Raw genomic sequence first — 230686 nt, 5'->3', positions numbered from 1 at the left:
GAATCGCGCGCGAGGACCGGGCAGCCCCCGTGAGGGGTGGGGGCTGCCCGGCCGGGTGACCCCGTCACCAGGCGACGGGGTCGCGTACGCGGATCGCCGGCGGGGGCTACTCGAGGAGTTCCGCGTACGAGCCCATGGCCAGGGCTATGTCCGCCTGGGCCCAGAACCGGTGGTAGGTGAAGACGGGCGCGGCGCCGCCCTTGAGGTAGGCCTCGATCTTCGACCAGGCAGGGTCGTCCTTGTAGAAGGACCGGATCGAGGAGAAGGTCGAGGACGAGTCGATGGTCTCGCCGTTCGGCATCTTGCCGGTCCAGCCGCTCGGCACGTAGAGGCTGTCGTTGAACCGGCTGTAGTCGGTGCGGGTCTCGGGAACAGCGATACCGAGGCTGTCCTGGTAGTTGCCCCACATGCCGTCCAGCAGCGCCTTCGCCGTCGACTTCGACGCCGCGTCACCGGACCTGGCGCCGTAGTACGCGAGTGTCTTGGCGTAGGCGGCCGCCACCCCGACGTCGTTCGTGTAGTCGGCGACGGTGACGTGAAGTCCGCTGTTGGCAGCGGGACTTGACGCGTTCCAGGTGTCGGGCTGGCCCGACCACTTGAGGGTGGAGGGAATCTGGTAGGTGCCGTCCGGGTTGATCGTGGTCTTGGACAGCGCCCACTTGACCCACTTGTCGAGGACCGCCTTCGCGGCGGCGTTGCCCGTCTGCTGGTAGTACTCGGCGACCCGTTCCATGGACCACGCCTGGAAGCCGAACCATTGGTTGGACGGCGGGTCGTGGTACACCGGCTGCTCGTCGTAGTACATGCCGTAGAACGTCGACTTCCCGGCCGGCGGGGTCGCGTAACGGCCCGCCCAGCTGTTGGTCGAGCCGCCGGCGATCGCGCCCTCGTCCGACTGCAGCCAGCGGTAGAACTCCAGCTGCCGCTGCAGCGACTTCGTCCAGTCCGCCTGCCCTGTCGCCGACTTGGGCTTCAGATCGGCGTACGAGCTGAGCGCGTAGGCGGCCAGCGGGTTCTGGTAGCCGCTGTGGGCGAAGCTGGATCCGATCCGCCAGGCCCACCCGCCAGTGGTGGCGGTGGAGCCTCCCCAGGCGTAGTACCAGGACAACAGGTAGTGCGAGGCGTCCTTGCCGGTACCGGCCGGGCAGGACGAGGGCCCCGCGCAGTTGCCGATCTTCTTGAAGTACTTGTCGTACATGGCGTACCGCAGGTAGTCGCCCATCTTCGCGGCCTTGGCGATGGTGCCCGACACGTCCGAGCCCTTGCCCTGCTGTTTCGCCCACAGGTCCGCCCAGTAGGCGGCCTGTACCGCACGCGCGTCGGCGTCCGGGGCGGCGGTGTACTTCCACTGCTTGGCGTACGACTTGTCCCCGGTGAACAGGTCCAGGTAGCCGTTCTTGCCGCCGTACTTGAAGGCGTCGCAGGTCGGCTGCGGCACCGTCTCCCACACCGACTCCTGCGGGCCGCGCTGGAAGGTGTTCATGTACGACGGTCCGGTCTCCGTCGGGCCGGCCTCGCACGTGCCGCCCGGGGTGTCGCCGAAGCCGTAGGTGTTGTCGACGTCCTGGATCCAGTGCATGCCGTAGACGTCGTCCGTGCCGTAGGTCGACTTCAGCTCACCGGCGATCGGGTCCGAACCGACGGGTACGGACGGGTCGAGCGCGGTCGGATACTGGTTCGGAGTGTCCTCCTCGGGCCCGTAGGTCGCCGGTTTGGAGGCGCTGTAGAAGGAGTTGGTGGGCTGGTCGGCATGGGTGGGGATCATGTACTTCTCCATGATGTCCCAGGCGCCGTTGAACTTGGTCCAGTCGCCCGTCACCTTGCCGTACATGGCCTGGAGCCACAGGAGGTAGCCGTAGGCCTCCGACGTGGTCTCGTGGCCCTGGTCCGGGGCCTCGACGATCAGCGTCTCGACCGAGTGGTAGGGGATGCCCTCGGGGGAGAAGTAACCGCTCGCCGGGTTGGTGATCTTGCCGTAGAGCTCCAGGAACCGGGCGTCGTACGTCTTGGACGCCGCGATCTGGGTGACCGTCACCGCCGCCTTGCCGTACCCGGTGGCTGTCGACTCGAAGGTCGCCGCCCCCGTGCCGGAGGAGTCCGCCGTGACGGTCACCTTCTGCGTGGTGTTCCAGTCCGACGGGGTGAAGGTGAGCGACGTCCCGCCGGTCACCGACAGTCCCGTGTTGCCGCCGGTCCGGGCGGTCGTCACGGTCACGTTGGCCGACGGCTGGGTCGACAGCTTCACGTCGTACGTCGCCGACTTGCCCTGCTGGACGGCGAGTTGGCTGGTCGAGGCCACCACGGCGGGACCCGCCGCGACCGTGATGCCGACCGGGGTGGACTCCGCCGACGCGCCCAGACTGTCGTACGCCTTCGCCAGCAGGGAGTGACTGCCCACGGCCAGTCCGGAGGCGGAGAGCGTGTAGGGCGTGCTCGTGTCCGTTCCCAGCAGTGTGGTGTCGTCGTAGAACTCCACCTTGCTGATCGTCGCGCCGTCCGCGGCAGCCGTGGTCGCCGCGAGCGGCACGGCGTCACCCCGCGAGTAGACCGCGCCGGCGGCCGGGCTGGTCAGCATGGTGATCGGCGGCTGGTGGGCGCCGACGCAGCTGGTGCCGTTGACCGCGAAACCGGCCGGCGCGGCGTTGCTGCCGCTGTAACTGAACTGCGCGCCTGCGGAGACGGCGCCGCCCGGGGCGATGGTGCCGTTGTACGAGGCGTTCTTGACGGTGACGGCCTGACCGGCCTGGGACCAGGTGCCGTTCCACCCGTTCGCGAGCTTCTGGTTGCCCGTGTAGCCGTAGGTCAGGGTCCAGCCGTCGATCGCGGCGCTGCCGCGGTTGGTGACAGTGAGGTCGGCGGTGAAGCCGGAGCCCCAGTCGTTGGTCCTGTAGTCGACGCTGCACTGCACGGACGCCGCGTTCGCGGTGGTCGTGCCGCTGGCGAGCATTGACAGGGGCAGAGCGAACACAGCGGCGGCTGCGGTCCAGAACCGCCGTACGGCTCTGCGTTTGCGTCCGGGATCCATGTGCTGTTCCTCCTTGCGTCACGCGACTCACGGAGAGATGCCGAGGGGGGAATCCAGTGGGAGCGCTCCCATCGTGGAGATGAAGGGCGGATCGGTCAAGATGCCGACGACTTCAAAGTTCGAACCGACCTGACAGGAGCGAAAGTTTCGCAAGGGCCCTATGAAACCCCGCTGGTTGGCGCTAGCTTCCTCCTCACCAGTGGGAGCGGTTCCATCACTCGACGTGTCCGTAGCGGCGCGCCAAGCTGTAAGGACTCGCTCATGCGACACCCCCCGCATTCAGTACTTTTAGTCAGCGACGCTCTCTCGAGCGCTGTTCCACCTGTGTTCTCGGCCCGGGGAGCCACGGCCGCGCGCACAGTGGGACCCGCCGACACCAGCCAGTGGGACAGCCCTTTCCAGGGTGTTGAGCCGCTCAGTGGCCGTGACGCCGGCGAGCCGTCCCGCACCGATGAGATCCAGGCTCGACGGGCACACCACCCCGCGGTCGCTCGTCGACCGGGGCATGACGTGGTGCGACGACCGTGAGCCCGTCCTGTCCGGCCGGACCCGGAACGTGCAGGACTGCTCCTCCGATCCCTCCTCCCCGTTCTTTCCGGCCTTTCCATCCTTGATCTCCGCCTACGAGGCACTGCCACCCGTAGGGCGTCGGCTCGCGCCGCCGTTCGCGCGGCCCGCATCCGCACTTCCACATCAAGAAAAGGAAGCCCGCACTCATGAGTCACACCAGGACATCGCTGCTCGCCGCCCTGGCGCTGGTCGCCGGGACGTCGGGGACGGCGCTCGTCGTCGGCCAGGCCGGCGCTGCCACCTCGTCCATTCCCTGCACCGTCGACTACAAGGTGCAGAGCCAGTGGGACACCGGCTTCACCGCCGCGGTGACCATCACCAACAACGCGGCCGCCAAGTCGGGTTGGTCGGTGAAGTGGTCGTACGCAGGCAACCAGAAGGTCACGAACGGCTGGAACGCGAGGATCAGCCAGAGCGGCGCGGACGTCACCGCAGCCAACGAGACCTACAACAGCACGCTCGGGAACGGCGGTTCGGTCAGCTTCGGCTTCAACGGCTCCTACAGCGGCACCAACACCGTGCCCGCCACGTTCACGCTCGACGGTGTCGCCTGCAACGTCGACAACGGCGGCGGAACTGGCGGCGGTACTGGTGGAGGCACCGGCGGTGGAACGGGTGGTGGCACCGGCGGCGGAGACGGTGGGGGCGGCACCGGCAGCCGAGTGGACAACCCCTACACCGGCGCCAAGGTGTACGTGAACCCGGAGTGGTCCGCCAAGGCCGCCGCCGAACCGGGCGGCGGCAGCATCGCCAACCAGCCCACCGCCGTCTGGCTCGACCGCATCGCCGCCATCAACGGTGTCAACGGCGGGATGGGCCTGCGCGCCCACCTCGAGGAGGCCCTGAAGCAGAAGGGTTCCGGTGAACTCGTCGTCCAGATCGTGATCTACGACCTGCCCGGCCGTGACTGCGCCGCCCTCGCCTCCAACGGCGAGCTGGGGCCCAACGACCTCGACAAGTACAAGTCGCAGTACATCGACCCCATCGTGTCGATCCTGTCCGAAGCCAAGTACGCCGGCCTGCGGATCGCCACCGTCATCGAGCCCGACTCACTGCCCAACCTGGTCACCAACGCCGGCGGCACCCCCACCACCACCGACGCCTGCGTGACCATGAAGGCCAACGGCAACTATGAGAAGGGTGTCGGCTACGCCCTGGACAAGCTGGGCAACATCCCCGGCGTCTACAACTACATCGACGCCGCCCACCACGGCTGGCTCGGCTGGGACAGCAACCTCGCTCCGGCCGTGCAGCAGTTCCAGAAGGTCGCGACGTCGAACGGCGCGAGCGTCAACGACGTGGCCGGTTTCATCGTCAACACCGCGAACTACAGCCCCACCAAGGAGCCGTACCTCAAGGTCACCGACACGGTGGGCGGTCAGACCGTGCGCCAGTCGAAGTGGGTCGACTGGAACCAGTACGTGGACGAGCAGTCCTTCGCCCAGGCGTTCCGGGACAAGCTCGTCGCGGCCGGATTCAACTCCGGACTCGGCATGCTGATCGACACCTCGCGCAACGGATGGGGCGGCTCCGCCCGGCCCACCGGTCCCGGTTCGCCGACCACGGTGGACGGCTATGTCGACGCCAGCCGTATCGACCGGCGGATCCACGCCGGGAACTGGTGCAACCAGAGCGGTGCGGGCATCGGCGAACGGCCGACCGCGGCTCCGGCCGCAGGCATCGACGCCTACGTGTGGGTCAAGCCGCCGGGGGAGTCGGACGGCAACAGCACCGCCATCCCCAACGACGAGGGCAAGGGCTTCGACCGGATGTGCGACCCGACGTACGGCGGCAACGCCCGCAATGGCAACAACCTCTCCGGCGCACTGCCGAACTCGCCGCTGGCCGGACGCTGGTTCTCCGCCCAGTTCCAGCAGCTGGTCCGGAACGCCTACCCGCCGCTGTCGTGACCTGCTGAGGCGGTAGGCGACCGCCGGGATCCGTCCCTCGGCCAGGCCGAGGGACGGATCCCGGCGGATCCCGCGCGTCAGGTCGGCCCTCTCCCTGGGCGCGGCGATCAACCGGGGGACACGTCACTGGATGCCGTGGTTCGAACAAACCGCCACCTCGGCGATCAAGACCTCCAAGGCCTGACTGCACCTCGGCACATCTCGGGGCCCTTCGGATGACCGGGCTGGTGGGGCGACTCAGCGGACCCGGTCGTACACGAGGGCCAACGTGCCGTGCTCGCCCGCGGTCTGGCTGACGAGTGTCCACCGGCTCGCGGGCAGGCCGTCGTCGAAGAGGCGGGGCCCGCCGCCGAGGAAGACCGGAAAGATCGTGAGCGCCAGCCGGTCGACCTTGTCGGCCGCCAGGAGCGCCTTGACGACGCTCGCGCTGGAGAGCACGAGGATGTCGCCGCCTTCGGTGGCCTTGAGGTCCGTGACCACCTCGACGGTTGGCTTGTCGGCGATCGTCGTACGCTCCCACGGCGCCTTGTCGAGGGTGGAGGAGAGGACCACCTTGTCGGTGTCGACGAGCCACTTCGCGAAGGCCTCGTCGCGGGGGTCGGCACCCTCCATGCCGATGACGGTGGGCCAGAAACCGAGGAATCCCTCGGCGTTGACCCGCCCGAGCAGGGCCGTCGTCGCCGGTTCCCAGAGACCGGTCAGATGGTCGCGGGCGACGTCGGTCACGGCGTACGGCATCACCCAGCGCATGTCCAGCGGGTTGTCGGGTGCGGCGTAGTGGCCGTCGAGGGAGAGGGCCATGTTGGTGACTACTCGGCGGCCGACGGTCTGCTGTGTCATCTCGTGCTCCTGGTGGCGGTGTTGTCGGTGTTGTCGGTGTTGTCAGGGGTGTGCTTGTCGTGTGTGTACGCCGTGAGGGTCGCCGCGAGCTTGTCGAGGCTCTGGCCGAAGCCGATCTCGATGCCGGCGATGAAGTCCGCGGAGTCGACGGTGCTGTCGGTGATTCGCCAGCGGACGTCGAGGTCCGTGCCCGTGCTGGTGGGACCGAGGCCCATGGCCACGTGGGCGGTGAAGGCGAGGCGGCCGTCAGGAAGCAGCGGGGAGAGCCGGTAGGCGAGGTGTTCACCGGGTCGTACGTCGTCGACGACCCCCTCCGCGCGCCCGACGACGGGGTTGGAGTCGGCGATGTCTTCGGCATCGCGGTACTCCTGGACGATCCGTCCTCCGGGGCGCGCCTCGAAGACGAGCTCGGAGGCGCGGAGGTCCTCGGGGGTCCACCAGTGCGCGAGCAGGGCGGTGTCGGTGAGGTGGCGCCAGACCAGCTCGGGGCGCCCCGCCAACGACCGGTGGAAGGTGAACGACCGGCCGTCGGCCCACCCCGACTCCTGTGCGGCGAGCCGTTCCGCGTCGACGCTCAGCCCGTAACGATCGTACGTCGCACGCGGGCCGTCGGCCTGGTCTGCGGTGTCGGCGAGTTGACTGAGCGCGGCTGCCAGGTCCCGCAGGGGACCGGGCCGGAGCGTGTAGACGCGTCGCTGACCTGTGCGCTGGGAGGTTACGGCGCCGGCGCGCTCAAGGGTCTGCAGGTGCTTGGTCGTCTGGGGCTGGCGTGCGTCGGTGAGCTGAGCGAGAACGCCGACCGAGCGGGGTCGCTCGGCCAGCAGTCTCAGGAGACGCCAGCGGGCCGGTTCGGCCAGTGCGGTGAGGAGTGCGTCCATGACCGCAAGTATTCTCCATGAAGAATATTCGTGTCAAGGAATGTGTTGTGGCTGTTCGGGGCCGGGGCGCGCGCCGCGCGAGGACAGCCGGCCCAAGGGCGATGGCCATCTCCGGGCCCCGAGGAGCCCACCCGGGTGCTCACCTGGACCGTGGCCCTCGTCCCGGCTTCGCCGTCGCCCCCGCCGCTGGCCGACAACCCGATCGCCGCCTGGGTCATCGGCGGCGGCACCATCGAAGTGCGCCTGGGCGGTCCGGTCGCGGGCCGGCGCGGCCTGCCGCACACCGGTGGCCGGCCGGCTGGAGGACGGTGACCTGGCCGGTCAGCGGCACGACAACGGCACGGCCTACGCCGTCACGGGAGTCCGCCGAGGCGACCTGGAGGACCGTAGCCGAGGACGACGCTGTCGCTGCGCCGGGCGGCACACGGCCGCCCGGCGCCCCCGAGAAGCATCAACTGCGGGCGCTTCTCAGCAACTTACGAGGATTCGCGTACCACGAGTTCGGTGGGAAGAACGACGTGCTGACGTGGCTCCTCCGGATTGCCGATCTCCTTGAGGAGGATGCGGGCGATCGTGCTGCCGATCTCCTCGACCGGCTGACGCACGCTGGTGAGGGGCGGACTGGTGTGCCGGGCGATGATGGAGTCGTCGAATCCGACCACCGCCACATCGTCGGGGACGCTGCGCTTCTGCCTGCGCAACTCCGCCAGCGCCCCCGCCGCCATGACGTCCGAGGCGACGAACACGGCGTCGAGCCCGGGTACTCGTCCGAGGAGTGAACGCATGGCCGCCTCGCCGCCCTCCTCGGTGAAGTCGGCCGGGGCCACCAGCCGGTCGGTGACCTCGTGACCTGCCTTCTCGAGGGCCTCCCGCCAGCCCTGGAGCCGACTGCGCGCCACGTCCATGTCGAGGGGACCGCTGATCGTGGTGATGGTCCGCCTCCCTCGTGCGAGCAGGTGCCTGACGGCCGCCGAGGATCCACCCGCGTTGTCGGAGTGCACATGGCTGAGCGACTCGGCGGGGGAGCGGCGGCCGGCGAGCACCGTGGGCAGCCCCATGTCCTCCAGCAGCCCCGGCAGTGGGTCGTGCTCGTGCACCGAGACCAGGAGCACCCCGTCGACGCGCCGCTCCGCCACCGACTCGGTGAGCTGGTTCCGCTCGGACTGGTCGCGTACGAGGACCAGTTGGAGCTGAGTACGGGTTTCCGCGAGGGCGATGCTGACCCCGCGGATGACCGCCGAGAAATAGGGCTCGGAGCCCAGTCTGCTCGCGGACTCGGGGATCACCAGGGCCACGGAGTTCGTTCTGCTCGTCACCAGCCCCCGGGCGACCGAGTTCGGTACGTAGTTGAGCTCGGCGATGGCGGCGAGCACGGCGACCCTGGCCTTCTCGCTGACGAGCTCCGAGCCGTTGATGACTCGTGAAACCGTGGTGCGTCCGACGCCGGCGCGCGCGGCCACGGTCTTGATGGTCGGGCGCTGCCTGCCTCCCATGACGCCTCCCTCGCTCGCGCGCTGCCTGACGGCTTTCACCTGCGCATTGTGCCAGACCGTCAGAGAGCGTCCGAAGGCCCTGAGCGGACCGGTCGGACACCCCTCGGCAACGAAGTGAGTTCAACTTCTTGACAGACGTCTTTCGCGGCGGCGAGGCTTCGGTCTTCCGGGTGGGCACGTTCCCATCGTTGTTTGGGAACGTGCCCACCAGACAAATCGTATCTACGAAGCCGACCGTGGGACACGAACTCCGGTGCGTCAGCGCCGCCGCCAGGAGGACCGAATGGACAAGTTCCGAAGGAAGTCACACACGAGAGTGCTCGCCGCGGTGTCGACGGTGTCGGCTCTCGGGCTGGTCGTCGGCTGTGGAGGCAGCGACAGCGGAGGGACGGGCGGGGGAAAGAAGGACGGCAAGGTCACCATCACCATGGGCCTGTTCGGCGTCATGGGCTTCAAGGAGACCGGGCTGCTCGACACCTACATGAAGGAGCACCCGAACGTCGTCATCAAGGCGGACGTCGCGGGTGACGAGCAGACCTACTACACCGCCCTGCAGACGCACCTGGCCGCCGGCAGCGGACTGAAGGACATCCAGGGCATAGAGATTGGTCGGGCCAAGGAACTGTCCGACACCCAGCAGGACAAGTTCGTCGATCTGGCCGGTGTGCCCGGCACCGACCACTTCCTGCCGTGGAAGCAGAGCCAGGTCACCACCGCCGACAAGAAGGTCATCGGCCTCGGCACCGACATCGGCCCGATGGCGGTCTGCTACCGCAAGGACCTCTTCGAACAGGCCGGCCTGCCCACCGACCGCGAGGAGGTCGCCAAGCTGTGGGAGGGCGACTGGTCGAAGTACGTCGCCGCGGGCAAGCGGTTCAAGCAGAACTCGAAGGCCGACAAGGTCGCCTTCATGGACACCTCCAGTGGGCTGTTCAACGCCATGATCTACGGCAACTCCCAGCAGTTCTACGACAAGAAGGGTGAGCTGATCTACGCCACCAACCCCGTCGTGAAGGATGCGTGGAAGCTGGCCTCCGAGGCGGCCACCTCCGGTCTGACCGCCAAGCTCCGCCAGTTCCAGCCCGGTTGGGATCCCGGCCTGGCCAACGGCACCTTCGCCACAGCCGTCTGTCCGGCGTGGATGCTCGCGCACATCAGCGAGAAGGCGGGCCCGGCGAACAAGGGCAAGTGGGACGTCGCCAAGGCACCCAAGGGCGCCAACTGGGGCGGATCGTTCCTCGGAGTGATGGAGAGGAGTCCTGTCAAGAAGGAGGCACAGGATCTCGTCGCCTGGCTCACCGCCCCCGAGCAGCAGGCCTACCTGTTCAAGAAGATCGGCAACTTCCCCTCGTCGCAGACCGCGCTGGGAATGCCCGAAGTGGTCGACGCCAAGTCGGACTACTTCAGCGGCGCGCCCATCGGGAAGATCTTCGGCGCCGCGGCCCAGGAGATCCCCGACGAGCAGGTGCTCGGCCGCAAGGACGGCACCATCAAGGACATCTTCTCCCAGGGGCTGACCTTGATCGAGGCGCAGAACAAGAGCCCGGAACAGGCCTGGAAGACCACTGACAAGCGTATCGGAAAGGCCATCGGCTGACCTCGGGTCCCGTCGCCCGTCTCCGCAGCCGCCCGGCGCCCCACGCACGGCCCGTGTGGGTCGCCGGGCACCGATCGCCTCCCCTCCCCTTCCAGGAAGGACGCCTTCCGGTGGCCATCTCCACCTCGACACCCTCAGCCGGTGCGCCCGGCACCACCCCGCCGGCCGGGACCGGCGCCGGCGGGGACCGCCGGCGGCGCAGTACGCTGCTGCACCGCCTCGACGTCCGGGGTGCCCCGTACGCCTTCGTAGCCCCGTTCTTCGTCGTCTTCGCCGCCTTCAGCTTCTACCCGCTGATCTACACCTCGTGGATCTCCCTGCACCGCGTCGAACTGTCGACCCTGAACCTCATGGAGTGGGTCGGCTTCGACAACTACACGGCCCTGTGGGACGACGACCGCTTCTGGAACGCGCTGCTCAACACCATCACCATCGGCGTCCTGTCGACCGTGCCACAGCTGTTGATGGCGCTCGGACTGGCTCATCTGCTCAACTACCAGCTGCGTGGCTCGACGTTCTTCCGTGTCGCCGCCCTGACGCCGTACGCCACGTCGGTGGGTGCCGCGGCACTCGTGTTCACGATGCTCTTCGAGCGTGACTTCGGCATGATCAACTGGATGCTGAGCCTGTTCGGTGTCGACAACATCGACTGGGAGAACAACAAGTGGGCCGCGCAGACGGCCATTTCCTCGATCGTCATCTGGCGCTGGACCGGCTACAACGCCCTGCTCTACCTCGCCGCGATGCAGGCGATCCCGCGCGACCGGTACGAGGCCGCGGCCATCGACGGCGCCTCGCGGTGGCAGCAGTTCCTGACGGTCACCGTCCCCGGCATCCGTTCCACCATCGTGTTCACCATCGTCCTGTCCACGATCGGCGCCACCCAGCTCTTCGGCGAACCCCTGATCTTCGGCCAGGGCCCGAACGGCATCACCGGGGGAGCGGACAACCAGTACCAGACGCTGGGACTGCTGCTGTACGAGGAGGGCTGGAAGAACTACCAGATGGGCCGGGCCGCCACGGTCGCCTGGGCGATGTTCCTGCTGCTCATCGTCGTGTTCGTCGTCCAACGAGTGGTCCAGCGCGTCGTAGCGCGCAGGGCCTGACCGGGAGATCTCCATGACCACAGACAGCATCCCGGTCCGGGCGGCGGACGCACCCCCCGCCACCGCGCGGAAGACCCGCGGGGCCACTCCGTCCGGCGGACGGCGCCGACGGCTGTTCGCGCACCCGGCCGCGGGACGACAGCACCACGCGGGCCCCGTCGCCTACATCCTGCTGGGAGTCGCGGCACTGTTCTCCCTCTTCCCGCTCTACTGGACGATGGTGGCGGCGTCGACCGACAACACGCGCGTCACCCAGACGCCTCCGCCGTTCCTGCCCGGACCCCATCTCCTGGAGAACCTCGGCAAGGCCTGGAAGGACGCCGCGCTGGGCAAGGCCATGCTCAACAGCCTGATCGTGGCCGGCGTGATCGCCCTGTCCACGGTGCTGTTCGCCACCCTCGCCGGCTTCGCGTTCGCCAAACTCCGCTTCAAGGGCCGCAACGTCCTGCTGATGCTCGTCATCGGCACGATGCTGGTACCGCCCCAACTCGGCGTCGTACCCCTGTTCATGATGATGACCGAGCTGGGCCTGGGGCAGAAGCTGCCCGCAGTCATCTTTCCCACGCTCGTCAGTGCCGTCGGCGTGTTCTTCATGCGGCAGTACCTGAGCGAGGCGCTGCCCGACGAACTCGTCGAGGCCGGGCGGGTGGACGGTGCGCACTCCCTGCGCATCTTCTGGAGCATCGTGCTGCCGATCGCCCGGCCTCCCATGGCCGTCCTGTTCATGATCACGTTCGTGCACGCCTGGAACGACTTCTTCTGGCCGTTCATCGTGCTCGACATGTCCAATCCGACCGTCCCCGTGGCGCTCACGCAGTTGAGCGCGGGCTACGTGCGCGACCAGTCACTGATCATGGCGGGCGCCCTCCTCGGCACACTGCCCCTGCTCGCCATGTTCATCGTCTTCGGCCGTCAGATCGTCGGCGGCATCATGCAGGGAGCTGTCAAGGGATGAGCGCCCCGCCGTCACCCCGTGGCCGGGACCCTTCCCGCGCTCGCCATGTCACCCGATTCGACGCTCCCGCCCCGCAGTACAGCTGGAAGGAACCACCCAGGTGACCACCACCGCCCGACGTGCCGCGCCCGCCCCGGAGAACACCGCCGTCACCCGTTTCCCGCCGGGGTTCACCTGGGGCACGGCGACCGCCGCGTACCAGATCGAGGGAGCCGCCGCCGTGGACGGCCGCACCCCGTCGATCTGGGACACCTACTCGCACACGCCCGGCATGGTGCGCAACGGCGACACCGGTGACGTGGCCACCGACCACTACCACCGCTGGCGCGAGGACGTCGAGATCATGGCTGATCTCGGCGTGAGCGCCTATCGGTTCTCCCTGTCGTGGCCGCGGGTGCAGCCGACCGGCCGCGGCCCGGCCGTCGAGAAGGGGCTCGACTTCTACCGCGCCCTGACCGACGCGCTGCTGGAGAAGGGCATCGAGCCGGTCGTCACGCTCTACCACTGGGACCTGCCGCAGGAGCTGGAGGACGCGGGCGGCTGGCCGGAGCGTGTCACCGCCGACCGGTTCGCCGACTACGCGGCCCTGGCGGCCCGTGCGCTGGGGGACCGGGTGAAGACCTGGACCACCCTCAACGAGCCCTGGTGCAGCGCCTTCCTCGGATACGGCTCGGGCGTCCACGCGCCAGGGCGCACCGACCCGGTCGCGGCCCTGCGCGCCGCCCACCACCTCAACCTCGCCCACGGCAAGGCGGTTCAGGCACTGCGCGCCGAACTGCCCTCCCACGCGCGGGCGTCCGTCACGCTCAACATCCACCACGTACGTGCGCTGACCGAGGCCGCGGCCGACCTCGACGCGGTCCGCCGGATCGACGCGCTGGCCAACCGCGTCTTCACCGGTCCCATGCTGGAGGGCGAGTACCCGCGGGATCTCCTCCAGGACACGGCCGTCCTGACCGACTGGTCCTTCGTACGGGACGGCGACACCGCCACGATCCACCAGCCGCTGGACTTCCTGGGCGTCAACTACTACTCGCCCACCCTGGTTTCCGCCGCCATCGACGACGCCGGCCACGGCTCCGACGGTCACGGGGCGAGCGAGCACACCCCCTGGCCGGGCGCCGACCGGGTCACCTTCCACCGTCCTCCGGGCAACACCACGGCGATGGGCTGGGCGGTCGACCCGAGCGGCCTGTACGACCTGCTGACGCGCCTCAAGGCGGACTTCCCCGCGCTGCCGTTGATGATCACCGAGAACGGGGCCGCGTTCGACGACTACGTCAACCCGGCCGGCGAGGTGGCCGACCCGGAACGCATCGCCTACCTGCACGGCCACCTGTCGGCCGTACGGCGGGCGATCGCGGCCGGCGTCGACGTGCGGGGCTACTTCCTGTGGTCCCTGCTGGACAACTTCGAGTGGGGCTACGGCTACAGCAAGCGCTTCGGAGCCGTGTACGTGGACTACCCGACCGGCAAGCGCATCCCCAAGGCGAGCGCGCGATGGTACGCCGACGTCGCCCGCACCGGCACGCTGCCGGACCCGGACGGTCCGAACGGAGCGGCTCGCGTGTGAGGTCACAGCACAGCGTGGCGTGGCCTTACGGCGTGGTCTTGGCGGAGTACTGAGCAGTGGTACCGCTGATTGAGCGCGGCACTTCCCGGGTTGGCGCCGGCGTCTCCGGCTGTCACGCGACGTCCGGTCGAGGTCTCCGTTCCGGCCCGGTGGGAAGTCGTGATCGGCTTCCCACCGCCCGTCCGGATTCGGCGGCCCCGAGTGCCGGTTCAGCCCTCGGACATAGGGTCGGCGGCATGGTGCTGCAACTTGTTCAGGTCAATTTCAAAGCCCGGGACGACTCGGCGCTGGGCCGGTTCTGGGGGGAGGCGCTCGGCTGGGGTGTCTCCAGCGCGGAACCCGGTGCGACCAGTGTCAAGCCCGTGGGTTTCACCTGGTCGGATCCCACCGGTATCTGCGTGGATGTCATCGCAGTCCCGGACCCCGCAACAGTGAACGACCGTGTGCACATCGAACTCGCCACCAACTCCGCGACTCACCAAGCGGAGTTGGTCGCGCGACTGAAGGAGCTCGGTGCGACGGTCGCCGAGGTGACTCGGACCGGCCTCCCGTGGACAGCTCTGGCAGACCCGGAGGGCAACGTGTTCTGCGTCCTGGAGCCTCAGGAGATGTACCGGGACACCGGGCCGATCGCCGCGGTGGTCGTCGACTGCGCGGACCCGCGGGCCATGGCCCGGTTCTGGGAGGAGGCGATGGACTGGACCCTGCACGAGGTGACCGACGATCGTGCGCTGCTGCGCTCCGCCAAGGGGGTCGGCCCGTATCTGGAGTTCCTCCGCACGCCCCACCTGAAGGACATGCGGCACCGCGTCCATCTCGACGTGGTGCCCTCCCTCGGTGACGGTCAAGCGGCGGAGGTGACCCGGCTCGAGGCCCTCGGTGCGACGCTTGCCGACACGGGCCGGGGCGACTTCCCGTGGAGGATTCTGGCCGACCCGGAAGGCAACGAGTTCTGCGTCCTCCGCCCGGCCTGACACGGCGCGTGGCGGTGGACGAGGGTCTGGTGGTCCTGACCGATCTGTGGTCGCCGCCCGAGGGCCGGCTGACGCCCCCTTCGGCGCTCACCGTGATCAACCGCGTGCGAAGCCGGCCGACTACTACGGCGTGCTGACGACCAAGCACCATGACGGCTTCTGCCTGTGGCCGACCGCGTACAACAATCACAACGTGGCCCAAAGCTCCTACAGGCAGGACATCGTCGCCCAGTGCGTCGACGCGTTCCGGGCCAGGGGCCTGAAGGTGGGTCTGTACTACTCGATCTGGGACCGCACCTACAGCGTGCAGGCGTACGACACTCGGCACGGCGTCGCCGCCGACCGGACAATCCAGCCCGGTGACCTCACCTACATGCTGAACCAGATCACCGAACTGCTGACCGGTTACGGCACCATCGACATGTTCATCACCGACGGCTACGCATGGCAGATGGGTCAGCAGGCCGTCTCCTACCAGCGGATCCGCGAGCACGTGAAATCGCTCCAGCCGGACATCGTCATGATCGACCACGGTGGGCTGGTCGTACCGTTCCTCGGCGACGCGATCTATTTCGAAGAGCCACTGGGCATCACCTCGCCGACCGGAAACACCTTCGCCTCCATGCAGGGGCAGACGATCAGCAACGGCTGGTTCTGGCATCCGTCCACGCCGTCCGAAGGCCTGATGAGCAAGGCGTCGATCCTGACCCACCTGTCGGACCTGGAACCGAAGTACACCTCGTTCATCCTCAACTGTCCGCCCAACCGCGACGGCAAGCTGGACACCAACGTCGTCAACCGGCTCGCCGAGGTCGGGGCGGCATGGAGCCCCAACACCTCCAGGGCGCCCTTGCCGGCGCAACCGCCACGCGCCGAGCACCCCGTGACACCCGTCAGTGCCTACGCGACCGGATTCCACCCGGGCGAGGGCCCGATGAACGCGATCGACGGGCTGAGCGACAAAGACTTCGAGACCTGCTGGTCGACATGGGGACTTTCTCCGTCCCAGCCACACTCGATCACGATCGACCTGGGCGGGGTGTGGAGCGATGTCTCCACCCTGGAGTACCTGCCCAAGCAGTGGAACCGCAACAACTCCACCGACGGCGGCATCACTTCGTACACCATCTCCACCAGCACCGACGCCGCGATCTTCACCCAGGTCGCCACGGGTTCCTGGGCCGCTGACCGCGTCACGAAGGTGGCCGAGTGGAGCGCCAGGAATGTTGGTTTCGTGCGGATCCAGGCAGCCGCCGGCACCGGCGGCTACGTCAACATGGGCGCCGTCCGTATCGGCGGCAGGACCGCCGAACCGGCCCTGGTGTCGCGTGTTCTGCCGGGCGACGGAACCGTCTTTCGCCTGGTCAACCGCAACAGCGGCCAAGTGGCCGACGTGAGCGGGGCAGGAACCGCCAACGGGACCGACGTCCTCCAGTGGCCCTGGCTGAACCAGACCAACCAGAAGTGGACCTTCGTCTCCCCCGACGACGGCTACTACAAGATCAGGAGCGTCGGCAGCGGCAAGCTCATGGAGGTGGCCGGCCTCTCGCGCGTGGACGGCGGCAGGGTGGGCATCTGGTCGGACGACAGCGTCTTCCAGCAGCACTGGGCCGTGACGCCCACCGGGGACGGCTACCACTACCTCACCAACCGGCTCAGCGGACTGTCACTCACCGTCGACGGCGCCTCCACCGCCCAGGGCGCGGGCATCGAGCAGGAGACGTACAACCGGGCGACCCAGCAGCAGTGGCAGATCATCGCGGTGTGAAGACGGGTCGGCGGGACGCCGACCATGGCCTGCCAGGGTGATGCGTCCAGTGCACCCAGGCGGCGTCCGGAGGCCGCCGCCTCATGTGAGGATGCGGCCATGGTGCGGCTGAGGAGGCGCGGGGCGCGAGCGGTCGGGCTCGTGGCGGGTACGGCGCTGGCGTTGACCGCCTGCGGCACGGGCCGCCCCGCTGACGGGGAGCCCGAAGGGCGCGAGGCGAAGTACAAGCGCGTCATCGAAGATCCTCACCCGCGCCCCGCCGACGTCATCGACATGGCCGGCGCACCCTACGGAGTGGTCCGCGCGGACGACGACTCGCTGCTGCTGACGTACGAGGCCGACAACGTCGAGGACGACGAGGGGCCGGCCGCCACCGCCTGGCGCATCGTCGGCCCCGACGGCCGCACGGTCGCCGAGCACGCGGAGCACGCGAACGCGGAGGATGTGCCGCCCGCGTTCAAGGGGATGCGCGGAGGCTTCGTACGGGTGCCGCGGGACGAGGGGGCGGCGGGAGCGGAGGGAGCGTGGACCCTCGACCTACGCGGCAAGCGGCACAAGGCGATCCTCACCGAGACCCCGCTGCGCACCCGCGCCGGCGACGTACTGCTCGCCGAACCGGAGCCGACCCTCGTCTACCGTCCCGCCACGCGCACCGTGGCGCCCCCGGCCGGAGTGCCGGACGACGCTGTCCGTCTCGCCGTCGACGAGCGGGGCACGGTCTGGAGCCTCGACCAGCCCCCGACCGCGGACCCCAACCGCGTCGAATGGCAGCGCGACGCTCGCACGCTCGGCTCCGTGGCCGTCCCCACGCCGTACACGGGAGGCGTCCTTGCCGCGTGGGATGGCACCGCGGTGCTGTCCCTCATTCGGGGCGAGAGCGCGCGGGGCCTCTTGACGACTACGGACGACGGCGCGCACTGGCGGACGGTCCTCGCCGGCGGCATTGACTGGAAGGGCCTGAAACGTGACCCGGAGGCGCTGGTCCTGGAACTGCTCACGGACGGGCGGCTGCTCGTCGGCGAGGAAGGCGGCCGCTACTGGCTCGCTGACGACCGCACCAACAGAGCCTTCCACGAGCTGAGAACGCCGGTGAGGTTCACGTCGTTCACCGTCGGCGGCACGATCCTGTACGGCATCGCGGACGCGACGACATCGACGTACGACCTCGTGAAGGGCGAAGGACTGTGGATCTCTCGCGACGGCGGACGCGACTGGCGGCGTTACGGGCAACGTGGGTAGCGGGTGAAAGCCATGGGTTCTCCCCTGTACGGCGTGGATCACGTCGGGGAGAAGACCTGGGCTCGCCCCGGGCATCCGAGCAGATCGTTGCGGAGGGCACACAGGACGTGATCGCCCTGGCCCGCCCGGTGTGAAGGGAGGGCGAGGAGCGACACGACTCCGAGCAGCCGTCAGTTCCGGAGCAGCGCGCACACGAAGTTCTCCTCGACCTCGCGCAGCTGTCCCAGGAGCTTCGGCTTCGTCGCCTCGTTCACCTGCGTGGTGAGCGAGAACGTCAGTGACCGCTCACCGTCCGGGGTCGCGGCGATCAGCTGGGTGTAGCCGGCTGTGTTTCCGGTGTGGCCGACCACCACTCCGCATCTTGTGGTGTAGCGGAAGATCGCCGCCCCCGCCTTGTTCCGGCCCGGACCCGCCGGTTCCGAGGCGCCGTCCACCCAACGGCGCTGCTCGCGCAGCGTCGCCCGGGAGATCAGTGCGCCGCCCGTGTAACCGCGGATGAACCTGGTCATGTCACCAGGGGTGGAGACGATTCCGCCCGACGCCCACACCCCCGAGGCGCCGATCAGCTCGCTGACATCCTCCGGCGCGGCCGGCGGCCCCACGGGGACGTCGTAGCCGCGCATGTACGGCTCCGGCAGCTCGAAGCCCTGGGGGAGGCTGGTGTCGTGCAGGCCGAGCGGGCGGTACACCGACTGCCGCAGCAGCTCCTCGTAGCGCTTCCCGGTCGCCGCCTCGGCCATCAGGGCCACGGCGATGTTGTCCGAATTGGAGTACTGGTACCGCGAACCGGGACGGAACAGCAGTGGCTCGCCGGCCACGAAGTCGAGCAGTCGCCGGGAGTCGAAGCGATGGTGCAGGTCGGCCGTGAGGATTTTGACGAAGTCCGGACTCCGGCTGAAGTCCGGCAGGCCGCTGGTGTGGGTCAGGAGCTCGCGCAGTGTCACCGCGTGCCAGGCCCGGGGGAGCGCGGGCAGCCGTCGGCCGATGGTGTCATCGAGCCCGAGCGCGCCCCGGTCCACCAACCGCAGGGCTACGGCGCCGCTGAACGCCTTCGCCGTACTGGCGATACGCATGTGGTCGGTGGCGTCGACCGGTCTGCCGGTATCGAGGTCGGCGACTCCGGCCCGCAGGATCCGGCGTGACTCCCCTCGCTGGAGCACGGCGATGACGCCGGGTGGGCCGCCCGGCGCGCGGACCAGTTGTTCGAGCTGGCTCTGTAGTGCGCGGTCCGTGGCGGAGCCGGGCGGGTCGGCTTCGGCGGGTGCGGACACCAGGGCTGCCAGACACACGCCGGCCAGCGCGGCGCTGACCGGCAGACGCAGGAGGGGGAGACGAGACAGCGGCATGGGAACTCCTCGGGCGGGCAGGGGTGAGGGGCACGCCCAGCATCGGCCGCGTGGCGCCCGGTTGCCTGTGTCGCTGCTGCATACGGCCGAGCGGGTCGTTCGACGGCGTCCGCGGCGGCAGGCCGTCCGGACGGTCTCATGTCCCAGCAGGCCAGCAGGCTCCCTGAATCAGGAACAGGCACCATCGCAGCGGGCGGAAGGCTTCCGTCTCTGTGCGCCAGTCCGTTTGACATGGCCTGGATGGACCTGAGGCGGCTCGCCCATATCAGTATCCCGCAGACGTGAGCGGAGTTCCTGCCGCGGACTGGTCGGCCGCAGGCGGGGGCAACAACGTCCGGGGAACGACGAGCCTCGGGCCGATGGCCGGTATCTGCGGTCCTGGCCTGGCACGCCCGACCGGGTCCGGGCTGCTCAGCCATGACCCGGCCGGGCCATTCACCGCGCCTCCGGGTCGGTCATCGTGGTGTCCCGGGCGAGTGGGCCGGCTCGGTGCCGAGAGAACACCGCTGCGGTCGCCGCGGCCTTACGGGCCGCGTGCGGACACGAGGGTGTGTCGCTGGATCACCTGGACGTCACCGAGCTGGGCAGCGTCCCTTCGGCTGTACCAGTTCGGTTCGGTATCCAGCCGATGGTCAAGCTGTACGGCACCGCCCTTGCCCCTCCGGCATGGATCTGGCCACCGTCAAGGAGGCGGCCGGCGGCCACGGTGGTCTCCGTGTTCGCCGGACCTGCCGTGGAACCCTGTCAGCTGCTCCCGGCGCGGCAGAGCCGGACAACATCCCAGGTGGCATGCATGCCGCGGTCGCGGGTACTGGCACGCGTGAACGGGGGGAGTGAGGGCGAACACGTGGGATGTCATGCCGACGACGACGCCTCTACGGCGCCGAACGCGCACCTGATGCGCGCCGGCTATGCCCTGGGCGGGGATGACGGCTGTATCGCCGACGCCCGCCACCATGCCGTTGCCTTTCTCGACCGGGCCCGCACCGACCACCACCTGCTCGTGCCCGCACGAGTGCGGGACTTCGTCCAGTTGGTGGTCAGCGAGCTGGTCACCAACGCCCGCAAGTACGCTCCCGGCCCCGTTCTGCTCGAACTACGCATCAACGCCCGCGCTGTGGACGTCGTCGTGTGGGACAGCGAGCCCACCGTTCCCGCGGCCCGGGCGGCCGATCCCGGCAGGATCGGCCAGCACGGACTGGAGATCGTCAAGGCCGTCGCCGAGGACCTGTTCATCGAGCAGGAGCCGGTCGGCAAGCGCATCACGGCTCGCATCGCCCTGTCCGAAAAGGGTGAGCAGCCGCGACCTCCTCGGGCCTGACCGGGGCGTGTTGTCACGGGGTCGTACCTCAGCACTCACACGTGAAAATCTATGTTGGCGAGAGTAGACATGGGGTGGCAGTGTGGCTATGGTTTCTCTCGTAGCCCAGAGAGACAGCAGGGCCCGGCAGACACGAACTGGCGGGCAGCAGTAGATGCAGTTGTAGTTCGCTGGACGGTGCGGTGGTGGAGTGTCGAAGCCAGAGTTGTTGCAGGACGGCGACGGGACTGACGACCGGACCGGGCGGCCCGCAGTGATCAGGGGCCGCCGTGAGCAGTACCGCAGTGGCAGTACCCGTAGATGCAGTTCGCAGTACCCAGCAGTTCGCAGTTCCCGTTTGGCAAGCAGTTGATCACCCAGGGAAGAACGGAGGAGCCGAGCGCCATCAGGATCGCCCGGGTGGAAGCCTTGAACCCGGGTACCGCAGGACATCGATAGTGAGGTGGTCTCCGGTCGAGCAACCGCGATCCCCGTATCCCCGACAGCATCTCGGTCGGGTAAGCGGAGACAGAAAGCCGACGCGGTACAAGGGTCGGCAGATGGTGTAGCAGTTCCTTCGGGCCCTGGCGCCGTACGGCGCCAGGGCCCCTCCACGCGTTCGACAGAGATTCGACAGAGAGGTGTACGTGACAGCAGAGGATTCGTACGGCCGTATCGACGACGATGACTACCCCGCCTACACCATGGGCCGGGCCGCCGAGATGCTCGGCACCACGCAGGGCTTCCTCCGCGCCATCGGCGAGGCCCGCCTCATCACCCCGCTGCGCTCCACGGGCGGACACCGCCGCTACTCCCGCTACCAGCTGCGCATCGCCGCTCGCGCCCGCGAACTCGTCGACCAGGGGACCCCCATCGAGGCCGCCTGTCGCATCATCATCCTCGAAGACCAACTTGAGGAAGCCCAGCGCATCAACGCCGAATACCGTCGCGCCGCCTCCTGACACACAGCCTGTATCCGACCCTCGGCCCGCGGAGACGCGCCGGGCCGCCCCGTACGCCGATGCCAGAATATGAGCGCATGATCGCCGAAGATATTGAGCCGCCGGCACCTGGACGGGATTCCCAGCCCGGCCCCGGCACCACCACCTCCGACGCCCTGCGCGCCCAGCCTGTCGACGCGCCTTCCGGCGCGGCCGGACGGCTGACGGGTGGGCAGGCGGCCGGCCTGGAAGGCGTCGCTGAGCGCGCGGCCGCTGTGCTGAAGCCGAGGATGCGTGGCTGGCTGCACGCCGGCGTCTTCCCGCTCGCGCTGGTCGGCGGCATCGTCCTGATCGCCGTTTCGCGCTCGGCGGCGGCAGTGGCGGCCTGCTCGGTGTACGCGGTGTCGGCCTGCCTGCTGTTCGGCACCAGCGCGGTCTACCACCGCGGAACGTGGGGTCCGCGCGGAGAAGCGGTCCTGCGGCGGCTGGACCACGCGAACATATTCCTGATCATCGCCGGTACCTACACGCCACTGGCGGTACTGCTGCTGCCCGAGCACCAGCGGCTGGTGCTGCTGGCCGTGGTGTGGACGGGCGCGCTGGCCGGCATCGCCTTCCGCATCCTGTGGATCGGGGCTCCCCGGTGGCTGTACACCCCGTGCTACATCGCCCTGGGCTGGGTGGCCGTCTTCAACCTGCCCGACTTCGCGCGCACCGGCGGCACCGCGGTCGTCGTACTCGTCATCGCCGGCGGTCTGCTCTACACAGCGGGCGCCGTCGTCTACGGACTCAAGCGCCCTGACCCCTCACCGGCCTGGTTCGGCTTCCACGAGGTCTTCCACGCCCTGACCATCGCCGCCTTCACCGCGCACTACACCGCGATTCTCCTCGCGGTCACATGACCGCGTACAAGGCATGCCGAAACACAGGACTCGGGACCGGCGGGGACCTGGGCCGCACATGGTCCGAGAGAGGCCGGCTGGCGGGTCGGACGCGGGTCCCGTGGTGCAATTGACCTGTCCGGCATGGGGCTTGGCACAGGCCTTTCGCGATGGGGCGGCGTCCCGAGCGTGATCGAGCAATTGAGGGAGTCGCTGTGACCGCAAGAGGGCCGGACGGCGGGCGGGCCTTTCGTCTTCCCGAAGACGAGAGTCGCCTGGGCAGGGCGATGACTCTGGCGGGGACGCTGGAGGCGGCGGAGGCCGCGGCGCCGGTGGAGTCGCTCGACGTGGTCGCGCGCATGCTCAAGGAGCACCTCGGGGCCGTGTCGGTGTCGTTCCTCATCACCGACTTCACCGGCAGCTCAGTCGTACGGCTGGGGGCTGCGGGCAGTGTCGACACCGATGAGCCCGCCCGGCGGATCAAGCTGCGGGGCACCCTGTACGACGATGTGATCCGTACCCAGCGGCCGGGCGTGGAGGACAAGGGCGAGGGCGCGCTGGTGCGGATCGTCGCCCCGGTGACCAACCGCGGGGACGCCATCGGGCTCCTCGAACTGTTCCTGCCCGTGGCGCCGGACGCGGAGGTGATGCGGGAGATCGGCGAGACCGCGCACGCGCTGGCGTACATCGTCATCGCGAACCGGTCCTACACCGACATGTACCAGTGGGGCCGCCGCACCACCCCGCTGAGCCTGGCCGCGGAGATCCAGCACCGGCTGCTCCCGGATTCGCTGGCGTGCGAGGCCGCGCAGTTCGCCGTCGCCGGGGCGCTGGAGCCGGCCGACCACGTCGGGGGCGACACCTTCGACTACGTCATCGACCGGGACAGCGTCCAGCTCTCCGTCACCGACGCCATGGGTCACGATGTCGACGCCGCGCTGCTGGCCACCCTTGCGGTGGGCGCCCTGCGGCGGGCCCGGCGGGCCGGTGCCGACCTTGCCGAACAGGCCCGCCAGGCCGACCAGGCCATTCACGAGCACGGCCGTCAGGGCTACGTGACCGGCCAGCTCCTGCGCATCAGCCTGATCGACGGCAAGACGGAGTTCGTCAACGCCGGGCACCCCTGGCCGCTGCGGATGCGAGACGGACAGGTGCAGGAAATCACCCCGAAGATCGACACGCCGTTCGGCTTCCCGATCCCACACGTCTACCAGGTCCAGTCGCTGGACCTGCGGCCGGGTGACCGGCTGGTGATGCTGACCGACGGCATGCTGGAGCACAACGCGGGCAGCCTCAACCTGTCCGACCTGATCGTGCGCACCCGCGCACTGCATCCACGCGAAGCCGCCCGTACTCTCATCGCGGCGATCGTCGACGCCAACGACGGCCACCTGCAGGACGACGCGACCGTCATGTGCCTGGACTGGCGCGGCACCGTCCACTCCCATCGTGACGCCGCCACCGGGGCCGACCTCACCGACGCCTCACGAGCATCAATATCGGGACGAACCAGTCCCGGGAGATGACCCGTCCGACCGCCTCTTGCAGCGGGCTGCTCCACGGGCCGACAGGTACGCGGAGGCGTTTCCTGCGCGCCATCGCCGTGGCAGGTCCGGCTGGACGGACTATGACCGAACGTGAGACCTACTCCAGCTCCTCCGCCAACAGGTCCATCAGCAGCCCGTCGTGCCACTTGCCGTCCGCGCCGCGCTCGTACTGCCGCATGATGCCCACCGGGCGGAAACCGACCTTGCGGTAGCACCGGATGGCAGCGGCATTGTCTGCGGCCGGGTCGATCACCAGTCGGCGGTATCCGTGATCATCGACCAGATGGCGTGCCAGGGCGCGGACGGTGTCAGTGCCGAGGCCGCGCCCATGCAACGCCGGGTCGAGATAGATGTCGATGTTGGCATGCCGGTAGTCCGGCTCGTCCTCGGCTCCCCACTGAACAGCGCCGACCACCCGGCCGCCGTACTCGACCGCGAAGGTCCGGGCCCCGGGATCTTCGAGTTCCTCGGTCACGGCCGCCGTCAGATCGTCGCCACCCCGCCACCGCCTGTACACCTCAGGCGTGCTCCGGATCGCGGCCAGAGCCGGGATGTCGTCCACCGTCGCCGGCCGAAGCGTCACCAGGGCTCCGCGCAGGACCGTCCGCATGCCACTGATCATCCCTGACTCCGGATCCGCTCGTCCAGCGAGCAAGGCGCGGACGTTCTCCTCCTGGACGCCGGTCACTGCACCAGCGAGGTGCGGAACGCCGTGATCACGGCCTGTCTCCGGCGGTGCGACGCCCGCGCCGAACCGTAGACCGGCTTCGCCCTCGCCCCACCCGGCCGTCAGCGGACGCGACACCCGGCCCAGCGGCGTGACACGCGGTCACGCGACGAGCAGGAGCACGCTGATCGCCGGCATCACTACGGCGGTGGCTCCGTGAATACCGTAGACGGCATGAACAAGCCCAACAGGGGGGTGTCGTTCCGGCCGGCAGGATGACGGCTCGGGCCTGACGTGCTGGTGGTGGCTGCGGGACTGGAACGGGGTCGGCGTGCGACGGCGGTCGTACGAGGTGTGGGGGGCCGAGGTGGACGCGGACTCACGGCTGGACCGGGCCCGGCGCATGGTCGACTTCTCGCGTGACAGGTGGCGATGGTCAGCGACGCCGGCGACCTGTGACGATCCAGGCCCGTGAGTCGAAGTACACGCCGCCGTCGGTGTTGTGGGTGTCGAGGGTGGTGTGTATCCGTGTGCGTGCCTGCTCGGCGGCCGTGGCGTCGAGGCCGGCAAGCAGGTCTTTGACTTCCCACAGCCGGAGCACGGCGTCGAAGGCGGTGGCGGTGTCAGGGCCGTAGTAGACGGGCTCGTGCACGTCGGTGAAGGTGACGTCCGTGAAGCCGGCCGCCGTCAGGATGCCTTCCGTGACGGCCGGGTCGGCGAGTGAGAACGGGTCCGGACCGTGGGGTGCGGCCGAGGTGGCGGTGAGGGTCCGGCGGATTGCGGTGGCCCACTCATTGCGGTCTCGCTCTTGCCAGACCAGCAACACCAGGCGCGCCGCAGGGCGCAGAGCGCGTCCGATGTTGGTGAACGCGGCGACCGGGTCGGTGAAGAACATCGTGCCGAACCTGCTGATGCAGAGGTCGAAACGCGTCGGTGGAAAGCGGTGAACCTGGGCGTCCGCCTGCTCGTAGGTGATGTTGGCCAGTCCCTGGTCGTCGCTCAGCCGACGGGCCCGTTCGAGCATGGGCGCGGAGAGATCGACGCCCACCGCGCTTCCGTTGACGGCGGCGCGGGCAGCCTCGCGCGTGGACTGGCCTGTGCCGCAGCCGATGTCGAGCACACGGTCACGAGGGCCGACGCGGGCAGCGGCGCGGAAGAGTTCGTTGTGCAGGCGCAGTTCGGCGTCGTAGTCGAACAGGTCGGACATCACCGTCACCTGATCCTCTCGATGTCGATGTCGATGTCGATGTGGACCGGGCCGTTGCGGAGTACGCCACGCACCTGGTCCAGCGACAGTGTTTCCGGCGCGAACTCCGCGAGCCACCACGCGGCGCCCGCCTTGGCGTAGGGCGCCGGGTGGGAGGGGGACGGTGATGTCGTACGGGGTCGTCCTGTCGATGGCGCGCGGCGGCATGGGTTCGGCGATCCTGCCGCAACTCGCCCTCCACGGCGCAGACATCTCCTCCGATGCGTCATTGTGCGTCCACGAGCTCAGGCCGGGGCTACCGCCACGCGAGATCTTCCTGCTGTGGCAGGCACATCGCACTCACTCCCCACTCGCGGCACGGACGATCGAGATCGCCGTGGAAGTCGCTGGCAGGATCGCCCAGCGCACGTGACCCGACCAAGTGTGTTCGTACTCCTCGTCAGCGTAGGACCGGAGTGCCGGGAGCGGTGAGACTGAGCACTGAGCCGCTCCTCCGCCACGGGGCACCAACTCGGCTGCGCGCTCCTCGCTGAGGGGCGCTCAACAGAGCCCTGATGGAGGGCCGCCGGCCCCCGTTCCGACCGAAACCCCGGATTCCGAGCCGGACCTGACCTCTGCCTCGGTCCACTGCACCCTGCCGCACGCAGTCCATTGGGGGATCAGCGCCTGTTACTTCGAGCGGTGGTGGTCGATCAGCGGCAGGCACTCCTTCCAGGACCTGGAACTCATCGACGGTGGGACGGACGCTCTGGCGAGGAGAGCGATGGGAAACCACCTGCGCACCGAGGCAAGCCCACGGGAGTACCCCTGGGGACCCAGCCTCGCCCCGGTCACTCTCGGCGATCGACCCAGGACACGCGATTTTTACGAGCCCAAAGACCTGTTTGAGAGAGAAATCTCAGGCGACACGGGGGGAGGAAGGTTCCTTCGAGTGAGACAGGAGTGAGTGACTGTGGCTGCGGACGAAAAGGGTCAGGCCAAGGGCGAGCAGGCCAAGGGCAAGATCAAGAAGGTGGTCGGCGGTGCCGTGGGCAACGAGTCTCTGAAGGCCAAGGGAGAGGCCGAGGAGACCAAGGGAGACCTGCGTGCCGCCAAGGAGAAGGCCAAGGACGCGATCAAGCCCAAGTAGACGCACATCCACCGATCCCGGCAACCCGCCTCCCGCGGGCTGCCGGGATCAGTGCTGTGGCGTCGCTGCTGAGGATCAATCGCGGGGGTACCCGCCGGGCATGACTGTCTACGGATTGCACGCCTCGCACGAACAGATCCCGCCCGCGGGCCTGCTCGACGCCGTGGTGCACGCCGAACGCGCGGGATTCACCGCCGCCATGTGTTCGGATCACTTCTCACCCTGGAGCGTCCGTCAAGGAGAGTCGGGATTCGCCTGGTCCTGGCTCGGCGCCGCGCTCCAGGCCACCGACCGGATGCCGTTCGGCGTGGTGAACGCGCCGGGGCAGCGCTACCACCCCGCGATCGTCGCCCAGGCGATCGCCGGCCTCGCGTCGATGTACCCGGGCCGGTTCTGGGCGGCGCTCGGCAGCGGTGAGGCCTCCAACGAGCACATCACCGGCGCCCCCTGGCCGCGCAAGGAACTGCGCAACGCCCGGCTGCGGGAATGCGTCGACATCATCCGCGCACTGCTGGCAGGCGAGGAGGTCAGCCACGACGGACTGGTGACCGTGGACCGGGCCCGGCTGTGGACACTGCCGCCCGAGGTGCCGCCGCTCATCGGAGCCGCGTGCAGCACCGCCACCGCCGCCTGGTGCGCCGAGTGGGCGGACGGCCTCATCACGGTCAACGCCCCGCCCGAGCGACTGCGGGAGATCGCCGACGCCTATCGCGACGCGGGTGGCCGCGGGCCCCTGCATCTCCAGGCGCACCTGAGCTGGGCGCCCGACGAGGACCAGGCCCTGGCGCTGGCGCACGACCAGTGGCGGACCAACGTGCACACACCGCCGGTCAGTTGGGACCTGGACTCCGTGGAACTGTTCGACATCGTCAGCGAGCATGTCACGCCCGAACAGGTGGCGGGCACGGTCAACGTCTCCTCCGACCTGGGCCGCCACACCGCCTGGCTCCAGGAGTACGCCGAACTCGGGTTCGACACCGTGATGCTCCACCACGTGGGCCGTGAACAGGCCTCGTTCATCGACACGTTCGGTGCCGAGGTACTGCCCCGGCTCGACGTCACCCGCCCGCTTCCCGCCACGGCGAAGGAGTACCGATGCGTCTGACCCGTACATCCGACCTGTGGTGGAAGAACGCGGTGGTGTACTGCCTCGACGTCGAGACGTACCAGGACGGCAACGGTGACGGGATCGGCGACTTCGCGGGTCTCACCCAGCGCATCGACCATCTGGTGCGCCTCGGGGTGACATGCGTGTGGCTGATGCCCTTCTACCCGACCCGGGAACGCGACGACGGATACGACATCACCGACTTCTACGGTGTCGACCCCCGCCTGGGCACCCTCGGCGACTTCACCGAGTTCGTCCGCACGGCCAAGGACCGCGGCATCCGCGTGATCGCCGACCTCGTCGTCAACCACACCTCCGAGGACCACCCCTGGTTCCAGGACGCCCGCTCCGGCCGGGACTCGGCCCACCGCGACTGGTACGTCTGGCAGGACGAGCCTCCCAAGGACGGTCCCAAGGACGTGGTCTTCCCCGACGCGGAGGACAGCCCGTGGGAGTACGACGAGGGCAGCGGCCAGTACTACCTGCACCGCTTCTACAAGGAGCAGCCCGACCTCAACGTAGCCAACCCCGAGGTCCGGGACGAGATAGCCCGCGTCATGGGCTTCTGGACTCAGCTCGGGCTGTCCGGGTTCAGGGTCGACGCCGTGCCCTTCCTGCTGGAGACGGACGGCCAGGCCGACGCCGGCGCGCTGCCGGACCCGCACGAGTACCTCGCGGACCTGCGCGCCTTCCTGGGCCGCCGCAACGGCGAGTCGGTGCTGCTCGGCGAGGTGAACCTGCCCTACGGCGACCTCGCCCGGTTCTTCGGCGACCCCGAATCGGACCGCGGCGACGAACTCACCATGTGCTTCGACTTCGTCGGGATGCAGCAGATGTACCTGTCGATGGCGCGCGAGGAGGCCGGACCGCTGGCCGCGTCGCTGCGTGATCGCCCCGCCGCCCCGCGCGACGCCCACTGGGCCACGTTCGTACGCAACCACGACGAACTCACTCTCGACAAGCTGAGCGACGACGAACGCGCCGAGGTCTTCGCCGCCTTCGGCCCGGACAAGGACATGCAGCTGTACGACCGGGGGCTGCGCCGCAGGCTGCCCCCCATGGTCGACGGCGACCGGCGCCGCATCGAACTCGCCTACAGCCTGCTCTTCACCCTGCCGGGCACCCCCGTGCTCTTCTACGGTGAGGAGATCGGCATGGGCGAGAACCTGGCCGCCGAGGGCCGCCAGGCCGTACGCACGCCCATGCAGTGGACCCCGCAGGATGGCGCCGGCTACTCCACGGCCGCGCCGGACACCTTCCCCAATCCGCTGGTGGAGGGTGCGTTCGCACCCCAGAAGGTGAACGTGTACGAGCAGAGCCGCGACCCCGGCTCGCTGCTGAGCCGCATACGGTTGTTCGTCGAGCGCTACCGGGAGGCTCCCGAGCTGGCCTGGGGCGAGTACCGCCTCGTGGAAACGGGGGAGCGCGCCGTGCTCGCCCACATCAGCTGTACCCCGGACGGGAGGATCCTGGCCCTGCACAACTTCGCGGGCCGCCCCCTCACCGTACGACTACGGCTCCCGGAGACGGCACCCGGTGACAGGCTGACCGACCTCCTCGCCGAAGACCACGCCGGACTCACGGTGTCCGACGACGGTCTCCTCGGCGTCGAACTGCCCGCCTACGGGTACCGGTGGCTGCGCGCCGGGACCCCGGCCGACGATCCGGAGAGGGTTGTTGCCGGCTGAGAGCCGCAGGGGGCGTTGATCGCCGGTGCTGGGTCCCTCCCCGCGGCGGCCGGAGATCAACGGTCGGCGCCGACTCGTTCCGCTGTCGGGGAAGCCTGGCGGGGTGCGGACCCTGTTCGGCGTTCCCGGCGCGGGCTCTCCCTTGCTCACCTGACTAGGACCGACGGTGCCTGTGCCGGGGTGGCCGGGGGATTGGGCCGGTGATCTGGGCCAGGGATCGGCCCGTGCCCTGGTTGACCTGGGCGATGATCTCCGTGGTGACGGACACGGCCGTCTCCTCGGGCGGGCGGGCTCCGAGGCTGAGGCCGATCGGGGATCGCAGCCGAGTATGTCGAACTTGGCGTCAGGATGAGGGCCGCGATGACGGTGCCGAGCAGGGGCAGGCCGGTCAGGCCGAGGCGAGGGCGGGAGGGTTGCCCGCGAAGCGCACGGCGAGGGCGGTGACGACGGGGCTGACCGTGAATCCTGTCAGGCCCCTGCCCCTATCCCGAGGACCCTCGCCTGATCGAGCTGGTCGGTGAACTGTCCATGCGGGACGAGGAGTTCGCCCGGTGGTCGGGCCGGCCAACACCGATCCCCACCCCCATCCCGACCGCCTGGACCACCACGCCCGGCTCTGCCGCCCGTGATCGGCTGCGGACCGTCGCCTCCGGGGCGGCCATGATCGACACATGGGCCCGCGGCACCGAGCGAAGCCCTCGTCGTCGCCACCGCCGCGCATCACAGCGACGCGGTCGTGCCCTCCCCGGAGGCGCTGCCCGCGAGCCACTGGGCCCATCCCAGGTTGAAGGCGGCGTAGCCGTTGTCGGGCGAGGCCTTGGCGCGGGGTGAGCCGGTGACGGTGATGGGATCGCCCTGCTTGACCTGGTCGTAGAACCACTTGGCGTCCGACATGGACAGGTGGACGCAGCCGTGCGAGCCACGGGCGCTGCCGCCGCCCGGATTCGGGTCACCGGTCGAGTAGTGAACGTAGGTGCCGGACTGGGTCAGGTGGACGTCCCAGGGCAGCGTCAGGTCGTAGTAGTCGGGGCTTCCCTTGTCACAGCTGATGCCGACGCTGCAGGAGGTCATGTGGACCTTCTCCTGCTTGTCGATGACGGCCATCGTGCCGTTCCACGTCGGATACTCGGCGCTGCCCGCGTTGATCGACAGGGTGCGCACCGGCGCGCCGTCGCGGGTCACCTTCATGGTGTGGCCGGTCACCGAGACATCGGCGCGCACATCGTCACCGATCTTGAAGGTGTGCGTGTAGCCGTGTACGCCGAAACGTCCGTTGCCGTTGCTGACGCCCTTCATGTCGGCGTCGATCTTCACGGTGGTGCCGGAGGGCCAGTACGTCTTCGGGCGCCAGTCCGCGCGCTGGTCGCCGAACCAGTGCCAGGCGCCGGCCACCGGCTGCGAGGCGCTCACCTTCAGGTGCTTCTCGACCGCGGCCCTGGCCTTGGCAGCCACGGGGTTCGTGAAGACCACCGAGATCGGCATGGCCACGCCTACCGTGGTTCCCGTCTGTGGGGTGATCGTCTCCAGCAGCATCGGCGGGCCCGCGGGCTTCGTCGGGGACGGCGACGAGCTCGCCCCGGAATCTCCCGAGGCCTTCGCGTCGCTCCCGCTCGCCTTGTCACCGCCACCCCCGCCGCAGGCGCTCGCGCCCACCAGCATCACGCCCGTGACGAGTGCGATCCCTATGCTGCCCTTGCGCCGTCGCACGACTTGCCCCGCTCTCTAGCTCTTCGGCCCTGATGGGCCCGACGCACTGTGAGACAGCGACGCGGTGGGCCGCAGTTGCGTGTGCCGCGTAAAACGTGTCTCAAACCTCGGTGCCCGGTGGTGGGGACGAGGTGAACCCCCCACCGCGCACGCGGTGTGGGTCAGGTGTTGCGGACGGAGCTGATGCGGTCGTTCCCGCCCGGGTACATGACGCCCTCCGAGTACCAGGCGTTGGTGTTGCCCGGGTACCCGTCGGCGCCGGTGTGTGCGCCCAGTGCCGAGGCCGTGCCCTCCGGCGGACCACCGTCCTGCACGGGCTTCGCCTGCTCGCCCGTGCCGAGATCCAGCTCGTTCGGCGGGACGCCGACGCGGCATCCACACCTCCTCCAGCATCAACACTGTTCACCCGGTGCGGTGCGGTGCGGACGTCCTCGCGGAAGCAGCCCATCACGAACACGGCCGCATCGCGGTCACGGATACGGATACGGTGTGACGGTTCCTAAGAGTGGTCAAATGCCGCAATGTAAGGACCAGTTGCAGGCGCGGGCGGCGCTGCGGGGCGCGGTCGTCGGGCGTCCGGACGAGGCGGATCGCGGCGTCGCGAGCCGAGGAGTCGGGCGCGCGGGTCGTCGGGTTCGTCCAGACGCGGTCAGGCGGGCTGCCACAGCTCGATTCGATGGCCCTCAGGATCGGTGACCCAGCCGAATCGACCGACGCCGTCCATGTCCTGCGTGTCGTCGGCGACGTCCGCCCCCTTGGCGCGCAACTGCGCGAGCATCGCATCCAGGTCGCGGACCCGGAAGTTGAGCATGGTCTGCTGGGCGCGGGACCCGAAGTAGTCGGTCTCGGACTCGAACGTCGCGCACACCGTCGGCCCGGCTTCCTGGTGCCACAGGCCGTTCTCATCGGCGTCCAGACCCAGGCAATCGCGATACCACGCGCTCAGGGCCGCGGGGTCGGACGCTCGCATGAAGTACCCACCGATTCCCAGCACACGTTCCATGCCGCCATCCTGTCAGCCCGGTAGCCGGGCGGCCCGGCACCACACCATCGCCCGATCCACACAGAGCGGTGTCCGCGTGCACGCCGGTGATATCGCCTTTCGTGCCGGGCCGCCGCGGGCTAGTGTCAGGCTGCAGCGAGCAACCCCGGAAGGAGCCAGGACATGGTCGGTCGTCCGCGCGCGTTGACGTCGTAGGCCCTGATCGGCCTGTCATCGCGTGCTGCCCTTGATGTTGCGGCACAGCGAGCCTCCCCCTGTATCCGGCGCGTCTTTCGTGCGCCGGTCGGCGGGCGTCGTTCGAGGCAACCAAGGGGATCGCCGTGCCGTCCGCTTCTTCCGCCGTACCCGATTCCGGCCGACCTGTTCCGCCGAGCCTGTGGCGGGACGGCGACTTCCGCCGACTGTGGGTGGGCCAGACGGCCTCCCAACTCGGCGAGCACACAAGCCTGGTGGTTCTCCCGCTCTTCGCCGTCCTGACGCTCGACGCCGGTGCCGGCCAGCTGGGTGTCCTTCGCGCGGTGGGGCAGGTGCCGGTTCTGCTGCTGTCGCTCTTCGTCGGCGCGTGGGTCGACGGATGGCGGACCCGCACGGTGATGGTGTTGACGGACTTCGGCCGGACCCTGGCACTGGGCGCCGCCGCGGTGGCCGGCCTCTTCGGCCGGCTCGGCCTGCCGGAGCTGTTCGTGGTCGCCTTCGCGGTCGGTGCCCTGTCCGTGTTCTTCGACGTGGCGTACCAGGCGTCTCTCGTGCGGCTGGTGAAACGCGAGCAACTGGTGCGGGGCAACAGCGCGCTCGAGGGCAGCCGGTCCGCGGCCCAGACCGGCGGTCCCGCCCTCGGCGGTGCGTTGGTCTCCATCCTGTCGGCGCCCATCGCTGTCGCTTCCAGCGCGCTGTTCTTCGCGCTGTCGTTTCTGTCGGTCCGGCGGATCCGCCGGACCGAATCGATCCCGGAGCACTCAGAACACCCCTCCCGGTTGGGGTGGCGGATTCATGACGGCCTCCGTTTCGTCGCCGGCGACCCCTCGCTGAGAGCCGTGTGCCTCGCCTCGGCAGCCTTTCAGCTCTCCTTCGCGGCCCTGATGACGGTCTACCTGCTCTTCCTGCCGCGCGAACTGCATTTGTCGGGGACCGGGGTCGGGCTTGCGCTCGCCGCCACGGGGCCCGGCGCGCTCCTGGGCTCGATGCTGGCCGCCCGCCTCCCGAGCCGGTTCGGCCATGGCGCGGTACTCGTCACCGCGGCGGCCCTCGGCGACGGCGCGTTCCTCTGCGTGCCCGCGCTGGACGGGTCCACCGCGGTGACGGTTCCCGTGCTCCTGGTGACCGGCTTCGTGTTCGGGGCCGGCAGTCAGTTGGTGACTGTCACGGTCATGGCTGTCCGGCAGGCCGTCACTCCGGACGGGATGCAGGGCCGCGCCGCGGCGACGATCACGTTTGTGGGTATGGGGTTGGCCCCGTTCGGCTCGCTGCTCGGCGGATTCCTCGCGCAGGAGTGGGGACTGCGCGCCAGCCTCCTGGCGACAGCCACCGGGATGCTGCTGTCCCCCGTACTGATGGCGGTCTCCCCGCTCGCCCGCGTGGGACGGACACTTCCGGCCGCGCAGGAGGACCCGTAGTGAGCACAGTTGACGACCCGGGTCCCGCTCCTTGTCAGCCTTGTCAGGGCTGGGCCCGGGTCGTACGAGTGCTGCGGCTCGGCTCCGTGCGGGAGGTTCGGGTCCCTGTCGGGCAGACTCAGGCTCGCTTGAGCTGGACCGCCACCGTCTGGCTGACGGTTACCAGCTGGGCGTAGTCCGGGTCCGTTGCCGTCGCCCGCGCCTCGACCTCGACGTCACCGCGCTGGAAGGGGACGTCTCCGGTGGGTACGGCCGTCCCGGTCCAGGCCGCCGGAACGCCCGGCGTGCAGGACACCGACGTGGCGTAGGAGCCGCGGATGAGCTTCTGCCTCTTCACCTGGGTGACATCGCCCGACACGTCCACCTTCACCGGCTTGTTGCAGCTCACCGTCCCGTGCAGGGTGGCCTTGCCGTTCAGGGTGCTCGCGGTGCCCTCCAGGGCTATGGCGAGGCCGAGGTCGAGCTCGGCCGGCGGGGCCGGGTTGTTGATGTGGACCTCACCGCGCGCCGCGGCGGAGTCTCCCTCGCAGTGCTGCTCGAAGGTGGCGTCGAGCTTCCTCACGTAGCCCTGCGGGCCGAACTCCACGTCGGAGACGGTGAACTCACCGGTGAGGGTGTTGCAGCCGCGACCGTTTCCGCTGAGGTCCAGCCCCGGCTCGGTCGGCTCGTTGAACGGGTAGCGGGTGGCTCCGGTGTACGTACCCGGTGCGAGAGCCTGGCCGGACGGCGCCGCCAGATCCAGGTACCACCAGTCACCGTTCGCCCCGTCGATCGAGAGGTGGACCGCGTTGTGGGCGTTGTCGGCGGAGCTGTTCATGCGGTCCTGAGATGCCGTCGAGTAGGCGTAGGACCGACCGCCGCTGATGTAGTCGCCCTCGTCGCCGCTGAAGCCGAAGAATCCTTCGGCGACGGGCAGAGCGTGCGCGGCGGCGCCGGACAGTAGACCGGTCGTGCTGGTGGCCATGCCCAGGGCCAGTGCGAGGACGGCCGTGGCACGGGCCAGGACGCGTCTGGGCGCGCTGAGTCTCATCGCTGTTCCCCCTGAGAGATGAAGTACCCCGTTGCCGATGCGACTGTGCTCCATGCGTCGGCGCAGTGAGTCTGCCAACCGGTGGGACGCGCGACAACCATGTTTCAGGCGACGGCAGTTGCGGATTCGGCCAACGCCTGAGCAATGTGTCGGCGGGCGGACGGACCGGCTCTCACCGGGCCTGCGGACAGCCGATTCCGGCGATGTCCTGGGCCAGGTGCGTCAGGGTGACCACTGCGTTCAGCGTCAACACGTGTTCATGGTCCAGCGGCCGCAAGGCATACAGGTCACTCACCGCCTTCAGGTCGACAGCGACCTCGTAGTAGTCCTCGGCGAAGTGCTGGAACGCTTCAGGAAGCGGTCGACCAAAAGTTTGAACAGGGCCGCTGACCCGTCGGGGTCGGCGCGGTCCGGAGGGAAGTCGATGGTGCCGTGCTGCCACCGATCGTCCGTCGTCTCTCGCCAGATGCGGGCTGTCACGACGGGCACGCCGTTCTCGTCGGTGAGCGCTGCCTCCTCCACGAAGGGCTTGAACACATCGGGAACGTCGTCGATGACTCCCGGCCAGGGCTGCCCGTCATTGCCGTACGAGGCGTCGAACTTGATCACCCCGGTTCGGGAACCGCCGTAAGCCCGCTGCGAGATACCGTCGAGGTGAACCCCTGACTGCCCGTCACCGTTGACCTGGCCCGTTCTGATCTGTTGTTCGACTCGAAGGTCCATTCGTGGGAACCCGATGCCCCGCCGAGGCAGCCCCTGCCTCGGAGTGATCGGCTATACCCTTTTGCGTGAGGGGTACATGGACACTTGCGAAGCACGACGTTCCGCGCAGCCAGTGCTGCAGAGCTCCCAACAATCAGGACGGGAATGATGACAATCACTGTGGGAATCAACGGCTTTGGTCGCATCGGCCGTAGCTACTTCCGCGCCCTGCTCACGTCCGGCGCCGACATCCGCGTGGCCGCGGTCAACGACCTGGCCGGCCCACAGGCCCTGGCGAACCTGCTGAAGTACGACAGCGTGTACGGGACGCTGCCGCAGCAGGTCGTGGTGGAAGGCTCTTCGATCAGGGTCGGGGACACCGTGGTCGAGGTCCTCAGCGAACGCGACCCGGCACAGTTGCCCTGGCGCCGCCTCGGGGTCGACGTTGTCATCGAGTCGACAGGTGTGTTCAACGACGCCGCCAAGGCCCGGGCGCACATCGACGCCGGGGCCTCGAAGGTGGTCGTCTCCGCCGCGGCGAAGAACGCGGACCTCACCCTCGTCATGGGTGTCAACGACGGCCTGTACGACCCGGAGCAGCACACGATCGTCTCCAACGCCTCGTGTACGACGAACTGCCTGGCTCCCATGGTCCAGGTGCTCGATGACGCGCTCGGTATCGAGTGCGGCACCATGACCACCATCCACGCCTACACGCAGGACCAGAACCTGCAGGACGGCCCGCACCCCGACCCCCGGCGCGCCCGCGCGGCGAACCTCAGCACCATCCCGACCACCACCAATGCCGCCAGTGCGATCGGTCTCGTGATCCCAAGCCTGAAGGGCAAGCTCGACGGGTACTCGGTGCGGGTTCCCGTCCCCGTCGGCTCGCTGACCGACCTGACCGTCCGGGTGGCCCGCGAGACGACGGTGGAGGAGGTCAACTCGCTGTTCCGCAAGGCGGCGGACGGTGGACTCGGGCGGATCCTGCGCTACACCGCGGACCCGGTCGTCTCGGCGGACATCGTCAGGGACCCGGCGTCATGCATCTTCGACTCCCTGCTCACGCAGGTTGTCGAGGGGCGCCACGTACACATCTTCGGCTGGTACGACAACGAGTGGGGATTCTCCAACCGCCTCATCGACACGACCCAGTTGGTCGGGGGCGCGACCGCGTGACGGACTCCTGCCGGCTTCGGGGAACAGGTGCGGCGCGTGTTCGGCGACCCGCACTGCGTCCTGGACTCGGTGGGGACGTCGTTCGATGACGTGGGCATGGTCCGAGTCGACCTCGCGACGGAAGAGGACTTCCCCGCGCTGAACTCCGTCTTCGACGAGACGTTCAAGACGCCGTTCCCCGCAGCCACGTCGGCGCTGCCGCCGGCCGTGCGGCTGGCGACGGGGATGGGTTTGTCGATGGGGACGGTGACGGCCGGTTCGACCCCGGTGGCGCGGGGATCAGACGGACCGCCCGCGCCTCCGGATTGCCGTCGCCGACGGGGATGTCGGCGGTGACGGTGAGCGTGGTGCGGGGCGATCCGCACCACGTCGTGGAGGTCGACCGGCAGGAAGGCGGTGGCCGGTTCGTGGTAACCGTCCGGGCGGCGGGGCCCACCGACAGCGCCAGGTTGACCTTGCCCGGCGCCCGGACGGTGACCCCCGCCCGGCGGACCCCTCAAGCCTGGCTCACGCAGCGCGGACCGGCTGTCCGGCGACGAGCGGGTGGTCGCGCTCGACCGGGCCGAGGCCGCCGGCGCCGCCGGGCGAGCCGAGGTCGTCGAAGAACTCGACGTTCGCCCTGTGGTAGTCCGTCCAGTCCCCGGGCACGTCGTCCTCGTAGAAGATCGCCTCGACGGGGCAGACCGGTTCGCAGGCGCCGCAGTCGACGCATTCGTCCGGGTGGATGTACAGGGACCGCCGGCCCTCGTAGATGCAGTCGACGGGGCATTCCTCGATGCAGGCCTTGTCCTTGACGTCCACGCAGGGCTGGGCGATGACGTAGGTCACGGTGCTTCCTTTTGGTCGTGTCGCTGTCGGTGTGCGGTTCTCGTCGGGGGCTCAGGCCCCGACCGTCCAGGTGTCGTTGCCGGCCAGCAGTGCTGCCAGGTCGCCCCGGCCGCGCTCGGCGACGGCCCGCTCCAGCTGGTCGTTCATCAGCCGGTCGTAGGCGGGGCGCCGTACGTCGCGCAGGACGCCGATGGGGGTGGGATGCCGCAGCCGGGAGAGGGCGAAAGCGGCGGTGGGGTCGGGGTCCGCGACGTCGTGGACGATCTCGTCGGCGTCCGGGGTGAGCCGGTAGGGCTCGCCGTGCTCCAGGCGCAGCAGGGCGTTGTCGCGAGTGGCGGGGTCCTTGAGCGCGTCGAAGGCGCCGTCGTTGAAGATGTTGCAGTTCTGGTAGATCTCCACCAGGGCCGTGCCGGGGTGGGCGGCGGCCTGGCGCAGGACGCCCGTCAGGTGCTTGCGGTCGGAGTCGATCGTGCGGGCGACGAAGGACGCCTCGGCGCCGATGGCCAGCGACAGCGGGTTGAACGGCTCGTCGAGGGAGCCCATCGGGCTCGACTTGGTGACCTTGCCCTGCTCACTGGTCGGCGAGTACTGGCCCTTGGTCAGCCCGTAGATCTGGTTGTTGAACAACAGGATCTTGAGGTTGACGTTGCGGCGCAGAGCGTGGATCAGATGGTTGCCGCCGATCGACAGGGCGTCGCCGTCCCCGGTGACCACCCACACCGACAGGTCGGGGCGGGCGCAGGCCAGGCCGGTCGCGATGGTGGGGGCGCGGCCGTGCACGGAGTGCATGCCGTAGGTGTTCATGTAGTACGGGAAGCGGGAGGAGCAGCCGATGCCCGAGACGAAGACGATGTTCTCGCGCGCGATGCCCAGCTCCGGCATGAAGCCCTGGACGGCTGCGAGGACCGCGTAGTCCCCGCAGCCGGGGCACCAGCGCACCTCCTGGTCGGACTTGAAGTCCTTCGCGGTGAGCGTGAGGTCAGTGGGCACCGGCGGCCTCCGTGTTCTCTGCGTGCTCCGCGTGCTCCGCGTGCTCCGCGTGCTCCGCGTGCTCCGCGTGCTCCGCGTGCTCCTGGATCACGGCGGCCAGCTGCGCGGCCTTGAACGGCATGCCGGAGACCTGGGTGTGGGAGCGCACGTCCACCAGGAACCGCCCGCGCAGCAGCAGCGCGAGCTGGCCGAGGTTCATCTCCGGGACCAGGACCCGGTCGTAACGGCGCAGCACCGCGCCGAGGTTGGCGGGGAAGGGGTTGAGGTGGCGCAGCTGCGCGGTGGCGACCCGGCCCCCGGCGGCCCGCACCTCACGCACGGCCGCGGTGATCGGGCCGTACGTCGACCCCCAGCCCAGCACCAGCAGCCCGGCGTCGCCGGACGGGTCGTCGACCTCCAGGTCGGGGACGGCGATGCCGTCGATCTTGGCCTGCCGGGTGCGGACCATGAAGTCGTGGTTGGCGGGGTCGTAGGAGATGTTGCCCGTGCCGTCCTGCTTCTCGATGCCGCCGATGCGGTGTTCGAGGCCCGGGGTGCCGGGCAGCGCCCAGGGGCGGGCCAGGGTCTCGGGGTCGCGCAGATACGGCCAGAAGGAGCCGTCGGGGCGGTTCGGGGCGGTGGCGAACTCCACGCGCAGATCGGGCAGTTCGGCCACGTCGGGGATGCGCCAGGGCTCGGAGCCGTTGGCGAGGTAGCCGTCGGAGAGCAGAAACACCGGCGTGCGGTAGGTCAACGCGATCCGCGCCGCCTCCAGGGCCGCGTCGAAGCAGTCGGCCGGGGTGTGCGGGGCGATCACCGGGACGGGGGCCTCCCCGTTGCGGCCGTACATCGCCTGGAGCAGGTCCGACTGCTCGGTCTTGGTCGGCAGGCCGGTCGAGGGACCACCGCGCTGGATGTCCACGACCAGCAACGGGAGTTCTAGGGAGACGGCGAGGCCGATCGTCTCCGACTTCAGCGCCACACCCGGCCCGGACGTCGTCGTCACCGCCAGCGAGCCGCCGAAGGCGGCACCGAGGGCCGCGCCGATGCCGGCGATCTCGTCCTCCGCCTGGAACGTGCGCACACCGAAGTTCTTGTGCCGCGACAGCTCGTGCAGGATGTCAGAGGCCGGGGTGATCGGGTACGAGCCGAGGAACAGCGGCAGCTCCGCGCGCTCGGCGGCGGCCACCAGACCCAGGGCGAGGGCCAGGTTGCCGGAGATGTTGCGGTGGCGGCCCGGGGCGAAGGCGCGCTTCGCCGGGGCGACCTCGTAGGAGACGGCGAACGACTCGGTGGTCTCGCCGTAGTTCCAGCCCGCCCGGAAGGCGGTCACGTTGGCCTCGGCCAGCTCCGGCTTCTTGGCGAACTTGGTGCGCAGGAACCTCTCGGTGCCCTCGGTGGGCCGGTGGTACATCCAGGACAGCAGACCCAGCGCGAACATGTTCTTCGCCCGCTCCGCGTCCTTGCGGGCAAGCCCCGAGTGCTTGAGCGCCTCGACGGTCAGCGTGGTCAGCGCCACCCGGTGGACCCGGTACGCCTCCAGTGTGGTGTCGTCCAGCGGGCTGGTGCTCCAGCCCACCTTCGCGAGGGCACGCCGGGTGAACCCATCGGTGTCGACGATGACCTCGGCGCCGCGCGGCAGATCGGCCAGGTTGGCCCTGAGCGCGGCCGGGTTCATCGCGACCAGGACGTCCGGGGCGTCGCCCGGGGTGATGATGTCGTGGTCGGCGAAGTGCAGCTGGAACGACGAGACACCGGGGAGGGTGCCCGCGGGGGCGCGGATCTCGGCGGGGAAGTTCGGCAGCGTCGACAGGTCGTTGCCGAAACCGGCCGTCTCCGCCGTGAACCGGTCGCCGGTCAGCTGCATACCGTCGCCGGAGTCACCGGCGAAGCGGATCACCACCCGGTCGAGCTGTTTGACAGTGGCCGGTGTGCTCACTGGGCGCTCTCCTGCCCGGCGGAGGGGGCGGCCTCGGCAGAGCCGTCGTCTTCGTCCTTGTCCTGCCGCATCAGCTCGGCGAGCTTGAACGCCTCCTCGATGAGCGTCTCGACGATCTTCGACTCGGGTACGGTCCTGACGACCTCGCCCTTGACGAAGATCTGCCCCTTGCCGTTGCCGGAGGCGACGCCGAGGTCCGCTTCCCTGGCCTCGCCGGGGCCGTTCACCACGCACCCCATGACCGCCACGCGCAGCGGGATGTCCATGCCCTCCAGCCCGGCCGTGACCTCCTCGGCCAGCTTGTAGACGTCGACCTGGGCGCGTCCGCAGGACGGACAGGACACGATCTCCAGGCCGCGCTGCTTGAGGTTCAGGGACTCCAGGATCTGGAGGCCGACCTTGACCTCCTCGACGGGCGGCGCGCTCAGGGAGACGCGGATGGTGTCGCCGATACCCTGGGACAGCAAGGCCCCGAACGCGACAGCCGACTTGATGGTGCCCTGGAAGGCGGGGCCCGCCTCCGTCACACCGAGGTGCAGCGGGTAGTCGCACTGCGCCGCGAGCTGCTTGTACGCCTCGACCATGACGACGGGGTCGTTGTGCTTGACGGAGATCTTGATGTCCCGGAAGTCGTGCTCCTCGAAGAGCGACGCCTCCCACAGCGCCGACTCCACGAGCGCCTCGGGCGTCGCCTTGCCGTACTTCTGCAGCAGCCTCCGGTCCAGCGAACCGGCGTTGACCCCGATCCGGATCGGCGTGCCGTGCTCCTTGGCGGCCCGCGCGATCTCCTTCACCTTGTCGTCGAACTGCTTGATGTTGCCGGGATTGACCCGAACGGCCGCGCAGCCGGCCTCGATCGCGGCGAACACGTACTTCGGCTGGAAGTGAATGTCGGCGATCACCGGGATCTGCGACTTGCGCGCGATCGTCGCCAGCGCGTCCGCGTCGTCCTGCGTGGGGCAGGCGACGCGGACGATCTGGCAGCCGGACGCGGTGAGTTCGGCGATCTGCTGGAGCGTGGCGCCGATGTCGGACGTGCGGGTCGTGGTCATGGACTGGACCGAGACCGGGGCGTCGCCACCCACGGGTACGGTCCCCACGTTGATCTGACGGCTGGTACGTCGTCGGGCCAGCCTCGGCGGCACCGTCGGCACTCCTAGAGCGACAGGCATGACAGTTCCCCAAGATGGTCGGCCGGTCCGGGCGGACCGGGTTGTGGCTGATGGCTGTGGGCCGTTGGGAGCTGTGGAAGTGCTGGAGACAGGGCGCGGCGGCAGCGGGCGTGCCTCGCGGGCGGCTGGGCCACGGGCGGTCGGCGGGGTCGTCACCGTGCGGGTGGGCGCCGACCGCCCGTCGGGGGGTCCGGTGTCAGCCGACGGCGAGGCCGGCGATGGTCGCCTGCCGGGCCTGCCATCCGGAGGGCAGTGCCTCCAGCAGCGCGTGGGTGAGATGGCGGGGGGTGAGGCCGCCGGCCTCCAGGACATCGGCCCGTGAGCCGTGGTCGAGGAAGCGCTGCGGGATACCGAAGACGTGCACCGGCAGGCCCGACCTGGCGTCGCTCAGCGCCTGGGCGACACACGCCCCGACACCGCCGACCCGGCCGCTGTCCTCGACCGTGGCGACCAGCAGGTGATCGAGGGCGAGCCCGGTCAGCTCGGGCGGCACCGGCTTGACCCAGCGGGGGTCCACGACGGTGACGCCGACACCCCGCTCGGCCAGCCGTTCGGCGACGTCGAGGCAGGTGGCGGCCATGGCGCCGACGGAGACCAGGAGGATGTCGGGGCGCTCGCCGCGGTACAGGACGTCCAGGCCGGCGTAGACGTCCACGGCCGGGATGTCCGCCCCGGTGGAGCCCTTGGGGAAGCGCAGGGCCGTGGGGCCGTCGTCGCAGGCCACGGCCTCCCGCAGGGCGCGGCGCAGGGTGGCTGCGTCGCGTGGGGCGGCCAGCCGCAGGCCGGGTACCAGGTTCAGCAGCGACAGGTCCCACATGCCGTTGTGCGAGGGACCGTCGTCGCCGGTCACGCCGGCCCTGTCCAGGACGAAGGTCACCGGGGCGCGGTGCAGGGCCACGTCCATCAGGAGCTGGTCGAAGGCGCGGTTGAGGAAGGTGGAGTACAGCGCGACGACCGGGTGCACCCCGCCGAGGGCCAGTCCGGCGGCGGCGGTCACGGCGTGCTGTTCGGCGATGCCGACGTCGATGACGCGCCCGGGGTGGCGGCGGGCGAACTCGCTGAGCCCGGTCGGGTCGAGCATGGCCGCGGTGATGGCGACCACGTCCGGCCGGTCGGCGGCGAGCTCGGCCAGCTCGCTGCCGAACACGGACGTCCAGCTCGGTGCGCCCCCCGGTTTCTGGGCGGAGGCGGCGCGCACGGCGTGGAAGCGGTCCGTGTCGTCCTGTTCGGCGGGGAGGTGACCGCGGCCCTTCTCGGTGACGCAGTGCACCACCACGGGCCTGCCCAGGGCGACGGCCGCGCGCAGCGCCGTCTCCACGGTCTCGATGTCATGGCCGTCCACCGGGCCGACGTAGGCGAGCCCGAGGTTCTCGAACAGGGCTTGCGGGGCGTCGCCCGCACGGAGGTCGGCGAGGTGTCCGGCGACGGCGCCGGCGGTGGGGGCGTAGGAGCGGCCGTTGTCGTTGAGGACCACGACGACGGGGCGTTCGGGGGCCGCCGCGATGTTGTTGAGGGCTTCCCAGGCCATGCCCCCGGTGAGCGCGCCGTCGCCGAGCACGGCGACCACGGCACGGTCGCTCCGTCCGAGAAGGGCGTTGGCGCGGGCGAGGCCGTCCGCCCAGGACAGGGAGGTCGAGGCGTGCGAGTTCTCGATGACGTCGTGCTCGGACTCGGCACGGCAGGGGTAGCCCGACATGCCGCCGGTGCGGCGGAGTGTGGCGAGGGCTTCGGTGCGGCCGGTGAGGATCTTGTGGACGTAGGACTGGTGGCCGGTGTCCCACAGGATCTTGTCGCGGGGGGAGTCGAAGACGCGGTGCAGGGCGATGGACAGTTCGACGACCCCGAGGTTGGGGCCGAGGTGACCGCCGTTGGCGGTGCAGGTGTCCACCAGCAGCCGCCGGATCTGCGGTGCCAGGTCGCGGGCCTGCTGCGGGGACAGGGTCCGGAGATCCTCCAGCCCCCGGATCTCCTCCGGACGCGGCATGGCGGAACCTTTCTTCGGTGGCGGATTCATCGCACCCCATCGGCTGCGGGCAGGGCCTCACCGGCCAGCGGTGTCTGCGGGACGCGGCCGGTGACCGGGTCGGCCAGCCGGCCGGGCATGGAGAACACGACGTCCTCGGCGATACCCCGCTGGAGCTCGACCTGATCGAACCCGAGTTCGGCGAGCCGGGTGACGAGCCCGTCGACGAGGATCTCCGGGGCGCTGGCCCCGGCGCTGATGCCGACCGACGACACGTCCTCCAGCCAGGCCGCTTCGAGGTGCTGTTCGTCGGGCACCAGATGGGCGGCGGCGCCGTGGTCACGGGCCACCTCGACCATGCGCAGCGAGTTGCTGGAGTTGTGCGAGCCGACGATCAGGACCAGGTCGTTGTCGCGTGCGAGGTCCTTGACGGCGTTCTGCCGGTTCTGGCTGGCGTAGCAGATGTCGTCGCCGGGGGTGATCAGGTCGGTGAAGCGGGCGCGCAGGGACTCGACGACGCGCTCCGTCTCGTCGAACGAGAGGGTGGTCTGGGTGAGAACGGCGACCGGGGTGTCGTCGGGCAGGCCGAGACGCCGTACGTCGTCCTCGGTCTCGACGACGACGATCCGGTCGGGGGCCTCGCCGAGGACACCCTCGACCTCCTCGTGGCCCTCGTGCCCGACGAGGAGGATGGTGCGGCCGTCGCGGGCGAAGCGCACCGCTTCCTGGTGGACCTTGGAGACCAACGGACAGGTGGCGTCGATGACTTCGAGCCGCCGGTCGGCGGCTGCGGTGCGTACTCCGGGGGAGACGCCGTGCGCGGAGAAGACACAGACCGCGCCCTGTGGGACCTCCTCCTCGCTGTCGACGAAGACCGCGCCGCGCTTCTGCAGCTCCGAGACGATGTAGTGGTTGTGCACGATCTCCTTGCGCACGTACACCGGCGCCCCGTGCAGGTCCAGCGCCCGCTCGACGATGCCGATGGCGCGCCGTACGCCCGCGCAGAAGCCGCGCGGCTGGGCCAGGACGACGTTCCCCTCGCTCACGTCACGTCACCCCCGGCCGGTACCGGGACGGCGGAGGTCATCCGGCGCGGGGTGCGTGCGTCCAGCCTCAGGCGCAGCCGGCGCGGGTGGTAGACGGTGGCCAGCGGGACCGGGCGGATGTCCATGCCGGGCTCGCAGGTGACCCGCCAGCGGCCGAGGATGGTGGCGAGCCCCAGGATGGCCTCGGTGCGTGCGTAGAGGTCACCGATGCACTTGCGGGCGCCGGTGCCGAACGGCACGTAGGCGTGGCGGGAGGCCGGCGCGATACGGTCCGGGAGCCAGCGGTCGGGGTCGAACCTCTTGGGGTCGTCGAAGGCGTCCTCGTACTGGGCGACCGCGGCGGGACTGAAGACGACGGTGGAGCCGGCGGGCAGCTGACGCCCCGCGAGTTCGGTCGGGGAGGCGGTGAGGCGGGTGAAGAGCCAGGCCGGCGGGTGCAGTCGCAGCGTCTCGGAGATGATCCGGTCGGCCAGGGAGAGGTTCGGCAGGTCGTCCCACTGCGGGGCGCGGCCGTCGAGGACGGTGTCGATCTCGTCGTAGAGCGCGGCCTCGATCTCCGGGTGCTGGGAGAGAAGGTAGAAGACCCAGGTGAGGGTGCCGGCGACGGTTTCGGTGCCGGCCGCCATGACGGTGATGACCTGGTCGTGGATCTCCTTGTCGCCGAGCCGGCCGCCGTCGTCGTCGCGGGAGGCGATCAGGGCGGCGAGCAGGTCGTCGCGCTCGATGTCGGAGCTGCGGTAGTCGTCGATGAGGTGCTGGGTGGTCTCGTGCAGGAAGTCCAGATTGCTCTTGTAGCGGCGCTGGGACGGCAGGGGCAGCCGGCGGATCGAGGCAGGCAGGAACATCTGCCGGAACAGGCCGTTGAGGACGACGTCGAAGGAACGTTCCACCTGCGCCGCCAGTTCGGGGCTGACGGGTGTGGAGTACAGGGTGCGGCCGACCGTGCGCAGGGCCATGCCGTACATCTCCTGGAAGGCGTCGACGACCATGCCGTCCTGCCAGCGCGACGCCGTGTCCTCGATCTCGGCGTGCATGGCCTCGGCGTACCGCTTGAGCTGGCCGCGGGTGAACGCCGACTGCATCAGCCGGCGCTGGCGGCGGTGGTCGGCGAACGGGCAGGTGACCAGGCCGTTGCCGGCGATGTCACGGGCGCGGTCGTAGAACACGCCGCCCTTGTCGAAGACGCGGTCGTTGGTCAGGACGTGCCGCAGCAGTTCCGGGTGGGTCGGGACGTAGGCCTTGGTGGGGCCGATCCTGATCTCGACCAGGTCGCCGTGGGCTGACAGCGAGGTCATGAAGTTCACGGGGTGACGCATCATCTGGAGGGCGTGTCCCACGACGGGGAGCGCCCCGGGCGCCGTTCCCGCCGAGAAGGCGGTCTGCTCGGTCATTCGATTCTCAACTTCCCGTCGTTTACTGATCTGTTGACAGCTGTTCCGGTCTGTTGACGGTTGTGCCGCCGCGACGGCCGGGCGCGGGTGCGTGTCGCCGGTGTGCGGTGCCGCTAGCGGGCGGTGCTGCCGAGCTCCTCCAGGTAGCCCTGGGCACCGGCGGCGAGCGCGAACTCGGCGTCGTAGCGGCCCGAGGAGCGGTGCCAGTCGTAGGAACCGCGGATCACGGTGCGCACGGCGTCGTCGCGGTAGCGCTCCAGGGCCGCGCGCTCGGCCTCGTCGAGCCGGTAGATGTCGCCGACCTGCGGCAGGCAGGACTCCAGCAGGAGGTACTGCTCCAGGCGGGCGCGCACCTCGCTCTGGATGTGGGCGACGCTGCGGTCCTTGGACCAGCCGTGCTCCCGGCGCAGAATCATGACCATGTTGTTCTGCTCGCCGCGGGCCTCTTCCTTCTCCAGCGAGGCGATGTCGTTGAGGAGCAGATTGACGTCGACGGCGATCTGGAGCATCGCGGAGACCATGGCGCTGTCGAAGACCCGGTGCGGCACCTCGAAGCGGCCCGCGCGCTCGGCGAGGTCGACCGTCGGCTGCACCCCGATGGTCTGCCGGCGCACGGCCAGGTACTGGGCCGCGGAGTTGTACGGTGTGTCCCAGAAGCGGCTCTCGGCCTCGTCGACGTAGCCGTCGAAGTAGTTGCGCCAGTGGCGGGCGCTGCGCGCGCACCAGGCGGGTGTCATGCCCTCGCTGGTGCGCCGCCAGATGTCGGCGAAGCCGTGGGCGATGGGGGGCGCGGTGTCGGGAAGGGGGCCGTCCAGCGCCGCCGCGACCGCGTCGGTGAGCTGTTTGGTCTCCTTGGGGTTCTCGCCGCGCGGCCCGTCGAAGAGGTCGTCGAAGAGGAAGAACCACGACATCAGGTCGACGCCCAGGTCCAGGTCGGCGCCGGTGGCGTGCGGATAGAAGCGGGAGGCCAGGTCGGCGTAGCCGCCGCGCAGATGACGCGTAGCCGCCGCCTCGGACTTGATCAGCCCGAGCGACCGCGGCCAGACGAGCTGCTCGGCGTCGGCCCGCGCGTGATCCGGGCTCTGCCGGCCCGGCAGGGGTATGTGGAAGTCGACATCCTGGGGCATGAGGGGATCCTTGGGAGTGGGGTGCGGAGGAGCAGCGGGCGTGGTGATGCCCTGGGGGGTGCTGCGCCGATCGGAGAGTCGGAAGTCGGAAAGGGGCCTACGGGTATGCGGGCCGGGCCCGGTCTCAGGCCTCGCGGTCGACGACGAACCGCCCGAGCGCGAGGAGTTCGTCCCGCGCGCGGGCGTCCAGTTCGACACCGCGCAGCGCGTCCTCGGCCAGCGCCATCCGCCGGGCGGCCTCGGACAACGCCCAGTCCCGGCCGCCGGCGCCCTCGATCAGGCCGGCCACGCGCCGCAGTTCCTCCTCGTCGGGTTCGCCGGGGGTGGTGAGCCAGGCGGCCAGCTCGTCGCTGAGCGGGCCGTCCTGGTTCAGTGCGTGGCTCACCGGCAGGGACTTCTTGCGGGAGCGCAGATCGGAGTGGACCGACTTACCGGTGACGGCCGGGTCGCCCCAGATACCGAGAACGTCGTCGACGAGCTGGAAGGCGACGCCGACCTGGTCGCCGTAGAGCGCCAGCGCGTCCACCGTCGCCTCCGGTGCCCCGGCGAGGACGGCGCCGATCGCGGCGCTCGCCGACAGCAGCGCGCCGGTCTTGCCGGCGGCCATGTCGACGCATTCCTCGACCGTGACGTGCGAGCGCTGTTCGTAGGACAGGTCCTGGACCTGGCCGCGGATCAGATGCCGGGTGGTGCGCGCCAGCAGCCGGGCGGCGGGCGCCGCCGTCGGCAGCCCGGTGTCCAGCAGCACCTCCTGGGCGAGCGCCAGCATCGCGTCACCGGTCAGGATGGCGCTGGAGGGGCCCCACAGCTTCCACACCGTGCGCCGATGGCGGCGCTCCTCGTCACCGTCCATCAGATCGTCGTGCACCAGGGAGAAGTTGTGCACGAGCTCCACGGCGACGGCGCCGGGCAGGGCGACCTCCGGCGGCGCGCCGACCGCCTCGGCCGACAGCAGCGCGAGCGCCGGACGGATGGCCTTGCCGGCGTCGGCGCTGGTGGGCGCGCCGCCGGCGGTGATCCAGCCGAAGTGGTAGGCCGCCTGGTGACGGGAGCGGTGGTCGAGCCGGTCGACGGCGGCGCGCAGCGCCGGGGTGACCGTGACCCGGCTGTGGCTGAGGCAGGCGGGCGCGGTGCTCATGCGGCGACCTCCGCGCGCCAGGGGCCGGTCGGGTCGTCGAAGATGCTGACCACCTGGCGCATGATGCGTCGTTCGGCCGGGTCGAAGGCCTGCTTGGCGTGGACGGTGCCGAGCTGGTCCCACATGACGATGTCCCCCGGCTGCCAGGTGTGGGCGTAGGTGTACTGGGGCTTGCCCGCGTGCGACAGCAGTTCGTCGAGCAGTTTGCGGCTGTCGTCGGGGGGGAGGTCCACGATCCGCTTGGTGTTCAGGGTGCTGACGTAGACCGACTTGCGGCCGGTGCGCGGATTGCGGGCGATCAGCGGATGGATGGTGGAGGTGCCGTCCTCGGGCTGGATCCGCTCGGTGCTCTCGCCGAGGGACACCTCGCCCTGGAGCTCCTCCTCGATGGTCTCCTCGTATCCGGTGCGCAGGGCGTGGCGGACCCGGTAGGAGTGCAGACGCCTGCGCTCCTCGGGTGACAGCGAGTCGTACAGGGCGTACATGTCGGTGAAGAGGGTCTCCCCGCCGCCGGAGGACGGCACTTCCACGGCCTCCAGGAAGCCGACCTGGGAGACCCGGGGGCGGAAGGAGTAGTCGGTGTGCCAGCTCATCCATCCGGCGTCGCCGACGCCGATCTTGCGGCCGTCCTCCACCAGGTTGGAGACGATCAGGATCTCGTTGTGGTCGGGGTGGGCTCCGCTGGTCAGACCGGTCTTCGGGATGTACCCGAAGCGGCGGCCGAAGGCCAGGAACTCCTCGTAGGAGGGGGTCTCGTGGCCACGGAAGACCAGGACCAGATGCGTGTCGAGCGCCGCCCAGATCTCCTCGAACCGGGTCTCGTCCATGTCGCCGGTGACATGGGCGCCGTGCACGACGGCGCCGAGAGCGGCGCCGGGTATCGGCGTTACGTCCATGGGCGTTGCCGCCTTTCGCAGAAGGGTGGGGGTGGTCAGCGCAGTTCGAGACCGGCGAGGTCGCCCGCCTCGCGCCAGCGCCTGAGGATGTTGACGAACTCCACCGAGCCGCCGCCGTAGCTGGAGTTGAGCAGGGGCAGTCCGTTCGGGTCGCCCTCGTTGTTGTAGAGGCCGGGCGTGCAGTTCTCCAGGAAGTCGAGGCCGCCCACGGCGAGCCGGAGGATCTCCTCGACCCATTCCTTCTCGCCGGCCTCGGAGGCCTCCACGACCTGGTGGCCGCGCTCCTCGACGGACTTGACGATGTGTGCGAGGTGCCGGGTCTGCTCGCCCAGCATGTAGGCGATGTTGACGTGCCGGCCGGCCTGGACCTTGGACAGGATGAAGCAGTTGGGGAAGCCGTTCACCTGGAGTCCGTGCAGGGTGTGCGCCCCGTCCGCCCATTTCTCCGACAGCTTCACGCCGTCGCGGCCGACGATGTCGTAGCCGGCGCGGTCGATGTACGGGACGGCGAACTCGTGCTCGTAGCCGGTGGCGAAGACCAGGCAGTCGACCGGGTACTCCCGGCCGTTCGCGACCACCCCGGCCGGGGTGAGCCGCTCCACGCCCTGCCCCTGGGTGTCGACCAGGGTCACGTTGGGCCGGTTGAAGGTCTGGAGGTAGCCGTCGTGGAAGCAGGGCCGCTTGCAGTACACGCGGTAGTACGGCTTGAGGGCGGCGGCGGTCGCGGGGTCGGTGACGACGCTGTCGATGCGGGCGCGGAGTTCCTCCATCTTGAGGAAGTCCGCACGCTCGGCCGCGAGCGCCCGCTCCTTCGGGTCGCCGCCGGTGTCGCCGGTGGGCAGGATCGCGGCGGCGAGCTTGGCCGTGGTCTGGGTCCAGCGGTCCTGGACCAGGTCCTCGTCCTGCGGGACGCCTGAGGTCAGTGCGTGGAAGTTCTCCATCCGGCGCTGCTGCCAGCCCGGTTCGAGGCTGTCCGCCCAGCCGGCCGGAGTGGGCCGGTTGCCGCGGACGTCGACCGCGGCCGGGGTGCGCTGGAAGAGGACGAGCTGCTCGGCCCACTCGGCGAGGTGCGGGGCGAGCTGGATGGTCGTGGAGCCGGTGCCGATGACGCCGACCTTCTTGTCCCTCAGCTTGGTCAGGCCGCCGGTGCTGTCGCCGCCGGTGTAGTCGAAGTCCCAGCGGCTGGTGTGGAAGGAGTGCCCGGCGAACGTCTCCAGGCCCGGCAGCCCGGGGAGTTTGGGGCGGTGCATCAGACCGATCGACATGGCCACGTACCGGGCCCGGATCAGATCGCCGCGGTCCGTGCTCACCAGCCACTTCCCGGCGGCCTCGTCCCAGCGCAGCTCGGTGACGGTGGTCTGGAAGAGGGCGTCGCGGTACAGGTCGTACCTGTGGGCGATCTGCTGGAGGTGCGCGAAGATCTCGGGCCCGGTGGAGTACTTCTCGGTGGGTATGGTGCCGATCTCTTCGAGCAGCGGCATGTAGATGTAGCTCTCGACGTCGCACCGGACGCCGGGGAAGCGGTTCCAGTACCAGGTGCCGCCGACGTCACCGGCCTCGTCGATCAGCCGGATGCGCTCCAGGCCGGTCTCCTCGCGCAGATGGGCGCCGGTCAGCAGACCGCCGATGCCGGCGCCGACGACGGCGACGTCCACCTCGTCGGTGAGCGGCTCGCGCTCCTGCCACTCGGTGTAGGGGTCTCGCGCGTAGCGGCTGAAGTCACCGCGCGCGAACTGGTAGGTGCGACCGACGCTGCGCTTGTCGCGTTCCTGCCGGTACTTCTCCCGCACCGCTTCCAGGTCGATGCTCAGCGTTTCGTCGCTACGGTCGTCGCTTTGGGTGCGGGCCACAGTTCCTCCTCGGGGGAAGGGGGCGGAAGGGAGACATGACGCCATACGTCGTCGAACTGATCGCGCAGCCGCAGCGGGGCGTCGGAGTTGCTGAAGAGATAGAAGCGGTCGGAGCCGAGGGCGTCCCAGACGAGTCCGGCGACGTCCTCGGCGCTCACCGAGGTGTCGCCGCCCGCGCCACGCGGGGCCGTCAGTCCCTGGACCATGGGGGTGTCGACCCGGCCGGGGCACAGCACCGACACCCGGACCCCGGTGCCCCGCAGATCGGCACGGAGGCTGCGGGCGATCGCGAGGTCGGCGTGTTTGGAGGCGGCGTAGGCGGCGCTGCCGGCGCCGACGACGAAGGCGGACATCGAGGCGGTGTGGATCAGATGGGCGGGCCGGCCGCGCTCCAGGAGCCGGGGAACGAAGGCGCGGGCCACCAGGACGTGAGCCCAGTGGTTCACCTCGAAGGCCTGCCGCATCCTCTCCAGCGGCACCTCCCACAGGGGCTGTCCCACGGGGCCCAGGACCCCGGCGTTGTTGCACACCACGTCGATGTCCCCGAGCAGGCCGAACGCCGTGTCCGCGAGCCGTTCGACGGCGTCCGGGTCGGTCAGGTCGGCGGTCACCGCGGTGACCTGAGCGCCCTGCGCGGTGAGTTCGGCGGCCCGGCGGTGCAGTGCGTCGCCTTCGATGTCCGCCATGACCACGCCGGCGCCGGCCCGTGCGAAGCGGGCACTGAGGGCGAGGCCGATGCCGCTGGCCGCGCCGGTCACCACGGCTTTCCTTGTCTGTAACTGCACTTGGCTGTCTCCGCTTCTGCGCGCGGGTACGCCGAAGGACGGCGCGCCGTTGCCAACGAGAAGGTCTGGATCAGATCGCGCTGTTCGGGGGGTCGCGGGTGTCAGCGGGGGTCGGGGAGCTTCAGGCTGATCACGAGAACGATCACCGAGGAACACACCAACAGGGCGAGAACGAGCACGGCCGCCGACACCGTCGACAGCGAACCGGCCAGGGAGACGTAGAGGGTTCCGCCGACGGTCGCGCCCAGCGCGGTCGCCATCTGCTGGCTGGTCACCAGCACACCGCTGCCCATGCCGGCCTGCGCGGAGGGTACGTCGGCGAGGATCATCCGGAACAGCGCCGGGCCGATCAGCGCCGCGCCCGCGCCGAAGAAGCCGATTCCGACGAGCACGAGCGCCAGGGAGGGATGCGGCCAGCCCAGCCGGAGCACCAGCGCCAGCAGCAGCAGGCTCACACCCTGGACGACGGTGCCCAGGGTGACGATACGGCGGCCCAGGGCTGCAGCGATCCTCGGGGTGAACCGCGCCACCACGAAGAACGCCACGGCGAACGGCGCCATCCCCGCGCCGGAGGCGAGCCCGTCGTAGCCGAAGTGACCCTGCGCTATCAACGCGTATACGAACAGGAAGGCGCCGAAGCCGGCCGAGAACGGCACCATCGCCGCCAGCCCTCTGCGCATTCCCGGATGGGACAGCACCGACGGGGACAGCAGCGGTGAACCGCCCCGCGCCTCCAGCCCGCGTTCGACCCGGACCAGCGCCACCACTCCCACCGCGGCGACCGCGAGCAACGACCACAGCCACAGCGGCCACCCCAGGTCGGGGCCCGCCACGACCACGGCCAGGACACAGACCATGGTGGCACCGAACAGCACGGTGCCCAGCGGGTCGAAGCCCGGCTTCGAGTCGGCCCTGGTCGCGGGGACGCGCCGGACGGCCAGCAGCGCGGCCACTCCGATCGGCACATTGATCACGAAGACCATCCGCCAGCCGATCCCGGCGACGTCCAGTGAGACCAGCAGCCCGCCCAGGATCTGCCCGATGACCATGCCGACGCCGGCGGTCGCACCGTACATGCCGATCGCACGGGCGCGCGCCTGGCCCTGGGTGACCGCCTGGATCGTCGCCAGTACCTGCGGTACGAGCATGGCGGCGGCGGCGCCCTGCAGCAGCCGGGCCGTGACGAGGAACTCGATGGTCGGGGCGAGTCCGCACAGTGCCGAGGTGACGGTGAACGCCGCGAGCCCGTAGGCGTACAGGCGCCGTCTGCCGAAGGCGTCGCCCAGCCGTCCGCCCAGCACCAGGCCGAGGGCGTAGGTGAGGCCGTAGCCGGACACCACCAGCTCCAGTGCGGCGGGGCCGCCGTGGAGGTCGTCACTGATCGAGCTCAGTGCCACATTGACGATGGAGGCGTCCACGATGGACAGGACGTATCCGATGAGCACCACCAGGAGGGCGATGCCACTGAGCCCCGAGGTGGCCGGTTCTGTGCCGACCGAGGGCTCCGGTGTCGCGGTGGGCCTCTGCAGAGGGGGGAGGCCCTCGCGTTTCGTCATGTGCTGCCTACCAGGCGTTTGTGGGGGGACGGTTGGGGCGGGTGCGGGGACAACAAGGTCACTCGGTGGTGGTGGGCGTGCCGGTGATCTTCGACAGGATTCCCTTGGAGGCGTCCTTCGCGGACTCCGGCCAGGGGGTCAGGGAGTTGAACCCGCGGTGCGAGGAGGCGGGCTGGATGCGGGTGTCCATCGACATCCGCATGCCGGCCGGGTTCTCCGAGACGTTCGGGATGGACTTGTGACACGTGAAAGCGTGGAAGATGATCACGTCGCCGGGCTCCATGGGGGAGTACAGCAGCTGCTCGTCCGCGCCGAACTCCGCCGCCGGGATACCGCGCACGGCGTGGCCGAAGCGACGGAAGTTCTCGGTGACGACGTGCTCGCGCGGGCCCTTCTTGTGGCTGCCGTCGGCGATGGCGACGCCGCCTATGCCGTGGGTCGTCGCGAGCAGCGGTATCCAGGCGGTGCGGAAGTCCTTGTTCGGGCCGATGTAGAAGCCGTCCTGGTGCAGCGGAGTCAGGAAGCTCGGCTCCGCGGAGCCGGCGGCGGAGGGGTAGTAGCGGATCGTCGTCGACTTGAAGACGAAGACGGGCTCGCCGAAGACCTTCTCCCAGACCTTGAGGGTCGAGGGGTGGTTCCACAGGTCGTCGTACTTGACGTAGTCGTGCATCGCCACCTCGTCGACCGCCTCGAATGACTCGATGGTGAGGGTGTCGAGTGTGGTGCCGGGGGCGGCGTGGCCGAGTGCGATCAGGCCCTCGAGCATCTGTTCGGCGGCGGTGCGTACGAGTTCACGGTCCAGAGCGCCGCGCAGATAGACGTAGCCGTGTTCGTCGTAGAACCGGTCGAGGGCCTCACGGTCGTCGAGAAGAGGCGTGCAGTCCACGTAGTCGTTGAAAGTGTCCGTCATGGTTCCTTGTCCTCGTGACGTCTGTACGTGGGGGAGGGAGCGTCAAACATCCGGGCGGCCGACGGCTTCGATGGCGTCGGGTGGGGCGGAGGTGACGAGCTCCGACCGCGGTGAACGGCCGGTGCCGACGTTCAGGACGGTGGGGGCCGGGCGCCCGGTCAGAGGGACTGTCCGGTGGGCAGGGACGGGTATGCGAGCAAGTGGGCCGTCGTGGGCACCTCTCCGCCACCGTTGATACCGATACGCACAGTCATAGGTGTGTCCCTCACCGGGCGTTCCAGTGATACTGGCGCGCCGTCGCTCTTGGGCTGGATAATGCGCCGACGCGCTGTGATCCGGCACAGACCACACGTCAGGCAATGTTCTGGCGAAGCGATCTACTACGAGCTTATATAACCTTGCGATACATTTCTAGGGTGACTTCTGCAAAGCGCACTGCGCACGACACCGACCTGGACGTCGGTGCCCTCACTCGGGCGATCGAGAGCTTCAACCGCTACTACATACGGCTTCCCGCCGTGCAGAAGCTGTCGTTCACGACGCTCTCCGTGCTGGACACCCTGGCCGTCGGCGGTCCGAAACGGCTCACCGAACTGGTCAGAACCGAACAGATAAGCCAGCCGGGGCTCACCCAGCTGGTCACCCGCCTCGAACGCGACGGACTCGTGGAACGCCGCCCCGACCCGGCGGACGGCCGGGCCGCCCTCGTCCACATCACCGAGGCCGGCCGTGCGATCGGCGAGGCCCGGCAGGAGGACCGCAGCCGCCATCTGCACCGCCTCGTCGCCCAGTTGACGCCCGAGGAACGACAGGCCCTCTCGGCGGCCCTCCCGGCCCTGGCCCGGCTGGCGGAAATCGGAAACAACCAGGCCGCGCAGCGGTAACACGCACAGCACAAAGGCCTTGCCGGATCCTCTGGCAAGGCATGACGACTCCTTGTTCACCTCGCCGGTCACGTCGAGGGCGGACATCGCGGCATCGTCGTGGAGGTGCTCGACCACGTTCTCGCGCGGCGGGTCCGACAGCAGGCCGAACACGTGGGGCGCTCCGTTTGCGGACGTCTTCCTGGGCCCGTTCCGGGCCCTTGTCTCAAGTCGGGATGGAGCTGCTGGGGGTGAGAAACGTCCGGCCACCGTCGCGCCCGAGGGTCTTCGGCAGTCGGGAAGGCCGACGCGAACCCGCCGACGACATCGGCACGGGCCGACACGACGTCTGATCATGGTCTCGCGGCGTATGCCACCTGTGACCATGGACGGTGGACGACCGTGCATTCGCTACTGCGAAGCAATTAGAAGGTGACGAGGATTTCATCGAACCCGCCGGTGATCCGGTGCTCCTGCCAGCGCAGCGACTCCTCGGGTACCGCGAGCCGCAGGTTGGGCAGCCTGCGGAACAGCCGCTCGAACACCGCGGTCAGCTCGATCCGGGCCAGCACGCGGCCGATGCAGTGCCGGGTGCCGTGCCCGAACGCAAGGTGCGACTTGGGCCTGTCCCGGCCCAGGTCGAACAGGTCGCCGCCGGGGAACGCCTGGCCGTCGATGTTGGCCGCGCCGATGGCCAGCATCACGGCGTCTCCGGTCCGGATCACTGTCTCGCCGACGGTGATGTCGCTGTGCGCGTAGCGGGGTATCAGCGCGTTGGATCCCTTGCCGCCGACCGCCAGGCGCAGGATCTCCTCGACCGCGGCCGGCGCGAGTTCGGGATTCTCGGCCAGCAGGGCGCGCTGGACCGGATTGCGCAACAGGAGCAGGACGCCCAGGTCGATGCGCACGATGGTGGTCTCGTAGCCGAACAACAGTACGGCGTTACCCAGTTGGGCGATCTCCGCATCGGACAGTGTGCCGTCCTTCTCGGCGATCAGCTCGGACAGGATGTCGTCGCCCGGCTCGATTCGCTTGCGCGCCACCAGTTCCATCATGTAGTCGACAACCTGTTGGAAGGTGTTCGCCGCGTGCTGGCCGTCGCTCTCGTCGAATGTGCCTCTCGCCCACTGTCCGAACAGCTCGCGGTCGGCCAACGGCACGCCGAGCAGGTCGGAGACCACCATGGTCGGCAACGGGAACGACAGCGCGCGGTGCAGGTCGACCGGTGCGGTACTGGCGGCCAACTCGTCGAGCAGCTCGTCCACGTGGTGCTCGATCCGGGTCTTCATCATGCGCATCCGGCGCGTGGAGAACCGGGGTACGAGCAGCTCGCGCATCTGTGGGTGGTTGGTGGCCTCGGTGGCGTAGTCGTCCCCGGCCATCAGCGCCATCATGAAGCTCCTGGCCGCGCTCTTGGCCGACTGCTCCGGGTTGGGATTGCTGAGTCCGAGTCGGTGGTCGGCGAGCAGTGCCCGCACCTCGTCGTAGTGGGTGACCAGCCAGGCGTCTTCGGTGGCGGTCCGCACTCTGGTGATCGGCCCCTCCTTCTGCAGCGCGCGCATCTGGGGTGCGATGCCGATTATGTCCGGGTTGTCGAACGGTAACGTCGCGAGTTCCTTCATGTAGTCATGCTCACATGATCAAGATTTTTGTGTCAATAAGTTATGAGTCAAGGATCTCGCCAGTTGAAAAATTAGTTGACTGTATACGACCGACGTGTTTGTGATCGACGTCCGAGGGAATGTCGAAGCCGTTACTTGGTATGGGCGACAGATAGCGGGACATCAGTTGCCCTTCAGGGATAGTGCCTGGTCCAGGCGGCGTCGATCCCGAAACGTACCAACCGTTAGCACGCGCGGCCCGGTCGCTGAAAGTGTGGAAGGAATTCACCAGCGTCGCGCGGTGAATTGGCTGTGTGTGGTTTGCTGACGGCTGTCTGCGGAGACCGCCAGGTCAATCTCATCGGCTTCCATGAGTACCTCTGAGAGTGCCTGCCTGGCTATCCGGTCGGTGATTTTTTGAATCCCTGATGGACTTATGCTGCAGAATTCCGCGAACTCGACTTCCGGGGAATTGCGACAACTTTACTTCTGCTTGGCCACTTCGCGGCCGACAGGTGAGGGCGAGCGCCGGTGGCGAGGATCAGAGGGCTGTAGGGGAGCCGACTGCCGTCGTCCGGCCGGACCGGCCGGCTGGGCCCGGTCGATCGCGGCGGCGCGGAACTCCGCGGACAGCGACGGGCGTTGACCGGGTGTGCCCGGCTCGGTGCCGAGGGCGGCAGGGAGCCGCCGCAGCCCTCCTGTCGCAGGGAGTCCGCGGTCATTACCCCGGCCGCGCCGACGCCGGCGAGGTCGGGCCGGTCGTCACCGCTGGGTCGCCGGACGCGGACGACCGTGTCCGGCTTCGGGAACAGCCGACAGCTCGGTCGGCGGGTGTCGCGCAGCGGGGCCGCCGCGCACTCCAGCATGTCCGTCTCCTCCCCGTCGATGACGGGAATGAGGTCCACGTCCACCGGGGCGACGTACACCTGGCGGGTCGCGCACAGCCGATTGCCGCCGGACGCACCGATGACGCCGGGGATCGTGCCGACGGCGCCGGACATCACACCGAGGCCGGCCGTCACATCGAGCACGGCCTCGGAGCCGTCGGGCTGGATGTGGATCACCTGGGGCACGGCGGGTCTTCCTCACCGATCGGTGGACGGCGCGGCAGCGATCACCGCCCAGTGAACGGGAGCGCCGCACGCCCGGGCAACCCCTGAGGACCCCTATCCGGGACGGGTAGGGGTGGCAAACCGGCCGGGGTGACCGGATAGCGGTGGACGGGCGGCGGCGCGCGCAGCAGTCCCGGCCGGACGGTGTAGAGGACATGCGCGCTCGACGTGAACAACTGCTGGGCCGGCGCGGGGAGATCGGCGACCTCGTGCCACTCCCAGCGGCGGATCAACCGCCGCTCGGCGACGACCGGCGCGCGGGTGTATGAGGCGATGCGGACGGCGGTCGTCAGCGGTGGCATCTCGTGCGTGGGGTCCGGCGGTGGCGGGACGCCGGGCGCCGGGTTCGGCTCGCCGGTGTCTGAGGCGATGCGGACGGCGGTCGTCAGCCGTGGCATCTCGTGCGTGGGGTCGATCGGTGGTGCGACGGTCGGGGTCCCGGGTTCGGCTTCGGTGGCGGGACGACCCGGGCCCCGGCGGAATCCGTGACCAGCCCCGTCACCTCCGTCGACTCCCGCACTCCGGCGTCATTCTTGCCGCCTGGCAGCTCCCCTGGGTTCAGGGACCACCCGAGCAGTACCCACCCCGCCGAATCGGTGGCGACGACCACGGCCTCCGTCAGGGCAGGCGCCGAAAGGACGCCGCGGCGCCGCGCGAGAACCACATGCCCTCGGCACGGCAGTTTCCTGTCGTGCCGAGGGCTGTCCATCAGGGGACGCCGGGTTGCCACGGCCGAGTTGTCGACCACGCGGGGGAGACGTGCATGCCCCTTCGGCGTTCGGCGGGATCCGTGTACGCGGTCCACGGCAGCGTCGAGAAGACGACGACGATCGCCTGCCGCCCTGGTGTCAGGCTCGTGCCTGGTTGACCGAAGGTGTCACCTCCTCGGCCTTGTGCGGTGGCACGGGCTCGGGTGCGGTGGCCGGGGGAGCGAACATCAGCCGTAGTCCGAGGGTGGCGCAGAGTGGGCCCAGTGCGCACATCGCGGCGGCACTGACGAAGGCGGCGTCCAGGTGGCCGGCGTCGTAGCCGAAGCCGCCGAAGTACGTGGCGAAGAGGGACGCGAAGCCGAAGAACATGCCCGGGACGAGAGCGAAGGGCTTCAGCTGGCCGGTCGCCAGCAGTGTGCCGTTGACGACGAAGATCACTACGGCCAGGGCGAGGGTCCGGGCGAACGCGCCGGTGCCGAACATCGTGCCCGTCTCCCGGTTGAGCAGCACGGCCACCACACCGAACCCCGCCCCGGTGGTGGTGGCGGTGACCATGGCGATCGCGTTGGAACGGCTCGGCCCGCCCTGGAGGAACGTTCCGGCCCAGGTGATGAAGATGGCCCAGGTCGGCATCTTGAGCGGGCTCATCAGCAGGAAGACGGTGGCGAAGGCGACGATCGAGGCGCTGACCTCGTGTGGCAGTTTGACGCGTCCGATGCCCATGGTCACGCCAGCCCGCCCGGCTTGGCCAGCAGTTCCTTCAGACCCGCGTCGATGAACTCGGTGTCCTTGGGGTTGCTGCCGTGCCCGGCGAAGTGGCCCCAGATGCCGGGGATCACCCGGAGTTCGGCCCCCGGTATGTGGCTGACGGCCCAGGCCTCGTCCTCCGGCGGGAAGTAGAGGTCCTTCTCGGCCGGCATGTCGAGCGTGGTCGCGCGGATCGAGCCGAGTGCCGCCTCGGTGTCGCCGTCGAAGCCGGGGGTGAGCCCGACGTCGCCGTTCTGCCAGGTCCAGAGCATGGTGAGCAGGTTGTTCGGGTCGCGGCCGTCGAGGAAGAAGCCCTCCCAGAAGCCGACGAGGAAGTCTTCGAGGGAGGTGTGACCGAGCTTCTCGTACTCCTTCTCCCAATAGAACGCCTGCGAGAAGCCCCAGCCCGCGTACACCCGGGCGAGCGCCCGCAGTCCGGTGGTCGGCCACTTCTCGTCGTACCAGCCGCCGTTGTAGACCGCGTCGGCCGTCAGTGCTGCCTTGACGCCTTCCAGGAAGACCTTGTTGTGGATGCTGGTGCGCGGGGAGCCGCAGAAGGGGGCGATCCGCTCGACCATCTCCGGGTGGCTGACGGCCCACTGGTAGGTCTGCCCGGCACCCATCGACCAGCCGGTCACGAGAGCGATCTTCTCGATGCCGAACTCCTCGGTGACCAGCTTGTGTTGCGCCTCGATCTGGTCGTACACCGTGATGTGCGGGAAGCGGGCGCGGTCGTACGGCGGCGGGGTGTTGCTCGGTGACGTGGACAGGCCGTTGCCGAGCATGTTCGGGACGATGATGAAGTACTGGTCCGGGTCCAGGGCCATGCCGGAGCCGATGAGCCACTCGTTGTCCCAGTGCCGGCCGGAGTACCAGGTGGGGTACACGATCACGTTGGACTTGTCGGCGTTCAACTCGCCGTACGTGGTGTAGGCGAGGGTGGCACCGCGTAGCGTGGCGCCGTGCTGGGTGGTGAAGTCACCCAGCTGGAAGGTGAGTTGTTCACTCATGGGATGTGTCCTCTCGGGGGACGGCGGGGGATGGCACTTTCAGGAGGTGACGGCGCACTGGCCTCGGTCGGCCTTCCTCGGTCCCTCGGCCGTCGGCTTGATGTCGAAGTCGAAGATCGCCGTGGGGAGGTAGAGGGTGCTGCAGGCGTTCGGGATGTCCACGACTCCGCTGAGCCGGCCCTCGATCGGGGCGGAGCCGAGCAGCAGGTAGGCCTGCTCGCCGCTGTAGCCGAAGGTCGTGAGGTAGTCGACGGCGTTGAGGCAGGCGTTGCGGTACGCCAGCGTCGCGTCGAGGTAGTGGTTGGTGTCGGTCCCGTGGTCGACGGAGATGCCGACGAACGAGATGAACTCGGTGTACTGCGGCGCGACGTTGCCGGGCATGAAGATCGGGTTGGTGGTGACCCCGTACTTCTCCATGCCGCCCTTGATCAGGTCGACGTGCAGGTCGATGTAGCCGCCCATCTCGATGGCGCCGCAGAAGGTGATCTCGCCGTCGCCCTGGCTGAAGTGCAGGTCGCCGCCGGAGAGCAGGGCGCCGGGGACGAGGACGGGGTAGAAGACCCGGGAGCCTCGGGTGAAGTTCTTGATGTCGTGGTTGCCGCCGTTCTCGCGGGCCGGGACGGTGCGGGCGCCCTCGGCGGCGATACGGGAGGCGGTCTCGCCGCTCGCCGTCCCGGCCAGGGCGTTGTCGGCCAGTGGGGGCAGGGCGAGCGCCGGCACCCGGTGCGGGTCGGTGTCGATGAGGGCCTGTTCGCGGGCGTTCCAGCGGGCCAGCAGTTCGGCGGAGGGCGCGGTGCCGAAGAGGCCGGGGTGGGTGATGCCGGTGTAGCGGACGCCGGGGATGTGGCGTGAGGTGGCCTGCTGGCCGTGGAAGTCCCAGACGGCCTTGTACGAGTCGGGGAAGCGGTCGGTGAGGAAGCCGCCGCCGTTGTCCTTGGCGAAGACGCCGGTGTAGCCCCAGCCCTGTCCCGATCCCTCGCCCTGTGCCTGCGGTACGGGACCGAGGTCGAGGATGTCGACGACGAGCAGGTCGCCGGGCTCGGCGCCTTCCACCGCGATGGGACCGCTGAGCATGTGGGCGTGGGTGAGGTCGACGTCACGGACGTCGTTGGCCGAGTCGTTGTTGCCGATCTGGTTGTCGGTCCAGTCCCGGCACTCGATGCGGAAGTCCGAGCCCGGCTTCACGGTGACGGCGGGCGGGATGTCGGGGTGCCAGCGGTTGTGGCCGGGGACCTTCTGGTCGCGCATGGACATGGCCTGGTCGACGCTGAAGACGACTTCGGGCATGGGACTGCCTTTCGTGCCGGGGATCGAGTGACAGGAGACAGGGAGACTGGGCCCGAGGGCTTCACGGTCGGGGGCTCACGGCTCCGGACTCAGGGCTTGGGCAACCGGGCTTGTCGGGGGTCGGTGGTCGGGGCCGGCCGGTGGTGGGCCGGGGGTATCTCGGTGACCACACGAGGTTCGTGAGCGCTGGCCTCCTGGGCCCGCAGGGCGCGGCTCAGAGGGAGGGGGGTGCGGGGCAGCATCGGTGCGGTGAAGACACGGTGGGCCTGGTGGCCGCACGTCTCGCAGGGCTCTTCGGACAGAGCGCGGCCCATCGGACGGATCACGTCGAAGGTTCCGCAGCCCGGGCAGCGGTACTGATAAGTCGCCATGGACAACCCACTTCCAAAAGCTTCGAGATGAAAGTATTTCCAACCGAAGTAATTGGGCAAGGGTTCACCGTGTTACGTGCGTGTAAAAGGATGTCCGCGCCGCGGTGACGGCTACGGCAGTTGCTGGAGCACGTCCCACTGCAGCCCGTCGGCCGCGGCGAGGAACACCCGCTGGTGCAGGTGCCGGTCGCGGATCTGGACGGTGCCACGCGGAGTCTCGTACTCAAGGCCCTCGGCGGCCGACTGGATCCTGGTCATGTCCGTACCGCCGGCCCGGCGCAGCAGCTCGGTGAGCATGCGCACGCCCTCGTAGCAGGATTCGCCGAGGCTGTTGAGCACCGGCGCCGCGGGGCCGAACCGACGGCCGTACGCGGCGGCGAAGTCGAGGCCGGACGCGGTGGGCAGGTCCTCGAAGTAGCCGGCCGAGGTCATCAGGCCCCGGGTGTTCTCCGGCCCGGTCGCCAGCAGGACGTTCTCCTCGATCAGCGAGCTGAACCGGATGTGGTCGCGGTCGAGTCCGGCGGCGGTGAACGCGCGGTTGAAGTGCACGGCGTCGTCGCCGATCAGCAGCATGAGTACGGCCTCGCAGTCGCTGGCCGCGACCCGGGCCAACACCTGGCCGAAGTCCTTGGTGCCGAGCGGAACGTACATCTCGTCGCAGACCTCACCGCCCAGTTCCCGCAGATAGCGGTGGGCGGCGCGGGCGGAGGAGCGGGGCCAGACATAGTCGTCGCCGACGATCGTCCAGCGCCTGATGCCGAGTTCGCCGGCGAACCACCGTAGTGCGGGCCGCAGTTGGCGGGCCGGGGTCTCGCCGGTGAGGAACACGCCGGGGGAGCGCTCACCGCCTTCGTAGAGGGCGGTGTAGACGTACGGCACGCGGCCGTCGATGCGCGGGGCGACGACCTCGCGGACGGCGGAGATGTGCCAGCCCGCCACCGCGTCGACGACGCCGCCGGACACCAGTGCGTCGATCTCGGTCGCCACCTGCTCGGGCGGAGCCCCGCCGTCGACGAGCACCAGCCGCAGCTCCCTGCCCAGTACGCCCGAGGAGGCGTTGACCTCTTCGGCCGCGAGCTGGGCGCAACACTCGCAGGACGGCCCGAAGATCCCGGCGGGACCCTGGAGGGGTATCACCAGGGCGACGTCCAGCGCGTCCCGGGCCCGGTCTGCCGGAGAGCCGAGCCGGACAGACGCCTTCTCGATCATAGGGCTCACAGTAACGATTGGTTGCTACGAGAATATTTCGCAGCGATAAGGAAATGACTGTATCGTGGAACCACTTCACCCAAACCTTCTCTGCGGCGCGAGTGCGCACGACCGCCGTAGAGCACGTAGCGCACCCCCACACCACGACGACACTTGGCAGGGCGATGACCACCACCCCGGCGGCCGTATCCGAACTCGACTTGGCGCGAGCACTCACGCTTGTGGAGCGGAGCGTCGTCCAACGGCTCGGTGATGCGCTGAAGGCGCAGGGCGGAACGCTCGAGGAGTGGCGCGTGCTGTCGTTCCTCGGAGACGGCACCGGCCACGCCATGGCCGAAGTCGCCGAGTTCGCGCTGCTGACGGCGCCGACCCTGACCAAGGTCGTCGACCGCATGGTGTCCCTCGGCCTCGTCCTGCGCCGGGTGGACGACACCGACCGGCGGCGCGTCCTGGTCTTCGCGTCCGAGCGGGGAAATGAGGCGCTGGCCCGCTGGACATCGGTGGTCGAACGTGAACAGGATCGCATCGTGACCGCTCTCGGCACCGAGGAGACGGCCCTGCTGCGGACGCTTCTCCAGCGGGCATCGAGGCGACTGGGCTGACAGACGCGCGCCGAGGTGGCCGGGAGACGGTCCCGAATCACGATGTTCTTGCCGGTCCGGCGCGATGCGGTGATCGCCGGGTGTCACGAACACCGCGCTCCGGGGTGCGGCCGAACATCCGGCCCTTCAACCCCACGAGCCGACCGGTCCGCCGCTCGTCGCGGCCTTCGCGAGGCATTTCTCTCCGTACCCGTCGGCCCGGGGCATTCCGGCACCCCACCACCAGCAGGTCCTAGCTGACGGGTCTGGGCAGGCGCAGGTGGGCGACGATCTGCTTGCCCGTCTCCAGGCCGATGGTGGTCAGCTGGTCGCACAGACGGGTGACCAGCTGAAGGCCGTGCCCGCCGACGCGGCGGATGTCGTATGCGGGCAGTTCGGGCGGGCGAGGGGAGCTGTCACGCACGGTGATGCGCAGCAGCGCGGCGTCAGGTGTCACCTCCAGTGCCAGGCCGCCCGGACCGGGTGCGTGACGCAGCGCGTTGGTGACCAGCTCACTGACGACGAGCTGGGCGTCCTGGCTCGGTCGGTGGTCAGGGTTGTGGCCGGCATCGGCCAGCAGCGTGCGCACGGCCGCTCGGGCGTCCGCCACCGACGCGTCTGTCGTGTCCCAGGCGGCGCTGTATCGCAGGGCCGTGGGTTCCTGTTCGTCCGATGCCCGGGTTTTACGCGGGATGACCATAGAACTCTTCCCGTGGATCGTTTCCGCTTCATCGCTGGTTGCCGTTATCGCGTAATTTCGCCTACCCACTGTCGCCTTGTTCATCTCGATTCGGCCGCTCGTGTCTGTGAGGGCGTTGTGAGGGACGGGCAACCAACGGGCGGCTCGGCGGAAGGCCGGGCGGGACCTGGGAGAGCTGAAGATCACCACCCGAGACGCCGCCACCGTCCCGTGCTGGAGATCACCGGCGAACTCGACCGCACGAGTGCACCCGAACCACGTGAGCTGCTCAGCACGCTCACCCTCCAGCCGGGCCGGCGCCTCGTCCTGGACCTGGCCGGCATGGAGTTCTGCGACTCGAGCGGACTCACCAGCCTGATTGCAGCCCGCAACCATGCCCGAGCCGCCCGTTCGGACATCGCCCTGGCAGCCGTCCCGGCCCACACGCTGCGGGTACTGCGCATGGTGGGCCTCGACCGGATCTTTCCTGTCCTCCCCGACAGCCACTCCGCCGCTCGGCCCTGACTCCGGCGGCGTTCCGCACCACACCTACGCGGCTGCACGCATACTCCGGACGCCGGACTCCCGCCAGCAATGAGGCGCTCGGGCGGGGCGGACGGAGCCGCAGGAGGTGCTGTGGCTGCCGGCTTCGTGATGCGCTCCATCTCCGTGGGGAAGCGGGGTGGGTGAGTTGCGGTCCGCCGGCCTCGTGCCTTCGTCCTCACTGCCGAACATCCTCTACTCAGGCCGGAGTTGAGTACCTGTGCTCATACCCGGCGCCTGCCGCCCGGCCAGGATTGGGGCAACGGCGCGGCAAGAGCGCCGGTCTGATCCTGCTGATCCTGTTGGGGGAATTTCTGATGGCGCGTCGTATTGTTCTGGCCGTTGCCGCCGGTGTTGTCGTCCTCGGTGGTGCCGGAGCCTTCGCCCTGGCCTACGCCGGGGAGCAGCCTCTGTCGGTGGCGCACGGCGCCGCCCGGTTCGCGGCCCCCGTCGGCGACCGCGACGGCTCGTTGACCTTCACCACCGACGTCACGGCGTCCTCCGGGGTAAAGGGCGTGAAGGTCCTGGCGTGGCCGGCGAGTTCGTCCTTCTTCGCCAAGCAGGGGCTGACCGCCAAGGACATGGCTTCCGTGGAGTCGGCCGTGTGCAAGCCGTCCGGTGGGGACACCGTGCGCTGCACCTACACGGTCCCCGTCACCCGCGCCGACGTCGAGACGTCCGAGCGGGGTGTGTGGCACGTCGCCGTGCTGGCCACCGCGAAGGACGGCGAGACGAAGCTGGTCACCCAGGCCGCCGACTTCACCGTCGCATGATCCGGGGCACCTGGCACTTCATCCGGTTGACCGGCTCCGACCCCATCGGCGAGCCGTTATCCGAGGCGTCGGCCCGCCCGGCCCGCCCGTCCCGGCAGACGTGACGGGCGCGGGCCGGCGCTTCAGCTCTGGGCACGTCTTCGCCTCCAGGCTGCACGCGGACCGCGTGGGCTTCGGTGACGAGCCGTCACCCACCCGGCGACATCATCTTCAACGGGCGCTTCCCGGCTAGGGTTTGGCCCTGACGAGTCCGGCGTCGTACGCCAGGATCACGGCCTGAACGCGGTCGCGGGCCCCGATCTTGGCGAGGACCCGGCCGACGTGCTTCTTCACCGTGGACTCGGTGAGGACGAGCCGTTCGGCGATCTCGGTGTTCGTCCAGCCCCGGCCGACGGCGACCAGGACCTCTCGTTCGCGGTCGCTGAGGGCCCGCAGCCGGGGGTCCTCGGCCGTGGAGACGCCGGGCGGGGCGAGCACCTGGTGGGCGTAGGCGTCCAGGAGGCGCCGGGTCAGGCTCGGGGCGACGACGGCGTCGCCGGTCGCCACCGCGTGGATGCCCGCGACGAGTTCCTCGGGCCGGGCGTCCTTGAGCAGGAATCCGCTGGCGCCGGACCGCAGTCCTTCGTAGGCGTACTCGTCGAGGTCGAAGGTGGTCACGATGAGGACGCGGGTACGGCCGCCGGAGGCGATGATCCGGCGGGTGGCCTCCAGACCGTCCATGCCGGGCATGCGGATGTCCATGAGGACGACGTCGGGGCGGAGTTCCGCGGCCAGGCGGACGGCCTCGGCCCCGTGTTCGGCCTCGCCGACCGGGGTCAGGCCGGGAGTGCCCTCCAGGAGCATGCGGAACCCCATGCGTTGCAGGGGCTGGTCGTCGGCGATCAGCACGGTGGTCACGACAGCTGCTCTCCCGATGCCGGCAGCGCGGGCGCGGAGGGCACGGCGAGCACGACGTCCACGATCCAGCCGGGCCCGGCGTCGCGGGGGCCGGCGGTGACGTCACCGCCGTACATGGCCGCCCGCTGCCGGATGCCGACCAGGCCGTGGCCGGGATCGACGCCGGCCTGTGGCCCCGGCTCTGCGCGTACGGGGGACCCCGGCGGTGTTCCGGTGTCGGTGATCCGGATCCGCAGCCGGCCGGCCGCGGCGGCCACGGTGACCTCGGCGGTAGCGCCCGGACCGGCGTGTTTGAGCGTGTTGGTCAACGCCTCCTGGACGATGCGGTAGACGGTGAGCTGCACGCCGCCGCCGAGAGAGTCGAGCGTGCCCTCGGTCCGGTAGATCACCCTCAGTCCCGCTGCGCGGACCCGCGCCAGGAGGGGATCCAGATCACGGATGCCCGGCTGCGGACCGAGCAGCCGTTCGTGCTCCTGCTCCTGGCGCAGTACGCCGAGCACGCGCCGCAGTTCGCCCATGGCCTGGCGCCCGGTGTCGCCGAGAATGCGCAGCGCCTCGGCGGACCGCTCGTCGCGGTTGGCGGCGAGGACGGCGGCGCCGTCTGCGACGCTGACCATGACGGAGAGGTTGTGGCCGACGATGTCGTGCATCTCCCGGGCGACCCGGGCGCGTTCGGCGGCGGCGGTGAGCTGGACGCGTTGGTCGCGCTCGATCTCCAGGCGGGCGGCGCGGTCCTCCAGCGCGGCCAGGTACATCCGGCGGATGCGCAGGGTCAGGCCGACGGCTACGGCCGCTGTCGCCGTGCCCAGCACGAAGAACAGCCCGAGCAGCGGGCGCTCGACCCGAGTCAGGAAGCAGACCGCCGAGGTGAGACCGACGAAGGTGACCGCGACGGCCCAGCCGAGGACGCGCAGGGAACCGCACACAGCCAGTGTGTACAAGGTGACGAGGGCACTGACGCCGGCCTGCTGCCAGACACCCATCGACCACTGGACGATGGACACCAGCATGATCACGAAGAAGGCGACGGCCGGGGCCCGGCGGCGCCACCACAGTGGCACGATGAGCGCGGCGGCGAAGAGGCACAGAACGCCGGTCGGAGGCTGACCGTGGCTGCTTGCCTCCCCGAAGGGCCCGTTGCTGCCGGGGGAGAGCAGGTCGGGCAGGCTGACCAGGGCGACCACCAGTACCACCGCGGTGTCGAGCAGCCACGGATGGCGTACGTCCAGTTCACGATGGCGGCTCTGCCCGCGCAGCAGACGGCCCAGGAGCGGGTGCGCCCAGGCGTCGTCGAGCCCGGAGGACGGCGGGAGCGTCCTCCGGGCGGACGGCGCGGCGGCTGCCGCGCGCTGTGGACTCATGGACCTCATTGTCGCTGGTTTCGGCAGCTCAGACGTCGGTCCGGACCAGGCGGAAGGCGGCGCCGGCGAGGGTCAGGGCCACCCAGCCGGCGAAGACCGCGAGCCCCGCCCCGGGCGACAGTGAGTCGGCGGACTGGTGCAGGGCGTAGACGGCCGAACCCGCGTTGCTGGGGAAGTAGGGGTTGATGTTGTCGTACACGGAGTCGGGCAGCAGCGAGGCGAGACCGGGGAGGATGAGAAGGATCCCGACGAGGGTGGCGATGGCTCCGGCGGAGGAGCGAAGCAGCATCCCCAGCGCCACGCCGAACACGGCGACCAGTCCCAGATAGACGCCGGCACCGGCCAGGCTGCGCAGCACGCCGACGTCACCCAGGGACAGCGCGATCTTCTCGCCGTCCAGGCCCAGTGTGCCCAGCTGGAACGCCGCCAGCGCGGCGATCGTGGTGAGGACCAGTGCGATCGGCCCGATCACGGCGCTCTTCGCCCACAGCACGGGCAGCCGGCGCGGCACCGCGGCGAGGGTGGAGCGGATCATGCCGGTGCTGTACTCACCCGCGGAGAGGAGCACGCCGAGCACGCCCACGGCCAGCGATGCGAAGGTCACGCCGGTCAGGGCCAGACTCACCGCGTCACTGACACCGGAGTTCGGTCCGGGCCCCTGATTCGTGGCGGCGTCCGGACCGTAGGTGGCGGACGCGATCGCGCCGAAGGCGATCAGCAGGACCACGCCGACGGCCAGCGTGATCCAACTCGACCGCAGCGACCAGAACTTGGCCCACTCCGAGCGCAGTACCCGGCGGCTGGTCACCTCGCGAACCAGCGTGCCGGAGATTTCCGGGGCGAGGGTGGTGGAGGTCATCAGGCGGCCTTTCGCTCGGTGTCGGCAGGAGCGCTCTGGTACTCCACGGCGTCGTGGGTGAGTTCCATGAAGGCCGTCTCCAAGGACACGGCCTGCGGGGTGAGTTCGTACAGCGCCACCCCGTGCTGAGCGGCGATCGTCCCGATCTCCCGGGCGTCACGTCCTACGACCACCAGTTCCTCGGCGGAGGCCGAGCTGATCGTGACCTCCGGGCCGGCCAGCAGCGAACGCAGCTTGATGGCTTCGGTGGTGGCGACCTTCACGCCGGAGCCGCCGGCCTCCCGGGTGAAGTCGTCGACCGTGGTGTCCGCGAGCAGCCGGCCGCGTCCGATGATCACCAGGTGGTCGGCGATCAGGGCGGTCTCGCTCATCAGGTGCGAGGACAGCATCACGGCGCGGCCCTCGTCGGCCAGGCCGCGCAGCAGGTTGCGTACCCACAGGACGCCTTCGGGGTCGAGGCCGTTGACCGGTTCGTCGAGCATGACGATGGCCGGGTCGCCCAGCAGGGCCGAGGCGATGCCGAGCCGCTGGCCCATGCCCAGTGAGAAGGCCCCGACCCGCTTGCCGGCCACGCTGGTCAGCCCGGCCAGCTCGATGACCTCGTCGACCCGGCCGCGGGAAATGCCGTGGGTGTGCGCGAGCGCCATCAGATGGTTGAAGGCGGTCCGGCCCGGGTGGACGGACTTGGCCTCCAGCAGGGTGCCGATCTCCTGGAGTGGAGCGGCGTGCCGTGCGTAGGACTTGCCGTTGACCGTGACCGAGCCGGCGGTGGGGGAGTCCAGACCGATGATCATGCGCATGGTCGTGGACTTGCCCGCGCCGTTGGGGCCCAGGAAGCCGGTCACCTCGCCCGGCTTCACGATGAAGCTCAAGTGGTCGACGACCGTCTTGTCCCCGTACCGCTTGGTGAGCTCTCGTGCTTCGATCATGGGCGGGCCCTTCTCGCTTCGAACTCGGCCGCGAACGCGGCGCGGCATCTGTGTTCGAAGTTACGGGCGTCGTCGGCCGGACCTCTGGGACCACAGGGGAATCTTCGGCAACCCGGTGGTACCTCGGTACCAGTGGGGCACGCCTACGCCTCCTCCTTGCGGCCCATGATGCCGTGGTTCTCCGACCGTCGGCCGTCGGTTCTCGGAGGGTGGGCGTACAGGCGGTGGCGCGGCAGCCGGGGGCTGCCGCGCCACCGGTGCGGGGTACCGATGTACTGGGTGGGGCCGGCTACGGGGCTACGGCTCGGCCGGTCGCCGGGGAGATCTTCCCGGCGCACAGGCCGCGGCCGGTCAGGCCCTGCGCGATGCGTGGAACCGCGGCGAGCGTGTTCGCGGACCAGTCGTGCATGAGGATGACCTGCCCGTTGGTGAGCCGGGCGGCGGCCTGCACGATCGCGTCGGTACTGGCGCCGTTCCAGTCCTGTGAGTCGACGTCCCAGATGATCTGGGTCAGACCGTACTTGGTGGCGACCGCTTTCACCGTCGCGTTGGTCTCGCCGTACGGCGGTCGGAAGAGCACCGGAGTGCCGCCGCCCGCGTTGGCGATGGCCTGCTGGGTCCGGGAGATCTCCGAGTCGATCTGTGACTGGCCGAGCTGGGTCAGATGCGGGTGGGTGTAGCTGTGGTTGCCGACCCACATGCCGGCGTTCACCTGGGCGCGGACCAGGGCCGGGTTGGCGGCGGCGTACTGGCCCTGGTTGAACATCGTGGCCCGCAGCCCGTTCCGGGTGAGGGCGCCCAGCAGGGCCGTCGTGTTGGTGGACGGCCCGTCGTCGAAGGTGAGTCCGACGTATCCGTTGCAGGCGGCGGCCTGCGCCGGGGCGGCGGGGAGGCCGGTGAGGGTGGTGGTGGTGGCCAGAGCGGCGGCGGCCAGTAACGGGAGACGCCGTGCTTTCACGAGGGTCATGGTCAGCCCACCGTGATGTTCGAGTTGCCGCTGCTCTGGTAACCCTCGGTGGCGAGGATCATGTAGTAGCTGAAGCCGCCCATGGGCATTCCGGCGCGGGCCCAGGCGTCGAAGTGGTTGCCGGTGGTGATGGTGCCGCCGGTCCGTTTCGACTGCCGGACGCTCCAGTACTGGTTGAAGGTGCGGGTGCCTTCCACCGACGGGGCGTTGTAGCGGGTGGTCTGGTAGATGTCGTACGTGCCGCCGTCGCTGGTGACCGTGCCCTTGTACGTTCCCGTGGGCCGGTAGGTGCCCCAGTTGTCGACGATGTAGTACTCGACGAGCGGGTTGGACGTCCAGCCGTACAGCGCCAGGTAGGCGTTTCCGGACGGGTTGAAGCTGCCCGAGTAGCTCACGGTCCTGCGTGAGCCGTTGCTCCAGCCCTTGCCGGCCACGAAGTTCCCGGTGTTGCGCCATGAGGTGCTGTAGTTGCCGCCGGAGTTCAGCGTCATGGAGACGGTGCCCGGGGCGTCGGTCCAGAACGAGTAGTAGTAGCCGTTGTTGGTGCCGGTCTGGTTCGTGGTGACGACCGTGGCGGCCTGAGCGGTGCCGGGCAGGGCCAGTGCGGCCACGGCGACCAGCAGCATGGTGCAGATGCCGCTGATGAACAGCCTGAGCCGGGATGCGGGTGCGGGTGCTGTGTTCATGTGCGTGTTCCTCCTCGTCCTCGTGGGACCGATGGGGGCTGCTGAACACGCGACAGTGTTGGCCGGGTCACGACAGGTGTCAAGAGTTTCGGTTTTCACTTCGAAACATTCGAAATCGCTGCCGGCTGCGCCTGAGGGGAGTAATTCCTGTTGAGTGGCGTATTTGGCTCGATCGATGAGGACGACGGTAGCTCGCTTTGATGTATCACTGAAGACTTGAGTAAATGCTTCAGACCCATTTTTTCGAATGTTTCGAAGCATTTGCCGATCTCGACATGTGACCGGACGCTCCTCAGCCGCGCCCGGTCTCGGCGGCGAAGGCGTCGAGCAGCGCGAAGACGCGCGCCGGCTGTTCGAGATGGGGCAGGTGGCCTGCTTCCGCCACGACTTCGAAGCGGGCGTTTGTGAACGACGCGGCGTACTCCTTGCCGTAGGCCGGGGTCGCGATGCGGTCGCTCTCGCCCCACAGGACGAGGGTGGGGATGGTGACGCCCGCGAGGCGGGGGCGGAGGGTGGGGTCGCTCATGGCGGGGCCGCCGGAGAAGATGCGCAGGGCTGCCATGTTGGACTGTATGAGGGCGAGTCGCTCGGCCGGGAAGGTCGCCGGGTCGACGTAGAACCGCTCGGAGTTGTGGTAGGCGTACTCGGCGACGCCTCGCGCGTCGAGTGCGAAGAAGTCCCGGATCGGTTCGCCGTCGACCTCGATGCCTGCCGAGTCCATGAGGGCGATCCCGCTGATCAGGCCCTCCGTGTCGGCGGTGGCCAGTTCGGCGGCGATCCAGCCGCCGAGCGAGGAGCCGACGACCAGGACGTCAGAGAGATGGCGGTCGCGGAGAAGCTGCAGGTAGGCGGCGGCGAGGTCGGCCACGGTGGTGAAGTGGTCGGGCCTGGGGGTGCCGTTCCAGCCCGGATGGGTGGGCAGCAGGGTGTGGGCCGTCGAGCTGAAGTGTTCGGCGATCGGGGTGACGGTGGCGGGGCCACCACCGCCGTGCAGGACGAGGACGGGGCGGCCGGTGGTGGGGCCGGATTCAGTGAGTGTCAGTTCCGAAGTCATGACCGGAACTATAACTAAGGATGTTTATATAAGCAAGTTTAGTCATTGTGTTACTCTGCCGAACATGACCGTTGAACTGCAGGTCCTCGGCAGGGCCGTGAAGGCCGCCCAGTATCGCCAGCACCGAGGGCTCGACAGTCGCCTCGCGTCGATCGGCAGCACGCTCGCGCAGTGGGACGCGCTGCGCGCGATCGGTCGCACGCCCGGCGCCAGTGCCCGGGAGTTGGCGGCGGCGACTTTCCAGAGCGAGCAGGCGTTCGGCACGCTCGCCGGCCGGCTGGTGGCGCAGGGGCAGGTGGACCGGCGCCCCGGGCACGGTCGACGGTTCGAGCATCACCTCACTGCCGATGGGGAGCGGATGCTGAAGGCGGGCCACGAGGTGGCGAACTCGGTGCTCGCCGAGTGCTTCGAGGCTCTGACGGAGACGGAGCGAGAGGCACTGCTGGGACTGCTGCGGAAGATCGAGAACCGCCCCGGGGATGAGAACAACCCCTGATGAGAACCTGGAACGCATGGAACACGCCTTCCGCATCGTGCGGCGACCGGTCGGACCAGCGCCTCGTCAGGGCCGCGGTGGGCGAGGGGTTGGCGGGCGGCCTGGAGGAGTTTCGCGGCGCCATGTACCGCTGCGGTGTGCGGTGCGGGGACTGGTTGGAGGGGAGCGTGCGGCTGCCCGGCGAGGCGGTGGGTGATGTCGGGTCGTGGTGCGCCCCCGTGGCGAGGAGCGCGGCCCGCTGGAGGTCGTCGAGCGTCTGGGTCGTGCGGTGCTGGTCCAGCATGGCGGTCACCATGGCGACGACCGCTTCGGTGATCCGCGCGGGCGGGGTGCGGTGGTGACCGGCTCACCGTCAGCCCCCATCACCTGAGCGGCGCACCGGCCGTCACCGTGGTCACCGGCGGGGACGGGTTGCGCTCGTGCAGTCGGATGACCGTGCCCGCGGTACAGGTGTACTGCCCGGACGCCTCGGCAGGTGAGTCTCTGTCCTGCTTCCGGGCCGGCAGGGCCCGCACCTGCACCCCACCACACGGACTGGTGGCGATGACGTGCACTGGCAGCCGCAGGTGAAACTGCCGATGAAGGCACATTCATCGGATGTCAAGTCGGGATCTAGTCACCATGGTCCCCATCATCCTCTTTCCATGTCCCATTGACCCGATCAATTATGTCCAGAACCTTGACGAGGGCATGCAATGTCGCCGATTCTGCGGGTCATCCAATGTATCGGCGGGAGGGGATGGGGCATGCCTGGATCATCCTTGTTCAGGCATGTATTCATCGGACCTATAGCGACAGAGCTGCCGCCTGCAGCTGCGCGCCCTCGCCCTCCCGAGGGCCACCCGCCCCCGACTGCGCCTGTTCGCCCCCTCCTCGGAAAGGCCACTCCATGACCCCCATCTCCCGGCGGGCCTTCGTCGCGGGCAGCTCAGGAGCCGTGCTCACCGCCGGCTCCCCTACGGCCTGGGCCGGTCGCTCGCACCACCGCGATGTGCACGGCGGCCTGCTCGACGACGCCGCGATGGTCTGGAAACGCGTTCCTGGCAGCTGGCAGGAAGGTCCCTTCCTGGGCAACGGCTACATGGCGGCGCACATCTACCGGAAGCCGGGCGAGGGCAACGTCCTGCGCATCATGATCAACAACGGTCTGGTGCAGGACCAGCGCGGCCAGTGGGAGGCCGCGATCGGCTACTCACGGCTCGGTGTCGGCTGTCTCACGCTCACCTTCGCCGGTGCCATCACCGCTGTGGACTGGCGGCTCGATCTCGACGACGCCGAGCTGACCGGCACGATCACCACCACGCAGGGCAGCGCCACATTCAGCGCCCTGATCCTCAACCACCGCGACGTGCTGCTCGCCCGGCTCCGGCCCACCGCGGGCGAGGAAACAGCGGCCTGGGGTTTCACCCCGTTACCGTCACGGACGACCCGCACCATCCGGCTGCCGCCCGACTACACCGCCAACCCGGACCCCGCCCTCGCCCCGGGCCTCGTCGAGCAGCCGCTGCACGCGGGCGGCGGCTACTCCACCGCCTGGCGCGAGGTCCGCTCCGGTACACAGCGCCTGCTGGCCGCCTCCATCGCGTACGGCCACCCGCACTCGACGGGCCGCGAGGAGGCGGTCCGCACGGTCGACGAAACTCTCGACGGCTCCCCGGACCGCGACATCGCCCGGCATCGGCGCTGGTGGCACAGCTTCTACCGGCGCAGCCTGGTCTCCGTACCCGACAAGAAGGTTCAGCGCTTCTACTGGATCCAGCTCTACAAGCTCGCCTGCGCCACCCGCGCGGGCGGCCCGGTCACCCCGGTGTTCGGCCCCTGGTTCCCCGAGTCGGGCAACGGCTGGACCAACATCTGGTGGAACACCAACGTCCAGGTCACCTATCCGGCGGCCAACGGCTCCAACCACCGGGAGCTGGACGCCATCACCCCCACCTTCGCCCGCTACCACGAGAACCTGGAGACCAACATCTGGCCGGAGCTGCGCGACGGCGAGACGTACGCGCTCTGCCACCCCGGCGACTGGAAACTGCGCTCGGGCCCGCGCTACGTCGGCCGCCCCGGCGTCAACCCCAACGACCACACCGGAAACCTCATCTGGGCGCTGCACAACGCCTGGGTGACCTACCGCCACCACATGGACGACGAGGTGCTGCGCCACGTCATCCACCCGGTGCTCACAAAGGCGGTCAACTACCACGCCCGCTTCCTCACCGAAGGCACGGACGGCAGGCTGCACCTGCCCGAGACCCGCTCGCCGGAGTACGCCAACGCCACCGACTGCACCTACGACCTGTCGCTGCTGAAATGGGGCTGCGCGACGCTGCTGGCCTCGGCGAAACGGCTGCGGCTGAACGACCCGCACGTGGCGCGGTGGCGTGACATCCTCGCCAGGCTGGTCCCGTACCACGAGAACGAGGACGGCGTGATGATCGGCGACGGCGTCCCCCTCGCCGAATCGCACCGGCACTTCTCCCATCTGCTGTGGCTGTACCCGCTGCAGGAGAAGCTGGATCGGCGCACCTTCGACCACTGGACATCGAGGCAGGTGCGCTGGCACGGATACAGCTACGCCGCCGCCTCGTCCATGGAGACCCTGTTCGGCAACGGCGAGCAGGCACTGTCCTATCTGCGGTTCTTTCTCGACGGCAACGTCGTCGACGACTGCGCCCTGACCCCGAACACGATGTACCGCGAGGGCTCCAACTTCGCGCTGGAGAGCCCTGTCAGCGCGGCCCAGTCGCTGCTCGACATGGTCACCCAGAGCCACGGCGGCGTGGTGCGGGTGTTCCCCGCAGTCTCCTCCGCCTGGTCGGACGTCTCCATCTCCCAGGTCCGTACGCAGGGTGCCTTCCTGGTCGACGCCTCCCGGACCAACGGCCGAACCGACTGGATCGCCGTGGCGAGCGAGGCGGGCGAACCGCTGGTGCTGCGGCACGGCATCGACGGCGAGATCGAGGTCCGCGACAAGGCGAACGGTTCCCGGCTCCCGTACCGCGACCGCGGCGACGGCACGATCGCCGTCGGCGTGCGCCGGGGCCGTACGGCTGTGGTGACCCGCCGTGGTGAACGGCCGCGCCTCGAACCGCGGAACGTCCCGGCCGACGGCGATGCCCCGCAGTGGGGACTGACCTGACGACACCACCCGACCCCCACCCCCCATCAATCGACACAGGAGGGCACCTATGAGCAACAGGCGCTTAGGACTTGCCTCGGTCTGCACCGCGGCCGTGGCCGTCATGACCCTGATGGCCGGACAGGCACAGGCCACGGTGATCTGGGACGGCGACGCCTCCCGGGGCACCGGCATCTTCGCCAACATCGGCAGCAACTGTGCCGCACCCGGAGGCGTGACCGCGGTGGACGACTCCGCGCGGGGCAAGGTGTGGCGCTACCACAAACCGGCCGGCTCCAACCGCTGCGAGAGCCGCGGCATCACCGTGAGCGGCGACGAATACACGTTCACCAACGGCAGCACCCACTACCTGGGCTGGGCCAGCAAGCTTTCCAGCACGGTCGACAACAACGCGATCTTCCAGTGGAAGTCCTACGGCGACCACCAGCAGAACTGGCCCGTCGTGCTCAAGATGATCAGCGGCAGGCTGACGATGATCCAGCGGCAACCGGACGGCACCGTGCACACGATCTGGTCCACACCGGTTTCCGCGGGCGCCTGGAACCGTGTCGCCGTCGGTCTTCACCTGTCCGACGAGACCCTCGGCGGCTGGGTCGAGCTCTGGTTCAACGGCACCAAGCAGACCTTCAGCAACGGAACCCAGCGCTGGAACTGCCGCACCTTCGACAGCGAGAACCACCCGAAGTGGGGCGTCTACGGCGCCGAACCCAGCTCGATGGACCACTACGTGGACGCTCTGAAGATCGGAACGTCCTACGCGGACGTCGCCTGAGGGGGACGACGATGGCGGCGGCTGCCGCACGGACTCGTCCGAGACGGCAGCCGACCGTATTGCACCCTGCGTGATAACGGCAGTTCAGAGGCCCTGGTAGGCCTGTATCGAGGTCGGGCGCCAACAGCTACAGGGGCGTCGTCGTGTCTGGCTCCCGCTGCACGAGCTTCTCGAAGAAGAACTCGTGCTTGAGGAACGACGTCTCGTGTTCCGCCCCCGGGTAGGGCGGGATCAACTGGGCGGCCTGGAAGAGACGCCAGCCGTCCTCCAGCGCGGCGACGCCCGTCTCGTACGGCGGCTCATCACTGTCCCCCGTCGTGGGCCGGGTCGCGCCGGTGCCGTCGTAGCGGGCCCATCCGATGACCGGGGAGTCAAGCGCCGATGTGCCGAGGTACAGGACGAGAACCTGCTGCCGCACGGTGTTCGAACTGGTCACGCGCTTCTCCTCTGGGCAGGTCGGTTGGTGATACGGGTGGCCCAGTACTCGATGTCGAAGTCGGGGTCGGCGGACAGGAAGCGCCAGAGCCTGATCCGGTTGTGGATCTCCAGCCTGCCGGTGGCGGGTTCGTACCAGGGGAAGGTGTGTCCCAACTCGTCACGCACAGCTGGGTCGTGCAGGTCCCGCGTGTCCCAGAGCCGCACCTGAGGCACGGTCGGGTTGAAACGGATCTTGTACATGTGGCGAACGATGTCGCTCTCGTTGCGCCGGCCTCCGTGCCAGATGCCATGGTGCAGCAGGATGACCGTGCCGGCCGGGCAGGTCAGCCGGGTCTGGCCGCGCAGGTTCTGGTAGCGGCCGGTATCGGACTCGTTGGTCCGGCGCAGATGACTGCCCGGGACGATGAGTGTGCCGCCCATGTCCGCGGTGACCGCCTGCGGGTAGTACATGAGCTGCACGTCGAAGGCATCGGTCCGCAGATCGATGAGAGCGTCGGCGTGCAGCGGCTGCGCGCTGCCCTCACGCGGTTCACGCGTGTGTACGTAGTGGTGGTCGACGGTCGGATCGATGCCCACCAGGCTCTGCAACGCGCCTGCGACGGCGGGCAGTTCGACGAGTCGTCTGGCGAACGATCCCTCGGGGAAGGCCTTCGGCACAGGGGTGCCGTACGGCACGGAGGGCAGCCCCGCGGCGAAGACGCCGAGCGCCTCCTCGTTGAGTTCCCGGGGCACGACGCCGTCGAGGCGCAGGAAACCGTGGGCCACGAACCGCGCCAGCTGGACAGTACTCAGCAGTTGTCGTGTGGTTGGCATACGGCAACCGTAGGAAGAGACGGTGTCGAAGTCGTGGGTTGTATTCAGCAAGCACTGGTGATTTTCCACCATGACCCACTCCGCGGAGTTGGCTGTCGACCTGTCTCCGATCGCCCCCATCGGTCCGGCGGAGAAGGCGACCGTTCCCTGGCAGTGCCGGGCGTAGGACGGTCCGTCCCGATCCGTGCCGGAGCGTAAAGCGACAGGGCAGGGGCACCCGGAGGTGGTTCGTTCGACGAGGAGGGAGCCCATGTCCAGCGCCACCGCTCCGGCCGGAACCGGCCGCACCATCACCAGCTCAATCCCTGCCCGCCTCGACCGCCTCCCGTGGTCACGCTGGCACTGGACGATCGTGATCGGGCTCGGCACCGTATGGATCCTCGACGGCCTGGAGGTCACGGTCGTCGGCAATATCTCCGCCCGGCTCTCGGAGCCCGGCAGTGGTCTGCCGATCACCTCAGGTCAGGTCACCGGGATCGCGGCCGCCCTGTACGTGGCCGGAGCCTGCGTCGGCGCCCTCTTCTGGGGGCGCATGACCGACCGTTTCGGCCGCAAGAAGCTCTTCATGATCACCCTGGCGGTCTATCTGGTCGCCACCGCGCTGACCGCGGTGTCCTTCTCGACCTGGTGGTTCTTCGCGTTCCGCTTCCTCACCGGTTTCGGCATCGGCGGCGAGTACGCGGCCATCAACTCCGCGATCGACGAGCTCATCCCGTCGTTCTACCGCGGCCGTGTCGACCTCATCATCAACGGCAGCTTCTGGATCGGCGCGGTCGGTGGTTCACTGCTGTCGATCGTCGCGCTGAACACCGACATCCTGGCGAAGGACGTGGGCTGGCGGCTGACCTTCGCCCTGGGCGTGGTTCTCGGCCTGGTCATCCTCGTCGTACGACGGCACGTCCCCGAGAGTCCACGCTGGCTGCTGATCCACGGCAGGGAAGGGGAGGCGGAGGAGATCGTCTCCTCCATCGAGCGGAAGGTCGAGTCCGAGAAGGACGAGCCGCTTCCGGAACCCGAGCACGAGATCACCATCCAGCAGCGCAAGACGGTCGGGTTCGGCGAGATCGCCCGCACCGTCTTCGCGACCTACCGCAAGCGCAGTGTGCTCGGCTTCTCCCTCTTCATCGGCCAGGCGTTCCTCTACAACGCGATCACCTTCGGCTTCGGCGCGATCCTGACGAAGTTCTTCGACGTCCCGAGCGGCAGCACCGGCTACTACTTCGCCGTGATCGCGGTGGGCAACTTCTTCGGCCCGCTGCTGCTCGGCAAGCTCTTCGACACGGTTGGCCGCCGGGTGATGATCTCCTCGACGTACCTGCTCTCCGGCGTGCTGCTGTTCGGCACGGCATGGCTGTTCGATCGCGGCTCGCTGACCGCGACCACGCTGACAGCCTGCTGGTGCGCGGTGCTGTTCTTCGCGTCGGCGGGCGCCTCCAGCGCCTACCTGACGGTCTCCGAGATCTTCCCGATGGAGACGCGGGCCATGTGCATCGCCTTCTTCTACGCCATCGGCACCGCTGCCGGTGGCATCACCGGCCCGCTGGTCTTCGCCGACCTCACCGCGTCCGGCGTGGTCGGGGAGACCGTGCTCGCCTTCCAGATCGGCGCCGGCTTGATGTGCGCGGCCGGGATCGTCGCCGCGTTCCTCGCGGTGAACGCAGAACGCCGCTCACTGGAGGACATCGCCAAGCCGCTGTCGGCAGTGGCGCCGACGCCGGCGAAGGCCACGGGGGAAGGCAACGGGTAGGCCTGCTGGCGGCGCGACGGGCGAGGGGCCGAGTTCAGCTCCGGCGCAGGGGAGGGGCCGCTCGGCAGGAGGCAGGGGTCCGGCTGGTGGTTGCCGGGCCCCTGGTTTGTGGCTACAGAGACTGCGGCGTTCGAACGAGGACGTCCGTTGCAGGGCCGGCGCCCGCACCGCACAGGTCACCGCCGAAGAGCAGTACGCGCTCACGCTCGGCGGGGTCTGCGAGCCGCGTCCGGACCTGCTGTCACGGGACCGGCGAACGGCGAACGGCGAACGGCGAACGGCGAACGTCAGAGGGAGAAAGTCCTGCGGGCAGATGTCCAACCGCCTTGCACTGGGCATCATGCTGCGCGCTCCTCGAACATGACGAGTTGCGAGGGTTCGGAGGGCTAGGAGAAATCGCTCCAGCCGCTTCGATCGCTGATGGCATCGGGATGGTCCTCGACGTACGCCCGTACGACCGACTCGAAGTTCTCGTCGGGCCGGAGGCCGAGTGCCGTGGCACGCGCGTTGTCGAGTGCGGCCGGCCAGGAGCCGACGATGGCCTCGACGGCGGGGTCGGGTGCGACTGTCACCAGGTCGGCGACGGCGTCGCCGGCCACCCGGCGCAGTGTGTCCAGCATTTCGGCGACCGTGACCGTGAGCGCCGGCAGATTGACCGGAAGGCCGCCCTCGAGTCCGCCCGGGCCGCGCTCGGCCTCGGTGATGCGGAGGATGCCCTCGACGGTACGCCGCGGCGAGGCCAGGGCGACCCGCAGGCCGGGGCTGACCGGACAGGTGGCAGGGAGGCCCGCGAGCGGCTCGCGGATGATGCCGGACAGGAAGCCGGAGGCGGCGGCGTTCGGCATGCCCGCCCGCACCGAGACGGTCATCAGGCGCGCTACGCGTCCGTCGACGAAACCCCGGCGGGTGTACTCGGCGATCAACTGTTCGCAGATGAGCTTCTGCGTTCCGTAGCTGGACCGCGGTGTGGGCAGCGTCGACTCGCTGACCAGAGGCGGCAGCGGCAGCGTGGGGTCGGAACCGTAGACCGCGACGCTGCTGGAGAACACCACCCGGGGTGTCGGCCCGCCGGAGGCCGTCTGCGCGCGGGCGGCGTCGAGCAGTGCGCGGGTGGTGTCCAGATTGGCGCTCATACCGAGGTCGAAGTCGGCCTCGCACTCGGCCGAGACCGCCGAAGCCAGGTGGATCAGCATGTCCACCGGCTGCTCGAAGATCTCGCCGAAGCGCTTCGTCAGGTCGCCTCGGACGACCTCCACCACCGGGTCGGCCACCATCGGCGACCCAGCGGGAACGACCCGGTCGGCGAGCACCAGACGCTCGATGGGAGCGCCGCACAGGGTGCGCCGCTCGAGCAGGGTGTCGGCGACCCGCTGTCCCAGGAAACCGAAGCCACCGGTGATGACGATCCTCATACGCGTTCTCCTCGGTAGTTCTCGAGTTGGCCGGTCCTCTCGTCAATGGAGCCACAGAGGATGTAGCGAGTACGACAGTCGGCGCCGCCCCCAGCCGTCGATGGGCGCCCCGCATCCTGGCGGACCGCGCCGACGACACCACTGACCCGGCCACGCAGCTGCACGCGGCGGCCCGCCCGGCGCGACAGGGCGCAGCTTCGATCCGGACACGGGCGTTGGCTGTGGGTGGAACGCCCCATCGGCACCTTCTGTGCGCGTCCGGGGGCGCGGATTCGTGGGTTCCCACGTCACGGAGTGTCTGCGCCTCCGCTTCCGGGGCATACGGCGGTGGATCGGGTGTGAACGTCACCCAGCCGAAGACCGCCGCGAGCCGCCGCCCCGTGGGAGCCCCGATGCCGACCGCCGTACCGGAAAGAGCCGCAGGAACGACCGGAGAAGGACCCGACGCGGTCCGGGCGGGCCACTCGTCCGTCCTGCCCCGCGGAACCGGCAGGACCGCCGCGCGCATCGGCGCACTGACCGTTTGTCAGGCCGCCCTGATGGTGGGCTTCGGGCTCCTGATCACGGGTCCCGCCCGGAACGTGTGGCCGCTGACGGTCGAGGACAACGTCAACGAGGGATTCGAGCGGATCCGTACGGGTCCGCTCACCGCCCTCTCGTACCTCGGCTCCGAGGCGGGCAACACGCTCACGGTGATCGCCATCGCCCTGCTGAGCTGTGTGGCCCTGCTGCTCGTGCCCCGGCTGCCGATGTGGCGTCAGGCGGTCTTCCTCGCCGTCTCCGTCTCGCTCCAGGCACTGGTGTTCCTGGCTGTCACCGAGTCGGTGGACCGTACCCGCCCGGACGTGGACCGCCTCGACGCGTCCCCGCCCACGTCCAGCTACACCTCCGGCCACACCGGCGCGGCCACCGCGCTCTACGCCGGACTCGCCGTGCTCGTACTGTCCCGGGTGCGCAGGCCGTGGCGGTGGCCGCTGGCCGGGCTGCTGTTCCTCGTGCCGCTGGTCGTCGGCGTCTCCCGCCTCTACCGGGGCATGCACCACCCCACGGACGTGATCGGCGGAATGGTCAACGGGGCCCTGTCCCTGCTGATCGTCGGCCGTGCCCTGTTCGTCGACGGGTCCGTGGCCGCCGTTCCCTCGCCGCGGACCGGGGCCGACGACGCGCCCGCCGGGACCCAGGAGCGTGAGCCCGGCAGCACGTCCGTGATCTTCAACCCCACGGTGACCGGCGAAGACGCCCGCGAGAAACTGCGGCAGATCCTCGAACGACACGGCCACCGCGCACCGGCGTTCATCGAGACCACCGCCGACGACCCCGGCACCGGCCAGGCGGCCGGCGCCATCCGTGACGGAGCGACACTGGTCGTGGTCTGCGGCGGCGACGGAACCGTCAGGGCCGCCGCGGACGCCCTGGCCGGCAGTGGCGTGCCGCTGGCCGTGGTGCCCTGCGGCACCGGCAACCTGCTGGCCCGCAACCTCGGCCTGCCGCTCAACCCCTCCGACGCTCTTGACGCCGCACTGTCCGGCACCCCCCAGCGCCTCGACCTCGGCCGCATCGAGGGCGACGGCCTCGCCTCCACCCACTTCACCGCGATGTCCGGGGCCGGGCTCGACGCCGCGATGCTGGAACACACCGACGACCGCGCCAAGTCCGCCGTCGGCTGGGCCGCGTACGTGCTGGCCATCACCGCCACACTGCGCACACCCCGGATGCGCCTGACGGTCCGGCTCGACGACGCGCCCGTCCTGCACCGCACGGCCCGCATGGTGCTCCTCGCCAACGTCGGCACCGTACAAGGCGGTCTCACGCTCCTCCCGGCGGCCCGGCCCGACGACGGGCTGCTCGATCTGCTGATCCTCGACCCGCGCGGTCCCGGCGGCTGGATGCGCGCCCTGGGCATCCTGATGCGTGGCCGCAGGCGGCACTCGAGGCCCACGACCGTGGACACGCTCGTCCCCGAGGGCTCCGGCACGAAGGGCGTACCGGTGGAGTTCCTCACCTTCCGGCGGGCCGAACTCACCTTCGCCGCACCGCAGTCGCGTGAACTCGACGGGGACCCGGTGTCCCACGGCCGGCGTCTCACCGCCGAGGTCAGGCCCGGCGCGCTGACCGTCCTGCTGCCCACCCGGGAGAAGTGAATGGGCACCGCCAGCAAGGTCCCCGAGACCCGCGACATGACCGGCGACGAACTCTCGGTCGACGAGGCACTCACCTCGCTGCGCCGCTACGGCCGCTGGCCCCTGCTGCGCGACTCCTTCGTCCGCTTCCGTTACGCGGACGGCTTCAGCCATTCCCGTGCGCTCGCCCTGCAGACGGTGCTGTCGGTGATCCCGCTGGCCATCGCCTTCGTCGGGCTCTCCACCGCGCTGCACACGGAGAACATCGGGAGACTCGCCGAACTGACCATCCACCGGCTCGCGCAGGGGCCCAGCGCCGACGTCGTCGACGACGCACTCGACAGCAGCCGGCAGAGCGCGGGAGACGGTGCCCAGATCGCCCTCTGGTTCGGCCTGCTCTTCTCGCTGGTCAACGTCACCACCGCGATGTGCCAGATCGAACGCGGCGCCAACCGGATCTACGGCAACGAACGGGACCGCCCCTTCCACCAGAAGTACCTGCGCGGGCTCGTGATGTCCCTCAGTGCCGGGATCCCGCTCGGCCTCGGGTTCATCGTGATGGTGGCCGGCGGTGACCTGGCCGCCGCGGCGGTGACGGTCTATCACCTCGACGGCGACGCCAAAACCGTCTGCGACATCCTGCGCTGGCCCTTCGGCCTCCTCCTCGCCCTTCTCTCGGCCAGTGCGATCTTCCGCCGTTCGCCACGGCGCCGACAGCCGGGCTACACCTGGCTGGCCTTCGGCGCCGCCGTGTATCTCGTGCTGTGGACGGCCCTGACCTGGCTGCTGAGCCTGTACCTGGGCATCAGCGGGTCCTTCGACACGATCTACGGCCCGCTCAGCGCCTTCATGTCGCTGCTGATCTGGGCCTACCTGACCTCCATCGCCCTTTTCCTGGGGCTGTCCTTCGCCGCGCAGCTGGAGGCCGCGCGGGCGCTGCGCCCCGGTCCGATCACAGCCGACCCGGGAGTCTGAATGGTGGTCCGTGCCACGGCCCAGCGCCTTCGTGACCGTCGCCGCCGGGCGGCCGACCGGAGATTCGGCATCCGCCTGCTCGGTTCGGCCGCCGTCGCCGCTGTCGCCGCCGTCCCCTTCGGCCTGCTGCTCGTCCTGGTCGAGGGTCACTGGCAGCCGCTGCGCCGTCTCGACGCGGGTGCGGCGCGGGAGTTGAACGAGACCGCCCTCCGACACCCGGCGTGGACGGACACCCTGCGCTTCCTGTCCGACCGGGTGTGGGACCCGGTCCCCCTGAGGACGGTCGTCGCGCTGCTGACTCTGTGGCTGCTGTACCGACGGGCCTGGCGACTGGCCGCCTGGTCCGCCGTGACGGCCGTGACCGGCGGACTCGTCGGACTGCTGGTCAAAACGGTGGTCGAGCGGGCCAGACCGTCCCTGGTGGACCCGGTCGCGCACGCACCGGGATTCTCCTTCCCCTCAGGGCACGCGATGACCGCGACCACCTCCTTCGCCATCCTCCTGCTGGTCCTGCTGCCGATGGTGCCGCGCGCTGTGCGGCCGCTGTGCTGGTGCGTCGCGGTCGTGTCCGTCCTCGGCGTCGGTTTCACCCGGATCGCGCTCGGCGTGCACTGGTTCAGCGACGTCGTGGGCGGCTGGCTCCTGGGCCTCGCCGTCGTCGCCCTCACCGCCTGGGCCTTCGAGGCCTGGCGCAGCGACGCGGGCCGCGGACATGCCGGGGTACGGGAGGGACTGGAGCCCGAACTCACCGATACCCACCCCGAACCCGGCCCCTCCGGCCAGGAACATCACGCCGGGTCCCTACGCGACTGACGGCCCGGTCCGGGAGATTCCCGAACCGGGCTGTTCAGGAGGAAAAGGTTCTCCATAGGAGAGGGGCGAGGACCAGCAGGTCGTGGTCGCCTCGTCCGTGCGAGAGCCGGCCGCGGACACAGGGCGGTGCACAACACCCCTGGAGAGCAGGCGAGTTCCTCCGCACCACTCCGGGTCCCTTGGCGGCGAACCGAGGGAGGCGTCGAAGGGGTGGATCCACACGGGGCGCCTTGCCGGCCACCGGTGCGCAGCCCGTGCGCGGACAGACCAGGCGCGCTGAGCTTCGCCTTCGGCTTGGCGAGCCAGTCCATGAGGGCGACCAACAGCCGCCCCAGGGGACGCCGGTGTATTGGTGGGGCCACCCGACGGTGACCGGCGCACGATGTGTCGAGCCGCCCGCATGGACAGCCGATCCGCAGAGCGCCCTCGCCACCAGGTCGACGCCGCTCTCGGCGCCGGTGTTGCCGACGCCGACGCCGACGACGGCTCGGCCGTTGCCGGGCTCAGAGTTGCGGCAGGGATCCGGTGTGTGTGGCGATACGGACGCCAGGCATTGGTGGAAGACGGTCCGGAGTGGGTCCGAGGTGGCCGCATCACGCGCACACAGACCCCCGGGGCGCCGCTCGCGGCTTTCCCACCGGGCTTCGAGGCGAACACGGTTCGCCGGCGAGCGCTCGGCGGCTTCGGTTCAGGGCCTCGCGCGGATCGCCGCCTTCGACAGGAGCGGTGAACCACGGGCATCCAGTGATCTGACCCGTGCTACGGGCGTGGGCGGCCACCGAGGCCGACGTTTTGCAGTGGCTGGCAGCCAGAAAGGAATGTCCGAAACCTGACCGTCTTCGCCTCCAACCATTCCTGTCTCCTCTTTGTCTCACATGGCACAGATGCGCAATACGCGGAAAACGGAAGGGATGTGCTCGCCGATGAGACGCTGGGCAACCGTGCCGGCAGCGCTGGCACTGGTACTGGTACTGACAGGAGCAGGCGCAACTGCGTCGACTGCCGCTGCCGCGCCGCAGACCGAGGTGTGTGCGACGGGCTGGGGGAGTATGGCGAAGGCCGCGCCGGGGTCGATGGCGATGGCCGGATCCCTGACGGACGTCAGGACCGGCCGGCACGCCTGCTACGACCGGATGGTTTTCGATATTCCGGGCATGACGACGACCGACCCGGCCCTGTACTGGGTCCAGTACGTCCCGAGTTTCGCGCATCCCCCGTCGCAGACCGGTATCCCGGTCGCGGGAGGGGCGGTCATCGAGATCGAGTTCACCGCGCCGGTCGACGACGCGCAGTACCACGTCGGACTCGCGGACCCGCTGCCCGGGCTCAACCTCACCGGCTACCGCACCTTCCGGGACGCGAAGTTCGGCGGCTACTACGACGGAGGGACCCACATCGGACTCGGTGTCCGGGCCACGCTGCCGTTCCGGGTCATGGTGCTGCCCGACCGACTGGTGGTGGACGTGGCGCACAGCTGGTAGCCGAGCCACTGGGGACAGGGACATCCGCGGGGCGGGCCGACGCCGGGTGGCTCGACTGCTGCCCCGGCTACGGAGATCCGGCTCCCACGACCAACACGGCGGCGGGAGCCGGAAGCCCGTCCGCTTCAACCCAGCGCAAGGCCTCGTCCGGGGGCGTCGGGGCGTCGACCGGGTCGGATTTCACGGACAACCGCCGCCGCGATGCGGCGTCAGCTCACCAGAACCCGAAGCAGGCACGCTGACCAGGGCAGACGAGGTAGCACAACTGGAGTACTAGATCACCCTCGGAGCCTGCGGCCACCTTCGCACGCGGTACGGCATCCACCAGAGGAACTCCCCCAGCTGCGCGGCCAGTTCCTCCTGGAGGAAGTCGTCCACGATCGCGGTGGGTACGTCGGCGACCGGGGCACCGTCGGCGAGCAGCTCGATCGCCGCCCGGTATTCGGGCTCGTCGATGGTGAACCGGCGCAGTTCGCCCCGGCGCCGGTCGCGGACCTGGACGAATCCGGGCCCCTGCCGGTAGACGCACTTGCAGATGTAGTAACCGTCGCGCCAACGCCGTAGCGTCCCGTCCGGATCAGATACCCCCAGGACCGCGGTCGGGGGGTACAGATGGCTCAGCGGGATCCAGGCGTCGGGACCGGCCGCGGGGCGCACCTGCCAGTCGACCGCCATCGCCAGGCTGGTGAGGTCGCCGACGAAGCTCAGCGCGCGTACCGCCCAGGCGGCGTCCGTCTCGTCGGTCAGGTCCACGGGACGGGGCAGGACGACTCGGCGGGCCCCGGCTTCGAAGAGCCGTCGAGCCGCGTCACCGCCTCGGCCTTCGATGCCCAGGGGGCCCAGGCGCATGCCCGCGAGCTCGTTCGCGGCTTCGTCGTGGTCGCGCCAAGCCGTCACCGTGAACGCGCGGGACAGGGTGGGAGCGGGTACCGCGGTCATCGTCGTCTCTCTCCTTCTACGGGGCGAACGACCAGCTGTGCTGGAACTGTGGCGCGGCGTGGAGGCGTGAACCGGTATCCGCGCCCGCGCGGGGCGCGCGCAGGACTCAGGCGGGCGCCGCCGCCAGCTCCTGGGAGGTGGACTGCCGGAGGGAGTGCATCCTCAGCAGCTCCTCGTTGACCGCGGGCACCGCCACCTGCACGACGTGGCCCCCGTTCTCGAAGATCAGACCCAGCTCCCGCCAGCGCCGGAGGATCTCCCTCAGTTCGCCCTCACCGGCCGCATCGCCATGCTCCGCCCGGAGCTTTCGTACGGCCGCGGCGACCGAGTGGGGTTGGTCGAGCAGGCGGAACAGGGCCACTTCGGCGGGCTCGGTCAGTTCCAGCACATGCCACCCGAAGGCACGCCGGGTACTGACCAGGACGAACCGGTCGCCGAGGTCGCAGTAGGTGAGACGGCTGCCGGGATAGGACAGTTTCCACTGCCTGATCGCCGCGTTGAGCCGCCCCACGACGGTCTCGCCCACCCCACGCGGCGGTACGTCGAACACATAGGCCAGATCGAACATCTCGGATTCCGGCAGGTCGTAGGTGAGCCGGTACGGCTCGGCGGGCCGCAGATCCGAGAAGCCGAGTCCGGGATTGTTGAAGTAGGGGCTGAAGCGTTCGATGGCGATCCTGGCCGATTCCTCCACCGGCGGGTTGAGATGTTCCAGAGCCGGGAGCTGGACCGCCACCTCGTCGTAGTCCTCGGCGGCCTCCCCCGGAAAGCCGTGGAGGTAGTTCCAGATGACCGACAGCCCGGCGGCGGCGCCGTCCCGCATCATCCGCACGTTCTGGCAGCCGGTGACGCCCTTGTCCATCAGGCCGAGCACCCTGCTGCTGAGGCTCTCGATGCCCGGCTGGACGTAGATCAGACCCGCGTCGGCCAGGGTCTGCAGCTGGCCGCTGCGCATGTTCGACTTGATCTCGTAGTGCATCCGGAGATCGAGACCGCTCTCGATGATCCTCGGCAGCAGCGAGGAGACGTATCCCATGTCGAGGATGTTGTCGACGACGTACATGTCCAGAATCCGGTGCCTGCGGGCGAGTTCGACGATCTCGTCGAAGAACGCGCCGGGGTCCTTGCTCCTGAACTGCATGAACGAGCCGTTCAGGCCGCAGAACGTGCAGTGGTGCTTCTCCCCCCACCAGCAGCCGCGGGCGCCCTCGACGACGAGTTTCGGTTCGACCCACGACCGGGCGGCGGAGGCGGAGAGCCGCTCGAAGTACCCGGTGTAGTCGGGTGACAGGATCGCGGCGGGCGGCAGTGGCTTGGTGCTCATGGCGTTCGTCGTGGACCCGCCGTCCGCATCGCGCCGGCACAGCCCGGGGACGTCGGCGAGATCTCCGTCCCCCTCAAGTGCTCTGAGCAGGGCGGGGAAGGACTCCTCCCCCTCACCGCGCACGACATGGTCGACGAACGGGAAGTTCCGGTGCACGGCCTCGCCCTGTTTGCCGTCGCAGTTGGCGCCTCCCATGACGGTCACGATCCCCGGGGCGAGCCGCTTGACGTGCTTGGCGGCGGCCAGCGCGGCGGTGTTCTGCTGGAAGGTGGAGGTGAATCCGACGACATCGGGTTCGAGCGCGACGATGCGTTCGGCGATGTTCCGGACGAATTCGGGGGCGGCCGTGTGCAGTTCCATCGTCATCGCCATACGTTTGCCGGACAGCCGGTCGTGCATGGCATCGGTGAATTCCGTGGCCCTCCACTGCGTGTCGTCGTAAAGGGCCGATGAGAAGACCCAGTCGCCGCAGCCGAGGAAATAGGAGGCGAGGGAGTAGTAGCCATAGTCTCCGAGAGAGAAGTCCGTGCGCTCCGTCACCCAGTCCACGAAATCAATGTTGGCGTGCATGATCTCGGCCCGGCCGCCTGGAACGTATTCGTCGACGCTGCGCTTGAGAATACCGAGGGCCAGCGACGGGAGATCGATCGGCGCCCAGGGCATGTTCACCAGGAGTACACGCAAGGCTTGCCTCTTTTCAGGGGTCGGGATCGTGCGGCCGGACGGGGGCCGGCCCGCCACCGAAGCGCGGGCCGACCCCCGGTACTGCTACTGCTCTTCGTTCTCCTGCTCGTCGGCATTACGGAATCGGATGACTACGCCGACTCCGACAGCACGGTTCTCATCGGCGTCCTCAAGCGGGTCGTCGTGAAATATGTCCTTCTGCATGACACACACCCCCTCTCTGTCGATCGGATCTGTGACTGGGCCATGGTGCTGTTCACCCCGGCTCACTGCGGAGCCGGGACGTCTGGGACCGGTGCGTCCCGGGCCGGGGCAACCGCCAGGCTCCGGCCTAGGAATCGCAGGGACCGTTCCATGACGGCCACGTGCTCGGCGCCGTCGTAGCCGTCGTGTCCCGAGTCCAGCCAGACCAGCTCGTGCCGGACCGCGCCCGCGCGCAGCGCGGCGAGGTACACCTCGATCTGCTCGGGCGGGCACTTGGCGTCGTTGCGCGCGGCGACGATGAGCAGCGGGGAGCGGACCGCGCTCGCGCAGGTGGTGGGCGACGCGCGTTCGTAGCGCTCGGGAACCTGGTCGGGAGTGCCGCCGAACAGGGCGGTGTCCAGGGCCTGGAGGGCCGGGGTGGAGTGCCGGAAGGACGTCGCGCAGTCCGCCACCGGCTTGACGGCGACCCCGGAGTTCCACAGCTCCGGGTGAGTCCCGAGGGCGAGGAGAACGAGGTAGCCGCCCCACGAGGTTCCGCACAGGCCGACCGCGCCCTCACGGCCGACTCCTCGGCGCAGCAGCTCCGCGCGGACCCGTACCAGGTCGGCGACCTGGGTATGGCCGACGCCCTCGGTGTAGGCGGCGCGCCATGAGGGGCCGTAGCCCGTCGAGCCGCGGTAGTTGACCCTGGCGACGGCGAAGCCGGAGCCGACGAGGGACTGGACCATGGGGTCGTAGGCGTCGCGGTCGTGGTCGGCGGGGCCGCCGTGGACGAGGAACACCAGCGGGCAGGGCTGTGGCCGGTCGGCGGGGGTGGTGACCAGGGTGTGCACGGGGCCGTCGGGTCCCTGGGTCCACAGGTCCCGGTGGCGGCCGAAGGCGGGGAGCCGCCAGCCGTGTTGACCCGGCAGCCGCGCACCGGACAGCGACAGCGTGCGCGGCGGAGTGACCGTGTCGGTCCAGATGTAGTGGACGTCCCCGTCGGTACGAGGGGCGGCGTCGAGGACGCTGCCGGCGGGGACGGACAGTGCGGTGACCGTGCGCCGTGCCGGATCGGCGGTGAACAGGTGGCTGCGGCCGTGGCGTTCCTGGCGGAGCAGGATCCGGTCGCCGTCCGGGTACCACCGGGCGGTGGTCTCCGTGTCGAACGAGCACCAGGGGTACAGCTCCAGCCCGTCCGGCGACCGCCAGGTGCCGAGGTGGTAGCGGCCGTCCCGCTCGTGCATGACCAGCAGAAGGGGGTCGGCGGAACCGGGGGAGAAGCCGAGGGCCCAGATGCGGCCGGTGGTACCCGACAGGGTGTCGACAGTGGTGCCGTCCGGGGCGACGAGGGTGACCGCGCGGGCGGAGTGGGCGGGCCCGGAGAGCGCCAGGAGGTCGCCCCGGGGAGCCAGGTCGCACAGCCGTGCGTACCGGTCGGCCCGCAGCACCACGCTGTCAGGGCCGCCGCGCCGGCCCAGGTGGACACGGAGTCCCTCGGGGTCTCCCAGCCCGGCGGCCACCATGCCCCCGTCGGTCATGGCCAGACCGCGCGGCCGGCCGGGATCCGCTCCGGGGAATGCCGGGGCGTCCGGCCCGCCGCCGAAGTCCTGGACCCGCCAGTGCCCGTGGCCGCGGCGGTCCTCGTCGAACCACCAGACGGCAGCGTCCCCGTCGATGGCGTACAGCAGGGTGCCGTGCGGGCGGTCGGTCACCTGGCGGGGGGCTGCGGTGGCCCGGTCCCAGGCGAAGATCTCGCAACGGCCCTCGGCATCGCCCGCGTAGACCATCAGGCCGGGGTCGGTCGGGCAGACCGCGGGCAGTACCGGCCGGTACACGCCGTAGCCCCGCCCGGTCACCGCGGGCCCCCGTCGGGTGCGGACACGGGCTCGCGGAGGTCATGCGGTTCCCGCTCCGCATCCGGCCCGGGACCGTCGGCGCGCAGGTACTTCACGCGGAGAGTCGCGTACAGCGCCAGCAGGCCCAGGGCTGCCGCACAGCCGAGCCCCACCGTCCTGCCTCCGTACGCGGAGACCAGAACCCCGGCCGCGACGGGTGCGAAGGCCGCCAGGCCCTCCCCGGCCGTGCCGAGCACGGTGCCGACGCGGGCCTGCAGGGTGTCGGGCACCACGAGGACGGCGCGCGCGTGCAGGACGATGACGACGGACGGCGCGGTGAACGAGACAGCGCCGAGCAGCAGCCCGTAGGCCCAGGTCCTGGTGGCGAACGCGAGCCCGGCGGCGGCCGGCACCATGGCCCACGAGGCGGCCGCGACGACCAGCGCACTCGGCACGCGCCGCACCAACCAGGGTGCGGTGAGCGCCCCGACGAGCCCGCCGATGCCGGAGAAGGTGAGGATCAGGCCGATCGACGACGCGCTGGCGCCCCGGCCCTGCGCGCTGAAGACAGCATGGTAGTAAAGGGCGCCGAGCACGGCGTTGAGCCCTGCGGTCCACAGCATCACGAAGCGCAGGAAGCCGTCGGTCCAGACGAACCGCACGCCCTGGGCCAGATCGGAGCCGAACGAGGTGGCCGGGCCTTCCCGTTCGGGCGTCAGTTCGGTGCGTACAGCGCGGACGAGAGCCGCGGCGAGGAGGAAGGAGAGGGCATCGGCGAGGAACGGCACCCATCTGGCCGCCTGGTACAGGACACCGCCGAGGGTGGGTCCGACGATCTGGGTGGCCTGGTCACGCGCCTGCAGACTGCCGATCGCGCGGGCGTAGTCGGCCGGCGGTACGAGCCTGCGGATCGTGCCGTGGGCGGCGGCCGTGTAGCACGCACTCGCCACCTGTTCGACGACGGCGGCGCCAAGCAGGTGGGCGAAGGCGGTCCTGCCCGACGCCACCGCGGCGAATACCGTTCCCATGGCCGCAGCCGCCGCGAGGGCGGAGCAGATCATCATGGGTTTGCGAGGCCATCTGTCCGCCAGGACGCCCGCGAACGGGGAGGCCGCCAGCCCGCTCACCGTCGCTATGGATGCGAGCATTCCCACGAGGCCCGGCGGATATCCAGCCCCCAGCAATACCAGGGGCAGAACGAGGACGGACGCGCAAGTACCGAGTCCGTCTATCGCGCCGGCCGTCCAGAATAATCGAAAGTCCCGCTTCTGAAGAAAGGCGGAAGGCGGAGATAATTCGCCCGGGGCTGATCTGCCCATCAGTCGACAGAATTAACGTTTGAAACGCGCGAAAATACCCTCACAGCGGACCCTCCCGCATCGATCCCCGACCTTGTGCGGGGGCGAATTCAGCGCTGCTCGCCATGGAGCGCGCCCAGCGTAGCGAGCCTCCCTGCTTGCCGCAATACCGCGCGTACGACAGTTCACGACCTCCATGTGATCAGTCGGGACGGGGCATGAGCGGCGAGTTCCCTGTCGAATGAGATATCCCGGCGGCCACGCCGAATCTTGATCGTCCGTAAAGAATCTTCAGAGAAATTCGCGGGTGTGGTGGCCGATACCGGAACCAAACCCTTCGCAAATAGCCGCCTCGCCGTACGCCGAGTGCCGGTCGGACGCGGGGGGTACGGCGGCCGGCCCAGGGACTGTCGATCAATGAGGTCTCACTCCTGCGCGGCAGCCGTCAGCCAACCGCTCGCCGACCATGGACCCGGCCTGCTGCGCAACCGCGCCAGACCGAACCCGACCACGCCCGCAAGCACCGCCGAGCACTCATGCGACGGCTGTCCCAAGATGCCGCGCCGGACGCGACGTTCACAGCCGAGGTGGGCTTGGCGATCGAACTCGTGCCGACGGTTTCGCGTGTGTTGTCGCACCCGACCGGGCGAGCGCTGCCGATGTCCGAACTGTGAACAGCCGCAAAGTCGTTCTCGACCTGTGCGGTCGTCTCACCGGACCAGGTGAGGATCTGTCCGCAGGATGGCACGCCGAGAAGCACCGGCCCCGGAGGCGAGTGGATCCCTGTTGCCCAGGTGGCTCGCCGCCTGTGATCCTGAAGCCATGAGGCTCCCCGAATGCGGCTGAGGCTGAACCAGTTCAGGCCTCGGACCGGGCCGTACGAGTATCGTGTTGTGCAGCCCCGACAGCCCCTTCGCCACACCTCGCTGCGCGCCCCCGAGCCCATAGGCTTTCTGCTCGGCGACCATGACGGGCTGAACCGGCTCGCGGGCCTGTTCTCCTTCGCCGCGTATTCCCGGCACACCATCGTCCACGTACCGCTGCGCACCAGCCTCCCGCCGGACGAGGGCGTCGGCGAGCCGGTCGACCTCGTCCTGGCCCATCACACGCTCGGCCTGCGCCCCAGCAAGTGGCCCGAGCTGCGGCGCAAGCTGGTGAACGGCACTGCGCTGACCGTCCGCACCGATGAGGCGCGCACCGCCCGGGACGCCATGGCCTGGCGTGAATACTGTGAACGGACCGACAACCGGGACGAGTTGCGGCACGCCACCCACGCCCGGACGTTCTTCCTGTTCGGCAGTCGGGACGTTTTCGCCGGGACCGCCACGTCCTTCGCCCACGCGGCAGGCTGGGGTCCCCACCAGAGAGGCGTAGCCAAAGGCCACTCGGCACTGATGACGGCGCTCCCGGCACTGGTCCAGGAACTCGGTGGCGGGCACCCCTTCGAGGTGCTGATCTGCTTCACACCGTATCCGCTCTACGCGCACTTCAGACCGCCGGGCGGCTGAGCCGACCGGCGATCGCCGGGCTCGGCGGCACACGGCGTGACTCGCCCTCCGCCAGCCGAGGGCTCGGCGAAGGGCAGGCACTTGGCAGGTGTGGCCCGACGGGCAGGTTGATCCGCGGTCACCCACCGGGAGGAGCCCGGTCACTTCGGCAGCCGCTCGATACACCACCCATACGATTCACCAGCGGGTCGGCGGGTGCGCGGAAGGGCGCCCGGCGAACACCGGGCGCCCTTCTTGTGCCGCGCGGTTCACACTCAGCCGCGGAAGCCGAGCATCCCGTGAAGGGTGGCGCCGCCGGACACCGCGGCGGGTGACTCGGACGTGCTGCTCAGCGCCGACTTCGCCGGCTGGGCCTCCAGCGGCTTCGGGTCGGGCAGCTTCTGGCAGACCGCGTCGGCCACACCGCTGCCGCGCGGCACCGTGCCGTCGGTCAGGTACTTCACCAGGTACTTGTCCAGGCAGGCGTTCCCGCTCAGCGAAATGCCGTGGTTGCCGCCGCCCTGCTCGACCACCAGGCTGGAGTGCTTGAGCAGGCGGTGGACGGTGACGCCGCCCTGGTACGGGGTGGCCGCGTCGTTCGTCGCCTGGAAGAGCAGCACCGGCGGCAGCTTGGCGTTGGCGACGTTCACCGGCTTCAGCGACTTCGTCGGCCAGAAGGCGCACGGCGCGTTGTACCAGGCGTTGTTCCAGGCCATGAGGGGGGCCTTCTTGTACACCGCCCAATTGTCCTTCTGCCACTGCTTCCAGTCGCGCGGCCAGGAGACGTCACGGCACTGCACGGCGGCGTAGACGCTGTAGCCGTTGTCTCCGGAGGCGTCGATCGCCGCGAAATTCTCGTATGCCTTGACCAGCGGCTCGGCGTTCTTGTCGTTGACGTAGGCGGCGAACGCGTCGGCCAGGTCGGGCCAGTAGCCGTTGTAGTAGCCGCCGGGGATGAAGGTGTCCTCCAGCTCCGCGGCACCCACCTTGCCGCCCGCGGGCTTCTTGGCGAGCTCGTGCTGCATCGCGTACCACTTGGCCTCGATCTTGGCCGGGTCGGTACCGAGCTTGTACGTCGAGTTGTACTTGGCGATCCACGCCATGAGCGCCTTGTGGCGGGCGTCGAAGGCGTAGTCCTGCGAGATGTTGGCGTCGTACCAGACCCCGTCGGGGTCGACGATCGAGTCCAGCACCAGACGGCGTACCTGGCCGGGGAAGAGCTTGGCGTAGACCTGGCCCAGGTAGGTGCCGTAGGAGTAACCGAAGTAGTTGATCTTCTTGGCGCCCAGGGACTTGCGGATCGAGTCCATGTCCTTCACGGCGCTGATCGTGTCGATGTAGGGCAGCACGTCCGCGTACTTCCGGCCGCAGGCCGCGGCGAAGGACCTGGCGCGCGCCAGGTTCGCCTTCTCGATCGCCGGGGTGCTGGGGACGCTGGCGGGACGCACCGGGTCGAAGTTGCCCGGCTTGCAGTCGAGGGCAGGCTTGCTGGCGCCCACGCCGCGCGGGTCGAAGCCGATGACGTCGTACTGGGCCGCGACCGCCTTGGGCAGCGAGGACGCGACGAAACCGGCGAGCCCCAGTCCGCTGCCGCCCGGGCCACCGGGGTTGACCAGCAGTGGGCCCTGGTACTTCTTCGCGGTGTGCGGGACCCGGGACAGAGCCAGGGTTATCGTCCGTCCCCGCGGCCTGGCGTAGTCGAGCGGCACCTTCACCGTCCCGCACTGGAGGGTCGGAGTGTCCTCCGTGCCGCACTTCTTCCAACTGACCTTGGCCGCCTGGGCCGTGGCCGCGGACTGCGTCATGGCGGCCTCAGCCGGGACGGCCGTGAGCGTCCCGGCCAGGATGACGGTCGCACCACAGAACACCGCTGTGCTTCTTCTCATGAACTTCTTTCAGGGAGTGGGGGGTCACAGGGGACCGAACGGGCGCGATCCCGGCCCAATCCTTACCGGAAACTTAAACGTGAGAACCGTTCCACGCCAAGATTTGGAAGTCCGTTGGTGCAGGGCGCCCCGTATGGACGAGATCGGCATCATGCGTCTCGTGGCCTGGACTCGATACGGACGAACCACTGGCCGCGATGCTGTTCACCGAGCTGAAGCACCGAGGTCCGGACGACGCGTTGAGGCCGGCCTGGGGCGGGTTCGTTCCGTTGCGCCGCGCGCCACGACTGGGGCAAGGGCGCGGATCACGAGGTGGACTATGCCATGGGAAAGCGCGTGGAACGCGTTCCGGATCGCCGTCGCTGAATTGGCACACCCTCCGGATGGAAAACCGGACCCCTCTTTCCATTGAGTGGAAAGCCTGCCCGTTTTTGGTGAAGTTTCGTTGGGTGACACCGGCTTCCCCTTGTCTGGCCACGGCCCAGCTGTCACACTCCTCACGTGAAGCATTTGAAGTTCCAACACCCGATTACTGGTGCAACCCGGTCGCGATTCTGGTCGGTTGATCTGCCTGAGGTCTTACCGTTGAGCGCTGCTCCGGCCTGACCTGATATAAATCCAGGTGAACTGTGTGTGAACGCGGATTCCCGCCAATGCGCTCCGACCCGATGGCGTAGCTCCGTCTCTGCTCTCGTCGTACGAGCTGGCTGACGGGATTCCTCGTAGCGTATTCTCTCCCACTGGTATCCGGTCTTTTCTCTTCAGTCTCTCCTGATTTACTTTCTGTACGTTCAGAATTGATGGATCAGGAGTAATAATGCATCCGGTGCTGTGGTATTCGCCCCCTGCTCATCAGGCCACGCGGCCCTGTGGAGCTGTCCCTGTGCCTGCGAGAGGAAGCCGTCATGGACGTGGATGATGCGGACCTCGAACTCCTCCTGCTGATACGTCACTTCGAGCGCAAGCTGCTGGAACTCTTCGAAGCCGGTCAGCTCAACGGCACCACCCACACCTGCCTGGGGCAGGAGTACATACCTGTCGCGCTGCGGACGCTGCTGGCCGAAGCGGACTTCGTGTTCAGCAATCACCGTGGCCACGGCCACTACCTGGCCCGGTTCGGCGATCCGCACGGACTGCTGGCCGAGATCATGGGCCGTGAGGGCGCGGTCTGTCACGGAGTCGGCGGCAGCCAGCACATCCTGCGAGGCCGTTACCTCTCCACCGGAGTGCAGGGCGAGAGCATGCCGGTCGCTGTCGGTGCCGCGCTGCACCTCAAGCGCGAGGGCTCGAAGAACCTGGCAGCCGTCTTCCTCGGTGACGGCACATGGGGTGAGGGATCGGTCTACGAGGCCCTGAACATGGCCGCGTTGTGGCAGGTGCCGCTACTCGTCCTGGTCGAGAACAACGGCATCGCCCAGTCGACGCCGACCGGTGTGCAGCTCGCGGGCAGCATCGCCGGCCGTGCTGCCGCCTTCGGTGTCCGCCATCACCTCGTCCGGACCCAGGACCTCGACGAGATCAGGGCCGAACTGGGCCCGGCCGTCGCCCGGGTGCGCGACACCGGTGAACCCCTCGTGGTCGAGTTCCTGACCCAGCGGCTGGGGCCGCACAGCAAAGGTGACGACACCCGGCCCGCCGAAGAGGTGGATCTGGCCGCCGAGCGCGACTGGTATCGCCAGTACGCGGCCGCGATACCCGACCGGCTGGGGCTGTGCGACATACGCCAGCGCGCATTCGTCGAGCAGGTCGTGCGGGAAGTCGCCGCCCGACCCCTGTCCACGTGGGATGAACGATGCCTGTTGCCGAACGTGTAGTCGAGAACCTCAATCGAGCCCTGCACGGTCTGTTCGCGCGGGACGAGGATGTCTACCTCCTCGGTGAGGACATCGTGGACCCCTACGGGGGTGCTTTCAAAGTCACCCGAGGTCTGTCCGAGCGTTATGGTGACCGGGTGCTCGCCACTCCGCTGAGCGAAGGTGGAATCGTGGGCGTGGCCGCCGGCCTTTCGCTCGCCGGTGACAAGACGATCGTGGAGATCATGTTCGGTGATTTCATCGCGCTGGCCTTCGACCAGATCCTGAATTTCGCCAGCAAGTCGGTTTCCATGTACGGTCGCCGGCTCCCACTGAAGCTCGTCGTCCGGTGTCCCACCGGAGGAAACCGCGGCTACGGTCCCACTCACAGTCAGAGCCCGCAAAAGCATTTCGTGGGAATACCTGGACTGAATCTTTACGAACTGTCTCCGTTCCACGAGAACGAAGTCGTTCTGGAGCGTATGTTCCGAGACGCGGAACCCTGCGTCCTGTTCGAGGACAAGGTGTTGTACACCCGGCGAATGCGCCGTGGCGGTGTTGTCGATGACGTATTCAGTTTCGACTTCGCCGATCCTGCGCGGGAGTTCGCCCGCGTGTACGCGGGGCATCCGGACGACGCCGATGTGGTGCTGATCGCGCCGGGAGGGCTCGTCGACCGCGCGCTCACGGCGATGCGCGGGTTGCTGCTGGACCACGAGATCACCTGCCAGCTCGTCGTCCCCTCCCGGCTCTACCCCTTCGACCTCGACCCTTTGCTGCCCATGTTGGCGGGGGCCGGCCGAGTCTGCGTGGTGGAGGAGAGCACGGCCGGCGGGACCTGGGGTGCCGAGATCGCGCAGGCCGTGCACAGCCGACTGTGGGGGAAGCTGGCGGCGCCGGTTCGGCTGGTGCACTCGGCGGCCAGCGTCATCCCGACCGCCACCCATCTGGAACGCGACGTGCTGGTGCAGAGCGAGACCATCCATCACGCGGTACGGGAGATGTTCGTTGGTTGATATCGCGGTCCCCAAGCTGAACAACAATGACAGCTCCTACCTCCTCGTCGAGTGGCTGTTCGACGACGGTGACCAGGTACCGGCCGACGCGTCCGTCGCCGTACTGGAGACCTCGAAGGCCACCGAGGACCTGATCGCGCCGGCCTCCGGTGTGCTCCAGCGCATCGTGCCCGACGGGACCGAGTGCGCCTGCGGCGAAGTGATCGGCCGGCTGGTGGGGAGCGCGGCCGACAGCCCGCCGGCACCCGCGCCGTCCCCGGACGCCGGCGCGGCGCACACCGCGAACGACTCGGGGCCCGCCCCGCTCGTGACCGGCCCGGCTCGTGAGCTGATGGACGAACTCGGCATCGACGAAGCCGAGTTGCGTCTGCTGGAGAAGAAGGTCGTCAAACGGGCCGACATCGAACGCCTCGCCGACCTGAGGAGCGGATCCGGAGCGGCGGCGAACCCCGAGGGGCATCGGCTGAGCTCGAATCAGCGGGCCGTGTGGAACGTGGTCAGCGAGTCGCAGCGGACGATCCCTGCCGCGTTCACGCTCGTCCATGTGGACATGGGACAGGTGGAGGAGAGCGCGGCCCGTCTCGGCACCATGGCCGGCGCCACCGAGTTCGTCATCGCCGCCATGGCCCGGCTGCGCCAGGACTTCCCGCTGTTCTTCGCCGCGCCGGGTGAGACCGGCTGGGTGAGGCCGGCCGACGCCTCCCACATCGCGGTCACCGTCGATGTGGGAAAGGGACTGTTCACACCGGTGGTCCGCGAGGCGGAGCAACTCTCGGTGACGGAGATCGCCGACGTGATGATGGATTTCCGTATCAAGGCGGTCCGGGACGGCTTCCGGGGATCGGACCTCGCGGGCGGCACGGCGCTGCTCGCGCTCAACAACGACGCCGGTGTGGTCATGGCGACCCCGATCGTCTTCCCCGGGAACACCTGCGCGGTCTCCCTCGGCGACACCCGGGACGAACTGGCGGTCGACGACCACGGAGAGGTCCGGCTGCGGCGGGTGGCCGCGATCGGGGTTGCCTATGACCACCGGATCGTCAACGGGCGCGACGCCGTGCGATTCCTGCGCACTCTGCGGGAGCGACTCGAGCATGCGCACGAACTGACCGTCAGCCCCCGGGACGTTCGCTGACAGGTCCGCCGCGGGACGCGTTCGCACACCCTTCGGGACCTGACGGGCAAGCCAGGAAGAGGAAAGATGTCCACGCTGGATGCGAAGCGCGACGGAACCCTGTCGACCGTGGGATCGCCCGGGGCGCCGGCCCTGGTCGTGGTGTCGGGTGACACCGCCCAGGCCCGGGACGCGGCGGCCGCCGAAATCGCCGGGCGCCTGCGCCGGCTCCAGGCCGCCGACCTTCCTGACGCGGCCTACACGCTGGCCGTGGGGCGCCGGGCCCGCGGTCACCGGCGGGCCGTGATCTGCCACGATCCGCAGGAGGCGGCCCGGCTGCTGGAGGCCTCACCGTCCCAGGGCGAAGTCGGCCCCGGGGCGCGCGCCCTGGTCCTGGAGCTACCGGCCGATGTGCCGGACGTCGCGCGCCTGGCCGCCGAGGCCATCAACGCCGACCCCCGGTTCGCCGGCTTCCACCGGGCGTGCCGACGCGCCGGAGCCCTCAAGAAGGGCGCCGCCGGCGCCGTCTTCGCCTACCAGTACGCGCTCGTGCGACTCTGGCTGCACTGGGGTCTCCAACCGCGTGCCCTGCGGGCCGGGGGAGTGGGGGAGGCGGTCGCCGCGTGTGTCGGCGGTGCGCTCAGCCTGGCGGACGCGGTGGCGTCATTGGGGGAGCCGGAAGCGGCCATGACGTCGGGTCGGCGTGCGCGCCGCAGGCCGTCCTTCGAGATCCTGCCGCTCGGATCCGGATCCGAGCCCGAGGACCTCGTGCTGACAGTCGGCTCCGACAACCCCCTGGAGACCCTGCGCCGAGCCTGGGTCGGCGGCGCGGAGATCGAGTGGGAGAACGTGTACGAGGGCCAGGGCAGGCGCCGGATCCGGCTGCCCGACCGCCCTGTCGACCCGCGCCCCGACCCGACGGCCGAGGCACCGGAGGGGAGTGCGGCCCGAGGGGTGGCGGTGCCCTGGGTGCTGGCGGCGAAGTCGAAGGCCGCGCTGCGCAGACGGGCGGCCGAGGTCGGCGCGGCCGTCGAGGCACGGCCGGAGCAGTCGCCCCTGGAGATCGCCGGGTCGCTGGCCGCCGACGCGGCCGCGGACTCCGCCGGAGGCCACCGGGCCGTGGTGGTCGGGACCGACCGCGCCGGTCTCCTGCGCGGCCTGGCCGCACTCTCGGCCGGCAGACCGTCCCCCGGAGTGACCCGCGGCGTGGTGTCCGTGACCGACAGTCGGCCGGTCTTCGTCTTCCCCGGTCATGGATCCCAGTGGCAGGGCATGGCCGCCGACCTGATGGAGTCCTCGCCGGTGTTCCGCGCCGAGGCCGACCGCTGTGCCGAGGCGTTCGCGCCATACATCGACTGGTCGCTCACCGACGTGCTGTGCGGCCGGCCGGGAGCGGCCTCGCTGGAGCGGGTTGACGTGGTGCAGCCCGCGCTGTTCACGGTCATGGTGTCGCTGCACGCCCTGCTGCGATCCTGGGGGCTGCGACCGTCGGCCGTACTCGGGCACTGCATAGGCGAGATGGCCGCCGCGTATGTCAGCGGCGCCCTGTCCCTGCGGGACGCGGCGGCGGTGTCCGCCCATTCGAGCAAGGCCCAGGCGACCCTGGCCGGTGCCGGCGCCATGGCCTCCGTCGAACTCCCGCCGCACGTCGTGCGCGAACGGCTCGCAGGCTACGACGGCCGGATCGGGCTGGGCGCGGTCAACGGAGTCGACTGGGTCCTGGTCTCCGGTGACCGCCAGGACGTGGTCCACCTGGTCGAGGAGCTCACGGCGGAGGGCGTCCGGGCGCGACTGATCCGGGTGGACCTGGCGGTGCACTCCACACACCTCGACGCAGTCCGGGACCGGATGATGCGCGACCTGGCCTCGATCACGCCCCGCCCGGCCGAACTGCCCATGCGGTCCTCGATCAGCGGTGAGCCGTTGCGCGGCACCGAGCTGGACAACTCCTACTGGTTCGGCAACGTGCGCGAGACGGTGGAGTTCGCGGGGACCGTGCGGACCCTGGTGGAGGAGGGCTACCGGGCCTTCGTCGAGCTGAGCCCCCATCCGGCCCTGGCCATGGGCGTGTCGAGTGTCCTGGAGGCGGCCGGGGTCGAGGCGGACGGTGTCGTCGTCGGCACTCTGCGGCGCTCCCAGGACGGACCGGCCGCCCTGCTGGGCGCGCTGGCCGAACTCCATGTGCGGGGCGTGCCGGTGGACTGGACCGCCGTACTCGACGGCGTGGCCGCCGTACCGGCCACGCCCGTCGAGCCGCTCGTGCCGACCCGCGCCGGCGACCCGGCTCCCGCCGAGGAACGGGCGGAGAGCGAAGCCCCGTTCGACCGACTGGCCGAGATGCCCCGGGCCGCGGCGGAGCGTGAGCTCCTGGGCCTGATCGCCGCCCATGCGGCGGCCCTGCTGGGCGTGGACTCTCTCGACGACCTGGCGCCCGACTGGGCCGGCGCCTCCCTGGTCACCCTCGGCTTCACCTCCCTGCTGGCGGTTGAACTGCGCGGCCGGCTCGCCCAGGACACCGGTCTGCGGCTGGCCCGCACGCTGGTGTTCGACCACCCCACGCCACAGAGCCTGTCCCGCTTCCTCGCCGGTGAGCTGCGCGGTGCGACCGGCGGTGAGGCGACGACCGGGCCCGGCACCGGCGCCCCCGCGGCGCTCCCCGCAGAGGCGAGGGACGGAGCCATCGCCATCGTGGGCATGGCGGCCCGGCTTCCCGGGGCGGCGGACCTGGAGGAGTACTGGGACCTGCTGAGCGGCGGCCGGGAGGCGATAGCGCGCTTCACCGACGAGGAACTGCTCGCCGCGGGGGTGCCCGAGGACCTCGTCCACGACCCGCGCTATGTGAAGGCGTTCGGCGCGATGCCCGACGCGGAACTGTTCGACGCCGCCTTCTTCGGACTGACGCCGGCCGAGGCGGAGGTCACCGACCCCCAGCAACGGCTGTTCCTCCAGACCTGCCACGCGGCCCTGGAACACGCCGGCTGCGACCCCGCACGCCACCCCGGGGCGATCGGTGTCTTCGGCGGCGCCGCCAACAACACGTACCTGCAGGAGAACGTGCTGCCCGGCACCGACCGGACGGCGGCGTCCGAGTACTTCCGGGTGATGTTCGCCAACGACAAGGACTACCTGGCCACCCGCGTCGCCTACAAACTGAACCTCAGGGGTCCCGGTTACACCGTCCAGACCGCCTGCTCGACGTCCCTGGTGGCCATCCACGTGGCCCGTCAGGCCCTGCGGGTCGGCGACTGCGACCTCGCGCTGGCGGGCGGGGTGTCGGTGCGTGTCCCCCAGACCAAGGGCCACCTCTTCGAGGAGGGCTCGATCCTCTCGGCCGACGGGCGCGTCCGTGCCTTCGACGCCGACGCCAGCGGCACCGTGTTCGGCAGCGGGGTGGGCGTTCTGGCGCTGAAACGGCTGTCCGACGCCGTTGCCGACGGCGACACGATCCACGCGGTGATCCTGGGGAGCGCGACCAACAACGACGGCGCCGACAAGGTCAGTTACGCGGCGCCCGCCCGTGACGGACAGGCCGCGGTCATCGCCATGGCCCAGCAGGCCGCCGGGGTCGGCGCCGGGACGATCACCTACCTGGAGGCGCACGCCACGGGCACCCGGCTGGGCGACCCCGTCGAAGTGGCGGCACTGGACCAGGCGTTCCGGCGCACCACCATGGAGAAGGGCTACTGCGCCATCGGTTCGGTCAAGCCGAACATCGGTCACCTGGACGCGGCGGCCGGCGTGGCCGGCGTGATCAAAGTGGTGCTGATGATGCAGCACCGGACCATACCGCCGAGCATCAACTACCGCCGCCCCAACCCGGCCATCGACTTCGAGAACACCCCGTTCCGCGTCGCCGCCGAGCTCGCCCCGTGGACGGTGCAGGGGCATCCGCGCCGTGCCGGAGTCAGTTCCTTCGGCGTCGGCGGCACCAACGCCCACGCAGTCCTGGAGGAGGCGCCCCCGCGAGAGCCCTCCGGCCCGTCCCGCGCCGAACAGCTGCTGGTGCTGTCGGCGGCAACGCCGTCCGCGCTGGACCGGATCGGCGTCCGGCTCGCCGCACACCTGCGGCGCCATCCCGACGTGCCGGTGGCGGACGTCGCCCACACCCTCGCGGTCGGTCGGGCCGCCCACCGCCACCGCCGGGCGCTGCTGTGCCGGGACACCGACGAGGCCGTACGGCTTCTGGCGGACCCGACCGGGGCCGCGGGCGCCGCCGCGACAGCCGGCTACGTCCCGCCCTCCGTGGCCTTCGCCTTTCCCGGCTCCGGCGCGGACGCCGACGGCCGGCTGGCAGCCGTACTCGCCGCTGCCGAACCAGTCTTCGCCGAACGGTACGAGGAGTGCGTCGCGGCCGGTGCGCTGCGCGGCGGCCCGCGCGGCAGGGCGTTCGCGTTCGGATACGCCCTGGCCGGACTCTGGCAGGACTGGGGACTGCGGCCCGAGACGCTGTTCGCCGAAGGCGACGGGGACCTGGTCGCGGCCTGTCTGGCCGGCGCACTCCGGCTCGACGAGGCGGCCGGCGCGCTCGCCGGAGCGGACACGCGGCAGCCGGGACGGGAAACGCGGCTGCGCGTCCTGCCCCTGGCCGAAGCCTCCCGGGAGGGTCAGGTGGTCCTGGAGGCCCGGGCGGAGTCACCGCTGATCGCGGTGCGGGAGGCCTGGCTGGCCGGCGCGGAGGTCGACTGGGCCCGCTTCTACCGGGGCCAGCGGCGCAGCCGGGTGCCGTTGCCGACGTACCCGTTCGAAGGGCGACGGTACTGGCTGGAGCCGGCCCCGCAGGTGCCTGCTCCGGTGGAGCCGCCGCTGCGTGGGCTCGCGGACCCCGCGGACGCGCGGCGGAGCTGCCCGACGGTCACCCTCACCGGCAGGGAACCGTACCTGGCGGACCACCTCATCGGGGGTGTGGCCGTGCTCCCCGCGGCCGTGCACCTGGAGCTGGCGCGGGCAGCGGCGGAACTGGTGTCCGGCGGAAGGACCGTCGAGGCGATACGGGACGCCGGCTTCGAGCAGATGCTCTCCTTCCGGTCCGGCGCCCGCACCCTGCGGGTCCGGTGGGAGCCCCAGGTCGGCGGATTCCTGCGCTTCACCGTGACCGCGGACGGCACGGAGTCCGGCGGCGGCGAACAGGTCTACTCGCGCGGCGAAGTCGCGCTGGCGGACAGCGCCACCGCACCGGCACCCGCGCCCGAGCGGGTGGACCTCGACAGCGTCCTGCGACGCTGCACGACCCGCGTCGAGCCCGACACCTGCTACGACCTGCTCGGCGAGCGTGGCGTGGCGCACGGCACCAGCCTGCGCGCCCTGCGGGAGTTCAGACACCATGGCGGCCAGGAAGCGGTGGCCGTGCTGGACGTACCGCAGAGCGCGGCCGGGTCGGCGGCACCGGACTTCGGCGGACCGGACACCTCGCTGCTGCACCCGGCGCTGCTGGACGGCGCCCTCCAGGCGGCGGTGTGCCTGCTCGCCGTGTCGGGTGAGGACCGCGGAGCCACCTACCTGCCCATGCGGCTCGGTGAACTCCGCCCGCACAGGCCGCTGCACGGCCCGTGCACGGTGCACGTGACCCGATCCGCCGGTGCGCCCCGAGGCGGGAGAGACCAGGTGGTGCGGCTCGACCTGGCCCTGGTGGGCGAGGACGGCGCCGTCGCCGTCCGGCTGTCCGACCTGGTCCTGCGCCGAGTGCCGTCCGGCGCCGAGCCCAATGGCAGGACGGAGCCGGCCCCGGTCTTCCTGCGCGGCGAGTGGTCGCCCGTGCCCGTCGCCGGCGTGGCTGCCGGCACGGGCAGCGGCCCGTTCCTGCTGCTCGCGGACGGCGAGGGACCGCGTCATGCACTGCGTCGGGCGCTGCGGGACGCCGGTGAGCACGACACTCCCGTGGTCCTGGTGACCCCGGGGCCCGGTTTCCGTCGAACCGACGACCACACCTACGAGGTCGCTCCCGGGCGGCCCGGAGCCTTCGCCGAACTGCTGGCGGCACTGGACGCCGCCAGGATCGCACCCCGCCGGATCCTGCACGCCTGGAGCCAGACCGTAGAGCCGTCCGACGAGTTCGGCGCCGACCTGCTCGACACGGGCGTCGGCTCGCTGTTCGACCTCACCCGGGCGCTGCTGGCACGGCGGCCGGTGGAGCGGACCCAGCTCCTGTTCGTCCACCCGCTCGGCGCCGGCCCACTCGGCCCGGACGAAGCCCTGCCCGTCCACGAGGCGGTCGCGGCGTTCGCACGCACCGCACGGCTGGAGAACCCGGCGCTGGTCTACCGGGTCGCGGGCGTCGCCGCGGACGGTCTCGCCGAGCGGATACCCCTGCTGCTGAAGGAGTTCGGCGCCGACTTCGACCGGGAGACCGAGGTCCGGTACGAGCAGGACCTCCGTCTGGTCCGCCGGTACGAGGTGATCGACACGGCGGGTTCCCCCGGAGTTGCAGCCGGAGCCGGAACCGGGGCCGGCGGTGGCGGCGCGGGGCTGCGGGACGGCGGTGTCTACCTGATCACCGGCGGGGCGGGCGGCCTCGGACTGCTGCTCGCCGACCATCTGGCCGCCCGCTACCGGGCCCACCTCTTCCTGGTCGGCCGCTCCGCTCCGGACGAGCACATCCGGGCACGGACCGAGGCGCTGGCCGCGGCCGGCGGGACGGCCCGCTACCTCCAGGCGGACGTCTCCCGCCAGGACGACGTCCGCGCCGTCCTGGCGGCGGTGGAGGCCGCGCACGGGACGCTGCACGGCGTGATCCACTCCGCGGGCGTCCTGCGGGACTCCTTCCTGCTCACCAAGACCCCGGAGGACCTGGCGGCCGTCCTCGCGCCCAAGGTGCACGGCACGGTCCACCTCGACCGGCTGACGGCGCACCACTCCCTCGACTTCTTCGCGACCTTCTCGTCGGTCGTGGCGCCGCTGGGCAACGCGGGCCAGGCCGACTACGCCTTCGCCAACGCCTTCATGGACAGTTCCATGGCCCACCGCCAACGGCTGGTGGCAGCCGGCCGGCGCAGCGGTACCTCCCTGTCGATCGCCTGGCCGCTGTGGCGGGACGGCGGGATGAGGGCCGACGAGGCCTCGGCGGCCCTCCTTGAGCGGCGCCAGGGCTCCGCCGCGCTGCCCGCCCAGGCCGGCCTCGCGGCGTTCGAGACCGCCCTCGGCCTGCCGGGCGGCCCGGTCCTGGTCGCGCTCGGTGACCCCGCGACCGTACAGGCCGCTTTGACGCCCGTCGCACCGCCCGCGGCGCGGCCGGACGAGCCCGATCCGGGCCGGCGGGTGGCGGCGGGCGCCGAGCCCGGGCCGGACCTGCGGTCGGTCGCAGAAGGGCTCCTGCGGGAGATCCTCGCGGCGCAGACCAGGCTGGACGCCGCCACCATCGACCCACAGGCTCCGCTGGAGCGCTACGGAATCGACTCCCTGCTGATCGTCAAGCTCAACACCGCGGTGGAGGAGCGCTTCGGAGAGTCGTCCAAGACCCTCTTCTTCGAGTACACCACCCTCGCCGACCTCGCCGGCTACTTCGCCGACCACCACGCGGAACGGCTGCGCGAGCTCGGCGGAGCGCCGCGGCCGGCACCGGAGGCCGTGCCGGTACCCGCACCGGTGCCGGCGCCCGCCGCGTCCCTCGCTGAAACCGTCGGTGTCGGCGTCGGCGTCGGCCGGGACGGCCACCACCGTGACGACGGCCTGGACTACCCGGACGACGCGATAGCGGTGATCGGGCTGAGCGGCCGCTACCCGAGGGCCGCCGGCCTGGAGGAGTTCTGGCAGAACCTGGTGGAGGGCCGGGACTGCGTCACCGAGATACCCCGGGAGCGCTGGGACCACGACCGGTTCTTCCAGGACGGGCCGCCGGTCCCCGGCCGCGCCTACGCCAAGTGGGGCGGATTCCTCGACGACGTCGACCGGTTCGATCCCCTGTTCTTCGGGATATCGCCGCGCGAGGCGGAGCTGATGGACCCCCAGGAGCGGCTGTTCCTCCAGACCGCGTGGCACGCCGTGGAGGACGCCGGGTACCGTCCCGCGGAACTCTCCGGCCGGCCGGTCGGAGTCTTCGTCGGTGCCATGTACGCCGAGTACCAGCTCTACGGCGCCGACCGGGTCCTGCGCGGCGAGGGACCGGTCCCCGGCTCGCTGCAGGCGTCCATCGCCAACCGGGTGTCCTACGTGCTGAACCTGGCCGGACCGAGTCTGGCGGTCGACACGATGTGCTCGTCCTCGCTCACCGCCATCCATCTGGCCTGCCGGAGCCTGAGTGACGGCGAGAGCGAACTGGCCATCGCCGGAGGGGTCAACCTCTCCCTCCACCCGCACAAGTACGTCTACCTCAGCCAGGGGCGCTTCGTGTCCGCCGACGGCCGGTGCCGGTCCTTCGGCGCCGGTGGCACCGGTTACGTACCCGGCGAGGGCGTCGGCGCGGTCCTGCTCAAGCCGGTCCGGCGGGCCCTGGCCGACGGCGACCACATCCACGGCGTCATCCTCGGCGACGCCGTCAACCACGGCGGCCGGACCAACGGCTACACCGTGCCCAACCCCAATGCCCAGCAGAAGGTGGTCGAGCGGGCCCTTCAGCGGGCCCGCACCGCGCCCCGCGACATCGGCTACGTCGAGGCCCACGGCACCGGTACCTCGCTCGGCGACCCGATCGAGATCACCGGGCTGCGCAAGGCGTTCGAACAGGGCGGCGGCCCGGCGGACGTCGAGGGGGAGCGGCAGTACTGCCCCGTCGGGTCGCTGAAGTCGAACATCGGCCATCTGGAGGCGGCCGCGGGAATCGCGGGCCTGACCAAGGTGCTGCTGCAGTTCCGGCACGGCCGTCTCGTCCCGTCCCTGCACTCCGAAGAGCTCAACCCGAACATCGACTTCGCCGCTTCCCCGTTCCGTGTGCAGCGGGAACTCGCCGACTGGCCGCGGCCCTACGGCGGCTCACGGCGGGCCGCGCTGAGTTCGTTCGGCGCCGGCGGCTCCAACGCCCACCTGGTGCTCGCCGAGGAACCCCGCCCCGAGCCCGCCCCGCCCCTCCCGGCCGCCGGGCAGCGCACCCCCGAACCGCTGGTGTACATCCTGTCCGCGCGGGACGAGGAACGGCTGCGCGAGTACGCCGGACGGCTCGACCGGTTCCTGCGCACCGAGCGGGTGGACCTCGCGGACGTCGCCCACACCCTCCGGTACGGGCGTGAGCCCATGGCCGAGCGGCTGGCCGTGGTCGGTGACGACGGGGCGGCCGTGGCCGAGGCGCTGCTCGCGTTCTCCGAGGGCGCCGCCCCGGCCGGGCTGTGGCACGGCCGCGTCGGTACCGGTCCCGCGCCGGACCTGGACCCGGACGCCGCGGGCGCCGGCCCGCAGGCCGCGGTACGCCGGTGGCTGGCCGGAGCGGATCCGGTCGAGGAGGCGTTCCCCGCATCCGCCCTGAACGGCGCCGCCCGCCCGCCGCGGCGCGTCCCGCTGCCCGGCTACCCCTTCGCCCGGGAACGCTACTGGCTGGGCGGTCTCGACGAGGCACCGGCCGGCGCGGGCGCCGCGGCCCTCCACCCGTTGCTCGACGCCAACGAGTCCACCCTCACGGAGACCCGGTTCCGCACCACACTGCGCCGCGACGACGCGCTGCTGGAGGACCACCAGGTGGCCGGGCGCCGGCTGCTGGCCGGCACCGCCCTGCTGGAGATGGTCCGGGCCGCGGTCGAGCGCGCGGCGGGCAGCGGGCCGACCGCACTGCGCGACGTGATGTGGGGACGTCCGGTCGAGGTGACGGGCGACGCCCTCGACGTGTTCGTCGCGCTGCGCGCGGACGGCGCGGAAGGCGCGAACCCTGCCGGCACCGTCGCGTTCGAGGTGTTCAGCGAGGCCGGACAGGACCGTGTCACCCATGTCCGCGGCGCCGCGGCGACCGGACCGGAGCAGCCGGCCGGGCCGCCGCTCGACCTCGCGGCAGTGCGCCGCCGCTGCGCCACGGCACGCGTCGGTACCGAGGTCTACCGCGACTACCGGCAGGCCGGCTTCCACTACGGTCCGTCCTTCCAGGTGATGCGGGAGGTACGGATCGGCGCGGACGAGGTGCTGGTGGAGGTCCGGCTGCCCGAACGGCCGGCGGCCACGGACACGGACGGCTACACCCTGCACCCCGCCCTGCTGGACGGCCTGTTGAGGTCCGTCCACTGGATGAACCGCCACAGCACGCCGGGCGCTGACGACCTGGTGGTGCCGTTCTCCCTCGGGGCGATCGAGGTTCTGCGGCCACTGCCGCCGGTCTGCTTCGCCCACGCGGTGCCTTCCCGCTCCTCCGGCCCACGCCCGGCGGCCGTCCAGCGGTTCGACGTGCTCGTCGTCGACGAACAGGGCGGCGAACTCGTCCGGATGCGGGACTTCGCCGGACGCGTGCTGAGCGCCCCGGCAGAGCCCGAACAGCCCACGACGGGCGAGGCCCCGGCCGAAGCGCTGTTCTACGAGTACGGCTGGGAGCCGCAGGGCGCCCCCGAGCCCGCCGGGCCGGCCGACCCCGAACGGGGGACGCTGCTCGTCCTGGCCGCCGGCCCGGAGCCGGCCCGGCTGCTGGCCCGCTCCGGCCGGTGGCCCCGCGTGGTACGGGTCGCGGCCGGAGACCGGTTCCACGCCGAAGGTCCCGACGAATACACCGTCGACCCGCTGGACGCCGGTCACTACCGGCGGCTGCTGACGGAGGTCGCCGACGGCGGCGCCCGGTCCGCGCTGGACGTCCTCCATCTGTGGGACCTGACGCCCGACGGCGTCCCGCGCCCCGACGACGCCGAACCGGCCGGGGAACTCGCCCGGCTGGACGCGGCGCTGGACACCGGGCTCTTCCCGATGCTGTACCTGACGCAGGCCGCGCGGCCCGGTCACGGCAGGCTCCGGCTGCTGTACGGACACACCGCACCGGCGGGCCGGGCGGTGCCCGCGCGGGAGGCCACGTCCGGGCTGTGCCGGGTCGTCGAGGCCGCACAGCCGGGGTCATGGCTGCGTTCCGTCCGTTACGACGGCCCCTCCCCGGACGCGGAGTGGCTCGCCCGCACGCTGCTGGACGAGTTCGCCGTCCCGCCGGGCGCCGCCCCGCGCACCGCGGAGATCCGCTACGACGAGTCCGGCCGGCGCCTGGTCCGCGTCGTGCGCTCCGCCACGCCGTCCCCATCGCCGGCCGACGTACCGCTGCGGGACGGCGGCGTGTACCTGATTACCGGTGGCACCAGCGGAATCGGGCTGGTCTTCGCGCGGTACCTGGCCGAGCAGTACCGTGCCCGGCTGGTGCTCCTGGCCCGCTCCCCGCTGGGCGAGGCCGCCCGGGCCGAGGTGAACCGGCTGGAGGCCCTGGGCGCCGAGGTACTGGCGGTCCAGGGCGATGTCGCGGTGCCCGACGACGTACGGCGGGCCCTGGCCCGGCTCAGGGACCGCTTCGGGCGGCTCGACGGCGTGTTCCACGCTGCCGGTGTGTTCGACCCGACGCCGTTGCCGGAGGCGGACCGCGAGCAGTTCGCACGGGTGCTGGCCGCCAAGTCCCGCGGCACCGTCAGCCTCGACCTGCTGACCCGCGACGAGCCGCTCGACCTCTTCGTGCTCTTCTCGTCCGTCTCCGCCGCCCTCGGCGACTTCGGCGCGGGCAGTTACGCCGCGGCCAACCGCTTCCTGGACGGCTACGCGGAGCGACGCGACCAGTGGGTCGCCGAAGGCCGCCGCCACGGACGGACCCTGTCCCTCGACTGGCCGTTGTGGACGGTCGGCGGTGTGGATTCCGCACTCGGGGACGCAGAGGTGAGCCGCTACCGGACCACTACCGGGATGCGGCCGGTGACCGCGGACGACGGACTCAGGATGTTCCGACGGGCCTGGGCCCACACCTCCCCGGTGCTGATACCGGCCGCCGGCGACCGCGCCACGATCGATCGCGTGCTGGGGGTCGCGGCGGCCTCCGTTCCGGCGGCACGATCGGTTCCGACGCCCGCGCCGGCCGCCGGGCCCGGGCCGGCCGCCCAGCTTCGCCCACGGCTCGTGGAGCATGTCAGGCAGCGGCTGGCCGAGGTGCTGAAGCTCCCGCCGGCCAGGCTGGACAGCCGCGGCACGCTGGATTCGTACGGGATGGACTCCGTACTGGTGATGGAGGCCAACGCCCTCCTCGGGCGGGACTTCCCCGGCCTGCCCGGAACCCTGTTCTTCGAGTACCGCACGGTGGCGGAGGTGGCGGACTACCTGCTCCTGGAGCACTCCGACGCCGTAGTGCGCCTGTTCGGCCAGGAACAGACGCCGGCGCCGGTCACCCCGGTGCCCACCGCGGACCCGGCGCCGGCCGGGCACGCACCGACGGCGCCCGCCGTGTCCCGGCCGCCGACGGCAAAGGTCTCCGTCACTCCGGCGCCGGCCGCCGGCGCCCAGGACGACATCGCGATCATCGGGATCAGCGGGCGGTACCCCAAGGCCCGCGACCTGGACGAGTTCTGGGACAACCTGCGGACCGGACGGGACTGTGTCACCGAGGTGCCCGCCGACCGCTGGGACGCCGAGGCGGTGTTCGACCCGGATCCCTCCGCGGCGGGCCGGAGCTACAGCCGGTGGGGCGGATTCCTCGACGACGTCGACGCCTTCGACTCACTGTTCTTCCGGATCTCCCCGATGCAGGCCAAGACCATGGACCCGCAGGAGCGGCTGTTCCTGGAGACCGCCTGGGCCGCGCTGGAGGACGCCGGCTACCCTCTCGACGCCCTTCCCCGGCCGCGTTTCTCGGCCGAGGGCCGCGACGTCGGCGTGTTCGTCGGCGTGATGTGGGGCGACTACGCGGTCCTCGCCGCGGAGGAGTCCTTCCGCGGCAACCCCGTCACCGTCCTGGCCAACCGTTCCTCCATCGCCAACCACGTCTCGTACTTCGGGGACTTCCGCGGCCCCAGCATGGTGGTGGACACCGCCTGCTCCTCGTCCCTGGTCGCGCTCCACCTCGCCTGCGAGAGCATTCGCCGCGGCGAGTGCGGCTACGCGATCGCGGGCGGCGTCAACATCGCCGCGCACCCGGCCAGATACGTCCACCTCAGCCGGCTGAACATGCTCGCCAAGGACGGCCGTTGCCGTTCGTTCGGCGCCGGCGGCAGCGGCTACGTGCCCGGCGAGGGCGTGGGCGCGGTCCTGCTGAAGCGGCTGTCGCAGGCCGAGGCCGACGGCGACCGCATTCACGCGGTGATCAGGGCGAGCGCAGTCAACCAGGGCGGGCACACCAGCGGTCCGACCGTGCCCAACCCCCGTGCCCAGCAGGCCCTGGTCGAGGAGACCCTGGCCCGGGCGGGCGTCGACCCGCGGACCATCGGCTACGTCGAGGCCCACGGCACCGGCACCGAACTGGGCGACCCCATCGAACACACCGCCCTGGAACGTGCCTTCCGCCGCTACACCGACGACCTGGGCTTCTGCGCACTCGGTTCGGCGAAGTCGGCGATCGGCCATCTGGAGGGCGCCGCGGGCATCGCCGGCGTCACCAAGGCGGTCCTGCAGCTGCGGCACGGGCAGCTGGCCCCGTCGCTGCACGCGGACCGGCTCAACCCGGTCATCGACTTCGGGCGATCCCCGTTCCGGGTACAGCGCGAACTCGCCGACTGGCAGCCCCCGTCCGGCTCCGCCGGAATCACGCCCCGCCGGGCCGCCGTCAGCTCCTTCGGCGCCGGCGGCACCAACGCGCACGTCATTCTCGAGGAGTACCTCGGCGCGCCGGACCGGCACGGCATCGCCGCACCGAGCATGCCGGGACCGGAGCTGCTGACGCTCTCCGCGCGCAGCGAGGACCGGTTGCGCGCCCAGGCGGAGCAGCTCGCCGCGTTCCTGCGCCGCGAGAGCGACGAGGGCCGCCCGCCGGCCCTCGCCGACGTCGCGCACACCTTCCAAGCGGGCCGGGAGGCGATGACGGAGCGACTGGCGGCGACGGTCCATGGAATCGACGAGGCCGTGGAGTTGCTGGAGGCGTTCGTCCGCGGCGAGGCCGGGGACCGGGTGATCCGCTCCAGCGCCAAGGCGAACGAGGCCGTGGGTGATCTGCTCACCGCGGTGCGGGAGGGCCGGGACCTGGCGCTCGCGCTGGCCGCGGCGGGGGACTTCGACCGGCTCGGCCGGCTGTGGGCCTCCGGCCTGGCGCTGGACGCGGACGTGCTCCAGCAGGTCCGGCCCCGCCCGGCCCGCAGGGTGTCGCTGCCGACGTATCCCTTCGCCCCGGAACGGCACTGGATCGTACGGCGCCCGGCCGGCACCACCCCCGCCGGGCAGTCGCCGGCCCCCCACCGCAGGCGGCTGGACGCCACCGAACCGGTGCTGCGCGACCACCTGGTGCTGGGCCGCAGCATCCTGCCCGGGGTCGCCCACCTGGACCTGGTGCTCACCGCGCTGCCCGCCCCCGTGGGCCGGCCGCGCGTCCTGCGGGACGTGCGCTGGACGACACCCGTCGACGCGGACGGCGGGTTCGCCGAACTGGTTGTGCGTACCGAGCCGGACACCGACGGACACAGCGGCGCGGTCCGCTACGAGATCCGTGGCGGTGGGGGCGGCGCGGCCGTCCTGTACTCCCAGGGGCTCCTGGCGGACGCCGAACCGCGGTCCGGCGCCGACACGGTGTCCGTCGAGGAGGTCCGGGCGCGCTGCCTCACCGCCCGCACGGGTGGCGAACTGTACGCGCGACTGGCCGGCCAGGGGCTTCGGTACGGGCCGTACTTCCAAGCCGTGGAACAGGTGTGGACGGGCGGCGGCGAGGCGCTGGCACGCCTCGTCCTGCCCGCCGGGCAGTACGCGGGAACCGACCGGCACGTCCTGCACCCCGGCATGGCGGACGCCGCGCTGCACACCCTCGCCGCCCTGCTCGACCCCGGTGAGGGGGTGCTCCTGCCCTTCGCCGTCGAGCGGATGGAACTGCTGCGGCCGGTCCCGGCCACGGGCTGGTCGCATGTGAGGGCGCGCGGCGGACACCGGTACGACGTCGAACTGCTCGACGACGCGGGCCGGGTGTGCGTGCGGTTCGACGACCTGGCCTGCCGTCCCGCGCGCGAACCGGCCGGTCAGAAGCACGGCGGATACGAGCAGTTCGGCTACCGGCCCCGCTGGGCGCCCGCTCCGGCCCCAGGCGCGGACATCGCGGCAGGCCGGGAGACCGTTCTCATCGCCGCGCCGGCGTCGGCCCGCACTCTGGCGCTGGCCCTCGGGCACGAGCACCTCGGCCGGGGCGACGAGGTCCGCCACCTCTGGCTCGCGGCGGACGGCACGTTCGAGAGGACCTCCGAAGACGTCCTGGCGCAGGGAGCGCCGCCCGGGTTGGTGTACTTCCTCGGCGGCGCCCAGGACGCCGCCGCAGGCGGCGAGGCGCGCACGGCCCAGGACGAGGTCGTCGCCCTGCACCGGCTGGCGCACGGCCTGCTGGTCCGCGGCGCCGGTTCCGGAGCGGTGCGGCTGAAGGTGGTCACCACGGACGCCCTCCCGTTCTGCGACGACGAGGGGTCCCGGCCCTGGTCTGCCGGACTGTGGGGTTACTGCTCGGTCCTGGACAAGGAGTTCCCCGCGCTCAGGACCGTCCTCGTGGACGTCCGGGGCGAGGAGAGCGGTGCCGCGATCCCCCAGCTGGTGGCCGAGCCGTTCCCGGTCCGGGCACGGGCGGTGTCGCTGCGCGGTGGAGTGCGCCGCACGCTGCGCCTGGAGCCCGTGGAACTCCCCCCGGTGGACGAGGGCGGTCACGTCCGTTTCCGCGACAACGGGGTGTACCTCCTGCTCGGAGGTCTCGGCGCGGTCGGCCACGACACCGCCCTGTACCTGGCGCGCGCCCACCGGGCCAAGCTGGTGCTGGTGGGCCGCACCGAACCCGACGAGCGCCGCAGGGCGCGGCTCACCGAAATCGAACGGGCAGGCGCGGAGGTGCTGTACGTCGTCTGCGACGCGGCCGACCCGGCGGCCCTGGGGGACGCCGTGGCCCGCGCCAAACAGCGGTTCGGAGCGCTGCACGGTGTCATCCACTCGGCGATGCTGCTGGACGCCGCACCGGTCCGCGAACTCGACGAGGAGGCCCTGCGCACGGTCCTCGCCGCCAAGGTCGACACCACGTGGAACCTGGCCCGCGCTGTGTGGGACGAGCCGCTGGACTTCCTGCTCCTGTACTCCTCCGGCACCGCCATCGCCGGCAACGCGGGCCAGGCCGGTTACGCGGCAGGCTGCGCGTTCGCCGACTCCCTGGCCCGTCACCTGGCCCGCACGGCCCGCTTCCCCGTCCGCACCCTCAACTGGGGCTACTGGCACGCGGGCGGCGACGAGGACCGTGAGGCGGTGCTGCGCCGGCTCGTCGCGGCCGGAATCCGGCCGATCGGCGCCGAGGAGGGAATGGAGACCGTGGCGCGCTTCCTGGCGTCCGGCCTGCCCCGGATCCTGGCCACCCGTGCCTCCGAGCCGGTCCTGGAGGCGCTCGGCGTCGACCCGTCCCTCCGGGTGCGGCCGCACCGGGCCGACCCTTCGGCGGCTGTCGTCGACGCCGGTGCGCAGCCCCTGCGGACCGGCGCCGAGGAGTCGGTGAGGATCGGACGGCAGGCCGCCGCGTCCGATGCCCTGGAGCGCCTCGGGCAGCTTCTGCTGCTGGGTACGTTCCAGCGGGCGGGCATGCTGTGCCAGGTCGGCGAACGCCGCTCCGTGACGGAGATGCGCCGCGGACTCGGCGTGGTGTCCCGTCACCACCGCCTGTACGAGGTCCTGCTGGACGTGCTCGAACTCGGCGGTCTGGTGCGGCGCGACGGCGACGAGGTGCTCGCGCTGCCCCCGGTGGAGGGGGAGGAGGCGCGGCGGGTGCTCGCCGACCCGGAGGCCGCTCGCGCCGAGCTGCCCGCCGGGCAGCCGTGGACCGCGGCGGTGGCCGGTCTGTTGCTGCGCTGCACGCGCGAGCTGGGCGGGGTGCTGGCCGGAACGACCGCCGCGACCGAGGTGCTGTTCCCCGGTGGGTCCCTGGACGCGGTGACCGCCGTCTACCAGGGCAACCCGATCACCGACCGGCTCAACGGACATCTGGCCGCGACGGTACGCCGCCTTGTCGAGGGGCGTCGGGCCGCCGATCCGACGGCGCGGATCCGGGTTCTGGAGGTCGGCGCGGGCACCGGAAGCACCACCCGCGAGGTACTGGCGGCGCTTGAGCCGTTCGCCGGACAGGTGCAGTACACGTACACGGACATATCGGCTGGTTTCGTCAGGCATGGACGGCAGACGTTCGGTGAAAGCCACCCGTTCACCGACTTCCGCGTCCTGGACATCGAGGGTGACCTCGACGCGCAGGGGTTCCCGCCGCAGAGCTACGACGTCGTGCTCGGGACGAACGTCCTCCACGCCACCCGGCGGATCCACGACACCCTGAACCGGGTCAAGCGGCTGCTCCGGCCGGGCGGTCTGCTGCTGGCCAACGAGGGCGTCCGGGCCGACCATGTGCTGACCCTCGTCTTCGGCCTGACCGACGGCTGGTGGGCGTACGAGGACCCGGAGCACCGGATCCCCGGTACGCCGATGCTCGGCGAACGCTCGTGGCGCGACGTCCTGCACGACTGCGGCTTCCGGGGGGTCGTCACCCACGGGCTGCCGCAGCAGGGGGAGGTCACCCAGAGCCTGATCGTCGCCGAGAGCGACGGGGTGCTCGTCGACACCGCCGCGCTTCCCGCCCCCTCCGCAGCGTCCGGCACAGCCGCCCCGGCGGCGCGGTCCACGGTGGGGGAGAGCGCGCGGGCAGGGAACGGTGCGGCGGCCGCGGACCGGTACGCCGCGGCCGAGGAGTTCGTACGCCGGGTGTTCGGCGGGGTGCTGGAGATGCCCCCGGAGCAGCTCGACCCGGACGCCACCTTCGAGAACTACGGTGTCGACTCCCTCGTGGTGCTCCAGCTCAACAAGGCCATCGAACAGCACGTGGGCCGGGTCCCGGCGACGCTGCTGTTCGAGCAGATCACCATGGGCCGGCTCGCCCGCTGGCTGCTCGCCGAGCGGTCGGAGGCCCTGGCTCACGTCCTGCCCGCGACGACGTCCGGCACGGGGCCGGCCGGGGCAGCGGCGCGCGTACCGCGGGAAGCGCCCTCTTCGGACGGGGCACCCGCGGTCCGGCCGGTCGACCCAGGTCCCGACCCGGCCGGGGACGAGCTGGACCGGATGGTCTCGGCTCTGCCCGACGCGGAGGTCGACGCCCTGCTGCGACTGCTCGGTCACGGCGCCGCGAACGGCCGGGTGACGGCGGAATGACCATGAGGGAAGCCAGAACGGAACGCCCGGCGGGGCTGGGGACACGGCGCGTGCCGTGCGGCATGCGGGAGGAACGTCATGGATGACAAGCGCAAGGCACTGCTGCGACTCCTGCGGGTGGCGGGTGGCGGCGGACCCCAGGCTCCGGAGGGGATCGCGGTCATCGGGCTGGCAGGCCGGTATCCCGGCGCCGCGACCCCCGAAGAGCTGTGGACCCGCGTGCACGACGGCGAGAACTGCATCGGGGAGTTCCTGCCCGGACGCGGGCACGGACAGCCGGAGACCGGCGTCGATCTGCCGGACCGCCGCTGGTGGGCGGGGCTGATCGACGACGCGGACGCGTTCGACCCGCTGTTCTTCGGCATCGCCCCCGTGGAGGCCGAGAGCATGGACCCGCAGGAGCGGGTCTTCCTGGAGACGGTGTGGGCGACGCTGGAGGACGCGGGCTGGCCGCCGCGCCGGCTCGCCGAGCAGAGCAACCCGGTCGGTGTGTTCGTCGGGGTGATGCACAGCGACTACGAGTGGATGGGCGGACGTGCCGCCGGTCTCGGTGTGGCCAACAGTGCCCGCTCCAGCCACTGGTCCATCGCCAACCGGGTTTCGTACATCCTGGACCTGCGCGGCCCCAGCCTCACCGTCAACACGGCGTGCTCGTCCTCCCTCACCGCCGTCCATCTGGCCTGCGAGAGCCTGCGCGCCGGGGACTGCTCGGCGGCGATCGTCGGCGGCGTGAACCTGATCCTGGACACCTCGCACCTGCGGACGCTCTCCGACGCCGGGATGACCTCACCCGGGGACAGCTGCCGTAGCTTCGGCCTGGGAGCGGACGGCTTCGTGGACGGCGAGGGCGTGGGAGCCGTACTGCTCAAGCCGCTGTCACGCGCGGTGGCCGACGGCGACCGCATCCACGGCGTCATCCGGGCGTCCGCCGTCAACTCCGGAGGCAAGACCGGGGGGTACACGGTACCCAGCCAGCAGGCCCAGGCCGAGGTGATCACGGCCGGCCTGCGCCGGGCGGGCATCGACCCGCGGACCGTCGGCTGTGTCGAGGCGCACGGCACCGGCACCCCGCTGGGCGACCCGATCGAGATCTCCGGCCTGGTCAAGGCGTTCCGCACGCGGATCGACGACGGCCTGGCGCAGGGGCTCACGCGGTGCGCGGTCGGCTCGGTGAAGTCGAACATCGGTCACCTGGAGTCCGCCGCGGGCATCGCGGGCCTGACGAAGGTGCTGATGCAGCTCAGGCACCGGACGATCGCGCCGTCGCTGCACTCGGCCGAGCTCAACCCCGACATCGAGTTCGCCGACGGGCCGTTCTACGTCCCGCAGGAGCCGGAGCCCTGGGAGCGTCCGGTCGTCGTCCGCGCCGACGGACAGCGTGTCGAACTGCCCCGGCGGGCCGGCGTCAGCTCCTTCGGCGGTGGCGGCGCCAACGCGCACCTGATCGTGGAGGAGTACCTCGCGGACGAGGCCGCGCCGCGCCCGCCGCGTAGCCAGGCCGGTCCGGAACTGATCGTCCTGTCCGCACGGGACGAGGTCCGGCTCCGTGAGTCGGCCGCCCGGCTCGCGGACTTCCTGGACGCGGCCGGCACCGCCGCGCCGCCCCCGGACGGGCCGGCCGTGCGCGACACGCAGGTCGAGGCCGCCTGCCTGCGGCTGGCCGCCGAGGCGCTCCAGGTCGGCGCGGACGACCTCGACCCGGTCACGCCGCTGGGCGAGTACGGCTTCCGCGCGGCCGAGCTGACGGTCCTCGCCGAGAAGCTCGAAGCGGAGTTCGGCAGGGGGCTGAAGCCGGGCCTGCTGACCGGCGGCACCACCGTGCGGGCTCTCAGCGTGCTGCTGGCCGGCTCCGGCTCCAACCCCGAGGCCGAGGCCGAGCAGATCCTGCTCTGCGACGTCGCCCACACCCTGCAGACCGGTCGCACGCCGATGGCCGCCAGGCTGGCGTTCCCGGCCGCCGACCTGGCCGAAGCCGGAGCCCTGTTGCGCGCGTTCGGCGCCGAGGGCTCGGCGGCGGGAGTGACCACCGGCCGGGTCGCGGCCCGCTACCGGCCCTCGGAGCAGGACCGGGAGCGGGTGAGCCGGGCCCAGCGGCAGCGGGATCTGGGGACGGTGGCCGAGCACTGGACGCAGGGTGCCGAGGTCGACTGGTCGGAGCTGCGCTCCGAGGACACCGCCCGCCGTATCGGCCTGCCCACCTACCCCTTCGCCCGGAAGCGCTACTGGCTGCCGGAGATTCCACCCCGCCCCGAACGGCTGCCCACCGGCCCCGCACCGATCACATCGCCGGAGGCGAGCGCCGAACCGTCGCCCATGGTCTGCTACCGCCCGACCTGGGTGCCCGCGCAGCGACCTGCCACCGCTCGTGACGAGCACACCGCGGGCCGTCTGCGGGTGGTGATCCTCGGCTCGGCCGACGCCGCGCGGCTGGCGGACGGCATAGCCGGACACCACCGCGACGACGACGTGCGGCTGGTCGACCTGGACCGCGACGACCTGGTCGCGGAACTGGCCCAGGCCGGCCCCGTGGACCGGGTCTACCACCTCGGCGGCATCCGGCTCTCGGCCACCGGCGCGGCCGGATCGCTGGAAGACGGCTACCGGCGCGGAATGCTCGCCCTGTTCCGGACCGCCCGGCACCTGGCAGACGGCGACGGGCGCCGAGTGCTGCTGAAGGTCGTGACCAACGACGCCGTGGGGGCGTTCGACGCCCCGGTCACCAACCCGTTCGCCGCCGGTCTGCACGGACTGGCCCGGGTACTGCCCAAGGAGAACCCCGAACTCAAGGCGGTCTGCCTCGACTTCGCGCAGCGCGAGACGGCCGGCACCGCCGCCTGGGACCGCTTGCTGGCCGCCGTGCTGGACGAGCCGTGCGACTCCTCCGGGCGGACCGTGCTCCTGCGCCGGAGTACGCGCTACGCCACCGCGCTCGAGCCGGTCGACCTGCCCGAGCCGCAGCAGCCGCCCTTCCGGGACCGCGGTGTGTACGTGATCGTCGGCGGCGCCGGCGGCATCGGCCGGGAACTCACCGTCCACCTCGCCGAGCGCTACCGGGCCCGGGTCGTGTGGATCAGCCGCAGCCCGCTCGACGCGGACCAGCGTGCCTGTGCGGACCGGGCGCGCGGGCTCGGTGGCGAGGTGCTGCACCTGAGGGCCGACTGCTGCGACACCGAGGCGCTGCGGGCAGCCGCCGCCGAGGTGAGCGCCCGCTTCGGCGCGGTCCACGGCGTCATCCACGCCGGCATGACCTTCGCCCCGAGCCCGCTGGCAGCACTCGACGACGAGGCGTTCCGTGCCGCGCTCATGGTGAAGACCGACGGCAGCGTGGCGATCGACCAGGTCTTCGGGGACCAGCCCCTCGACTTCCTGGCGTTCTTCTCCTCGGTGGGCGCGTTCGCCGGCACCGCCGGCAACGGCGCCTACAGTTGCGCCGCCGCACTGCAGGACGCCTACGCCCTGCACCTGGGCGGCCGGCGCGAGTACCCCGTAAGAGTCGTCAACTGGGGCTACTGGGGCGGCATCGGCTCGGGCGCCCGGCCCGGCCTGCGCGAGATCTTCCATGGCCTGGGCATCGGCGAGCTGTCGGTGGCCGACGGTCTGTCGGCCTTCCACCGGATCCTGGGCAACCCGCTGCCGCAGGTGATGCCGATCAGCGCCCGCGACTTCGCTCTGGCGGCACTGGGCACCGTTCCCGCACGGCCCGCCGTACCGAAGGCGGCGGCCGGCGGCCCGTCCCTCGCGCACGTGGCGGACGCGCTTGCGCGTACCCGCGCCGGCCGCGCCGACGACGTCGACAGCGTCCTCGCCGGTCACCACCGGCTCGCCGCCCTGTGCCGCCCCGCCGTGCTCGGTGTCTTCCGCCGGATGGGCGTCCTGCTCAACGCGGGGGACGGCTTCGACCGCCGGGAGCTGTGGAGCAGCCTCGGCATCCAGCCGAAGTACCAGCGGCTGTACGGCGCGCTGCTGAACATCCTGGGCAACGCGGGCTACGTGGAGTTCGACGGTGAACGGTGCCGCCTGCTGCCCGGCGCCCCCGCACGGATCCTCGGCCCCGAGGAACTCGACCCGGAGTTCGACCGGATCGCCGCGGACCACCCGGAACTGGCCGCCACGGTCACCCTGACCCGGCTCTTCCTGCGCTCGTACCCGCAGATCCTGCGCGGCGAGATCCGTGCCACCGAGATCATGTTCCCCGGCTCGTCCATGGCACTGGTGGAGAGCTTCTACAAGGCCAACGCGCTCTCCGACTCGTTCAACGAACTGGTCGGCGTCGCCGTGCGGTCCTACCTCGGGCAGCGACTGGCACGGCTCGCGCCCGGCGAGCGGCTGCGCGTCGTCGAACTCGGCGCCGGCACCGGGGCCACCACGGAGTCGGTCCTGCCGGTGCTGGCGCCCCACGCCGGCCAGGTCACCTACTGCTTCACCGACATCTCGCCGAGGTTCCTCGAAAACGCGGCGGAACGGCTGATCGGCGTGTTCGGCGACCTGGGCATGCTGGAGTACCAGGTGCTCGACCTGGAGAAGGGCATCGAGGCACAGGGGTTCTCCCCGGGGTCGTACGACATGGTGCTCGCCACCAACGTGGTGCACGCGACGCGCGACCTGCGGGCCACGCTCGGCAAGGCGAAGGCCTTGCTGAGGCCGGACGGCTGGCTCGTCCTCAACGAACTCACGGAGGTCTGGGACCACACCACGGTCGTGGGAGGGGTGCTCGACGGCTGGTGGCTCTTCGACGACGGGGAACTGCGCCTGCCGGACTCGCCCCTGACCGTTCCGGCCACCTGGCAGCGGCTGCTGCGTGAGGGGGGCTTCGAGCAGGTCGTGGTGGCGGACGGCCGTGGCCCGGACAGCCGGCCGCGAGGCCAGCACGTCATCGTCGCGGAGAACGGCGGGCCGCTCGGCGCCGAGCCGGCCGCCGCGCCGCGGGCCGGTGCGGCGCCGGTGTCCGAGCCCGTACAAGAGCTGTCCCGGACGGAGCCGGGCCCCGCCGAGACGCTGACGGCCCGACTGGCCGCGATCGTGGCGCGGGCTCTCAAGCTCGACGAGGCCCCGGACCCCGACCGGGCACTGGCCGACTACGGGTTCGACTCGCTCACCGGCATGAAGATCGTCTCCGGAATCACCGAGGAGTTCGGGGTCACCGTGTCGCTCGGTGACTTCTACGAGCACCCGACCCTGCGCGAGCTGTCCCGGCACTACACGGAGCAGGGGGTGTTCGGCCCCGTGACGGACACCGCCCCCGAACCGCCCGCGACAGCCGTGCCCGCCCCCCGGCCGGTCCCCGCCGCTACGGTCGCCGGCCCGGTCGGCGGTCCGCTGTCCGAGGGGCAGCGCGCGCTGTGGATCGTGAACCGGGTCGCGCCGGACAACGCCGCCTACAACGTCCCACTGGCCCTCTGGCTCGATCCGCGGGTCGACGCCGAGGCCCTGCGCGGCACACTTCAGGACCTCGTCGACCGGCACGAGGCGCTGCGCACGACGGTGACGGTCGAGAACCGGCAGCCGACACAGCACGTGGCCGCGCGGCAGGAGGCGGACCTCCGGCACGAACGCCTCGACAGCGCCGACGAGGAGGCGCTCCGCGAACGGATGCGGGCCGAGCGCGCCCGTCCGTTCGACCTGGCGGGCGGACCCCTGCTGCGGGTGACGCTCTACAGCCTGCCCGACGGCCGGCGCGCGCTGCTGGCCGTCGTCCACCACATCGTCTTCGACGGTGTCTCCATCGGTGTCGTCCTACGGGAGCTGGAGGACGCCTACCGTGCCCGGGTCGCGGGCACGGCCTGGACGCCGAGCCCGCCCTCCGCCCGTTTCGCCGACTTCGTGGCGTGGCAGCGGAACCTGCTGGCGGGCCCGGAAGGAGTCCGGCTGCGCGACTACTGGCTGAACCGGGTCACCGGGCCGGTGCCCGAGCCGGCCCTGCCCACGGACCGGCCCCGGCCGGCGGAACCCCGCTTCCTGGGGGCCAGCGTCGAAGGGCGGATCGACGCGGCGCTGGTCGCCCGCGCCAGGGCGTTCGCCGCCACCGAGCGGGTGTCGCTGTTCAGCGTCATGCTCGCCGGCTACTACGCGGTCCTGCGTCACTACGGCGACCAGGACCGGATACTGGTCGGCACCCCCACGGCCGGACGTCCCGGTGACCGGTTCGACGAGACGCTCGGCTGTTTCATGAACATGGTCGTCATCGACGGGCGCGTGCCGCTCGACCACACGTTCCGCTCCGTGGTCGCCGAGGTGCACCGGGACACCCTCGCCGCCCTGCAGCACGGCGAGTATCCGCTGATCACGCTGATCGAGCAGCTCCGGCAGGAAGGCCGGCTCACCGGCTCCGACCTCTTCAGGGCAGCCTTCTACTACCAGAACTGGGTACGGCCGCAGGAGCACACGGGGCTCGTCAACGGGATGGTCGGCGGCGTCCACCAGGAAGGCGAGTTCGACCTCACCCTGGAGATCGTCGAGGGGGAGGGCGACTTCCACTTCACGGTCAAGTACGACCGGGAGCTGTTCGAGCCGAGCACGGCCGCCGGCATCGCCGACCGGTTCGTCGCGGTCCTCACCGGGCTGATCGAGGACCCGGACCGGACGGTCTCCTCGGCCGGGTCAGCCAGGCAGGCAGGCCGGCCGGTCGCGGGCAGCCTCGCCCAGCTGCGGGTCCGGCGGCCGGCGAAGCCCCGGACCGAGGCCGACGAGGCGCTCGTCGGCCAGGTGGAGGCCAACCTGTCCCGGCTGCCGGGGATACGTCGGACAGCGGTCGTGGCACTGGAGGGGGCGGACGGCACGTTTCTCCGGGTGTTCTACCAGCCGGACCCCGGCACACCCCTGGACGGGTCCCTGCCGGAGCTGGTCCGGCAGCTGCTGCCGGCTCACCTGCGCCTCGACGCGGTCCTCCCGGTCGACGACCTTCCCCGCACCGCGGACGGCGACGTGGACCGCGCGGCACTGGCAGGCCTGTCCGGCGGCCCTGCGGCACCGGCCGATCAGACCCCGCGCACACCGGGCCCGGTGACGCCCGCCGTCCCGGATCCGGTCCGGACGGTGGACGAGGCGCCCTGCGGCGAGGTCGCCGGAAGGCTGGCCGTGGAGGTGGCCGCGATGGTCGCCCGGGCCGCGGGCCTGCGGCCGGAACAGATCGCCCCGGACATCCCGTTCGGCCAGTTCAGGCTGGACTCCATCCGGTTCACGGAACTGAGCCTGGAGCTGTCCGACCTGGTCGGCGCCGAGGTTCTCCCCACGGCGTTCTACCGCTTCCCCACCCTGTCCCGGCTGCTCCGCCATCTGGCCGACAACCACGGCGACGCCCTGGGAGCCCGGTACGGCGACGACCCGGCACCGACCGCTCCCACCGCGTCCGGACACGGCGAGGACGGCCGTGAACCGGAGCGCCGGCCGGACACCGCCACGGCGGTCCCGGCTGCCGAGGCCGTCACCCGCTCCAAGGACGTGGCCGTCGTCGGCATGGCCGCGAGACTTCCGCGGTCGGCGGATCTGGACGCCTACTGGGCACATCTCCTCGCCGGCCACGACCTGATCGAGGAGATCCCGGCCGAGCGGTGGGACTGGCGGGCGTACGACGGTGACTCCGGCACCGAGGAGAAGTCCCGCTCCCGCTGGGGCGGTTTCGTGCCGGACGTCGACAAGTTCGACGCCGCCTTCTTCGGCATCTCGCCCCGCGAGGCCGAACTGATGGACCCGCAGCAGCGGTTGCTCCTGGAGACGGTGTGGGCGGCCCTGGAGAACGCGGCCATCCCGCCGTCGACGCTGGCGGGCCGCAGGGTCGGTGTCTTCATCGGGGTCACGAACTCCGACTACGTCGACGTCCAGCGCGCGGCGGGCCTGGCCACCGAGGGTCACACCATCACCGGCGCCGCGCTGTCGGTCATTCCCAACCGGGTGTCCTATCTGCTGGACCTGCGCGGGCCCAGCATGGCGGTGGACACTGCCTGCTCGGGTTCGCTCACCGCGATCCACCACGCCGTCCGGGCACTGCGGGACGGCGAGTGCGACCTGGCCATCGCCGGCGGGGTCAGTCTCATCCTCAGTCCCAACCTCTACGTGGCGCTGAGCAAGAGCGAGATGCTCAGCCCCGACGGCAGGTGCCGGACCTTCGACGCGAGCGCCAACGGCTATGTCCGGGGCGAGGGTGTCGGGGTCGTCGTACTGAAGAACCTGACCGACGCCGTCCGCGACGCCGATCCGGTGGACGCGGTGATCAAGGCCGCCGCCGTCAACCACGGCGGCAGGACAACGTCGCTGACCTCGCCGAATCCCGGTGCCCAGACCGAGCTGCTCGTCGAGGCCTACCGTGCCGCCGGCATCGATCCGGCCACGGTCGGCTACATCGAGGCGCACGGTACGGGGACCGCGCTGGGCGACCCGATCGAGACGGCCGGTCTGCGCGACGCCTTCGCCGAGCTGTACGGCTCGGCCGGCCGGCCGGTGCCTGCGACGCCGACCTGTGCGGTCGGCTCGGTGAAGACCAACATCGGCCATCTGGAGGCGGCGGCAGGCATCGCCGGCCTGGTCAAGACCGTCCTGGCGATGCGACACCGCACCATCCCGGCCAGCCTGCACTTCCAGGAGCCGAACCCCTATCTGGAGCTGGCCGGCTCCCCGCTGTACGTCGTGTCGCAGACCACGCCGTGGCCCCGGCCCGTCGACAGGGAGGGGCGGCCCGCGCCGCGCCGCGCCGGGGTCAGTTCCTTCGGCTTCGGCGGCGCCAACGCGCACGTCGTACTGGAGGAACCGGAAGCGCCCGCCGTCCGCGAGGAGCGGTCGGTAGAACGGCTGTTCGTCCTGTCCGCCCGCACCGCCGAGGCGCTGCGGTCCTCCGCGCGGCGGCTCGCCGACCACCTCCAGGAGCACGAGGTCCCGGCGGGCGACCTCGCGTACACCCTCCGGGCGGGCCGCGACCCGATGGTCCACCGCCTCGCCGTCGTCGCGGGCAGCACCGCCGCGCTGCGCGCCGAACTCGACGCGTACCTCGCCGGCCGCCCGTCCGCCGTACGCGTCGGGCGGGCCGAGCGGAATCCCGCCGCGCACCAGACCGCCGCGCGCCAGGACCTCGGCGCGGTCGCGGCCGGCTGGCTGCGGGGCGCCGAGGTCGAATGGCCGGCCCCGCACCCGGGCGAGGCCGTACGCAGGGTGCACCTGCCCGCCTATCCGTTCGCCAGGACCCGGCACTGGATCGCTCCGGAGCCAGACCCGTCTGCTGCGGAGCCCGGCCCGTCGGCTCCGGAGCCGGCCGCCGAGGTCCCCGCGCCGCCCACGGCGGAGACGGTGGCCGCCTTCGCACCGGACTGGCAGCCGGCGCCGGCGATCCGCCGTGCCGCGCCGGCATCCGTCCTGGTGCTGGACGCCGGTTCGCGGGGCGCAGAGCTGAACACCGCACTGGCGGCGGCCGGACTGGCCGCCCGGCACATCGAACTGTCCGCAGGATTCGACGCCGAGGCCGCCGTCCGCGCCCTCCCGCCGGGCCCGGTGCACGTGGTGCAGCTCGCCGGTGACCACCCGGAACCGGACAACGCGGTGGAGTACGGCTTCCACGCGGCCACGGCCCTCCTGCAGGCCTGGCAGCGGGAGCGGCGCGGCCCGCTCGGCTATCTCTTCGTCCATCCCGACCCGGCCGCCTCCCCGGCCCAGCCGGCGATGGCCGCCTTCGGCCGCTCGGTGCGCCTGGAGCACCCTCTGGTGGACTTCGGCGTACTGGCGGTCGCGTCCGGGAGCCTGACCGACGCGGTGATCGCCGAACTCGGGGCCGAGCGCGAGGCCGAGGTCCGCGTCGGCGCCGAGGGCCGCATGCGCCGCGGGTGGCGGCAGGTGAGTCTGCCGACCTGTGCCGGTTCGGCGTTCACCGGCTCCGGTGCGCACATCGTCACGGGCGGCACCGGCGCCCTCGGCCTGCTGCTCGCCGAGCACATCGCCGCCGTACGGCACACCGCGGGAGTGTCCGACGGCGGGATCGTGCTGGCCGCCCGCGGCGTTCCCGGCCCCGAGGCCCGTGACCGTGCGCGCGCCATCGGCGCGGACATCGTGCGGGCCGATGTCGGTGACCCGGCCCAGGTGCGTGCGCTGATCGCCGGGGCCAGGCGGGCCCACGGCTCGGTCAGCGGCGTCCTGCACGCCGCCGGAGTGCTCCGGGACGGCCTGCTGCGGGGCAAGGAACGCGCCGACGCCGAGGCGGTGCTGGCCGCCAAGGTGCGGGGCACCGTACTGCTCGACGAGGCGACGCGCGACGAGCCGCTCGACTACTTCGTGGCGTTCTCCTCCGCCGCGGCCGTCTTCGGCAACATCGGCCAGACCGACTACGCCTTCGCCAACGCGTTCCTCGACCACTTCGCAGAGCAGCGGGAACGGCAGCGCCGCCAGGGCGACCGGCGGGGCCGTACCCTCGCCGCCGCCTGGCCGGTCTGGGCGGACGGCGGCATGCGGATCGACGCCTCGGCCCAGGAACACATGGCCCGGACGCTCGGCATGCGTCCCGTACCGACCGGGCCGGCCCTGGACGCCCTGGAACGGGCCCTGGCGGGCGACGCGCCGAGACTCCTGCTCACCCCCGGCGACCCGGAGCGTGTCCTGGCGGCCCTCGACGGCACGTCCACGCGCCCGAAGACCGCCACCCGCCCGGCCGCGGCGCCCGCCGATGACGTACGGGCACGCGCCGAACATCTGGTCCTGCGCCTGCTGGCGGCCGAACTGAAGCTCCCCGAGCGGGAGATCGCCCTCACGGAGCCCTTCGGGGACTACGGCGTGGACTCCCTGATCACCCTCAACCTGATCCGACGGCTCGGAGAACACGTCGGCCCGCTCTCGAAGACACTCCTGTTCGAGTACGTGACGGTCCGTGAGCTGGCCGACCATCTGGCCGCCGCCCACCCCGACGTGTTCGCCGCGGCCGGGTCACCCGCCACGGCGGTCCCCGGACCGGCCACGGAGCCGGTACCCGCCGCCCGTGCCGACGGCGACATCGCGATCATCGGTGTCGCGGGCCGCTACCCGGAGGCCGACGACCTCGACGAGTTCTGGCGGAACCTGCGGGCCGGCCGGGACAGCGTCCAGGAGGTGCCGGCCGACCGCTGGGACCACAGCAGGTTCTACGACGCCGACAAGGCGGCCACCGGCAGGACGTACGGCAAATGGGGAGGCTTCGTCCGCGACGCTGACCGCTTCGACCCGCTGTTCTTCCGCATGTCGCAACTCGACGCCGAGCACACCGACCCCCAGGAGCGGGTCTTCCTCGAGACGGTCTGGCATCTGCTGGAGGACGCCGGCTGCACCCGCGAGCGACTGCGCGGCACCCGCACCGGAGTCTTCGTGGGCCTGGCCTACGGCCACTACCAGCTGTACGGCGTCCAGGACGCGCTGCGCGGCAACGGCCTGGCGCCCACCTCGTCGTACGCCTCGGTGGCCAACCGGGTGTCGTACTTCTTCGACTTCACCGGGCCCAGCGTCGCCGTGGACACCATGTGTTCCTCCTCGCTCGTCGCCATCCACCAGGCCTGCCTGGCCATCCGCAACGGCGACTGCGACACGGCGGTCGCGGGCGGCGTCAACATCTCCAGCCACCCGGTGAAGTACCTCCAGCTCGCGGCCCGCGGCTTCCTCTCCGAGGACGGCCGGTGCCGCAGCTTCGGGGCGGGCGGCACCGGATACGTCCCGGCCGACGGCTCGGGCGCGGTCCTCCTCAAGCGCCTCGACGCGGCCCTCGCCGACGGCGACCGGATCCTGGCCGTGGTGAAGGGCTCCGCCGTCAACCACGGGGGTGAGGCCAAGGGCTTCACCGCACCCAGCCCGAGGGCACAGGGCGACCTTCTGCGGGCCGGGCTCGACCGGGCCGGACTGCGCCCCGCCGACCTCGACTACCTGGAGGCCCACGGCACCGGCACCGCGCTCGGCGACCCGATCGAGGTCTCCGGCATGCTGCGCGCGTTCCGGGACGACCTGCCCGACCGGCTGCCGATCGGCTCGGTCAAGTCGAACATCGGGCACGCCGAGGCCGCCGCCGGAATCGCGGGCGTCACCAAGGTGCTGCTCCAGATGCGCCACGGAGAGCTGGTTCCCTCGCTGCACGCGGACCGGCTCAACCCGGACATCGACTTCGCGGCGACCCCCTTCCACGTCCAGCGCGAGCTCGCCGGCTGGCCTCGCACCGTCCTCACGGACGGCACGGCACGGCCCAGGACCGCGGGCGTCAGCTCCTTCGGCGCGGGTGGCACCAACGCGTGTCTCGTCCTGCGGGAGTACCTCGGCGAACCGCGGACCCGGCACGTCTCCACCGGTCCGCAGCTGGCCGTGCTCTCCGCCCGCAACGCCGACCGGCTGACCGCGCAGGCCCGCCGACTGGCCGTACACCTGCGCGCCGAGGGTGCGCAGGCGGCACCCGAGGAGGTCGCGTGGACTCTGCAGTGGGGCCGGGAGGCCATGGAGCACCGGCTCGCGGTGGTCTTCCACGACCTCGCGCAACTCGCCGAGCGGCTGGAGGAGTTCGCCGTCGGCGCCGAACCGGCCAACAGCTGGACGGGAGTGGCGAACCCGCGCAGGCCGCTCGCGGCCGGCCCGCAGGCGGACGACCTCGCCGGGTACGCCGCCGCGTGGACGTCGGGCCGGCCGGTCGACTGGGCGGCCCTGCATCCCACGGGCCGGCCGCGCCGGGTGGCACTGCCCGGCTATCCCTTCGGCGGAGACCGGATCCGGCTGGCCGCGGCGGACGCCGAGCTGGCCGCCCTCGGCACCGGCGGGACCACGGAGGGACTGCTGCTCACCCGGCACTGGGTCCCCGCCGACCCGGTGGTCCGCACCGCACCACCGGCCCGGACCGCGGTGCTGGCCGCACCGGGCACGGAGGACCTGGCCGCCCGGGTCGCCGCCGCGCTGCCCCGGGCCGAGGTGCTCACTCGTGACCGGCTCGCCGCCGACCTCGCCGACCCGGGCGCCCGCTGGGACCGCTTCGACGCCGTGGTCGACCTGGCCGGCTGCGCCGATACGGACACCGATCCCGCGCACGCGCAACTGACCCCGTGGCTGGGCTGGTTGCAGCGCCTCGTCGACCACGGACGCGGCGGGCTGTGCGCCCTGATGGTCTCCCGGGACACCGAAACAGGCGCGCCCGGCCTCGGCGGCGCCGCCCGAGCCGGCCTCTACCGGATGCTCCAGAGCGAGTACCGCCATGTGCGCTCCCGCCATGTCCACGTGGAGCGGCACACCTCGGACGAGCAGCTGTGCCGGTGGGTGGCCGACGAACTCGGCATCGCCGGGCAACCGGCCGACATCGCCTACCGGGACGGCGTCCGGCACCGCTCGGAGCTGCGGGAACTGCCGGAGAGCCCGGACAACACCCCGCGCTTTCCGGACGGCCATGTGCTGTGGGTGACCGGTGGCACGCGCGGGATCGGACTGCTCACCGCCCGGCACTTCGTCGCCCGGCACGGTGTCCGCAAGCTGGTGCTCACCGGCCGCGAGGAACTGCCGCCGCGGACCGAATGGGCCGCGCACATCGCCGCGGACACCGAACTCGGCCGCAGGCTGCGCCCGCTCGCCGAGCTGGCCGACCAGGGGGTCGAGCTGGAGGTCCGCGCCGTACCGCTGGAGGAGAAGCAGGCGCTGGCCAAGACCCTGGCCGAGGTGAGGCTGAGGCTGGGGCCGGTCGGCGGGGTGATCCACAGCGCCGGATACACCGACTTCGACAACCCCGCGTTCGTACGGAAGCCGCAGACCGGCATGGCCCGGGTGATCGGCCCGAAGGTCTTCGGCCTCGACGCACTGGTGGAGTGCTTCCGCGACGAACCGCTCAGCCTGTTCCTGCTGTACTCCTCGGTCGCCGCCGCCGTGCCCGCGCTCGCTGTCGGCCAGAGCGACTACGCGCTGGCCAACGCCTACCTGGACGCGGTCGCCGAGGCACGCCCCTACGGGCTGCCACTGGTCAGCGTGCAGTGGCCGAGCTGGAAGGACACCGGTGCGGGCGAGGTGCGCAGCGCCGCCTACCGGTCCTCCGGACTGGCCGCGCTCTCCGACGAGCAGGGCCTCGCCTTGCTGGAACGGGCGATCGCGAGCGGCGCCCGGGTGGTGCTGCCCGCGGTGGTACGTCCGGACGCGGACTGGCGTCCAGGGCGGCTGACGGACCACCGCTCGCCCACCGCCGAGGCGGCGCCGGAGACCGCCGCACCCGGGACCCGCTCCGAGACGGCCCCCGGGTCCACCGCCGAGGCGGTCCGAGGCGCGGTCGGGTCGGCGGCCTCCTGGCTGCTGGACCGGCTCGCGGCGGAACTGCGGTTCGACCGGGCCGCGTTGGCGGGCGATGTGCCGATCCAGGACTACGGCATCGACTCGATCCTGATCGCCCAGCTCGTCCAGACCGCCGCCAAGCGACTCGACGTGGCGCTCGACCCGTCGGCGCTCCTGGAACACCCGACCGCCGACGGGTTCGCCGAGTACCTCGCCGAGAAGCACGAGGAGAACCTGCTGGCGGCCTTCGGCGGTGAGGCCGCCGCGGACACCCCGGCCTCCGCCGCACGGGCTGCCGTGGCCCCCGCCCCGCCCCTCGCGCAGCCGGCCCGTACCACCGCGGACATTGCGGTGATCGGCCTGTCCTGCCGGTTCCCGGAGGCCCGGTCCGCCGGGGAGTACTGGGAACTTCTGCGGGAGGGCCGGTCGGCGCTGCGCCCGGTCCCCGACCGGCGCTTCGGCAGGCCGCTCGGATACCACGCCGGCCTCTTGCCGGACATGCTGAGCTTCGACCCGGAGTCCTTCCTGCTGTCCGGGCCGGATGTCGCGGCCATGGACCCGCAGGCGCTGCTGCTCCTGGAGGAGGTGCACAACGCCGTCCACCACGCCGGATACGAGCCCGCCGAGCTCAAGGGCCGCCGGATCGGGGTGTACGTCGGCGGGCGGGCCACACACACCCCGGACGCCACGCGCCTGGAGCGGGCGGCGAACCCGGTGGTGGTCACGGGCCAGAACTATCTCTCCGCCAACGTCTCCCAGTTCTTCGACTTCCGGGGGCCGAGCCTGGTGGTCGACACCGCCTGCTCCTCCGCCCTGGTGGCGATGGACGCCGCTGCCCAGGCACTGCGCTCGGGTGACATCGAGTCGGCCGTGGTCGCCGGGGTCAGCCTGCTCAGCGACGACCGGCCCTACCAGGTGTTCGGACAGCGGGGCCTGCTCAACCCCGGTACGGAGTTCCATGTCTTCGACCGCCGGGGGGCCGGCGTGGTGCTCGGCGAGGGGATCGGCGTCGTCGTCCTCAAACCCCTCGACAGGGCGCGGGCGGACGGAGACCAGGTGCTCGCGGTCCTCAAGGGCATCGCCGTCAACAACGACGGCCGGACCGCCGGCCCCGCCACCCCCAACCTGGAGGCGCACAAGGAGGTGATGACCGAGGCGCTGACGCGCAGCGGCCTGTCGCCGCGGGACGTCGGATGGATCGAGGCCAACGGCTCCGGCTCGGCCGTCACCGACCTGCTGGAGCTCAAGGCGGTGGAGGCGGTCTACCGGGCGGGCTCGGCGCAGCCGGTGGCCCTCGGCTCGGTCAAGCCGAACATCGGCCACCCCCTGGCCGCGGAGGGGATCGCCTCGTTCATCAAGGTCGTCCTGATGCTGCACCACCGGCAGCAGGCGCCGTTCGGCTCCGGGCAGGAACCGCTGGAGCACTTCGACCTCGATGCCTCGCCGCTGTACTTCCCGCGGCGGGCCGAGCCATGGCCGGCCACGGCCGAGGCCGCCGCCGTGAGCTGCTTCGCCGACGGCGGCACCAACGCGCACCTGGTGCTCACCCCCGCCCCCGCAGGTCACCGACACAGCCGTGCGCCACTGCCGGGACCCGAGTGGGCCCGCAGTGTCGTCATCCGGGGGGCGGCCGAGCCCACAAGGTCCGGAGCGGGGCTCTTCTGGCACGACCACCGGGCGGTGGTGCCGACGGCCGGACCGGGCGCACAGCCGTTCTGGAACGACTACCGGGCCACTGCGACCAGGGAGACCCGGAGCCATGGCCGTTGACACTCCCACGCAACCCCTGCCCGTCGTCTTCATGTTCTCGGGCCAGGGCTCGCAGTACTACCGGATGGGCGAGGAACTCCTCGCCGGTGACGAGGTGTTCGGCGCGGCGCTGCGCCGCTACGACGCGGTGGTCGCCGAGGAACTGGGCGAATCCGTGCTCGCACGGGTCTTCGACCCGTCGAAGCGCAGGAGCGAGCCGTTCACCGACACCAGGTTCACCCATCCGGCGATCGTCATGATCGAACTCGCGCTGGCCGAGTCTCTGCGGGCGGCGGGCGTCGAGCCCGACCACCTGATCGGCTGCAGCCTCGGTGAGTACGCGGCGGCCACCCTGTCCGGCAGCCTCGATGCGAGCGACTGCATGCGGCTGCTGGTCGGACAGGCCGCCGCCCTGCGAAAGGGCCCCCGCGGCGGCATGCTCGCCGTGCTCGCCGGGCCGGACGTCCTGGACCGGGTGCCCGCACTGCGCGAGTGCGAGGTCGCCGCCCGCAACCACCCGGGCCACTTCGTGGTCTCGGGCACCGAAGAGGCGGTGGCCCGGGCCGAGTCCGCGCTGCGCGCCGCCGATGTGGCGCACCAGCGGGTGGCGGTGGAGTACGGCTACCACTCCGCCCTGATGGACCCCGTCCTCGCCGAGTGCCGCAGCGCCCTCGAACGAACGCGGTTCGCACCGCCGCGCATCCCCTGGGTGTCCTGCGTCGACGGACACCTGGTCGAGCGGCCGGACGCCGATCACTTCCGGCGGGTGGTCCGTGAGCCCATCGCGTTCGAGCGCACCATGGCCGCCATGCGCGACCGGGGCGACTTCCTCTACCTCGACCTCGGCCCCTCGGGCACCCTCGACACCTTCGTGCGCGGCAACGCACCGCCAGGGACACGCTCCAGGTCGCTGTCCCTGCTCAGCCCGTTCGGCCACGACCCCGATGTGCTGGCGAAGGTCCGCACCCTGACCACCAGACGCCCGCCGGACACGCGCAGGACACCGAGGAAGGCACAGCGCATGAAGGTCTACGGTTTCCCGGGCCAGGGCTCACAGCGGCGAGGGATGGGCGCGGAGCTGTTCGAGAGGTTTCCCGAACACACGGCGGTCGCCAACCGGGTCCTCGGCTACTCGATCCGGGAACTGTGCGTCGAGGACCCCGAACGCCGGCTCGGCCGCACCGAGTTCACCCAGCCGGCGCTCTACGTGGTGAGCGCCCTGGCCCATCTGGACCGGGTGGCTTCGGACCCGGTGCCGGCGGACTACCTGGTCGGTCACAGTCTCGGTGAGTACGCGGCGCTGTTCGCCGCGGGCGTCTACGACTTCGAGACCGGACTGAGGCTGGTGCGCAGACGCGGTGAGCTGATGGCCGCCGCCGACGGCGGCACGATGGCCGCGGTCGTCGGGACCGACGAGGCGACCGTCGACCGGGTGCTCGCCGAGCCTGGTCTCGACGGCCTCGACCTGGCCAACCACAACGCCATGGACCAGTTCGTGCTCTCCGGCCCGGTGGAGCGGATCGACGCCGCCTGCGCCGCCTTCGACGCCGTGGGCGCCCGCACCGCCCGCCTCAATGTCAGCGCGCCGTTCCACTCCCGGTACATGCGCGGCGCCGCCGAGGAGTTCGCCCGCTTCCTGGACGGGTTCACCCTGCGCCCACCCGCCGTCCCCGTACTGGCCAACGTGGACGCGCGGCCGTACCGCCCCGAAGCGCTCAAGCAGACGCTGACGGCACAGATCGTCTCGCCGGTGCGGTGGACCGAAACCGTGCGCACCCTGATGGGGCACGGCGACTTCGAGTTCGTCGAACTCGGCCCCGGCGAGGTGCTCACCAAACTGGTCGCCCGGATCAGACAGGGGGCCGAACCGCTGCCGGTTCCCGCGTCCCGCCCGGATCCGGCCCCCCGCACCGCCGCCCCGGAGGTTCCTCCCGGGATCTCGGTCGAGGCCGACGGCCTGGGCGCCCGGAGCTTCCGCGAGCGGTACGGGTTGCGGCGCGCCTATCTGGTGGGGTCGATGTACGGCGGGATCTCGGGCCCGGCGATGCTTCGCGCGGCGGCCAAGGCGGGCTTCCTGGCGTTCCTGGGGACCGCCGGTCTCACCCTGCCCGAGGTGGACCGTCAACTGCGCGACCTGGCCGACGACCTGGGCCCGGGCGGCACCCTCGGGGCGAACCTGCTGCACCGGCACGGCGCACCCGAAGAGGAGTCCGCGCTGGTCGACCTGTTCCTCCGGCGGGGTGTGAACGTCGTGGAGGCCTCCGGCTTCCCCCTGATCACCCCGGCGCTGGTGCGGTTCCGGCTCGGGGGCGGACGGATCCTGGCAAAGGTGACCAGGACCGACCTCGCCGCCGAGTTCCTCGCGCCGGCCCCGCGGCAACTGGTCGAGCGGCTGCTCGCGGCCGGGGAGGTCACCGAGGCTCAGGCCCGTGCCGCCGCGGGCCGGCCCATGGCGGACGACCTGTGCGTCGAGGCGGAAGGCGGCTGGCTCACCGGCGCGGCCGACCTGCTGACCCTGCTGCCCGCCGTGCTGCGGCTGCGGGACGCGACCGCCCTGCCCGGGCAGCGCGTGCACGTCGGATGCGCGGGCGGCATGGGCACCCCGGAGGCGGCCGCCGCGGCCTTCCTGCTCGGCGCCGAGTTCGTGCTGACCGGTTCGGTCAACCAGTGCTCGGTGGAGGCCGCCACCAGCCCCGCGGTGAAGGACATCCTGCAGGAGGCCCACGAGTACGACGTGGTGACCGCGCCCTGGGCCGAGATGTTCGACCTGGGCGTGCGGGCCCGCTACCTGCGGCGCGGCCTGCTGTTCCCAGCACGGGCCGGCAAGCTGTACGACCTCTGGCGTGCGCACGCCTCTCCGGCCGCACTCGACGACGCCACCAGGACCCGGTTGTTCGACCGTTATCTGGGCGGCGAGGCGCCCATGGGCGCCTCGCCCACCACGGACCCGAAGGCGGAGCTGGCGGCCCTGTGCCGCGGCTATTCCGAGCGCGGCCACCGACTCGCGGTGACGGGCGACACGCGGTCCACGGTCGACTATCTGGTCCACTGCGGCCCCGCGATGGGCGCGTTCAACCAGGTCGTCGCCGGCACCACCCTGCAACCCTGGCGGGTCCGCACGGTCGAGGCGATCGCCGACACCCTCATGGAGGGCGCGGCGGCGCACATCACCTACCGGCTGCGTTCCGCCGGCGCCGCTTCGCCATGTCCCAGCTGATCCTTTCCCGCCCCGACCGTGCCGCCGGATCGACGCTGTTCCTGGATGGATACCGATGACCGAATCACCGACTTTCGTCGACACGTTCACCCTCACCCACGACAACCCGCTGCTCCAGGGGCACGTGATACGCGGACGCAGCCTCATGCCCGCCGTCGGGCACCTGGACCTGGTCCTGCATGTCCTCGACCGGCACGGTCACGCCGTGCGGGACGTCGAACTGCGCGACCTCACCATCCTCGCGCCGCTCGCCGTCCAGCCCGGTGAGCAGGTCCTGACCACGGTGGAGGGGCGCCCCGCGCCGACGGGCGGACTGCGGATCGAAGTCCGCGGCCGGCACGGGCAGGACGCCCCGGACGTGACGTACGCGGTCGTGACCGCGCACCCCGGCGCCGTGCCCGCCTTCGAGGAGCGACTGCCGTTGCCGCTCGACGGAGCGGTCGGAACCACCCCGCTCGCCGACATCTACGCCTGGTGCAGGGAGCACGAGCTGGTCCACTCAGGTCTGATGAAGACCGACGGTGTGTTCCACCGGCGTCCCTCGGACTGGGTCGCCGAGGTGGAACTCGCGCCCGAACACCACGGCAGCGCGGACGCGTTCCTCTTCCAGCCGGCCCTGTTCGAGGCAGGTCTCCTGTGCGGCGGAGTCGCCTTCGGCCTGCTGCACGAAGGCGCGGACAACCCGGACCCCCGGCTGCCGCGGAAGTTCGGCCTCTATCTGCCGCTGGTCTTCGAGTCGTTCCGGGCGACGGCACCCCTGGGCAGGCGCTGCTTCATCAGGATCCCGGCCGAGTCGGTGCGCGGCGACGACGAACTCGTACGGCTGACCATGGAGTTCTACGACCAGAACGGACTGAAGGTCGCCGAGGTGGCCCAGTACGTGGCCAAGCGGGTCCGGGACACCCCGGCGCCCGGACCCCGGGAGGCGGCCGGCGTCACCCCGGCACCCGTGGCGGTCCTGCCGGGAGACGCTTCGGCCGCCGAGGGCCAGGACGTCGTCGCCGTCCTGTGCGAGCTGATCGGGGCGCGGCTGGGGCGAGCGCCCGGACGGATCCGCACCGGCACCGGCTACTACGAACTGGGACTGGCCTCGGCGGACCTGCTGTCGCTGAAGACCGAACTGGAGGACAGGCTCTCCCTCCCGCTCTCGCCGACGATCATGTTCGAGTATCCGACGGTCACCGAGCTCGCGGCCTTCCTGGAGGGGCTGCTCGCCGAGCGGCAGCCCCCGGCCGCGCCCGCCGCGCCGACGGACGCGGAGTCCGCGGTGTGCGTCACGCTCATCGGCGAGGTGTCCACGCTGCTCGGCGTGCCCGCCGGGGACGTGTACCCGGACGACACGTTCGAGGAGCTCGGCCTCGACCGGGTCGGCCTCGCCCGCCTGGCGGACCGGGTGAACGACCGCTACGGCCTCACCCTCGTGTCCGCGGCCTTCGGCGAACACCGGACCGTCCGCGCCATGGCCGCCCACATCACCTCGGCCCGGCGCGACCACGCCGAAGCCGGCCAGGTACCGCTCCGGGGGCCGGCGCCGGCCGGTCCGGTGCCCACGCGCCCCCATCCGATGCTGCACCGTGTACTGGGGCAGGACGACGGCCACGCCTACGAGACACGGTTCGACGGCAGTGAGCCGTATCTGCGGGACCACCAGGTGCGCGGCAGCCGTGTCCTGCCGGGAGCCGCGCAGCTGGAAATGGCACGTGCGGCGGTCGAGCACTCCCTGGACGGGCGGTCGACGGGCCGGGTACGGCTGGACGACGTCATGTGGCTGCGGCCCGCGGTCTGCGGCCCGGACGGACTCGTCCTGCGGGTGAGCGTGCGCACCGCCGCCACGGGCGGCTGGGAGTACGACATCCACAGCGTGGACGGCGACGGCGGACACACCCTGTGCAGCCAGGGCCGGGCGAGCCTGCGGGAAACCGGTGACCTCGGCCTGCCGAGCCTGCGGGAGCTGCGCGAGGCCTGCGGGGGAGAGGAGTTCTCCGCGGAGTACATCTACGGGCTGTACGCCGACGCGGGGCTGGACTACGGCCCCGCGCAGCGCTCCCTGGTGCGACTGGGCGTGGGCGTGGACGAGGCGGGACAGCCCCAGGTGCTCGCCGAACTGCGCCTTCCGGTGGCGGCGGAGCCACTGGACGGGTTCCGGCTGCACCCGGGCATCATCGACGGCGCGCTGCAGGCCACCATCGGTCTGCGGCTGACGGAGGCGGCGTCGTCCGGCCGGCCGGGCGGTCCCGCCCTGCCGTTCGCCCTCCAGCACGTGGACGCGCCCGACACCACCCCCGCCAGGGCGTACGCCTGGATCCGGCCACAGCGGGGAAGCGGCCCCGTCGCCGCGTCGGCGAAGCTGGACATCACGGTGTTCGACGAGCGCGGTGAGGTGTGCGTGAACCTGACCGGACTGAGCACGCGCACCCTGCCGGACCTGCCGCCGACCGCGTACGAAACCACGGAGCAGCGGTCCGCGCCTCGGATGCCCGGCCGGACCGACGGCGACATCGCGATCGTCGGTCTTGCCGGGCGTTACCCCGAGGCGGCCGACCTGAACGAGTTCTGGGACAACCTGCGCTCGGGCCGTGACTGCGTCCGGGAGGTGCCGACGGAACGCTGGGACCACCGTCGCTACACCGACGGCTCCGACACGGGCCGGACGCCCGGCCGGTGGGGTGGCTTCCTCGACGGCATCGACCTGTTCGACCCGCTCTTCTTCCAGATATCGATGCTGGAGGCCGAACACCTCGACCCCCAGGAGCGCCTGTTCCTCCAGACCGCCCACCATGTGCTCGAAGACGCCGGATACACGGGCGAGCGGCTGGCCCGGCCGGGCCGGGTCGGTGTGTTCGTCGGCGCGATGTACCAGGAGTTCCAGCTCCACGGCGCGCAGGCCCAGGAGCGCGGCCGGCTGGTCGCCCTGTCGGGCAGCGCGTCCACCATCGCCAACCGCGTGTCGTACTTCTACGACTTCACCGGGCCGAGCATGACCGTCGACACCATGTGCTCGGGCTCGCTGACGGCCATTCATCTCGCCTGCGAGGCCATCAGGAGCGGTCAGTGCCACGCGGCGATCGCGGGCGGCGTGAACCTCACCTCCCACCCCAACAAGTACCTGCTGCTGGGACTGCGCAACTTCCTCTCCAGCGACGGGCGCTGCCGCAGCTTCGGCGCGGGCGGCGACGGCTACGTTCCCGGCGAGGGGGTGGGGGCCGTCCTGCTGAAGACCCTTGAGCGGGCGGTCGCCGACGGGGACCACATCTACGGGGTGATCAAGGGAACGGCGGTGAACCACGGAGGGCGCAGCCCCGGCTACTCGGTGCCCAGCCCGACCGCGCAGGGCGAGGTCATCGCCGACGCACTGCGGGCCGCGCGCGTCGACCCGCGCGCCCTGAGCTACATCGAGGCGCACGGCACGGGCACGTCCCTGGGCGACCCGATCGAGGTGACCGGGCTGATCAAGGGGTTGAGCAGTGCGGGAAGCCTGCCGGCGAACTGCGCGATCGGCTCGGTCAAGTCGAACATCGGGCACAGCGAGAGCGCCGCCGGCATCGCGGGCATCACCAAGGTGCTGCTGCAGATGCGGCACGGGGAACTCGTACCGTCCCTGCACTCCGAGACCCTCAATCCGCACATCGACTTCGACCGGATCCCGCTGCGGGTGCAGCGGCACCTGGAGCCGTGGCGGCGCCCGACGCTTGAGGTGGACGGAGAACTCCGCACGGTGCCCAGGATCGCCGGTGTCTCCAGCTTCGGCGCGGGCGGCTCGAACGCGCACATCGTCATCTCCGAGTACGACTCCGAGTACGAGCCCGCGCTCCCGCGCCCCGTACGGGCCCCGGCCGACGGCCGGCCGTCGCTGCTCGTGCTCTCCGCGAGGAGCGAGGAGCAACTCGTGGAGCAGGCCCGCGGACTGCGTGCCCGGCTGGCGGAGCTGAGCGACACCGAACTTCCCGACGTCGCGTGGACGCTGCAGACGGGGCGGACGGCGCTGGAGGAACGACTGGCCTTCGCCGCGACCTCGGTGGCGGACGCCAGGGCACGACTGGAGTCGTTCGCGGCCGACCCACTGCTGCCCGGTGCCTGGGCCCGGGGCGCCGTCCAGCCCGACCGGGAGGCGACGGCCGGCCGCCGGACCGACGACGAACTGACGTCCGCCCTGGCGGAATGGTCCGCGCGAGGCACGCACGACAGGCTGCTGGGCCTGTGGGCCGGAGGAGCCGAAGTGGACTGGGAGAAGCTGCACCCGGCCGGCCCACCCGCGCGCCAGGTCAGCCTGCCCGGTTACCCCTTCGCCCGTGAGCGCTGCTGGCCGGACCTCGGCCCGGGCATGGCGTCGCACGAGCCGCTGGTCCCGCCCACCGCACATGCAGGGCAGACCCAGCCGCTCCGGCCGGCCGAGGGCGCGGCGGCGCCGGACGAGGTGTTGCTGCTGCGCCCCGTATGGACGGCCCGGGACGCCCGGCCCGGCGACGCGGCTCCGGCGGAGCAGTTCGCCGAGCACCACGTGGTGGTCGTCGGCCGGCTCACACCCGAGGAGCGCGAGACCCTTCGGACCGGGCTGCCCGCCAATGCCGTATGCCGGTTCGTGGAGCTTCCGGACGGCCCGCTGGACCACCAGTTCACCGAGGTGACACGGCAGGTGTTCACCCTGGTGCGCGACCTCCTCACAGCCGGCGTGCGGCGGCCGGCGCTGTTCCAGGCCGTGTTGACCGGCGACCCGGCGACGGACGCGGAGCGGGAGCGCCTCGCCTGCTTCGGCGGCCTCGCCGGTCTGCTGAGGACGGCAGGCCTGGAGAACCCGCTCCTGCACACGCGTTACTTGGAATGCCTCGACGGAGCCTCACCGGCCACCGTCGCCACCCGTCTCGTGGCCGAAGCGGCCGGTGGCCCGGAACCTGAAGTACGCCACCGCGACGGCCGACGGTACGTCGCGCGGCTGGAGGAGATGCCCTCCGCCAGGCCCGCCGACCGGCCCTGGAAGGACGGCGGGGTCTATCTCATCACCGGCGGCGCCGGCGGCCTCGGCCTGATCATGGCGAGGGAGATCGCCGCCTCCGCCGGACAGGCCACCGTCGTCCTCACCGGGCGGTCGGCGCTGAGCCCGGCGCAGGAGGAGGCACTCGAAGCCCTGCGCGCGCTCGGCCTGACGGTGGATCACCAGCGCGCGGACGTGGCCGACCGGGCCGCCGTCACCCGCCTGCTGGCCCATGTCAGGCGCACGCACGGGCCGCTGACGGGCATCCTGCACAGCGCCGGAGTCACCGACGACAGGCTCATCGTCCGCAAGACGGTCCAGGAGCTGGAGCGAGTTCTCGCGCCCAAGGTCGCCGGGCTCGTCCACCTCGACGAGCTGAGCCGGGACCAGCCGCTGGAGACGTTCCTGTGCTTCTCCTCGACGAGCGGAGCCTTCGGCAACCCCGGCCAGGCCGACTACGCCGCCGCCAACGCCTTCATGGACGCCTACGCCGCCTACCGCAACCGCCTCGTCGACGCCGGTCTTCGCAGCGGCGCCACGGTCTCCGTCGACTGGCCGCTGTGGGACGAGGGCGGCATGGGAACCGACGGCGCCCTCAGGGAACGCCTGCGCGGCACCGGCGTCGTTCCGCTGGACACCGTCCGCGGCGTGCGGGCACTGCACTGCGCCCGGGCAGCCCAGGAGAACGGCCTCTCGGACGGCCGCCTCGTCGTCCTCGCGGGTCGGCGTGACGCGCTGCTGCCCTGGCTCACCGGCCTCGCCGAGGACAGGCCGGCCACCCCCAGGCCCACCGGGGAACCCGGCGCGGACACGACTCCGGGACCCGGCACGGCACAGTCCCCGGTCGCGGCGGACCGCGGCCTGGAGGACCGGGCGGTGGGCCACCTGCGGCGCCGGCTGGCGGCGGCACTCAAGCTCGGCCCCGAGCGCCTGGGACCCGACACGCCGCTGGAGCGCTACGGCATGGACTCCGTCATCGCGGTCGGCGTCACCTCCGAACTGGAGGACGCCTTCGGCCCGCTGTCCCGGACGCTGCTGTTCGAGGTGCAGACGGTGCGTGAACTCGCCCGGTACTTCGTGACCGACCACACGTCGGCCCTGCGCGCCCTGCTCGGTGAGCCCACCGCGCCTCAGCAGGCGCCGCCCTCCGTCGTGCCCGACGACGGCCCGGCCCGGCCTGTCCCGGCCGAGGCCCCGATGCCCGAGCGGCCCCGCCCGGACACCGGCGGCGAGGCCGCCGCGAGCCGGCGTGCGCCGAGCCGCGACCGGAGCACCGACCCGTCGGCGACCCCGCCCGGCCGTGGCGAGGAGATCGCGATCATCGGCATCAGCGGGCGCTACCCGCAGGCCGAGGACCTCGACACGCTGTGGAGCAACCTCCGGTCCGGCAAGGACTGCGTCACCGAGATCCCGGCCGACCGCTGGGAACGCCTGTACGGCGCGGAACCGGCTGAGGACGGCGCGAGCCGCGGCATGTGGGGTGCCTTCCTCGCCGGGATCGACCGGTTCGACCCGCTGCACTTCGGTATCTCGCCCCGCGAGGCCGAGGCGATGGACCCGCAGCAGCGGCTGTTCCTGGAGACCGTGTGGCACCTGCTGGAGGAGAGTGGCGCAACCCAGGACGTCATCGAGCGGCGCTACGGACGCCGCGTGGGGGTTTACGTCGGGGCTGCCTACCAGATGTACCGGGCGGACGAGTCGGACCCCGTCCTCGCGGCGCTGACCTCGGCGGCCTCCTACAACCTGATCGCCAACCGCGTCTCCCACTTCTTCGGGCTGGAAGGCCCCAGCCTGGCCCTGGACAACATGTGCGCGTCGTCCGCCACCGCCGTCCACCTCGCCTGCGCCGATCTGCTGCGCGGGGAGAGCGAACTGGCCATCGCCGGCGGGGTGAACCTGACCGTCCACCCCGAAAAGTACCTGGCGCTGTCCGAGATGCGGCTGCTCGGCAGCCATCCGGGAAGCCGCAGCTTCCGCGACGGGGACGGCTACCTGCCCGCCGAGGCCGTCGGCGCCGTACTGCTCAAGCCGCTGAGTGCGGCGGTCCGCGACGGCGACACGATCCACGCCGTCATCAAGGGCACCGCCTCACTGCACGGCGGCCGGGGCAACGGGTTCATGACACCGAGTCACCGGGCACAGGTGCGCGTCATGCGGCGGGCGCTGGAGCAGGCGGGCGTCGAACCGGCCTCCATCGGATACGTCGAGGCCGCGGCCAACGGCACGACGCTCTCCGACGAGGTCGAGGTCAGGGCGCTGCGCGAGGTGTTCGACTCGGTGGCCGAACCGGTGGCGGTCGGCACCGTGAAGTCGAACCTCGGGCACCCCGAGCCGGCCTCGGGTATCGCCCAGCTCACCAAGGTCGTCCTGCAACTGCGCCACCAGGAGCTCGCGCCTCTGGTCGACGCCGGTTCCCCCAACCCCAACCTGGACCTCGACGGCACAGCCCTCCGGCTCTGCGAACAGCTGACGGCCTGGGAACCCCGGGCCACGGTCGCCGCGGACGGCCGGCCGGCGCCGCGCCGCGCGCTCATCAACTCGGTGGCCGCCGGCGGAAGCCACGTCAGCCTGGTCGTCGAGGCACCCCCGGCGACGGACCCCGTCGCGCCGAGCGCCGAGGACACCGGCTCCTCGCTGGTGGTGCTGTCCGCCGGGGACTCCGAGCGGCTGGTCACGGCCGCGCGGCAGCTGCGCGACTTCCTGGAGGACGACGACCGGGCGGGGCTCGCGGACCTGGCGTACACCACGCAACTGGGGCGTGAGGCGCTGCCGGAGCGGCTCGCCGTGGTGGCGGGCTCCCGGAAGGAACTCGTGCAGGCCCTCACCCACTACCTGCGGGCGCACTGCCCCGACAGCGGCTTCGGGACCGACCACGGCCCCGGTGCCGTCGTGCCGGTCCATCTCGGCAACGCCGAGACCGACGCCGGCGTGCTGGACGCGGTGCTCTCCGGCGCCCGGGGGGAGGAGTTCCTGGCCACCGTCGTCGCAGACCGTGACCTGGAACGCCTCGCCGAGCTGTGGGTCCGGGGCGCCCGAGTGCCGTGGGACGGGCTCCACAGCGGGTACCGCCGACTGGTCCGGCTGCCGGCGACAGCCTTCGACCGGGGCAACTACTGGATCGGCCGCAGGGCCCGGAGCACGGTCCCGGCCGAACCCGGAGCGTCCTCGGGCCGGGCCACGCCTGCCGTCGGCCGACGGTCGGCCCCTCGACTCACCGACTCCGAGCGGACGATGGTGGCCGTCTGGGCCGAACTGCTGGGGGTCGACGCGGGCAAGCTGGACGCGACGAGCAGCTTCCTCTCACTCGGCGGCAACTCACTGCTGGCGACCCGTCTGATCAACCTGCTGCGGCAGTACACCGGTGTGGAGCTGACCGTCCAGGCCGTCTTCGACGCGCCGCGGCTCGGCGAGCTGGCCGCCGAGCTGGACCGCCGCGCACCGAGGGCCGCCGGCACCCGCACGAGCGAAGTAGACACGATCCTCGAAAGCATCGGTTTCATCGAAAGCCTGACCGACGAAGAGCTGAACGCTCTGGCGGGCGAGAACTCGGAATTCCACTGAGCTCCGTCATTCCACTCGAATTCCACTCGACGTAACGAGGTGCGGTATGTCCAATCCCTTCGAAGAGACCGACGGCGCCTACAAAGTGCTCCGCAACGACGAGGAGCAGTACTCCCTGTGGCCCGGACATCTCGACGTGGCGCCGGGATGGGACGTCGTGCTGGAAGGCGCGAGCCGTGCGGAATGTCTCGACCACATCGAGAAGAACTGGACCGACATGCGACCGCACAGTCTCCGCACGGCCATGGCGTCCGGCTCGGACGCGCACCCGCCGAGGTGAAACCCAGGAAAAGGCCGAGCGGAAGAAACACCGGCTCCCGGACATCGGCAGCCGAGACAGAGGGGACGACGATGAGCACCGACATCCGGGACATCAACCAGGATCTCCTGCGGAGGATCCGCTCGCTGCCGCCGCAGCGCCAGCGTGCTCTGATCGCACTGCTGCGCAAACAGGGCATCGACCTCGCCGAGCTGCGGACCGTCCCACGCCTGCCCCGTGACGAGGGCTCGCCGTTGCCGTTGTCGTTCACCCAGCAGCGCCTGTGGTTCCTGGACCAGCTCGACGGCACCGGCGCCGCCTACAACATCCCCATGGCGATGCGGTTGCGCGGCCGTCTGGACCGGCCCGCGCTGCTGCGCGCCCTGCAGGCCGTCGTCCAGCGGCACGAGGTGCTGCGCACCCGCTTCGCCGACCACGAGGGCGTACCGCACCAGATCGTCGGAGACATCGGCGACTTCGCCGTCGCGCGGGAGGACCTCGCCGACCCGGCGCTGCTGCCGGAGATCTGCCGCGCCGAGGCCGCCGAACCCTTCGACCTGGCACGCGGTCCGCTCATCCGGATGCGGCTGCTGCGGCAGGCGGAGCAGGAACACCACCTGCTCGTCACAGCCCACCACAGTGTCTTCGACGGCTGGTCGGTCGGCGTCTTCTTCCGTGACCTGGTCTCCTGCTACGAGGCGTTCCGCGCGGGTCTGCCCATGCCGCTCCAGCCGCTGCCCGTCCAGTACGCCGACTACGCGCACTGGCAGCGGCAGCGGCTCGCCGACGAGGTCCAGGAGCGGCAGCTCGACTACTGGAAGCGGCAGCTGGCCGGGGTCGACCCCCGGCTGACCCTGCCCACCGACCGGGAACGCCCGCGTGTGAAGACCTACGCGGGAGCCGGCGAGACCTTCCGCTGCCCGGCCGATCTGCTCGGCGAACTGCGCGAGGTCGCCAAGTTCCACGACGTCACCCTGTACATGGTCCTGCTGGCGGCCTACACGGTTGTCCTGAACCGCTACACCCACGAGACGGACATCGCCGTGGGCACGGTCGTCGCCGGCCGGGGCCGTCGCGAGGCCGAGGATCTGGTCGGCTTCTTCGCCAACACACTCGTGATGCGCCCCGACCTGTCCGGTGACCCCGCCCTCGCGGAGCTGCTGACCCGGGTGAAGAGAACCGCCCTGGAGGCCTATGACCACCAGGACGTCCCCTTCGACGCCGTGGTGGACGCCCTGGACAGCGAGCGCAGCCTCAGCCACTCACCCGTCTTCCAGACCCTGTTCGTGCTGCAGGAGGCGCAGACGGAGCGCACGGCCACCCTCGGCGACCTCGAAGTCTCCCCGGTCCCCGTCGAGCTCGGCTTCACCAAGTTCGACCTCACGGTCGACCTGCGGGAGACTCCGGACGGACTGGCCGGCACCGTGGAGTACAACACCGACCTCTACGACCGGGCCACGGTGGGCCGCTTCATCGACCACTACACACGGCTGCTGCGGGCCGTCGCGACGGATCCGTCCCTGCCCGCGTCCGCGCTGGCCATGGTGGACGCCGAGGAGCGACGCCAGGTGGTCGAGGTGTGGAACGACACGGAGCGGCCCTACTCCGACGACCGCTGTCTGCACCAGCTCTTCGAGGACGAGGTCTCCCGACACCCGCAGCGCACGGCCCTCGTCGACGCCGGCCGGTCCTGGACGTACGCCCAGCTCAACGCCTGGGCCAACCGGATCGCCCACGGCCTGCGCCGCCACGGCGTCGCACCGGACACCGCCGTCGGCCTGCACGCGCGGCGCTCCGCCGAGATGGTCGCCGGCATCCTGGGCATCCTGAAGGCCGGCGGAGCCTACCTCCCCATCGAGCCGACCCACCCGGCCGCCCGCCAAGCCGAACTCGTCACCGGCTCCGGCGTCCAGGTGGTCCTCACCCAGCCGCAGCTGGACACCGCACCCCTCAGCGACGCCGCCCATGTGCTCCGTCTGGATCCCGACGGCACGCTGCGCGACAGCACCGGGCAGGACGTCACGGGCGGCCGTGAGGAGAACCTGCCGGCCGGTGAACTCGGGCTGCGCGCCGACCACCTTGCCTACGTCATCCACACCTCCGGCTCCACCGGACGCCCCAAGGGCGTCATGATCGAACACCGGGCGGCCGTCAACCGCATCGAGTGGATGCAGAACGAGTACCGGCTCACCGAGGACGACGTCGTCCTGCAGAAGACCCCCTACAGCTTCGACGTGTCGGTGTGGGAGTTCTTCTGGCCCCTGCTGTTCGGCGCCCGTCTCGCCGTCGCCCGGCCCGAAGGCCACCGCGACCCGGCCTACCTGGTGTCAGCGATCCGCGAGCTGGGCGTGACCACCCTGCACTTCGTGCCGTCCATGCTGCGCAGCATGGTGGAGGAGCCCGGCTGGGCGGACTGCACCAGCGTCCGCCAGGTCTTCTGCAGCGGCGAGGCCCTGCCCCCGGACCTGTGCGCCCGCCACTACGAGCGTCATCCCGCGCCCCTGCACAACCTCTACGGGCCCACCGAGGCCGCCGTCGACGTCAGCCACTGGACCTGCCCCGCCGGACCCGCCCCGCGTACGGTGCCCATCGGCCGGCCCATCCAGAACATCCAGCTGTACGTCCTCGACGGCGCCCACCGGCCGCAGGGCATCGGCTGCGTCGGCGAGCTGTACATCGCCGGCGCCGGTCTCGCCCGCGGCTATCTGCACCAGCCGGAGCTGACCCGGGAGCGGTTCGTGCCGAACCCGTTCGCCGGGCCGGGCGCCCGCATGTACCGCACCGGTGACCTGGTGCGGTGGCTGCCCGACGGCGACCTGGAGTTCATCGGCCGCGCCGACGACCAGGTCAAGCTGCGCGGGTTCCGCATCGAGCTGGGGGAGATCGAGCAGCGCCTCGTCGAGCACCCCGCCGTCCGCTCGTGCGCCGTCGTCGTCCGTGAGGACCCGCCGGGCGGTCAACTGCTCGTCGCCTACACGGTCCTCTCCCCGGAGCACACCCTCGATGACCACCGGCCCGAGCTGATCCGGCACCTGGAGGGCGTCCTGCCCGAGTACATGGTGCCCAGTGCCTTCGTCGCCCTGGACGTCCTGCCGGTGACCGCCCACGGCAAGCTGGACCGCAAGGCCCTGCCCGCTCCCGGCATCGACGCGTTCAGCCAGCGCGCCTACGTCGCCCCGGGCACGGCCACCGAACGGCTGCTGGCCGAGGTGTGGGCCGACCTGCTGGGTTTCGACGCGGACCGCGTCAGCGCCGAGGACAACTTCTTCGCCCTCGGCGGACACTCCCTGATGATCACCGTGCTGGTGGCCCGGCTGAAGGACCACGGTCTGCCGGTCACCGTCCAGGACGTCTTCGCCGCCCCCGGCCTCGCCGCCCTCGCCGCCCGGATGGACGGCGCCGACGGCACGGACGGGTACCGCGTGCCGCCCAACCTGATCCCCGAGGGGTGCACCCGTATCACCCCGGGGATGCTGCCCCTGATCGACCTCACCCAGGAGCAGATCGACACCATCACGGCCGCGGTGCCCGGAGGCGCGCCCAACATCCAGGACGTCTACCCGCTGCTGTCCACCCAGGACGGCATCCTCTTCCATCACCTGATGGACCCCGACCACGACCCCTACCTCGTCACCACCCTGTACGTGGCCGACGACGAGGCGGCGTGCGCCCGGTTCACCGATGCGCTGCAGCGCATCGTCGACCGCCACGACGCGATGCGTACCGCCGTCCTGACCACCGGTCTGCCCGACCCCGTGCAGGTCGTGCACCGCGCCGCCCGCCTGCCCGTGGAGCGCGTCCGCCTCGCCGGGGGCGACGCCGAGCGGCAGGCGCGGGCGCTGGCGGCCCGGCCCGCGCGCATGACCCTCGACCGGGCCCCGCTCCTGCGGCTGACCGTCGCCGAGGATCCGCACTCCGAGCGCCGCTACCTCGTCCTCACCGCCCACCACCTCATCGAGGACGCCACCTCCCTGCGGCTGACCGTGGGTGAGCTGGCCCTGCACCTGGCCGACCGCGCCGACCTGCTGCCGGCCCCCGCGCCGTACCGGGACTTCGTCGCCCACACCCTGCACGCGCAGGCCTCGGGGGACGCGGAGGAGTACTTCCACGCCGTCCTCGGCGACATCACCGAGCCGACCCTCCCCTTCGGCCTGGCCGACGTGCACGGTGACGCACGCCGGGTGGTCCAGCTGCGCCGCCCCCTGCCCGAGGAACTCACCCGGCAGCTGCGCGACCACGCCAAGCGGCTGCGGCTGAGCCCGGCCTGTCTGTTCCACGCCGCCTGGGCACGAGTGGTGGCCGCGTGCAGCAACCGCGACGACGTCGTCTTCGGCTCGGTGATGTCCGGGCGGCTGCAGGACGTGCCCGGCGTCGAGCGGATGCTCGGCAACTTCATCAACACCCTTCCGCTGCGGGTCCGGCTGGCCGACCGTACGGTCCGTGAGCTGATCGACGAGGTCGACACCGGGCTGCGGGGCCTGGTGGCCCGCGAGCACACACCCATCGGCCTCGCCCAGCGGTGCAGCGGCATGGACGGCAACGCCCCGCTGTTCAGCGCCGTCGGGAACTTCCGCCACTTCGAACCCGGCCACGACGAGGCGGCCGGCGTCCGCGTCGACGACGCCGGAGTGCGGTTCCTCGCCGCCGTGGATGGCATCAACTATCCGGTGTCCGTGTCCGTCGACGACTTCGGCAGCGAACTGTCGATGGACCTCCAGGTGGACGACACCCTGTCCGCCGACGCCGTCGCCGACTACCTCCTCACCGCCCTCGCCGGCCTGAGCGACGCCCTCACCGCCGACGACGGCAGGGGCACGCGGGCCCTGGACATCGACGTCCTGCCGGAACCGGAGCGCCGGCGCCTGCTGACCGAGTGGAACGACACCGCCACCGAGATGCCGGCGCCCACCCTCACCGCCGCCTTCGCCGCCCAGGTCGCCCGGACCCCCGACCTGACCGCGCTGGTGCACGGCGACGAGACCATGTCGTACGCGGAACTCGACGCCCGCGCCGCCCGGCTCGCCCACTGGCTGGCCGACCACGGCGCCGGGCCCGAACAGCTGGTCGGCGTCAGTATGAGGCGCTCCTTCGACCTGCTCGTCGCGATCTACGGCATCCTCAAGTCCGGCGCCGCCTACCTGCCCCTGGACCCCGACCTGCCCGACGAGCGCCGCGAGCAGATGGTCTCCGACGGCAGGCCGCTGCTCGTTCTGACGGAACTGCCCGACGTCTCCGGCCTGCCGGACACCGGTCCCGGGGTCGAGGTGCTGCCGGACAATCCGGCGTACGTCCTGTACACCTCCGGCACCACAGGCCGGCCCAAGGGCGTCGTCATCACCCACCGCGCCGGCCTGAACTGGCTCGCCTGGGACCAGGGCGTCTACCGGGGCAAGGAGGGCGACCGGATCCTGCTCAAGACCTCGATCGGCTTCGACGTCTCCGTCAAGGAGCTGTTCTGGCCGCTCCAGGTCGGCGCCACGATCGTCATCGCCGACCCCGGCGGCCACAAGGACCCCGAGTACCTGGCCTCCGTGATCCGCGAACACGGTGTCACCGACATCGACTTCGTGCCGTCCATGCTCGCCGAGTTCCTCTCCGAACCGGCCGCCGCCCGGTGCACCGGCCTGGTCCGGCTGGAGGCCGCCGGTGAACCACTGCCCGTGGAGCTGGCCGAACGCGTGACCCGCCTTCTGCCGGACACGCTGCTCTACAACGTGTGTGGTCCCACCGAGGTCGGCGGCGCACTCGGCCAGTACACGCCGTACGTCACCGAGCCCGGCGCCACCGGCGTTCCCGTCGGCGCTCCCGTCTACAACACCCAGGCGTACGTCCTCGACCCGGCACTGCGCCCGCTGCCGGTCGGTGTGGCCGGTGAGCTGTACATCGCCGGAGCCCAGCTGGCCCGTGGCTTCCTCGGCCGGCCGGGGCTGACCGCGGAGCGGTTCGTGGCCAACCCCTTCGAGCCGGGCACTCGCATGTACCGCACCGGCGACCTGGTCAGGTGGCGTCCCGACGGGCAGATGGAACACCTGGGCCGCGTCGACGACCAGGTCAAGATCCGCGGCTTCCGGGTCGAGCCCGGCGAGATCGAGAACGTCCTGCACGCTCACCCCGCCGTCCACCGCGCCGTGGTCCTGCCGCACGGCTCCGGCGCCGAACGCATGCTCGTCGCCTACGTCAGCCCGACCCGGCGGTGGCGCGAGACGGCCGGACCGGGCGCCTCGCCGGCCGGTCCGCTGAAGGAGCACCTGTCCGCACGGCTGCCCGACTACATGGTGCCGACCGTGTACGTCGTCCTCGACGAGCTGCCCGTCAACCGCAACGGCAAGGTCGACCGGGGCGCCCTGCCCGCGCCCAGCGAGGCCGACCTGGCACGTGAGGAGTACGTCGCTCCGCGCACCCCCACCCAGAGCGCGCTGTGCCGCATCGTGGAGGAGGTGCTCGGGGTGACCCGCGTCGGCCTCAACGACAGCTTCTTCGATCTCGGCGGCCACTCCCTGCTCGCCACCCGGCTCTCGCTGCGCGTGAAGAAGGAGCTGAACGCGGACCTGCCGCTCCAGGCCATCTTCACGGCGTCCGGCCTGGCCGAGCTCGCCGCGGCGGTGGACGACCTGGCCACCGCCCAGGAGGGCCCGGCCAAGCCCGCGGACCCGGACGCCGCGTCCGACAGCGAGGAGGCGCCGCTCTCCCTCCAGCAGCGGGACCTGTGGTTCCTCGACCGGCCGGAACACCTGGCCGTCACGCACGACAACGTCCAGCTCGCCTTCCTGCTCGACGGGCCCCTCGACGCCGGCGCCTTCGCCCGTGGCCTGTGCGCCCTGGTGGAGCGTCATCCCATCCTGCGCACCAGCTACCACCGCCGCTCCGACGGCACCGTCACCCAACGGGTGAACGACAGCGCCGGCTTCGCCGTGACCCTCGCACCGGCCCCGCGGGACGACACGGCTCTCGCCGCGTGGCTGGGCGCCGAACGGCTGCGCCCCTTCGCCCCCGAGGACCAATTCACCCTGCGCGCCCACCTGCTGACGCGTGCCGACGACCGGCACATCGTCGTTCTCACCCGCCCGTGGGGCGTGTTCGACGGCTGGTCGGTGAACATCGTCCTGTCCGAACAGATGGCCCTGTACCGGGCGTTCGCCACGGGCGGCGAACCGCAACTGACGCCGCCGCCGATGAGCTACGCCGACTTCGCCCGCTGGCAGCGCACGGCCGTCCCGTCGGCCGAACTCGACCGGCAGCGCGGCTACTGGCAGCAACAGCTCGACGGACTGCCGGCCTGTCTGCCGCTGCGCACCGACTACGAACGGTGCCCGGTGAAGACGTACCAGGGTTCCTCGGTGGACGTCAGCGTCCCCCTCGACGTGGCCACCGCGCTCCAGCGGCTCGGCCAGGACCGCCGCGCCACCTCCTACATGGTCCTGCTGTCCGCCTTCGCCGTGCTGCTCGGCGCGCACGCCGACACCCACGACCTGGTCATCGGCTCCCCGATCGCCAACCGTCCCCGTGCCGAACTCGAGGACGTCGTCGGCTACTTCGTGAACACGCTGCCGATACGTCTCGACGCGGCCCCGCAGCGGACCTTCGCCGAACTGCTGGCGCAGGCCAAGGACGTCACGAGCGAGGCCCACGCCCACAAGGACGTGCCCCTGCTGGACCTCGTACGGACCCTGGCGCCCCGGCCCGACCCGGCCCACTCCCCGCTGTTCCAGACGACGTTCAACCTGCTCCCCGTCCGGGAGGCGGCGCCGGACGGTGGCCCGGACGAGCTCGCGGTGAGCCAGCTGCCCAACGGCGCCGGCACGGCCCGCTTCGACCTGAGCCTGGTGGTCCGGGAGACCGAGGACGGCATCGTCGGCTACCTGGAGTACAGCACCGACCTGTTCACCCCGGCCACCGCCGAGCGTATGGCCCGCGACTACGAGCGCCTCCTCGCGCGGATCGCGCGGCACCCCGACACCACCCTCGCCGAACTGCGCGAGACCGGCGAGACGGCGGACGACCCCGGGGAGGACGGACGTTGAACACGCCCAGAACCGTCTTCATGTTCTCCGGGCAGGGCTCGCAGTACCACCAGATGGGCCGCGAACTCTACGACTCCGAACCGGTGTTCCGGGAGACGCTGCACCGGCTGGACGCCCTCGTGGAGCCGGAGACCGGCTCTTCCGTCATCGCCCGCATGTACGACCCCGAGCACCCTGTCTCACAGCCGTTCACCGACACCGTCTTCACCAACCCGGCGATCGTGATGGTCGAACTGGCGCTGGCCGAGACACTCATCGCCCACGGCGTCACCCCCGATCTCCTGCTGGGTGTGAGTCTGGGGGAGTTCACGGCGTCGGTGCTGGCCGGCGTCGTGGACGCGGGTGACTGCCTGCGCCGCCTCGTCGGAATGGCACGCTCGGTGGCCGAACACGTCCCCGGCGGCATGCTCGCCGTACTCGCCCCTCCCGGCCTGTACGGCGGTGAACCGGCCCTGCACCGGGACCTGGACCTGGCGGCGCGCTACTACGACGGCCATTTCGTGGTCGCCGGCCCGCTCGAAGCCCTGGCCCGGGCCGAGGCCCTGCTGGCCGACCGGCAGGTGCCGTTCCAGCGGATCCCCGTCTCCCACGGCTTCCACTCCCGGCTGATGGACGCATCCCGGCCGGCCTTCGAGGCACTGTGGAGCGATGGCGACCTGCGAGCACCGCGCATCCCGCTGGTCTCCAGCGTCACGGCCGGCCGGGTGGAGCCGGTCACCGTGGAGCACCTGTGGCGGGTCGTGCGGCAGCCGATGGAGTTCGGCGCGACCGTCAGGGCGCTGGAGGCAGAGGGCCCCCACATCTACCTCGACGCCGGGCCGTCCGGCACCCTGCACGGCTTCGCCCGTGCTCTCCTGGCCACCGTTCCGGGCACCGGGTCGTGGTCCATGCCGCTGCTCAGCCAGTTCTCCCGGGACACCCGGCTGTTGACCCAGGTACGGGAACGCATGGGTGGCGGCGGCAGGCCCGCACCCTCCGCCACGACGGCAGTCCGGGCCGACCCTGCGCTCACGCCGACCGCCGCGAAAGGCGCCAACATGAAGGTTTTCGGCTTCCCCGGTCAGGGCTCCCAGGTCAAGGGCATGGGCGCGGACCTCTTCGACGAATTCCCCGAACAGGTGTCGCAGGCGGACGAGATACTCGGGTACTCCATCCGTGACCTGTGCCTGAACAACCCCGAAGGGCGCCTGCGCCGCACCGAGTTCACCCAGCCCGCGCTGTACGTGGTCGAGGCACTCACCTACCTGCGGCGCAGCCGCCAGGATCCGCGGCCACCGGACTTCGTCGTCGGGCACAGCCTCGGCGAGTACACGGCGCTGTTCGCCGCGGGCGTCTTCGACTTCGACACCGGACTCCGGCTGGTGCGGCGACGGGGCGAGCTGATGGGGCAGGCCTCCGGAGGGGGCATGGCCGCCGTGCTGGGCCTGGACCTGGACACGGTGGAGTCGGTGCTGTCGCAGGCGCGGCTGGCCACGGTCGACGTCGCCAACCACAACACGCCGGAGCAGGTCGTGCTGGCCGGTCCCATGGCGGACATCGACCGGGCGCGCGCGGTGTTCGAAGAACAGGGAGCACGGGTCGCGGTCCTCAACGTCAGTGCCCCCTTCCACTCCCGCTACATGCGGTCCGCGGCCGAGGACTTCCGGAAACTCCTGGAGGCCACCGAGTTCCGGCCGCCGCTGATCCCGGTGATCGCGAACCTGGACGCCCTCCCGTACCGGCCGGAACGCGTGCGGGAGACGCTGGCCGGCCAGATCGCCGGACCCGTGCGGTGGGTGGACACCGTCCGCTACCTCCTGACCCGGGGCGAGCTGGACTTCGAGGAGCTGGGACCCGGCCGGACGCTGACCAAGATGGTCGAGAAGATCCGCGAGTTCACGGACCCGCCGCCCACGGCCGAGCCGTCACCGGAGCGGATTCCGGAGCGGGCATGGGAGCCGGAGCCGGAACGCAACCAGCCGCGCCCGATGACGTCGACACCGATGGCGCGCCCAGCCCTCGCCGCCCGGGACCTGGGCGCTCCGGGCTTCCGCAGCCGCTACGGGCTGAACCTCGCCTACCTGGCCGGCGGGATGTACGGCGGTATCTCCTCCGAGACCCTGGTCATCGCGCTCGGCAAAGCCGGCGGGATGGGCGTTCTCGGCGCCGGAGGCCTGCCGCTCGCGGAGATCGAGACCAGGGTGCGGGCCATCCAGAACGTGCTCGGCGCCAGTGGACCGTTCGGGGTGAACCTGCTGCACAGGCACGCCCACCCGGAGGAGGAACGGGCACTGGTCGACCTGCTGCTGAGCCTGGGCGTCCACACAGTCGAGGCCTCGGGCTTCCTGCGGATCACACCGGCTCTGGTGAGGTACCGCCTCAAAGGCGGGCGTGTCATCGCGAAGGTGTCCCGTACGGACACGGCCGAGATGTTCCTGCGTCCCGCCCCGGACGACATGGTGCGCGCCCTCCTCGAGAACGGTGAGCTGACGGCGCACGAGGCCGCGCGCGCCGCCGACCTGCCGATGGCGGACGACCTGTGCGTCGAGGCCGGCGGCGGCTGGCACGCGGACACCGCGGATCTGGCGATGCTGCTGCCGGCCGTACTGCGTCTGCGTGACACGCTGGCCGGCCCCTGGCCGCGGGTCCACGTGGGCGCCGCGGGCGGCATGGGGACGCCCGAGGCGGCGGTGGCCGCCCTGGTGCTCGGCGCGGAGTTCCTGGTCACCGGGTCGGTGAACCAGTGCACCGTGGAGGCGGCGACCAGTGCCGATGTCAAGGACATGCTGCAGCGGCTCGACATACACGACACCGAGCCGGCGCCGTGGGAGGAGCGGTTCGAACTCGGCGTCCGGACCAGGGTGGTCCGGCGCGGCGTCTTCTTCCCGGCCCGCGCCGACCGGCTCTACCAGCTGTGGCGCATGTTCGACACGTTCGAGGACATCGACGTGGCGACGCGGAACCAGATCGAGAACATCTTCCTGCGAGGCTCCTTCGAAGACGCCTGGCGCGAGACCGCGGCCAGGGCGGGGGTGGCCGTGGGGGAGCGGGAGACGCCTGACAAGGGCAGGCTCGCCCTCGCCTTCCGGTCGTACCTCAACCAGGGATTCGAACTGGCCCGCACCGGCGCCTCCGACCGGAAGGTGGACTACCTGGTGTACTGCGGACCGGCGATGGGAGCCTTCAACCAGTGGGTCAAGGGCACCAGCCTCGAACCCTGGCAGGCTCGCACCGTCGACGCGGTGGCCGACCGCCTGCTGTCCGAGACCGCCCGGCTGTTGCAGGACCGGTGCACCACACTTGCGCGGGGCGTGACCGGTGCGCTTGTTCACTGATCCCGATCGTGGCGTGCTGGTGCTCGGCTGTGTCGAACAGCGAACCCTGGCCGAGAAGAGGCCGGTCAGGATGACGCCCGGGCCGACCTGACCGTGCCGACTGCCGGGAAGCGCGAGCGCGGAACGCTCATCGCGAACACTGCGCACGCGGGCGCAGGCCGCCTTCCACGACATCGCCGCCGTGGCCGCCCCCGCCGTGGCAGGGCCACCGGCGAAACACCGCGTAGGCCTGCGCGCCGTGACGGACGCCCTTGACCCCCGCGGCCTGCGCAACCCGAGGAGGTGGTGAGCGGCTGGGCCCACGGGCACCCTGCGGCCGCCGGGACTAAGGTCCTCGGCATGAGCGAAAACGCCGTCCGTTCCGTCACCGTCGAACGCACCAGTACCGGCCACTTCGTCGCCACCAACACCCGTGGCGGCACGATCAGTTTCGGCACCGGCTCCGACAGCGAGTTCACCCCGGTCGAACTGCTCCTCGCCGCGCTCGGCGGCTGCTCGGCGGTGGACGTCGACCTCGCCACCGGCCGCCACGCCGAACCCAGTGTCTTCTCCGTCGAGGTGACCGGCAACAAGGTCGCCGACGAGTTCGGCAACCGGCTGACCGACCTCGCGGTCACCTTCACGGTCGCCTTTCCGGACGGTGAGGGCGCGGACCGTGCCCGGACGATCCTGCCCCGTGCGGTGAGGACCAGCCACGACCGGCTCTGCACGGTCAGCCGTACGGTCGAGACCGGCACACCGGTCACGGCGACCGTCAAGGACGCCTGACCTCTCCCTACGCGCGTGCCGCCGGTGCGTACGCTGTGTCCGTGCCCACCTCCCGCCTTCGTCGCGTCGCCGTGATCGTCCTCGAAGGCGCGAAACCACTCGATGTCGGCACTCCCGCATTCCTGGGCGGGGTCTACGCCGGTGCCGCTCGCACGGCCGCGGTGCCGCTGTCTCTCGGCGCGGACCGGTGGCTGGTGGAGACGATCCGGGACGGCGCCGACAGCCTCGTCCGGAGCCGGCGGATAATGCGCGGCGGCGACACGCTCACCGTCGGCGTCGCGGCGAACGGCCGCTTCGCCACACTCGCGCACCCATGGCGGCCGGGCGCCACCACCTGTTCCCGCTGAGCCGGCGGCGACCGGATCCGATCCCCGGTTCCGCTGTTGATCGGTTCCGGCTCGGTCGGCGGACTTCCTCGCTAGGCTGGGTGCCGGAGGTGTCCAAGTGACCGACGAGACAGGGCAGTTGCCGGATCCTTCCGAGTCCACGACCGTCGTGGTGATCGGCGCGGGCCCGGCCGGGATGACCGTCGCCACCCTGCTCCGGCGCAGCGGCATCGACTGTGTCGTCCTGGAACGCCGGACCCGGGAGTACGTGGCGCGGCGTCAGCGGGCCGGCATCGTCGAGACCCGCGCGGTCCGCATGTTCGACTCCTGGGGGCTGACGGACCGTGTCCTCGGCGGTGTCCCCTACGACGGCATCCTGGAGTTCCGGGTGGACGGCCGCCGCTATCTGGTGTCCGACAGCGACGGCTCCGACGGCCTCGCGGCGCGCCTGTGCCCCCAGCAGGTCCTCGTGCAGAAACTCACCGACGCGTACCTCGAGGACGGCGGCGACCTCCGCTTCGAGGCCGCCGACGTCTCCCCGCACGCCCTGACCGGTGACCGCCCGACCGTCCGCTACCGCGCCGCCGACGGCACACAGCACGCCATCGCCTGCGACTTCGTCGCCGGCTGCGACGGCGACCACGGCGTCAGCCGTACGGCCGTCCCGGACGGTGCTCTCACCGCGTACGCCTTCGACCACGGAATCGGCTGGCTCACCGTCCTGGCCGACGCCCCACCCCCGGCCCACCCGCTTCTCGCGGTCAGCCCGCAGGGTTTCGCCGCCCACTTCCCCCGCGGCCCGCACAGCAGCCGCTACTACCTCCAGTGTCCGCCCGACGACGATCCCAGTGCCTGGCCCGACACCCGCGTCCGGGACGCACTGCGTACCCGGCTCGGCAACCCCGACCTGGCCTCCGGCTCGATCACCGACCGCGAGACCTTCCGCCTCCGCAGCCTCGTCCACGACCCCATGCAGTACGGCCGTCTCTTCCTGGTCGGCGACGCGGCGCACATCGTGTCACCCATGGGCGGCAAGGGCATGAACCTTGCCCTGTACGAGGCCGATCTCTTCGTCCGGGCTGTGCGGGACCTCGTCCTGGGCGACGACGACACGGCTCTGCGTAGCTACTCGTCGCGGTGTCTGCGCCGCGTCTGGAGCGACCAGGAGTTCTCCCACTGGCTCACCCGCACCCTGCACGACGCGGGCGACGCCACCCACAACGGCCCGTTCCACCGCAACATGGCCCGCGCCCGGCTCGACCGGCTCTTCAACTCGCCGGCCTCCGCCCGCGCCTTCGCGGAACTCATGACGGGGCTCGACCTGACCGGGGACGCGGTGAGTAAGGACCTCTTCGGCAACCTTTCGGAAGCCGGCAACGACTGACGAGCTCGGCAACTCCCGTCACCGGAGGCTCCTGCGGGTACCGCACAAGGACGTACCAGTGGCATGTCCTTCGTACCGTTCCTCGCCGCACTCGTTGGGACTCGGATCGTCGCGTCAGGTCCCGACGAGGAGACAGCCGCTGCCCCCGTCACTGCCACATCCGTCGCCGGCACCCGCGGGACGGCCATCCCGACGACGCATGAGCCGAAGCCCACCACGGTCTCCCGGTCGGCCCGGAAGGCGTCCGGCACAGCCCCGTCAGCCGGGCGGATCAAGCCCGGCGTCTCCTACGACGGGATGGCCACCTTCTCCGACGTGGGCAACGGCGACGGCGCTTGTCCGTACGGCCCACGAGCGACGCCATGACCGCGGCGATGAACCACGCCGACCACGAGACGTCCAGGCCGCGCGGGACGTACACTCTCGCCCGCGCCGCGAACGGCTCCTCCACCACCATCCGGATAACCTACGAGTGCGCCGTGCCCCGCACACCGGCCAACTCGACCTCGGCCCACAGGCTTTCGCGGAACCCGCCGATCCGGTCCAGGGCGGATCCCGATCACCTGGAGTCGACAGGGCCCCCAGTCCCTACGATCCTTCTCCAACAGGCTGGGAAGCACTCCTCGACGCGGATTCATCCGTGGTCGTAGACGGTGGCGGCGATGTCGCGGGTACTCAACGTCTTGCTGATGATCGGCTCGATGCGTTCCCACTTGCCGCCGGCGAGGCCGCAGCCGATGCGGGGCATGTGAACAGAGGCCTTGTTGACGAGGGCGTGCTCAGCGACGGCGTGGAGGCATTGTCCGACGGCGTCGTATCGGATGGGCGGACCGCCGCTGCCCACTCTCATCCCGCGCTGCGCGACCATGTTCGCGACCCAGATGTCGGATCGGACGTGGACCATCTGTACTGCTCCGAGGCCGAAGTCGTTGGCTGCGCGCTCGCGGTGCCAGCGGCGGTACTCGCGCTCCGGTTCGGGCCAGTGACGTGAGATCGCCAGGACGAACCCCTTGCCCCAGCCGCCGAGGTCGTTGCAGATATGGGCGATGATCTTCGGGCCCTTCGCCTGGGGGTTCGTGGCGTCGCCCGCGACGATCTTCAACGGTTTCACGGAGTCATGGTCGCCCGGTCAACGATGAGAGACCAACGCTTTTCCGGCGTGCCGCTCCCCTGATGCCCGCTCGACCACGACGCCCCTCCCGTGGCCGCAGTCGAGGTCCTGCTCGGCCGCTGTCGGGACACATCACCACCGATGTCTTTCCTGATGCCTCAGTGTTCGCCGAGGTGGACCGAGCCGCTGCTCATCGGGCGTCGTCTCCGGTCCTGCCGCCCGCACCAACTCCATCCACCCCGGCATCGTCGGCAGACGAGGACCCCCCGAGCCGGCCGAGCCGGTCGATCAAGCTCCAGACGCGCCCTGACTCGTCCAGCTGTGGGCCACGTCGACCACGACCCGGTCGTCCAACTGGGTCACGCGGAACGGCAGTCGGGCGCGCACACCGAGAGCGACCTGAGTCTGACCCTCGAAGGTGCCGCCGAACCGGGTGTCCCGGAAGGTCCTGTACCCACTGATGTTCACGCTGGGCAGAGGCTTGCCCACCTTGCCCGGGTAGGTCGGGACGCCGGCCTCCACGTCGTAGCTCCACGCGCCGACGCGGATCTCGAGGATCGCCCCGCCGGTGACGGGTATGTACTCGCCCGAGGGGTCGGCGTAGAACCGGTCCACGTACTGGACGTGGTAGCCGATCTGGCCGCCGCCGGGCACATCGAACACGATGCGGTCGTAGCACTCGTGCTGTCCGGCCCTGATGTCCTCCAGATGATCGGCGCCCACGGTGGCACCACCCTTGGCGCCGCTGCCCCAGCCCGTCGGGCAGACCGCCGCAGCGCGCGAGCTCTCCGCCGGGGCCGCGTCCGCGGTGCTCGCCGCCGTACCCAGCGTGGCGCCCGCGAGCACGAGCACCGCCACTGCCACTCTCATACCTCGCATCATGTCCCCCTTGATCGCGCTCGGTCGCGTACCCCTGACGCCGGATAAGACGGCCAGCGGCACCGGAAGGTTGTACACCAGACGGGGCAAACAGGAAATCCTGCCGTCCGTACGATTCCCTGGAGGACGCACGGTTCGACGCCCGGCAGGATCCGCGGCACGAGGACCTGGCCGACCACTCGGGGGCGGACGGAGCTCGCGGAGTGGGAGCAACGTCGGTCACCTGCCCGGCGCCACCAGGGGGAGCTTGCCGTGGCTCGTTCCCTGGCCGACCGTCCGACCAGCCGATGAACCCGGCCAGGTGCGCACTGCCTGACGGCCACCGCCAAAGTTCTCCGCTCCACGGTCGTCCCGGCTTCGGTGTCACCCCGGCGCTGCGTCCCGGCGCGCAGATCGGTGGCGAAGAACAGAGGTGTGCGCGCCGCGGTCACCGCCGGGAGTGGAGCTGGGGCGAACTGCCCCGCCCCCGCCATCGATCATGTGTGGGCACGTGGTGGAGTGGCGGTGCGCCAACTGCCGCTGTGCGTCAGTCAGTCGGTCGGTGAGCCGGGCGTCGGCGCGAGCGGGATACCGAGCACACGGGCTGGCCCAGCACGACGGCGACGAGGAGGGCGGACCCACCGGAGTCGCCCGGTCACCGCCGTGTAAACATCGCGATGCGCCTTGGCCGAGCCGACCGTGGGAGCGGCCTCAGGACTATGCTGCCTACGGACGTCCCAGACCCCGGCGGGCCACCGCTGCTTGGCGTACATGCCTGCGGAGAGCGGACCACTCGTCCGGTCGCCCAGCGCATCCCTGAGGGAACCGGCTGGGTCCAACGCCCCGGAACATCGGCTGCTGGATCGGTCATTCACCCGCCCGCACCACAGCGCCACCGTACCGGGAGCCCGGCACGGTCTCGTGAACCGAGGCACCCCGCCCATGAGCAGCCCACCCACCCTGAACGTCTACCGGCATGACATCGGCAACCGGACGCTGGTCACCCTGACCGGTGAGATCGACCTGGATTCGGCGCCTCTGGTGCACACGTCACTGGAGCGGTGCCTGCGCGACGGCATCCGCGCCATCGACGTCGATGTCACCGCCGTGACCTTCTGCGACTGCAGTGGCCTCAACGCCTTCCTCTACGCCTTGCTGCACACCGCCGCGGCCGGAGGATCCCTGCAACTGCACCACCCCAGCCCCGCGTTGGAGCGGCTCGTCGCCCTCACCGGCTCCGGATCCCTCTTTCTCACACTCCCGGACGCCTTCGCCGGGAGCCGGCCGCCCCCGTGGCCCTCTCCGGTGAACCAGGCCGCGCACCGGCTGTCTCCAACTCTGCCTGCCCTTCCGGGCGGTGTGCTGTGACGGCGTTGCCCGGGCCGATCCGGTCGCGGAGGCGCGTGGAACACCAGCCGCTCGCCACGGGCACGACGCCCTGGAGTCTGCGCCGGCTCAACCGCTGGCAGGCCGAGCGCCTGCGGGAGGACCTGGCGGACCTGTACACGGACCTGTATACGGAGTCGTGCGCCACGCCACCCGGTGGGGAGGACCGCGGCCGGAAGGACTTCCTGCGCCGTCTCACCCGTGACACCTGGCGACCGGGGTTCGCCATGCTGATCGCCGAGACGTCGAACTTGGCGGGATACGCCTTCGGATTCACCGTGCCGCGTGACGGCTCCTGGTGGAGCGCATTCCGCGGACCACTCCCTCCAGACATCGCGCAGCTCACCGCGTCCGGGGACATCTTCGCGATCAGCGGGATCATGGTCCGCCCCTCCGAGCGGTACCACGGCCTCGCCGACCGTCTGCAGGAGCGGCTGCTCGCCGACCAGCGGGCTCTGCTCGGCGCGACCCTGGTGGACCGGACCCATCGTGCGGCCTACGCCGGGTTCCAGTCGCGCGGATGGCGCGACATCGGCGTGATCTACAGGCCACCGGGCCCTACGGTGCTGAGGGCCCTGGTCCTCCCCCTCGGAGAGCGGACGGCAGCGGAGCCGGGTGACCCCGCGCACCGTACACAGGTCCAGCGGCCGCAGGAACACCAGGGGCGAGGCACTCAGGTGAGAGTCACCGGATGAGCAGTGAGGTAACAGGTGTGTCCGGCGAGGCTGATGTCCGGTCGACCCGGGCCCAGGAGCTGGTGGCCGAGCAGGCGCCTCGCGGGATGCGGCGTACTTTGTACGCACTGAGATCCCGAACTCACGACCACGGCCTTCGTGCTGCTTCCTCTGCCTCTGCGACGGAGCACAGGATCAGACGAAGGCCGCTCTCACGTCCGCCTAACTGCCAAGACGCCGGTCAAGGTCGAGGCACCTTCGAAGCCGAAACGTGAACGACGAGTCAGGACGCCGAGCAGGTGGCCGTCACCGACGGCGTGCCCGCCGCGGCCGGCGTACTCGCGAGGAAGCCGAAGGTGGTGCTCGCCCCCGCCGTCACCGTGCCGTTCCATCCGGCGTTGCGCACCGTCGTCCCGGTCAGCGCGCCGTTCCAGACCTGGGTGAGCCGGTGGCCTGTCGGGAGCACGAGGGTCACCGCCCAGGACGAGATCGTCGCCGTGGCCGAGGTGTTGGTGACCGTCACCTCACCCTGGTAGCCGCCCTGCCACGTCGACACCGCCCGGAAGGCCGCCGAGCAACCACCGCTCCCGGGGTCCCCGGGGTCTCCCGGGCCGCCCGGGGTGAGCAGGGCCGACAGTGCCGGATACCAGCGGGCCGCCATCTTGGCGTCGCCGGAGGCGTTGGGGTGAACGCCGTCGTAGGTGTCGGTGGCCGAGTCGAAGCCTGTCCACTGGTCGACGACGGTGACCGGCGACTGCGCGGTGGTGATGGTCTGCGCCCAGGCCGGAACGCGCTGGTTGAAGGCCACCGTACGAGCGGCGCACTCGGCGCAGCTGCTCGGGTTGATCGGGATGAGCTGGGCGACCAGCACCTTCATCGCAGGGTTGCCGGCCCGCATCTGGCCGACCAGCTTGGTGTACGCGGCGAGGATGGTGTCAGGCGCGATGCTGCTCCAGACGTCGTTGGTGCCGAAGTGCATGACAACGATGTCCGGCTGGGTGGCCGCCAGCCACCCGGGCAGCAGGTTCTGGTCGGCGGTGGCGGTGGCCTGGAAGCCGCCGTGGCCTTCGTTGTCCGCGTCGTGCGTGAGGGCGCAGCTCTGGGCGTTGAGTGTGCCGACGAAGTCGATGTCGGTGTAGCCGGCGCTCTGCAGCTGGTTCCAGAGGAGGGAGCGCCAGCAGCCGGGGGAGCCGGTGATGGAGTCGCCGAGCGGCATGATCCGTACCGGGGTCGCGGCGGCGGCGGACGGGGCGCCGGCCAGGCCGAAACCGGCGACGAGGGCGAGCAGGGTGGCCAGGAAAGCGGCGAGGAGGGAGTGGTGTCTGCTGCGCACGGGGTGTCCTTCCCGAAGTGGGGCGGGAGTGGGGGTGCGGCCCGCATGAGTGGGAGCGCTCCCACGTATGCGTATCGTTCATCAAGCCACCGTTGTCGCTGGCACGTCAATAACCTGGACAGGCCCGGACCGGGACGAAGTCCTATGTGGTGATCCGTTGTTGGTCTGTCCATCGGGCGGGGTACGTGGAGTGGATTGTTCCGGACGGGCCTGTAGGAGCTCGCCAGGCCGTTGATTCCGGAGGACCGGGTGTGGCCGCAGGGCGGCGGAACGCGGAACACGCGGTACGACCAGGTGAGCTGACCGGCGCCCTTCCGCAGGCGAACCGCGGCCAGGCAATGAGCGCGCGGATCGTGGCAGGTCGGCGATGGGCGGACCGCTGGGCAGGGGACGCCTCCCCGGCGGCCTCGACAGGAACGGGAGCCGGGGGCCGAGCCGGACAGATCCAGTCGGCAGACGAAGCTCCGGGCGGACAGCTTGTCCGTGGCCGACCCTCCGGCCACCCGTCCGCCCGGAGCTTCGTCTTCTCCGGTGCGTGGTCCCACGCCAACGTGCCTCTTGGTCAGGCGGGTCGGCGGAGACTCAGGAGCTCAAGATCCACATCTGGGCTGTCGGAGGATGAGCGTCGCCGCAGCTCCACTGCATGAGCTGGCTGCCGGCGCCGCCGACCGTGTCGAGGCACAGGCCGGTGCCCGCGTGTTCGAACTTCTGGTAGGTCAACTCACCGACGTCTACGTTCCTTTTGGTCCAGTACTCCGACCCCGACGTGTTGCAGGTGAATTCATCGACTGCTTCCCCCGGAATACGGGTGCCGTTGTTGACCTCGGCACAGTACCCGCTTGCCTGATTCACGAGGAAGTACGTTTTCGCTGCGCCGGACACCGGTACGAAGGCCCAGTTCTGGGTGTCGGAACCGTTGCAGTCGGCCAGCTGGAGCCGGACGTTGAGTTGTCCGCCCGGCGCGTCGATGCACTGGCCGAAGGCCACGTTCTTGAGTGTGTGGTAGGTGCTGGCAGATGCGAGGGCCGTGACACGGGTGGAGAGATCCGCCGTGGATCCCGCGGCCGGCGTGGCGGCACTGGCCCCGGCAGTCATGGTGACCATGCTGGCGGCCGCCAGTAACGCCCCTGCCGAGGCAGCCATCCTGTTTCTCATTGTCATTGTTCTGACCTCCGGTTCCTTTCGGTGGAAAACGTGAACAGCCTGTTCTGAAACAGCTGTCGGGTAGGGAGGAACACGTGTCCTTTTGGACCGGGACGGGGTTCTAGTCGCTCGGGCCCCGGAGACGGTTGGTGAAAGCCAGATCCTCCGCCTGTGTCGCCACACGCCGGGTGACCGGAGGTATCGCGGACCGGGCCGCTGGTGTCGACGACCGGGCAGGGGTCAGTGATAGAAGTACGGATCCAGGACGCTGACCTCGGTGATCCGGTCGACGGGCAGGCCTGTGGTCTGCGCGGCCTGGCGGACGGCTTCCGGAGACGGCCCGTCGTACACGCAGTAGGTCACGCTCTTGTCCTGGCTCACGTACGACTGCACCCAGGTGATCGCCGACGCGGAGTTGCCCTCCATGACGCTCTTACAGGTCTTGGCGCCCTCGTCGTCCATCGGGATGTGCAGACCCTCGGTGAAGGTCCGTTGTACGAGATATCGCGGCATGTTGCACGCTCCTTTCCGACAGTCACTGTCTGCCCGGGAGCGGCCTCGGGACATCGGGAGCCGTTCCCTATGTTCGCTCGGCGATCTCCCCATGTCTGGCGGCCTCCTGGCGGGTACGCACGCCGAGCTTGGCCAGGATGGAGGACACGTGATGCCCGGCCGTCTTCTCCGCGATGCGGAGCCGATCGGCGATCTCGGAGTTCCGCAGCCCGTTTCTGAGCAGGTCGAGGACATCGGCTTCGCGTGCGGTGAGCCCGTCGGGATGGGCCAGAGTGGAACGCCGTGGCGTCCGCATTCCCAGGTCGCGCATCCGCCGGGCCACCTGGTCCGCGGCAGGCCGCGCCCCGAGGGCCTCGAACCCGCGCAGGGCCTCACGCAGGTGATGCGGGCTCTGTGCGAGCGCCATGGCCGACTCGTACGGGCAACCGAGCTCGTCCCAGGCCCGGGCGGCCTCCACGGGGTTCATCCGATACGGCGGGGCGGCGGCCTGGTGGACTTCCCCCGGCTCCGGGCGCAGCCACTGCCCGAGTTCACCGACCGCCCAGCCGATGCCGAGCCGTACCGCCGTTTCGTAGGTCTCGGACAGGCTGCTGTCGGCCTGCTGTCCGCTCAGACACGCGAGTTCGGCGCGTCCCGCCGCGACCGGCCACAGGCGCTGCAGGTCTCCGGTCTGTTCGGCCAGTGCCCACGCCTCGTCGAGGGCGTCCGCCGCACCCGGCTCTCCGCGCCGGGTGCGCAGCCGCCCCAGCACTGTGATCGCGACGATTCGGCTCGGTGTGCACTCGGTGGCTCCGACCTGCTCCACCATCGCTTCCGCCGCTGACCACTGCCCGCGTTCCAGCAGGCACCGGGCCAGCCACGCTGTGGCGTAACTCCGTACGGCGTCCAGGTCGCGGTCGGAGCACCACTTCACGGCCTCGCGCAGCCAGTGTTCCGCGAGTTCATAGCGACGGATCTCGCCTGCCGCGGATCCGAGATTGACCATCGCGCTTCCGACGGCCGCGTCGTCACCGGCTGCCCGGGCCGCCCGAAGACTCTGGAGCATGGTCTGCAGGGCCAGGTCGGGCTCGGTGGACCACTGCGCGGAGCCGACCGCGTTGAGAGCCCGGGCCAGCAGGGTCTGTTCACCGAACCGCTCGGCGAGCACGGCGGCGCGGTTGCCGGTCCGCACCGCCCCGGGAATGTCCCGGGCAAGCATCAGGAGGTACGCCGACCAGGTGTACGCGGCGACCAGCCCCGGGCCCTCCGGCAGCCGCTCGGCAAGGGCGAGCGACTGCCGCACCATGGCATGGGCCTCAGCGTTCCGGCCCAGGTTCCACAAGTAGTAGGAGCAGTACGCCATCAGAGTGGCCTCGCGCTCCTGGTCGCCTTCCTTACGCCAGCACTCGATCGCCCGACGGGAGGAGAGCACGGCCGCGGAACTTCGTCCTGCGTGCGCACACGCCTCGCTGTGGCGTTCAAGCAGTTCCGCATGCCGGCGGGGGCTGATCCCGTCGGCGAACCGCAGCGCCTGGGCGTAGTGATCTGCCGCCTGGCGGTGAGCACCGACGACAGCTGCCCGCTTCGCCGCTGCCCCGGCGTGTACGAGTACGGCCGCCGCGTCGCCTGCCTCCTCCGCGTGATAGACGAGCCGGGCCGGATCGCTGCCCCACTGCGTGAGATCCGCCAGCGCACGCTCATGCAGCTCGGTCCTGCGCGCCGACGAGATGCCCTCCTCGATGGCCAGTCTGGCCAGTTCGTGGCGGAACAGGATCCGCGTGCCGTCGCGGATCAGCATTCCCGCATCCACGCAGCCGTCAACGGCCGTCCTGGGCGCCTGGACCAGAGGGGCGGGAGCATAACCGGGGAAGACGGCCACCGAGTTGAGCGCGTCGCGCTCCGCAGGGCGGAGACCGGCCGCCCGGGCCAGTACCGCGTCGCGTACCGTCTCGGGAACCCTTTGGTCGGGATCGGCCAGGACCTCGGTCACGAAGAAGGGGTTGCCGCCGGCCCGGGCGTGCAGTTCCGCGGCATCCGGACCGTCCGGCCCGACCAGCGTCGCGACGGCCGCGGCCGAGAGCGGTGACAGCCGGATGCGCAGCACACTCGTGTCGGTGGCGAGCGCTCCCAGCACCGCGCGCAACGAGTGATCCGATCCGACCTCGTCATCCCGATAGGTGATGACGAGCAGGCCACGGGTGGAAGAGATCCGGCGGGCGGCGAACATGAGCAGGTCGAGTGTCGCTTCGTCGGCCCAGTGCGCGTCCTCCACCACGGCGACGGCTTCCCCTGCCGTCAACTGATCCAGGAACGCGGTGAACATCGCGTGACGCGGGCTCTCCGCAGCCATCGCGGCGGCCAGTTCACCCGTCGCCTGCCGTGCGATGTCGTGGAGCGGACCGAGTGGCTGCGGCGTCCGCAGCGCGTCGCACGAACCCCACAGAACCGTCCGGGTCAGGCCGTCGCAGAACGCCCTGACAAGAGCGGTCTTGCCGATACCCGCCTCACCGGACACCAGAACCACCCGCCCTGTCGGGCAGCGTCGCAGCGCATCAAGCCAGTGCTCCCGCTCAAGTAACGGCATATCGTGGATGGTAGTCCCAGGCCCCCACCGCGCTACCGTCGAAGCGACGAAGCCGGAGGACTGCCCGGTGGGGATCCAGGTGTCGGCGACACCTTCAGGCAGCGATCAGCAAGGTGCGACAAGACAGTGGTGCCGTCCGGCCAAGCTGGTCCGTATTCGGCCTGTTGAGGCTCAGTCGGTCCCGCAGGGCGACGCGCCGACATCCTCGTCGACCGTCCACTCGACCCGGTGCTCGCCAGGTTCCGCGACCGGGTTCCCGCACCAGCGGACCGCGGTGTGCCAGACGACGTTCGGAGCTCTGCCGGCCAGGGGGCTCCGGGAGACTCTGCGACTCCTCGTCCGGTCGGAACCCGGAACAGTGTCTCGGCTCCGCCGCCGGACTGTGGTGGTGTCCGTCGACCGATGGGCGGGAAACGGCCAAAGGGGCTGGCAAGGGTGTGTTGCCGGCAGGTAAAGGCGCACGTGATCCACCGCGCGGGAAGCCGTCGGGACAAGTCTGGTTCTCCGGATTCCGGACAACGATCCCCGCACTGGTGACAGATGCCCCCGCAGACTGAAACGATCTTCTCAACGCCCGGGCGCCACCACGCACATCTCCTCAGCGGAGGATCTTCCGCTTCTCCGTTCTCGTTCTCACCGGCTGCCCAACACGCAGCCGGGCACAAGGAGTTGCAGCAGTGACGAACAACTTACCTACCAACGGGGCGACTTCGTTCCATGGTCCCTCTCCTTCCCGTCGTAGCCCCCGCGTTCGCCGACGCATGACGGGGATCGCGGTCGGCACGATGGCCGCGCTGCTCGGATCCGCCCTTCCCGCCTGGAGCGCGGCCCCGGTGGCGGACGACACGGGTCGAGCGCCTCGACAGATCGCCGCAGAACCCAGACCGGGTGCCAGAACTGTTCAACTGGCCCCGGCGGAGCGGAAGACGATGCTCGAAACGGCGACCGGCGCGCGCAGCGCCACCGCCCGTGCGCTCGAACTGGGCCGGCAGGAGGAGCTGATACCCAAGGACGTCATCAAGGACGTCGACGGCACCGTGCATACCCGCTACGAGCGCACCTTCGCCGGGCTGCCCGTCCGCGGGGGAGACCTGGTCGTACACGACCGCGGTGGCGCCCGTACGGTCACCAAGGCGTCGCAGGAGGCGATCTCCGTCCCGACGACCGCGGCAGCGCTCCCCGCGGCCAAGGCGCAGAAGTCGGCTCTGGCCGCCGCGAATCGGGAGGACACTCGCGAGGCCGCCCTGCAGGGGAACTCGCGGCTGGTCGTCTGGGCGGGCGACGGCGAGTCGAAACTGGCCTGGGAAAACGTTGTCACCGGTATCCGGGAGGACGGGACGCCGAGCCGTCTGCAGGTCCTGACCGATGCCACGACCGGCGCCCGGCTGATGAGTCACGAGGAGGTCCAGAACGGCGAGGGGGTCAGCCAGTACAACGGCCGGGTCCAGATAGGCAGCGTACGGAACAACGACCGCTTCGAGCTGACAGACCCTCAGCGCGGCAGCCACCAGACGTTCGACGCGGACGGCACCTTCAACAAGGGCACGCTGGTCACCGATGACGACGACCTCTGGGGCGACGGAACACCGTCCGACCGCCAGACCGCGGCCGTGGACGCCGCCTACGGCGTCGCGAAGACCTGGGACTTCTACCACGAGCGCTTCGGCCGCAACGGAATCGCGGACGACGGACGCGGCGCCTACTCCCGCGTGCACTACGGCGTCGGGTACGCCAACGCCTTCTGGCTCGATTCCTGCTTCTGCATGACCTACGGCGACGGCCGTACCAACGACAGGCCGGTGACCGAACTCGACATAGCCGGCCACGAGATGACCCACGGCGTCACCTCCGCCACCGCCGGCCTGGTGTACTCCGGTGAATCCGGTGGGCTCAACGAGGCCACCAGCGACATCATGGGCACCGCCGTCGAGTTCTTCGCGAACAGCGCGGGTGACGTACCCGACTACCGGATCGGTGAACTCATCGACCTCCGTGGCACCGGAGGTCCGCTGCGCTACATGGACCAGCCCTCCAAGGAGACCAACGCCGCCGGTACCTCCCAGGACTACTGGACCGCACAGACCAGGAAGCTCGACCCCCACTTCAGTTCCGGCGTGGGCAACCACTTCTTCTACCTGCTCGCCGAGGGCAGCGGGAAGAAGACCATCAACGGCGTCGACTACGACAGCCCGACCTACGACGGTCTGCCGGTCTCCGGAATCGGTCGGGAGAACGCCACCGACGTCTGGTACCGGGCGCTGACCCGGTACATGACCAGCACCACCGACTACGCGGGAGCCCGCACGGCCACCCTGCGGGCAGCGGGCGACCTGTTCGGTGTCTCGAGCGACGCGTACGAGGCCGTCGGCAACGCATGGGCCGCGGTCAACGTCGGGGCGCGCTACGTCAACCACATCGCCGCCAAGGCACCTTCCACCCGGGCCGTGGCCGTCGGCCAGTCGGTCGCCCGGCAGATCGAGGCGACCACCACTCGCCCCGGCGGCCTGACCTACTCCGCCACCGGTCTGCCCACCGGTCTCTCGATCGCCCCCGCCACCGGGCTGATCTCCGGCACGCCGACCGCGGCCGGTGACTTCGAGACGACCGTCGTCATCACGAACTCCGTGGCGGAGACACTGACCCTGACCTTCGTCTGGCCCGTATTCGGCTCCGGTGGTGGCTTCTTCATCAACCCCGACCGGTACGACATCCCCAACTGGCAGACCATCGAGTCCCCGATCACCGTCACCGGGCGAGAGGGAAACGCGCCTCGTGAGCTGAAGGTGACGGTCGACCTGGTGCACGACTTCATCGGCGGCCAAGTCATCAACCTTGTCAGCGAGGACGGCACCGTGCTGCTGGTGAAGGACTTCGTCTGGGACACCGGAACGGAACTGCACGCGACCTTCACGGTCGACGCCTCGGCGCTTCCCGCCAACGGCACGTGGAAACTCCGTGTCACGGACAACACCCCCGGCATCTTCACAGTCGACCCCGGCTACCTCGACAGTTGGAGCCTCACCTTCTGATCACTCTCCGCCCCGGTTGTCCGTTCCACCACTGACGCCGCCGCGCCGGGAAGCCACCCCGGCGCGGCGGCATCGCGCCATCCGGCGGTGCGGCGGTCAAAGCGTGGGCCGGTACTGCGGACGCCTCTGCGGATGGACGGGACGTCAGCCACAGGGCACCGACGACAAGCCCGACGCAGACCACCGGCCGGCATCGCGTGGCGGATCGCGCGAGCGGCGAGCACGGCGCCGAACCGCGAGTCCGTCCGGACGACGGGTCCGCGGTGGGGCAAGGTCCGCCGCAGTACAGGCGGCGGCCACCGCGGCCTCTGCCGCAGGGCGGTCGCAGCGTGCTGAACACGAGTCGCCGGGCGATGCCGGAGGTGGACATCCCCGCTTCGATCAGCCAGGAGTCCGGCTCGGGGCCGGCCGCGAGCCGAGACGCTTCCTCACCTGTCCCGGGGCACGGGAACGGTCAGTCCGACTTCGAACCCGCCCTGCGGGCCGGGCCCGGCGGTCACCGTCCCGCCGTAGATGCCGACCCGCTCGCGCATGCCGATCAAACCATGGGCCCCAGGCCTCGGAAGGCTGCCGGCAGGAACTCGCTCCCGTCCGTCGTCGACCACGCGGACGCGGACCGCGGCCTCGTCGTAGTGCACCGCGACGCTCGCGCTCGCCGCCGGCGCGTGCTTCATGACGTTGGTGAGGGCTTCCTGGATGACTCGATAGACACACAGGTCGACGCCCGGCGACAGAGCGAACGGGGCGCCCGTGATCCGGACGTCGACGGGGACGCCCGCGGCTTCGACGCGTCGGGCCAACTGGTCCAGCCGCCCGAGACCGGGGGCCGCGTCATGGCCGCCCGCCTCTCCCAACAATCGGGCGCGCTCGCTCCCTTCCCTGAGCACGACCAGCATGCGGCGCATTTCCGCCATGGCCTCGTGGGCGCTGCCCGCGATGGTGTCCAGCGCCTCGCGGGCCGTCCTCGGATCGGACGTGAAGACGTATCCGGCCAGGCCGGTCTGCACGGAGATCGCGGACACGTGGTGGGCGACCACGTCGTGCAGTTCACGGGCGATACTCATGCGCTCGGCCATGACGGCCCGCTGGGCCTTCTCCTCCTGCTCCAGACGCAGTTGCTCGGTGAGTTCCGCGAGCCGCTCGCCGTGCTCCGTCAGCCGGCGGAACCGGTCGCCCGTCACCCACAGGACGGCGACCATCACGGTCACGAAGACCACACTCAGCGGGCCGATCCCCGGCTCGGCGAGCCGTGTGCCCCACAGCAGCACGAGCAGCGATCCCGCGGCGCACTTCGCCACGACCCTGCGCGGGCACAACGCCGCGACGGTGTAGAGCGCCAGGCCCAGTCCGCAGACAACGACCACGTGGTAGTAGCCCAGGGTGAAATAGCAGAACGTACAGGCCGCCGTGCCGACGAACACGGCCAGGGGAGCCCGCCGGCGCACCGCCAGCGGAAGGTAGACCAGGGCGATCAGTACGTAGGCCCAGACGTCGGCGTGCCGCCAATAGCCGTGCGGATCGGGCCAGTTGTGCAGCATCGTGCTCGAGATCCAGACCGACACCACCGAGTAGACGGCATCTGCCACCTGCGGGAAGACCCTGCGAACTGCCCCGCTCCACGGGCGCTGCGCGAACATCGTCCGAGCGTAGGCCCCGAGCGATCGCTCCGTCCGGCTTTCCACCACGGCTACACCCCAGGTTGTACACCGCCGACCACGCTGGTTGCAGACGCGGTTCAACCCCTGGGTGGGCGAGAGAAACGGCCCTTCCGGCTAGCTTTCCATCGAATGCGCCGGCGTACGCGGGAAGTCGTCCAGCCTCGCAGGGGGCCGGCCATCGGGGTGCCGGTCAGCCATCACTCGGCGGAATCGGAGAGTTCTCGATGCGAAGAACGCAGAAAATCGTCAGAACGGTCTGGGCGGCCGCACTCGCGCTCGGAGTGCTGGGGACCGGTGCCGGGGGAGTGAGCGCGGCGGGCACCGACACCGCCACGGTGCGACCGCCGGTCGCGGTCAACCAGGCGGCCTGGGCGTCCTCCACCGACCGGCAGAACGCCGTGATCGCGTACTGGACCAGCGAGGACATGGCCCTGTGGAACGCCAACAACGCGGACTACGGCGTCGACGGCCCCAACTACAGCAACCTGGACGAGGGCCGTATCTGGAGCCACGCCGGAGCGGTGCACCAGACAGTCGGGCGACTGTACTACCGCCAGACGCTGGCCTGGCCGGCCGCCACCCGGCCGAGCCGGCCGGAGGACGCGATCGGCGCGGTGGACTCGACGCGGTGGTTCCACGTCGACTCCACCGGAGCCTATGTACCGGCCGACACCACCGCGCAGCACATCTTCAAGGACAGTACGACGGTGACCGCCGTCGCGGACGGGACCACCACCACGGTCCGCACCGTGGCCTACCCCACCGAGTGCTCGGCGAACGCGGTGGACAGCGCCAACGGCAGCACCATCCTGTCGGCGGGCCACTGCGTGTCCAATCCGCTGGCCGTGGTCGCGCTCGGCTCGCTCACCGGCACCATCCAGAAGGGCTCGGTGAGCGCCACCGACGACGCCTGGATGTTCATTCCCGGCTACGACGGCACCAAGGTCGGCCTGGCCCAGGCCCCCTACGGGCTCTGGCCCGCGACCACCGCGTACACCACCGCGCAGTGGAACGACTTCGCCACGCTGAACCCCAACACGGTCAACCTGTCCAACTTCAACTACGACGTCTCGGCACTCACCGTCGCCGACCCGGCCAGACCCGGCGTGCGCCTGACCGATGTCGTGGGCTCCCAGCACGTGGCCTTCAACCAGCCCTACAACCAGACCATGTTCGCCTTCGGCTACCCCAACGCGGGGAGCTGGGACAAGGTCAACACCCCTGTTCCGGCACCGGGTCAGACACCGGACACCACTCGGGAGATATCGCGCTACCGCTATGACGGGCGCCAACTCGTGGAGTGCAACGGCAACACCTGGAAGGACTTCATCCTCAAGACCGACTACGAGATGACCTGCAACATGACGGGCGGCGCAAGTGGCGGCCCCTGGTTCCAGGACTTCGACCCGGTCACCGGCACCGGCATCCAGGTCGGGGTGAACTCCACCAAGTACCCGAACTTCGTGGAGGGTGAGGGTGTCTGGATGATCGCCCCGCACTTCGAGGACAACGACCAACTCCTCTACAACACGGTCCAGAACCTCACGCCCTGACCCAGATCCTGAGCTGGGCGCCCCAACTCGGGGCGACTGGTGATGCGTTGGTGGTCCATGGGAGTCACCTGAGCAGCCCCTGCCCGGATACGCAAACGTCCGCAGTGGCCGGCGCCATGGCACCGTCCTCGTCGCGGCGGAGCGTCCGCCGCGACGAGGACCGTGGGTGACGCTATTTCAGGTACCACTTCTGGTTGGAGCTTCCCTCGCACTCCCACAGCTGCAGCCGGGTGCCGTTGCCGGTGCCCGTGTCGACGGCGTCGACGCACTTGCCGGCCCGGATGTTGACCAGGTCGTGGGAGCCGTTGAGGTTGAACTGCTGCGCCGATCCGCCGTTGCAGATGGCCAGTTGGACCCGGGTGCCGTTCGCGGTGCCGGCGTTGGCGGCGTCCATGCACAGACCCATCGACCGCACGCTGCCGTCGGACTTGAAGACCCACTTCTGCCACGAGGCGCCGCCGCAGTCCCACAGCCGCAGCGGGGAGCCGTCGGTGCCGCTGTGCGACGAGATCTCGATGCACCGGGAGGACGGGTAACCGGCGATCCTCTTGCCGGCCGGAGCCGGCGCGGCGCTGGTCGCGGCGGCAGCGTGGGCGGCGGCCTTCGTTGTGGGAGCGGCCGTCGTGGTGCCACCTCCCCCGGCGGGCTTGGTGTTCTTGCCGCCCGAGGAGGCAGGCTTACCGGACGATGTGCCGTCCGGGTCGGCATCGGTGTTGGCGGCGTCGCCGCCGGCCTCGTCCGTCGCGCTGACCGGGGATTTCTCCCCGGCGTCCTTGGCGGGCTTGTGCGACGAGCCGCCCTTGCCGGGCGCCGGGGCACTGGGCCCGTTCGTCACACCCGGAGAGTTGTAGCGGACGGTCACGTCGGAAGGCGCATCGGCAGCGGAGTCGGCGTGTTTTTGGCCCGGTGTGTCGTCGCCGGACGTCAGCAGGAACGGGACGGCGGCCAACGCGCAGACCAGCAGCACGGCACCGGCGACGACTGCTCCCGGCACCTTCGCGGTGGACTCCGCGTCGGACGGGCCCGGGGCGGACGGCCCGGACCCTCCGGACGACGGCGAGTATCCCTCGTCGTCTGCGTCCCGGGAGGACGCGGCCAGCGCGCGCAGGGAAGCGAGCCGGTCGAGCAGCCGGGACCGCTGACCGTCGGGATCCGGCGGTACCGCGTCGTCGGAGTCCGCGAATTCCCCGGCCGGGACCTCGTCCTGCCCGGTGGTCGGCGGAACGGCCGTGGGCCGGTCGGGACGGGTAGCCGTGCCGCCGTCGGACGACCGACCGGCGGTGCCGGCCGCGGGCGCCGCCGCCAGCGCCGTCACGGGGGCGGGAACGGGCTCCGGCTCGGCGACCGTGTCCGGTTCCGGGTCCGGCTCGGACGAGGCGGCCGGCCAGGGCAGTGGCTGTTCCCAGACCGCCGCTTCATCGTCGTTCGGCTCCGGTGCGGGACGTCCACCGACCGCGGCCGGGTCCTCGGTGGTTTGCCGTCGTTCCGGCGTCTGTTCCACGTGTTCCTACTCCGTCGTGTGTGGATGGTGCTGGTGTGGGGTGATGCTCAGGGCAGCGTGAACGGGGGGATGTCGATCTCGATCGTGGCGGTCCGCAACCGGTCCGCCGGGTCGAACGGGAGGCTCTGCTCCGACCCGCCCCTTGCGACGATGTCGGTGGGGAACCTGTTGCCGCCGGTCGCCGACCGCACGGTGATGTGGTGGGCCGCGATCCTGGGCTCTCCGAGAGGCCGGAGCCGCTGGTGATTCTCGAGCGCCCTCCGCAGGGCGTGCCGGAACAGCTCGGCGGTGTGGACCGCCCTTGCGGTGCCGGTGGCCTCCGCGCGGAGCGCGAATGAACTGTGGCCGTACCCGGTGATGGTCACGGTTGGCATCGGGAGGTGGTGTTTGGCGTTCCACAGGGCGTTGCGGGCCGTTTTCGCGGCCAGCTCGTTGAGATGGTTCACATCGTGCCCTTCGAGGGTCTTGGCCTTCTCCTCGAACCGCACCACCGAGAACCGGTTCGGTGTGCGGCCGCCGGTCACCACGGCTGTGAACGGCCGCTGCATCACCGCGCTGTCGGTACCGGCCACCGGCTGGTCCACCGATCGGTGGATCCCCTCACCCGGCCCGTAGATCCGGAAGTGCCACAGGTGGGAGTCGCGAGGCATGAGGTTGTGGTCCTGGGAGAGCTGAAGGACGCTGCGGCGATCTGTGCCTACGGTCCGGCGGTCCGCCAGGTTGATGCGGATGGCCTCGTCCACGGCGCGCTGTGTCTCCCCGGTGCGGTTGCCATTCTCCAGCGTCACGTAGGACGTGCCGTCCTCGCTGGCGAGCACCGTTGTGGCGAAGTGATAGCCGAAGGGAGGGACTGTTCCCGGCGCATGGGCGGAGAACCGCAATTCGCCGTTGGCGTCCAGATCGGCTGTCGACTGAATGAGGTAACCGTCACCCACACGCGCCGAGGCGTACTCGTTCACCCCGATCGTGCTGCTCAGCCGATCCCACAGGGGTGCTGTCACCGGGTGCGTGGTGAGGGCCTGGTATCCGGCCCCGACCGCGAGTGATCTGGAGCGGTTCCGCTCGTTCAGCTTCACGTTCCGGACGATGCCGTTCACGGCCGCCTGTGTGTTGGGCACGGGCCCCTGCTCGACCTGGCGGCTCATCGACTGGACCAGCTCGTGGATGTTGGTCATCAGACTGCTGGCCACGTCCCTCGTCCTGACCGGGACGACGGTGTCCATCCCGTTCCGCAGCACGATGGCGTCGGGAGGGCCGCCGAGTACCTTGCCCGCGAAGATGTTGCACTCGGGCGACGGCCTCGAACCGCCGGAGAAGACCGGCACGACCCGGCTGAGAGGCGGGGTGTGCGGCAAGAGCCGCACCATGACGCCCGGGTCGACCTCGAGCGTGACCGCGCTGCCGACCTCGGCCAGTTCGCGGTTGGCGTCGGTGATGGCACGATCGGTCGCGTAGACCTCCTGGACACCGGGTCCCGCGTTGTTGATCGCCAGGGTTCCGTCGGCGGAGACCCTGAGTGGGGGACGGCCGGGGTCCAGCACGACCGGCCGCCGGATCATGGCCAACGACGTCGTCCCGGGCTGCTGCGGGACCGCGAGTACCGTCGCCACCGGCGCGATCCGCCGGAACGGTACGGCCTGCGGGCTCGCGAGGAGGATGTCGTAGTTCGAGACCTGCTGCAAGGGCGCCGGGCTGGTCTCCCACCGGTCGTCGCCGTCCACCTCGCCCCCCGGGTCGTCGTGCTCCCCGTGCCCGTCGCGTTCTGCGCGGTCCGGGGCGAACCCGGGGTTCTCGTGGCGGGTGCCGTCCGGCGCCCCGTCGGTGAGCCGCTGCGCGCCCTGGACGAAGCGGGAGCCGACGCCGCCGGGGAAGGCGACCTCGTGCCGGTCCGGGAAGGGCGAGGCGATGTCGAGGGTGGCGTTGAGATCGATCCCGCCCGGCACCCTGAGGTCGTACCGCCACCGCGCCGTGGCGGACCGCGGGTGGTCGGTCTGCCGTACGGCGGTGAGGTAGGCGCTGTCGGCGGGCGCGTCGGCGGCGTGCTTGAGCGGGTGTACCGGGTTGTGGCCGCCCGGGAGAAGGCCGGTACGGAAGACCTCGTCCGGGGCGAGGTCGCTGAACACGTGCAGCGTGTCGTCGTCCTGCCGCCAACGGGTGCCCTCCGGGAGGGCCGTGGTGTCGGTGCGGCGGGCGGCGGTGACGGCGGGGTCCACCGGGGGGCGCGGGCCCACCGGGTGCGGGGCGTCCAGCGGGGCGGTACGCCAGTGCGACGACGCGACGGTTCCTTCACCCGGCAGATACCAGTTCCAGGCGGGGGATCGGCCCGGGGCGCGCCGCGGTTCCCCGGCCGGGTCGGAGAACGGGCCGGCGTACGGACGGTCCCCGCCGTCGACGTGGGCTCCGCGCAGGCCCAGACCGGGAATCTCGGCCACCAGAACCTTCGTGTCCCCGTCGACTCCCCAGACCGTCCAGCGGTCCGTCGCGGCGTGCACGGGGAAGCTGCCGTCGGTCAGGGCGGCGAACTCGTCGTCGAAGCTGTCCGTGGTGGAGTAGGGCTCCGCCGCGCGATCCGGGTTTGACGGGGCCGGGCGGGGCGGACTCGTGGTCACCGGCGGGGCGGTCAACGGGTGGTCGCGCAGCACGAGATGGGAGTCGGCGATGGCTTCGATCCGCTCCACGTACTCATGGGGCAGGGTTCCGGGAACGAGGTTCCAGGTGGCCGTCATCACCCCCTCGGTACGCACCGCGGGCTGGTCCTGCGACCGCCGGAAGAGGGTGTCGGCGTCGACGTACGTGTCGGGCAGCCCCAGGTAGTGCAGCATCTCGTGCAGTTTCACCCCGTCGCTGTGCCGCAGGTCCAGGGTCCGCTGGCGGGCGCGGGGCGGCATGGAGCCCTCGGGCGTGTCGGTGAGTGTGATGTGCTCACCGTGGTCGGGGGCGTCGACAAGACGGACGCCCACATGCAGCTGGTCGCCCGACTTCGGCAGCGCGTAACCGCTGTTGACGTGCGTGTCCAGCAGCGACTGGAGCCGTGCCTGGAGTGCGGTGAGCACGGACGGGTCCATGCTGCCGGTCCGCCGCACCGGCAGGTTGAGGGTGAAGTCGCGCACCCAGGTGCCGTCGTCCGCCTGCACCCGGCGGGCGCTGTAGCGGATCAGGGTCTGGCTTCCCGCCAGGGTTCCCTCGCCGCGGGTGTCCGTGGCGGGGTCGCGGGCGGGATCGAAGCGCTCGACACTCAGGCGCGCCACGGGTGCACCGGCCCGGCGGTGGGTCCAGGCGTCACGGGTCACGGGGCGTTCCACGGTCCGTGCCGTGCGATGCGTCGCGGGCGCCGCCTCCGGTGCGGTCGCGGTCGCGAGTGGGGACGGCGCGGTCATGTCGGCGGACTTCGGCCCGGTCGCCATCCAGTGGTCGACGCCCGCCTCGGTCCGGTCCAGACGGACCAGCACGACGGGCGCGCCGGGGCCGTCGCCGACCGGGTACGGGCTTCCCCGGCCGATCACCTGTGCGTTGAATCCGTAGATCTGGGTGGCCAGTCCCAGGGCGAGGTCACCGGCGGCCGAGTCATAGACCCCCGGGGTTCCCATGTCGGTGGCGATCCTGCGGAGTTCGTCGTCGGTCGGGCCGGTCCTGGCGAGCCGCTCGCGCTCTTCGTCGGCGAACCGGGCGTACTCCGCGCGCCGTTCGGCGTCGGTCCGAGCGGGTTGCGCCGGCCGGTTCCGTGCCGCCTCGTCCTGGCGTCGCCGGGCCCGGTCCGCGGCCAGGCCCTCTTGGACCTGGCCGGCCATGCTGTTCCACCGGGTCCGGTCCGTCAGGGGGAGGTCCAGTTCCCGGGTGAGGTCGGCGGAGATCCGCTGCCGCATGCCCGTGCGCGTGGGGGTGCTTCCGTCCGGTTCGAGGATCTGGCCGGGTGCGGTGCGCAGCAGCGCGCTGAACAGGCAGTCACCGTCGTGGGGTACGTCGATGGCGGTCCGGTTCAGCCCGTTGAGGACGCGGGTCTGTCCCGGCCGCGGGGTCGCGGAGGCGTGGGAACGAGATCCGGCGGACCGCTTCCCGCCGGTCGGTGCGGTGCTGCGGCCGGGCGCGGTGCCGGACCTGGTGGTGGTCGGGGGGCGCGGTGCTGCCTTCGGGGGTGTCGTCGTACGGTCGGGCTTCTCCACCACGATCTCGCGCAGCGGGGCCGGTTCCGGGACGGGACGACGGTTCCGCAGGCCCGTGTCGGTGGCCGGCCGGCGGGGGGTTCGCGAGGTCAGGGACGCCACCGGCAGCTCGATACGGCCCTCCCCGCTCGCCCGGCGGGCCGTCCGCAGGGCGGGCGTCGCATCGGCCAGCGCCCGGCGGGCCGTGCGCTGTTCAGCGGCCCGGCGGTTCTGCTCGTCACCCGCGTCGGCCTGTTCCCGGTCGACGGCCCGGACCGCCCTGACCGCCTCGTCCCGGGCGTGCTCGCTCGCCGTCAGCGCGGTCTCGGCCGCCCGCAGCTGTTCCTCGGCGCGCGCCGACCGCTCCTCGGCCGTCGTCGAACTGCCGGCCGGGTGCGCGGTGCGCTCGGCCGGGCCCGTGCCGAGCGCAGCGAGTTCCTGGTCGGTCTTCTCGGCGGTGCGGGTGAGCCTTTGGTGTGCGGCCCGCAGGGCCTGGGCGGCCCCGTTGAACTCGCTGGTGGCCACCAGGGTTTCGCGGAGCGACGGCCCCGCGGTCGTCGGCGTCCCGGCGACGCGCGGTTCCCGTACGGCGTCCAGCGGGTCGGCGGCCCCGGCGGTGGACCCGTCGGCCCGCAGCGACGCGAGCCGCGCCCCGGCCTGTTCATGGAGCAACTCGGCCTGCGCGACGTCGCGTTCGGCGGTGCGCAGCTCCAGCAGGGCCCGGTCGCGGCGCACCGCGGTGTCCGCCCGGTCCTGCCGTGTGACGGCCCGCTTCCGCCGGTCGCCGTGTGCCCGGTGCGTCCTTTCCTGTTCCGCGGCGGCCCGGGCATGGCGCTCGGCACCGGCGGCGAAGGTGTTCCAGGCGTCGAGGGTGGCCGGGTCGTCGGCCCGCAGCCGGCCGGTGCTGTCGAACGGCCAGCTCTGCGGCCCCTCGTCGGTGCGCAGCACGAGTTCCACGTCCCGCCCCGACATCGCCGCGGTCTGCGAGGCCGCGTACAGGGCCCGTCCGAGGGGCGGGACGCCGTCGCCGTCGGTGGCGGGGGCGGCCCCGATGTCGGCCGCCAACCAGAGCTGTACGGGCCCGTCGCCGTCCTTGAGACCGCGGGCGAGAGCCACGGGGAGGCCGGCCAACTGGTGCCGGGTCCAGTCCCGTTGGTCGTTGTCCTGCTGGTCGTTCAGCATCGAACGCAGGTCGTGGACACCCGGCTGGGGGTTGGGCCCTGTGACACCGTGGCCCAGCAGGTCCTGTTCGGCCAGCCGGACGGTGGTGCTCCCGGCCACGTGGCGTTCCGTACCGGCCGGATCGGTCACCGTGATCACCACGTCGACCTCGGTCTCGTAGGTGCGCAGGCCGCCCTCCTTCGGGGCGGTGGTGGTGCCGGTCTTGAGCCACTCACGCCGGGTGTTGGTGGATCCGGCGGTCTGGCCCCGCTCGACGGGCTTCGGTGCGGTCAGCGACGAGCCGAGCCCCACCAGATGGTTCTCGGTGCCGCTGTCCGCCGTGAGGGTGGTGTTCCAGGACAGGTTGGGCAGGGTGGCGGTCGAGGTCGACGAGGCGACGGTGGTGGCGTTCTGCCGCAGCCGGTCCAGGGTGACGTCCCGGCTCTCGGTGACCGGGCGCGGGTTGTAGACCTTGGTGGTCACGGTCGTGGTGGCCTGGTGTCCACCCTCCTGGGGCCAGGCGCCCGGCATGACCTTGGAGTCGGGGCGCACGATGTCGACCTGTCCGAGCCGGATCAGTTCGCCGAGCCGGGTGGCGGCGTGTTCCTCCGAACCGTCGTCGGGGACGATGCCCTGGCCGCGCAGGTCCGGGTCCGCCAGCGCCAGGGCCTCGCGCAGCTGCCGCTGGCCGTCGAAGCCGTAGACCACGACCGGTTCGGACGGCGTGAGCGCGGGACCGGAGAACGCGCCGGTGGCGGTGGAGTGCCCGGCCGCCGGGTCCTGGTCGTGGAAGGCGAACGGTCCGGCGTCCGGGCGCTCCACCGGCTCTGCCGGGGTCTCGCCCGCCACGAATCGCAGGGTGTTGCGGACCGTGGTGCGTTCCTGCGTCGGCACCCGGCCGCCGAAGGTGGCGGCCAGCCAGCCCGCCATGTCGGGGCTGTCGCCCCACGAGACGATGCCGCCCTGCAGGAAGGCGCCGGGCAGGTTGAGGGGCCACTCGCCGAGCGGCGCCGAGCGCACGGTGCTGGTGTAGTCGTAGTCGACCTCGAAGTCCGCCACGTTGTCGTTGCGGAGCCAGAAGCGGTCCTCCCAGGTCGTTGAGGTCGTGCTGCCCCGGCTCTGGCTGCTCCCGAGGCCCAACGACGGTCCGGTCCGGTCGGCCACCAGGGCGTCACCGGCCCGGGGATGGCGGGTCAGCAGGCCGAGCGAGCCGTTGTTCTGCCGGGTGTGGGTCTCCCCGCGCGACGTGGTCGTCGGGGCGTGCGCGGGCGCGTTCTCGATGCCGGTGCCCGCGGCGGTGGCCCGGCCCCTGACGTTGCGCAGCCCGGCCGTGTCGGCGTGTGGCGCGGCGGTGAGCGCGACCTCCACCAGCCGCGCGCCGCCCGCGCCGTTGTGCACGAAGTGGAACCGCTGCGCGTCCCTCGGACCGCGCCCCGGCAGGGCACGCATCGCGGACTGGGACGTGTGGTCGGCGATCCGGGACCGGACCCCCGGCACATACGCGGAGTGGCCGGGGACGGTGGAGCCGGGGGCCTCCAGCTCCACCTGCCTCAGCAGCTTCTCGTACAGCGCGTTCCCGGCGGCCGGTACCTCGGTCGGTTTGCCGGCGGGCTCCGGGTCCGGCATCCCGTTCTTCCCAGCGTCCTTCCGTGTGTCCTTCTCGGTGTCGTCGATGTCCTTCGGCGTCTCGGTGTCCGGGACGAGCGGGCGCTGCTCCAGCGGGACGGAGTCCAGGACTGTGCCGAGTCCGAGCCGGCCCGTGCGGGCGAACCGGTCGGGCAGGGCGGGCGGCGGGGCGTCGGCGCCGGGGTGCGGCGACCGGCGGACGGCGTCCAGCGCGGGGATGCCTTCGAACCGCGACGGGTTGCGCCTGACCTGCGCCTCCGTCACCAGGACCTCCAGGGCCTGCGGCAGCTCCAGCGCGATCGACGCGGTGTCGCCGGCACCGATGCCGACCATGTTGCCGAAGGCGTTGCGACGGCCGTGCCGCACCGTGACGACGAAGGTCACGTCCGAGCGCAGCCGGTGCTCCCGGTTGTCCTCGGTCGGGGTGCGGCCGGTGGCGGTCGTCGAGCCCAGCGTCTCGGACCGCTCCGACGTCCGCCGGTGGCTCAGTGACAGGGCCGGCGCGACCATCGAGTTCTTGCTGGTGTCGAGGTTGTCCTTGACGTTGCGCCGGGCGCTCAGGCCGGCGGCGACCCGGGCGCTTCCCGAGGTCTTCACCTGGTGGGACGTCGAAGTCGCCGCCGACACCCCGGTCTCCAGGTACTGCTCCATGTCCCCGTGGTGCCCCGGGGTGCTCGCGTACGCCCGCAGCTCCACCGAGAACTCGTGGTCGGCGGCCATGCCCGGCAGGGTCAGCCCCTCGATGACGTAGCCGCCGCCGAGGATCTGGTGGGATCGGCCGAGCAGTTGGGCGGGGCTGAGCGCGGCGCGCAGGGCCTCCGCGGCCAGGGTCCGCTGGTCGCCGGCGGCGGGACCGCCGAGCTGGTCCGAACCCCAGGTGCCCGCGTGGGACACCGAGTCGGGCATCGCCGCGGCGAGGGTGTCCCTGAGTGACTGCCAGGCGGTGCGCTTCGCGCCGTCCGCCGTCGGGTCCGGTTTCGCGGGGCCGACGATGTCGTTGAAAGCGCTGATCAGGTCCTTCGAACCGGCGAACACGTCGACCACGGCGTCGCCCGGGATGCGGAACACCCCGTTCTTCACCGAGTCGTCCGCGCCGACCGCCAGCCGGTCCAGGTCGGTCTGCCCGACGGACCACGGGGTGGCGGCCGGGATCCGTCGGGCGGTCGGGCCGCCCGGCTCCGGGCCCGCCTCGACGGTGCGGTGGTGCGGCACCGCGACCCGCAGCGTCCCGGACGTGCCCCTGGGGTGCCCGTCTGCGGGCGCCGGGTTCTCCACGTCGTGCTCCGGCGACTCCGCGTCCGGCCCGTCATCGGCGAAGCGGGCCAGCGGGGTCCGTGGATCGGCCCCGTACACGTCGAGGCTGAGACGGACCGGGACGTCGAAGACCTCGGCGGCCTGGCCGTGGTTGCTCAGCGTCAGCTGGTCGTGGCCGAGACCCGACGACACCGACGAGACATCGGTCCGCCGGTACTCGCCCGTCAGGTCCGCGCCGCCGCCCAGCCAGGCCGACGCGTTGTCGACGGTGCCGCTTCCGGCAACCCCGCCCCCGCCCGACACGCTCCAGGACGTCGACTTCTGCTGGTTCCCCGGTGCGTTCATCGACACCAGGTTGATCATCTGGACGTCGGGCAGCGTCCGGACGTGCCGCGACGGGAGGTCCGTGTCCCGTTCGGCGGTCAGCCGCACCTGGACCCGGTCCGCCCCGGTGAGTGACGGCCGGTCCAGCCACAGGGCGTATCCGCCGTCGACCATCGAGTCCATCGCGGCCCGCCGGCCCACCGACGACCGAGCCTGCTGGAAGCGCCGCAGATTCGCCAGCTGGGCATGGGCGTTGGCCTCGCTCAGCGCGTTGGGCAGCCTGCTCCGCGCCGGATCGGCCGGCGGCAGATAACCCTGCTCACGCAGCCATGTCTCGGCCCGGGTGAACATCCCGTCGGTGCCGTCCACCCCCAGTGGCGTGGACGACACACCGATGCTCCGCATCTGCTCCAGCGCCGGCGGCAGCCCGCGGACCTCCTCCGGGGTACGGCCGCCGGCGGTCTCGGCGGTCGGCAGCCGCAGCCGCAGCCCGTCCTCCCAGAGGCCGAAGTCGTGCGACTCCGAACCGCCGCGGGCCCGGACGAACTCCACGGTGTACGTCACGTCCGCCCTGGTCAGCAGATGGGCGGCGCCCGTCCGAACCGAGTGCTGGAGAGTCGCCCCACCACCGGAGCCGAGCGACCGGGACGTCTGGAACGACCCGCCGAACCGCCCGGTCGGACCTCCGGTGCCGTTCGGCGCGGCATCCTTGTCGGGATGCTCCGACGTCATCGGGAAGGTGACCGAGCCGTCCACCGCGACACCACTGGTGACCTGGGCCGAGACGTCCACCTTCTGGGCGTGCGAGAGATGGCTCTCCAGGTTGAACCTGCCGGGCACACTGCTGCGCAGCGGCGTGCCCGGCACGACATGGGCGGTGATCTTCAGCATGCCGACGGCGTTGCCGTGTCCGTCCACCAGGACCGGCGAGTACATTCCGTCGCGCAACAGCGGCATGCTGCCCCGGAGTTCGGACTCCGACAGCATCGTGTCCACCGCCTGCGAGGACTCCGCCGACAGAGCGGAGAGGTCCCGGGAGAAGCGGTCGCGCACCTCGCGCGACAGGCGCTCCGGATCGGTGAGCGAGTCGACGCTCCACAGCGGCAGCGCGTCCAGGTCCGCCGGATGCTGGTCGGGACCCGCGAGGTGGTCGTCGGAGGCGAGGTGCTCCGGGAACCAGATGTCGACGGTCCCGGCCCGGTCACCCTTCTTCCACCCCAGGTCCCGCAGTGGGATGTCCTCGCCGGCCGGGTCCGGCGTGCCGGGGACCGCCGTAGGGCCGTCCCCGGTGTTCCCGTCGTTGTCACCGCCCTCGCCATCGACCCGCAGCAGCCACGAGGCGTCGTACGCGAACCGCCGCGACGGCTCGTTGCTGCGCTGCGAGGAGATCACCTGGACGGTGTCGGTGACGCTGGTGGTCCCCGACTGCTGATTGTGCGTCAGCGACACCTGGACGGCGCCCCTGACGGCCGTCAGGGGTAGCTTCGCCACCGGGAAGGTGCCGCTCCAGCCCACCGGAACGACCCGGGAGGTGGCGGACCCGCCGGAGTCCGCCATGCTCTGCGACGCCATCGCACGCCGCTCCAGGCGGTGTTCGGGCGGGGCCGCGCCGTTCTCGCCGATCCGGTCGGAGCGGCCCGCGAAGTCCAGCGACAGCCGGACGTCGACCGTGCGCTGCCGTCCGTCGACCGGCACGGTGATCCGGTGTCCGTGCTCGCTCAGCAGGGCGGGAAGGTGTTCCTCCAGCTGTTCCGGCGCCAACTGCCGGTCCAGCGCGGCGGAGGCTCCCGGGCTGTCGTCGCCGGTGTCCCGCAGGCCCAGCTCCGCGGTGATCCGGGCGCGCAGGTCGGCGATCGTCCCCGCGGGAACCGGCCCGATGCCCGCCAGCCCCGGCGCTCCGTCCCTGGTGGACCCGAACTCGCGTACATATTGCGCGGGTTCGGGCTCTTCGAGGTGTGACGGCGCGGTCTGCCGGCGGTCGTCCGCCTCGGCCGGGGGCAGTTCGTCGTGGGTCTCCCGCGGCGCGTCCTGCTCCGGGGTCCTGGCCCGGGTGTCGGTCTCGCCCGCCGGTGCGCCACGCAGGACGGCGGCCTCGGCGGCACGTTGTGCCTCCCGCTCGCGCAGCGGGGCCACCTGCTGCCGGACCAGGACCTCCGCCTCGGCGCGCCGCGCCCGCACGGCGTCGTCCCTGGCCTGCCGCGCGGCGGCCTCGACCTCCGCCGCGGGCACCTCCCGCACGTTGGTGCCCAGCATCGCGTTGAACGCGCGGAGGTTGCCGTGCCCGATGCCGATGTTGTGGTGGGTCTTCTCCTCCCGCACCGTGTCGACGTCCTGCTGCGTCTGGAAGTTGGCGGCCGGTCCGGTGCGCAGCCGCTCCTGGTGGACCAGTGCGGAGGTGGCGATGTCGTACGCACCCGATGCCTGGTTCGGCTTTCCGTGCTTCTGGACGAAACGCCAGTAGTCGTTCCACGGGATCTCGAACTCCAGGACGACGTCGGCGTCCGAGGAGGCGTTCTCGTTGGTGAAGGTGCTGGTGTGGGAGAGGGAGGTGGTGAAGTACTTGCGGTACTCGTCGCTGCGGTTGTAGTTCATCGCCGCGGTCATCCCGGCCGCGGTGCTGTTCGCGCCGCGGATCTGCGCGGCCTCGACGGGGGACATCTTCCGGTAGAGCCTGATCGGCTGGTTGCCCGCGTGGGGGATGGGGGTGGCCGCCGAGGAGTGCCGGTCGCTGAGTTCGGCCAGCTTCCGGTGCAGGGTCTCGACCTGTTGCTTCACCTTGGCGTTGGACGCCAGGACGGGGTCCAGCGTCTCCTGGTCGGCGGCGAAGGCGTAGTAGGCGTTGTTGAAGTTCCCGTGCTCGTTCTGTGAGTCGAAGTGGTCGAGGTACTCGTTGTAGTGCGCCTCCATCGCGTCGGCGGTGATCTTCGTCGCCGGCTGTCGCGCGTCCGGGGGCCCGTGGAGGGGAGGTGTCTGGTTCCCGTTGCCGGTCCTTGCCGGTGACACCGGGTCGGCCGGGTGGGTCCCCGGGCGCCGGTTCGCCGCGGGTCCGGTGTCCGGGGCCGGGTTGCCGGTCGAGGTGTCCGGCTCGATCCCGTCCATGAAGTCGCGGAACGCCTCGTACCTCGCGTTGTCGGCCGCGGTGGCGGCGACGGGGTTGGCGGGCGAGCTGTGGACCGTGCCGGGTTCGGTGCCGTACAGCTTCTCCAGCAGCGGCCGGAGGTCGGGTTCGTGGTCGCGTACCCACGGGGCACCGTTGTTGCGGGGACGGCCGGTCGTACCGTCCTTGCCGTGGTTGGTGCCGAGGTAGGCGTTGCTGGCCTGCGCGAAGTACTCGTAGGCGTCGGTGGAGGAGTAGTTGTCCGCCGGGTCGCCCTTGAGGTTCTGCCGGACGCCGTCGGGCCACTGCGCGGTCGGCCCCTGGCGGAGCTTGTTCCGGTAGGCCCGGTCGATGACCTCGCGGTCGGTGTCGGTCAGCCCCTGCATGTGGATGAGGTGGGCGATCTCGTGCGTCGCGGAGGAGTAGCCGTCGGGCTGGTGGGCGGCCGGTCCCACCGGGGTGTCCTCGCCGAGGAGGTTCTCCTCCGGTATCGCCGCGGTCAGGGTGGTCGCCGCGCCGCGCAGGTCGTCCGCCGACCGCCCGAGGTGCTCGTCGGTGGCCCCGTGCAGGGCCGCGAAGGAACTGACGCCGGTCAGCGGGACGTCCTGGGGCAGCACCACGACCGTCGCGCCGGACAGCAGCAGCCGGCCCGTCACCTCCGGGTCCCCCAGCATCCGTGCCACCTGGGCGTGCGCCTCGTGCCGCGCGGAGACGGGCCGGGACGACTCACCGGGTACGACGACCAGCAGACGGGCGGCGACCCCCGCGAACTCCGCCGGGGACAACGACGTCCGCAATCCGTCCACGAACGGCTGGTGCGAGGCCAGCCAGCGCACGTGCTCCGGGCCCGTCAGCGTCAGCGCGTCGGTCAGGTGGTCGGCCGGCATGCCGAGCAGGCCCGTCACCAGGTCCGCCGACGCCGGCGGCTCGACGGCCCCGGCGACCTGGACCCCGGCGCCGGGCGATGCGCCTGGGTCCGCCGCGAACAGGTCGCTGTCGGCCCCCCTGGCCGCGTCCCGCACCCCGGGTTCCGTCTCGCCGTCGGGAGCGGCGCGGGTGTCACCGACCCCCTGTGCTGCCTTCCTCGCCGCCCTCGCCTCGGCCTGCCGCCGGATCTCCTCCGCGGCCTGGTCGGCCCGCTGGTCGACGGCCTGCGCGACCCGGGGGGCCCGCTCCGCGGCGGCCACCGCGAGGGCGTCCCGCACGGCCTGGTCGATCTCCCCCTGCTCGACGACGCGCACGGGACCGAGGTACTTGACGAATTCATCCACGTTGCCGGGCCCGATACCGATGTTGTGGTGGGTCCTGTCCGTGTGGACCGCGTCGACCTGCTGACCGACCGTGAAGTTGGCCGTCGGGCCGACGACCAACTGCTCCTGGTTGAGCAGCGCGGAATCCGCGATGGTGTAGGCGCCGGCCTGCTGGTTCGGCGTGCCGTGCGCCTTCACGAAGTCCCAGTAGCGCTTCTCCGGGAGCCGGAACTCCAGGACGGTCTCGGTTTCCGTGGCGGCGTTGGCGTTGTGGAAGACGCTGGTGTGCGAGAGCGACGTGGTGAAGAACTTCCGGTGCTGCGGAGTGTCGTGGTAAGCCATCGCGTTGACCAGTCCGGTCTTCCACTGGTTCTGGTGACGGATCTGATCGGCCTCGACCGTCGACATCTTGCGGTACAGCCGGATCGTCGAGTCGCCTGTCGACGGGATGGCCGTCGGGCGCGCGGCCTGGTCGGCCCGGATCGCCGCCAGGTCGGTGTGCAGGTCCGTCGCCAGCGTCACGAAGGCCGGCTTCCACGCCTGCGGGCTGTCGAAGAACTGCTGGTCATCGACGAAGTCGGCGTAGGCGCTGGTGAAGTCCGACGGTGTGTCGTCGCGTTCGATGTGCGCGGCGAACGCGACGAGGAAGTTCTTGATCTTCTCGCGGGCGGATGCGGGGGCTCCTGTCGCGGCCGTGGGGTTCGACGACGTGGAGGCCGAACCGGACGCGGTGCTGCGGGAGGTCGACGCGGCCGGTGCCGCGTGCCAGCGGATTCCCCGATCCGGGCGAGCGGACTCTGTCGACAGGACGTCAGCGGCGGGCGCGGTCGTCGTGTCGTCCGGCCCGGTACCGGCCTCGGTACTTCCTGGGCGGCCACCGGGTGCGTCGGTCGCGGTTCGTCTCGCCGGTCCGGCGGGCGGCCCGGACTCCAGCCCGCGCCGTCGTACGTCGGGTCCGGGACCGGCCGGGTCCGCCGGGGTGACGCGCCCCGGCGAGGCGGAGGCGGCTGCCGCGGTCCGCTCGGGAGCGGGTGCGGGCGGGGCGGACGTGATGGTCCGCGCGGCCGGTGCGGTGGGGTTCCCGGTCGCCACGGACGGGCGGCCCATGGTGCGTCCGCCGGCGTCGGCCTCGGTGCGCACCGGTGCGGCGGCCCGGGATGTTCCGCCGCCGCCCTGGGCGGAGTTCGTACCGCTCGCCGGTGCCGAGGACCGGGCGGCGGAGGACGACGATGGGGACGAGGACGACGAGGCGTTCGACGTGCCGGTCTGTGCCTGCCGTGTGCCGGAGGCCGTGTTGGAGGTCGTGTTGGATCCCGGGCCGGGGTTGGCGGACGTCTGGCCCGGTGCCGGCGATGCCGTCCCGGCCGACAGCGGCGTCGTGACGGAGTCCTGGCCGTCCTCGAATCCGTCGAGCCCCCTGGCGGGCCCGGTGCCGGACGCGGTGTCGGATCCGCCGCGCTGAGCCCCGGAGGCCGTGCCGGAACCCGTCGTGGTCGTGGTGCCGCCCGCCCCTGTCACCCCGGCCGCGGTCCTGCCGGAGCCGGTGGTCCCGCTCTGGCCGGCGGACGCGCCGCCGCGGCCCGGGGATGCCGCCGCGACGCCCACGCCCACGCCCATGCCTGCGCCTGCGACGCCCACGCCCGCGACCGCCCCGGTCGTGCCCGATTCGGCGCCGGCGCGATCCTCCGGCGACCCGCCGCCGTTCGTGGTGGAGGACCCGGAACCGTCCGGGGCGTCCGCACCTTTGGTGGTGGGGCCGTCGGTCACGGCCGGTACGGGGGGCTCCGCGGACTTGGCCGCGTCGTTGAGGTCGTCCAGGCCGTCGGGGAGACCGCCGAGTTCGGGTACGTCCACCTTCTCCGGACCCTCGCCGTCGGCGCCGCCGATCGCGCCGCCGACGAACCCCGACACGAAGTTCATCCAGGCTTCGGAGTCGTCGTTGAGGAGGGCGTTGGAGACGCCGCCCTCGATCACACCGGTGACGCCCTCGATCATGCCCTGGCCGATGGCCGACTGGGTCGCCCGGGGGGTGAAGCGTCCGGCGGCCCCCACCACCAGTCCACCGACCACACCGCCGATGACGCCGCCCTTGACCGCGTCCAGCGTCATGTCCTTGTCCCACGACGTCCGGTCGCCGCGGAGGATCTGGATCGTCTGGGCGACGGCGTCGAGACCGACCTCGGCCGCGACCTCGCCCAGGATGCTGAGGAACAGCCGCCGCATGATCTGACGTACGGTCACCCGGCCGGCGGCCACGATGCCGGGCACCGCGGCGGGAGCCACGACCAGCCAGTGCGCGATCTCGATGGCCATCAGGATCATCTGCATGATGATCATGAGCTTCGCGTACTCGATCTGGAGTGCCGAGTCCTTGGCGGACTTCCCCAGTTGGTGGGACGAGGAGGACATCTGCGGCAGCGTCGTCCGCAGTCGCCGCATGAAGTGGGTGAACTCCGATGCCGCCGAACCCGACATGCTCTCCAGCACCTGGCCGACCACCGGGCCCAGCTGGTTGGCCAGATGCGCCAGCCGGGTAGCGGCCTCCTTGAGGCGGGCGGCCACCTGGCGCATCTTGTCCTCGTCGGCCTCGGGCCAGTTCTCACCCACCGTGATCTGGGCGAGCCAGTTGAGCCCCGGCGGCAGCATCAGGCTCATGCGGTGCGGTGCCCCCCGGAGGACGACGCGTCGGTGGAGAGGTCACCGTTCAGGCCGCGCAGGCTGTCGATGTTCTGGTCCTCGGTCGCGGTGAAGCCCTTGGCCATGGTTTCGATGCCGTCGGCGGAACTCTCCAGCACCCGTGCCAGATCACGGCCCGAGTCCAGCAGGTCGTTCTTCGGCCCCACCCACTGCTTCGCGAACCCCTGGCCGATCTTGTCGTCCCCCCAGGGCTGGTGCTGGGCGTCCACGCCGCTGTCGAGCGTGGCGATGATCGAGGCCAACTGCGCGGCGGCGGCGCGGAGTCCGGTCGCGCCCGCGCCGATGCCGTCGGTGTCGATCGAGAGTCGTCTACTCATCGCGGCTGTCCTCCGCCCGTGCGGGCCTGCCGCTCTCGACGTACGAGCGCACCGTGTCCGGCATGCGCGGATCCTCGGGCAGGATGCCCGTCAGATCGGCCTTCCCCCGCAGCAGTTCCTCGGCGTCCAGTCCCTCCGGCAGGCCGCCGGCGACCATCGAGGCGACCTCGGCGATCGCCTCGTCGCGGGCCTGGCCGACGGTTGTCATCAGGACCTCGGCCAGTTCGGCCGGGGTCAGCCTGCGATACGCGCCGGTGGGGAACTCCACGGACAGCAGCTGTCCCTGCGCGCCGACCGTCACCCGTACGACCTGCCGCGAGGCCGTCACCGTCACCGCGACCTCGTTGATGCTCCGCTGGAGGTCGCCGAGCCGCGCCCGCTGGTCCTGGTAGTCGCGCAGGAGATCGTCGATCTCGTCGTCGTAGGGCGTGGTCACGGCGTGTTTCCTGCTTCCTTCCACGAACGGTCACAGTGGGCCCGGCCTCCTGGGGGGCCGGGAGGACGGGCCACCGGGTGATTGAATCCCGGCGCCCACCGGGGGCTGCCCGGTGAGCGGCCGGAAATGACCGCGCGTACACCGGCCTTTGCCCCGGCGGGGCACTCGCCGACTCAGCCCAGCGACGACACGTCGTCCCGGCGGGCACCCCACAGGTCCCCGTCCTCGACGAGGAGATCCGCCGCGGTCCGCTCCGTCTGCTCCTCGTCGTCCGGTTCCCCGGACTCCTCGGGTTCCGGTTCCGGCTCGGGCGGGGGAGTGTCGTCGCCGCCGCAGCGCAACGGTTCTCCGCCACCAGGGGCGGGCGCCGGCCCGGGAGGAGGCGTCAGGCGGGCGGCGGCCGGCTGCCAGGTGGTGTACTCCGGGTCGGGGCCCTCGCCCAGCGGCCCGAAGCTCTGCCCGGGGGGCGGCGTGCCGGGCTCGGGAGGCGTCCACGCCGTCTCCTCCGCCGAGCTGAGACCGTCCCGGTCGCGATCGTCGGTGCCGTCGCTGCCGGCGAACGGCCAGAGCAGCGGCAGGAACGAGGCCGTCGCCACCTCCCACATGCTGGTGTCCTCCGTGTCGTCGGCCTGGGGAACCAGAGCGATCCGCTCACTCTCCGCCGAACCGGGCGCCGCCCCGTCCGTCTCCGTCCGGACCTCGGGCTCCTCGGCGGCTCCCGCCGTGGCGGCGGCTCCCGCCGTGGCGGCGGCTCCCGCCGTGGCGGTGGCCCCCGCCGTGGCGGTGGCCCCCGCCGTGGCGGTGGCGGTGGCGTGCGCGGTCTGCTCGCGGCGCGGGGCGGACGCCCCGGCACCCGGTGCCGTACCCGGTGTCGCTCCGGGAGCCACGACGGGTAGGACGACGGGCATCCCGGTGGTCGCGACACCCGGCGGGGCACCCTCGGGTGAACCGATCTGCCCGTCCGCGCCGACCGGCGCCGCCCCGGACTCCCAGTCGGAGGCCTCGCCGCTGACCAGTCCGGCCGCGTCGGGGCGTTCCGGTGCGCCCGAGCCGCCGCCGGAACCGGCACCCGCGGCGCCGGGGAACATCGGCATGGGCATGGCCGGCACGCCGCCGATGCCGGCGGTGGACATCGTGCCGCCGGACGGCGCGCCCGCCGGGGTTCCGGAGCCGATGTCGATGCCGTCGACCGGCAGCCCGGACTCCTCGGTGTCCTGCCAGGGAGCCGCGTCGCTGCTCAGGAGCCCTGCGGCGTCGGGCCGTTCGGCGCCGTCCTTGGCACCTCCGCCCGCGCCGGAACCGGGCATCATCGGCATCATGGGCATGCCGCCCATGCCGCCCATGCCGCTGCCGGAACTCTCGGTGGATCCGCCGCCCAGGACGTCGCCCAGGCCGGTCGCCTCCGAGCCGGTGTAGTCGGCGGGCAGGCCGAGACCGCTGTCGTCGGTGCCGGTGAGGCCGCTGTAGTCGGCGGCCGGATCGGTCCACATCGACGGGTCGGACAGTCCGGCCGTCGACGAGTCCCAGCCCTTCAGACCGCTGCCGGAACCGAGGGACGAGGTGCCGAGACCGCCGGGGAACGAGCCGAGTCCGCCGATCCCACCGACCCCGCCGGTCCCCAGGTCGCCCAGACCTCCGGTCCCCAGGTCGCCGAGCCCGCCGGTGCCGAGTGAGCCGTCGCCGAGACCGGGGAAGTCCGCGACACCCCCGGTGCCCGGGTTGAGGACCGAGTCGAGGTCGGAGGGATCCAGTCCGCTGCCGGTGTCGAGGCCGCCCCCGAAGGGGTCGGCGGATCCGCCGGCCAGCCCGCCGGTGCCCAGCCCGCCGGTGCCCAGCCCGTCCGAGCCGAGCCCGTCCGAGCCGAGCCCGTCGGTTCCGGCACCGCCGGTGTCCGGCAGGCCGGAGCCGCCAGTGTCCGGAAGACCGTCGCCGCCACCACCGCCACCGTCGTCGCCGGTCCCGCCTCCGCCGTCCGGCAGGGGTTCGGGGACCGGCGTCTCGGCCGTCGGCGCGATGACGTTCTCGATCGTCATCTTGTAGTTGGCCGCGAGGTTGCGGATGACGGTCCGCATGTCCCGGGTCATCAGCGCGACGACCTCGGGCTTCGAACTGACCACGATCAGTCCGTTGGAGGTCCGTCCCGCCCCGAGCCTGGCCGCCTCGGCCGCGTACCAGACGTCGATGTTGTGGATGTTGACGCGGGCCCGGGCCAGGTTGTTTCCGTTGTCGACCAGTTGCTTGGGCACCGAGGCCATACCGGCACCGCGGGACAGCACGGCCGCGTTCGCCTTCACCTGCCGGGAGAACTGCTTGGTCATCGTCAGGAACGCCTCGGCGGACGCGCCCTGCCAGCCCCGGTCGTCACCCGCGAGCGCGGTGGCCTGCTCCTGGAGGCTGGTCGAGATCATCTCCAGGGTCCGCTGCACGAAGTAGAACGCCCGCGCCGTGGTGCCGAAACTCGCCGGATCCGAGATCTGTGCCATCTCGGTGCTGTGGTCGGAGCCGGGATCGACCGTGGTGGCGCCGTTGATGGCCGCCGCGATCTGTTTCCAGCTCCAGTTGTCGTAGTCGTGCTCGTTGCCGCCACCGTCCGGGTTGCCGAAGAGGGTGCCGTCGTTGGTCTGCGTCAGGCCCCCGGTCGGGTCGTCCTCCGCCATGCTGCTCCGGTCCTGCCTTCCTCGCTCTGTGCGGTCGTTGTGCCGGGGGCGGCCGGTGGGACCCGTGACCCGGGCGCGGTACGCCGCGGGTCACCGGACCGGCACCGTTCGGGTCGGTCGGATCAGGTGGAGACGCTGCTGGTGTCCTCGACCGAGCGGTCGAAGAAGCCGGGCACGGTGTTGAGTTCTTCCTTGATCCGTGCGGCGTCGATCGTGTTGTCGGCCTCGGTGTTGTCGTAGAGCTGGGCCAGCGTGTCGATGCCCGTGGCGAGCGCGCTCAGGCCGTACTGCAGGTCGACGAGCACCTTGAGGAAGGCGGGCTTCAGGCCGGCGCCGTCCGCGCCCGTGACGTCGAGGCGCATCTGGTGGGCGACGTAGAAGCCCCCGGGCGCCAGTGTCACCGGGTCCAGCGTCTCGTGCGCCTTGCCGGCCGCGGTCTGGAGGGTGCGGATGTTCCTGGCGAAGAGCCGCATGGCGGCGGTGTTGACCTGGGTCTCACCGGACTCCGAGTGGGACAGCGCGATCGGGGGCGGTACGGGGCTGTCCACGGAGTACGTCACTTCGGTGTACGTCGGCGTCTGGTGATTCCACTCGTGCACACCGTTGGTGGTCGACGTGTTGGAGTCGGAACCGAGATACCCGTCGCTGGTGTTGATCTCATTCGCTGTGTCGGCGTCCGTCTTCGCCACCGGGTCACACCTCCCACATCTTGCGGCCCTGTACCTCACTGGTGCCGTAGTTGGCGTTGATGCCGCCCAGCGAGGTGTGCGCCCTGACCGCCTGGTTGACCATGGCGATGGCGGCGTTGTCCCAGCTCAGCTTGCAGACGTTGTACGACTCGCGCGCCTCGCTGGTCCACTCCGCCAGGTTGACGGTGGTGTCCTGGGCCAGGCTGTCGAGCATGGACTTGATGTTGGTACTGATGGCGGACATCTCCTCCACCACGGTGTTCACGTTGGACATGTTCACGGAATAGGTGGACATGGTTGCCTCTCTTGCTGCTGGTGGGGGATACGAGGGCGGGGCGAAAGACTCAGAAGCCGGGGAGCCCGGACAGGGCGGGCGGCTCGGCGAGTTCCGCCGCGAGAGAGGCGGCCTCCTCCTGGGTGATCTCGTGCGTCTGCGCGTACATCGCGGCGTTTGTGTCGAGGCTGTGCTGCATGTTCTCCAGCGCCGTGATCACCGTGCGGAAGTTGGAGAGCCAGCTCTGCAGCGCGTTCCCGTAGACCGACGAGGCGTCGCCGCTCCAGTTGGCCGTCAGGGTGGAGACCTGGTCGTACATCGCGGTGTAGGACCGGATGGCCGTGTCCCGCGCCCCCTCGAAGGTGTTGCTGGCCCTGATCATGCCTTCGACTGATACAGCCGTCTCGCCCGCCATGGGCACTCCTTCGTTGGTTCGGTGCCGACGCGAACAGCGCGGTCGGCGTGTGTTCGGGCACCTGCTGAGTCGTGTTACCCGGCCATGCTGTCGGCCCGGGGAGGTGACCCCGATTCCCCACCGGCCTTGTTGCCCCCGCCGCCGTCGATCTCTGCCCCCGCAGGGCAGCCGCCGCCGGGTCACACCCGTACCGGGGCGGGCGCCGTACCGGTGACCGCCCTGCCGGTGGGCACCGCGGCCACCGCCTCGGCGGACACCTCCCGGCGACCGGCGACGGCCGACACCCGGTCCGCGAACAGGTGGGCGCCGAACACCCCCAGGGCCGCGGGGAGTTCGACGGCCCGGGTGTCGACCGCCTGCCGGGCCGCGGCGTCGAGCACATGGCCCAGCCGCAGCAGCCGGCGCGCGGCCAGTTCGGCCAGCTCCTCCGCCCGGTACGGGGCCAGCCGCAGGTACTCCGAGAAGCAGCCGGCCAGTGCGCTGCTCTCCCGCGGCAGCGCCCGCAGGTCGTCGTCCTCGCCGGAGAGCAGCACCACGACCTCGGGCGACCGGGCCACACAGCCGGGCAGCGCCTCCAGAACCGCCGTACGGCCGGCGGCGGGCCGCACGGAGAAGGGGCGGTCCCACTCCAGCAGCAGCACCCCGCCGGCGGCCTCCTCGAAGAGCGACGACGCGTAGGCGGCGGCCTGGCCGGGCCAGCCGTCGGGGACGGCCGACAGCGGCACCGGGTGCACGGTCCCGGTAGGCAACAGCTCCTGCTCGGCCAGCATCTGCCCGTAGAGCGCGGCGACCGCCCGGCGACCGCTGCCCCGGGGGCCCGCCAGTACCACGTTGGCCAGTCCCGGTGTCGGCTGTCCGCCGGCGTGCAGCCGGGCCAGCCCGGCCACCCGGGCGGGCAGCGACTCGCGGATGCCGTCCAGGCCGACGAGCGAGGCGAGTCTGCGGTCGGCGCGCTTTCCGGGCGCCGACGAGGCTGCCCCGGCCGGGGTGTCATGGTCGTCGCCCGGTACGAGGTCGACGTCGTCCTCGGAGAGCCGGCTCAGCTCGGTGTCGCGGCTCGGCGGGTTCGCCGCGAGCCGGGACGCCTGCCTGCTGATCATCGACTCGAACACCTTGCGGGCGATCCGGCCGTTGCCGAACGTCGGCCCCTTGGGGACGAGTTCGAAGTACCGGGTCAGCGCCTCGAGTGCCCCGTCGCTCATCTCGTAGTAGTGCTTGTCGCACAACCCGCGGACGATGGTGACCAGTTCGTCCACGCTGTAGTTGGGGAAGGCGACGGTGCGCGAGAACCGTGACGCCATACCGGGGTTGGACGAGAGGAACTGCTCCATCAGCTCGGAATAGCCCGCGACGATGACGACGATGGAGTCCCGGTGGTCCTCCATCAGCTTCATCAGCGTCTCGACGGCCTCCTGGCCGAAGTCCGGCCCACTGCCCTTGTTCTGGTTGGTCAGCGTGTACGCCTCGTCGATGAACAGCACACCGCCGACAGCCTTGTTGAAGACCTCGGTGGTCTTGATCGCGGTGCCGCCGATGATCTGCGCCACCAGGTCGGCCCGGGACACCTCCACGATGTGGCCCTGGCTGAGAATCCCCAACTCGGCCAGGACCGCGCCGTACAGCCGTGCCACGGTGGTCTTGCCGGTACCCGGTGGACCGGCGAAGACCAGGTGCCGGCTCATGGGCGGCATCGGCAGCCCCATCTCCTGGCGGCGCTTGGTCATCTGGTTGAGGTTGATGAGGCCGGTGACCTCCTGCTTGACGCTCTCCAGCCCCACCAGCGCGTCCAGGTCGGCCAACGGCCCGGTGCCCAGCGCCGGCCTGCTCTCCGGGGCCGCGGCCGACGGGCCGTCGGGCGTCCCGCCGACCCCGCCCTCCTCCGAGCCGGCGCGGTCCCGCCGGGGAAACTGCTCCTCGGCGCGGGGCGCGGCATGCGGCGCGGTCGTCCCGTTGTCGCGGATGTCGCAGCCGCGGACGCTGACCCGGTCCTCCGGGTCGAAGCGAATGCCCTCACCGGCGTTGCCGGTCACCGTGCAGCCGTCCACCTCGGCACCCGCCGGACCGCGCAGGTCCATGCCGTGGCCGCCGCTGCCCGAAACCCGGCAGTCGGACGCCGTGAGCGTGCCGCCCTCCAGTACCCGGATGCCGGCGGTGCCCGCGCCGGTGATGCCGGTACCCCGGATCCCGGCGCTTCCGCCGGTACCGACCAGCACCCCGCAACCCTCCAGGACCGCGGACTCCATGACCGCCCGCGCCCCGGCGTCCACCGCGACCGCCGTACTGTCGCCGCCGGGCCCCGAGACCCGCAGTCCGGTGAACCGTCCGTCGGCACCGTCGGTCAGGGTGATGCCCGTGCCGTTCTCCGGCACCTCGATCCGGCCGCCGTCCAGCACCAGCGAGGACTCGCCGTCGGCGTGGACCGGAAGGTTGCCGCCACCGGAGACGGTGAGGCTGTCGAACGACGCCGACGACTTCCCCGACACCATCACCGCGTGCTGCGAAGCACCCCGGACGGTCACATTGCGGAACTCCGGTGCGCTGCCCGAGTCGACCACGACACCCAGCGGCGCCCCGTCGATCTCGCAGTCCTCGACCACCGGCCGGGCCCCGCCGGTGACCTGCAGCCCGTTGTGCGCCGCCCCGGTGAGCGCGCAGCCCCGCAGAACCGGCCGCGATCCGCCGGCGATCTGGACCGACTGGGCGGCCGACCCCGAGAACGAGCAGTCGGTGAACTCGGTCGCCGCGGTGCTGGTGAGATACGCGTCCAGCGAGGCGCTGCCGGTGACGGTGACCCTGCGGAAGGCCGCCCGGCCGTCCTGCTCGACCACCACGGCGGGCTTCGCGCTCCCGCTGATCACTGTCTCCTCGACCACCGCCTCGCCGTGGCCGTTGACACAGACGCCGTTGCCGCCGGACTCCTCCAGGGTGCAGCCGCGGACGGTCAGCCGGCCGCTCTCCGCGACGACCACCGCCGACGAGCCGACCCGGGAGACCCGCGACGCCTCCAGGGTGTTGCCCGCCGAGGACGTCACCACGACCCCCGCGCCCCCCGGGTTCTCGACCCGGCAGCCGCGTGCCACCAGCACCCCGGTCCGCCACGCCAGAACGGCCGTCCACCCGGCCCCCGACACCCTGCAGCCGTCCAGCACCGCCTCGCCGCGCCGGACCTCGACGACCGGGGCGTCGGTGTCCGTCCCGACGATCACCAGCCCGGACAGCTGTACCGCCTCCGCGTCGACGACGACGGTGCTGCCGCTCGCCGCCACCACCTCCACGCTGCCCGGTTCGCCCTCCGCGCACAGCGTGACGGTCCGGCTCAGCAGCAGCGACTCCTCGTACCGGCCGGCGGCCACCGAGACCACCGCCCCGTTGACCGCGTGCCGCAGGGCCTCGGTGATCGAACGGTGTGCCCCCGGACGGTTCTGGGACACCACCAGCGTCTGCCTGGTCACTGTGTCGTGTCCTCTCCGGGCCCGTCGGGGCCGCCTGTACCGCTGATGACCAGACCGGGAGCGTTGCCGAGCGGCTTCAACTCCCCGGCCGTCGCCGGGCGCCGGGTCCGTTCGGCCTGCTCCAGACTCGCCAGGGCGATCGTGTCGAGAGGCACCGGACGGGTAGTGACCCGGCCGTCCTCCGAGATCTCCGAGGACGACAACTCGCGCAGCAGGACGGTCGGCCGGTCGCCGCCCGTCACCCGCAGCACCTTGAAGCCGGTGCCGGGCAGGAAGACCACCCGGTCCGTCTCGTCCTGGACGATCAGCGCGGTGCGGCGCGCAGTCATCGACCAGACCAGGAAGTCCACCCGGCCCGGCCCCTCCGGTGGTTCGTCCGCCCGGGTCGGGTCGGCGGCCTCCGGGTTTCCCGCCTCGGCGGGGACGGTCGGCGGCGGATCGGCGTCACCGGAGCAGAAACCCCACTCCATGACCAGCCGCCGGCCCCGGTACCACTCCCACTCGGCCGGGGTCAGGATCGCGCCGAGCCGTACCGGTCCACGGTAGGACGGCAACCGGCGGAGACCGGCGGCCACACACCGGGCCAGCGGCACATGCGGACCGGGGATCCCCGCCGTCACACCCGCGTCGAGCGAGGGTGCCCCACCGGAGAGGTAGAGCTTGACCGCGACCAGATCGCTCAGTGCCTCGGTGCCGCCCCGGCCGGGCTCCGTCCGCAGACCGGGCAGTTCCGACAGCAGCCGCGAGATGGACCCCGCGATGGCGTCGAACGGGGCTCCCAGGGTGCGTTGCAGCCAGGCGCGTTCCTGGTCGATGCCGCGCTCCGGGGGCACCGCGCAGGCCGCCGCGGCCGGAACCGGCTGGACACGTACCGCGGACTCCGGCCCGTTCGGTTCCGGCGTGTCGTTCGCCCCGGCCGTCGGCGCCTCGGGCGTGTCCGCGGCCGGCAGTGCCTCCGGCGCGGGTGTCGCCGTGGCCTTGGTTACGGGCGCCGGGCTTGCCGGAGCCGGCAGCACCGGGCCCGCCGTGGGCACAGCGGTGTCCGGCACGGGCCGTGGGAGGCTCACGGTTGCGGGTGTCGGGGACGACTCGAGGCGGATCCGCGGCGCCGCGGACGCCCGTGCCGCGGACGCGGGAGCGGGGGACGCGGATTCGGCGGGGGCCGGTTCCGGTTTCGGCCGGGGTGGTGTCACCGGTGCGGTGGGCGCCGCCGCGGTGTCCCTGGCGCCCTCGCCGACCGTCCCGGCCGAGGGCTCCGTGTCGTCCGAACCATCGGAAACGTCCGAACCGACCTCCGCCACGGACCCGATGCCGGGCCTCGCTTGCGGTGTGGCGTCGTCGGCGGGTGTGACGTCCGGTTCGGGCGGGACAGCGGTTCTGAGCGGTGCGGCGGGATGGGCGTCCCGGGCGTCGGGCCGGGTCAGCGGGGTGACCGGAGTTGCTGGGGCGTCGGGGACCGCCGGGGTGACCGGGACGTCCGGCGTGAGCCGCGCGTTCGGTACGACGGGTGGGGCCGGGGTCGTCGGGCCGGTCCCCGGGGCGGGGTCCCCGACGGCCGGATCGGGCCGGCGCGGGGCGCTCGTCCGGGGGTCTGCTGGTCCGCCTGCCGGGGTGGCGGGGGCGTCGGTGCCCACCGCCCCGAGGTGCTGCGTGCCGGGTGGTACGACGCCGGGGAGGCCCGGTGCTGCGGCGGGCGTGCCCGCGACGGTGGGGATGGGTGTGCCCGGCCCGGTCCGGTGGGCATCCTGCGGTCCCCGTGACGACGTGGCCACCCGGGCGGCTGTGGGAGCCGTCGGAGCCGGGGCGGGCACCACCGTGGGCGCCACCGCCTCCGGTGCCGCGAACAGCCCTCCGCCGACGGGCAATTGTCGCCCGGGCGGGCCGAATGCCGCGGCGTGGACCGGCGTCGTGGCGGGCGGGGGCTGTTCGGCGGGGGGCGGTGCCGTGGCCGGGACGGGTGCCGCGGCAGTCGGCGGCTGCCCGGCCGGGATGGGTGGAGACGCCGTCGGGGCCGCCGTGGGCGCCACTGCCTCCGGTGCCGCGAACAGCCTTCCGCCGACGGGCAGTTGCCGCCTGGCGGGGCCGAATGTCGCGGCATGGACCGGTGCCGTGGTGGGGGCAGGCGCTGTGGCGGGCGGGGGCTGTTCGGTGGGGGGCGGTGCCGTGGCCGGGACGGGTGCCGCGGCCAGGGCCCGCGCAGTGGCGCTGGTCCGCCGGTTCCGCTCCGCCGCGGCGCAGGCGTCGGACGCGGAGACCGGACGGCACATCCGGCCGGTCTCCGCGTCCAGCCGCCGCAGGACCTCCGTGGCGATCCGCCGCATCCGCGCCGGGTCCGGCCCGGCATCGTGGATGATCAGCCCGCCCTCCGGCCGCGGCGGGATGCCGCGCACGGCCTCCGCGTCCACGGGCTCGTCGGCGGGCCGGACCCACAGCCCGCTCTGCACCACCTCCAGGACCACGCCCTGCGCGTACCGGTACAGGCCGGGGCCGATGGGCTCCAGGCCGTCCAGCGGCGCCCGGTGGGCGAGCAGGACCGGGGATTCCACCGGATCGCCGGCGTTCAGCCGGGGACGGTGGCCCAGCTCCCGGGCGAAGGGCCGCCAGCCGGGGGAGGCCCCGTCGACGGGCACCCGTACGTCGTGCCCCTCGGTGCCGGGCGCACCCGCGCCCGGCAGACCGGTGAACATCGCCACCGGGTAGTCCAGCAGGTCGGCGAGCGACTGCCCGGCCGTCTCACCGGCGGGCACGTCCAGTTGTCCGAAGGGCACGAAGCGGACCATGGCCCGGCTGGGGGCGGGCAGCGCGTCCCAGAACCGGGCGACGTCACCCAGCGGCAGCCCCGGCATACCGGGGCTGCCGAGGACCACCGCGAGCAGGTCGGGCCGGCCGGCGTGCACCCCGGCGGCGAGCTGGCGGCGCTGCGCGGCCAACGTGCCAGGTTCCACGCCGGTCTGCCGGAGCCACACCCCGCCGGGCACCGGCTCCGCCGTACCGGTGCCGCTGGTGGCCCAGGGCAGGTCGGCGGCCGAGGTCTCCCAGTCGGGGCGGGGGAAGTGGCGGGAGTCCGCGCGGGGGTCGCGCCCCGGGCGCAGCACGTACCAGCCGGTGCCCCGGTCGGGGGGTACGAAGAGGCCGCCGCCGGCAGCGGGCAGGACCGCGGCGTCGGGTGCGACCACGGCGCGGCCCAGCCGGTCGGCGAGCCACTGGGAGACCCGCATGGTCTCCTCGGGCGAGCCGCGTCCGACGACGATCCGGAGCCCGCCGCCGCTGTCGTCGGCGAGCAGGCCGGCCACCGCCTCCCAGTCGTCACGCGGGGCGGCCGCGTGCAGGTCGACCACCACCAGGGTGTGTTCGCGGTCGGCGGCCAGTCCCGAGGCGAACTGCCGCGACCGGGGGTCGAGCCGTCCGGTGGGATGGACGAGCAGCGCGTGACCGGCCCGCACACTGTTCATGGACACCGTGCCGGTGCGGCGTTTTCTCGGCGCGAACCGCATCGTCACCGCCCCCCGCCCCCGGAGGCCCCCTGGGCGATGGTCCCGGCGGGGGATCCCGCGGTACCGGTGGCGGTGAGGGTGTCCAGGACCGGTCCGCCCGGCAGCAGGGCGAGCACGTCCCGCGGGAGGCGCCGCACGGGGGCGTCGTCGTAGCCGAGGGCGGAGACGGCCTTGTCGTCGGCGACCCGGTAGCGCACCCCCTGATCGGTGATCAGGTACAGCTCGCCCTCGCCGTTGTCCGACGCCTGCGGGAGCGGAGCCGCCAGCATGCCGCTGCCACCGGGCATCGTGACGGTCGTCGTCGTGGCGGCTGCCGTCGTGGCGTCCGGTGCGGTGCCGGTGACCACGGTGGAGTGGACCGCGGTGCCGGAGGCCCACTGCCGCAGGCACAGCGGCCGGTTGGTGGGGTCGTACGCGGTGCCGGAGGCCATGAGGTCGGGCAGCCGGTCCAGCAGCGAGCGGTCCTTGGACGCCGGGGCGGCCGACACCGCGGCGGTGTCCAGTTCCCGGGGTGCCTGGCCGCCGGGTCTGGCGGCCAGCAGTGCGGCCTCGGTGACGCTGACGGGTGCCAGGCCGTCGGCGCGCAGCAGATAGGTCTGTTCCACCCCACCCGCGGCGGAGTGGAAGAGGTCGCCGATCCGGCCGTCCTGGCCGCCCACCGCCGGGGCGGCGCCGCCGGCACCCGCGACGTGGGCTGCGGAGAGCGTGCCGCCAGTGGGGAGCTGGGCGAGCCACTGCGTGCTCACGCTGACGGCGGGGCGTACGTCCAGTCCGAGGGCGACGACGACGGACCGGTCGGACACCGGGTAGCGGGTGTTGTGCCACAGCACGTACCGCTTGCCGCCGGGCGCGGCCAGCAGTACCCGGGTGTCCGCGGGCAGCGCGGTGCCCGGGGCGCCGGGACCGAGGGTCAGCGCACCGGCCGTGCCGCGCGTCGCGCACCAGGTCCAGCGGCCGGGCAGCAGGTCATCGGTCCGGGGCAGCGAGTCGGGGGCTCCGGTGATGCCCACCGGGGCGCCGTGCGGCACCCCGGCGAGCGAGTTGCGCGAGACGCTCACCACCTTCGCGTGGCCCTCGAGGGCGAGCAGCGCGGAGGCGTAGTTCGCGGTGGGCCGCAGCCTGCCGCCCAGGAAGAGGTACCGGGTGCCGGTCTCCTCCTCGACGACGATCGAATCGGCCTTGCGCCAGGCGGAGTTGCCGCCGGGCGAGATCAGCCCGAACACGGCGGCCCCGCCGCACAGCAGAACGCCGATGACGACGCCGAAGACCACGCCCAGAGAGGCCCGCCGCAGCGGCGCCTCGCCGGTGCCGGGGTCCCCGCCCACGAGGGCGGCGGACAGCCGGCCGGTGGCGAACCGGTAGGCGTGCAGGTGGTCGCGTTTGGTCTGCACGATGCCCCTCAGCCGGCCAGCGAGCGGAAGTAGGCGTACGCGCCGAGGAGTTGGAGCACCAACGGGACCAGTGCCAGGGCCGTCAGCGTCTCCAGGACGTCCGCGCCGTGGCCCCAGACGGGAAGCATCCGCCGCTCCGGCATCCGCCGGGCGGCGACAGCCAGCAGCCCGGAGGCGGACAGCAGTACGACGGCGGAGGCGGCCCGGGCCGGCGGCTCGCCGTCCGACGCGGCCGTGAGCAGCGCCAGGCAGGGTCCGAGCGCCCCGCCGACCGCCAGCGCGGTTCGCTGCCGGACGCCGTTCATGCTGCGGGCCCGCAGCAGCAGACCCGCCCCCAGGACACAGGGCAGCATCCAGGACAGCCATCCGCTCTGGCGTACGAGCAGTACGCAGGCGACGGCGCTCAGCGCGGCGGTGGCGGTGGTGAACACCGTCAGGATGTCGTCGGCGGACCGCACCCGGTGGGCGAGGCGTCCGCCCGGCTCGGGGTCGATGTCCTGGCCGAGTTCGTCGGCGTTGCGGGGCAGGTGCGGGACGCGCAGCCGGGCCAGCCGCAGCGCGACCCGCTGGGCGACCGGGCCGAGGGCGAAGGCGGCGACCGCGAGGGTCGCCACGGCCTCGGCCGCGTTCCAGCCCAGTACGGCGGAGAGCACCGCACCGGCCTCGGCGGCGAGTGCCAGGGCGAGCAGGGTGCCGAAGAGCGCGACCGGCAGCCCGGCCGCGACGAGCAGCAGCCCCGACATCACCGCGGCTGCGGCAGCCGCGGCCAGTACGCCGTCACGGTCCGGGGAGAGCAGCCCCAGGGAGCCGGTGGCGCGCGGGACGGCGGACAGGGCAGGGCCGGTCAGGGTGGCGAACACCAGGCTGCCGAGCCCGGCGGCGACGGCGGTGGCACGGTCCGGGGCCGCGCCGCGTCCCGCGACCACCGCCCCGACGGCCAGCAGCAGTGCGGCCGCCGCACAGCCCAGGGCGCCGGCGGTACCGGGCCCGGCGGAGGTCACGGCTGCCGCGAACACCACGAGCACCAGACAGGCCAGACCGAGCAGGAGACGACGGGTGTGCTCGGGGAGCCAGCGGCCCGGCCGGGAGGCCAGGGTCTGGGCCACCCCGTCGGGCACGTCGTCGAAATCGGGTTCCGGAACCGGGTCGTCGGCGGGACGCAGGTGCAGGACGTCGCCGTGACGCAGTCCCAGGGTCTCCGGGGTCCCCTCGGGGTCGAGCGGGGCCTCGCCCAGGCGCTGCAGGACCCAGTGGGCGCCCTCCTGGTCCGGGGACGCCGCGAGATGGCGCAGCAGGACCGGCAGCAGGGCGGTCACCGTGGCGGTGACCGGCACCGCCAGGTCCGCCCTGCGGTCGCGGCCGACGACGGTGATCCGGCACAGGGCGGCACCCTCGGAGCCAGGTACCGCGCTCCGGCCGCGCCGGGCCGGTTCGGTACGGGCGGGGGGCAGGGGAGGTGCGGTGGTCAAGGGTTTCCTCGGAGGTGCCGTGGTGCACGGCGTTCGGGGACGGCGGAAGCGTGGGTGGCGGAGGCCAGGACGGGGAGGGCAAGGACGGGGACGGCGGGGGCATGGGCGGTGGAGGCCGGGACGGCAAGGGCGGGGACGGCAAGGGTGACGGCGGTGGCGGCGAAGACGTGGACGGCGGGGGTGTGGTCCCTGGGGCCGCCGGGCGGCGGTCCCGGACTGAGGGGACACGGCGTCACCGCCCCTCCACCACGCCGGTCTGGACGAGCTTGATACCGCGCCGGGTGGCGAGTTGGGCGCGGCCGGCGGGCAGCGTCCGGGGTTTGGCCTCGCCGATGAAGCGGCCCTCCTCCTTGGGGTAGGAGAGCAGCAAAGCCGGGTTGCCCAGCTCCCAGATGCGGCGCAGCAGCGGGTCCATCATGGAGCGCATCGCGCCGGAGGTGCTCCGGGCGACGACGACGTGCATGGCGACATGGGCGCCCTGCGCGAGCAGCGGCACCAGCGGCGCGAGCGGGCCGGCCATCCCGGGGGAGGCCGCGAGCAGGTCGTAGTCGTCGACGAGGATGAACAGCCGCGGTCCCTGCCACCAGTCCCGCCCGGCGAGCTGCTCCGGGGTGACCTCGGCGCCGGGGAGCCGCTTGCCCATCGAGACGGCGGTGCTGGTGGCGAGGTCGCTCAGCGCGTCCCCGCCGACCGCGTAGCCGACGCGGTACTCCGGCGGCACCGACGAGGCCAGGGCCCGGCCGGGGTCGCCGAGGATGATCCGCGCCTGGTCGGGACGGTACCGGGTGGTGATGGCACGGGCCACGAGCCGCAGGGCGTTGGTCTTGCCGGTCTCGCCGTCGCCGAACACCAGCAGGTGCGGGGTGACGCGGAAGTCGTGCCAGACCGTGTCGAGCCGCTCCTCGTCCAGGCCCAGGCACATCCGCAGGTCGCCGTCGGGCGCGGGCAGCCGCTCGGCGGGCAGCCGGGTCGGCAGCAGCCGTACGCCCGGTGCGGACGGGCCGGTCCAGAAGGCGGCCGACTCGGCCGCCGCCGCCCGGGTCGCCTCGGCCAGGTCCGCCGCGTCGGACGAACTGTCCAGGCGGGGGAGTCCGGCCAGGAAGTGGTGACCGGACGACGTGATGCCACGGCCCGGCTGGGACGGGACCCCGGCGGCGATCCGCGACTTGACCTCGGACTCCATCGAGTCACCGAGCCGCAGCTCCAGTTTGGTGCCCAGCAGGTCGCGCTGGCGCGGCCGGATCTCCGACCAGCGCACCGCGGACGCCACCAGGTGGATGCCGAACGACAGTCCGCGGGCCGCGAGGTCGTTGACCCGGGACTCCAGCTCCTCGAAGTCCTGTCGCAGCGTTCCCCAGTTGTCCACGACGAGGAACACGTCACCGTACGGGTCCTCGACCTCGCCGCGGGCCCGCAGCGCCCGGTACGCCGACATCGACTCCACACCGAGGCCGGTGAACCGCTGCTCCCGCTGTTCGAGCAGTTGGGTCAGCTGGGCCACGGTGCGGATCACCCGGTCGCGGTCCAGACGTCCGGCCACCGAGCCGACGTGCGGCAGCCCGGAGACCGACGCGAGCCCGCCGCCACCGAAGTCCAGGCAGTAGAACTGCACTTCGCGCGGGGTGTGGGTGAGCGACAGCGAGAGCATCAGGGTGCGCAGCAGGGTGGACTTGCCGCTCTGCGGGGCGCCGACCACACCGAGGTGTCCGTCGGCCCCGGACAGGTCGGCCACCAGCATCTCGCGGAGCTGCTCGAAGGGGCGGTCCACCATGCCCAGCGGGATCCGCAGCCGTCCCAGGCCGGGGTGGTCGGCGGCGCTCATGCCACGCACCGGGTCCGGCACGATGCCGGGCAGCAGCTTGTCCAGGCTGGGAGCGACGTCCAGCGGCGGCAGCCACACCTGCCGGGCCGGCGGTCCGGCCCCGGCCAGCCGGTCGATCAGCACCTCCAGCAGGCTCTCCGAACTGTCGGGCTCCGCCCGGTCGCCAAAACCACCGGGCAGCGCGCTGTCCGTCTCCCGCCGCGCCGGTTCCGGCGCGGCCGAACCGGGGGCCTGCCCGAGGGCGAAGGGGACGACCTCGCCGGCCACCCTGATCCGCTCGGCCTGCTCGTCGGGGAGGGCCGCACCGGCCGGGCAGGCGCCCGAGACGTAGGCCGACTTGAACCGGACGAGCGTGGTGGTGTCGACCTTGAGGTAGCCGTGGCCGGGGCTGGACGGCAGCTCGTAGGCGTGGGACACCCCGATCACGCTGCGCGACTCCATGGAGGAGAAGGTGCGCAGGGCGATCCGGTACGACAGGTGACCCTCGACGCGGTGGATGCGGCTCTCGTCGAGCCGCTGGGAGGCGAGCAGCAGATGGACGCCCAGGCTCCGGCCGAGTCGCCCGATCGAGACGAACAGGTCGACGAACTCCGGCTTGTTGGCGAGGAGTTCGGAGAACTCGTCGACGACGAGGAGCAGCGAGGGCAGCGGGGCCAGCCGGATGCCGGCGGCCCTGGCCTTCTCGTAGTCCAGCAGGGAGGCGTATCCGCTCTCGCGGAGCAGTTCCTGACGGCGGATCATCTCGCCGTTGAGCGAGTCCCGCATCCGGTCGACCAGGGGCAGTTCGTCGGCCAGGTTGGTGATCACCGCGGAGGTGTGCGGCAGCCGGTCCATGCCGATGAAGGTCGCGCCGCCCTTGAAGTCGACCAGGACCAGGTTGAGGACCTCCGAGGAGTGGGTGGCGGCGAGCGCGGCCACCAGGGTCCGCAGCAGCTCGCTCTTGCCGGAGCCGGTGGCGCCGATCAGCAGCCCGTGCGGGCCCATGCCGCCCTGCGCCGACTCCTTGAGGTCGAGTTCGACGATCTCGCCGTCCTCGGTGACCCCGACCGGCACCCGCAGCCGGGCCTCCAGGGCAGCCCGGGGGCGCCACTTGGCGGCCACGTCGAAGGTCCGGGCGTCGCGCATACCGAGCAGCGCGGTCAGGTCGAAGTCCGACTCCAGCGGCTTGTCGACGAGGTCGACGGTCCCGCTCGTGCGCAGCGGCGCGAGCAGCCGCGCCAGGTCCTCGGCGGCGGCCCTGCCCAGCCCGTCGGCTCGGGCGGTGCCGGTGGCCTCGCCCGACGGGAAGGTGACGTCGCCGTCGCCGAGCATCAGCCGCAGCGTCCTGGGGCCGCCGGGCAGGGCGTCGGTCAGGTCGAGCAGCACTGTCCCGCGCAGCCCCGGGCCGAGCAGCCGGCTGGACTCCGGCAGCCGTACCCGGTGGGCCACCACCACGGTGAACGGCTCGGTCGGGCCGGGCACGGACGCCGGGTCGTGGTCGGGGCGGTCGGTGAGCCCCGGGCCGAGAAGCTCCATCAGGTCGTCGTGGTCGCACGCCGCCAGCCGCAGCGGACCCGAGGCGTCCTCCCGCTGTGGGTGCGCGTTGTGCGGGATCCACTTGAGCCAGTCCCACTCGGTGAGCCCGGCGTCGTCGGTGAGCAGCGCGATCCGCAGGTCGTCGGGGGAGTGCAGCACCGCCAGCTGCCCGAGCATCGCCCGCGCCAGCCGCAGCGCCTGCTCCGGATCGCCGGTCAGCTCCACACTGCTGAACCGCCGCAGCCCGACCGGCAGCGGCATGCCCGTCACGTTCTGCACGGCCCGCGAGAAGCGCCGCAGCGAGATCGCCGACAGCGGCTCCAGGTCCTCGATCGGTTTCGTCTTCGGCGGCAGGAACTCCAGGGCCGCGGCCCGTGAACCCAGACCGATCCGGATCCGGGCGAAGTCGTCGTGTCCCGGGCGGCGTTCCCAGACGCGAGGCCCGCCGGCCAGCGACCACAGTCGCCCGGGGGACGGGTTGTCCCACAGCGCGGCGGTCCGCTGCGAGTCGGCGGCGGCCCGCGCCCTGCGCCGCAACTGGGCCAGATAGCGCAGGTAGTCGCGTCGCTCGGCCTGCATCTGCCGCTTGCGGTCCGAACCCGAGCGGCCCAGCTGGCCCAGGCTCATCCCGACCATGGAGATGCCCATCATGCCGGACATCAGATAGGTCGTCGGTGAGCCGTCGCGCAGCGAGAACATCATGACCATGGCCATGGTGCCCAGGGCCATCGGCAGATAGACCAGCACGGAGGAGAAGTCGGCGGTGGCCGGTTCGGCCAGTACCGGCGGTTCTGCCAGTTCGACCTGCTCGGACGGTTCCTCGGGCCCGTGGACGCGCGGTGCGCGCTTCACGATGACAGTGCTCATTTAAAGGTGTTCTCCACGGTAACGGCGCCCGTGCGCCGCGATGACGATAGGAGCCGCAGGTCACCAACCAGGGCCGGGGGCGCGGACGTTGCCCTCAAGGACCACCGGCCGTTCCCCCCGGGGGAAGCTGGGCACCGCCCGGCGGCGAGCGGGCCGTGCGGCGCGGCCGTCCGGTGCCGATGGTTCACAGGGCGCCGCTGCGCAGCGCGTGGGCCACGGCCTGGGTGCGGTTGCGCAGACCGAGCCGGGTCATCATGCCGCTGATGATGTTCTTGATGGTGCGCTCCGAGTAGCTCAGGTGCTCGGCTATCTCGGTGGTGTCCATGCCCTCGGCCAGCAGCCGCAGAACTGCCACCTCACGGGTGTCCAGGCCCGACGCGGTCATCCCCAGCGGAGCGAGCACATCGCGTTGGATCGACTGGAGCCGGTCCACCAGCCACCCCTGGAGCGATGCTGGCAGATGCGCGCCGCCGGCCCCGACCTCGCGCACCGACTCCACCACCGCGTCGAACCCGGAGACCTGACGGGACATCACACCGCGCAGGCCGCACTGGAGGGCCCGCATCACATGGTGGTCGCGCAGCCGCTCGGTGACCAGCACGATGCCCATGCCGGGATTGGACGAGCGCTCCGCGACCGTCTCCATCACCTGCATCGTGTTCTCGGTGACCTCGTTCGCCAGCATCAGGATCACGTCGGCGCGCGGCCGTTCGTCGGCCGACAGCAGCTTCAGCCCGGTGTAGGTGCGCAGGCACGCGATCGTCCCCTCGCCGGTGATCGGGTCACTGGCGATCACCGAGACGGCCACGGTTCCCGCCGCGGCCCGCCGGCCTCCGTTGCTCACCGCCGGACGCGCCTCGTTGTCGCCCACGATGTAGTCCTGCATGTCGCTCTCACTCCAGGGAGGGATCGGTGCCGGTGGCGTCCCGGGACCGGCGGAGACCACCGCCGCGCTGCCTCCCCCACGGAGTGCCCGGCCGGTACGGGCCCGGTGGCCGCCGCCGGCCGGGGTCGCGGACCCGGCTCCGGCGAGGGGGGCGCGCCGGTCCGCCGGATCCCCCTCGGGGGAGGCCGATGGGCGCGACGGAATCCGCTGTCCGGACGTCCCGGGGTGTGGCTCAACGATGTTCGCGGTGGACAAGCGTGTGCTCCTCTTTCACGCCGTCGGCACAGCGATACCCGGATCCTCCGACGCCGGACTTGGCGTTTGCTTGACGCCGGCTTGGCACCGCGCCCTCCGCTGCCCCGGCCGCCGCCGGACAAGGCGTTCCGCGGTCACCGACGGTGCGAGCGGACGACCCGTGACGCGAAGCGGGTATGCGGCCGATCGTAGGTCGGGCGCACCCGTGCCGGGCCGACGCGAGTCGATCGTGCAGTGATCGGGAGCCGACCGGGCAACCCCGGGACGGGCCGACGGCGGGCCGCCCCGAGCCGTGGTTCGGTGTGGCTGCCGACCGTCCGTCGGCCTCCGAACTCCTGCCCGATGAGGTAACCATGGCCAGCACCGACCGGCGTCGTCACGTGTTCACCGCCGCATTCACCGCCGTCACCGCCGCTGCGGTGTCTCTCGTCATGGGAACACCGGCCCAGGCCGCGACGCCATACCGGTTGACCCTCTGCTCGGACGGCTACTACACGTCCTATGCGGTGTTCACCGCGTCGAACTCCTCGACCACGCTGGTGAACCCCGGCACCTGCACCACGGTCAGTGTCGCCGGCCAGAGCAAGGACGTCGTCGAGCTGTACCAGAGCAACGGCCGCTACATCGGCTTCTTCAGCTTCAACGACGCTGTCGGAGTCGGTGTGTCCACCACCGGGACGGCCTCCGCCGCGGGCTTCTACCTCTGGTGACCCCGGCCGGGCCCGCCCGGAGCCCCGCCACGACGCCGGTCGGCGCGAAACCTTCGGCCCGACCTCCCCGCGCGTCCCGCGGATCCGGGCGAGCAGCGCGGACTCGCCGGCTCCCGCCGCACCGGTGACCAGCCCCTACGGCGCGGCCCGCGCGGGCACCAGCAGGCGGCGCGGATGCGGCACATGGACATGCGGCGAGGCGGTCACCTGTGCGAGGGCTGAGCACGCCGCGGCCGATCGGTCAGCCGGTCGACCGGCACAAGGCCGCCACGGCTCGTCGGCAGCAGGGCGGGGGACGCTCGGTGCCCAGGGAATCCAGAGGCGGACCAGCGCCCCGTCGATGTCGGCACCGATCGGCCCCAGGACCCGAGCACAGAGCATGACGAGCAGATGTGCAGCACCCCGGACCGGGCAACGGCGGGGTCCGGGGTCAGAAGGACCGAATCTGGTCGGGCATGGGTATGGGGACGGGTACGGGGACGGGTACGGGACGGCCTGGCGGAGGAGTCCGCAGGTCGGTGTCGTCCCGGAGCTCCGCGATCCGTCCGCCTTGGAGCCGTGGGACTCGGCCCCCGTCACGGCGAGGTCCCGGCCGCTGCGGGCGCACGTACAGGTGAGCGCGGAGGCGGACCCCTCGGGGCACTGCCGTCCCCGGCGGTGCGCGCCCGCACCGTGGACCGGCTCGGCCTCGGGGACGAGTTCTTCCGCTGTCCGCACAGGGTGTGGTAGCGGCGAAGACCACCGAGGTCAGGAAGAACACCAGGGCCAGGCCGGTTCGCCCCCGGCGAGGTCCTGCCCGAGGGTGGCGAGCCCGAAGTCGTCTGCCGCAGCGACGAGTTCGGGCCGCTCGACCTCCAGCCCCACCCGGACCGGAAGTGGGCCGAGCGCGGAGGACGGCACAAGAATCCCCGCCGTGATCTTCGAGACCTCGTGTCCTTCAGGAGGCGAGAGCGCACCTCGCGTGAGACACGCCTGGACCACCGCCCCCGTGGACCGTCGTCAACTGCCGGTTCGCGTCGGCTCAGACGCGACCAGTGCCCGGAACGCGTCCCACCGCACACGCGGCCGTGGCAGGCTGCGCTGTTCCAGATAGCGTGCGGTGGACCGCTTCGTCCGGCGCAGCACGCGCAGCGCGTCGCTCGGACGGCCGGAACCCATCGGCTCGATCACCGTGCCGGGCACCAACAGCCACTCCTCGCCGGCCTGTTGCAGCACCCCGCGGACGAGCGTGTTCCGCATGTGGTTGAGCTGCGCGTCGTGCCGATGGACCAGCAGGGAGGCCGGGCCGGCCGTCCCGGCCCAGTCGGACGGCACCGTCACCGTGAAGCCGGCGTCTGTCGCCACCGGCCGGGTCCGGGCAAGCAAGGGAGCTCCCGTCCTGTCGCACGCGGCCAGGACCGCGCTCGGACAGCGGGCGAGTTGCGCCGCGCCGAGCGGGACCGAGGCGGGCCCGTTCCCCGCGGCGGACCGCGACGCGGGAAGGGAGGCCAACGGAGGGCGCACGACGACCAGTTCGGGAGTGACGGTGATGAGCAGGCGCAGGTAGTACCAGTCCATCAGCCGTCTGACACCGGGTGCGAGATAGGACCGGCTGTGCGGCTGCCGCTCGAAGAGCATCCGCCAGTAGTCCTCGGCGCCCTCGGGGCCCGTCATGATGTCGTCCGGACAGACGGCCCGGCCGCTGACGAAGATCTGGGGGGCACGGTCGAAGCCGCTACCGGTGGGATCGGAGTAGAGGAGGCCCACCCGCCCGTCCCGGCGCACGTTCAGCGCCTTCTGCGAGAACGCCAGAGACGTGGTCAACAACAAGGTCCCATCGGCCTGACGCCGTACGGCTGCGGGCCAGACCACCGGTGCTCCGTCCCGGCCCAGTGTGACGAACTCGCAGGTCCGGTAGGCGTCGAGAACATCGAGTGGGGCGGCATCGAGCACGGTCACCGATTCACCTCCTCGTGCAGTACGCCGCGCAGGACACGGCAGGACGCGGCGTACCGCCGTCGGCCGACGGTCCTCCACAGCAGGCGGCCGACGAACGGCGCCTTACTGAGGGTGTCGGCGCGCTCCTGCGGCGTCGCATCCTCAAGAATCGCGCCGAGGGCCAACAACACCTTGTTTCTGGGAAGTTGTTCCAGCCCGCGGCGGCGCACCAGATCCCACTCGGCGACGGTCAGATGGTCGGCGACCAGGGGCAGCAGCAACCGTTCCTCGTCGTCGAGGTGCTCGATCAGCACCGCATGGTGCTCGACCAGCGCCAAGGCCAGTTCCTCCCGGGCCATGGGGTTCGCCTCACTCAGCCAGGCGGGCAGCCATTCGGCCACGACCGCCAGGCTCCGGTCGATGCGCTGGTGCTGCTCCTCCATACGGTCGACCAGCTCACCGTCCACCGCTCGGGCGTGCAGCAGGGGCCAGACCAACTCGTCCTCGAGCGAGTGGTGATGACGCAGCCCCATCACGTAGTCGGTCAGGTGCGCCGCGACCAGCGTCGCGCGGGCCGTGTCGCCGTCCGCCACGGCCCGGACCAGACGGGGCGCGAGCGCCGACTCCCGTCTGAAGACCCGATGGACAACCACCATCTCGTGTGTGTGCGGCCGATTGCCGGCGGGGGAGGGGAAAGCCGTACTGCGGGACACGCCTGCTTGCTCCAAGAATGAGGGACCGGTGAGACGCGCCCACCGTTCCGCAACCGGCTTGGCGTCCGTTTGGGACCCCACTTGGGGCCGCTGACCACGGCGTTTAGCGGCTGTTGACGGGCTGCCGCCGCCGCTCGGGTAGATTCGCGCGGCGTGCTGCGAATACGAGTCCTGGGCCCCCTGGGTGCCGATGTCGGGGGAAAGCCGGTCGAGCTGGGAGCCCCCCGGCAGCGGGCCGTTCTCGCGCTGCTGGTCGCGGCCCGCCAGGAGGTGGTGCCCGTCGGGCGCATGCTTGACGACCTGTGGCGTGGGGCACCCCCGGCCAAGGCGACCGTGTCCCTGCACGCTTATGTGTCGAACCTGCGCCGGCTGCTGGAGCCGGAGCGGCTTCCGCGTACCCCGGCGGCAGCGCTGGTCACCTCACCGCCGGGCTATGCCCTGCGGCTGCCGCCCGAGGCGGTGGATGCCTGGCGGTTCGAAGCGCAGGTGACCCGGGCCCGGAGCGCTCCGCCCGACCAGGCGCGGGACCTGCTGTCGGAAGCCCTCGGATGGTGGCACGGCCCGGCTTTCCTGGAGCACAGGGACGAGACCTGGACCGCCGATGAGGTGGCCCGGCTGACGGAAACGTGCGCTCAGGCCCGCGAACTGGCAGTCGCGGCCGACCTCGGCACGGGACACGCGGCCGAGGCGGTGCTGACGGCCGAAGCCCTGGTGCGGCGGAGCCCGTTGCGGGAGGAGGGCTGGCGGCTGCTCACTCTCGCCCAGTGGGCCTGCGGCCGCCAGGGCGACGCCCTGTCCACTCTGCGCCGCGCCACCGCGATGCTGCGGGATGAGCTCGGGTGCGATCCCGGTCCGGCCCTGGCCGAGTTGGAGGATGCCGTCCTCGCCCAGCGGCTGGACGTGCTGCGCGCCGCCGTGCCGGAAGCGCCCCGTGCCGTCGCCGTGCCGGGAACCGCCCCTGTTGCCGCGCCCGAGGACGACGGCTCCCTCTTCGTCGGCAGGGAGGCCGAAGTGGGCGCCGTGGAGGCTGCGGCACGAGCGGCACGGCGGGCGGGTGGCGTGGCTCTGGTCACCGGCGAGGCCGGAGGGGGCAAGTCCGCACTGCTCGACCGGCTCGGGAGGCGGCTGGAGACGGAGGGCTGGACCGTGGTGATCGGGCGCTGCCCCGAGTACGAGGGGGCTCCGCCCGCGTGGGCCTGGGTGGAGACACTCGAAGCCCTCGCCCGTTTCGCGCCGCCGCCGCACCCCGAGGAGCTCGCCGTCCTGCTGCACGAGCCGGAGGCCATGGCCGCCATGACGCGCGACGAGGCCGCCACGGGGCGTTTCCGTATGCACCGCGCCTTCGCCGCCTGGCTGCGGGCCGTGGCAGCCGGGCAGCCGCTGGCCATTCTCCTGGAGGACGTGCATCGCGCCGACGGCGAGACGCTGGCCCTGCTCGAAGCGGCGGCGCAGATCACCGGCGTACCTCTCTTCCTCGTCGCCAGTTACCGACCGGCAGAGGTGGGCGAGGACCTGGGCAAGACCCTCGCCCATCTCGCGCCCAGCGCTCCACGACGTATAGCGCTCGGTGGCCTCTCGCCCCAGGACGTCGCGACCCTGGTGGGCGTCGTCTGCGGTGAACCCGTTGACGAGACGACGGTGAGAGCGCTCACCGAACGCACCGGCGGCAACCCCTTCTACGTCCTTGAGAGCGCGCGTCTGCTGGTGAGCGAGGGCGCTCTGGTAGCCGTGTCCGAAGTTCCGCAGGGCGTACGCGACGTGCTCCGCAGGCGTCTGGCCATGTTGCCGGCCGGCGCCCGTTCAGCCGTGCGACTCGCGGCGGTCGCGGGGCTGGAGTCCGAGGTCGCCCTCCTCGCCGACGCGGCAGACGTCGACGAGGACACGGTGCTGGAAGGACTCGACGCGGCGATAGCGGCCGATCTCCTGACCGAACCCGCTCTGGGACGGGTCCGCTTCGTGCACGCACTGGTCCGCGACACCGTGTACACCGACCTGTCCGGCGTGCGGCGGGCACGTCTGCACGACCGTGTCGCACAAGGACTGAGACGCCACCGCCCGCAGGATTTCGCGGCCCTGGCCCACCATTTCGCCCGTTCGGGCAGAACCGCCAACGCACCCCTGGCCGTCGACTACGCACTGCGGGCGGCCGAGCGCGCCGAACGGCGGTATGCCCACGACACGGCGATCGAGCTGATCGAGCATGCCCTGGAGGCGCACTCGGTAGCCGTGGCCGGCCGCGACGCCGATCCGCAGGACACGGTGGCCCTGCTGGTGCGGCTGCTGGGGGCACAAGTGCGGGCCGGGGCGACGCACGCCGCCCGGCACACCCGGCAACGGGCGGTCGACCTGGCGATGCGCGCGGGCCGGGACGACCTGGTCGCGACGGTCTACGGCGCCTGGACCGAGCCCTCACCCTGGCGCACGCGGCTGGAGGGGGCGTTCGACCGCACCGCCCTGGCCCGTCTGGAGCGACTCGCTCACGACGACACCCTCGACGGCGCGACGCGAGCCCGAGTTCTCCAGGTCCTCGTCGACGCGGCGGCCGCCGAGGAGGCGCCGCGGGCCCTTGAGGCGGCGCACGCGCAACTGGCCCTGGCCCGAGCCGAAGGCGAACCGCGGCTGCTGGCCTCGGCGTTGATGACGTCCGCCAAGCTGCTGCCGCACGAGGCGCAGGGTGCCGTCCGCGCGCCGCTCGTCGCGGAACTGCGGGAGCTGGCGCAGACGCACGATCTCCCGGCCTACCGCTGGGTGTGCGAGCACCTGGACGGCATGACCGCCGCGACCCGCAACGACCCCGACGGGCTGCGCCGGCACAACGCCCGCGCCCTGGAACTGGCGCGCCGCTACGGCATGGTGTGGGCGCAGGGCATCGCCGCCGCGACCTCCGCCATGCTGGCCACCGTCGCCGGACGCTTCGACGAGGCAGAGACCCGCTACGCCGCGGCCGACGACATGTTCCAGCGCGCCGGGGCGCACTACGCGACGGGCCCACGCAGGCTGGGCATGATCACCATCCGGCTCGCCCAGGAGCGGGTGGCCGACCTGGAACCGGCCGTTCGCGATCTCCACGCGGAGTTCGGCACCTCCGTCGCCGTGGCGTACGCCCTGGTCCTGGCCCGTCTGGGACGGCTGGAGGAGGCGACAGCGGTGCCTCTCCCGCCGCGACCGGTGACCGACCACCTTTACGGTGTGGAACTGGACTACCGCTGCGAACTCGCGTTCCTGCTCGGGGACACGGACATGGCGGCCATGCTGATCGGCCATCTGCTGTCCATCCGCGACCAGTTCGCGGGTACGGCGGGCGCCGCCTACGCGACCCGCCCGCTCGCGCACTCCCTCGCCGACCTGTACCGGCTCCTTGGCGAGGACCAGGCCGCGGCCGACAACTACGCGCTGGCCGAACGCGTCGCGCTCGCCTGGAACTCGCCGCACCGCGTCGCCGAGGCACGCCGGGCGGCCGCACGACTGGCCGTGGAACGGGGCTGTCCACGCACGACAGCGCGGGGATGACGGCGCACGTGAGGAAGTCGCCCCCGGCGAGGGTTTCGCCCCTGGAGATCACCAGCGCAGGAGGACGCGGTGCGGGAGGAGCGGGACGTCTCAAGTGCGAGGACGCGACGAGGCCTTGCCGCAGGAGCACAATGCCGCCACGGCCGGCCACGATCCGTTTCCGGAGCTTGACGTCCGGGGCACCGGCCTGCTGTATTCCCGCGTCCGGCGGGTTGCGCGGCGGTGCCGGCGTGTGGCGGTCGGAGGCCGCTCCAGCACATGGCCCCGGCCGAATCCGAGGGCGGCCTCGGACGGAGCAGTTTCGGAGAAGTGCCGGTGGACCGGCCGCGTCTACCGTCGATGCCATGAACTCCCTCGATTCCGTCACCCTCGAGGTGGCCGACACCGCGTCCGCCGCCCGTTTCTATTCCGCCGCCTTCGGGCTGGGTCCGTCGCAGGTGCGGCTGCGGGCCGCCGAGAGCCCCACGGCTGGTTTCCGTGGGTTCACCCTGTCGCTCGTGGTGTCCCAGCCAGGAAACGTCGATGCCCTGGTGGGCTCCGCTCTCGAGGCCGGCGCCACCGTCCTCAAGCCCGTCTCGAAGTCGCTGTGGGGCTACGGCGGCGTCGTTCAGGCCCCGGACGGCACGATCTGGAAGATCGCGACGTCGGCGAAAAAGGACACGCGCCCGGCCGCCCGGGAATTCGACGAACTCGTGCTCCTGCTGGGCGTCGAGGACGTGAAGGCCGGCAAGCAGTTCTACGTCGAGCAGGGCCTCACCGTGAAGAAGAGCTTCGGCGGCACGTATGTCGAGTTCGCCGCCGGGTCGGGTCCTCTCAAGCTGGCTCTGTACAAGCGCCGTGCGCTGGCGAAGGACGCGGGTGTCGCCGCCGACGGCAGCGGATCGCACCGGCTCGTCCTCTCCAGCGCCGCCGGACCGTTCAACGACCCGGACGGGTTCGTCTGGGAAGCCACCGTCCCCCTGACCACCACCGTCTGAGAGCCCTCCCGTCCCGTCCGTCGACGGGACGGCGGCCTACGGCACGGACCTCCCCGGAAAGCCGTCCCCGCCGGCTCGGTCGGCCGCACGACCGGGCGCGATTCTGATCGGTTGGCCGCCGGGCCCGCGGCCGATCGTCTGCAGGGAACGCTGTGTCGCGTTCGGGTCCGTGTGGTGGGAATCGGGGGGTTTGGTGCGGCAATGAGGGGTGCCCGCAGGCGCGTTGCGGTTCCGTGCGCTGCGGGCGTGGGTGTGCCGCGTACTCCTGGGTGCCGCCCTGCTGGCCGTGCTGCTGGCCACGACCGTGCGGGCCGTGCACACCGCCTACTCGGGCGCGATAGGCGATGCGGCGCTGCGGCGGTCGCCCACCGAGCAACGCACCGCCGCCGAGGCCGCTTTGGTGGTCAACGGGGACGTGCCGGCCGACGAGCGGCAGGCGGCCGACGACGCCGTGCGGGCGGGGGCCCGCACCATCTTCGCCGGACTGCCCGTGCGGGTGCGTACCCAGCTGCGTTCCGGCCCCTACGCCCTGCCGCTCGCGCTGCGGCCGGCCTCCGAACGGGACGGGAACCCGGACCTCACGCACTTCGCGGTCCTGGATCGCACGGCAGGTGCGGACCGTCGCAGGACGGCTCCCCGTGAGGCGGTGACCGCCGGGTCCATCGAGGCAGCACTTCCGCAGAGCGCGGCCCAGCGCCTCGGGGTGGCACTCGGCGCCCGGCTGACCGTCACCGACCGGCTGGCCTGCCCGGCGGTGCGCGTACTGATCACCGGCGTGTACCGGCCGGTGCACGTCCGGGCGCCCTACTGGCAGTTGGACGACCTGGGTGGCCGCGGCGTGCAGGCGTCGAGCTTCACGACGTACGGTCCCCTGCTCACCGCCGCGGGGCGTGCCGACGTCGGGGCGGGTGAGCGTCGGTGCGTCGGGCTGGCTGGTGTCGGCCGACTACTCCTCACTGACGACCAAGCGGATCGACGCGCTGCGTGAGGCCGCCCGCTCGGGGAGCGCGAAGCCGCGCGAGCGGCCCGCGCTCAGCGGTGCGACGGTAGCGGCCACCGCGTTGCGCGAGGGACTGGACCGCATCGAACGCTCCCTGCTCGTCACGCGTTCCAGCATGCTGATCGTCGCTGGTCAGCTCGGGCTGCTCGTGGCCTGCGCCCTGTTGCTCGTCGCGGGACAACTCAGCTCCGAGCGCGCGGCCGAGTCCCGGTTGCTCCGTGCGCGCGGTGCGACCCGGGCACGGCTGGCGGGCCTGGCCGCGCTGGAGGCCTTGCTGATCTCCGTGCCGGCGGTGGTGGTGGCGCCGCTGTTGTCGGGGCCGTTGACGCGGCTGCTGGTCGGGCAGGGTGCGCTGGGCCGGACCGGGGTGCGCGTCGACGTGCCGGTCGGGTGCCGGCCCGAGGTGTGGTCGGTCGCCGCGGGCGTGGCTGCGCTGGCGGTGGCTGTCCCCGCGTGGCGGGCGTCCTTCACGGGCACTGTCGCGGCGCGGGCAGGGGCGCTGCGGGCCGGGGCGGACGGCGGGTTGCTCGCCGTGGCCGACGTCGTTTTCTGGCTGCTCGGAAGCCAGCGCTCCGGTGCTGTCACCACCGACCGCGAGGGGGTTCTCGGCGTCGACCCGCTGCTGGTGGCGGCCCCCGCTCTGGTGCCGCTCGCCGGAACGTCCTGGTGCTGCGGCTGCTGCCCTCGCCGGCGCGTGTCGGCGAGCGACTTCTGGCCCGCGGGCGCGGGCTGACCGCGGCCATGGTCGGCTGGCAGTTCAGCCGCCGGCCGATGCGGGGGGTCCGGTGCTGCTCCTGCTCATCTCCGTGGCGCTGGGCGTGATCGCGATCGGGCAGGGTGCTGCCTGGCACCGGTCCCAGGCCGGCCAGGCCGACTTCCGCGCCGGTGCCGAGGTGCGCGTCCTGACCTCCGGGAACGGCGGTGTGGGCCGTACGGACGTCTACGCGGACCTCCGGCACGTTGACGCGGTCGCCCCCGCGGTCCGTGGCACCCTGTCGCTCTCCGGCAGCCGCATCGCGACCGTTGTGGCCCTGAACACGGCGGAGGCGGCCGGGGCGGTGCTGGCGCGGCGCGATCTGTCGGACGGTCCGCTCCTTGCCGGGCTCGCGCCGCGCGGAACGCCGGCGGGCATCGAGGTACCGGAGGGCCCGGCCCGGCTCACGCTGACCGCTGGTCTGCGCAGCAGCACGCCGGGGCCGGGCGCCGACGTCACCCTCACGGTGCGGGACCGTTACGGAACCTCCGACGAGATACCGTCCGGCCGCCTCGCCGCCGACGGCCGCCCGCACGCGCTGACCCCGGATCTGAACGGCGCCCAGGGCCTGTGGCGCTGACCGGGCTCACGCTGAGCACGCCGCAGCCGGCCGGCCGTGCCCACCGGCACCCCCTGGTCCTCGGCCCGCTCACGGCGACAGCTGGCGACGGAGTGCAGGGCCGCAGCCAGGCCCATTCGCCGAGCAGGGCGCGGTTGACCGCGTTCGACCTCTTCCTTGGTCGGCGGCCGGTGGGCGCGGGTGCGTTTGCCGCCCGGGCCGAGGTTCTGATCAGCGCAGTCCGGCGAAGAGATCGTTCTCGGGTATGGCCGCGCCGGTGGCGTCCTGGACACGTACGAAGGTCTCCATGCCCATCAACTCGCCGAACCTCTCCTTGCCCATCTTGAGGAAGAAGATGTTCTCACCCTGGCTGGCGTGCGCGGCCAACGCGTCGAACTTCTGACCGCTGAACGCGATGGTGTCCACCCACGTGGTGATCTCGTCGTCGGGGAGGCCGATCTCGGCCAGCGCGGCGGCCTCGGCGGGATCCGGCTCCGGCATGTCCTCTCCGAACTCGCGTATGACCTCGCCGAACCGCCGCATCGTCGAGCGGGGCATCGTGGTCCAGTACACCTTCGGTGCCAGTGCGGTCATCTCCAGCGCCGCCATCGTGATGCGGTGGGCCTGTATGTGGTCGGGGTGGCCGTAGAAGCCGTTCTCGTCGTAGGTGACGACCACATCAGGCCGGTAGTGCCGCATGAGTTCCGCGAGCCGGGCCGCGCCTTCCTGCACGGGGGTCTGCCAGAAGGATCCGGGGGCGTCGTTGCTCGGCCAGCCCGTCATCCCGGAGTCGGCGTAGTCCAGCATCTCCAGATCGCTGATCTTCAGGACGTCACAGCTCGCCTCGAGTTCCTGACGCCGTATCAAGGCGACCGCCGCCGGATCGTGCCCGGGATCGCCCGGCTTGACACCCCCCGGTCCGTCACCGCAACCGCCGTCGGTACACGTCACGAGAACCGTGCGGATGCCTTCTGCCGCGTACCGAGCGAGGACCCCTCCGGTTCCGGTGGCCTCGTCGTCGGGGTGCGCGTGTACTGCCATGAGCGTCAAGGGCCGGTCAGTCATGAAAAAGTCCTCCTGCAGACATACGTCTTGGTCCACGTAGCGCGGCGGGCGTACCGCGATCCTGGGGGCCGGTTCCTGGTGGGGCCCACGACCTTGTGGTCTCCGTGTTCCCCGCTCGTGTGGTGCCGGCCCCTCGGTCGATGCAACCTCGCCGACCGGACCGGCTGTTCCCGGCGAGGCCGCTCAACTTTCCAGGCGTCGGAATTTCAACGCGAACGAGGCACATGCGGGACCTGCGTGTCTCAGCGCCTGGTCGGACCCGACGTCCGCTCCGCCACCAGCCGTGATCCCGACCCGAAATGTGAGACCCCACAGCGCTCCACCATTTCTCAGTCCGCCGGGAGCAGACGGAAGCGCCCCGGAAGTGCGTCGTGGAAGCCGCTGGGGTATGTCGTCGTGGACATCTTCCTGGAAAACGCCAGGTCAGTGAGGTGGCGCCTTTACGGCGGTCAATTCCCCATCCCTGAGCCCATGGATGCGTCCCGGCACCCGCGCAGCTCGGCGGCCCGATCGTCCTGGTCCGGGACACTCTGAACACGCACGTCAGCCGCACCATGCGGCAGCTGGTCCAGGGCCCCGGCAAAGTCGTCAGGTGATGCCGAGGAGGGCCAGTGGGCGGCTGCTGTCGCGGGCGTGATGGCGGGTGCCGGCGGCGATGTCGGTGATTCCGGCGGTGCGTAACGCGCCGATGGCGGCGTTGCGCAGAGCGGCCATGACTTCAGGTCCGGTGCCCGTACGGACCCGGCTGCGGCCTTCGTCGTAGGTGATATCGCGGACCCTGTGAATCTTGTTCTCGACGGCCCAGTGCCCGCGGATCCAGGCGGCCAGTTGTGCTGGTCTGGCCCTGTGGACGCGCAGGTCGGTGATGGGGTAGACGGGTTCGGTGGTGAAGCGTTTCGGCTGGTCGATGCGGCGTCTGCGGCGGCGGATCTGCAGTGCCTGGGCGGCGTGCGGGAAGTCGATGCCGGGACGGCCCGCCAGGGCAAGGCGGCGAGCTGAGCATGCAGGTGGGGCTGGTTGCCTTTGACGGTCAGGATCCAGTGTGCGCCGCGTTCGGCGAGGTAGGTGCCATGCTCGCGCTGGCAGCGCAGCGCGTCCGCGGTGATCACGGTGTCGCGCAGGTCGCCGATCTGGTCCAGCAGCGGCCGGAACCGGGTGATCTCGTTGGTCCTGCCGTCGATGTCAGTGTCGGCAAGGACCACGGCGGTGACCTGATCGCAGGCCGCCATCACGTGCCGGGCGGCAGTGTCGACGGTGCGAGATCCGCGTAACGCCTTGCCGTCGACGGTGATCGCCCGTTGGCCTGTCGCATCGCTTTGTCGACTTTGGACGGTGGGGCGGTGCCGGCGCGGAGTAAAGCCGTGATCATCGCGGCCGGGACCCTGCGGTAGCTGACTGTGGGCATCGACATTCTTCCTCGCGCACCATCGACGGCATACGCATCGCCGTAGATTCTTGGCGCGCGGGAGGCGCCGCAACGTGAATGAGCGGGGGCGGAAGACAGACATGGCGAAACTCCGCCACGAATGTGTCAGTCGCGCGGCACGCCTGCTATCGGTTTGCCACCGAGGAAGTCCTCCAGGATCTCGGTAAACCGCGCCGGCTGCTCCTCGGCCACGTAATGGCCGCAGTCGTCGAGGACCACCCCGGTGACATCGTCGGCCGCCAGCCGCATCGTTTCGGCGACCATCGCGCCGCTGTACCGCGCGCCGCCGATGGCGAGCACCGGCAGCGTCAGCCGGGTCTTCTTGCGCTGCTCGTTCTGTGCGATCGTCTCGTCCAGCGCCCGGTAGTACGCGAAGCTCGCCCGCAGCCCGCGGGGATCCGTGACGATCGCATCGACGTAGACGTCGACGGCGTACGCGGGGATCGCGTCCGGGGTGGCTGCCTTCCTGGCGAACTGGTAGCCGAAGAAGAGCTGCTCCCGCCCCCGGACCAGCTCCTCGTTGAGGTCGGTGAGCCGGTTGAAGCCGAAGTGCCAGAGCCGCTGGTTGACCGCGGCCGGGCTGAAGACCGACGGGGTCGGCGTGAGACCGGGGATGATGGCGTCGACGACGGCGAGCCGGCCCACCCGCTCGGGGTGATCGGCAGCGAGGGCGTACCCGGTCCACATGCCGATGTCGTGGCCGACCACGTCGAACCGGTCGTGCCCGAGCGCGGCCATCAGAGCGACCAGATCGGCGGCCAGCGTGCCGGCGTCGTAACCGTCGTCGGGCTTGTCGGAGAGCCCGGCCCCGCGCGAGTCGACGGCGACGACGGTGTGCTCGCGGGCGAGCGCGGGCATCACCTCCCGCCAGGCGTACCAGGTCTGTGGCCACCCGCCGACCAGCAGCAGCGGTGGGCCGTCCCCGCCGGTGACCGCGTGCAGCCGCAGCCCGTTCAGCTCCACGAGCCGGCTGGTGAAGACGTCGGTGAACCCGTCGGGCAGCCGCAGCGAACTCAGCCTTGTCGTACTGTCGGCCGTACTCATCTTGGAACGATCAGTGCAACTTGTCATGCCGACGACTCTACACATCTTGAAACGATCGGTGCAAGATGTGTAGGCTGACGAACCATGGCAGGCCGCAAGCAGTTCGACGTGGACGAGGCGCTACGACGTGCGATGCACGTCTTCTGGCGCTGGGGCTATTCGGAGGCCTCGATCGACCGGCTGACCGAGGGAACGGGCCTGGGCCGGAGCTCGCTCTACGGCACCTTCGGCGACAAGAGCGCCCTCTTCCGGAAAAGCCTCCAACGGTACACGCAGACCTACCACCCGCTGTACGACCAGGCACTGTCCGGCCCCCACCCGAGCCCGAGCGCCGTTGTGGCCGCCTACCTGCAGGTCACCCTGAACCGCATCGCCGACCCGACGGTCCCGGACGGCTGCCTGCTCACGGTGTCGGCAACGCAGTTCCCGGCCCTCGACGCGGAGGGCCAGGCGATGGTCCGTGCCATGATCGACGGTTTGCGGGCGATGCTGGAGCAGGCGTTGCTGGCGGCGGGGGCCGATGAGCACGAGGCTGCGGAGCTGGCGTTGTGCACGCTGGCAACGAACAAATCCCTGGCGGTGCTGAGCCGCGCCGGCTTCTCGAGCGAAGACCTGGCAACCGTCGCCGCAGCCGCCGCCCGTATCCCCGGGAGACCACATCCACTACTTTGAATAGCGCGATGGACACCCAGAGCCCCGGCAAAGTCGTTGGATGATGCCGAGTAGTGCCAGTGATCGGGTGCTGTCGCGGGCGTGGTGGCGGTTGGCGGCGGCGATGCCGGTGATGTGGAGTGCGCCGATGGCGGCGTTGCGCAGGGCAGCTGTGAGTTGAGGTCCGGTGCCGGTGCGGATCTGGGAGCGGTCTTCGTCCAAGTGACATCGCGGACCCGTTGGATCTGGTTCTCGATGTGCCAGTGACGGCGGATCCACGCGGCGAGCTGTGCTGGCCGGGCCTGGTGCACGTGCAGGTTCGTGATCGCGTAGCCGGTCTCGGTGGTGAAGCGTCTCGACTGGTGCAAACGGTGCCGCCGGCGGATCTGGATGGCCTGGGCGGCGTGCGGGAAGTCGATGCCGGTGGAGACGGTGAATCTTCAGGGCACGGATCTCGCGGCGGCCGTGTCCGCGGCCGGCCTCGCGGGTGACATCCGGGACGGCCCGCCAAGGCAGGCCGGCCGATTGCTGGTGCAGGGTGGGCTGGCTAGCCTTTGACGGTCAGCATCCAGTCGGCGCCGCGTTCGGCGAGGTAGGTGACGTGATCGCGCTGGCAGTGCAACGCGTCGACGGTGATCACGGTGCCGCGCAGGTCACTGATCGGGTCGAGCAGCGGTTCGAAGCGAGTGATCTCGTTGGTCTTGCGGTCGACGTCGGTGCTTGCCCAGACGCGCCCGCGTCGTCAAGAGCCCTGGGAACGGCGGATCAGGACGGGGTGTGTCGAGCTTGTGCCACGGCATCGGTGACGGCGCCTCGGAACGGGTCTCCGTGACCGGGCAGCACCAGGCCCGCGTCGAACGAGGTCAACGCCGCCAGTGACGTTCGCGTCTGCGCCGTGTTGTGGGTGAATACCGGGCCGATGATCTGGGGCCCGGTGCCGGTGAGGCCCACCGGGCCGTCATGGTGACCAGCGCGTCCCCGGTGAACACCACGCCCTGCGTCGGCAGTTGGAAGGCAACGCTGCCGGGTGTGTGCCCGGGTACTGCCACCACGCGTGGCCGTCCGGGGACGTCGAGGGTCGTGCCGTCATGGAGGTGGCTGGCCGAGGGTTAGTCGACGTCGCGGGCCTAATCGCGTGCGATTACGCGGCTGGCCGCGTCCCGCTGCCCAGCGGTCTCGTGCACGACACCGACCTGTAACCCGGTCAAGCCCACCACTCTTGTTGGGAGTCGTAAGCGGGGTGCCCATGGAAACCTTCCCGTTGGTCGATCTCGTTGTTTCTCACACGTTGTCGCTGTCGCACGCATTCGCCTACTCCCTGTCGCCCTGTTTATGAGGCGCCTTCGGCGGAAACTCCGACCACAGTCACCGAACGCTTTGTTCGGGCAGTGTCTTGCGGCTATCCGCCCAATCTCCGCGGTCCCTGTCCCGCGACCTGACGCAGAGCCGGGACCACTGAAAACGGCGGGTGGGGGTAGTCGGTACCTGCAAGGTTCCCTCGCATGAAAGTGGTGCCTGTTCCCATGGCCGAGACACGAGACGTCGTTGAACTCATTCTCCAGGATCACCGAAGAATGGAGGATCTCTTCCGTCTGATGCGCAGCGTCGAAGCTGACCGGGCGGCCGCCCTTCAGGAATTCGCCGATCTGTTGATCGCGCACGCGCTCGCGGAAGAGGCGAAGGTGTACCCCGCCCTCAAGCGCTACAAGAAGATCGAGGACGAAGAGGTCGAGCACGGGGAGGAGGAGCACGAGGAGGGCAACAAGGCGCTCCTGGAACTTCTGGAGGTCGATGAGGTCGGCTCCGAGAAATGGGACGCCAAGCTGGAAGACCTTGTGGAGGCTGTCACCCACCACGCCGACGAGGAGGAGCGCACCATCCTCAATGGCGCACGTGAGAACGTCGCCATGGAGCGTCGGGAGGAGCTGGGCGGGGCATTCCTGGCAGAGCGGGAGCGTCAGCTGAAGGATCGATGCGGCGCCGTGGAGAACGTGCGCCGCATCGTCGGCTCCTGACCGCGAATCGTCGCCGCGTGCTCGGCCATCCCGACCCTGCGTGGGGGAGTGGTCAGCGTGTGCGCGGTCGCTCATACGGCGGAAGCCCGTCTGGCGACGAGCGGGACGGGCCTGCGGAGGTGCCCGTGCAGTACGCCGGACGTAGCGCAGCCGCCGGGTGGTAGCAGAGCGGGATTCGGATCAGCCACACGAGGTGCGCATCCCTGGATTCGCGGGCAGCCCGTCGGGTGCCCCGAGCGGCGGATAAGAAACAGATAAATCTGGGGCGTGTACGGAGATCATGTCCGGGCAGACGGCGGGACGGAGGTTGATAACTATGGTTCCCCTGATACTGGTTCTGCTGCTCGCCCTGATCCTCTTCGGTGCCGGGTTCGCCCTGAAGGCCCTGTGGTGGATCGCCGTGATCGTCCTGGTGATCTGGCTCGCCGGATTCCTCGCCCGCTCCACCGGAGCAGGCGGGAAGCGTGGCCGCTGGTATCGCTGGTAAGCAGCGTTGACAGGACGCCACACGCGGGTGGGGGTGCACTGATCGCCAGTGCACCCCCACCCGCATGTCCGGGTATCTCTCATGTCCCGTACGCACTGTGGTTCGTCTCGCCGGTCTGTGCCCGGGTACGCGTGCGGTCGGGTCCGGGGGCAGTACCTGTGCCGGCAAGGGGACCCCGGCGCTTCCGGCAGGAACCGGTTTCGGGCCCCAGCCTTGAACAGCTTCGGGGGACAGGCCGCGGCGATCATAGGTCAGCCGTCCAGCATCGCTGAAAGGACTCCCCACGCATCGTGGAACTGCCGTCGAAGAGCCGGTGTGCGGTTTCCAAGGTCTCGCCATGTCCCTCGAACACGGCGGCGAGGGCCCGTCTCGGCGTCCGATGTGGTGCGACTGGGCGGCACCAAGGCAGTCCGGGTCCACGGGGGAGGTGGGGGAGGCTCTGGGCGGGTCCGTGGTGTCGCCTTGCTTCTGCCCCCGCCGCTTATCTCACAGTGGAGCGCGCAGAAATCTGTTCTGGCTGGAGTAGAC

General features: G+C 71.1%; 141 protein-coding genes and 4 pseudogenes. 63 read left to right on the top strand and 82 right to left on the bottom strand.

Translation table 11 applies throughout. The annotated features are described in order from the left end of the window. Nucleotides 1-106: 106 nt before the first annotated feature. Entirely contained in the window at nucleotides 107-3025 is a 2919-nt protein-coding gene (locus ACW4TU_RS01300) for a glycoside hydrolase family 48 protein (protein WP_457423715.1), read from the bottom strand. 716 nt (nucleotides 3026-3741) lie between these two features. On the opposite strand from ACW4TU_RS01300, the gene ACW4TU_RS01295 reads away from it, so the two are divergent. After that, nucleotides 3742-5505: a glycoside hydrolase family 6 protein gene (locus tag ACW4TU_RS01295; RefSeq protein ID WP_457423713.1), complete on the top strand. Its 1764-nt coding sequence runs from the start codon at nucleotides 3742-3744 to the stop codon at nucleotides 5503-5505. Between the two features lie 237 nt (nucleotides 5506-5742). Here the strand turns inward: ACW4TU_RS01295 and ACW4TU_RS01290 are convergent, their stop codons facing one another. Together ACW4TU_RS01290 and ACW4TU_RS01285 are read right to left on the bottom strand one after the other, a co-directional pair. Next, entirely contained in the window at nucleotides 5743-6345 is a 603-nt protein-coding gene (locus ACW4TU_RS01290) for a dihydrofolate reductase family protein (protein WP_457423711.1), read from the bottom strand. Beyond that, entirely contained in the window at nucleotides 6342-7223 is an 882-nt protein-coding gene (locus ACW4TU_RS01285) for a metalloregulator ArsR/SmtB family transcription factor (RefSeq protein ID WP_457423709.1), read from the bottom strand. Before ACW4TU_RS01285 ends, ACW4TU_RS01290 begins: the two co-directional genes overlap by 4 nt. A gap of 135 nt (nucleotides 7224-7358) precedes the next feature. On the opposite strand from ACW4TU_RS01285, the gene ACW4TU_RS01280 reads away from it, so the two are divergent. Next, nucleotides 7359-7535 carry a hypothetical protein gene (locus tag ACW4TU_RS01280; protein WP_457423707.1) on the top strand — a complete coding sequence of 59 codons (177 nt, stop codon included), beginning with the start codon at nucleotides 7359-7361 and terminating at the stop codon, nucleotides 7533-7535. Nucleotides 7536-7699: 164 nt separating this feature from the next. Here the strand turns inward: ACW4TU_RS01280 and ACW4TU_RS01275 are convergent, their stop codons facing one another. Further along, nucleotides 7700-8716: a LacI family DNA-binding transcriptional regulator gene (locus ACW4TU_RS01275; protein WP_457423705.1), complete on the bottom strand. Its 1017-nt coding sequence runs from the start codon at nucleotides 8714-8716 to the stop codon at nucleotides 7700-7702. Between the two features lie 283 nt (nucleotides 8717-8999). On the opposite strand from ACW4TU_RS01275, the gene ACW4TU_RS01270 reads away from it, so the two are divergent. The 7 genes from ACW4TU_RS01270 to ACW4TU_RS01240 all read left to right on the top strand — a co-directional run bounded on the left by ACW4TU_RS01270 (nucleotide 9000) and on the right by ACW4TU_RS01240 (nucleotide 17928). Then, complete coding sequence (locus ACW4TU_RS01270; protein WP_457423703.1) at nucleotides 9000-10313, top strand: extracellular solute-binding protein; 1314 nt, start codon at nucleotides 9000-9002, stop codon at nucleotides 10311-10313. Between the two features lie 110 nt (nucleotides 10314-10423). After that, nucleotides 10424-11419: a carbohydrate ABC transporter permease gene (locus ACW4TU_RS01265; protein WP_457423701.1), complete on the top strand. Its 996-nt coding sequence runs from the start codon at nucleotides 10424-10426 to the stop codon at nucleotides 11417-11419. A 13-nt stretch (nucleotides 11420-11432) separates the two neighbouring features. After that, nucleotides 11433-12374, top strand: a complete 942-nt coding sequence (locus ACW4TU_RS01260) for a carbohydrate ABC transporter permease (protein WP_457423699.1) — start codon at nucleotides 11433-11435, stop codon at nucleotides 12372-12374. A gap of 100 nt (nucleotides 12375-12474) precedes the next feature. After that, nucleotides 12475-13947, top strand: coding sequence for a GH1 family beta-glucosidase (locus ACW4TU_RS01255; protein ID WP_457423697.1), 1473 nt, complete (start codon nucleotides 12475-12477; stop codon nucleotides 13945-13947). 236 nt (nucleotides 13948-14183) lie between these two features. Then, the gene (locus tag ACW4TU_RS01250) at nucleotides 14184-14921 is read left to right on the top strand and encodes a VOC family protein (RefSeq protein WP_457423695.1); all 738 of its coding nucleotides are present in this window, start codon (nucleotides 14184-14186) and stop codon (nucleotides 14919-14921) included. Between the two features lie 130 nt (nucleotides 14922-15051). After that, entirely contained in the window at nucleotides 15052-16689 is a 1638-nt protein-coding gene (locus tag ACW4TU_RS01245) for an RICIN domain-containing protein (protein ID WP_457423693.1), read from the top strand. A gap of 99 nt (nucleotides 16690-16788) precedes the next feature. Continuing rightward, nucleotides 16789-17928, top strand: coding sequence for a hypothetical protein (locus ACW4TU_RS01240; RefSeq protein ID WP_457423691.1), 1140 nt, complete (start codon nucleotides 16789-16791; stop codon nucleotides 17926-17928). Between the two features lie 170 nt (nucleotides 17929-18098). Here ACW4TU_RS01240 and ACW4TU_RS01235 read toward each other — a convergent pair whose 3' ends face one another. Continuing rightward, nucleotides 18099-19274 carry a serine hydrolase domain-containing protein gene (locus ACW4TU_RS01235; RefSeq protein WP_457423689.1) on the bottom strand — a complete coding sequence of 392 codons (1176 nt, stop codon included), beginning with the start codon at nucleotides 19272-19274 and terminating at the stop codon, nucleotides 18099-18101. Between the two features lie 847 nt (nucleotides 19275-20121). Between ACW4TU_RS01235 and ACW4TU_RS01230 the strand changes: the two genes are divergently transcribed. From ACW4TU_RS01230 to ACW4TU_RS01215, 4 genes are all read left to right on the top strand, one after another. After that, entirely contained in the window at nucleotides 20122-20595 is a 474-nt protein-coding gene (locus tag ACW4TU_RS01230; protein ID WP_457423687.1) for an ATP-binding protein, read from the top strand. 626 nt (nucleotides 20596-21221) lie between these two features. Beyond that, complete coding sequence (locus ACW4TU_RS01225; protein ID WP_457423685.1) at nucleotides 21222-21536, top strand: MerR family transcriptional regulator; 315 nt, start codon at nucleotides 21222-21224, stop codon at nucleotides 21534-21536. A gap of 77 nt (nucleotides 21537-21613) precedes the next feature. Continuing rightward, on the top strand, nucleotides 21614-22417 hold the full coding sequence (trhA, locus tag ACW4TU_RS01220) for a PAQR family membrane homeostasis protein TrhA (protein WP_457423683.1): 804 nt from the start codon (nucleotides 21614-21616) through the stop codon (nucleotides 22415-22417). A 266-nt stretch (nucleotides 22418-22683) separates the two neighbouring features. Continuing rightward, nucleotides 22684-23922, top strand: coding sequence for a PP2C family protein-serine/threonine phosphatase (locus tag ACW4TU_RS01215; RefSeq protein WP_457423681.1), 1239 nt, complete (start codon nucleotides 22684-22686; stop codon nucleotides 23920-23922). Between the two features lie 118 nt (nucleotides 23923-24040). Here the strand turns inward: ACW4TU_RS01215 and ACW4TU_RS01210 are convergent, their stop codons facing one another. Further along, nucleotides 24041-24553: a GNAT family N-acetyltransferase gene (locus ACW4TU_RS01210; RefSeq protein WP_457430646.1), complete on the bottom strand. Its 513-nt coding sequence runs from the start codon at nucleotides 24551-24553 to the stop codon at nucleotides 24041-24043. 493 nt (nucleotides 24554-25046) lie between these two features. Then, nucleotides 25047-25817: a class I SAM-dependent methyltransferase gene (locus ACW4TU_RS01205; protein ID WP_457423679.1), complete on the bottom strand. Its 771-nt coding sequence runs from the start codon at nucleotides 25815-25817 to the stop codon at nucleotides 25047-25049. A gap of 166 nt (nucleotides 25818-25983) precedes the next feature. On the opposite strand from ACW4TU_RS01205, the gene ACW4TU_RS01200 reads away from it, so the two are divergent. The 4 genes from ACW4TU_RS01200 to ACW4TU_RS01185 all read left to right on the top strand — a co-directional run bounded on the left by ACW4TU_RS01200 (nucleotide 25984) and on the right by ACW4TU_RS01185 (nucleotide 29742). Then, a complete protein-coding gene (locus ACW4TU_RS01200) occupies nucleotides 25984-26229 on the top strand; it encodes a LysR substrate-binding domain-containing protein (protein WP_457423677.1) in 246 nt (81 codons plus the stop codon). A 540-nt stretch (nucleotides 26230-26769) separates the two neighbouring features. Beyond that, nucleotides 26770-26946 (top strand): CsbD family protein, encoded by a 177-nt coding sequence (locus ACW4TU_RS01195; protein ID WP_457423675.1) that lies wholly within the window; start codon nucleotides 26770-26772, stop codon nucleotides 26944-26946. A gap of 100 nt (nucleotides 26947-27046) precedes the next feature. After that, nucleotides 27047-28051 carry a TIGR03885 family FMN-dependent LLM class oxidoreductase gene (locus ACW4TU_RS01190; RefSeq protein WP_457423673.1) on the top strand — a complete coding sequence of 335 codons (1005 nt, stop codon included), beginning with the start codon at nucleotides 27047-27049 and terminating at the stop codon, nucleotides 28049-28051. Continuing rightward, nucleotides 28042-29742 (top strand): alpha-amylase family protein, encoded by a 1701-nt coding sequence (locus ACW4TU_RS01185; protein WP_457423671.1) that lies wholly within the window; start codon nucleotides 28042-28044, stop codon nucleotides 29740-29742. Before ACW4TU_RS01190 ends, ACW4TU_RS01185 begins: the two co-directional genes overlap by 10 nt. A 720-nt stretch (nucleotides 29743-30462) precedes the next feature. Here ACW4TU_RS01185 and ACW4TU_RS01180 read toward each other — a convergent pair. The 3 genes from ACW4TU_RS01180 to ACW4TU_RS01170 all read right to left on the bottom strand — a co-directional run bounded on the left by ACW4TU_RS01180 (nucleotide 30463) and on the right by ACW4TU_RS01170 (nucleotide 32452). After that, entirely contained in the window at nucleotides 30463-31401 is a 939-nt protein-coding gene (locus ACW4TU_RS01180; RefSeq protein ID WP_457430644.1) for a L,D-transpeptidase, read from the bottom strand. Nucleotides 31402-31610: 209 nt separating this feature from the next. Further along, nucleotides 31611-31763 (bottom strand): hypothetical protein, encoded by a 153-nt coding sequence (locus ACW4TU_RS01175; RefSeq protein ID WP_457423669.1) that lies wholly within the window; start codon nucleotides 31761-31763, stop codon nucleotides 31611-31613. A 335-nt stretch (nucleotides 31764-32098) separates the two neighbouring features. Continuing rightward, the gene (locus ACW4TU_RS01170) at nucleotides 32099-32452 is read right to left on the bottom strand and encodes a VOC family protein (RefSeq protein WP_457423667.1); all 354 of its coding nucleotides are present in this window, start codon (nucleotides 32450-32452) and stop codon (nucleotides 32099-32101) included. A 320-nt stretch (nucleotides 32453-32772) separates the two neighbouring features. Here ACW4TU_RS01170 and ACW4TU_RS01165 point away from each other — a divergent pair, with 320 nt between their 5' ends. Next, nucleotides 32773-34065 (top strand): MFS transporter, encoded by a 1293-nt coding sequence (locus ACW4TU_RS01165; protein ID WP_457423665.1) that lies wholly within the window; start codon nucleotides 32773-32775, stop codon nucleotides 34063-34065. Nucleotides 34066-34183: 118 nt separating this feature from the next. Here ACW4TU_RS01165 and ACW4TU_RS01160 read toward each other — a convergent pair whose 3' ends face one another. The 3 genes from ACW4TU_RS01160 to ACW4TU_RS01150 form a co-directional block, all read right to left on the bottom strand. Beyond that, entirely contained in the window at nucleotides 34184-35095 is a 912-nt protein-coding gene (locus tag ACW4TU_RS01160) for a hypothetical protein (protein ID WP_457423663.1), read from the bottom strand. A gap of 172 nt (nucleotides 35096-35267) precedes the next feature. Continuing rightward, the gene (locus tag ACW4TU_RS01155; protein ID WP_457423661.1) at nucleotides 35268-35390 is read right to left on the bottom strand and encodes a hypothetical protein; all 123 of its coding nucleotides are present in this window, start codon (nucleotides 35388-35390) and stop codon (nucleotides 35268-35270) included. A 5-nt stretch (nucleotides 35391-35395) separates the two neighbouring features. Beyond that, the gene (locus ACW4TU_RS01150) at nucleotides 35396-35818 is read right to left on the bottom strand and encodes a hypothetical protein (RefSeq protein ID WP_457423659.1); all 423 of its coding nucleotides are present in this window, start codon (nucleotides 35816-35818) and stop codon (nucleotides 35396-35398) included. 147 nt (nucleotides 35819-35965) lie between these two features. Between ACW4TU_RS01150 and gap the strand changes: the two genes are divergently transcribed. Together gap and ACW4TU_RS01140 are read left to right on the top strand one after the other, a co-directional pair. Beyond that, a complete protein-coding gene (gene gap / locus ACW4TU_RS01145) occupies nucleotides 35966-36976 on the top strand; it encodes a type I glyceraldehyde-3-phosphate dehydrogenase (RefSeq protein WP_457430643.1) in 1011 nt (336 codons plus the stop codon). A gap of 36 nt (nucleotides 36977-37012) precedes the next feature. After that, nucleotides 37013-37312, top strand: a complete 300-nt coding sequence (locus ACW4TU_RS01140) for a RidA family protein (protein WP_457423657.1) — start codon at nucleotides 37013-37015, stop codon at nucleotides 37310-37312. A 171-nt stretch (nucleotides 37313-37483) separates the two neighbouring features. Here ACW4TU_RS01140 and fdxA read toward each other — a convergent pair whose 3' ends face one another. The 14 genes from fdxA to ptlH all read right to left on the bottom strand — a co-directional run bounded on the left by fdxA (nucleotide 37484) and on the right by ptlH (nucleotide 54546). Continuing rightward, nucleotides 37484-37804 (bottom strand): ferredoxin, encoded by a 321-nt coding sequence (gene fdxA, locus ACW4TU_RS01135; protein ID WP_457423655.1) that lies wholly within the window; start codon nucleotides 37802-37804, stop codon nucleotides 37484-37486. Between the two features lie 51 nt (nucleotides 37805-37855). Further along, on the bottom strand, nucleotides 37856-38794 hold the full coding sequence (locus ACW4TU_RS01130; RefSeq protein WP_457423653.1) for a 2-oxoacid:ferredoxin oxidoreductase subunit beta: 939 nt from the start codon (nucleotides 38792-38794) through the stop codon (nucleotides 37856-37858). Beyond that, complete coding sequence (locus ACW4TU_RS01125) at nucleotides 38784-40712, bottom strand: 2-oxoacid:acceptor oxidoreductase subunit alpha (protein WP_457423651.1); 1929 nt, start codon at nucleotides 40710-40712, stop codon at nucleotides 38784-38786. The genes ACW4TU_RS01130 and ACW4TU_RS01125 overlap by 11 nt, the downstream gene beginning before the upstream one ends. Next, on the bottom strand, nucleotides 40709-41884 hold the full coding sequence (ispG, locus tag ACW4TU_RS01120) for a flavodoxin-dependent (E)-4-hydroxy-3-methylbut-2-enyl-diphosphate synthase (RefSeq protein WP_457423649.1): 1176 nt from the start codon (nucleotides 41882-41884) through the stop codon (nucleotides 40709-40711). Before ispG ends, ACW4TU_RS01125 begins: the two co-directional genes overlap by 4 nt. A 196-nt stretch (nucleotides 41885-42080) precedes the next feature. Beyond that, complete coding sequence (locus ACW4TU_RS01115) at nucleotides 42081-43868, bottom strand: 1-deoxy-D-xylulose-5-phosphate synthase (protein WP_457423647.1); 1788 nt, start codon at nucleotides 43866-43868, stop codon at nucleotides 42081-42083. 26 nt (nucleotides 43869-43894) lie between these two features. Next, nucleotides 43895-44893 (bottom strand): 4-hydroxy-3-methylbut-2-enyl diphosphate reductase, encoded by a 999-nt coding sequence (gene ispH / locus ACW4TU_RS01110; RefSeq protein WP_457423645.1) that lies wholly within the window; start codon nucleotides 44891-44893, stop codon nucleotides 43895-43897. After that, nucleotides 44890-46284 carry a pentalenene oxygenase gene (ptlI, locus tag ACW4TU_RS01105; protein WP_457423643.1) on the bottom strand — a complete coding sequence of 465 codons (1395 nt, stop codon included), beginning with the start codon at nucleotides 46282-46284 and terminating at the stop codon, nucleotides 44890-44892. Before ptlI ends, ispH begins: the two co-directional genes overlap by 4 nt. A gap of 113 nt (nucleotides 46285-46397) precedes the next feature. Continuing rightward, nucleotides 46398-47411 carry a pentalenene synthase gene (gene ptlA, locus ACW4TU_RS01100; RefSeq protein ID WP_457423641.1) on the bottom strand — a complete coding sequence of 338 codons (1014 nt, stop codon included), beginning with the start codon at nucleotides 47409-47411 and terminating at the stop codon, nucleotides 46398-46400. Nucleotides 47412-47535: 124 nt separating this feature from the next. Continuing rightward, nucleotides 47536-48549 (bottom strand): polyprenyl synthetase family protein, encoded by a 1014-nt coding sequence (locus tag ACW4TU_RS01095; RefSeq protein ID WP_457423639.1) that lies wholly within the window; start codon nucleotides 48547-48549, stop codon nucleotides 47536-47538. Continuing rightward, nucleotides 48546-49445, bottom strand: coding sequence for a neopentalenolactone/pentalenolactone F synthase (gene ptlD, locus ACW4TU_RS01090; RefSeq protein WP_457423637.1), 900 nt, complete (start codon nucleotides 49443-49445; stop codon nucleotides 48546-48548). Before ptlD ends, ACW4TU_RS01095 begins: the two co-directional genes overlap by 4 nt. Before the next feature lie 35 nt (nucleotides 49446-49480). After that, nucleotides 49481-51235, bottom strand: a complete 1755-nt coding sequence (ptlE, locus tag ACW4TU_RS01085; RefSeq protein ID WP_457430641.1) for a neopentalenolactone/pentalenolactone D synthase — start codon at nucleotides 51233-51235, stop codon at nucleotides 49481-49483. Between the two features lie 17 nt (nucleotides 51236-51252). Beyond that, nucleotides 51253-52053 carry a 1-deoxy-11-beta-hydroxypentalenate dehydrogenase gene (gene ptlF / locus ACW4TU_RS01080; RefSeq protein WP_457423635.1) on the bottom strand — a complete coding sequence of 267 codons (801 nt, stop codon included), beginning with the start codon at nucleotides 52051-52053 and terminating at the stop codon, nucleotides 51253-51255. 128 nt (nucleotides 52054-52181) lie between these two features. Continuing rightward, nucleotides 52182-53636 carry an MFS transporter gene (locus ACW4TU_RS01075; protein ID WP_457423633.1) on the bottom strand — a complete coding sequence of 485 codons (1455 nt, stop codon included), beginning with the start codon at nucleotides 53634-53636 and terminating at the stop codon, nucleotides 52182-52184. Between the two features lie 58 nt (nucleotides 53637-53694). After that, on the bottom strand, nucleotides 53695-54546 hold the full coding sequence (ptlH, locus tag ACW4TU_RS01070) for a 1-deoxypentalenic acid 11-beta-hydroxylase (RefSeq protein ID WP_457423631.1): 852 nt from the start codon (nucleotides 54544-54546) through the stop codon (nucleotides 53695-53697). Nucleotides 54547-54962: 416 nt separating this feature from the next. Between ptlH and ACW4TU_RS01065 the strand changes: the two genes are divergently transcribed. Beyond that, nucleotides 54963-55430: a MarR family winged helix-turn-helix transcriptional regulator gene (locus ACW4TU_RS01065; RefSeq protein ID WP_457423629.1), complete on the top strand. Its 468-nt coding sequence runs from the start codon at nucleotides 54963-54965 to the stop codon at nucleotides 55428-55430. A 404-nt stretch (nucleotides 55431-55834) separates the two neighbouring features. On the opposite strand, the gene penM is transcribed toward ACW4TU_RS01065, so the two are convergent. From penM to ACW4TU_RS01025, 8 genes are all read right to left on the bottom strand, one after another. Further along, nucleotides 55835-57031, bottom strand: coding sequence for a pentalenolactone synthase (gene penM, locus ACW4TU_RS01060; RefSeq protein ID WP_457423627.1), 1197 nt, complete (start codon nucleotides 57029-57031; stop codon nucleotides 55835-55837). Nucleotides 57032-57444: 413 nt separating this feature from the next. After that, on the bottom strand, nucleotides 57445-58083 hold the full coding sequence (locus tag ACW4TU_RS01055) for a hypothetical protein (RefSeq protein ID WP_457423625.1): 639 nt from the start codon (nucleotides 58081-58083) through the stop codon (nucleotides 57445-57447). A gap of 41 nt (nucleotides 58084-58124) precedes the next feature. Beyond that, nucleotides 58125-58520 (bottom strand): hypothetical protein, encoded by a 396-nt coding sequence (locus tag ACW4TU_RS01050; protein ID WP_457423623.1) that lies wholly within the window; start codon nucleotides 58518-58520, stop codon nucleotides 58125-58127. A gap of 450 nt (nucleotides 58521-58970) precedes the next feature. Further along, complete coding sequence (locus ACW4TU_RS01045) at nucleotides 58971-59555, bottom strand: DUF1097 domain-containing protein (RefSeq protein ID WP_457430639.1); 585 nt, start codon at nucleotides 59553-59555, stop codon at nucleotides 58971-58973. Between the two features lie 2 nt (nucleotides 59556-59557). Beyond that, complete coding sequence (locus ACW4TU_RS01040) at nucleotides 59558-60589, bottom strand: alpha/beta fold hydrolase (protein WP_457423621.1); 1032 nt, start codon at nucleotides 60587-60589, stop codon at nucleotides 59558-59560. A gap of 39 nt (nucleotides 60590-60628) precedes the next feature. Then, on the bottom strand, nucleotides 60629-61876 hold the full coding sequence (fmdA, locus tag ACW4TU_RS01035) for a formamidase (protein WP_457423619.1): 1248 nt from the start codon (nucleotides 61874-61876) through the stop codon (nucleotides 60629-60631). 89 nt (nucleotides 61877-61965) lie between these two features. Next, on the bottom strand, nucleotides 61966-62247 hold the full coding sequence (locus ACW4TU_RS01030) for an FmdB family zinc ribbon protein (RefSeq protein WP_457423617.1): 282 nt from the start codon (nucleotides 62245-62247) through the stop codon (nucleotides 61966-61968). A 111-nt stretch (nucleotides 62248-62358) separates the two neighbouring features. Further along, the gene (locus ACW4TU_RS01025; protein WP_457423615.1) at nucleotides 62359-63456 is read right to left on the bottom strand and encodes a substrate-binding domain-containing protein; all 1098 of its coding nucleotides are present in this window, start codon (nucleotides 63454-63456) and stop codon (nucleotides 62359-62361) included. A 164-nt stretch (nucleotides 63457-63620) separates the two neighbouring features. Here ACW4TU_RS01025 and ACW4TU_RS01020 point away from each other — a divergent pair, with 164 nt between their 5' ends. Further along, the gene (locus tag ACW4TU_RS01020) at nucleotides 63621-64058 is read left to right on the top strand and encodes a MarR family winged helix-turn-helix transcriptional regulator (protein ID WP_457423613.1); all 438 of its coding nucleotides are present in this window, start codon (nucleotides 63621-63623) and stop codon (nucleotides 64056-64058) included. Between the two features lie 232 nt (nucleotides 64059-64290). Here ACW4TU_RS01020 and ACW4TU_RS01015 read toward each other — a convergent pair whose 3' ends face one another. Further along, on the bottom strand, nucleotides 64291-64737 hold the full coding sequence (locus ACW4TU_RS01015; RefSeq protein WP_457423611.1) for an ATP-binding protein: 447 nt from the start codon (nucleotides 64735-64737) through the stop codon (nucleotides 64291-64293). Between the two features lie 166 nt (nucleotides 64738-64903). Here ACW4TU_RS01015 and ACW4TU_RS01010 point away from each other — a divergent pair. Together ACW4TU_RS01010 and ACW4TU_RS01005 are read left to right on the top strand one after the other, a co-directional pair. Beyond that, a pseudogene (locus ACW4TU_RS01010) lies at nucleotides 64904-65241 on the top strand (STAS domain-containing protein). A 335-nt stretch (nucleotides 65242-65576) separates the two neighbouring features. Then, nucleotides 65577-66032 (top strand): DUF5707 domain-containing protein, encoded by a 456-nt coding sequence (locus ACW4TU_RS01005; protein WP_457423609.1) that lies wholly within the window; start codon nucleotides 65577-65579, stop codon nucleotides 66030-66032. A 228-nt stretch (nucleotides 66033-66260) separates the two neighbouring features. Here the strand turns inward: ACW4TU_RS01005 and ACW4TU_RS01000 are convergent, their stop codons facing one another. The 7 genes from ACW4TU_RS01000 to ACW4TU_RS00970 form a co-directional block, all read right to left on the bottom strand. Then, nucleotides 66261-66929, bottom strand: coding sequence for a response regulator (locus ACW4TU_RS01000; RefSeq protein ID WP_457423607.1), 669 nt, complete (start codon nucleotides 66927-66929; stop codon nucleotides 66261-66263). Continuing rightward, nucleotides 66926-68290 carry a sensor histidine kinase gene (locus tag ACW4TU_RS00995; protein ID WP_457423605.1) on the bottom strand — a complete coding sequence of 455 codons (1365 nt, stop codon included), beginning with the start codon at nucleotides 68288-68290 and terminating at the stop codon, nucleotides 66926-66928. The genes ACW4TU_RS01000 and ACW4TU_RS00995 overlap by 4 nt, the downstream gene beginning before the upstream one ends. Before the next feature lie 28 nt (nucleotides 68291-68318). After that, nucleotides 68319-69149 carry an ABC transporter permease gene (locus ACW4TU_RS00990; RefSeq protein ID WP_457423603.1) on the bottom strand — a complete coding sequence of 277 codons (831 nt, stop codon included), beginning with the start codon at nucleotides 69147-69149 and terminating at the stop codon, nucleotides 68319-68321. Further along, complete coding sequence (locus tag ACW4TU_RS00985; RefSeq protein ID WP_457423601.1) at nucleotides 69149-70078, bottom strand: ABC transporter ATP-binding protein; 930 nt, start codon at nucleotides 70076-70078, stop codon at nucleotides 69149-69151. Before ACW4TU_RS00985 ends, ACW4TU_RS00990 begins: the two co-directional genes overlap by 1 nt. Nucleotides 70079-70367: 289 nt before the next feature. Beyond that, on the bottom strand, nucleotides 70368-71045 hold the full coding sequence (locus tag ACW4TU_RS00980; protein WP_457423599.1) for a polysaccharide deacetylase family protein: 678 nt from the start codon (nucleotides 71043-71045) through the stop codon (nucleotides 70368-70370). Nucleotides 71046-71047: 2 nt separating this feature from the next. After that, on the bottom strand, nucleotides 71048-71731 hold the full coding sequence (locus ACW4TU_RS00975) for a glycoside hydrolase family 11 protein (protein ID WP_457423597.1): 684 nt from the start codon (nucleotides 71729-71731) through the stop codon (nucleotides 71048-71050). Nucleotides 71732-72023: 292 nt separating this feature from the next. Next, nucleotides 72024-72785: an alpha/beta fold hydrolase gene (locus ACW4TU_RS00970; RefSeq protein ID WP_457423595.1), complete on the bottom strand. Its 762-nt coding sequence runs from the start codon at nucleotides 72783-72785 to the stop codon at nucleotides 72024-72026. A 64-nt stretch (nucleotides 72786-72849) separates the two neighbouring features. Here ACW4TU_RS00970 and ACW4TU_RS00965 point away from each other — a divergent pair, with 64 nt between their 5' ends. The 4 genes from ACW4TU_RS00965 to ACW4TU_RS00950 all read left to right on the top strand — a co-directional run bounded on the left by ACW4TU_RS00965 (nucleotide 72850) and on the right by ACW4TU_RS00950 (nucleotide 77189). Next, nucleotides 72850-73281, top strand: coding sequence for a MarR family winged helix-turn-helix transcriptional regulator (locus ACW4TU_RS00965; RefSeq protein ID WP_457423593.1), 432 nt, complete (start codon nucleotides 72850-72852; stop codon nucleotides 73279-73281). Beyond that, nucleotides 73281-73622: a hypothetical protein gene (locus tag ACW4TU_RS00960; protein ID WP_457423591.1), complete on the top strand. Its 342-nt coding sequence runs from the start codon at nucleotides 73281-73283 to the stop codon at nucleotides 73620-73622. Before ACW4TU_RS00965 ends, ACW4TU_RS00960 begins: the two co-directional genes overlap by 1 nt. Before the next feature lie 548 nt (nucleotides 73623-74170). Continuing rightward, on the top strand, nucleotides 74171-76417 hold the full coding sequence (locus tag ACW4TU_RS00955) for a glycosyl hydrolase family 95 catalytic domain-containing protein (protein WP_457423589.1): 2247 nt from the start codon (nucleotides 74171-74173) through the stop codon (nucleotides 76415-76417). 49 nt (nucleotides 76418-76466) lie between these two features. Continuing rightward, entirely contained in the window at nucleotides 76467-77189 is a 723-nt protein-coding gene (locus ACW4TU_RS00950) for a heparin lyase I family protein (protein WP_457423587.1), read from the top strand. 127 nt (nucleotides 77190-77316) lie between these two features. Here the strand turns inward: ACW4TU_RS00950 and ACW4TU_RS00945 are convergent, their stop codons facing one another. Further along, a complete protein-coding gene (locus tag ACW4TU_RS00945; protein ID WP_457423585.1) occupies nucleotides 77317-77625 on the bottom strand; it encodes a hypothetical protein in 309 nt (102 codons plus the stop codon). Further along, entirely contained in the window at nucleotides 77622-78440 is an 819-nt protein-coding gene (locus ACW4TU_RS00940; RefSeq protein WP_457423583.1) for a phytanoyl-CoA dioxygenase family protein, read from the bottom strand. The genes ACW4TU_RS00945 and ACW4TU_RS00940 overlap by 4 nt, the downstream gene beginning before the upstream one ends. Nucleotides 78441-78690: 250 nt before the next feature. Here ACW4TU_RS00940 and ACW4TU_RS00935 point away from each other — a divergent pair, with 250 nt between their 5' ends. Next, nucleotides 78691-80187, top strand: a complete 1497-nt coding sequence (locus ACW4TU_RS00935; RefSeq protein WP_457423581.1) for an MFS transporter — start codon at nucleotides 78691-78693, stop codon at nucleotides 80185-80187. 386 nt (nucleotides 80188-80573) lie between these two features. Here ACW4TU_RS00935 and denD read toward each other — a convergent pair whose 3' ends face one another. Then, nucleotides 80574-81599 carry a D-erythronate dehydrogenase gene (gene denD / locus ACW4TU_RS00930; RefSeq protein ID WP_457423579.1) on the bottom strand — a complete coding sequence of 342 codons (1026 nt, stop codon included), beginning with the start codon at nucleotides 81597-81599 and terminating at the stop codon, nucleotides 80574-80576. 392 nt (nucleotides 81600-81991) lie between these two features. Between denD and ACW4TU_RS00925 the strand changes: the two genes are divergently transcribed. The 4 genes from ACW4TU_RS00925 (at nucleotide 81992) to ACW4TU_RS00910 (ending at nucleotide 86988) form a co-directional block, all read left to right on the top strand. Next, nucleotides 81992-83740 carry a bifunctional phosphatase PAP2/diacylglycerol kinase family protein gene (locus ACW4TU_RS00925; protein WP_457430637.1) on the top strand — a complete coding sequence of 583 codons (1749 nt, stop codon included), beginning with the start codon at nucleotides 81992-81994 and terminating at the stop codon, nucleotides 83738-83740. Further along, nucleotides 83741-84694 carry a YihY/virulence factor BrkB family protein gene (locus ACW4TU_RS00920; RefSeq protein ID WP_457423577.1) on the top strand — a complete coding sequence of 318 codons (954 nt, stop codon included), beginning with the start codon at nucleotides 83741-83743 and terminating at the stop codon, nucleotides 84692-84694. Then, nucleotides 84695-85507, top strand: coding sequence for a phosphatase PAP2 family protein (locus tag ACW4TU_RS00915; RefSeq protein WP_457423575.1), 813 nt, complete (start codon nucleotides 84695-84697; stop codon nucleotides 85505-85507). It begins immediately after the preceding gene. Nucleotides 85508-86430: 923 nt separating this feature from the next. Further along, on the top strand, nucleotides 86431-86988 hold the full coding sequence (locus ACW4TU_RS00910; RefSeq protein ID WP_457423573.1) for an AMIN-like domain-containing (lipo)protein: 558 nt from the start codon (nucleotides 86431-86433) through the stop codon (nucleotides 86986-86988). A gap of 273 nt (nucleotides 86989-87261) precedes the next feature. On the opposite strand, the gene ACW4TU_RS00905 is transcribed toward ACW4TU_RS00910, so the two are convergent. From ACW4TU_RS00905 to ACW4TU_RS00890, 4 genes are all read right to left on the bottom strand, one after another. Continuing rightward, nucleotides 87262-87927, bottom strand: a complete 666-nt coding sequence (locus tag ACW4TU_RS00905; protein ID WP_457423571.1) for a DUF5825 family protein — start codon at nucleotides 87925-87927, stop codon at nucleotides 87262-87264. A gap of 106 nt (nucleotides 87928-88033) precedes the next feature. After that, nucleotides 88034-89935 carry a RiPP maturation radical SAM C-methyltransferase gene (locus tag ACW4TU_RS00900; protein ID WP_457423569.1) on the bottom strand — a complete coding sequence of 634 codons (1902 nt, stop codon included), beginning with the start codon at nucleotides 89933-89935 and terminating at the stop codon, nucleotides 88034-88036. A 266-nt stretch (nucleotides 89936-90201) separates the two neighbouring features. Then, nucleotides 90202-91977, bottom strand: coding sequence for a S9 family peptidase (locus ACW4TU_RS00895; RefSeq protein ID WP_457423567.1), 1776 nt, complete (start codon nucleotides 91975-91977; stop codon nucleotides 90202-90204). Beyond that, entirely contained in the window at nucleotides 91974-93275 is a 1302-nt protein-coding gene (locus ACW4TU_RS00890; RefSeq protein ID WP_457423565.1) for an MFS transporter, read from the bottom strand. Before ACW4TU_RS00890 ends, ACW4TU_RS00895 begins: the two co-directional genes overlap by 4 nt. Before the next feature lie 815 nt (nucleotides 93276-94090). Between ACW4TU_RS00890 and ACW4TU_RS00885 the strand changes: the two genes are divergently transcribed. Beyond that, nucleotides 94091-94762: a hypothetical protein gene (locus tag ACW4TU_RS00885; protein WP_457423563.1), complete on the top strand. Its 672-nt coding sequence runs from the start codon at nucleotides 94091-94093 to the stop codon at nucleotides 94760-94762. A 254-nt stretch (nucleotides 94763-95016) separates the two neighbouring features. Here the strand turns inward: ACW4TU_RS00885 and ACW4TU_RS00880 are convergent, their stop codons facing one another. After that, entirely contained in the window at nucleotides 95017-96627 is a 1611-nt protein-coding gene (locus tag ACW4TU_RS00880; protein ID WP_457423561.1) for an alpha/beta hydrolase, read from the bottom strand. A 905-nt stretch (nucleotides 96628-97532) separates the two neighbouring features. Here ACW4TU_RS00880 and ACW4TU_RS00875 point away from each other — a divergent pair. From ACW4TU_RS00875 to ACW4TU_RS00810, 14 genes are all read left to right on the top strand, one after another. Then, a complete protein-coding gene (locus ACW4TU_RS00875) occupies nucleotides 97533-98441 on the top strand; it encodes a thiamine pyrophosphate-dependent dehydrogenase E1 component subunit alpha (RefSeq protein ID WP_457423559.1) in 909 nt (302 codons plus the stop codon). Beyond that, nucleotides 98420-99436 carry an alpha-ketoacid dehydrogenase subunit beta gene (locus tag ACW4TU_RS00870; protein ID WP_457423557.1) on the top strand — a complete coding sequence of 339 codons (1017 nt, stop codon included), beginning with the start codon at nucleotides 98420-98422 and terminating at the stop codon, nucleotides 99434-99436. The genes ACW4TU_RS00875 and ACW4TU_RS00870 overlap by 22 nt, the downstream gene beginning before the upstream one ends. Further along, a complete protein-coding gene (locus ACW4TU_RS00865) occupies nucleotides 99429-100571 on the top strand; it encodes a 2-oxo acid dehydrogenase subunit E2 (RefSeq protein WP_457423555.1) in 1143 nt (380 codons plus the stop codon). The genes ACW4TU_RS00870 and ACW4TU_RS00865 overlap by 8 nt, the downstream gene beginning before the upstream one ends. 66 nt (nucleotides 100572-100637) lie before the next feature. Next, a complete protein-coding gene (locus ACW4TU_RS00860; protein WP_457423553.1) occupies nucleotides 100638-118739 on the top strand; it encodes an SDR family NAD(P)-dependent oxidoreductase in 18102 nt (6033 codons plus the stop codon). 78 nt (nucleotides 118740-118817) lie between these two features. Further along, the gene (locus tag ACW4TU_RS00855) at nucleotides 118818-134723 is read left to right on the top strand and encodes an SDR family NAD(P)-dependent oxidoreductase (protein ID WP_457423551.1); all 15906 of its coding nucleotides are present in this window, start codon (nucleotides 118818-118820) and stop codon (nucleotides 134721-134723) included. After that, complete coding sequence (gene fabD / locus ACW4TU_RS00850; protein ID WP_457423549.1) at nucleotides 134713-137919, top strand: ACP S-malonyltransferase; 3207 nt, start codon at nucleotides 134713-134715, stop codon at nucleotides 137917-137919. The genes ACW4TU_RS00855 and fabD (ACW4TU_RS00850) overlap by 11 nt, the downstream gene beginning before the upstream one ends. Nucleotides 137920-137974: 55 nt before the next feature. Next, nucleotides 137975-146449 carry an SDR family NAD(P)-dependent oxidoreductase gene (locus tag ACW4TU_RS00845; RefSeq protein ID WP_457423547.1) on the top strand — a complete coding sequence of 2825 codons (8475 nt, stop codon included), beginning with the start codon at nucleotides 137975-137977 and terminating at the stop codon, nucleotides 146447-146449. Nucleotides 146450-146495: 46 nt separating this feature from the next. Beyond that, nucleotides 146496-146729: an MbtH family protein gene (locus tag ACW4TU_RS00840; protein ID WP_457423543.1), complete on the top strand. Its 234-nt coding sequence runs from the start codon at nucleotides 146496-146498 to the stop codon at nucleotides 146727-146729. 71 nt (nucleotides 146730-146800) lie between these two features. Next, nucleotides 146801-154729 carry an amino acid adenylation domain-containing protein gene (locus tag ACW4TU_RS00835; protein ID WP_457423541.1) on the top strand — a complete coding sequence of 2643 codons (7929 nt, stop codon included), beginning with the start codon at nucleotides 146801-146803 and terminating at the stop codon, nucleotides 154727-154729. After that, nucleotides 154726-158043: an ACP S-malonyltransferase gene (gene fabD / locus ACW4TU_RS00830; RefSeq protein WP_457423539.1), complete on the top strand. Its 3318-nt coding sequence runs from the start codon at nucleotides 154726-154728 to the stop codon at nucleotides 158041-158043. The genes ACW4TU_RS00835 and fabD (ACW4TU_RS00830) overlap by 4 nt, the downstream gene beginning before the upstream one ends. Nucleotides 158044-158382: 339 nt before the next feature. Then, nucleotides 158383-158811, top strand: a complete 429-nt coding sequence (locus tag ACW4TU_RS00825) for an OsmC family protein (RefSeq protein WP_457423537.1) — start codon at nucleotides 158383-158385, stop codon at nucleotides 158809-158811. A gap of 41 nt (nucleotides 158812-158852) precedes the next feature. Beyond that, a complete protein-coding gene (locus ACW4TU_RS00820) occupies nucleotides 158853-159158 on the top strand; it encodes a hypothetical protein (protein WP_457430753.1) in 306 nt (101 codons plus the stop codon). 175 nt (nucleotides 159159-159333) lie between these two features. Further along, the gene (locus ACW4TU_RS00815; protein ID WP_457430635.1) at nucleotides 159334-160521 is read left to right on the top strand and encodes a 4-hydroxybenzoate 3-monooxygenase; all 1188 of its coding nucleotides are present in this window, start codon (nucleotides 159334-159336) and stop codon (nucleotides 160519-160521) included. Between the two features lie 63 nt (nucleotides 160522-160584). Next, a complete protein-coding gene (locus ACW4TU_RS00810) occupies nucleotides 160585-160887 on the top strand; it encodes a hypothetical protein (RefSeq protein ID WP_457423535.1) in 303 nt (100 codons plus the stop codon). Nucleotides 160888-161155: 268 nt separating this feature from the next. On the opposite strand, the gene ACW4TU_RS00805 is transcribed toward ACW4TU_RS00810, so the two are convergent. Continuing rightward, on the bottom strand, nucleotides 161156-161632 hold the full coding sequence (locus ACW4TU_RS00805) for a macro domain-containing protein (RefSeq protein ID WP_457423533.1): 477 nt from the start codon (nucleotides 161630-161632) through the stop codon (nucleotides 161156-161158). A 288-nt stretch (nucleotides 161633-161920) separates the two neighbouring features. After that, on the bottom strand, nucleotides 161921-162511 hold the full coding sequence (locus ACW4TU_RS00800; RefSeq protein WP_457430633.1) for an AMIN-like domain-containing (lipo)protein: 591 nt from the start codon (nucleotides 162509-162511) through the stop codon (nucleotides 161921-161923). A 921-nt stretch (nucleotides 162512-163432) separates the two neighbouring features. Here ACW4TU_RS00800 and ACW4TU_RS00795 point away from each other — a divergent pair. Both ACW4TU_RS00795 and ACW4TU_RS00790 read left to right on the top strand, forming a co-directional pair. Next, a complete protein-coding gene (locus ACW4TU_RS00795; protein ID WP_457423531.1) occupies nucleotides 163433-163858 on the top strand; it encodes an STAS domain-containing protein in 426 nt (141 codons plus the stop codon). Nucleotides 163859-163893: 35 nt separating this feature from the next. Continuing rightward, entirely contained in the window at nucleotides 163894-164571 is a 678-nt protein-coding gene (locus ACW4TU_RS00790; protein WP_457423529.1) for a hypothetical protein, read from the top strand. A gap of 262 nt (nucleotides 164572-164833) precedes the next feature. Here ACW4TU_RS00790 and ACW4TU_RS00785 read toward each other — a convergent pair whose 3' ends face one another. From ACW4TU_RS00785 to ACW4TU_RS00770, 4 genes are all read right to left on the bottom strand, one after another. Continuing rightward, the gene (locus ACW4TU_RS00785) at nucleotides 164834-165883 is read right to left on the bottom strand and encodes a GDSL-type esterase/lipase family protein (protein ID WP_457423527.1); all 1050 of its coding nucleotides are present in this window, start codon (nucleotides 165881-165883) and stop codon (nucleotides 164834-164836) included. A gap of 582 nt (nucleotides 165884-166465) precedes the next feature. Beyond that, nucleotides 166466-167026 (bottom strand): RICIN domain-containing protein, encoded by a 561-nt coding sequence (locus ACW4TU_RS00780; RefSeq protein ID WP_457423525.1) that lies wholly within the window; start codon nucleotides 167024-167026, stop codon nucleotides 166466-166468. Nucleotides 167027-167266: 240 nt separating this feature from the next. Further along, the gene (locus ACW4TU_RS00775) at nucleotides 167267-167539 is read right to left on the bottom strand and encodes a DUF4242 domain-containing protein (RefSeq protein WP_457423523.1); all 273 of its coding nucleotides are present in this window, start codon (nucleotides 167537-167539) and stop codon (nucleotides 167267-167269) included. 67 nt (nucleotides 167540-167606) lie between these two features. Further along, the gene (locus tag ACW4TU_RS00770; RefSeq protein WP_457423521.1) at nucleotides 167607-170102 is read right to left on the bottom strand and encodes an ATP-binding protein; all 2496 of its coding nucleotides are present in this window, start codon (nucleotides 170100-170102) and stop codon (nucleotides 167607-167609) included. 761 nt (nucleotides 170103-170863) lie between these two features. Between ACW4TU_RS00770 and ACW4TU_RS00765 the strand changes: the two genes are divergently transcribed. Then, nucleotides 170864-173131: a M4 family metallopeptidase gene (locus tag ACW4TU_RS00765; RefSeq protein ID WP_457423519.1), complete on the top strand. Its 2268-nt coding sequence runs from the start codon at nucleotides 170864-170866 to the stop codon at nucleotides 173129-173131. Nucleotides 173132-173559: 428 nt separating this feature from the next. On the opposite strand, the gene ACW4TU_RS00760 is transcribed toward ACW4TU_RS00765, so the two are convergent. Then, nucleotides 173560-174768: a sensor histidine kinase gene (locus ACW4TU_RS00760; RefSeq protein ID WP_457423517.1), complete on the bottom strand. Its 1209-nt coding sequence runs from the start codon at nucleotides 174766-174768 to the stop codon at nucleotides 173560-173562. A gap of 245 nt (nucleotides 174769-175013) precedes the next feature. Between ACW4TU_RS00760 and ACW4TU_RS00755 the strand changes: the two genes are divergently transcribed. After that, nucleotides 175014-176342, top strand: coding sequence for a trypsin-like serine peptidase (locus ACW4TU_RS00755; protein WP_457423515.1), 1329 nt, complete (start codon nucleotides 175014-175016; stop codon nucleotides 176340-176342). A 172-nt stretch (nucleotides 176343-176514) separates the two neighbouring features. Here the strand turns inward: ACW4TU_RS00755 and ACW4TU_RS00750 are convergent, their stop codons facing one another. The 15 genes from ACW4TU_RS00750 to ACW4TU_RS00680 all read right to left on the bottom strand — a co-directional run bounded on the left by ACW4TU_RS00750 (nucleotide 176515) and on the right by ACW4TU_RS00680 (nucleotide 213075). Beyond that, nucleotides 176515-177843 carry a ricin-type beta-trefoil lectin domain protein gene (locus ACW4TU_RS00750; RefSeq protein WP_457423513.1) on the bottom strand — a complete coding sequence of 443 codons (1329 nt, stop codon included), beginning with the start codon at nucleotides 177841-177843 and terminating at the stop codon, nucleotides 176515-176517. Between the two features lie 47 nt (nucleotides 177844-177890). After that, a complete protein-coding gene (locus ACW4TU_RS00745) occupies nucleotides 177891-193349 on the bottom strand; it encodes a WXG100-like domain-containing protein (protein WP_457423511.1) in 15459 nt (5152 codons plus the stop codon). After that, the gene (locus tag ACW4TU_RS00740; protein ID WP_457423509.1) at nucleotides 193346-193708 is read right to left on the bottom strand and encodes a hypothetical protein; all 363 of its coding nucleotides are present in this window, start codon (nucleotides 193706-193708) and stop codon (nucleotides 193346-193348) included. Before ACW4TU_RS00740 ends, ACW4TU_RS00745 begins: the two co-directional genes overlap by 4 nt. Further along, nucleotides 193701-194144 carry a YbaB/EbfC family nucleoid-associated protein gene (locus ACW4TU_RS00735; protein ID WP_164418654.1) on the bottom strand — a complete coding sequence of 148 codons (444 nt, stop codon included), beginning with the start codon at nucleotides 194142-194144 and terminating at the stop codon, nucleotides 193701-193703. Before ACW4TU_RS00735 ends, ACW4TU_RS00740 begins: the two co-directional genes overlap by 8 nt. 173 nt (nucleotides 194145-194317) lie before the next feature. Further along, nucleotides 194318-196801, bottom strand: a complete 2484-nt coding sequence (locus tag ACW4TU_RS00730; protein WP_457423506.1) for a hypothetical protein — start codon at nucleotides 196799-196801, stop codon at nucleotides 194318-194320. A 122-nt stretch (nucleotides 196802-196923) separates the two neighbouring features. Then, nucleotides 196924-197490: a hypothetical protein gene (locus ACW4TU_RS00725; RefSeq protein ID WP_457423504.1), complete on the bottom strand. Its 567-nt coding sequence runs from the start codon at nucleotides 197488-197490 to the stop codon at nucleotides 196924-196926. Between the two features lie 4 nt (nucleotides 197491-197494). Then, entirely contained in the window at nucleotides 197495-197785 is a 291-nt protein-coding gene (locus ACW4TU_RS00720; protein ID WP_457423502.1) for a WXG100 family type VII secretion target, read from the bottom strand. A gap of 49 nt (nucleotides 197786-197834) precedes the next feature. Next, complete coding sequence (locus tag ACW4TU_RS00715; protein WP_457423500.1) at nucleotides 197835-198179, bottom strand: WXG100 family type VII secretion target; 345 nt, start codon at nucleotides 198177-198179, stop codon at nucleotides 197835-197837. Between the two features lie 179 nt (nucleotides 198180-198358). Further along, nucleotides 198359-201631, bottom strand: coding sequence for a right-handed parallel beta-helix repeat-containing protein (locus tag ACW4TU_RS00710; RefSeq protein ID WP_457423498.1), 3273 nt, complete (start codon nucleotides 201629-201631; stop codon nucleotides 198359-198361). Continuing rightward, nucleotides 201628-205083, bottom strand: a complete 3456-nt coding sequence (locus ACW4TU_RS00705) for a hypothetical protein (RefSeq protein WP_457423496.1) — start codon at nucleotides 205081-205083, stop codon at nucleotides 201628-201630. The genes ACW4TU_RS00710 and ACW4TU_RS00705 overlap by 4 nt, the downstream gene beginning before the upstream one ends. A gap of 44 nt (nucleotides 205084-205127) precedes the next feature. Further along, nucleotides 205128-206516, bottom strand: a complete 1389-nt coding sequence (eccB, locus tag ACW4TU_RS00700) for a type VII secretion protein EccB (protein WP_457423494.1) — start codon at nucleotides 206514-206516, stop codon at nucleotides 205128-205130. A gap of 8 nt (nucleotides 206517-206524) precedes the next feature. Then, nucleotides 206525-207985 (bottom strand): type VII secretion integral membrane protein EccD, encoded by a 1461-nt coding sequence (gene eccD / locus ACW4TU_RS00695; protein ID WP_457423492.1) that lies wholly within the window; start codon nucleotides 207983-207985, stop codon nucleotides 206525-206527. Beyond that, nucleotides 207982-208221, bottom strand: a complete 240-nt coding sequence (locus ACW4TU_RS00690; protein ID WP_457423490.1) for a hypothetical protein — start codon at nucleotides 208219-208221, stop codon at nucleotides 207982-207984. The genes eccD and ACW4TU_RS00690 overlap by 4 nt, the downstream gene beginning before the upstream one ends. Further along, nucleotides 208218-212189 (bottom strand): type VII secretion protein EccCa, encoded by a 3972-nt coding sequence (eccCa, locus tag ACW4TU_RS00685; RefSeq protein WP_457423488.1) that lies wholly within the window; start codon nucleotides 212187-212189, stop codon nucleotides 208218-208220. The genes ACW4TU_RS00690 and eccCa overlap by 4 nt, the downstream gene beginning before the upstream one ends. A gap of 184 nt (nucleotides 212190-212373) precedes the next feature. Further along, nucleotides 212374-213075, bottom strand: coding sequence for a response regulator transcription factor (locus ACW4TU_RS00680; protein WP_457423486.1), 702 nt, complete (start codon nucleotides 213073-213075; stop codon nucleotides 212374-212376). 608 nt (nucleotides 213076-213683) lie between these two features. Between ACW4TU_RS00680 and ACW4TU_RS00675 the strand changes: the two genes are divergently transcribed. Then, complete coding sequence (locus ACW4TU_RS00675) at nucleotides 213684-214040, top strand: hypothetical protein (protein WP_457423484.1); 357 nt, start codon at nucleotides 213684-213686, stop codon at nucleotides 214038-214040. A gap of 747 nt (nucleotides 214041-214787) precedes the next feature. Here ACW4TU_RS00675 and ACW4TU_RS00670 read toward each other — a convergent pair. The 3 genes from ACW4TU_RS00670 to ACW4TU_RS00660 form a co-directional block, all read right to left on the bottom strand. Next, a complete protein-coding gene (locus ACW4TU_RS00670) occupies nucleotides 214788-214940 on the bottom strand; it encodes a hypothetical protein (protein WP_457423482.1) in 153 nt (50 codons plus the stop codon). A 99-nt stretch (nucleotides 214941-215039) separates the two neighbouring features. After that, nucleotides 215040-215978, bottom strand: a complete 939-nt coding sequence (locus ACW4TU_RS00665; protein WP_457423480.1) for a pyridoxamine 5'-phosphate oxidase family protein — start codon at nucleotides 215976-215978, stop codon at nucleotides 215040-215042. Beyond that, nucleotides 215975-216613 carry a hemerythrin domain-containing protein gene (locus ACW4TU_RS00660; protein ID WP_457423478.1) on the bottom strand — a complete coding sequence of 213 codons (639 nt, stop codon included), beginning with the start codon at nucleotides 216611-216613 and terminating at the stop codon, nucleotides 215975-215977. The genes ACW4TU_RS00665 and ACW4TU_RS00660 overlap by 4 nt, the downstream gene beginning before the upstream one ends. Before the next feature lie 210 nt (nucleotides 216614-216823). Between ACW4TU_RS00660 and ACW4TU_RS00655 the strand changes: the two genes are divergently transcribed. The 5 genes from ACW4TU_RS00655 to ACW4TU_RS00635 all read left to right on the top strand — a co-directional run bounded on the left by ACW4TU_RS00655 (nucleotide 216824) and on the right by ACW4TU_RS00635 (nucleotide 223491). Next, nucleotides 216824-220180: an ATP-binding protein gene (locus tag ACW4TU_RS00655; RefSeq protein ID WP_457423476.1), complete on the top strand. Its 3357-nt coding sequence runs from the start codon at nucleotides 216824-216826 to the stop codon at nucleotides 220178-220180. A gap of 344 nt (nucleotides 220181-220524) precedes the next feature. Further along, nucleotides 220525-221157 (top strand): glyoxalase, encoded by a 633-nt coding sequence (locus tag ACW4TU_RS00650; protein WP_457423474.1) that lies wholly within the window; start codon nucleotides 220525-220527, stop codon nucleotides 221155-221157. Between the two features lie 208 nt (nucleotides 221158-221365). Beyond that, on the top strand, nucleotides 221366-222145 hold the full coding sequence (locus tag ACW4TU_RS00645) for a hypothetical protein (RefSeq protein WP_457423472.1): 780 nt from the start codon (nucleotides 221366-221368) through the stop codon (nucleotides 222143-222145). Further along, nucleotides 222066-222890, top strand: a complete 825-nt coding sequence (locus ACW4TU_RS00640; RefSeq protein WP_457423470.1) for an FtsX-like permease family protein — start codon at nucleotides 222066-222068, stop codon at nucleotides 222888-222890. Before ACW4TU_RS00645 ends, ACW4TU_RS00640 begins: the two co-directional genes overlap by 80 nt. A 52-nt stretch (nucleotides 222891-222942) precedes the next feature. Beyond that, nucleotides 222943-223491 (top strand): hypothetical protein, encoded by a 549-nt coding sequence (locus ACW4TU_RS00635; protein WP_457423468.1) that lies wholly within the window; start codon nucleotides 222943-222945, stop codon nucleotides 223489-223491. A gap of 210 nt (nucleotides 223492-223701) precedes the next feature. On the opposite strand, the gene ACW4TU_RS00630 is transcribed toward ACW4TU_RS00635, so the two are convergent. Next, nucleotides 223702-224535, bottom strand: a complete 834-nt coding sequence (locus ACW4TU_RS00630; protein WP_457423466.1) for a PIG-L family deacetylase — start codon at nucleotides 224533-224535, stop codon at nucleotides 223702-223704. 485 nt (nucleotides 224536-225020) lie between these two features. Between ACW4TU_RS00630 and ACW4TU_RS00625 the strand changes: the two are divergent. Continuing rightward, nucleotides 225021-225104, top strand: a pseudogene (locus tag ACW4TU_RS00625) (transposase); the annotation flags it as partial. A gap of 19 nt (nucleotides 225105-225123) precedes the next feature. Here ACW4TU_RS00625 and ACW4TU_RS00620 read toward each other — a convergent pair. Next, nucleotides 225124-225249, bottom strand: a complete 126-nt coding sequence (locus ACW4TU_RS00620; protein ID WP_457430751.1) for a hypothetical protein — start codon at nucleotides 225247-225249, stop codon at nucleotides 225124-225126. Between the two features lie 132 nt (nucleotides 225250-225381). Here ACW4TU_RS00620 and ACW4TU_RS00615 point away from each other — a divergent pair, with 132 nt between their 5' ends. Further along, nucleotides 225382-225534 carry a hypothetical protein gene (locus ACW4TU_RS00615; protein ID WP_457430749.1) on the top strand — a complete coding sequence of 51 codons (153 nt, stop codon included), beginning with the start codon at nucleotides 225382-225384 and terminating at the stop codon, nucleotides 225532-225534. Nucleotides 225535-225578: 44 nt separating this feature from the next. On the opposite strand, the pseudogene ACW4TU_RS00610 reads toward ACW4TU_RS00615, so the two are convergent. Together ACW4TU_RS00610 and ACW4TU_RS00605 are read right to left on the bottom strand one after the other, a co-directional pair. Further along, nucleotides 225579-226043 (bottom strand): annotated as a pseudogene (locus ACW4TU_RS00610) (hypothetical protein); the annotation flags it as partial. A gap of 23 nt (nucleotides 226044-226066) precedes the next feature. Then, on the bottom strand, nucleotides 226067-227005 hold the full coding sequence (locus ACW4TU_RS00605) for an alpha/beta fold hydrolase (RefSeq protein ID WP_457423464.1): 939 nt from the start codon (nucleotides 227003-227005) through the stop codon (nucleotides 226067-226069). 84 nt (nucleotides 227006-227089) lie between these two features. On the opposite strand from ACW4TU_RS00605, the gene ACW4TU_RS00600 reads away from it, so the two are divergent. Then, nucleotides 227090-227677 (top strand): TetR/AcrR family transcriptional regulator, encoded by a 588-nt coding sequence (locus ACW4TU_RS00600; protein ID WP_457423462.1) that lies wholly within the window; start codon nucleotides 227090-227092, stop codon nucleotides 227675-227677. Between the two features lie 526 nt (nucleotides 227678-228203). Here the strand turns inward: ACW4TU_RS00600 and ACW4TU_RS00595 are convergent. Both ACW4TU_RS00595 and ACW4TU_RS00590 read right to left on the bottom strand, forming a co-directional pair. Next, nucleotides 228204-228353, bottom strand: a pseudogene (locus tag ACW4TU_RS00595) (ISAs1 family transposase); the annotation flags it as partial. Nucleotides 228354-228519: 166 nt separating this feature from the next. Next, nucleotides 228520-228705, bottom strand: coding sequence for an MBL fold metallo-hydrolase (locus ACW4TU_RS00590; protein WP_457430631.1), 186 nt, complete (start codon nucleotides 228703-228705; stop codon nucleotides 228520-228522). A 474-nt stretch (nucleotides 228706-229179) separates the two neighbouring features. Here ACW4TU_RS00590 and ACW4TU_RS00585 point away from each other — a divergent pair, with 474 nt between their 5' ends. Continuing rightward, nucleotides 229180-229671 carry a hemerythrin domain-containing protein gene (locus ACW4TU_RS00585; protein ID WP_457423460.1) on the top strand — a complete coding sequence of 164 codons (492 nt, stop codon included), beginning with the start codon at nucleotides 229180-229182 and terminating at the stop codon, nucleotides 229669-229671. Between the two features lie 316 nt (nucleotides 229672-229987). Beyond that, nucleotides 229988-230158 carry a hydrophobic protein gene (locus ACW4TU_RS00580; RefSeq protein ID WP_457423130.1) on the top strand — a complete coding sequence of 57 codons (171 nt, stop codon included), beginning with the start codon at nucleotides 229988-229990 and terminating at the stop codon, nucleotides 230156-230158. The last annotated feature ends 528 nt before the right edge of the window (nucleotides 230159-230686 follow it).

The organism is Streptomyces kryoterrae (assembly GCF_054072135.1).
This window is presented reverse-complemented; position numbering and strand designations above follow the sequence as displayed.

Coding starts and splice junctions, on each gene's coding strand:
- ACW4TU_RS01300 (WP_457423715.1), bottom strand. CDS start 3,025: ATGGATCCCGGACGCAAACGCAGAGCCGTACGGCGGTTCTGGACCGCA.
- ACW4TU_RS01295 (WP_457423713.1), top strand. CDS start 3,742: ATGAGTCACACCAGGACATCGCTGCTCGCCGCCCTGGCGCTGGTCGCC.
- ACW4TU_RS01290 (WP_457423711.1), bottom strand. CDS start 6,345: ATGACACAGCAGACCGTCGGCCGCCGAGTAGTCACCAACATGGCCCTC.
- ACW4TU_RS01285 (WP_457423709.1), bottom strand. CDS start 7,223: ATGGACGCACTCCTCACCGCACTGGCCGAACCGGCCCGCTGGCGTCTC.
- ACW4TU_RS01275 (WP_457423705.1), bottom strand. CDS start 8,716: ATGGGAGGCAGGCAGCGCCCGACCATCAAGACCGTGGCCGCGCGCGCC.
- ACW4TU_RS01270 (WP_457423703.1), top strand. CDS start 9,000: ATGGACAAGTTCCGAAGGAAGTCACACACGAGAGTGCTCGCCGCGGTG.
- ACW4TU_RS01260 (WP_457423699.1), top strand. CDS start 11,433: ATGACCACAGACAGCATCCCGGTCCGGGCGGCGGACGCACCCCCCGCC.
- ACW4TU_RS01250 (WP_457423695.1), top strand. CDS start 14,184: ATGGTGCTGCAACTTGTTCAGGTCAATTTCAAAGCCCGGGACGACTCG.
- ACW4TU_RS01240 (WP_457423691.1), top strand. CDS start 16,789: ATGGTGCGGCTGAGGAGGCGCGGGGCGCGAGCGGTCGGGCTCGTGGCG.
- ACW4TU_RS01235 (WP_457423689.1), bottom strand. CDS start 19,274: ATGCCGCTGTCTCGTCTCCCCCTCCTGCGTCTGCCGGTCAGCGCCGCG.
- trhA (WP_457423683.1), top strand. CDS start 21,614: ATGATCGCCGAAGATATTGAGCCGCCGGCACCTGGACGGGATTCCCAG.
- ACW4TU_RS01215 (WP_457423681.1), top strand. CDS start 22,684: ATGACTCTGGCGGGGACGCTGGAGGCGGCGGAGGCCGCGGCGCCGGTG.
- ACW4TU_RS01210 (WP_457430646.1), bottom strand. CDS start 24,553: ATGCGGACGGTCCTGCGCGGAGCCCTGGTGACGCTTCGGCCGGCGACG.
- ACW4TU_RS01205 (WP_457423679.1), bottom strand. CDS start 25,817: ATGTCCGACCTGTTCGACTACGACGCCGAACTGCGCCTGCACAACGAA.
- ACW4TU_RS01200 (WP_457423677.1), top strand. CDS start 25,984: ATGTCGTACGGGGTCGTCCTGTCGATGGCGCGCGGCGGCATGGGTTCG.
- ACW4TU_RS01190 (WP_457423673.1), top strand. CDS start 27,047: ATGACTGTCTACGGATTGCACGCCTCGCACGAACAGATCCCGCCCGCG.
- ACW4TU_RS01185 (WP_457423671.1), top strand. CDS start 28,042: ATGCGTCTGACCCGTACATCCGACCTGTGGTGGAAGAACGCGGTGGTG.
- ACW4TU_RS01180 (WP_457430644.1), bottom strand. CDS start 31,401: ATGCTGGTGGGCGCGAGCGCCTGCGGCGGGGGTGGCGGTGACAAGGCG.
- ACW4TU_RS01170 (WP_457423667.1), bottom strand. CDS start 32,452: ATGGAACGTGTGCTGGGAATCGGTGGGTACTTCATGCGAGCGTCCGAC.
- ACW4TU_RS01160 (WP_457423663.1), bottom strand. CDS start 35,095: ATGAGACTCAGCGCGCCCAGACGCGTCCTGGCCCGTGCCACGGCCGTC.
- ACW4TU_RS01150 (WP_457423659.1), bottom strand. CDS start 35,818: ATGGACCTTCGAGTCGAACAACAGATCAGAACGGGCCAGGTCAACGGT.
- gap (WP_457430643.1), top strand. CDS start 35,966: ATGACAATCACTGTGGGAATCAACGGCTTTGGTCGCATCGGCCGTAGC.
- ispG (WP_457423649.1), bottom strand. CDS start 41,884: ATGCCTGTCGCTCTAGGAGTGCCGACGGTGCCGCCGAGGCTGGCCCGA.
- ACW4TU_RS01115 (WP_457423647.1), bottom strand. CDS start 43,868: ATGCCGCGTCCGGAGGAGATCCGGGGGCTGGAGGATCTCCGGACCCTG.
- ptlI (WP_457423643.1), bottom strand. CDS start 46,284: ATGACCGAGCAGACCGCCTTCTCGGCGGGAACGGCGCCCGGGGCGCTC.
- ptlA (WP_457423641.1), bottom strand. CDS start 47,411: ATGCCCCAGGATGTCGACTTCCACATACCCCTGCCGGGCCGGCAGAGC.
- ACW4TU_RS01095 (WP_457423639.1), bottom strand. CDS start 48,549: ATGAGCACCGCGCCCGCCTGCCTCAGCCACAGCCGGGTCACGGTCACC.
- ptlD (WP_457423637.1), bottom strand. CDS start 49,445: ATGGACGTAACGCCGATACCCGGCGCCGCTCTCGGCGCCGTCGTGCAC.
- ACW4TU_RS01075 (WP_457423633.1), bottom strand. CDS start 53,636: ATGACGAAACGCGAGGGCCTCCCCCCTCTGCAGAGGCCCACCGCGACA.
- ptlH (WP_457423631.1), bottom strand. CDS start 54,546: ATGACGGACACTTTCAACGACTACGTGGACTGCACGCCTCTTCTCGAC.
- penM (WP_457423627.1), bottom strand. CDS start 57,031: ATGAAGGAACTCGCGACGTTACCGTTCGACAACCCGGACATAATCGGC.
- ACW4TU_RS01050 (WP_457423623.1), bottom strand. CDS start 58,520: ATGCCACGGCTGACGACCGCCGTCCGCATCGCCTCAGACACCGGCGAG.
- ACW4TU_RS01045 (WP_457430639.1), bottom strand. CDS start 59,555: ATGGGCATCGGACGCGTCAAACTGCCACACGAGGTCAGCGCCTCGATC.
- ACW4TU_RS01040 (WP_457423621.1), bottom strand. CDS start 60,589: ATGAGTGAACAACTCACCTTCCAGCTGGGTGACTTCACCACCCAGCAC.
- fmdA (WP_457423619.1), bottom strand. CDS start 61,876: ATGCCCGAAGTCGTCTTCAGCGTCGACCAGGCCATGTCCATGCGCGAC.
- ACW4TU_RS01030 (WP_457423617.1), bottom strand. CDS start 62,247: ATGGCGACTTATCAGTACCGCTGCCCGGGCTGCGGAACCTTCGACGTG.
- ACW4TU_RS01025 (WP_457423615.1), bottom strand. CDS start 63,456: ATGATCGAGAAGGCGTCTGTCCGGCTCGGCTCTCCGGCAGACCGGGCC.
- ACW4TU_RS01020 (WP_457423613.1), top strand. CDS start 63,621: ATGACCACCACCCCGGCGGCCGTATCCGAACTCGACTTGGCGCGAGCA.
- ACW4TU_RS01015 (WP_457423611.1), bottom strand. CDS start 64,737: ATGGTCATCCCGCGTAAAACCCGGGCATCGGACGAACAGGAACCCACG.
- ACW4TU_RS01005 (WP_457423609.1), top strand. CDS start 65,577: ATGGCGCGTCGTATTGTTCTGGCCGTTGCCGCCGGTGTTGTCGTCCTC.
- ACW4TU_RS00995 (WP_457423605.1), bottom strand. CDS start 68,290: ATGAGTCCACAGCGCGCGGCAGCCGCCGCGCCGTCCGCCCGGAGGACG.
- ACW4TU_RS00990 (WP_457423603.1), bottom strand. CDS start 69,149: ATGACCTCCACCACCCTCGCCCCGGAAATCTCCGGCACGCTGGTTCGC.
- ACW4TU_RS00985 (WP_457423601.1), bottom strand. CDS start 70,078: ATGATCGAAGCACGAGAGCTCACCAAGCGGTACGGGGACAAGACGGTC.
- ACW4TU_RS00980 (WP_457423599.1), bottom strand. CDS start 71,045: ATGACCCTCGTGAAAGCACGGCGTCTCCCGTTACTGGCCGCCGCCGCT.
- ACW4TU_RS00975 (WP_457423597.1), bottom strand. CDS start 71,731: ATGAACACAGCACCCGCACCCGCATCCCGGCTCAGGCTGTTCATCAGC.
- ACW4TU_RS00970 (WP_457423595.1), bottom strand. CDS start 72,785: ATGACTTCGGAACTGACACTCACTGAATCCGGCCCCACCACCGGCCGC.
- ACW4TU_RS00965 (WP_457423593.1), top strand. CDS start 72,850: ATGACCGTTGAACTGCAGGTCCTCGGCAGGGCCGTGAAGGCCGCCCAG.
- ACW4TU_RS00960 (WP_457423591.1), top strand. CDS start 73,281: ATGAGAACCTGGAACGCATGGAACACGCCTTCCGCATCGTGCGGCGAC.
- ACW4TU_RS00955 (WP_457423589.1), top strand. CDS start 74,171: ATGACCCCCATCTCCCGGCGGGCCTTCGTCGCGGGCAGCTCAGGAGCC.
- ACW4TU_RS00950 (WP_457423587.1), top strand. CDS start 76,467: ATGAGCAACAGGCGCTTAGGACTTGCCTCGGTCTGCACCGCGGCCGTG.
- ACW4TU_RS00940 (WP_457423583.1), bottom strand. CDS start 78,440: ATGCCAACCACACGACAACTGCTGAGTACTGTCCAGCTGGCGCGGTTC.
- ACW4TU_RS00935 (WP_457423581.1), top strand. CDS start 78,691: ATGTCCAGCGCCACCGCTCCGGCCGGAACCGGCCGCACCATCACCAGC.
- denD (WP_457423579.1), bottom strand. CDS start 81,599: ATGAGGATCGTCATCACCGGTGGCTTCGGTTTCCTGGGACAGCGGGTC.
- ACW4TU_RS00925 (WP_457430637.1), top strand. CDS start 81,992: ATGCCGACCGCCGTACCGGAAAGAGCCGCAGGAACGACCGGAGAAGGA.
- ACW4TU_RS00920 (WP_457423577.1), top strand. CDS start 83,741: ATGGGCACCGCCAGCAAGGTCCCCGAGACCCGCGACATGACCGGCGAC.
- ACW4TU_RS00915 (WP_457423575.1), top strand. CDS start 84,695: ATGGTGGTCCGTGCCACGGCCCAGCGCCTTCGTGACCGTCGCCGCCGG.
- ACW4TU_RS00910 (WP_457423573.1), top strand. CDS start 86,431: ATGAGACGCTGGGCAACCGTGCCGGCAGCGCTGGCACTGGTACTGGTA.
- ACW4TU_RS00905 (WP_457423571.1), bottom strand. CDS start 87,927: ATGACCGCGGTACCCGCTCCCACCCTGTCCCGCGCGTTCACGGTGACG.
- ACW4TU_RS00890 (WP_457423565.1), bottom strand. CDS start 93,275: ATGGGCAGATCAGCCCCGGGCGAATTATCTCCGCCTTCCGCCTTTCTT.
- ACW4TU_RS00885 (WP_457423563.1), top strand. CDS start 94,091: ATGCGGCTGAGGCTGAACCAGTTCAGGCCTCGGACCGGGCCGTACGAG.
- ACW4TU_RS00880 (WP_457423561.1), bottom strand. CDS start 96,627: ATGAGAAGAAGCACAGCGGTGTTCTGTGGTGCGACCGTCATCCTGGCC.
- ACW4TU_RS00875 (WP_457423559.1), top strand. CDS start 97,533: ATGGACGTGGATGATGCGGACCTCGAACTCCTCCTGCTGATACGTCAC.
- ACW4TU_RS00870 (WP_457423557.1), top strand. CDS start 98,420: ATGCCTGTTGCCGAACGTGTAGTCGAGAACCTCAATCGAGCCCTGCAC.
- ACW4TU_RS00860 (WP_457423553.1), top strand. CDS start 100,638: ATGTCCACGCTGGATGCGAAGCGCGACGGAACCCTGTCGACCGTGGGA.
- ACW4TU_RS00855 (WP_457423551.1), top strand. CDS start 118,818: ATGGATGACAAGCGCAAGGCACTGCTGCGACTCCTGCGGGTGGCGGGT.
- fabD (WP_457423549.1), top strand. CDS start 134,713: ATGGCCGTTGACACTCCCACGCAACCCCTGCCCGTCGTCTTCATGTTC.
- ACW4TU_RS00845 (WP_457423547.1), top strand. CDS start 137,975: ATGACCGAATCACCGACTTTCGTCGACACGTTCACCCTCACCCACGAC.
- ACW4TU_RS00840 (WP_457423543.1), top strand. CDS start 146,496: ATGTCCAATCCCTTCGAAGAGACCGACGGCGCCTACAAAGTGCTCCGC.
- ACW4TU_RS00835 (WP_457423541.1), top strand. CDS start 146,801: ATGAGCACCGACATCCGGGACATCAACCAGGATCTCCTGCGGAGGATC.
- ACW4TU_RS00825 (WP_457423537.1), top strand. CDS start 158,383: ATGAGCGAAAACGCCGTCCGTTCCGTCACCGTCGAACGCACCAGTACC.
- ACW4TU_RS00815 (WP_457430635.1), top strand. CDS start 159,334: ATGACCGTCGCCACCCTGCTCCGGCGCAGCGGCATCGACTGTGTCGTC.
- ACW4TU_RS00810 (WP_457423535.1), top strand. CDS start 160,585: ATGTCCTTCGTACCGTTCCTCGCCGCACTCGTTGGGACTCGGATCGTC.
- ACW4TU_RS00800 (WP_457430633.1), bottom strand. CDS start 162,511: ATGCGAGGTATGAGAGTGGCAGTGGCGGTGCTCGTGCTCGCGGGCGCC.
- ACW4TU_RS00795 (WP_457423531.1), top strand. CDS start 163,433: ATGAGCAGCCCACCCACCCTGAACGTCTACCGGCATGACATCGGCAAC.
- ACW4TU_RS00780 (WP_457423525.1), bottom strand. CDS start 167,026: ATGGCTGCCTCGGCAGGGGCGTTACTGGCGGCCGCCAGCATGGTCACC.
- ACW4TU_RS00775 (WP_457423523.1), bottom strand. CDS start 167,539: ATGCCGCGATATCTCGTACAACGGACCTTCACCGAGGGTCTGCACATC.
- ACW4TU_RS00770 (WP_457423521.1), bottom strand. CDS start 170,102: ATGCCGTTACTTGAGCGGGAGCACTGGCTTGATGCGCTGCGACGCTGC.
- ACW4TU_RS00765 (WP_457423519.1), top strand. CDS start 170,864: ATGACGGGGATCGCGGTCGGCACGATGGCCGCGCTGCTCGGATCCGCC.
- ACW4TU_RS00760 (WP_457423517.1), bottom strand. CDS start 174,768: ATGTTCGCGCAGCGCCCGTGGAGCGGGGCAGTTCGCAGGGTCTTCCCG.
- ACW4TU_RS00755 (WP_457423515.1), top strand. CDS start 175,014: ATGCGAAGAACGCAGAAAATCGTCAGAACGGTCTGGGCGGCCGCACTC.
- ACW4TU_RS00745 (WP_457423511.1), bottom strand. CDS start 193,349: ATGAGCCTGATGCTGCCGCCGGGGCTCAACTGGCTCGCCCAGATCACG.
- ACW4TU_RS00740 (WP_457423509.1), bottom strand. CDS start 193,708: ATGAGTAGACGACTCTCGATCGACACCGACGGCATCGGCGCGGGCGCG.
- ACW4TU_RS00730 (WP_457423506.1), bottom strand. CDS start 196,801: ATGGCGGAGGACGACCCGACCGGGGGCCTGACGCAGACCAACGACGGC.
- ACW4TU_RS00720 (WP_457423502.1), bottom strand. CDS start 197,785: ATGTCCACCTATTCCGTGAACATGTCCAACGTGAACACCGTGGTGGAG.
- ACW4TU_RS00715 (WP_457423500.1), bottom strand. CDS start 198,179: ATGGCGGGCGAGACGGCTGTATCAGTCGAAGGCATGATCAGGGCCAGC.
- ACW4TU_RS00705 (WP_457423496.1), bottom strand. CDS start 205,083: ATGAACAGTGTGCGGGCCGGTCACGCGCTGCTCGTCCATCCCACCGGA.
- eccCa (WP_457423488.1), bottom strand. CDS start 212,189: ATGAGCACTGTCATCGTGAAGCGCGCACCGCGCGTCCACGGGCCCGAG.
- ACW4TU_RS00680 (WP_457423486.1), bottom strand. CDS start 213,075: ATGCAGGACTACATCGTGGGCGACAACGAGGCGCGTCCGGCGGTGAGC.
- ACW4TU_RS00675 (WP_457423484.1), top strand. CDS start 213,684: ATGGCCAGCACCGACCGGCGTCGTCACGTGTTCACCGCCGCATTCACC.
- ACW4TU_RS00660 (WP_457423478.1), bottom strand. CDS start 216,613: ATGGTGGTTGTCCATCGGGTCTTCAGACGGGAGTCGGCGCTCGCGCCC.
- ACW4TU_RS00650 (WP_457423474.1), top strand. CDS start 220,525: ATGAACTCCCTCGATTCCGTCACCCTCGAGGTGGCCGACACCGCGTCC.
- ACW4TU_RS00630 (WP_457423466.1), bottom strand. CDS start 224,535: ATGACTGACCGGCCCTTGACGCTCATGGCAGTACACGCGCACCCCGAC.
- ACW4TU_RS00620 (WP_457430751.1), bottom strand. CDS start 225,249: ATGGCCGCTCTGCGCAACGCCGCCATCGGCGCGTTACGCACCGCCGGA.
- ACW4TU_RS00605 (WP_457423464.1), bottom strand. CDS start 227,005: ATGAGTACGGCCGACAGTACGACAAGGCTGAGTTCGCTGCGGCTGCCC.
- ACW4TU_RS00600 (WP_457423462.1), top strand. CDS start 227,090: ATGGCAGGCCGCAAGCAGTTCGACGTGGACGAGGCGCTACGACGTGCG.
- ACW4TU_RS00585 (WP_457423460.1), top strand. CDS start 229,180: ATGGCCGAGACACGAGACGTCGTTGAACTCATTCTCCAGGATCACCGA.
- ACW4TU_RS00580 (WP_457423130.1), top strand. CDS start 229,988: ATGGTTCCCCTGATACTGGTTCTGCTGCTCGCCCTGATCCTCTTCGGT.